This window comes from Bradyrhizobium sp. USDA 372 (assembly GCF_053629095.1).
This window is the reverse complement of record NZ_JBRJHR010000001.1, coordinates 3549822-3779577: the sequence shown is the minus strand read 5'-3', so window position 1 is coordinate 3779577 and position 229756 is coordinate 3549822. Positions and strand designations below refer to the sequence as shown.

General features: G+C 64.9%; 199 protein-coding genes and 3 pseudogenes (2 of these 202 only partly in view). 108 read left to right on the top strand and 94 right to left on the bottom strand.

Going from position 1 to position 229756, the window contains the following annotated elements; all coding sequences use genetic code 11:
* Together AB7M16_RS17875 and AB7M16_RS17870 are read left to right on the top strand one after the other, a co-directional pair.
* Nucleotides 1–1072, top strand: the 3' portion of a protein-coding gene (locus AB7M16_RS17875; RefSeq protein WP_172787916.1) for a polyhydroxyalkanoate depolymerase. 257 nt of this gene lie to the left of the window's left edge; the window shows 1072 of its 1329 coding nt (coding positions 258–1329); its start codon lies off the left edge, out of view; it ends in the stop codon at nt 1070–1072.
* A 217-nt stretch (nt 1073–1289) separates the two neighbouring features.
* Complete coding sequence (locus AB7M16_RS17870; RefSeq protein ID WP_172787915.1) at nt 1290–2129, top strand: M48 family metallopeptidase; 840 nt, start codon at nt 1290–1292, stop codon at nt 2127–2129.
* Nucleotides 2130–2423: 294 nt separating this feature from the next.
* Here AB7M16_RS17870 and AB7M16_RS17865 read toward each other — a convergent pair whose 3' ends face one another.
* Nucleotides 2424–4634, bottom strand: a complete 2211-nt coding sequence (locus tag AB7M16_RS17865) for a transglycosylase domain-containing protein (protein ID WP_453944679.1) — start codon at nt 4632–4634, stop codon at nt 2424–2426.
* Between the two features lie 170 nt (nt 4635–4804).
* Between AB7M16_RS17865 and AB7M16_RS17860 the strand changes: the two genes are divergently transcribed.
* Nucleotides 4805–5230: a DUF1330 domain-containing protein gene (locus AB7M16_RS17860; protein ID WP_025033272.1), complete on the top strand. Its 426-nt coding sequence runs from the start codon at nt 4805–4807 to the stop codon at nt 5228–5230.
* Nucleotides 5231–5368: 138 nt separating this feature from the next.
* Here the strand turns inward: AB7M16_RS17860 and AB7M16_RS17855 are convergent, their stop codons facing one another.
* Together AB7M16_RS17855 and AB7M16_RS17850 are read right to left on the bottom strand one after the other, a co-directional pair.
* Nucleotides 5369–6595, bottom strand: coding sequence for an ABC transporter substrate-binding protein (locus tag AB7M16_RS17855; protein WP_172787912.1), 1227 nt, complete (start codon nt 6593–6595; stop codon nt 5369–5371).
* Nucleotides 6596–6729: 134 nt separating this feature from the next.
* Complete coding sequence (locus tag AB7M16_RS17850; RefSeq protein WP_453944678.1) at nt 6730–7113, bottom strand: DUF1304 domain-containing protein; 384 nt, start codon at nt 7111–7113, stop codon at nt 6730–6732.
* Between the two features lie 72 nt (nt 7114–7185).
* On the opposite strand from AB7M16_RS17850, the gene AB7M16_RS17845 reads away from it, so the two are divergent.
* Entirely contained in the window at nt 7186–7716 is a 531-nt protein-coding gene (locus AB7M16_RS17845; protein WP_212255793.1) for a methylated-DNA--[protein]-cysteine S-methyltransferase, read from the top strand.
* Nucleotides 7717–7873: 157 nt separating this feature from the next.
* On the opposite strand, the gene AB7M16_RS17840 is transcribed toward AB7M16_RS17845, so the two are convergent.
* The gene (locus AB7M16_RS17840) at nt 7874–10660 is read right to left on the bottom strand and encodes a [protein-PII] uridylyltransferase (protein WP_453944677.1); all 2787 of its coding nucleotides are present in this window, start codon (nt 10658–10660) and stop codon (nt 7874–7876) included.
* Nucleotides 10661–10847: 187 nt separating this feature from the next.
* Here AB7M16_RS17840 and AB7M16_RS17835 point away from each other — a divergent pair, with 187 nt between their 5' ends.
* The 6 genes from AB7M16_RS17835 to AB7M16_RS17810 all read left to right on the top strand — a co-directional run bounded on the left by AB7M16_RS17835 (nt 10848) and on the right by AB7M16_RS17810 (nt 17011).
* Nucleotides 10848–11819 (top strand): aliphatic sulfonate ABC transporter substrate-binding protein, encoded by a 972-nt coding sequence (locus AB7M16_RS17835; protein WP_453944676.1) that lies wholly within the window; start codon nt 10848–10850, stop codon nt 11817–11819.
* 133 nt (nt 11820–11952) lie between these two features.
* Nucleotides 11953–12798: an ABC transporter permease gene (locus AB7M16_RS17830; RefSeq protein ID WP_453944675.1), complete on the top strand. Its 846-nt coding sequence runs from the start codon at nt 11953–11955 to the stop codon at nt 12796–12798.
* Nucleotides 12799–12802: 4 nt separating this feature from the next.
* On the top strand, nt 12803–13588 hold the full coding sequence (locus tag AB7M16_RS17825; RefSeq protein WP_172787906.1) for an ABC transporter ATP-binding protein: 786 nt from the start codon (nt 12803–12805) through the stop codon (nt 13586–13588).
* 55 nt (nt 13589–13643) lie between these two features.
* The gene (locus AB7M16_RS17820) at nt 13644–14153 is read left to right on the top strand and encodes an OsmC family protein (protein WP_453944674.1); all 510 of its coding nucleotides are present in this window, start codon (nt 13644–13646) and stop codon (nt 14151–14153) included.
* 127 nt (nt 14154–14280) lie between these two features.
* Nucleotides 14281–15081, top strand: coding sequence for a hypothetical protein (locus tag AB7M16_RS17815; protein ID WP_453944673.1), 801 nt, complete (start codon nt 14281–14283; stop codon nt 15079–15081).
* Nucleotides 15082–15334: 253 nt separating this feature from the next.
* On the top strand, nt 15335–17011 hold the full coding sequence (locus AB7M16_RS17810; RefSeq protein ID WP_172787903.1) for a methyl-accepting chemotaxis protein: 1677 nt from the start codon (nt 15335–15337) through the stop codon (nt 17009–17011).
* Between the two features lie 103 nt (nt 17012–17114).
* Here AB7M16_RS17810 and mutS read toward each other — a convergent pair whose 3' ends face one another.
* Complete coding sequence (mutS, locus tag AB7M16_RS17805; protein WP_453944672.1) at nt 17115–19853, bottom strand: DNA mismatch repair protein MutS; 2739 nt, start codon at nt 19851–19853, stop codon at nt 17115–17117.
* 339 nt (nt 19854–20192) lie between these two features.
* On the opposite strand from mutS, the gene pcaF reads away from it, so the two are divergent.
* The 6 genes from pcaF to AB7M16_RS17775 all read left to right on the top strand — a co-directional run bounded on the left by pcaF (nt 20193) and on the right by AB7M16_RS17775 (nt 26993).
* Complete coding sequence (pcaF, locus tag AB7M16_RS17800; protein WP_453944671.1) at nt 20193–21401, top strand: 3-oxoadipyl-CoA thiolase; 1209 nt, start codon at nt 20193–20195, stop codon at nt 21399–21401.
* 208 nt (nt 21402–21609) lie between these two features.
* A complete protein-coding gene (locus tag AB7M16_RS17795) occupies nt 21610–22503 on the top strand; it encodes a dioxygenase family protein (protein ID WP_212255817.1) in 894 nt (297 codons plus the stop codon).
* A 124-nt stretch (nt 22504–22627) separates the two neighbouring features.
* Nucleotides 22628–23329, top strand: coding sequence for a protocatechuate 3,4-dioxygenase subunit beta (pcaH, locus tag AB7M16_RS17790; protein ID WP_172788909.1), 702 nt, complete (start codon nt 22628–22630; stop codon nt 23327–23329).
* A 1-nt stretch (nt 23330) separates the two neighbouring features.
* A complete protein-coding gene (gene pcaG / locus AB7M16_RS17785; protein WP_212255821.1) occupies nt 23331–23933 on the top strand; it encodes a protocatechuate 3,4-dioxygenase subunit alpha in 603 nt (200 codons plus the stop codon).
* Between the two features lie 242 nt (nt 23934–24175).
* Nucleotides 24176–25864 (top strand): methyl-accepting chemotaxis protein, encoded by a 1689-nt coding sequence (locus AB7M16_RS17780; RefSeq protein WP_212255822.1) that lies wholly within the window; start codon nt 24176–24178, stop codon nt 25862–25864.
* 67 nt (nt 25865–25931) lie between these two features.
* Complete coding sequence (locus tag AB7M16_RS17775; RefSeq protein ID WP_453944670.1) at nt 25932–26993, top strand: phosphotransferase; 1062 nt, start codon at nt 25932–25934, stop codon at nt 26991–26993.
* A 171-nt stretch (nt 26994–27164) separates the two neighbouring features.
* Here AB7M16_RS17775 and AB7M16_RS17770 read toward each other — a convergent pair whose 3' ends face one another.
* The 3 genes from AB7M16_RS17770 to AB7M16_RS17760 are packed head-to-tail and all read right to left on the bottom strand — an operon-like array spanning nt 27165 to nt 30388.
* Nucleotides 27165–28721 carry an MDR family MFS transporter gene (locus AB7M16_RS17770; RefSeq protein WP_453944669.1) on the bottom strand — a complete coding sequence of 519 codons (1557 nt, stop codon included), beginning with the start codon at nt 28719–28721 and terminating at the stop codon, nt 27165–27167.
* 16 nt (nt 28722–28737) lie between these two features.
* The gene (locus tag AB7M16_RS17765; RefSeq protein ID WP_453944668.1) at nt 28738–29913 is read right to left on the bottom strand and encodes an HlyD family secretion protein; all 1176 of its coding nucleotides are present in this window, start codon (nt 29911–29913) and stop codon (nt 28738–28740) included.
* Nucleotides 29906–30388: a MarR family winged helix-turn-helix transcriptional regulator gene (locus AB7M16_RS17760; protein WP_172788903.1), complete on the bottom strand. Its 483-nt coding sequence runs from the start codon at nt 30386–30388 to the stop codon at nt 29906–29908. The genes AB7M16_RS17765 and AB7M16_RS17760 overlap by 8 nt, the downstream gene beginning before the upstream one ends.
* Nucleotides 30389–30543: 155 nt before the next feature.
* On the opposite strand from AB7M16_RS17760, the gene AB7M16_RS17755 reads away from it, so the two are divergent.
* The 5 genes from AB7M16_RS17755 to AB7M16_RS17735 all read left to right on the top strand — a co-directional run bounded on the left by AB7M16_RS17755 (nt 30544) and on the right by AB7M16_RS17735 (nt 35505).
* Complete coding sequence (locus AB7M16_RS17755) at nt 30544–31038, top strand: Fur family transcriptional regulator (RefSeq protein ID WP_172788902.1); 495 nt, start codon at nt 30544–30546, stop codon at nt 31036–31038.
* 36 nt (nt 31039–31074) lie between these two features.
* A complete protein-coding gene (locus AB7M16_RS17750; RefSeq protein WP_212255827.1) occupies nt 31075–32028 on the top strand; it encodes a DMT family transporter in 954 nt (317 codons plus the stop codon).
* A gap of 13 nt (nt 32029–32041) precedes the next feature.
* Nucleotides 32042–33325: a flavodoxin-dependent (E)-4-hydroxy-3-methylbut-2-enyl-diphosphate synthase gene (gene ispG / locus AB7M16_RS17745; RefSeq protein WP_453944667.1), complete on the top strand. Its 1284-nt coding sequence runs from the start codon at nt 32042–32044 to the stop codon at nt 33323–33325.
* A 260-nt stretch (nt 33326–33585) separates the two neighbouring features.
* Nucleotides 33586–34482 carry a TauD/TfdA dioxygenase family protein gene (locus tag AB7M16_RS17740; RefSeq protein ID WP_260381322.1) on the top strand — a complete coding sequence of 299 codons (897 nt, stop codon included), beginning with the start codon at nt 33586–33588 and terminating at the stop codon, nt 34480–34482.
* A gap of 207 nt (nt 34483–34689) precedes the next feature.
* Nucleotides 34690–35505 (top strand): N-acetylmuramoyl-L-alanine amidase, encoded by an 816-nt coding sequence (locus AB7M16_RS17735; protein ID WP_453944666.1) that lies wholly within the window; start codon nt 34690–34692, stop codon nt 35503–35505.
* A 106-nt stretch (nt 35506–35611) separates the two neighbouring features.
* On the opposite strand, the gene AB7M16_RS17730 is transcribed toward AB7M16_RS17735, so the two are convergent.
* The 3 genes from AB7M16_RS17730 to AB7M16_RS17720 form a co-directional block, all read right to left on the bottom strand.
* Nucleotides 35612–37219 carry a Na+/H+ antiporter gene (locus AB7M16_RS17730; RefSeq protein WP_453944665.1) on the bottom strand — a complete coding sequence of 536 codons (1608 nt, stop codon included), beginning with the start codon at nt 37217–37219 and terminating at the stop codon, nt 35612–35614.
* Between the two features lie 47 nt (nt 37220–37266).
* Complete coding sequence (gene bla, locus AB7M16_RS17725; RefSeq protein ID WP_453944664.1) at nt 37267–38124, bottom strand: class A beta-lactamase; 858 nt, start codon at nt 38122–38124, stop codon at nt 37267–37269.
* 185 nt (nt 38125–38309) lie between these two features.
* Nucleotides 38310–38684 (bottom strand): nuclear transport factor 2 family protein, encoded by a 375-nt coding sequence (locus AB7M16_RS17720; protein ID WP_036038516.1) that lies wholly within the window; start codon nt 38682–38684, stop codon nt 38310–38312.
* 94 nt (nt 38685–38778) lie between these two features.
* On the opposite strand from AB7M16_RS17720, the gene AB7M16_RS17715 reads away from it, so the two are divergent.
* Together AB7M16_RS17715 and AB7M16_RS17710 are read left to right on the top strand one after the other, a co-directional pair.
* Complete coding sequence (locus tag AB7M16_RS17715; RefSeq protein ID WP_172788917.1) at nt 38779–39207, top strand: GFA family protein; 429 nt, start codon at nt 38779–38781, stop codon at nt 39205–39207.
* 182 nt (nt 39208–39389) lie between these two features.
* On the top strand, nt 39390–41183 hold the full coding sequence (locus AB7M16_RS17710; RefSeq protein WP_172788895.1) for a caspase family protein: 1794 nt from the start codon (nt 39390–39392) through the stop codon (nt 41181–41183).
* A 39-nt stretch (nt 41184–41222) separates the two neighbouring features.
* On the opposite strand, the gene AB7M16_RS17705 is transcribed toward AB7M16_RS17710, so the two are convergent.
* Together AB7M16_RS17705 and AB7M16_RS17700 are read right to left on the bottom strand one after the other, a co-directional pair.
* Nucleotides 41223–41915 carry a DUF1345 domain-containing protein gene (locus AB7M16_RS17705; protein WP_172788894.1) on the bottom strand — a complete coding sequence of 231 codons (693 nt, stop codon included), beginning with the start codon at nt 41913–41915 and terminating at the stop codon, nt 41223–41225.
* Nucleotides 41916–41924: 9 nt separating this feature from the next.
* Nucleotides 41925–42848, bottom strand: coding sequence for a polyprenyl synthetase family protein (locus AB7M16_RS17700; RefSeq protein WP_036038510.1), 924 nt, complete (start codon nt 42846–42848; stop codon nt 41925–41927).
* A 161-nt stretch (nt 42849–43009) separates the two neighbouring features.
* On the opposite strand from AB7M16_RS17700, the gene mtgA reads away from it, so the two are divergent.
* The 3 genes from mtgA to AB7M16_RS17685 all read left to right on the top strand — a co-directional run bounded on the left by mtgA (nt 43010) and on the right by AB7M16_RS17685 (nt 44827).
* Nucleotides 43010–43684, top strand: coding sequence for a monofunctional biosynthetic peptidoglycan transglycosylase (mtgA, locus tag AB7M16_RS17695; protein WP_453944663.1), 675 nt, complete (start codon nt 43010–43012; stop codon nt 43682–43684).
* Nucleotides 43685–43853: 169 nt separating this feature from the next.
* Nucleotides 43854–44036: a 50S ribosomal protein L32 gene (gene rpmF, locus AB7M16_RS17690; protein WP_007598106.1), complete on the top strand. Its 183-nt coding sequence runs from the start codon at nt 43854–43856 to the stop codon at nt 44034–44036.
* Nucleotides 44037–44176: 140 nt separating this feature from the next.
* Nucleotides 44177–44827, top strand: coding sequence for a hypothetical protein (locus tag AB7M16_RS17685; RefSeq protein WP_453944662.1), 651 nt, complete (start codon nt 44177–44179; stop codon nt 44825–44827).
* 6 nt (nt 44828–44833) lie between these two features.
* Here AB7M16_RS17685 and AB7M16_RS17680 read toward each other — a convergent pair whose 3' ends face one another.
* Nucleotides 44834–45094, bottom strand: a complete 261-nt coding sequence (locus AB7M16_RS17680; protein WP_453947219.1) for a hypothetical protein — start codon at nt 45092–45094, stop codon at nt 44834–44836.
* A 221-nt stretch (nt 45095–45315) separates the two neighbouring features.
* Between AB7M16_RS17680 and AB7M16_RS17675 the strand changes: the two genes are divergently transcribed.
* The gene (locus AB7M16_RS17675; protein WP_453944661.1) at nt 45316–47010 is read left to right on the top strand and encodes an EAL domain-containing protein; all 1695 of its coding nucleotides are present in this window, start codon (nt 45316–45318) and stop codon (nt 47008–47010) included.
* A gap of 102 nt (nt 47011–47112) precedes the next feature.
* Here AB7M16_RS17675 and AB7M16_RS17670 read toward each other — a convergent pair whose 3' ends face one another.
* From AB7M16_RS17670 to AB7M16_RS17640, 7 genes are all read right to left on the bottom strand, one after another.
* On the bottom strand, nt 47113–48621 hold the full coding sequence (locus tag AB7M16_RS17670) for a tripartite tricarboxylate transporter permease (RefSeq protein ID WP_453944660.1): 1509 nt from the start codon (nt 48619–48621) through the stop codon (nt 47113–47115).
* Nucleotides 48622–48625: 4 nt separating this feature from the next.
* Entirely contained in the window at nt 48626–49111 is a 486-nt protein-coding gene (locus AB7M16_RS17665) for a tripartite tricarboxylate transporter TctB family protein (RefSeq protein ID WP_172788887.1), read from the bottom strand.
* 151 nt (nt 49112–49262) lie between these two features.
* The gene (locus AB7M16_RS17660; protein WP_453944659.1) at nt 49263–50240 is read right to left on the bottom strand and encodes a tripartite tricarboxylate transporter substrate binding protein; all 978 of its coding nucleotides are present in this window, start codon (nt 50238–50240) and stop codon (nt 49263–49265) included.
* Nucleotides 50241–50443: 203 nt separating this feature from the next.
* The gene (locus AB7M16_RS17655; protein WP_453944658.1) at nt 50444–53311 is read right to left on the bottom strand and encodes a PAS-domain containing protein; all 2868 of its coding nucleotides are present in this window, start codon (nt 53309–53311) and stop codon (nt 50444–50446) included.
* 227 nt (nt 53312–53538) lie between these two features.
* A complete protein-coding gene (locus tag AB7M16_RS17650) occupies nt 53539–54414 on the bottom strand; it encodes a GNAT family N-acetyltransferase (protein WP_172788884.1) in 876 nt (291 codons plus the stop codon).
* Nucleotides 54415–54455: 41 nt separating this feature from the next.
* Entirely contained in the window at nt 54456–55436 is a 981-nt protein-coding gene (locus AB7M16_RS17645) for an amino acid--[acyl-carrier-protein] ligase (RefSeq protein ID WP_172788883.1), read from the bottom strand.
* Between the two features lie 56 nt (nt 55437–55492).
* Nucleotides 55493–56704, bottom strand: a complete 1212-nt coding sequence (locus AB7M16_RS17640; RefSeq protein WP_453944657.1) for an acyl-CoA dehydrogenase family protein — start codon at nt 56702–56704, stop codon at nt 55493–55495.
* A 360-nt stretch (nt 56705–57064) separates the two neighbouring features.
* On the opposite strand from AB7M16_RS17640, the gene AB7M16_RS17635 reads away from it, so the two are divergent.
* The 3 genes from AB7M16_RS17635 (at nt 57065) to mtnA (ending at nt 59542) form a co-directional block, all read left to right on the top strand.
* Nucleotides 57065–57337, top strand: a complete 273-nt coding sequence (locus AB7M16_RS17635) for a phosphopantetheine-binding protein (RefSeq protein WP_453944656.1) — start codon at nt 57065–57067, stop codon at nt 57335–57337.
* Nucleotides 57338–57529: 192 nt separating this feature from the next.
* The gene (locus tag AB7M16_RS17630; RefSeq protein ID WP_453944655.1) at nt 57530–58405 is read left to right on the top strand and encodes an S-methyl-5'-thioadenosine phosphorylase; all 876 of its coding nucleotides are present in this window, start codon (nt 57530–57532) and stop codon (nt 58403–58405) included.
* A gap of 30 nt (nt 58406–58435) precedes the next feature.
* The gene (gene mtnA / locus AB7M16_RS17625; RefSeq protein ID WP_453944654.1) at nt 58436–59542 is read left to right on the top strand and encodes an S-methyl-5-thioribose-1-phosphate isomerase; all 1107 of its coding nucleotides are present in this window, start codon (nt 58436–58438) and stop codon (nt 59540–59542) included.
* A gap of 121 nt (nt 59543–59663) precedes the next feature.
* Here the strand turns inward: mtnA and AB7M16_RS17620 are convergent, their stop codons facing one another.
* Nucleotides 59664–60299, bottom strand: a complete 636-nt coding sequence (locus AB7M16_RS17620) for an HAD-IA family hydrolase (protein ID WP_172788878.1) — start codon at nt 60297–60299, stop codon at nt 59664–59666.
* 104 nt (nt 60300–60403) lie between these two features.
* Between AB7M16_RS17620 and AB7M16_RS17615 the strand changes: the two genes are divergently transcribed.
* Both AB7M16_RS17615 and AB7M16_RS17610 read left to right on the top strand, forming a co-directional pair.
* Nucleotides 60404–61162 carry a S1 family peptidase gene (locus AB7M16_RS17615; RefSeq protein ID WP_453944653.1) on the top strand — a complete coding sequence of 253 codons (759 nt, stop codon included), beginning with the start codon at nt 60404–60406 and terminating at the stop codon, nt 61160–61162.
* 125 nt (nt 61163–61287) lie between these two features.
* On the top strand, nt 61288–62790 hold the full coding sequence (locus tag AB7M16_RS17610) for a flavin-containing monooxygenase (RefSeq protein ID WP_453944652.1): 1503 nt from the start codon (nt 61288–61290) through the stop codon (nt 62788–62790).
* Nucleotides 62791–63030: 240 nt separating this feature from the next.
* Here AB7M16_RS17610 and AB7M16_RS17605 read toward each other — a convergent pair whose 3' ends face one another.
* Together AB7M16_RS17605 and AB7M16_RS17600 are read right to left on the bottom strand one after the other, a co-directional pair.
* Complete coding sequence (locus AB7M16_RS17605; protein WP_453944651.1) at nt 63031–63957, bottom strand: response regulator; 927 nt, start codon at nt 63955–63957, stop codon at nt 63031–63033.
* On the bottom strand, nt 63941–67312 hold the full coding sequence (locus tag AB7M16_RS17600; RefSeq protein WP_453944650.1) for a hybrid sensor histidine kinase/response regulator: 3372 nt from the start codon (nt 67310–67312) through the stop codon (nt 63941–63943). The genes AB7M16_RS17605 and AB7M16_RS17600 overlap by 17 nt, the downstream gene beginning before the upstream one ends.
* Before the next feature lie 168 nt (nt 67313–67480).
* Here AB7M16_RS17600 and urtA point away from each other — a divergent pair, with 168 nt between their 5' ends.
* From urtA to AB7M16_RS17555, 9 genes and pseudogenes are all read left to right on the top strand, one after another.
* On the top strand, nt 67481–68740 hold the full coding sequence (gene urtA, locus AB7M16_RS17595; protein ID WP_172788873.1) for an urea ABC transporter substrate-binding protein: 1260 nt from the start codon (nt 67481–67483) through the stop codon (nt 68738–68740).
* 124 nt (nt 68741–68864) lie between these two features.
* Nucleotides 68865–69791, top strand: a complete 927-nt coding sequence (gene urtB, locus AB7M16_RS17590; RefSeq protein ID WP_172788872.1) for an urea ABC transporter permease subunit UrtB — start codon at nt 68865–68867, stop codon at nt 69789–69791.
* A gap of 17 nt (nt 69792–69808) precedes the next feature.
* On the top strand, nt 69809–70951 hold the full coding sequence (gene urtC / locus AB7M16_RS17585) for an urea ABC transporter permease subunit UrtC (RefSeq protein ID WP_453944649.1): 1143 nt from the start codon (nt 69809–69811) through the stop codon (nt 70949–70951).
* 11 nt (nt 70952–70962) lie between these two features.
* The gene (urtD, locus tag AB7M16_RS17580; RefSeq protein WP_453944648.1) at nt 70963–71718 is read left to right on the top strand and encodes an urea ABC transporter ATP-binding protein UrtD; all 756 of its coding nucleotides are present in this window, start codon (nt 70963–70965) and stop codon (nt 71716–71718) included.
* A 193-nt stretch (nt 71719–71911) separates the two neighbouring features.
* The gene (urtE, locus tag AB7M16_RS17575; protein ID WP_172788869.1) at nt 71912–72601 is read left to right on the top strand and encodes an urea ABC transporter ATP-binding subunit UrtE; all 690 of its coding nucleotides are present in this window, start codon (nt 71912–71914) and stop codon (nt 72599–72601) included.
* Between the two features lie 27 nt (nt 72602–72628).
* A complete protein-coding gene (fmdA, locus tag AB7M16_RS17570; RefSeq protein ID WP_157285379.1) occupies nt 72629–73858 on the top strand; it encodes a formamidase in 1230 nt (409 codons plus the stop codon).
* Between the two features lie 109 nt (nt 73859–73967).
* Nucleotides 73968–74346, top strand: a pseudogene (locus tag AB7M16_RS17565) (FmdB family zinc ribbon protein).
* 38 nt (nt 74347–74384) lie between these two features.
* Nucleotides 74385–75425, top strand: a complete 1041-nt coding sequence (locus AB7M16_RS17560) for an aliphatic amidase (protein ID WP_453944647.1) — start codon at nt 74385–74387, stop codon at nt 75423–75425.
* 183 nt (nt 75426–75608) lie between these two features.
* Nucleotides 75609–78722, top strand: coding sequence for an autotransporter outer membrane beta-barrel domain-containing protein (locus AB7M16_RS17555; RefSeq protein ID WP_453944646.1), 3114 nt, complete (start codon nt 75609–75611; stop codon nt 78720–78722).
* 1 nt (nt 78723) lies between these two features.
* Here AB7M16_RS17555 and AB7M16_RS17550 read toward each other — a convergent pair whose 3' ends face one another.
* The 4 genes from AB7M16_RS17550 to AB7M16_RS17535 form a co-directional block, all read right to left on the bottom strand.
* Nucleotides 78724–79551 (bottom strand): MlaD family protein, encoded by an 828-nt coding sequence (locus AB7M16_RS17550; protein WP_453944645.1) that lies wholly within the window; start codon nt 79549–79551, stop codon nt 78724–78726.
* A gap of 147 nt (nt 79552–79698) precedes the next feature.
* Nucleotides 79699–81915: an acetate--CoA ligase family protein gene (locus AB7M16_RS17545; protein WP_453944644.1), complete on the bottom strand. Its 2217-nt coding sequence runs from the start codon at nt 81913–81915 to the stop codon at nt 79699–79701.
* Nucleotides 81916–82042: 127 nt separating this feature from the next.
* Complete coding sequence (locus AB7M16_RS17540) at nt 82043–82612, bottom strand: class GN sortase (RefSeq protein ID WP_172788915.1); 570 nt, start codon at nt 82610–82612, stop codon at nt 82043–82045.
* A 173-nt stretch (nt 82613–82785) separates the two neighbouring features.
* Nucleotides 82786–85050 carry a marine proteobacterial sortase target protein gene (locus tag AB7M16_RS17535; protein WP_453944643.1) on the bottom strand — a complete coding sequence of 755 codons (2265 nt, stop codon included), beginning with the start codon at nt 85048–85050 and terminating at the stop codon, nt 82786–82788.
* Nucleotides 85051–85237: 187 nt separating this feature from the next.
* Here AB7M16_RS17535 and AB7M16_RS17530 point away from each other — a divergent pair, with 187 nt between their 5' ends.
* Nucleotides 85238–86008 carry a helix-turn-helix transcriptional regulator gene (locus AB7M16_RS17530; RefSeq protein WP_453944642.1) on the top strand — a complete coding sequence of 257 codons (771 nt, stop codon included), beginning with the start codon at nt 85238–85240 and terminating at the stop codon, nt 86006–86008.
* Nucleotides 86009–86017: 9 nt separating this feature from the next.
* Here AB7M16_RS17530 and AB7M16_RS17525 read toward each other — a convergent pair whose 3' ends face one another.
* Complete coding sequence (locus AB7M16_RS17525; RefSeq protein ID WP_212255896.1) at nt 86018–87568, bottom strand: acyl-CoA synthetase; 1551 nt, start codon at nt 87566–87568, stop codon at nt 86018–86020.
* Nucleotides 87569–87834: 266 nt separating this feature from the next.
* On the opposite strand from AB7M16_RS17525, the gene AB7M16_RS17520 reads away from it, so the two are divergent.
* The 8 genes from AB7M16_RS17520 (at nt 87835) to AB7M16_RS17485 (ending at nt 97727) form a co-directional block, all read left to right on the top strand.
* Nucleotides 87835–88971 carry an acyl-CoA dehydrogenase family protein gene (locus tag AB7M16_RS17520; RefSeq protein WP_453947217.1) on the top strand — a complete coding sequence of 379 codons (1137 nt, stop codon included), beginning with the start codon at nt 87835–87837 and terminating at the stop codon, nt 88969–88971.
* A 121-nt stretch (nt 88972–89092) separates the two neighbouring features.
* Nucleotides 89093–90256, top strand: a complete 1164-nt coding sequence (locus tag AB7M16_RS17515) for an acyl-CoA dehydrogenase family protein (RefSeq protein ID WP_453944641.1) — start codon at nt 89093–89095, stop codon at nt 90254–90256.
* Nucleotides 90256–90912, top strand: coding sequence for a glutathione S-transferase family protein (locus tag AB7M16_RS17510; RefSeq protein ID WP_453944640.1), 657 nt, complete (start codon nt 90256–90258; stop codon nt 90910–90912). The genes AB7M16_RS17515 and AB7M16_RS17510 overlap by 1 nt, the downstream gene beginning before the upstream one ends.
* A gap of 194 nt (nt 90913–91106) precedes the next feature.
* Complete coding sequence (locus AB7M16_RS17505) at nt 91107–91907, top strand: helix-turn-helix domain-containing protein (RefSeq protein ID WP_212255903.1); 801 nt, start codon at nt 91107–91109, stop codon at nt 91905–91907.
* Between the two features lie 189 nt (nt 91908–92096).
* The gene (locus AB7M16_RS17500; RefSeq protein ID WP_453944639.1) at nt 92097–92963 is read left to right on the top strand and encodes a 3-keto-5-aminohexanoate cleavage protein; all 867 of its coding nucleotides are present in this window, start codon (nt 92097–92099) and stop codon (nt 92961–92963) included.
* Nucleotides 92964–93076: 113 nt separating this feature from the next.
* Nucleotides 93077–94693: an acyl-CoA carboxylase subunit beta gene (locus AB7M16_RS17495; RefSeq protein WP_453944638.1), complete on the top strand. Its 1617-nt coding sequence runs from the start codon at nt 93077–93079 to the stop codon at nt 94691–94693.
* On the top strand, nt 94690–96663 hold the full coding sequence (locus AB7M16_RS17490; RefSeq protein ID WP_453944637.1) for an acetyl-CoA carboxylase biotin carboxylase subunit: 1974 nt from the start codon (nt 94690–94692) through the stop codon (nt 96661–96663). The genes AB7M16_RS17495 and AB7M16_RS17490 overlap by 4 nt, the downstream gene beginning before the upstream one ends.
* Nucleotides 96664–96923: 260 nt before the next feature.
* The gene (locus AB7M16_RS17485) at nt 96924–97727 is read left to right on the top strand and encodes a hypothetical protein (protein ID WP_453944636.1); all 804 of its coding nucleotides are present in this window, start codon (nt 96924–96926) and stop codon (nt 97725–97727) included.
* Nucleotides 97728–97816: 89 nt separating this feature from the next.
* On the opposite strand, the gene AB7M16_RS17480 is transcribed toward AB7M16_RS17485, so the two are convergent.
* From AB7M16_RS17480 to AB7M16_RS17435, 10 genes are all read right to left on the bottom strand, one after another.
* On the bottom strand, nt 97817–98794 hold the full coding sequence (locus AB7M16_RS17480) for an ABC transporter substrate-binding protein (protein ID WP_453944635.1): 978 nt from the start codon (nt 98792–98794) through the stop codon (nt 97817–97819).
* 201 nt (nt 98795–98995) lie between these two features.
* Nucleotides 98996–99982 (bottom strand): ABC transporter ATP-binding protein, encoded by a 987-nt coding sequence (locus tag AB7M16_RS17475; protein WP_453944634.1) that lies wholly within the window; start codon nt 99980–99982, stop codon nt 98996–98998.
* Nucleotides 99979–100986 (bottom strand): ABC transporter ATP-binding protein, encoded by a 1008-nt coding sequence (locus AB7M16_RS17470; RefSeq protein ID WP_172789679.1) that lies wholly within the window; start codon nt 100984–100986, stop codon nt 99979–99981. Before AB7M16_RS17470 ends, AB7M16_RS17475 begins: the two co-directional genes overlap by 4 nt.
* Entirely contained in the window at nt 100986–101879 is an 894-nt protein-coding gene (locus AB7M16_RS17465; protein ID WP_172789680.1) for an ABC transporter permease, read from the bottom strand. The genes AB7M16_RS17470 and AB7M16_RS17465 overlap by 1 nt, the downstream gene beginning before the upstream one ends.
* A 197-nt stretch (nt 101880–102076) precedes the next feature.
* Nucleotides 102077–103024 (bottom strand): ABC transporter permease, encoded by a 948-nt coding sequence (locus AB7M16_RS17460; protein WP_212255917.1) that lies wholly within the window; start codon nt 103022–103024, stop codon nt 102077–102079.
* 32 nt (nt 103025–103056) lie between these two features.
* Nucleotides 103057–104655 carry an ABC transporter substrate-binding protein gene (locus tag AB7M16_RS17455; protein ID WP_172789682.1) on the bottom strand — a complete coding sequence of 533 codons (1599 nt, stop codon included), beginning with the start codon at nt 104653–104655 and terminating at the stop codon, nt 103057–103059.
* Nucleotides 104656–104835: 180 nt separating this feature from the next.
* Nucleotides 104836–106386 (bottom strand): AMP-binding protein, encoded by a 1551-nt coding sequence (locus tag AB7M16_RS17450; protein ID WP_453944633.1) that lies wholly within the window; start codon nt 106384–106386, stop codon nt 104836–104838.
* Nucleotides 106387–106404: 18 nt separating this feature from the next.
* On the bottom strand, nt 106405–107559 hold the full coding sequence (locus AB7M16_RS17445; RefSeq protein ID WP_453944632.1) for an iron-containing alcohol dehydrogenase: 1155 nt from the start codon (nt 107557–107559) through the stop codon (nt 106405–106407).
* 327 nt (nt 107560–107886) lie between these two features.
* Complete coding sequence (locus tag AB7M16_RS17440) at nt 107887–108132, bottom strand: PilZ domain-containing protein (RefSeq protein ID WP_027565029.1); 246 nt, start codon at nt 108130–108132, stop codon at nt 107887–107889.
* A gap of 329 nt (nt 108133–108461) precedes the next feature.
* The gene (locus AB7M16_RS17435) at nt 108462–109802 is read right to left on the bottom strand and encodes a DUF2235 domain-containing protein (protein WP_453944631.1); all 1341 of its coding nucleotides are present in this window, start codon (nt 109800–109802) and stop codon (nt 108462–108464) included.
* Between the two features lie 257 nt (nt 109803–110059).
* Here AB7M16_RS17435 and AB7M16_RS17430 point away from each other — a divergent pair, with 257 nt between their 5' ends.
* Nucleotides 110060–110710: a hypothetical protein gene (locus tag AB7M16_RS17430; protein ID WP_453944630.1), complete on the top strand. Its 651-nt coding sequence runs from the start codon at nt 110060–110062 to the stop codon at nt 110708–110710.
* A 198-nt stretch (nt 110711–110908) separates the two neighbouring features.
* Here AB7M16_RS17430 and ftsZ read toward each other — a convergent pair whose 3' ends face one another.
* From ftsZ to AB7M16_RS17415, 3 genes and pseudogenes are all read right to left on the bottom strand, one after another.
* Nucleotides 110909–112165, bottom strand: coding sequence for a cell division protein FtsZ (gene ftsZ, locus AB7M16_RS17425; protein WP_453944629.1), 1257 nt, complete (start codon nt 112163–112165; stop codon nt 110909–110911).
* Nucleotides 112166–112215: 50 nt separating this feature from the next.
* On the bottom strand, nt 112216–112728 hold the full coding sequence (locus AB7M16_RS17420) for a hypothetical protein (RefSeq protein WP_453944628.1): 513 nt from the start codon (nt 112726–112728) through the stop codon (nt 112216–112218).
* Nucleotides 112729–112881: 153 nt separating this feature from the next.
* Nucleotides 112882–113022: pseudogene (locus tag AB7M16_RS17415) on the bottom strand (phospholipase effector Tle1 domain-containing protein); the annotation flags it as partial.
* 179 nt (nt 113023–113201) lie between these two features.
* Here AB7M16_RS17415 and AB7M16_RS17410 point away from each other — a divergent pair.
* Together AB7M16_RS17410 and AB7M16_RS17405 are read left to right on the top strand one after the other, a co-directional pair.
* Entirely contained in the window at nt 113202–113648 is a 447-nt protein-coding gene (locus tag AB7M16_RS17410) for a very short patch repair endonuclease (RefSeq protein WP_453944627.1), read from the top strand.
* An 18-nt stretch (nt 113649–113666) separates the two neighbouring features.
* Complete coding sequence (locus AB7M16_RS17405) at nt 113667–114794, top strand: DNA cytosine methyltransferase (protein WP_453944626.1); 1128 nt, start codon at nt 113667–113669, stop codon at nt 114792–114794.
* Here AB7M16_RS17405 and AB7M16_RS17400 read toward each other — a convergent pair.
* The 3 genes from AB7M16_RS17400 to rpmB form a co-directional block, all read right to left on the bottom strand.
* On the bottom strand, nt 114791–115456 hold the full coding sequence (locus tag AB7M16_RS17400) for an MAE_28990/MAE_18760 family HEPN-like nuclease (RefSeq protein WP_453944625.1): 666 nt from the start codon (nt 115454–115456) through the stop codon (nt 114791–114793). The two genes, AB7M16_RS17405 and AB7M16_RS17400, sit on opposite strands and share 4 nt — an antisense overlap.
* Nucleotides 115453–116529 (bottom strand): DUF262 domain-containing protein, encoded by a 1077-nt coding sequence (locus tag AB7M16_RS17395; RefSeq protein WP_453944624.1) that lies wholly within the window; start codon nt 116527–116529, stop codon nt 115453–115455. Before AB7M16_RS17395 ends, AB7M16_RS17400 begins: the two co-directional genes overlap by 4 nt.
* A 225-nt stretch (nt 116530–116754) precedes the next feature.
* Nucleotides 116755–117063, bottom strand: coding sequence for a 50S ribosomal protein L28 (gene rpmB, locus AB7M16_RS17390; protein ID WP_036045358.1), 309 nt, complete (start codon nt 117061–117063; stop codon nt 116755–116757).
* Between the two features lie 517 nt (nt 117064–117580).
* On the opposite strand from rpmB, the gene AB7M16_RS17385 reads away from it, so the two are divergent.
* The 5 genes from AB7M16_RS17385 (at nt 117581) to AB7M16_RS17365 (ending at nt 124382) form a co-directional block, all read left to right on the top strand.
* Entirely contained in the window at nt 117581–118393 is an 813-nt protein-coding gene (locus tag AB7M16_RS17385; protein ID WP_439367558.1) for a DUF3108 domain-containing protein, read from the top strand.
* A gap of 682 nt (nt 118394–119075) precedes the next feature.
* Nucleotides 119076–122489 carry a helicase-related protein gene (locus tag AB7M16_RS17380; protein ID WP_172786206.1) on the top strand — a complete coding sequence of 1138 codons (3414 nt, stop codon included), beginning with the start codon at nt 119076–119078 and terminating at the stop codon, nt 122487–122489.
* A 22-nt stretch (nt 122490–122511) separates the two neighbouring features.
* The gene (locus AB7M16_RS17375) at nt 122512–122763 is read left to right on the top strand and encodes an RNA-binding S4 domain-containing protein (RefSeq protein WP_453947215.1); all 252 of its coding nucleotides are present in this window, start codon (nt 122512–122514) and stop codon (nt 122761–122763) included.
* A 132-nt stretch (nt 122764–122895) separates the two neighbouring features.
* Complete coding sequence (gene fdxA / locus AB7M16_RS17370; RefSeq protein ID WP_018643465.1) at nt 122896–123234, top strand: ferredoxin FdxA; 339 nt, start codon at nt 122896–122898, stop codon at nt 123232–123234.
* Nucleotides 123235–123578: 344 nt separating this feature from the next.
* On the top strand, nt 123579–124382 hold the full coding sequence (locus tag AB7M16_RS17365; RefSeq protein ID WP_453944623.1) for a CarD family transcriptional regulator: 804 nt from the start codon (nt 123579–123581) through the stop codon (nt 124380–124382).
* An 86-nt stretch (nt 124383–124468) separates the two neighbouring features.
* Here AB7M16_RS17365 and AB7M16_RS17360 read toward each other — a convergent pair whose 3' ends face one another.
* Nucleotides 124469–125857, bottom strand: a complete 1389-nt coding sequence (locus tag AB7M16_RS17360; RefSeq protein WP_439367557.1) for an adenylate/guanylate cyclase domain-containing protein — start codon at nt 125855–125857, stop codon at nt 124469–124471.
* 33 nt (nt 125858–125890) lie between these two features.
* Nucleotides 125891–126262, bottom strand: a complete 372-nt coding sequence (locus AB7M16_RS17355; protein WP_212255946.1) for a winged helix-turn-helix transcriptional regulator — start codon at nt 126260–126262, stop codon at nt 125891–125893.
* Between the two features lie 108 nt (nt 126263–126370).
* Here AB7M16_RS17355 and AB7M16_RS17350 point away from each other — a divergent pair, with 108 nt between their 5' ends.
* Nucleotides 126371–127075, top strand: a complete 705-nt coding sequence (locus AB7M16_RS17350; protein WP_453944622.1) for a glutathione S-transferase family protein — start codon at nt 126371–126373, stop codon at nt 127073–127075.
* A 182-nt stretch (nt 127076–127257) separates the two neighbouring features.
* Here AB7M16_RS17350 and AB7M16_RS17345 read toward each other — a convergent pair whose 3' ends face one another.
* The 7 genes from AB7M16_RS17345 to cyoA are packed head-to-tail and all read right to left on the bottom strand — an operon-like array spanning nt 127258 to nt 134180.
* Nucleotides 127258–127791, bottom strand: coding sequence for a response regulator transcription factor (locus AB7M16_RS17345; RefSeq protein ID WP_025033366.1), 534 nt, complete (start codon nt 127789–127791; stop codon nt 127258–127260).
* Entirely contained in the window at nt 127781–129184 is a 1404-nt protein-coding gene (locus tag AB7M16_RS17340; protein ID WP_453944621.1) for an ATP-binding protein, read from the bottom strand. The genes AB7M16_RS17345 and AB7M16_RS17340 overlap by 11 nt, the downstream gene beginning before the upstream one ends.
* Complete coding sequence (locus AB7M16_RS17335; protein ID WP_453944620.1) at nt 129156–130007, bottom strand: SURF1 family protein; 852 nt, start codon at nt 130005–130007, stop codon at nt 129156–129158. The genes AB7M16_RS17340 and AB7M16_RS17335 overlap by 29 nt, the downstream gene beginning before the upstream one ends.
* Nucleotides 130004–130384 (bottom strand): cytochrome o ubiquinol oxidase subunit IV, encoded by a 381-nt coding sequence (gene cyoD, locus AB7M16_RS17330; protein WP_172786199.1) that lies wholly within the window; start codon nt 130382–130384, stop codon nt 130004–130006. The genes AB7M16_RS17335 and cyoD overlap by 4 nt, the downstream gene beginning before the upstream one ends.
* On the bottom strand, nt 130381–131010 hold the full coding sequence (cyoC, locus tag AB7M16_RS17325) for a cytochrome o ubiquinol oxidase subunit III (RefSeq protein ID WP_453944619.1): 630 nt from the start codon (nt 131008–131010) through the stop codon (nt 130381–130383). The genes cyoD and cyoC overlap by 4 nt, the downstream gene beginning before the upstream one ends.
* Nucleotides 131011–133008: a cytochrome o ubiquinol oxidase subunit I gene (gene cyoB / locus AB7M16_RS17320; protein WP_453944618.1), complete on the bottom strand. Its 1998-nt coding sequence runs from the start codon at nt 133006–133008 to the stop codon at nt 131011–131013.
* Nucleotides 133009–133019: 11 nt separating this feature from the next.
* Entirely contained in the window at nt 133020–134180 is a 1161-nt protein-coding gene (gene cyoA, locus AB7M16_RS17315) for a ubiquinol oxidase subunit II (protein WP_453944617.1), read from the bottom strand.
* Between the two features lie 184 nt (nt 134181–134364).
* Between cyoA and AB7M16_RS17310 the strand changes: the two genes are divergently transcribed.
* The gene (locus AB7M16_RS17310; protein WP_172786195.1) at nt 134365–135693 is read left to right on the top strand and encodes an MFS transporter; all 1329 of its coding nucleotides are present in this window, start codon (nt 134365–134367) and stop codon (nt 135691–135693) included.
* Between the two features lie 294 nt (nt 135694–135987).
* On the opposite strand, the gene AB7M16_RS17305 is transcribed toward AB7M16_RS17310, so the two are convergent.
* A complete protein-coding gene (locus AB7M16_RS17305; protein WP_212255956.1) occupies nt 135988–136482 on the bottom strand; it encodes a VOC family protein in 495 nt (164 codons plus the stop codon).
* An 89-nt stretch (nt 136483–136571) separates the two neighbouring features.
* On the bottom strand, nt 136572–137117 hold the full coding sequence (locus AB7M16_RS17300; protein WP_439364888.1) for a carboxymuconolactone decarboxylase family protein: 546 nt from the start codon (nt 137115–137117) through the stop codon (nt 136572–136574).
* 127 nt (nt 137118–137244) lie between these two features.
* On the opposite strand from AB7M16_RS17300, the gene AB7M16_RS17295 reads away from it, so the two are divergent.
* Together AB7M16_RS17295 and AB7M16_RS17290 are read left to right on the top strand one after the other, a co-directional pair.
* A complete protein-coding gene (locus AB7M16_RS17295; protein WP_453944616.1) occupies nt 137245–138459 on the top strand; it encodes an acyl-CoA dehydrogenase family protein in 1215 nt (404 codons plus the stop codon).
* Nucleotides 138460–138608: 149 nt separating this feature from the next.
* Entirely contained in the window at nt 138609–139748 is a 1140-nt protein-coding gene (locus AB7M16_RS17290; RefSeq protein ID WP_453944615.1) for an acyl-CoA dehydrogenase family protein, read from the top strand.
* A 272-nt stretch (nt 139749–140020) separates the two neighbouring features.
* On the opposite strand, the gene AB7M16_RS17285 is transcribed toward AB7M16_RS17290, so the two are convergent.
* The 11 genes from AB7M16_RS17285 to AB7M16_RS17235 all read right to left on the bottom strand — a co-directional run bounded on the left by AB7M16_RS17285 (nt 140021) and on the right by AB7M16_RS17235 (nt 152885).
* Nucleotides 140021–141058, bottom strand: a complete 1038-nt coding sequence (locus AB7M16_RS17285) for an amino acid ABC transporter substrate-binding protein (protein ID WP_453944614.1) — start codon at nt 141056–141058, stop codon at nt 140021–140023.
* An 88-nt stretch (nt 141059–141146) separates the two neighbouring features.
* Nucleotides 141147–141740 (bottom strand): L,D-transpeptidase, encoded by a 594-nt coding sequence (locus AB7M16_RS17280; protein WP_172786189.1) that lies wholly within the window; start codon nt 141738–141740, stop codon nt 141147–141149.
* A gap of 362 nt (nt 141741–142102) precedes the next feature.
* Nucleotides 142103–143074 carry a hypothetical protein gene (locus tag AB7M16_RS17275; protein WP_453947213.1) on the bottom strand — a complete coding sequence of 324 codons (972 nt, stop codon included), beginning with the start codon at nt 143072–143074 and terminating at the stop codon, nt 142103–142105.
* Nucleotides 143075–143179: 105 nt separating this feature from the next.
* A complete protein-coding gene (locus AB7M16_RS17270; RefSeq protein WP_453944613.1) occupies nt 143180–143743 on the bottom strand; it encodes a redoxin domain-containing protein in 564 nt (187 codons plus the stop codon).
* 32 nt (nt 143744–143775) lie between these two features.
* Nucleotides 143776–144474, bottom strand: coding sequence for a cytochrome c biogenesis CcdA family protein (locus tag AB7M16_RS17265; protein ID WP_453944612.1), 699 nt, complete (start codon nt 144472–144474; stop codon nt 143776–143778).
* A 144-nt stretch (nt 144475–144618) separates the two neighbouring features.
* On the bottom strand, nt 144619–145806 hold the full coding sequence (locus AB7M16_RS17260; RefSeq protein ID WP_453944204.1) for an IS481 family transposase: 1188 nt from the start codon (nt 145804–145806) through the stop codon (nt 144619–144621).
* A 444-nt stretch (nt 145807–146250) separates the two neighbouring features.
* Nucleotides 146251–146862 (bottom strand): sigma-70 family RNA polymerase sigma factor, encoded by a 612-nt coding sequence (locus AB7M16_RS17255; RefSeq protein ID WP_172786185.1) that lies wholly within the window; start codon nt 146860–146862, stop codon nt 146251–146253.
* Nucleotides 146863–147332: 470 nt separating this feature from the next.
* Nucleotides 147333–148064 (bottom strand): response regulator, encoded by a 732-nt coding sequence (locus tag AB7M16_RS17250; protein ID WP_439364883.1) that lies wholly within the window; start codon nt 148062–148064, stop codon nt 147333–147335.
* A gap of 10 nt (nt 148065–148074) precedes the next feature.
* A complete protein-coding gene (locus AB7M16_RS17245; protein ID WP_271502507.1) occupies nt 148075–149820 on the bottom strand; it encodes an ATP-binding response regulator in 1746 nt (581 codons plus the stop codon).
* A complete protein-coding gene (locus AB7M16_RS17240) occupies nt 149790–151868 on the bottom strand; it encodes a sensor histidine kinase (protein ID WP_246570900.1) in 2079 nt (692 codons plus the stop codon). The genes AB7M16_RS17245 and AB7M16_RS17240 overlap by 31 nt, the downstream gene beginning before the upstream one ends.
* A 6-nt stretch (nt 151869–151874) precedes the next feature.
* Complete coding sequence (locus tag AB7M16_RS17235; RefSeq protein WP_212255976.1) at nt 151875–152885, bottom strand: TRAP transporter substrate-binding protein; 1011 nt, start codon at nt 152883–152885, stop codon at nt 151875–151877.
* A gap of 236 nt (nt 152886–153121) precedes the next feature.
* Between AB7M16_RS17235 and ugpB the strand changes: the two genes are divergently transcribed.
* Both ugpB and AB7M16_RS17225 read left to right on the top strand, forming a co-directional pair.
* Entirely contained in the window at nt 153122–154504 is a 1383-nt protein-coding gene (gene ugpB, locus AB7M16_RS17230) for a sn-glycerol-3-phosphate ABC transporter substrate-binding protein UgpB (RefSeq protein ID WP_453944611.1), read from the top strand.
* A 225-nt stretch (nt 154505–154729) separates the two neighbouring features.
* Complete coding sequence (locus tag AB7M16_RS17225; RefSeq protein WP_453944610.1) at nt 154730–155689, top strand: aminoglycoside phosphotransferase family protein; 960 nt, start codon at nt 154730–154732, stop codon at nt 155687–155689.
* Nucleotides 155690–155729: 40 nt separating this feature from the next.
* On the opposite strand, the gene AB7M16_RS17220 is transcribed toward AB7M16_RS17225, so the two are convergent.
* The 3 genes from AB7M16_RS17220 to AB7M16_RS17210 all read right to left on the bottom strand — a co-directional run bounded on the left by AB7M16_RS17220 (nt 155730) and on the right by AB7M16_RS17210 (nt 157267).
* Nucleotides 155730–156182: a hypothetical protein gene (locus tag AB7M16_RS17220; RefSeq protein ID WP_453944609.1), complete on the bottom strand. Its 453-nt coding sequence runs from the start codon at nt 156180–156182 to the stop codon at nt 155730–155732.
* Between the two features lie 45 nt (nt 156183–156227).
* The gene (locus AB7M16_RS17215) at nt 156228–156662 is read right to left on the bottom strand and encodes a hypothetical protein (RefSeq protein WP_453944608.1); all 435 of its coding nucleotides are present in this window, start codon (nt 156660–156662) and stop codon (nt 156228–156230) included.
* A gap of 65 nt (nt 156663–156727) precedes the next feature.
* Nucleotides 156728–157267: a hypothetical protein gene (locus tag AB7M16_RS17210; protein ID WP_172786179.1), complete on the bottom strand. Its 540-nt coding sequence runs from the start codon at nt 157265–157267 to the stop codon at nt 156728–156730.
* A 282-nt stretch (nt 157268–157549) separates the two neighbouring features.
* Here AB7M16_RS17210 and AB7M16_RS17205 point away from each other — a divergent pair, with 282 nt between their 5' ends.
* From AB7M16_RS17205 to AB7M16_RS17165, 9 genes are all read left to right on the top strand, one after another.
* Nucleotides 157550–158950 carry a caspase family protein gene (locus tag AB7M16_RS17205; RefSeq protein WP_453944607.1) on the top strand — a complete coding sequence of 467 codons (1401 nt, stop codon included), beginning with the start codon at nt 157550–157552 and terminating at the stop codon, nt 158948–158950.
* 218 nt (nt 158951–159168) lie between these two features.
* Nucleotides 159169–160788 (top strand): ABC transporter substrate-binding protein, encoded by a 1620-nt coding sequence (locus AB7M16_RS17200; protein ID WP_453944606.1) that lies wholly within the window; start codon nt 159169–159171, stop codon nt 160786–160788.
* Nucleotides 160789–161024: 236 nt separating this feature from the next.
* Nucleotides 161025–162038, top strand: coding sequence for an ABC transporter permease (locus AB7M16_RS17195; protein ID WP_260381254.1), 1014 nt, complete (start codon nt 161025–161027; stop codon nt 162036–162038).
* A gap of 167 nt (nt 162039–162205) precedes the next feature.
* The gene (locus AB7M16_RS17190; protein ID WP_453944605.1) at nt 162206–163105 is read left to right on the top strand and encodes an ABC transporter permease; all 900 of its coding nucleotides are present in this window, start codon (nt 162206–162208) and stop codon (nt 163103–163105) included.
* Nucleotides 163106–163199: 94 nt separating this feature from the next.
* The gene (locus AB7M16_RS17185; protein ID WP_453944604.1) at nt 163200–165029 is read left to right on the top strand and encodes a dipeptide ABC transporter ATP-binding protein; all 1830 of its coding nucleotides are present in this window, start codon (nt 163200–163202) and stop codon (nt 165027–165029) included.
* 26 nt (nt 165030–165055) lie between these two features.
* Nucleotides 165056–165235: a DUF4089 domain-containing protein gene (locus AB7M16_RS17180; RefSeq protein ID WP_172786172.1), complete on the top strand. Its 180-nt coding sequence runs from the start codon at nt 165056–165058 to the stop codon at nt 165233–165235.
* A 4-nt stretch (nt 165236–165239) separates the two neighbouring features.
* Complete coding sequence (locus AB7M16_RS17175) at nt 165240–166634, top strand: AtzE family amidohydrolase (protein ID WP_453944603.1); 1395 nt, start codon at nt 165240–165242, stop codon at nt 166632–166634.
* Nucleotide 166635: 1 nt separating this feature from the next.
* On the top strand, nt 166636–167031 hold the full coding sequence (gene hpxZ / locus AB7M16_RS17170) for an oxalurate catabolism protein HpxZ (RefSeq protein WP_453944602.1): 396 nt from the start codon (nt 166636–166638) through the stop codon (nt 167029–167031).
* Nucleotides 167028–167750: a GntR family transcriptional regulator gene (locus tag AB7M16_RS17165; RefSeq protein WP_172786170.1), complete on the top strand. Its 723-nt coding sequence runs from the start codon at nt 167028–167030 to the stop codon at nt 167748–167750. The genes hpxZ and AB7M16_RS17165 overlap by 4 nt, the downstream gene beginning before the upstream one ends.
* A 101-nt stretch (nt 167751–167851) precedes the next feature.
* Here the strand turns inward: AB7M16_RS17165 and atzF are convergent, their stop codons facing one another.
* Nucleotides 167852–169669: an allophanate hydrolase gene (atzF, locus tag AB7M16_RS17160; RefSeq protein ID WP_453944601.1), complete on the bottom strand. Its 1818-nt coding sequence runs from the start codon at nt 169667–169669 to the stop codon at nt 167852–167854.
* Between the two features lie 194 nt (nt 169670–169863).
* A complete protein-coding gene (locus AB7M16_RS17155) occupies nt 169864–170370 on the bottom strand; it encodes a MarR family winged helix-turn-helix transcriptional regulator (RefSeq protein WP_453944600.1) in 507 nt (168 codons plus the stop codon).
* 156 nt (nt 170371–170526) lie between these two features.
* Between AB7M16_RS17155 and AB7M16_RS17150 the strand changes: the two genes are divergently transcribed.
* The gene (locus tag AB7M16_RS17150) at nt 170527–172374 is read left to right on the top strand and encodes a feruloyl-CoA synthase (protein ID WP_453944599.1); all 1848 of its coding nucleotides are present in this window, start codon (nt 170527–170529) and stop codon (nt 172372–172374) included.
* A gap of 337 nt (nt 172375–172711) precedes the next feature.
* Here the strand turns inward: AB7M16_RS17150 and AB7M16_RS17145 are convergent, their stop codons facing one another.
* Nucleotides 172712–173218, bottom strand: coding sequence for a MarR family winged helix-turn-helix transcriptional regulator (locus AB7M16_RS17145; protein ID WP_172786166.1), 507 nt, complete (start codon nt 173216–173218; stop codon nt 172712–172714).
* Between the two features lie 83 nt (nt 173219–173301).
* Here AB7M16_RS17145 and AB7M16_RS17140 point away from each other — a divergent pair, with 83 nt between their 5' ends.
* The 4 genes from AB7M16_RS17140 to AB7M16_RS17125 all read left to right on the top strand — a co-directional run bounded on the left by AB7M16_RS17140 (nt 173302) and on the right by AB7M16_RS17125 (nt 177881).
* Nucleotides 173302–174510, top strand: coding sequence for a cytochrome P450 (locus tag AB7M16_RS17140; RefSeq protein ID WP_453944598.1), 1209 nt, complete (start codon nt 173302–173304; stop codon nt 174508–174510).
* 12 nt (nt 174511–174522) lie between these two features.
* Complete coding sequence (locus AB7M16_RS17135) at nt 174523–174846, top strand: 2Fe-2S iron-sulfur cluster-binding protein (protein ID WP_453944597.1); 324 nt, start codon at nt 174523–174525, stop codon at nt 174844–174846.
* 48 nt (nt 174847–174894) lie between these two features.
* Nucleotides 174895–176106, top strand: coding sequence for an ABC transporter substrate-binding protein (locus AB7M16_RS17130; RefSeq protein ID WP_453947211.1), 1212 nt, complete (start codon nt 174895–174897; stop codon nt 176104–176106).
* A gap of 92 nt (nt 176107–176198) precedes the next feature.
* Nucleotides 176199–177881: a tannase/feruloyl esterase family alpha/beta hydrolase gene (locus tag AB7M16_RS17125; protein ID WP_453944596.1), complete on the top strand. Its 1683-nt coding sequence runs from the start codon at nt 176199–176201 to the stop codon at nt 177879–177881.
* A 139-nt stretch (nt 177882–178020) separates the two neighbouring features.
* On the opposite strand, the gene AB7M16_RS17120 is transcribed toward AB7M16_RS17125, so the two are convergent.
* Entirely contained in the window at nt 178021–179283 is a 1263-nt protein-coding gene (locus AB7M16_RS17120; protein ID WP_453944595.1) for an NAD(P)/FAD-dependent oxidoreductase, read from the bottom strand.
* A gap of 301 nt (nt 179284–179584) precedes the next feature.
* On the opposite strand from AB7M16_RS17120, the gene AB7M16_RS17115 reads away from it, so the two are divergent.
* The gene (locus tag AB7M16_RS17115) at nt 179585–180757 is read left to right on the top strand and encodes an ABC transporter substrate-binding protein (protein ID WP_172786161.1); all 1173 of its coding nucleotides are present in this window, start codon (nt 179585–179587) and stop codon (nt 180755–180757) included.
* A 159-nt stretch (nt 180758–180916) separates the two neighbouring features.
* On the opposite strand, the gene AB7M16_RS17110 is transcribed toward AB7M16_RS17115, so the two are convergent.
* From AB7M16_RS17110 to AB7M16_RS17065, 10 genes and pseudogenes are all read right to left on the bottom strand, one after another.
* Entirely contained in the window at nt 180917–182788 is a 1872-nt protein-coding gene (locus AB7M16_RS17110; RefSeq protein WP_453944594.1) for a bifunctional sugar phosphate isomerase/epimerase/4-hydroxyphenylpyruvate dioxygenase family protein, read from the bottom strand.
* Complete coding sequence (locus tag AB7M16_RS17105; protein WP_453944593.1) at nt 182785–183843, bottom strand: Gfo/Idh/MocA family protein; 1059 nt, start codon at nt 183841–183843, stop codon at nt 182785–182787. Before AB7M16_RS17105 ends, AB7M16_RS17110 begins: the two co-directional genes overlap by 4 nt.
* A complete protein-coding gene (locus tag AB7M16_RS17100) occupies nt 183840–184577 on the bottom strand; it encodes an ABC transporter ATP-binding protein (RefSeq protein WP_453944592.1) in 738 nt (245 codons plus the stop codon). Before AB7M16_RS17100 ends, AB7M16_RS17105 begins: the two co-directional genes overlap by 4 nt.
* A gap of 113 nt (nt 184578–184690) precedes the next feature.
* On the bottom strand, nt 184691–185434 hold the full coding sequence (locus AB7M16_RS17095) for an ABC transporter ATP-binding protein (protein WP_453944591.1): 744 nt from the start codon (nt 185432–185434) through the stop codon (nt 184691–184693).
* Nucleotides 185431–186429, bottom strand: a complete 999-nt coding sequence (locus AB7M16_RS17090) for a branched-chain amino acid ABC transporter permease (RefSeq protein WP_453944590.1) — start codon at nt 186427–186429, stop codon at nt 185431–185433. Before AB7M16_RS17090 ends, AB7M16_RS17095 begins: the two co-directional genes overlap by 4 nt.
* Nucleotides 186426–187301 carry a branched-chain amino acid ABC transporter permease gene (locus AB7M16_RS17085; RefSeq protein ID WP_212256014.1) on the bottom strand — a complete coding sequence of 292 codons (876 nt, stop codon included), beginning with the start codon at nt 187299–187301 and terminating at the stop codon, nt 186426–186428. The genes AB7M16_RS17090 and AB7M16_RS17085 overlap by 4 nt, the downstream gene beginning before the upstream one ends.
* 165 nt (nt 187302–187466) lie before the next feature.
* Complete coding sequence (locus AB7M16_RS17080) at nt 187467–188597, bottom strand: ABC transporter substrate-binding protein (RefSeq protein WP_260381238.1); 1131 nt, start codon at nt 188595–188597, stop codon at nt 187467–187469.
* Nucleotides 188598–188653: 56 nt separating this feature from the next.
* Nucleotides 188654–189529 carry a shikimate dehydrogenase gene (locus tag AB7M16_RS17075; RefSeq protein WP_453944589.1) on the bottom strand — a complete coding sequence of 292 codons (876 nt, stop codon included), beginning with the start codon at nt 189527–189529 and terminating at the stop codon, nt 188654–188656.
* A gap of 132 nt (nt 189530–189661) precedes the next feature.
* Nucleotides 189662–190601: pseudogene (locus tag AB7M16_RS17070) on the bottom strand (LysR family transcriptional regulator).
* A 430-nt stretch (nt 190602–191031) separates the two neighbouring features.
* The gene (locus tag AB7M16_RS17065; protein ID WP_172786151.1) at nt 191032–191208 is read right to left on the bottom strand and encodes a hypothetical protein; all 177 of its coding nucleotides are present in this window, start codon (nt 191206–191208) and stop codon (nt 191032–191034) included.
* 166 nt (nt 191209–191374) lie between these two features.
* On the opposite strand from AB7M16_RS17065, the gene AB7M16_RS17060 reads away from it, so the two are divergent.
* The 9 genes from AB7M16_RS17060 (at nt 191375) to AB7M16_RS17020 (ending at nt 200326) form a co-directional block, all read left to right on the top strand.
* On the top strand, nt 191375–192103 hold the full coding sequence (locus tag AB7M16_RS17060) for a helix-turn-helix transcriptional regulator (protein WP_172786150.1): 729 nt from the start codon (nt 191375–191377) through the stop codon (nt 192101–192103).
* 85 nt (nt 192104–192188) lie between these two features.
* Complete coding sequence (locus tag AB7M16_RS17055; protein WP_172786149.1) at nt 192189–192848, top strand: acyl-homoserine-lactone synthase; 660 nt, start codon at nt 192189–192191, stop codon at nt 192846–192848.
* Between the two features lies 1 nt (nt 192849).
* Entirely contained in the window at nt 192850–193068 is a 219-nt protein-coding gene (locus AB7M16_RS17050; protein ID WP_172786148.1) for a hypothetical protein, read from the top strand.
* A 489-nt stretch (nt 193069–193557) separates the two neighbouring features.
* Nucleotides 193558–194475 carry a branched-chain amino acid ABC transporter permease gene (locus tag AB7M16_RS17045; RefSeq protein ID WP_453944588.1) on the top strand — a complete coding sequence of 306 codons (918 nt, stop codon included), beginning with the start codon at nt 193558–193560 and terminating at the stop codon, nt 194473–194475.
* Complete coding sequence (locus tag AB7M16_RS17040) at nt 194472–195416, top strand: branched-chain amino acid ABC transporter permease (protein ID WP_172786147.1); 945 nt, start codon at nt 194472–194474, stop codon at nt 195414–195416. Before AB7M16_RS17045 ends, AB7M16_RS17040 begins: the two co-directional genes overlap by 4 nt.
* Entirely contained in the window at nt 195409–196176 is a 768-nt protein-coding gene (locus tag AB7M16_RS17035; RefSeq protein ID WP_212256023.1) for an ABC transporter ATP-binding protein, read from the top strand. Before AB7M16_RS17040 ends, AB7M16_RS17035 begins: the two co-directional genes overlap by 8 nt.
* The gene (locus AB7M16_RS17030) at nt 196169–196882 is read left to right on the top strand and encodes an ATP-binding cassette domain-containing protein (RefSeq protein WP_439401719.1); all 714 of its coding nucleotides are present in this window, start codon (nt 196169–196171) and stop codon (nt 196880–196882) included. The genes AB7M16_RS17035 and AB7M16_RS17030 overlap by 8 nt, the downstream gene beginning before the upstream one ends.
* A 133-nt stretch (nt 196883–197015) precedes the next feature.
* Nucleotides 197016–197891: a helix-turn-helix transcriptional regulator gene (locus AB7M16_RS17025; RefSeq protein ID WP_453947209.1), complete on the top strand. Its 876-nt coding sequence runs from the start codon at nt 197016–197018 to the stop codon at nt 197889–197891.
* A gap of 185 nt (nt 197892–198076) precedes the next feature.
* The gene (locus AB7M16_RS17020; protein ID WP_453944587.1) at nt 198077–200326 is read left to right on the top strand and encodes a TonB-dependent siderophore receptor; all 2250 of its coding nucleotides are present in this window, start codon (nt 198077–198079) and stop codon (nt 200324–200326) included.
* Nucleotides 200327–200357: 31 nt separating this feature from the next.
* Here AB7M16_RS17020 and AB7M16_RS17015 read toward each other — a convergent pair whose 3' ends face one another.
* The 3 genes from AB7M16_RS17015 to AB7M16_RS17005 form a co-directional block, all read right to left on the bottom strand.
* On the bottom strand, nt 200358–200690 hold the full coding sequence (locus AB7M16_RS17015; protein ID WP_172786231.1) for a hypothetical protein: 333 nt from the start codon (nt 200688–200690) through the stop codon (nt 200358–200360).
* A gap of 593 nt (nt 200691–201283) precedes the next feature.
* On the bottom strand, nt 201284–202732 hold the full coding sequence (locus AB7M16_RS17010; RefSeq protein WP_453944586.1) for a glutamine synthetase family protein: 1449 nt from the start codon (nt 202730–202732) through the stop codon (nt 201284–201286).
* 145 nt (nt 202733–202877) lie between these two features.
* Entirely contained in the window at nt 202878–204236 is a 1359-nt protein-coding gene (locus AB7M16_RS17005; protein ID WP_453944585.1) for an aromatic ring-hydroxylating dioxygenase subunit alpha, read from the bottom strand.
* Between the two features lie 112 nt (nt 204237–204348).
* Here AB7M16_RS17005 and AB7M16_RS17000 point away from each other — a divergent pair, with 112 nt between their 5' ends.
* Complete coding sequence (locus tag AB7M16_RS17000; RefSeq protein ID WP_453944584.1) at nt 204349–205134, top strand: IclR family transcriptional regulator domain-containing protein; 786 nt, start codon at nt 204349–204351, stop codon at nt 205132–205134.
* Nucleotides 205135–205265: 131 nt separating this feature from the next.
* A complete protein-coding gene (locus AB7M16_RS16995; protein ID WP_172786141.1) occupies nt 205266–205598 on the top strand; it encodes a PRC-barrel domain-containing protein in 333 nt (110 codons plus the stop codon).
* A gap of 86 nt (nt 205599–205684) precedes the next feature.
* On the opposite strand, the gene AB7M16_RS16990 is transcribed toward AB7M16_RS16995, so the two are convergent.
* The 4 genes from AB7M16_RS16990 to AB7M16_RS16975 all read right to left on the bottom strand — a co-directional run bounded on the left by AB7M16_RS16990 (nt 205685) and on the right by AB7M16_RS16975 (nt 208578).
* Nucleotides 205685–206119 carry a VOC family protein gene (locus AB7M16_RS16990; RefSeq protein ID WP_212256032.1) on the bottom strand — a complete coding sequence of 145 codons (435 nt, stop codon included), beginning with the start codon at nt 206117–206119 and terminating at the stop codon, nt 205685–205687.
* A gap of 124 nt (nt 206120–206243) precedes the next feature.
* Complete coding sequence (locus AB7M16_RS16985) at nt 206244–207071, bottom strand: helix-turn-helix domain-containing protein (protein ID WP_453944583.1); 828 nt, start codon at nt 207069–207071, stop codon at nt 206244–206246.
* 199 nt (nt 207072–207270) lie between these two features.
* Nucleotides 207271–207666 carry a group II truncated hemoglobin gene (locus AB7M16_RS16980; protein WP_453944582.1) on the bottom strand — a complete coding sequence of 132 codons (396 nt, stop codon included), beginning with the start codon at nt 207664–207666 and terminating at the stop codon, nt 207271–207273.
* Nucleotides 207667–207669: 3 nt separating this feature from the next.
* Entirely contained in the window at nt 207670–208578 is a 909-nt protein-coding gene (locus tag AB7M16_RS16975) for a helix-turn-helix transcriptional regulator (RefSeq protein ID WP_453944581.1), read from the bottom strand.
* A 121-nt stretch (nt 208579–208699) separates the two neighbouring features.
* Here AB7M16_RS16975 and AB7M16_RS16970 point away from each other — a divergent pair, with 121 nt between their 5' ends.
* The 4 genes from AB7M16_RS16970 (at nt 208700) to boxB (ending at nt 214694) form a co-directional block, all read left to right on the top strand.
* On the top strand, nt 208700–210241 hold the full coding sequence (locus tag AB7M16_RS16970) for a benzoate-CoA ligase family protein (protein ID WP_453944580.1): 1542 nt from the start codon (nt 208700–208702) through the stop codon (nt 210239–210241).
* A gap of 226 nt (nt 210242–210467) precedes the next feature.
* Entirely contained in the window at nt 210468–211280 is an 813-nt protein-coding gene (locus tag AB7M16_RS16965) for an alpha/beta fold hydrolase (protein ID WP_453944579.1), read from the top strand.
* A gap of 123 nt (nt 211281–211403) precedes the next feature.
* Nucleotides 211404–213092: a 2,3-epoxybenzoyl-CoA dihydrolase gene (gene boxC, locus AB7M16_RS16960; protein ID WP_453944578.1), complete on the top strand. Its 1689-nt coding sequence runs from the start codon at nt 211404–211406 to the stop codon at nt 213090–213092.
* Between the two features lie 150 nt (nt 213093–213242).
* Nucleotides 213243–214694 (top strand): benzoyl-CoA 2,3-epoxidase subunit BoxB, encoded by a 1452-nt coding sequence (gene boxB / locus AB7M16_RS16955; RefSeq protein WP_453944577.1) that lies wholly within the window; start codon nt 213243–213245, stop codon nt 214692–214694.
* Between the two features lie 183 nt (nt 214695–214877).
* On the opposite strand, the gene AB7M16_RS16950 is transcribed toward boxB, so the two are convergent.
* Nucleotides 214878–215687 (bottom strand): SDR family oxidoreductase, encoded by an 810-nt coding sequence (locus AB7M16_RS16950; protein WP_453944576.1) that lies wholly within the window; start codon nt 215685–215687, stop codon nt 214878–214880.
* 91 nt (nt 215688–215778) lie between these two features.
* Nucleotides 215779–216837: a polysaccharide deacetylase family protein gene (locus tag AB7M16_RS16945; protein WP_453944575.1), complete on the bottom strand. Its 1059-nt coding sequence runs from the start codon at nt 216835–216837 to the stop codon at nt 215779–215781.
* Between the two features lie 164 nt (nt 216838–217001).
* On the opposite strand from AB7M16_RS16945, the gene AB7M16_RS16940 reads away from it, so the two are divergent.
* The 14 genes from AB7M16_RS16940 to phoB all read left to right on the top strand — a co-directional run bounded on the left by AB7M16_RS16940 (nt 217002) and on the right by phoB (nt 229271).
* Nucleotides 217002–218396: an OmpA family protein gene (locus tag AB7M16_RS16940; RefSeq protein WP_172786130.1), complete on the top strand. Its 1395-nt coding sequence runs from the start codon at nt 217002–217004 to the stop codon at nt 218394–218396.
* A 2-nt stretch (nt 218397–218398) separates the two neighbouring features.
* Nucleotides 218399–218695: a hypothetical protein gene (locus AB7M16_RS16935; protein WP_212256054.1), complete on the top strand. Its 297-nt coding sequence runs from the start codon at nt 218399–218401 to the stop codon at nt 218693–218695.
* A 96-nt stretch (nt 218696–218791) separates the two neighbouring features.
* Nucleotides 218792–219382 (top strand): TetR/AcrR family transcriptional regulator, encoded by a 591-nt coding sequence (locus AB7M16_RS16930; RefSeq protein WP_212256056.1) that lies wholly within the window; start codon nt 218792–218794, stop codon nt 219380–219382.
* Nucleotides 219379–220284, top strand: a complete 906-nt coding sequence (locus AB7M16_RS16925) for a haloalkane dehalogenase (protein WP_453944574.1) — start codon at nt 219379–219381, stop codon at nt 220282–220284. The genes AB7M16_RS16930 and AB7M16_RS16925 overlap by 4 nt, the downstream gene beginning before the upstream one ends.
* An 11-nt stretch (nt 220285–220295) precedes the next feature.
* Nucleotides 220296–220523, top strand: a complete 228-nt coding sequence (locus AB7M16_RS16920; RefSeq protein ID WP_172786126.1) for a SelT/SelW/SelH family protein — start codon at nt 220296–220298, stop codon at nt 220521–220523.
* Nucleotides 220524–220541: 18 nt separating this feature from the next.
* Complete coding sequence (locus AB7M16_RS16915; RefSeq protein ID WP_453944573.1) at nt 220542–220973, top strand: GNAT family N-acetyltransferase; 432 nt, start codon at nt 220542–220544, stop codon at nt 220971–220973.
* 422 nt (nt 220974–221395) lie between these two features.
* The gene (locus tag AB7M16_RS16910; protein ID WP_453944572.1) at nt 221396–222451 is read left to right on the top strand and encodes a lysylphosphatidylglycerol synthase domain-containing protein; all 1056 of its coding nucleotides are present in this window, start codon (nt 221396–221398) and stop codon (nt 222449–222451) included.
* Between the two features lie 46 nt (nt 222452–222497).
* Nucleotides 222498–223790, top strand: a complete 1293-nt coding sequence (locus AB7M16_RS16905; RefSeq protein ID WP_172786123.1) for an ATP-binding protein — start codon at nt 222498–222500, stop codon at nt 223788–223790.
* Between the two features lie 150 nt (nt 223791–223940).
* Entirely contained in the window at nt 223941–224954 is a 1014-nt protein-coding gene (gene pstS / locus AB7M16_RS16900; protein ID WP_172786122.1) for a phosphate ABC transporter substrate-binding protein PstS, read from the top strand.
* Between the two features lie 209 nt (nt 224955–225163).
* A complete protein-coding gene (gene pstC, locus AB7M16_RS16895) occupies nt 225164–226153 on the top strand; it encodes a phosphate ABC transporter permease subunit PstC (protein WP_453947207.1) in 990 nt (329 codons plus the stop codon).
* A 4-nt stretch (nt 226154–226157) separates the two neighbouring features.
* On the top strand, nt 226158–227003 hold the full coding sequence (pstA, locus tag AB7M16_RS16890; RefSeq protein ID WP_172786121.1) for a phosphate ABC transporter permease PstA: 846 nt from the start codon (nt 226158–226160) through the stop codon (nt 227001–227003).
* Complete coding sequence (gene pstB, locus AB7M16_RS16885) at nt 227000–227821, top strand: phosphate ABC transporter ATP-binding protein PstB (RefSeq protein ID WP_260381220.1); 822 nt, start codon at nt 227000–227002, stop codon at nt 227819–227821. The genes pstA and pstB overlap by 4 nt, the downstream gene beginning before the upstream one ends.
* A gap of 11 nt (nt 227822–227832) precedes the next feature.
* Nucleotides 227833–228549: a phosphate signaling complex protein PhoU gene (phoU, locus tag AB7M16_RS16880; RefSeq protein WP_025033425.1), complete on the top strand. Its 717-nt coding sequence runs from the start codon at nt 227833–227835 to the stop codon at nt 228547–228549.
* 14 nt (nt 228550–228563) lie between these two features.
* Nucleotides 228564–229271 (top strand): phosphate regulon transcriptional regulator PhoB, encoded by a 708-nt coding sequence (phoB, locus tag AB7M16_RS16875; RefSeq protein ID WP_008143479.1) that lies wholly within the window; start codon nt 228564–228566, stop codon nt 229269–229271.
* Between the two features lie 270 nt (nt 229272–229541).
* Here phoB and AB7M16_RS16870 read toward each other — a convergent pair whose 3' ends face one another.
* Nucleotides 229542–229756: the final stretch of a GcrA family cell cycle regulator gene (locus tag AB7M16_RS16870; RefSeq protein WP_025033426.1), read on the bottom strand. It continues 298 nt past the right edge of the window; the window shows 215 of its 513 coding nt (coding positions 299–513); its start codon lies off the right edge, out of view — the gene reads right to left on this strand; the stop codon is at nt 229542–229544.

Genomic DNA, 229756 nt, shown 5'->3' with positions numbered 1-229756 from the left:
CAACGACACCGAGGTCAACGGCATCCGCGTCCCCGTCGAGATCCGCTCGGTCTGGGAAAAGCCGTTCTGCAAGCTGCTCTACTTCGATCGCAAGTTCGCCCGTCCGCTGCGCAGCCCGCAGCCGCGCGTGCTGATCGTGGCGCCGATGTCCGGCCATTATGCGACGCTGCTGCGCGGCACGGTCGAGGCCTTCCTGCCGGCGCATGAGGTCTACATCACCGATTGGGCCGATGCCCGCATGGTGCCCTTGAGCGATGGCCGCTTCGATCTCGACGACTACATCGACTATGTCATCGAGATGCTGCATGTGCTCGGCGGCAACACGCATGTGATGGCGGTGTGCCAGCCCTCAGTGCCCGTCGTCGCGGCGGTCTCGATCATGGAAGCGCGGCGCGATCCGTTCGTGCCGACCTCGATGACGCTGATGGGCGGCCCGATCGACACCCGCCGCAATCCGACCGCGGTGAACAACCTCGCCCAGGAGCGCGGTATCGACTGGTTCCGCAACCACGTCATCACCAAGGTGCCGTTTCCGCATCCGGGCATGATGCGCGACGTCTATCCGGGATTCTTGCAGCTCAACGGCTTCATCAGCATGAATCTCGACCGGCACATGGATGCCCACAAGCAGCTGTTTGCCCATCTGGTGAAGGGCGACGGCGACCTCGTCGACAAGCATCGCGACTTCTACGACGAATATCTCGCGGTGATGGATCTGCCGGCCGAGTATTACCTGCAGACCGTCGACACCGTGTTCGTGAAGCACTCGCTGCCCAAGGGCGAGATGACCCATCGCGGAACCCGCGTCGATCCTTCCAAGGTCAAGCGCGTCGCGTTGATGACGGTCGAAGGCGAGAACGACGACATCTCCGGTCTCGGTCAGACCGAAGCGACGCACACATTGTGCAGCGCGATTCCCGATCATCGCCGCGTTCATTACGTCCAGAAGGGCGTCGGACATTACGGCGTGTTCAACGGATCGCGATTCAAGTCGGAGATCGTGCCGCGGATTCACGACTTCATGGTTTCGGCTGCGAATCCTGCTTCGTTGCAGGCGCTCGCGGCCGAATAATCCTGAATTTCGGCTTTCCCGTCGAAATTTCGGCCCCTGCCAAGGCCTTCGGCAGGGGCAAGTTCCCGCCAGATTCGCGGTATTTGGGTAGCTTTATAGGAGTGAGTCTACCCTCACCCCTTGGGGGTGTCGCATGCGTCCAGCGGGGGCGAAAAAAGCCGGTTCCAACCCCAGTCTGTAGGGTCTCCCGGACGCCGGACCGCTGTATATTGGGCAAATGATTTGTTTTTGCGCCGAGCGCTTTCCCTGGCGGCGGTTATGGCAGAATCCGGGCGCTCTCCTGCCCCCCGGACTGACAGACATGGCCACTCGCGCACTCCTCTATCGTCGGCCCCACGAACCAAAGACCCTTGTCATCACCCACGGATCGCAATTTTTTGCGATTCGGCTGCGTCGGCACCGCCGCGCGCGCCGCTACACGCTCAGAATTCATCCGAGCGACCGCGAAGCCATCCTCACCATGCCGCCGCGCGGCACGCTCGCCGAAGCAAAAGACTTCGCACAGCGTCACGGTGCGTGGATCGCCGCGCGTCTCGGCCGCTTGCCGAAGGCCGCGCCGTTCCAGCCGGGCACGGTGATACCGCTGCGCGGCACGGCGCATCGCATCGTTCATCGCGCCGGTCAGCGCGGCACGGTGTGGACCGAGATGCGCGACAGCGGTGAGCGCATTCTCTGCGTCGCCGGCGGCCTCGAGCATGTCGATCGCCGCGTCAGCGATTTCCTCAAGCGCGAGGCGCGCCGCGACCTGCAGCGCTCGGCGGAAGCCTACGCCGCCGAGCTCGGCGTCAGGGTCAAGCGGCTCTCGATCCGCGATCAGTCCAGCCGCTGGGGCTCCTGCACCTCGGCGGGCTCGCTGTCGTTCTCCTGGCGCCTGATCCTCGCCCCGCCCTTCGTGCTCGACTACCTCGCCGCGCACGAGGTCGCCCATCTCGTCGAGATGAACCATTCGGCGCGGTTCTGGCGCGTCTGCGGCAAGGTCTGCCCGTCGATGGAGCGCGCCAAGAAGTGGCTCGACACCTACGGCAACGATCTGCACCGGTACGGGGTCGAGGATTAGTTCACGCTGTCTCCACATCGTCATTGCGAGCGAAGCGAAGCAATCCAGCCTCTTTCCGCGGAGGGATTCTGGATTGCTTCGCTGCGCTCGCAATGACGGAGGATGACGCGACATCCCGCGTCTCGCTCGATTCTCGCCACGTTTGGCGACGTTTGCGTCGTTTGCCTGACGAACCCCTCCGCGTCAAACGCTTAGCGCGATCCACCGCGCATCACCCCGGCAACCGAGTTCTACTGTGCATGGGGTTGTTTTCGCAGTTTTTGTTGTGAGGCGCCGAAGGGCCTCAGCCTGCGGCTACCGATTCCCGCCAAACAGCCGATCCATCAGCCAGCCATCGAGCCCGGCGGCTGCCTCGGGCCGCACATTGGCGCGCGTCGGAGGCGGCGGGCGATAGCCGCCGGCGTTCGCTTGCGGCGGAGCCGCCGGGGTCGGCGGCGACACCTGCGAGGCCGCCTGCGCGAGGTTCGACAGGCCCCAGCCGCTAGGCGAGCTCGGCAAGGCTGCCACCGGCACGCCCTCGAGCGCGGTCTTCATGAAGCGCGACCAGACTTCCACCGGCAGGCCGCCGCCGGTCGCCTTCTTGGTCGGCGAGTTGTCGTCGTTGCCGAGCCAGACGCCGGTGACGAGGCTCGCGGTGTAGCCGATGAACCAGGCGTCGCGGTAATCCTGGCTGGTGCCGGTCTTGCCGGCCGCCGGCCAGCCCGGGATCTCCGCCTTCTTGGCGGTGCCCGATATCAGCGTCTCCCGCATCATCGCATTCATCATACCGACATAGCGGGGGTCGATGACCTGGTTACGTTCCTCCGGCTGGCGCATGTAGAGCAGCTTGCCGCTGAGCGTCCTGATCCGCGTCACAACATGCGGCGCCACCGCGAGGCCGCCATTGGCGAACGGCGCGTAGGCGCCGACCAGCTCGACGACTGAGACCTCCGACGTGCCGAGCGCGATCGAGGCGTTGGGCTCGAGCTTGGAGGAGATGCCGAGCCGGTGCGCGGTGCGCACCACGTTCTTCGGCCCGACCTCGAGGCCGAGGCGGATGGCGACCGTGTTGAGCGACATCGCCAGCGCCTGCGTCAGCGTCACCGCGCCGAAATATTCATGGGTGTAGTTCTCAGGTCTCCAGCCCTTGACCTCGATCGGCGCATCCTGGCGCATCGTATCGGGCGTCAGCCCCTGCTCGAGCGCGGTGAGGTACACGAACGGCTTGAACGAGGAGCCCGGCTGGCGCCTGGCGGTGACCGCGCGGTTGTACTGGCTGTCGGAATAGTTCCGACCGCCCACCATGGCGCGCACGGCGCCATCGGGCGTCATCGCCACCAGCGCGCCCTGGCTGACGTTGAACTTCACGCTCTTGGCCGCGAGCTCGTCGATGATGGCGGCTTCGGCGACGCTCTGCAGCTTCGGATCGATCGTGGTCTCGACCTTGATGCTCTCGTCGATCTGGCCGACCAGATCGTCCAGCACCTCGCCGATCCAGTCCGCGACGTAGTTCACCGTGCCGGCGCCCGCCGGCCTCACGTTGTAGGAGGGATGGCCGATCGAGGCCTTCGCCTGCGCGTCGGTGATGAACTTTGCATCCGCCATCGCTGCGAGCACGAGCTGCGCCCGCGCTTCGGCGCCTTCGGGGTTGCGGTTCGGGGCAAGGCGCGAGGGCGACTTGACGAGGCCGGCCAGCATCGCGGCCTCCGCGACCGTCACGTTCTTCGCCGACTTGCCGAAATATTTCTGCGCCGCCGCCTCGACGCCGTAGGCGCCGGAGCCGAAATAGACGCGGTTGAGATAGAGCTCCAGGATCTCGTCCTTGGAGTGCTTGCGCTCCAGCCAGATCGCGAGCTCCACCTCCTGCAGCTTGCGCTGCAGGGTGCGCTCCTGGGTCAGGAACAGGTTTTTCGCGAGCTGCTGCGTCAAGGTCGAGCCGCCCTGTGACACGCCGCGATGGAGGACGTTGGTGACCAGCGCGCGCAGGATGCCGACCGGGTCGATGCCGAAATGCGAATAGAAGCGGCGGTCCTCGATGGCGATGAACGCCTTCGGCAAATACGGCGGCAGATCCTTCAGCGCGACATTGGCGCCGGCCATCTCGCCGCGCTGCGCCAGCATGCTGCCGTCGATGCCGACGATCTGGATCGTCGGTGGGCGCTTGGGGATTTCCAGCGACTGGATCGGCGGCAAATGGGCGCCGACATAGATCACGACGCCGATCACGGCGATGACGCCCCACAGGCTCAGCACCGCGCCCCAATAGACCAGGCGGCCGAGGCCGGCACCGAAGCGCGACTTCGATCGCCGCTTGGCGCCGCCGCGGCCGGCTGGCGCTTTGCGCTCGCGCGGCGGCTCGTCGCCGGCATCCTCGCTCTTGCGCTTGGCGGATGGTTTGGCAGATTTCTTCGGCTTGTCGTCGCCGCCGGGAACGCGGTCCGCAGCGGTCAGGCGCAGATCGGCGAGCGCCGCGGGCAAGCCGAACAGCGGCTCCTTCCGCGCACCCTTTTTCTTTCCCCACGCCATACGCCAAACGCCCGGTCAGCCCGCCCCGCCGAAACGCTAGCGGCCGCTGTTTAAGGCCGGGTTACCCCGGCGTTAACGCGCGATTAGGAGATGCGGCATTCGCCGGCCGCAGTTCCGCTTCCGGGGCGGCAAGGCTAGGATCGCCGGCTCCAATAAGAAGAGGGAGCGCCATGGGCCATATCGATCCGACCAAGGAGATCTTCGCGCAATTCCGGGAGAACGATCGCCCGGGCCCGATCCACATGCTCAACCTGGTCCGCCTGCGCAAAGAGGCTGCCTATCCTGACGGACGCAAGGCCAGCGGCGCGGAAGCCTATGCGGCCTACGGCCGCGAAAGCGGCCCGGTGTTCGAACGTCTCGGCGGCCGCATCGTCTGGCAGGGCAAATTCGAGCTGATGCTGATCGGCCCGCAGGAGGAACGCTGGGACCATTGCTTCATCGCCGAATATCCGAGCGTCGCCGCCTTCGTCGAGATGATCCGCGACCCCGTCTATCGCGAGGCGGTGAAGCACCGCCAGGCCGCGGTCGAGGATTCGCGTCTGATCCGGCACGCCGTGCTGCCGGTCGGGAAGAATTTTGGGGAGATACCGACCTGAACGCCAAGTAGGAAGCTCTCTCGATCGTCATGGCCGGGCTTGACCCGGCCATCCACGGCTTCCTTGACGACCCGAGAACGTGGATGCCCGGGACAGCCCGGGCATGACGTCGTTGAGGCAGGCGCGTCCTCTCTTCGCCTAGCCGGACGGGCCCGTGTCCTCGATGATCGGTCCGAACAGCTCCCAGCGTTCGCCGTTGAACTTCATCATCTGCATCTGCTTGTTGACGCGATAGTCGTTCGCGCCGGTGTTGATCTTGATGCCGGGCAGCCCCAGGCTCGGTACGAAGCCCTTGATGCTGGCGGCCTGCTTCATGACGTTCTCGCGCGTCAGATCGTCACCGCATTGCTTCAAGACCTGCACCAGCAGCTCGGCGACCGAATAGGCGTAGGTGTTGACGGTGTTGAGCTTGTCGCCTTCCGGGAAATACTTGTCCATGAAGGCGAAGAAGGCCTTCACGCCCGGATCGTCCTTCCACTGGGGATCGCCCGGATCCTTGCCGTAGTTGGTCGAGATGATGCCCTTGGAGATGTCGAGGCCGGCCGGCTTCAGCGTCGCCGACACCGGGCTCGCGTTGATGTCGAGGATGTGCACGGGTGTCCAGCCGAGGTCGGCGAGCTTCTTGATCGCCTGCGCCGCGAATTTCGGCGTCGAGGCGTCATAGAACAGGTCGACGCCCATCGACTTCAGCTTGACCACCTGCGAGTCGACGGTCGGGTCGGTCACCTCATAGGAGACCTCGCCGACGATCATGCTGGCGGCCTTGTCGCCGAGGCCGCTCTTGAGGCCGGCGAGATAGTCGCGGCCCATGTCGTCGTTCTGGTAGAGCACGCCGATCTTGGCGTTGGGATGATTGGCGAGAATGTATTTTGCGTAGATCCGTCCCTCCGACACGTAGTTCGGATTGTAAGCCATGGTCCAGGGATAGTTCTGCGGATCGTTGAAGCGGGCGGCGCCGGTCGAGGCGAGCAGCTGCGGCACCTTCTTGCCGTTGAGGTATTTCTGCACGGCGGCGTTCGCGGCTGTGCCGATCAGCTGGAAGGTGAAGAGCACCTCGTCGCCTTCGACGAGCTTGCGCACCTGCTCCACGGTCTTCGGCGGCGAATAGGCGTCGTCATACTGGATCAGGTTGATCTTGCGGCCGTTGATGCCGCCCTGATCGTTGATCATCTTGAAATACGCGGCCTGGGTCTTGCCGATATTGGCATAGACGGAATAGGCGCCGGAGAACGGCACGGTCTGGCCTATCTTGATCTCGGTGTCGCTAGCGCCGGTGTCGTATTTCTTCTGGGCGAGCGCCTGGCTGGTCGAGACGGCGACGGCGAACGCCGCCGTGGCCGCTATGAAGGCTCTGCGATTGTTCATGTTGGTTAGTTCCTCCTGACGGAATTTTAGGCCGATGGTCTTTCTCCGTTGATTGCAACGGTCGCCATCGCTGCTGAAGATTGTGGAGGAAGCTTCGCCGCAGTGCAAGGATCGCGGCGCTGCGCCGTAGCGTCTCAGGCGAGAAACATTGCAACCAGCGCGATGGCCGCCGGCAACGCCTGCACCATCAGGATCCGCGTGCTGACGGTCGCCGCGCCATAGGCGCCGGCCACCATCACGCAGAGCAGGAAGAACGCCTTGATCTGGAACGCGAAGGCCGGGTTGCCGTGGACGAGGCCCCAGATCAGGCCGGCAGCGAGAAAGCCATTATAGAGGCCCTGATTGGCGGCCAGCACCTTGGTGATCTCGGCCTTCTCGGGCGAATTCCGAAACACCTTCAGGCCCAGCGGCTTGTCCCAGAGAAACATCTCTAGCGCCAGGAAGAAGACGTGCAGCGCGGCGACCAGCGCCACCAGGACATTGGCGATCAGGATCAAGGTGAGCTCCCCCAAAAGCATCAGCTTTCGGGTGGACGTTAGCACGGCCACCATGGCAAGTGCGATCGATGTGTTTCGACCGCCTGGTGCTGCATGCCCATCCGATCAACCAAGCTCCCTGAACGCTTCGGCCTCGATCGCCTGGCGACGCCGATCGGGACCGCGCTGCTGGTCACCGATGCCGAGGGCAAGCTGCGGGCGCTCGATTGGCATGATTACGAGCATCGGATGCGCGAGCTGTTGCGTCTGCATTACGGGACGGTCGATCTCAGCGATCGGCCGGCGCCGGCAGAGATGCGCACCGCGCTCTCGCGTTATTTCGAAGGCGAGCTCGGCCAGCTCTCCGGCATCGCCTGGCGCACCGCCGGCACGCCGTTTCAGCAGAAGGTCTGGACCGCGCTGGCGCAAATTCCCGCCGGCACCACGCTGAGCTACGGCGCACTCGCCGCAACCATCGGCATGCCCAACGCGATTCGCGCCGTCGGCCACGCCAACGGCTCCAACCCGATCAGCGTGGTGCTGCCTTGTCACCGCCTGATCGGTGCGGACGGCTCGCTGGTGAAGTACGGCGGCGGCCTCGCGCGCAAGCGCTGGCTGCTGCGGCACGAGGGTGTGGAGGTTTGAAGACGCAACGCGCCAACCCCTCCACTCGTCATTCCGGGGCGCGCGAAGCGCGAACCCGGAATCCATTCACCGGCACTGTCGGTTGCTTGATGGATTCCGGGTTCGCCGCTGCGCGGCGCCCCGGAATGACGAGTGGAGAGAATCCCCCGATCGCTCGTCACGCCGCGGGCTGCACCGCCTTGTCGCCGGCCATCACATGGGTCAGCGCGCTCTTGATCGCGGCCTGGCGCGTCGGCGCATTGATCTGCGCGCCCAGGAGGTCGGTGACGTAGAACACGTCGCGCGCGCGCTCGCCGAAGGTCGCGACATGGGCCGAGGCGATGTTGAGGTTGAGCTTGGAGATCGCTGTGGTCAGCTCGTAGAGCAGGCCGGGCCGGTCGAGCCCGGAGACCTCGATCACGGTGTAGCGATCTGACCATTGGTTGTTGATGGTCACTTCCGGCTCGATCACGAACGGCTTTGCCTTGCTGCGCACGGTGCGCCGCGCCACCACTTCGGGCAGGCGCAGCTTGCCCTCCAGCACGTCCTCGATCATCTCGCCGATGCGCGTGGCGCGCCGTCCCTCGTCTTCGTCGCGGTCGTATTCGCGCGAGATCGAGATGGTGTCGAGCGCACGGCCGTCGGTCGTGGTGTAGATCTGGGCGTCGACGATGTTGGCGCCGGCCGAGGCGCAGGCACCCGCAATGATCGACAGCAGCCAGGGATGGTCGGCGGCGAAGATCGTCAGCTCGGTGACGCCGCGCACCTCGTCGAAACCGACATTGATCGCGAGCTTGTGGCCGGCCTGCTCGCTGGAACGCACGAAGCGGGCGTGCCGGATCTTGCGCGGCAGCTCGACCTTGAGCCAGTAGGCCGGATAGTGCCGGCCGATATAGGCATCGAGCTCGTCCTTCGGCCATTCGGCGAAGGCCATGCGGAACTCGGTGTGCGCAACGGCGAGGCGCTTGCCGCGGTCGACTTCCGAGAAGCCGCCGGTCAGCACCGGCTCGGTCTCGTAGTACAGCGAGCGCAGGAGCTGCGCCTTCCAGCCGTTCCACACGCCCGGCCCGACGCCGCGGATGTCGGCGGTGGTCAGGATGGTCAGGAGCTTCATCTGCTCCACCGACTGCACCACGGCAGCGAAATTCTCGATGGTCTTGCGATCGGAGAGGTCGCGCGACTGCGCGACCGTGGACATAGTCAGGTGCTCCTCGATCAGCCAGGCCACGAGCTCGGTGTCGGCCGGGCTGAAGCCGAGCCGCGGGCAGAGCCGCCGCGCCACCTTGGCGCCGGCGATGGAGTGGTCCTCGGGCCGGCCCTTGGCGACGTCGTGCAGCAGCGTTGCGATGTAGATCACCGCGCGGTGCTCGGGCCGGATCTTGCGGAACAGGTCGCTCGCCAGCGCGAACTCCTCGATGCCGCCGCGCTCGATGTCCTGCAGGAAGCCGATGCAGCGGATCAGGTGCTCGTCGACGGTGTAGTGATGATACATGTTGAACTGCATCATCGAGACGATCTTGCCGAAGGCGCGAATGAAGTGGCCGAGCACGCCGGTCTCGTTCATCCGCCGCAGCACGATCTCGGCATTGTCGGAGGTCAGGATCTCCATGAACAGTCGGTTGGCTTCGGGATTTTCGCGCAAGCCTGCGTTGATCAGGCCGAGCGAGCGCGTCACGTCGCGCATCGCGTCCGGGTGGAAGGCGAGATTGTTCTTCTGCGCGAGGCGGAAGATGCGGATCAGATTGACCGGGTCGTGCTTGAACACGTCGGGCGCGGCGACGTTGATGCGGTTGTTGTCGACGATGAAGTCGTCGCTGTCGGGGACGCGCCGCTTCACCGCGGTCGGTCGCAGCCGCGCCATCACCCGGCTCAGCACCGGCGCGGGCTTGGCCTGCTGGTCCTCGAGCTTGGCGCAGAGGATGGCGGTGAGGTTGCCGACTTCCTTGGCGACCAGGAAGTAGTGCTTCATGAAGCGCTCGACGTCCTGCATGCCCGGATGCGAGGTGTAGCCGAGACGTATCGCGATCTCGCGCTGGAGATCGAAGGACAGGCGCTCCTCGGCGCGGCCAGAGTAGAAGTGCAGATTGCAGCGCACCGACCAGAGGAAGTCGGCGCAGCGGCGGAAGGTGCGATATTCCTGCGCGTCGAACACGCCGCGCCCGACCAGCTCGCGGGTATCGCGCACGCGGTAGACGTATTTGGCGATCCAGAACAGCGTGTGCAGGTCGCGCAAGGCCCCCTTGCCGTCCTTGACGTTCGGCTCGACCAGATAGCGCGACTGGCCGCCGCGGCGATGGCGCTCCTCGCGCTCGGCGAGCTTTGCGGTGACGAATTCGGACGCGGTGCCCTGCACCACCTCCTTGTCGAAGCGCTCGACCAGCTCGTCGTAGAGCGGCTTGTCGCCGGTGAGGAAGCGCGTCTCCAGGATCGCGGTGCGGATCGTCATGTCGCCGCGCGCCTGCCGGATCGATTCGTCGACCGAGCGCGTGGCGTGACCGACCTTCAGTCCCATGTCCCAGAGGCAATAGAGGATGGCTTCGGCGACCTGCTCGCCCCAGGCGGTCTGCTTGTAGGGCAGGATGAAGAGCAGATCGATGTCCGATTCCGGCGCCATCAGGCCGCGGCCGTAGCCTCCGGTCGCCACCACCGCCATGCGCTCGGCACCGCTCGGGATCGGCGAGCGGTAGAGATGGCGCGTCGCGGCCGAATACAGGATGCGGATGATCTCGTCCTGCACGTGGCACAGCCGCTCGGCGCAGCGGCGGCCGTGGCGGTCCTTCAGCAGGATCGCCTGGGTGGCGGCGCGCGCCGCGATCAGCTCGGCCTTGAGCAATTGCGCCATCGCCGTGCGGAACGCGTCCTCGCGCCCCTCGTGCTTCTCGGCGAGCGCATCGACCGCGGCGGTGATCCGCGCGGTATCGAAGCGATCGTCCACCTCGGCCTTCTCAGTCGCGACGCTGTCCATGTCTCACCGGATATAAGAGGTGACAGGCGCTGTCACCCGCCATTCTCTGGCAATAGCCGTTCCATGCTGGAAAGCTGCGGCTTCGGGCAAATCTGTTCTCGGCCGGCGCGCTTTCGGAGGGCGGATTTTCTCGTTGACCTCTAGATATAACTCATTGAAAAACAATGAAGTTTTCAGGAGGCTGAGCATGGCTGGGATTGCACGAATTATTGTTATGGCGGGAGCTTTGGCGCTCGCATTGACCCAAGCGGCGAAGGCTGCGGACCCGCTCAAGGAGATCCGCATCGACTGGGCGACCTACAATCCGGTGTCGCTGGTGCTGAAGCAGAAGGGGCTCCTGGAGAAGGAGTTCGCCAAGGACGGTATCACCGTCACCTGGGTGCAGTCGGCCGGCTCCAACAAGGCGCTCGAATTCCTCAACGCCGGCTCGATCGATTTCGGCTCGACCGCGGGCTCGGCGGCGCTGGTCGCCCGCATCAACGGCAACCCGATCAAGTCGATCTACGTCTATTCGCGCCCGGAATGGACCGCGCTGGTGACCGGCAAGGAGTCCAAGATCGCCGGCGTTGCCGACCTCAAGGGCAAGCGCGTTGCGGTCACGCGCGGCACCGACCCGCACATCTTCCTGGTGCGCGCACTGCTCGGTGCGGGCCTCACCGAGAAGGACATCACGCCGGTGCTGCTCCAGCACGCCGACGGCAAGACCGCGCTGATCCGCGGCGACGTCGATGCCTGGGCCGGCCTCGATCCGATGATGGCGCAGGCCGAGGTCGAGGAGGGCGCCAAGCTGTTCTATCGCAAGGCCGACGCCAACACCTGGGGCATCCTCAATGTGCGCGAGCAGTTCCTGAAGGATCATCCCGACATCGCGCGCCGCGTCCTCGCGGTTTACGAGGAGGCGCGCAAATATTCGCTGGCGAATTACGACGAGCTGAAGAAGACCTTCATCGCGGTGACGAAGCTGCCCGAGGCCGTGGTCGACAAGCAGCTCAAGGAGCGCACCGAGCTCACCCACAGCCGCATCGGCGCGCCGCAGCGCGAGTCGATCCTCGCCGCAGGCCTTGCGCTCCAGCAGGCCAGCGTCGTCGATGCCAAGGTCGACGTCAAGGCGACGCTGGATGCATTGATCGACGACCAGGTTCCGCTGCCAACGAATTAGTTCGCAGGGAAGAGGCAAGCGCGCGCAATAGAGACCGCCGTCGTCCCGGGGCGCGAAGCGAGCCCGGGACGACAGGCGAGGGCGCGGCGATAGTCCTGTTGCATTCCACAACCAGACGCGCTTCCTACCGGCCATGATCTCCGACGCGCCAGTCCTGCAGCAAACCCCTGATACAGCCGAGAGCGCGCCTGTGCCCTCACGGCTGTCGCGTTACGCGCGGCCGCTGCTGGGAGTGGTGCTGCCGCTGACGCTCGCGTTGGGCTGGGAGCTCGTGGTGTGGCTCGGCTGGTCCAACGGGCGCCTGGTGCCCCCGCCTTCGCGCGTGTTTGCTACCATTACCGAGCTCGCCCGTTCCGGCGAGCTGGTCCGCCACATCGGCGCGACGCTGTGGCGCGTCTCGCTCGGCTTCGCCTTCGGCGTGGTCGCGGGCACGCTGTTAGGTGCCATCTCCGGTTACTGGTCGATGGCGCGCCGGCTGCTCGATCCGACGGTGCAGGCGTTGCGCGCGATTCCCTCGCTCGCCTGGGTACCGCTGTTCATCCTCTGGCTCGGCATCTTCGAGACCTCGAAGATCGCGCTGATCGCGGTCGGCGTGTTCTTCCCGGTCTATCTCGGCGTCATGGGCGCCATCCTCTCGGTCGATCGCAAGATCGTCGAGGTCGGCCGCACCTTTCGCCTGTCGGGACCCGCAATGATCCGCCGCATCCTGCTGCCGGCGGTGCTGCCGGCCTATGTCGTGTCCTTGCGCGTCGGTCTTGGCCTCGGCTGGATGTTCGTGGTCGCAGCCGAATTGATCGGCGCCTCCGAAGGGCTCGGCTATCTCCTGCTCGACGGCCAGCAGCTCGGCAAGCCCGCGCAGATCCTGGCCGCCATCGTCATCTTCGCCATCCTCGGCAAGCTCACCGACTGGCTGATCGAGCTTGCCGCCGCACCGTTCCTGCGCTGGCAGGACGCCTTCGGGCGGGCAAAGGGAGCTTGAGGCGATGCTGGCGCTCGACCGGGTCAGCAAGACCTATCCCAACGGCGTCGAGGCGCTGGCGCGCTTCTCGGCCGAGATCAGGCAAGGCGAGATCATCGCCATTATCGGCGGCTCCGGCTGCGGCAAATCGACATTGCTGCGCGCCATCGCCGGCCTCGATCGCGCCAGCTCCGGCACGGTGACGCTCGACGACGAGGCGATCGGCTCGCCGCATGCCAAGATCGGCATCATCTTCCAGGAGCCGCGGCTGCTGCCCTGGCTCAGCGTCGCCGACAATATCGGCTTCGGCCTTGCCGGCCTGCCCGCGGCCGAGCGGCACGAGATGGTCGCGCGTGCGCTCGCCCGCGTCGGCCTCGCTGACAAGGCGCAGGCCTGGCCGCGCGAGCTGTCGGGCGGACAGGCGCAGCGCGTCGCGATCGCCCGCGCGCTGGTGCCGCAGCCGGAGGTGCTGCTGCTCGACGAGCCGTTTTCCGCGCTCGATGCCTTCACCCGCAGGGATTTGCAGGACCATCTGCTCGACCTCTGGGCCGATACGCGGCCGACCTTGATCCTCGTCACGCATGACGTCGACGAGGCCGTGGTGCTGGCCGATCGCGTGCTGGTGATGCGGCCGCGGCCGGGGCGGCTGTTCGATCAGATCGAGATCAATCTCGGTCGGCCGCGCGACCGCAATTCGCCGCTGTTCGAGAATTTCAAGCGCAGTGTGCTGACGTCACTCGACCGGTCGCTCGACCGCAACGTTCCCGACCGCGACGCAACCCAGGGTCCCGGTCAGGCCATGTGGTGGTGACAATCTCGCCGCGAGCCGGTACATCGGCAGGCATCATACCCCGGGAGAGAACAAGATGGACGCCGCAGAGCTGCGCCTGATGCAGGCCCCGATCAAGGAGCGCTACAAGACCGATCCCAAGGCCGCGCTCATCACGCTGACGGCCAAGGGTTCCACCGACAGCGAAGGCATCGCCTGCAAGGTCGAGACCGGCCGCGCCATCGCGATGGCTGGTCTGCATCCCGCCACCGGCGGCTCCGGCCTCGAGCTCTGCTCCGGCGACATGCTGCTCGAAGCCCTGGTCGCCTGTGCCGGCGTCACGCTGAAATCGGTCGCGACCGCAATCGAGGTGCCCTTGAAGACCGGCAACGTCTATGCCGAGGGCGATCTGGACTTCCGCGGCACGCTCGGCGTCGACAAGGAGACGCCGGTCGGCTTCGCCGAGATCCGCCTGCGCTTCGAGGTCGACACGTCAGCGCCGCAGGACAAGCTCGATCTCTTGCTCAAGCTCACCGAGCGCTATTGCGTGGTCTACCAGACCATCAAGAACGGCCCGAAGGTTTCGGTGTCGATGCAGCGGATGTGAGGGCGCAGGTCGTCATCCCACCAATTGGCGTCGTCCCGGGGCGCGCCGCTTCGCGCGCCCCGGAATGACGGACTGAATAACTTCGCTTTCTGTCCGGATCAGCGCGCCGCTTGCCCGGCACAAAAAAATGTCCCTCGACCTCCACTTCCTCCTCTTTCTCTTCCTGCGCATGGCGATCGCGGCGGCGTTCGTGGTGACGGCGTCGATCATCACCGAACGCTCGGGGCCGGTGATCGGCGCGCTGATCGCGACCCTGCCGGTGTCGGCGGGGCCGTCCTACGTCTTTCTTGCGATCGACCACGACGCCGCTTTCATCGCGCAGGGCGCGCTGGCGAGCCTGCCGGTCAATGCGGCGACGATCTTCATGTGCCTCACTTACGTTGCGCTGTCGCAGCGGCACACTCTCGTGGTGAGTTGCGGAAGCGCTTTCGCGGTGTGGATCGGGATGGCCTCGATCATCCGCCATTTCGACTGGACGCTCACGGCCGGGCTTGCCGCCAATCTGATCGCATTCGGCATCTGCATTCCACTGCTCGCGCGCTATCGCCATGTGAAGATGCCGCTGGTGATGCGCCGCTGGTACGACGTGCCGATGCGCGCTGCGCTGGTTGCGACCCTTGTCGCCATCGTGGTGTCGACTTCGAGCTGGGTCGGACCGCGCATCAGCGGCATCATCGCACTCTTCCCCGTGGTGTTCTCCAGCATGATGGTGATCCTGCATCCGCGCATCGGCGGACCGCCGACCGCCGCCGTGCTCGCCAACTCCGCCTGGGGCCTGCTCGGATTTGGCATGGCCATCGCCGTCCTGCACGTTGCAGTCGTGTGGTTCGGTTCCGCAGTCGGCTTGTGCGTCGCACTCGGGACCTGCGTGGCCTGGAATCTGACGCTGTGGTGGCGTGGACGCAGAAGGCTGCGCATCGAAACGTAAGCTTGGTACGGGACCTTTGCGGTGTTCAGCCGGTAGTTCTGCGGTGTTCGACTGCGCGTTTCCGATAACGTCGTTAATTTAATCTTTGTGTCTTGACCCTACGCTCGCTCGTCAGCTGTCGAGACGACCTCGTTCGATAACGGGCTAGAGTTCCATCAGTACGAAAGTCGCAAACCACGAGCCGAAAACTTCGAGCGCAAGCGCGGCGCTGTGCGCGCCATGCCTAATGATTTCTCATCGAGGAGATACTTGAATGTTCGGCCGTAAGTCCCACAGTGACGCACAGGCGCGGCTCGATGCCATTGGTCGCTCGCAGGCGATGATCGAATTCAAACTTGATGGCACGATCGTCACGGCCAACAAGAATTTTCTCGACGCCCTCGGCTACCGGCTCGAGGAGATCCAGGGCAAGCATCACTCGATGTTCGTGCCGGCCGACCAGCGCGACAGCGCCGAGTACAAGGCGTTCTGGGCCGCACTGAACCGCGGCGAGTATCAGGCGCGCGAGTTCAAGCGAATCGCGAAGGACGGCCACGAGGTCTGGATCGAAGCATCCTACAATCCGGTGCTCGACGGCGACGGCAAGGCGGTGATGGTCGCCAAGATCGCGACCGACATCACCGAGAAGAAGATCCGGAGCATGACGGACGCCTCGAAGATCGCCGCCAGCAGCCGTGCCCAGGCCGTCATCGAGTTCAAGCTCGACGGTACCATCGTCACCGCCAACGAGAATTTCTGCAAGGCACTCGGCTATTCGCTCGCCGAGATCCAGGGCAAGCATCACAGCTTGTTCGTGGCCGAGGCTGACCGCAACGGCGCTGCCTATCGCGAATTCTGGGCCAAGCTCAACCGCGGCGAATACCAGGCCGGCGAGTTCAAGCGTATCGGCAAGGGCGGCCGCGAGGTCTGGATCCTCGCTTCCTACAATCCGCTGCTCGACGAGAGCGGCAAGCCGTATGGCGTCGTCAAGTTCGCAACTGACGTCACTGCCGAGAAGCTGAAGACCGCCGATATCGCAGGTCAGATCGCGGCGATCGACAAGGCGCAGGCCGTGATCGAGTTCAACATGGACGGCACGGTCATCACGGCCAATGCCAACTTCCTGGGCGCACTCGGCTATTCGCTGGCCGAGATCAAGGGCAAGCATCACAGCATGTTCGTCGAGCCCAGTGAGCGCGACGGCGCCGCCTATCGGGAATTCTGGGCTGCGCTTGGTCGCGGTCAATACCAAGCCGGGGAATACAAGCGCATCGGCAAGGGCGGCAAGGAAGTCTACATCCAAGCCTCCTACAACCCGATCTTCGATCTCAACGGCAAGCCGGTCAAGGTCGTGAAATATGCCACCGACACCACCAAGCAGGTGCTGGTCCGCATGGGCAACGAGCGCGTTCGCGGCATGATGGAATCGGTCGCCGCCGGCTCGGAGGAGCTCAACGCTTCGGTGCGGGAGATCTCCGAGGCCATGACCAAGTCGCGCGAGACCGCGATGAGCGCCGTCGACCAGGTCGCCGCGGCCGATGCCCAGGCCCAGCGCCTCACCGAAGCCGCGCAAGCGATGAGCGGCATCGTCGAGATGATCAACAGCATCACCGGCCAGATCAATCTGCTCGCGCTGAATGCCACGATCGAATCCGCCCGCGCCGGTGAAGCCGGCCGCGGCTTTGCCGTGGTGGCGTCCGAAGTGAAGAGCCTTGCCAACCAGGCCAAGCAGGCCACTGACAAGATCGGCCAGGAAATCGGCAGCCTCAACGGCATCTCGGGTGACGTCGTTAGCGCACTCGGCTCGATCAAGCAGGCGATCAACAACGTCAGCGAATACGTCACCTCGACCGCCGCGGCCGTCGAGGAGCAGAGCACGGTGACCAACGAGATGTCGACCAGCATGCAGCGCGCGGCCGCGGAAGCCGCGGCGATCGCGGCGCGGGGGTAGGCGGGCGTCGTAGGGTGGGTTAGCCGAAGGCGTAACCCACCTCTTCTATCTCCTCGGAAAAGAAGATGGTGGGTTACGCTTCGCTAACCCACCCTACAGGCCATCACTGCTTCGGCAGCTTGGCCTTCAACGCATACAGCGCATCCAGCGCCTCGCGCGGCGACATCTCGTCCGGGTGCAGCGCCTTTACCGCCTCCATCAGCAGCTCCGCGTCGCTCGGCGGCGCGGCTTCAGTGGCGGCGCGTGAGGGCACCGCGAACAGCGGCAGATCGTCCACCAAGGCTCGCGCGGTCTGGCCGCGGTCCTGCGCCTCCAGCTTGGACAGCACCGATTTGGCGCGCGTGATCACCGCCGGCGGCAGGCCGGCGAGCTTCGCCACCTGGATGCCGTAGGAGCGGTCGGCCGAGCCCGGCAGCACCTCGTGCAGGAACACGACGTTGCCCTGCCATTCCTTCACCCGCACCGTGGCGTTGAACATGCGCGGCAGCTTGGCCGCGAGCGCAGTCAGCTCGTGATAGTGCGTCGCGAACAATGTGCGGCAGCGGTTGTTCTCGTGCAGATGCTCGATCGCGGCCCAGGCGATGGAGAGGCCGTCGAAGGTCGCGGTGCCGCGGCCGATCTCGTCGAGGATGACGAGCGAGCGCTCGCCGGCCTGGTTCAGGATCGCCGCGGTCTCGACCATCTCCACCATGAAGGTGGAGCGGCCGCGGGCGAGATCGTCGGCGGCGCCGACGCGCGAGAACAGGCGGTCGACGATGCCGATCCGCGCACGCGTGGCCGGCACGAAGCTGCCGATCTGCGCCATCAAGGCAATCAGCGCGTTCTGGCGCAGGAAGGTCGATTTACCCGCCATGTTGGGACCGGTGAGCAGCCAGAGCTGGCCGGATTTTTGGGCGGGGCTAGGTGAGAGATCGCAGGCATTGGCGATGAACGGCTCGCCGTTGCGCTTCAAGGCCTGCTCGACCACGGGATGGCGGCCGGCTTCGATTGCGAAGGCGAGGGAGCCGTCGACCTCGGGCCGCACATAGTTCTCGTCGATCGCGAGCTTTGCCAGCGAGGTTGCGACATCGAGCAGCGCAAAGCCTTGTGCCGCGGCGCGCAGATCGTCGCTGATCTCCAGCGCCTTGGCGCAGAGCCGCTCGAAGATTTCGAGCTCGAGGCCCAGCGCGCGATCGCCGGCATTGGCGATCTTGGCTTCGATCTCGCCGAGCTCGGCAGTGGTGAAGCGGACCTGTCCTGCCAGCGTCTGGCGGTGGATGAAGGTCGCGTTCAGCGGGGGCGACATCAGCTTGTCGCCGTGCTGGGCGGTGACCTCGACGAAATAGCCGAGCACGTTGTTGTGCCGGATCTTGAGGCCCTTCACGGAGGTCGCGTCGGCGTAGCGCGCCTGCATCGAGGCGACCACGAGACGCGAGGCGTCGCGCAGGTTTCGCGCTTCGTCCAGCGCGGGTTCGTAGCCCTGGCGCACGAAGCCGCCGTCGCGCTTGATCAGCGGCAGCTGCTCGTCGAGCGCGCTGGCGAACTCGGCAGCAAGCTCGCGCGACGGCCGCTGCAGCGCCGCCATCACTGCCGCGATTTCCTGCGGCGGTTGATCCAGCTCGGAGAGCCGCGTCAACACCTGGTCGGCGGCGATGATGCCGTCGCGGATGCCGGCGAGGTCGCGCGGCCCGCCGCGGCCGACCGAGAGCCGAGCCAGAGCGCGCGACATATCGAGCGCGCCGCGCAAAATGCTGCGGATGTCCTCGCGCGCGGCGGAATCGGCCACGAAGGCGCTGACCCCATCTAGCCGCCGCGCGATCGCCGGCGCATCGGTCAGCGGCGCGGCCAGGCGCTGCGCCAGCAGGCGGGAGCCCGCCGAGGTCACGGTGCAGTCGATCGCGTCGAGCAACGAGCCGCGGCGTTCGCCGGCGAGCGTCCGCGTCAGCTCGAGATTGGCGCGCGTGGCCGGGTCGATCGCCATGGTCGCGCCCGAGGCCTCGCGCGCCGGCGGCGACAGCGGCGGATGCTTGCCGACCTGGGTGCGGTCGACATAGGTAACGGCAGCGGCCGCGGCGGTGGCCTCCAGGCGCGTCAGCTGCGCGAGCCCGTCCATGGTCGCGACCGCAAAGTAGTCGCACAGCCGCTTCTCGGCAGTGGCGCCGTCGAAGACGTCGCGGGTCAGCGGCGTCACCGCCGGCAGCTCGCGCAAGGTCTGGCCGAGCTCGTTGTCGCTATAGAGCGCGTCGGTGACGATCGCCTCGTTCGGGTTGATGCGCGCCAGGGTCGCGGCGAGCTCGCCGCCCGAGACCTCGGTGACCGTGAATTCGGCCGTCGAGATGTCGATCCAGGCGAGGCCGAAGCGGTCGCCGCCGGCGGACGAGCGGGCGCGCGCGATCGCCAGCAGGTAATTGTTGGCACGCGCATCCAGCAGCGTGTCTTCGGTCAGTGTGCCCGGCGTGACCAGCCGCACCACGCCGCGGCGCACCACGCTCTTGTTGCCGCGCGCTTTCGCCGCCGCGGGATCCTCGGTCTGCTCGCACACCGCAACCCGATGCCCGGCGCTGATGAGACGATGCAGGTAATCCTCGGCGCGCTCGACCGGCACGCCGCACATCGGGATATCCGCGCCCTGGTGCTTGCCGCGCTTGGTCAAGACGATGCCGAGCGTCTTTGAAGCGATCTCGGCGTCCTCGAAGAACAATTCGTAGAAGTCGCCCATCCGGTAGAACAGCAGCAAGCCCTGATGCGCTGCTTTGATCTCCAGATACTGCTCCATCATCGGCGTGACGCGCGCGGCAGCCTCGGCCTGCGGCGTGGGCGTGTCGTCGGGCGGCGGAACGGGTATCGGTTGTTGCATGGTCATGGGCGGCGCAACCTACAAAATTTCGCCTGAGCGTCCTATCGGTTTGGCTGGGGAGGGCGGGTTTTCCACGCTGTCCGCATGGCGGGATGTGTGCGCCACACTCTCGGTCGTCATTCCGGGATGCGCCGATAGGCGCAGGCCCGGAATCCATAACCCCGGCTCGTGGTTATGGATTCCGGGCTCGCGACTTCGTCGCGCCCCGGAATGACGGCTGAGTTTCATGACATCGCTCGAATATGCCACCCGCGAAACCGTCAATTGACCTGCCGCAGGCGCGCTCCTAAAACTCCGCCGACATTGAAGAATTTGGCCGGATCGCGGCATTCAGGGAGAACAACGATGCGTGACGTCTTTATCTGTGATGCCGTGCGGACCCCGATCGGCCGTTTCGGCGGCTCGCTCGCCAAGGTGCGCGCCGACGATCTCGCCGCCGCCCCGATCAAGGCGCTGATGGCAAAACACCCCAAGCTCGACTGGGCACAGGTGGACGAGGTCTTCTTCGGTTGCGCCAACCAGGCCGGCGAGGACAATCGCAACGTCGCGCGCATGGCGCTGTTGCTCGCAGGCCTACCGGATTCGGTTCCCGGCCAGACCTTGAACCGGCTTTGCGCCTCGGGCCTCGATGCGGTCGGTGCCGCGGGCCGCGCCATCCGTTCCGGCGAGATCGAGCTTGCGATTGCCGGCGGCGTCGAGTCGATGACCCGCGCGCCCTTCGTAATGGGCAAGGCGCAGGAGGCCTTCTCGCGCTCGGCCGAGATCTTCGACACCACCATCGGCTGGCGCTTCATCAATCCACTGCTGAAGGCACAGTACGGCGTCGATGCGATGCCCGAGACCGGCGAGAACGTCGCCGAGGAGTTCCAGGTCTCGCGCGCCGACCAGGACGCCTTCGCCATTCGCTCGCAGCAGCGTGCGGGCGCAGCGATCGCGGCGGGTTATTTCGCAGAAGAAATCACGCCCATCACGATTCCTGGCGGCAAGGCCGGTCCTGTTACGGTCGACAAGGACGAGCATCCGCGTCCCGAGACCACGCTGGAAGGTCTGGCCAAGCTGAAGCCGATCGTGCGCAATCCGGGCACCGTCACGGCCGGCAATGCCTCCGGCGTCAATGACGGCGCCGCCGCCATGATCCTGGCCTCGGAAGCCGCGGTGAAGAAGCACGGCCTCACGCCGCGAGCGCGCATCCTCGGGCTCGCCTCGGCCGGCGTGCCGCCGCGGATCATGGGCATCGGCCCGGTGCCGGCGACCCGCAAGCTGATGGAACGCCTCGGCAAGAAGATCAGCGATTTCGACCTGATCGAGCTGAACGAAGCTTTCGCCTCGCAGGGCATCGCCTGCATGCGCCAGCTCGGCGTCGCCGATGACGCCGATTTCGTCAATCCGCATGGCGGCGCCATCGCGCTCGGCCATCCGCTCGGCATGAGCGGTGCCCGTCTCGCGCTCACCGCCGTGCACGGCATGGAGAAGCGCGGCGGCAAGCTGGCGCTCGCCACCATGTGCGTCGGCGTCGGCCAGGGCGTCGCGGTTGCGATCGAAAAGGTGAATTAGGACTCTATCTTCTCCCTCTCCCCGTTCTTACGGGGAGAGGGTTGGGGTGAGGGGCCTCTCTCCGCGGATGAGATGACCGTGGGACCTGTACCCCCTCACCCGGATCGCAAGGGCGATCCGACCTCTCCCCGCAGGCGGGGAGAGGTGAAGATTCCGGGGCCGCTCCTTTCACTCGCGCCCGGAACGACCGGATGGGTGGGAGGTGGCTATGATCATTGAGCGCGAGAAGGACGTCACGGCCGCGGCACTGGCGGTGATGGAGCGGACATCCGATCCGCGGCTGCGCGAGATCATGGTCTCCCTGGTCAAGCATTTGCACGCCTTCGTGCGCGACGTTCGCCTGACCGAGAAGGAGTTCCGCGATGCCACGGCGATCGTGGCCGAGCTCGGCAAGCTGACCACCGACACGCATAACGAAGTCGTGCTGATGGCGGGGTCGCTCGGCGTCTCCTCGCTGGTGTGCCTGCTCAACAACGGCGATCAGGGCAATACGGAGACCGATCAATCATTGCTCGGGCCGTTCTGGCGGTTGAATTCGCCCCGGGTCGAGAATGGCGGATCGATCGTGCGCTCGGAAACGCCGGGGGCCACGCTGTTCGTCAGCGGCCGCGTCGTCGACAGGGACGGCCGGCCCGTCGCGGGTGCCGAGATCGATGTCTGGCACGCCTCGCCGGTCGGCCTCTACGAGAACCAGGACCCCGAGCAGGCCGACATGAACCTGCGCGGCAAGTTCATGTCCGATTCCGACGGGCGCTTTTCCTTCCGCTCGGTGATGATGGTCGGCTATCCCATTCCGACCGATGGTGTCGTCGGCCGCCTGCTCGAGGCGCAGGGCCGCCACCCCTATCGTCCCGCGCATCTGCACGCCCTGATCTTCAAGCCAGGATTCAAGGTGCTGATCTCGCAGGTGTATGATCCGAGCGACCCTCATATCGACAGCGACGTGCAGTTCGGTGTGACACAGGCTCTGATCGGCAAATTCGTGCGCCACGATACGCCGCATCCGACCGCGAAGGACGCCTCCGTGCCCTGGTATTCGCTCGACCATACCTACCGGCTCGAGGCCGGACAGGCCGTGCTTCCGCGTGCGCCGATCAGGTAGGGAGCGGCCGGCTGCCATGCGCGGGAACGCCGCTAAACCGGCTTTCCCAAATTAGTTATATCCTATAATGATTGGCAGAAGCGTTGACCGGCCGGACCTAAAATGGCTGGGGAGGAGTTCGCCAATGACATTCATCTATCCCACCGGCAGCAACGCGGCGCATCCGCTGCCGCTGTCGCCCGACTACAAAAGCTCGATCAAGCGTGCGCCGAACAAGCCCTTGATCCCGATGCCCCATACGCTGTCGGAGCTGACCGGACCGGTCTACGGCCACGAGACCGTGCGCGAGGGCGACAACGATCTCACCCGTCAGCACGCGGGCGAGCCGCTCGGCGAGCGCATCATCGTGCATGGCCATGTGCGCGACGAGGACGGCCGCGGCGTGCCGAACTCGCTCGTCGAGATCTGGCAGGCCAATTCCTGCGGCCGCTATGTCCATGTCCGCGATCAGCATCCGGCGCCGCTGGATCCGAATTTCACCGGCGCGGGTCGCACCGTGAGCGATGCGTCCGGCTATTATCGCTTCGTCACCATCAAGCCCGGCGCCTATCCCTGGGGCAATCACCACAATGCCTGGCGTCCCGCGCATATCCATCTCTCGGTGTTCGGCCATTCCTTCGTCACGCGGCTGGTGACGCAGATGTACTTCCCGGCCGATCCGCTGTTTCCGTTCGATCCGATCTTCAACTCGGTGCCGGACGAGAAGGCGCGGGCGCGGATGGTTTCCTCGTTCGACCTCGAGAACACCCAGCCCGAATGGGCGTTGTGCTACCGCTTTGACATCGTGCTGCGCGGCAAGAACGCCACGCCCATGGAGAACCACTAACGTGCAGGATTCTGTGAAGCCCGACGGGATCACCCCATCCCAGACCGTCGGTCCGTTCTTTAAATACGGACTGACGCCGACCGGCGAGTACGCGTGGAACGACGCATTCACCAACTCGACGCTGACACCCGATGTCACCGGCGACCGCGTTCGCATCGAGGGCCGTGTCTTCGACGGTGATGGCGTTGCCGTGCCGGATTGCATGCTGGAGATCTGGCAGGCGGATGCGCAGGGCCGCTTCGCCGATCCCCAGGACAAGCGCGCGCTGCCGAATGCGAGTTTCCGCGGCTTTGCCCGCTGCGGCACCGACAAGGACGGCAACTATTCCTTCGAGACCATCAAGCCGGGTGTCGTGCCCGATCCCGCTGGCAAGCCGCAGGCGCCGCACATCCTGCTTGCGGTGTTTGGCCGCGGCATGCTCAGGCATCTCTACACCCGCATCTATTTCAGCGACGAGGCCGGCAACGCCGCCGATCCCGTGCTGGCGCTGGTGCCGGCGGACCGCCGGGCCACGCTCACTGCGATCCGCGAGGCCGGCAAGCCGGTCTACCGGCTCGACCTGCAGCTGCAGGGCGACAACGAGACGGTGTTCTTCGACGTGTGACGGCAAGGCGTGCCGGGGAAGATTGCTCTCCCGGCACGCACATCTCATTCAGCGCACCGATCGAACTCAAACGTTGTTCTGCGCGTTTGTGCGTCAGCCTCGCTGACTCAATACCGATGAGTTGACTGTCAATTCCCGTATTTATGCGGGGCTCGCGAAATACAATTCCCGCGCGAATCAATCCCGTATTTACCGTAGTCGTCTAGGGTGGCAGCAGTTTCGACGCTGACCTGGATTGTTTCATGAAATTTCGTCTGTCCTTGTCCTCTGCGATCGTCGCGTTTGGCGTCGTTCTCGCCGTTGGTTTTGCCGCCATTGTTTCGACCAGCCTGTACGCCCTGAAAGAGCTCAAGGTCGGCGGTCCGCTCTATTCCGACATCAAGCTCGGCAACGACCTCATCGCCGACATCCTGCCGCCGCCCGAATATGTCATCGAAGCCTATCTCGAGGCGACGCTGGCCATGCGCGAGCCGGATCAGCTAGCCGCCCATGGCGAGCGCCTGGTCCAGCTCCGCAAGGAATACGACGAGCGCAAGGCGTTCTGGGTCTCCTCCAGCCTCTCGGCCGACCTCAAGACCGCGCTGGTGTCGAAATCCGATGCGGAGGTGCAGAAATTCTGGAAGGCGTCGGATCAGCTCCTGCCGGCGCTCAAGGCCAAGGACATTGCGGCCTCCGAGCGCGCCTATGGGCAGCTCAAGGACGCCTATACCGCGCACCGCGCGGTCATCGACAGCATTGTCGACAGTGCGAACAAGCAGAATGCAGCCATGGAGAAGCTGGCCGCGGACCGCGACAGCGCGATGCTCTATATCCTACTCGGCGTCTCCGTTGCCGTCCTCGCCTTCGTTACCGCCGGCCTGCTGGGTGTTGCCCTCGGCGTGGTGCGCCCGATCGTGCGCATGACGGACACGATGCAGAAGCTCGCGACCGGCGATCTCGACGCCGACATTCCGTTCGCGCAGCGCCAGGACGAGGTCGGCTCGATGGCGGGCGCACTTGTGGTGTTCAAGCAGGCGGCGGTCGAGAATTCCCGTCTGCGCGAGGAGCAATTGCGGCAGGAGCAGGCGGCGGCGCTCGCCAAGCGCTCCGCCCTGCACCAGATGGCGGAGACGGTCGAGCGCGAGACCGGACGCTCGGTCGATACCGCGACTGCGGCGACGCAGGGCGTGGAGCAGGCCGCCTCTGGCCTGTCGGAGATCGCAAAGTCGCTGTCGGCGCAGTCGCAGGCGGTCGCGGCGGCCTCGACGCAGGCGCTCGGCAGCTCGCAAGCCGTCTCGGCTGCGGCCGAAGAATTGAGCGCCTCGATCCGCGAGATCGCGGGCCAGGTGGCGCGGACCAGCAGCGTCACCAAATCGGCGGTCGCCGGCCGCGAGCAGGCGCGTTCGACCATTCAGGCGCTGGCCGGATCGGTGAAGAAGATCGCGGAGGTGTCCGACCTCATCGGCGGCATTGCGGGCCAGACCAACCTGCTCGCGCTCAACGCGACGATCGAGGCGGCGCGCGCCGGCGAGGCCGGCCGCGGCTTCGCGGTGGTTGCGGCCGAGGTGAAGTCCCTGTCCGACCAGACCGCCAAGTCGACCGAGGAGATCGGGCGGCTGATTGCCGAGATCCAGGCCTCGACCCAGGCCGCGGTCGACGCCGTCGAGGCCATGGGAGGCCACATCATCGAGATCGACGGCGTGGCGACCTCGGTCGCCGCCGCGATGGAAGAGCAGGATGCCGCGACCCGGGAGATCACGCGGTCGATTTCCGAATCGGCCTCCGCGGCGAAGGAGGTCTCGGCCAAGATCGGCGACGTCAGCCGCGATGCCGCCTCCGTCAACGCGCGCGCCGCGGATGTGAGGCAGGCGATCGCCGGGATGGCGGCCAATCTCGAGCAGCTGCGCTCGGTCGTCGTGCGGACCGTGCGCGACTCGACCGCGGCAGCCTGAGTCGGCGCGAGCCGCTGGTGCCCGGGCGGGTCATCGTGCAGTATGGCGCGGCACCGGGGGGCGCTGCATGACATCTCCACAACTGGCTGCGGTCACTGAGCCCAGCTACCTGACGGCTGCGCTGCGCAAGGCGGGTGCGCTGGACGCCGGCGCCGTGCGCGAGGTCAAGGTGCTGGATGAACGCGACACCCTGGTGTCGCATATCACCCGGCTTGGTCTGCGCTACGTCGGGGAGTCCGCCGGTTCGCCGCAGAGCCTGATTCTCAAAACGCCTCATGCCAATTTTGCCAAGACGCTCGCGCATGGCGGTCGGCACGAGGTGGCCTTCTACTCGAAGCTCGCACCGAACATGCCGTCGGGGCTGGTGCCGCGTTGCTTCGACGGGCGTTTCGACGAGGAGGGCCAAAGCTGGCATCTCCTGCTCGAGGATCTGACGGATAGTCACGAAGTCGCGACCCAGTGGCCGCTGCCGCCGGCGCGACCTCAAGCAATGGCGATCGTCACGACACTCGCGGGGTGGCACGCGGCCTGGTGGGATCATCCCGATCTCGGTGAGACCGTCGGTGACTGGATGAGTGCCGAGGACTCCGCAAAGCTGATGGAGACGTTCGCCGGTCATTATGATCGTTTCGCCGATCTCCTTGGCGATCGTCTGAGCGAAGAGCGGCGCATTCTCTATCGCCGGTTCATCGAGCAGTCAGATCGCCTGTTCGAGCGCTATCATTCTCGCCGCCACGTCACCATTGCTCACGGCGATGCTCATATCTGGAATTTCTTGCTGCCACGCACCGGTGTGAACGACAGCGTGCGCATTTTCGACTTCGATCAGTGGCGCATCAATGTGCCGACTGGCGACCTCGCTTACATGATGGCGACGCAATGGTATCCCGAGCGTCGCCAGGCTCTCGAACGTTCACTCCTCAACCAATACCACGAAACCCTGATCGCGCGCGGCGTCGCCGGCTATACGCGCGGCGCGCTCGACCAGGATTATCGACGGTCGGTGCTCTGGCACATCACCAAGCCGATCTGGCAGTGGAGCATCAACATCCCGCCGCTGATCTGGTGGAACAATCTGGAGCGGGTGTTCGCGGCCGTAGATGATCTGGGCTGCGAGGAGTTGTTGTAGCGGCTTCTTGTCCCGGGCGCGGTGCAGCGTGTAACGCTGCGACGCAGAACCGGGACCCAGCATGCCGCGGCATGGGCTCCGGCTCAGCAGCACCCCGCTGAAGAAGCGCTGCCATAGCGCGTCAAAGACGCGCGTAAACGCGCTGACGGCGTCCGGGGCACGAGACTCCCGCTACTCCATCACCGCATGTTCCGGCCCCGCCGCCTGCTTGCGCAGCGTGGCCTTGGTCGAGCCGATCAGCAGAGCGAGCGGGATGGTGCAGAGGACGAAGAGCATCACCAGCTGGTAGTCGTGTGCGAAGGCGATGATCTGCGCCTGCACGCTGACCATCCGGTCGGCCATGGCGCGGCCGGCGTCGGTGGAGAGATTGATCAGGCCGCTGACGCCTGGCATCTGCAGTGCGTGGTTGAACGGGTTGACGTGCTCGGAGAGGATCGCATAGGTCCGCCGCGTGCCCTGCGTCAGCTCGGCAATGACGACGGAAATGCCGACCGAGCTCGCGACGTTGCGCATCAGGGTCAACATCGCGGTGCCGTCGGTGCGCAGCTCGTTCGACAACGTCAGGAACGCCACGGTCGAGAGCGGCACGAAGACGAGACCGAAGCCAAAACCCTGGATGACGCTGACGGTGACGATCTCCGGCACCTGGGTCAGATCGGTCCAGCCTGTCATCTGGAACAGCGAGCCCGCCGTCAGCGTCAGGCCGGAGATGATCAGCGTGCGCGCCTCGAAGTAGCGCATCATGCGGCCGACCAGCATCATGGCGAAGAACGTGCCGATGCCGCGGCTCGCCAGCAAGAGGCCGGCGGTGATGATGGGATAGCCGATCACGTTCTGCATGTAGGGCGAGGCCAGCGCCATGGTCGAGAACAGCACGAGCCCCATCACGATCATGAACAGGCAGCCGGTGACGAAGTTGCGGTCCCGGAACAGGGCGAAGCGGATGAACGGGGTCGAGGTCGTGAAGGAGTGCGCGAGGAAGAAGTAGAACGCGACGGCCGAGACGATGAACTCCGCGACGATCTCGTTCGATTCCAGCCAGCCCAATTGCTCGCCGCGGTCGAGAGCGAGCTGCAGCGCGCCGATCGCCACCGCAAGCGCGGCGAAACCGAACCAGTCGAATTTGAGGCTGAGATTCTTCTCGGTCTCGTCCATGAAGACGATCAGCCCGAGCACGGTGATGGCGCCGAACGGCAGATTGACGAAGAAGACCCAGTGCCAGGAATAGGTCTCGGTCAGCCAGGCCCCGAGCGAGGGGCCCATGATCGGGCCCATCATCACGCCCATGCCCCAGATCGACATCGCCTTGGCGCGCTCCTGGAGCGTGTAATAGTCGAGCATGACCGATTGCGACAGCGGCACCAGGGCGGCGCCGAACACGCCTTGCAGCAGGCGGAACAGCACCATCTGGTTGATGTCCTGCGCGAGGCCGCACAGCGCCGATGCCATCGTGAACCCGGCCGAGCAGATGATGAAGATGCGCTTGCGGCCGAAGCGGTTGGCGATCCACCCCACCGGCGCCGTCATGATCGCGGCGGCGACGATGTAGGAGGTCAGTACCCAGTTGATCTGATCCTGCGAGGCCGACAGCGTGCCCTGCATGTAGGGCAAAGCGACGTTGGCGATGGTGGTGTCCAGCGCCTGCATGATGGTCGCGGTCATGGCGCAGATCGTCACCATGTTCCGGCGCAGGCCGGGGACCATCAGGCTGGCATTGGGGCCGGACATCGCGCCAGTCCTTGTCTTATTCTTTGTCTTGTTCTTTGTCTTGGCCCGCTGTCGCCGACAGGCCGAGCAGGCCGGCGAGCGAGCGCTGATGGCCGGTGTCGATGGTGGCGTAGACGCTCATGCCGGCTTTCAGCTTCCGCACATATTTGTCGGTCTCGTCGAAATAGATGCGAATCGGCACGCGCTGCACCACCTTGACGAAATTGCCGGTGGCATTTTGCGGCGGCAGGATTGCGAATTGCGCGCCGGTGCCGGGCGAGAGCGAGCCGATCTTGCCCTTGAAGACATGGTTCGGGAACGCGTCGACCTCGAGCGTGACCGCCTGGCCTTCGGTGACATAGGTGAGGTCGCTCTCCTTCGGATTGGCGTCGACCCAGGGATGGGCGACGTCGATGATGGAGAACACCGGCGTGCCCGCGGCGACGTAACGGCCGAGCTGGATCTGCTCGACCTGCGTCGCCACGCCGCCCATCGGCGCGCGCAGCACGGTATGGTCGAGATTGCGCTGAGCGTCGTCGAGCTTGGCCTTGGCCTGCACATAGGGAGGAAACTGCTCGAGCGGCAGATCGGGGTTGCCGAGCAATTGCGTCCTGGCGTTGGACAGCTGCTGCTTGACGAACTGCGTCTGTGCGCCGGCCGTCACCAGCGCGTTGGCGGCGTTGTCGAGATCGAGCTGCGAGCCGAAATTGTTCTTCACCAGCGCCTGCTTGCGCTCGACGTCGCGCTGCTTCAGCTCGACGCCCTGCTGGGCGAGGCCCAGCATGTCGCCGTAGATCTTGATGTTGGCAACGAGGTTGTCGTAGGTCGAGCCTGCCTGGGCGAGTTGTGCCTTGGCTTCATCCACCGCGAGGCGGAACGGAACCGGGTCGATCTCGAACAGCTCGTCGCCCTGCTTGACGACCTGACCTTCTTTCACGACGACTTTCAGGATCTTGCCGGAGATGTCGGGCGTCACCAGCACCTTCTGCGCGCCGACATAGGCATCGTCGGTGCCGACATAGCGGCCCCCGTGCAGATAGAAGGTGACGCCGCCGATGGCGACGATGACCGGCAACACGACCAGGAGCAGGAAACGGCGATAGCGGCGCAGGCCCGCCAGCACGCGGCGGCGCGGATCGGTGCCGGCCTTCTTGCTCGGCTTGCCGCTGTCGCTCTTCTGCTCGGGCTGGAACTTGATGACCTGATCAGCCATAGCGCTGCTCCTTGCGTGCTTGCTCCGCGCCGGATGTCTGGATCGCGGTTCGCACGTTTTCCTTGATGGTTTCGAGCTGGGTGAGGAGGCGGTGCGCATCCGCCGGATTGATGCCGTCGAGCGCGTTTGCCGTCAGCTCCGACTTCAGGCCGCTCATGCGGCCGAGCAACTGCCGCCCGGCCTTCTTGAGGTACAGGCGCTTGACCCGGCGGTCCGAAGCGTCGCTGCGGCGCTCGATCCAGTCGTTGTCGCAGAGCTTGTCGATCAGCCGCGTCAGCGTGATCGGCTGCATCTCCATGAGCTCGGCGAGCTCCGACTGCTTCATGCCCTCGCTGCGCTCCACCTTGGCCAGCACCGCCCATTGCGCCCGGGTGATGCCGAAGCGCGACGCCTCCTTGTCGGCATATACGCGCAAGAGGCGGTAGAGCTCACCGAGCGTGAACAGGAAATTCTGGTCGACCGACCCGCGGGACATGAGCTTCGTCTCCAATAAGCTTGAATATAATAAGCAAGCTTATGATTATTTCAGGGCAGGGTGGCGCGATGCTGTCCCGCGGGAGGAGCATGGCTGACAGCCGGGCGGCTCGTCGTGCTTTGGGTTCCCCCGCCAAAATGCTAGAAGACGGGTACATGAGCCTCGCAAAGCCGGCATTCCCCGCGCCTGACCATGATCACGGCCGCTGCACTGCGGACGCGCTCGCGCATGCCGAGGTGGTCTGCGAGCAGCGCGCGCAGAAATTCACGCCGATCCGCCGTCAGGTACTGGGTGCTTTGCTCGCCAGTCACCGCCCGCTCGGGGCCTACGAGATCATCGACGAGCTCGCCAAGTCCATGGCGCGGCCGGCGCCGATCACGGTCTATCGCGCGCTCGATTTCCTGATGGCCAACGGCCTCGTGCACCGCATCGAGAGCCGCAACGCCTATCTTGCCTGCGCCGCCCACGATCACGATTCGACCTCGGCGGTGGCGTTCCTGATCTGCGAGCGCTGCGGCCTGGTCGGTGAGATCTCCTCGGCGTCCTTCGCCAAGGACCTCAACGCCGCCGCGCGCAGCTCAGGCTTCGCACCAAAGCTGTCTGTGGTGGAGATCACGGGCGTCTGCACGCATTGTCAGAAAATGTCTTGAAGCAACAACGGCGCAAAGCCGGATTTTTGGGAAGAAATGTCCGCACCTCAAGCCATACCGTCCGCCGGCCGTCCTCTCAGTGCCGGCGCCATCGCCCTGATGCTCATGCTGTGCCTGACCTGGGGATTCAACCAGATCGCGGTGAAGCTGGTGCTGCCGGACATTCCGCCCATGCTCCAGGCCACCATCCGCTCGATGGGCGCGCTGCCGGTGCTGTTCCTCATCGGCACCTTTCGTGGCGTCAATTTCTTCGAACGTGACGGCACCTGGAAGCCGGGTCTGATCGCCGGGCTGATGTTCGGTATCGAATTCGTGCTGATCTTCCAGGGGCTGCGTCTCACCTACGCTTCGCGCGCGGTGGTGTTCCTCTACACGGCGCCGTTCTTCGTTGCGCTCGGCTCCTACCAGGTGCTCGGCGAGCGTCTCGGCGGCTCGCAATGGCTGGGCCTTGCCATCAGCTTTGCCGGCGTGGCGTTTGCCATCGGCGTGCCCCAGCCCAATGTCGATTCGCATGTTCTGCTCGGCGACCTCATGATCGTCGGCGGCGCCGCACTGTGGGCCGCGACGACGCTGGTTGCCAAGGGCACGCGGCTGCGCTTCGCCGCGCCCGAGAAGGCGCTGGGCTATCAGGTCGCGACCTCGATCCCGATCCTGGGGCTGGCGGCCTGGCTGTTCGGCGAATCCATCACGCACACTCCGTCGCCGCTCTCGCTCGGCCTGATGGCGTTCCAGGCGATCTGGGTGGTGGGAACCACGTTCACGCTTTGGTTCGCGCTGGTGAAGGCCTATTCGGCCAGCAAATTGTCCGCTTTTACCTTCATCACCCCTTTGTTTGGCGTGGTGGGTAGCTATTTCATCATGCACGACACCCTCAGCCTGACATTCGGGGCCGCAGCGGTCCTTGTAATTGCTGGGCTTTTTCTGGTTAACCGTCCCAGCTCATCAGCTGCGGCGCCGCGCGATGCATTGCTGAACGTCACCAAAACCTGATATTTGGACCGCCATGAACAAGCTCGAAAACCCTCTCGATTCAGACATTGCGGGCCCGGCGCCCCGGCATCGGACCACCCAGGTCAAGGTCGGCAACGTCGCCGTCGGCGGCGGTGCGCCGATCGTCGTGCAGTCGATGACCAACACCGACACCGCCGATATCGACGGCACCATCGCCCAGGTCGCAGCGCTGGCGCGCGCCGGCTCCGAAATGGTCCGCATTACCGTGGACCGCGAGGAGGCCGCGGCCGCCGTTCCGCACATCCGCGACGGCCTCGCCAAGCGCGGCATCACGACGCCCCTGATCGGTGACTTCCATTATATCGGCCACAAGCTGCTCGCGGCCTATCCGGCCTGTGCCGAGGCGCTGGCCAAATACCGCATCAATCCCGGCAATGTCGGCTTCAAGGACAAGCGCGACACCCAGTTCGCCGACATCATCGAGATCGCGAACAAAAACAACAAGCCGGTGCGCATCGGTGCCAATTGGGGCTCGCTCGACCAGGAGCTTTTGACCAAGCTGATGGACGAGAATGCGGCCTCGCCCAACCCGCGCGACGTGCGCGCGGTGACGCGCGAGGCCATGGTGCAGTCGGCGCTGCTCTCGGCCGCGCGCGCCGAAGAGCTCGGCATGCCGAAGGACCGCATCATCCTCTCCGCGAAGGTCTCGGCGGTGCAGGATCTGATCGCGGTCTACCAGGATCTTGCGGCGCGTTCGGACTACGCCATCCATCTCGGTCTCACCGAAGCCGGCATGGGCTCGAAGGGCATCGTGGCGTCCTCGGCCGCGCTCGGCATCCTGCTGCAGCAGGGCATCGGCGACACCATCCGCATCTCGCTGACGCCCGAGCCCGGCGGCGACCGCACCCGCGAGGTGCAGGTTGGCCAGGAACTCTTGCAGACCATGGGCTTCCGCACCTTCGTGCCGCTGGTTGCAGCCTGCCCCGGCTGCGGCCGCACCACCTCGACCACGTTCCAGGAGCTGGCCCGTTCGATCCAGGATTTCATCCGCGACGAGATGCCGACCTGGAAGACGAAATACCCTGGTGTCGAGGAGCTCAACGTCGCGGTGATGGGCTGCATCGTCAACGGCCCCGGCGAATCCAAGCACGCCAATATCGGCATCTCGCTGCCGGGCACCGGCGAAGCGCCGGCCGCGCCCGTCTTCGTCGACGGCAAGAAGTTCCGCACGCTGCGCGGCCCGACCATCTCCGCCGACTTCAAGGCGCTGGTGATCGACTACATCGACCAGCGCTACGGCCAGGGCGCCAAGGTGCCGGCGCCCGCGCCGGAGTAGTTTTACTCCGCTGGCGCCGCATACTCGCTGTCGTCCCCGCCTAGTGCGCAATTGCGCACGGGGGCGGGGACCCATAACCACAGGGAGTGGTTATGGCGCGAGATAGTTGGTACGAATTTTCGCCAAACCAAATCCTGTGGTTATGGGTCCCGGGCTCGCGCTCCGCGCGCCCCGGGACGACGGCTGCATTTGCGGTGCAGATTGCGTATCTGTCACCGCGCGTTACGATGTCTTCAATCAAGATGATCGGGAGACACGCCATGAGCTCACTCGCCGGCAAGCAGGGGCCGCGCTATCGCCACATGGCCGAAGACGGCGCGCCCTACGAGACCATCGCCGTCGAAAAGCTCACACCCATCATCGGCGCGGAAATCTCGGGCGTCGATATCGGCAAGCTCGTCTCGGACGATGCCCGTTCCAATCAACAGATGGACGAGATCCACCGCGCGCTCGCCGAAAACCTCGTCATCTTCTTCCGCGACCAGCACATCACGCCGCAGCAGCATCTCGCGTTCGGCCGCAAGTTCGGCGAGCTGCATTTCCATCCCGCAGCTCCGCACGAGGACGAAGACCCCGCCTTGATGAAGATCTATGCGGACAAGAACTCGCCGCGGGCGAACGGCGAGGGCTGGCACTCCGACGTCTCCTGCGATCTCGAGCCGCCGATGGGCTCGATCCTCTACATCAAGCAATGCCCGCCGCGCGGCGGCGACACGCTGTTCGCCAACATGTACGCGGCCTATGAGGCGCTGTCGGAGCGCATGAAGACCTATCTCGACGGCTTGACGGCGCTGCACGATGGCGAGCCGATCTATCGCGGGCTCTATGCCAATTATGGCGTCGCCGACCGTCCCTCCTATCCGCACGCCGAGCATCCCGTCGTGCGCACGCATCCGGTCACCGGCAGGAAAGCGCTTTACGTCAACCGCGGCTTCACCCGCCACATCAACGGCATCCCGCGCGACGAGAGCGACGCGATGCTGGCCTATCTCTACCAGCACGCCGAAAACCCGCTGTTCCAGTGCCGCTTCCGCTGGACCGAGAACGCCATCGCCTTCTGGGACAACCGCTGCACCCAGCACCGCGCGATGTGGGACTACTGGCCGCACACACGCTCCGGCACGCGCGTGACGGTGAAGGGAGAGCGGCCGGTGTAGGAACGGTGCCGTAGGGTGGGCAAAGCGAAGCGTGCCCACCATCTCGGCCGCACGCAACACGATGGTGGGCACGGCGCGCGAAGAGCGCGCCTTTGCCCACCCTACGAAGCCGTTCTTGCGTTGACGTCTTTCCACTCCCGCGCCAATCTTCCCGAAAACAATCGTGGGCTCGTTGATCGCCCGCGGATCACGGCAGCGGAGCAGCGCTTGGGGCAATTGCGGAGCATCATCGCCGGGCTGGTCGCGTCGATCCTGCTGTCGTCGCTCGCCCTTGTCGATGCCGGCGACGCCGCGACCGCGCGAAAGATTGCAAGACCCAGGCCGAAGCCGTCGTCCGCACCAGCCAAATGTGAGACGCCCAAATTCCGGATCGTCGTGGACGTCGGCCACACGCCGGACTCCTACGGTGCGTTGAGCGCCCGCAATGATCCGGAGTTCGGCTTCAACTTCCGCCTTGCACGGCTCATCGCGGCCAAGCTCAGATCCGATGGCTTTGCCGCAACCCGCCTGCTCGTCACGGATGGCAAGGCACGGCCGAGCCTGTTCAAGCGCGTCGGTGCTGCGAACGAAGGCCGCGCCGATCTGTTCCTGTCGGTCCATCATGATTCGGTGCCGGACAGGCTGCTCGAGACCTGGGAGTTCGACGGCGCAAGGAGCTATTTCAGCGATCGGTTTTCGGGCCACTCGCTGTTCGTGTCGCAGCAGAATCCGCACTTTGCCACCAGCCTGATGCTGGCCCGCATGATCGGCAAGCAGCTGAAGGAGCAGGGCCTGCACTATGCCAGCCAATACAGCCTGCCGGTGATGGGCCGGTACCGGCGCCAGCTGCTCGACAAGGATGTCGGGGTCTACCGCTATGACGGGCTCGTCGTGCTGTCGCGCACGCGGAGCGCCGCCGTGCTGCTCGAGGCCGGCTCGATCATCAATCGCGACGAGGAAATGGAGATGAATTCGCCGGAGCGGCAGGAGGCCGTCGCGGGCGCCGTTGCCGCTGCGATGAGGGAGTTTTGCGAGAGACGGTAGTTTGCTCAGGTGCTTCAGCCCGTCATTGCGAGCGCAGCGAAGCAATCCAGAATCTCTCAGCGGCGGCAGTCTGGATTGCTTCGCTGCGCTCGCAATGACGAGGAACCTAAAGCGGCCCGCCCCGATATTCCCTGTTCGCCAGGCTCGCCTCCTCCAGGTCCAGATCGCGCTCGATCCGCCGCCGCGTCTCGTCGGTGATCTGGCCGTCGCGCAGCAGGTTGTGGATGAATTTGCGCTCGGCGGCGATCAGGTCGCGGGTCAGAGCGGTGCCGGCGGCGGAGATGTCGTGGTGGTTGGGATCGAGCGAATCCGGGAGCTGGTTGACGCGGATGTCGTGACGGGCGCGCAGCAGCCGCATCACCTCGTCGGAAATGTCCTTTTCCGCGGTGAGCGCGTCGAGTGATTTCAGCGCGGACTCCAGCGCCTGACGGCGCGCGGCGATCTCGGCTTCGTGCTCGGCGGCATGCTCGTGACGACCGGCCTCGGCGACGCCGAGCCAACGCACGATCGGCGGCAGCGTCAGGCCGACGCCGATCAGCGTCACGAAGATGACACCGAAGGCGACGAACAGGATCAGGTCGCGATACGGAAACGCTTCGCCATCCGGCAGCGCGAACGGCAGCGCCAGCGCGGCGGCCAGCGACACTGCGCCACGTACGCCGGTGAAAGCGAGCACGAACGGCCATTGCCATGGCGGCGACGGATCGCGCTCGCGGAGCGACCTGGACAGCATCCGCGGCAGATAGGTCGCGGGATAGAGCCAGGCAAAGCGCGCGATCACGACGATCACAAGGACCACGGCGGTTGCGATGAGAATGTCGTCGAGCGGAAAAGTCTTCGATTTCTCGTAGAGGGCGCGCATCTGGAAGCCGGTGAGCAGGAACAGCATGCCCTCGATCAGGTAGATCACGAGATCCCAGAAGAAGATGCCTTGCAGGCGCGTCGCCGAGGAGATCAGCAACGGGCCGTTCCAGCTGACATAGAGCCCGCAGGCGACGGTTGCGATCACGCCGGAGCCGCCGACGTGCTCGGGCAGCCAGTACGAGACATAGGGCGTAATCAGCGACAGCGTCAGCTCGACCTGCGGATCCCCGGACCATTTGCGGAAGCGAAGGGACAGCCAGCCGATGCCGATGCCGAAGGCGATCTCGCCGGCGACGATGAGGAGGAACTCGCCGGCCGCGAGCGGCAGCGAGAAATGTCCGACCATGATGGCCGCAAGCGCGAAGCGGTAGAGGATCAGCGCGGTGGCGTCGTTGGCGAGACCTTCGCCTTCGAGCACGACCAGGATACGGCGCGGCATGTTCAGCCGGCGCGCGATCGCGAGCGGCGCCACCACGTCGGGCGGCGCGACGATGGCCCCGAGCAGGAAGCCGACGGTCCAGGGCAGGCCGATCATGTAGTGCGTGGCGGCCGCCACCATCGCCGTGGTGAAGATCACCGCGCCGACCGCGAGCAGCACGATCGGACGCAGGTTCTTCTTGAATTCGCGCCAGCTCATCGCGACGCTTGCCGAGTAGATCAGTGGTGGCAGCACCACCAGCAGCACCAGCTCCGGCGGCAGCTCCACCGACGGCATGCCCGGCACGAAAGCGAGACCCACGCCTGCCAGCATCAGGAGGATGGCAGGGGCGACGTTGAAGCGTCGTGCGGCCAGTGCCACGCCTGCCAGCACGGCCAGCAGGATGAGAAAGATTTGAAACTTCGCTTCCATGATGGGTCTGTCTTGACCCGGAAGCGACGGCTACGTCAATGCGCGGCTCACGCCAGCCGCTCGGCCACCCTCCGTCCAATCTGCGCGAACACTGCGGCGATCTGCGCCGCGCTCGGCGCACCGCCCTGAGTATAGGCCGCGATCAGGATCGGCGTGTCCGGCTTCGGCCAGGCGACAGCGATATCGCCCGAGGCGTCCTTGCCGTTGTTGCCGGTCTTGTCGCCGATCTTCCAGCCTGCGGGGAGTCCGCCACGCAGCCGGTTTGCGCCGGTCTTGCAGTTCACCATCCAGTCGGTGAGCAGGGCACGCGAGGCCGGCGACAGTGCCTCGCCCGTGACCAGCCGCCGCAAATTTCCCGCCATCGCCGCCGGCGTCGTGGTGTCCCGGGGATCGCCGGGTTGCGAGCGGTTGAGCTCGGGCTCGTTGTGATCGAGCCGCGAGGTGGCATCGCCGAGCGACCGCCAGAATGCGGTCAGCGCGGCGGGGCCGCCGATCCGCGCCAGCAGCAGATTGGCGCAGGTGTTGTCGCTGAGCTCGACGATGGCCTTGCACATCTCACCGACCGACATCTTGCCGGCCGCGAGATTTTCCCGCGCCACCGGTGCGTATTCCAGCAGATCCGCCTGGCCATAGGGGATCATGGCTGCGAGCTGCTCCTCGCCGCGATCGACCCGCGCCAGAACGTTGGCTGTGAGCGACGCCTTGAACGTCGAGCACATTACGAACCGTTCGTCGGCGCGCCAGGCGAGCTTTGCGCCGGTCGCGAGATTTTCGGCATAGACGCCGATCCGCCCGCCGCTCTCGCGTTCATAGGCTTCGAATTCCGGCACTGCCTCCGCGGCCAGCACGGGAGAGGCGGCCATCCAGCAGAGCGAGGCGAGCAGGGAACGGCGATCGAGCAGCATGAGGATATTCCAGGCGAGTGGGGATGGGAGATGCAGCGGGCGCTGCATCCCGTCGTCATTGCGAGCGCAGCGAAGCAATCCAGACTGTCTCCGCGGAGGGACTCTGGATTGCTTCGTTGCGCTCGCAATGACGGAGAATTGGATAGCGAGTGCGTCCGATTTCGGGCAGCGGAAGGCTTTGCCCCTCACTCCCGCAGGTCATACCTGTACGACTTCGACACGATCTGCCAGCCGTCGGCGAGCTTCATCGCCACCAGATAATCGGTGAAGTAGCGCGGCGGCAGCTGGCAGCGCACCTTGATGAAGGCGGTCTTGTCGTCCGAACGGTCGATGGTGACGATGAAGTCCTCGCGCGGCTTGCCTTCGGCCTTCGCCGAGGCGCGCTTGCGCACGCGGTCGAGCCAGTCCGGCACGGTCAGAACCTGGAGCTCGCCTTTCTCCACCCAGCGCAGATCGGCGGAGGGATGGAAGATGGCGCCGAGCTTGTCGGCGTTGCCCTCGTAAAGTCCGTCAAAATAGGATTGCACGACGGCTTCGACGCTCGACCGGTCCTGGCTCATGGATCGTTCCTTTGCATGATGGCTTCGGGCCAACTTAGTCATACATGTCAAAATGCGCTATGGGTGTGTCAGCGATTTGCGCGAAGGCGTCACGATGACAGAATCAGAAAATTCGAACGCTCGCATCCTTGTCGGCGAATGCTATTGCCGCGCTGTGCGCTTCGAGGTGGCCGATGCATTTTCCTATGCGATGAACTGCCACTGCTCGAACTGCCGACGCACCACGGGTGCCGCCTTCAAGCCGTTCGCCGGCATCCGGCAGGACAGGCTTCGCATTGTCAGGGGTGGCGACCTGCGGCTGATTGTCGGCGACGACACCACCCACGACGCGCATTGTGGCCGCTGCGGCTCGCTGCTCTATTCCCGGGTCCGAGAGGGACAGTGGGTCCATGTCGCCATGGGAACCCTGGTCGATGCCCCCTCGATCCGGCCGAGCGCCCATATTTTCGTCGGCTCGAAGGCGCCCTGGCATGAAATTACGGACGATCTGCCGCAATATCGGGAACACATCGGGGTTGTCTGACGAAACCCGGTCCGCACCGCCGTTCGTCGGCGAACCGCGACAGCGCTGGCGCGACAAACAAAAGAGGGCGTCCGGCCTGTCGTCGGGGTCCCGTTCGTGACCTCCATCACAAGCGCCGGCGGTGGATGTTGCTAAAGCGGTCCCAAAGGGCCTGATGGCCCGGAACTATCGGAAGTCGTGTCATGCGCAGCTTGCTCAGACTTTGTCCGCTTCTCGTCGCCCTCGGCCTGATGTTCGGCGCCGGGCCTGCTTTTGCCGGAAAGCGCGTGGCGCTGGTGCTCGCCAATTCGGCCTATCAACACGCGGCCTCGCTCTCCAATCCCGTCAATGACGGGTCGGTGATGGCCAAGACGCTGAAGGAGGCCGGCTTCGACGTCGTCGACTCCCGGCACGATCTGTCGGCGCTGGACACGCGGCGCGTGCTGCGCGACTTCGCCGACGCGACCCGCGATGCCGATATCGCCGTGGTCTACTACGCCGGCCACGGCATCGAGGTCGACGGCTCGAACTATCTGATCCCGGTGGATGCCAAGCTCGAGCGCGACACCGACGTCTATGACGAGGCGCTCTCGCTCGACCGTGTCCTGGTCGCGGTCGAGCCTGCCAAGCAGTTGCGTCTGGTGATCCTCGATGCCTGCCGCGACAATCCGTTCAGCAAGAGGATGAAGCGCACGGTTGCCTCGCGCGGCATCGGCCGCGGCCTCGCCCAGGTCGAGCCGACCAGCCCCAACACGCTGATCGCCTATTCGGCCAAGGCCGGCTTCACCGCGCAGGACGGCGACGGTGCGAACAGCCCGTTCACCATCGCGCTGTCGAAGCATCTGACGACGCCGGGCCTCGACGTCCGCCGCGCCTTCGGCTTCGTGCGCGACGACGTGCTGAAGTCGACCGGCAACAAGCAGGAGCCGTTCGTCTACGGCTCGCTCGGCGGCGAGGATGTGCCGCTGGTGCCGGTCAAGCTGGCGCCGGCGGCGCCCGTGGTCAATCCCCAGGCCGACATCCGCCGAGACTACGAGCTTGCGCTCCAGGTCGGCAACCGGCCGGCGTGGGAAGCCTTCCTCGCCCAGCATCCCGACGGCTTCTATGCGAGCCTCGCCAAGCTCCAGCTCGAGAAGATCGGCGCGGAGCGGGCGCATGCGGCGGCGATCGAGAAGGCGAAGCAGGCCGAGGCCGAGCGCGACCGGCTTGCTGCGCTCGGCGCGCAGAAGGATGCGCAAGCCAAGGCCGCGGCCGATGCCAAGGCCGCCGAGCAGGCGCAGCTTGCTGCACAGAAGGCCAAGGAACAGGCGCAGCAGCAGGCGGCCGCCGCCGAGCAGCAGCGCGTCAATCTCGCGGCGACGGCGCCGAGCGCTGCGCCGGCCGCGAGCGCCGCCGGCACCAACGTTGCCGCGCTGACCCCGGCGATCGCGCCGGCCGACCTCAACCGCTCGGTGCAGACCGAGCTCGGCCGCGTCGGCTGCTTCTCCGGGCAGGCCGACGGCAATTGGAATACGTCCTCGCAGCGCTCGCTGTCGCAGTTCAACCGCTATGCCGGCACCAAGCTCGACGTGAAGGTGGCGAGCACCGACGCGCTCGATGCGGTCAAGGCCAAGCCGTCGCGGGTCTGCCCGCTGGTCTGCGAGCACGGTTTCAAGGCCGAAGGCGACAAGTGCACCAGGATCGTTTGCGGCGACGGCTATGTGCTGAATGACGACAATGAATGCGAGAAGAAGCGTGCCGCCAAGCCGGCGTCAAAGCCCGCGACCTCGCGGCGCGACGAAGGCGAGGACCGTCCTGCACGGCAGCGGCCGCAGGCCGGTGCTGCAGCGGGCGGCTACGGCGCTGCTGCGGCGGCTCGCACGGGTCGTGGCTCGGGCGGCAGCGGTCAGATTTTTTGCAACGATCTGCTCTGCCGGCCGGTTAGGCCCGGCTGCCACCTCGCCTTTCGTGGTGGCGGCGGCCCTCACAATGATGCGAATTACGAGGTCTGCAACTGAAGGCGGTGTTTCCGCGACATCGTCTCGGCGAAGCCGGGATCATGTCGCGATCGCGCTCGCTGCGATGTTGACCGTCAGTGCAAGCAAGGCCGTGTTGTAGATGAACGAGACGATGCCGTGTGCGGTGGCCGTGCGGCGGATGGTCTTGTCGGTGATGCCGACGTCGGAGACCTGCGCGGTCATGCCGATCACGAACGAGAAGTAGACGAAATCCCAATAATCGGCGTGGTCTTCCTTCTCGCCGCTCGGGAATTGCAGGCCGCCTGCGGTACCGTGTCGATAATAGTCATGCGCGTAATGCAGCGCGAAGGTCGTGTGCACGGCAGCCCATGACAGCGTGATCGTGGTGACTGCGATGCTCAGCTCCAGCGCGCCGCGATGCGGCGTGCCGAGTTCGGCTACGATCGCCGCGATGCTGGCGAACGCGCCGGTCGCCGTCACCAGCAGGATCACGAAGCGGCCGTCGTCCTGCATCGCGGCGGCGCGGCGAATGTGCTGATGGTCGTTGCATAGCATCATCGTGTAGACCAGCACGAGATAGACGGCGATCAGCGCGTCCCAGCCGAGCACGAGCCGCGTCACCAGCCGATAAGTCCCCGGCAGCAGCAGGCAGACCAGGATGCCGATCGCGAGCGCAATGAAGGTCCGTGGCCGCGCATAAATCAGCCGCATCGGCCGCGACATCTGGCGGAAGCGGACGAGGACGGGATCTTCTTTGCCCTCGACCGCCATCGGTATGCGTCAGTTCTTCCGCTCGGCCACGAAGCGCGCGGCGGCCTGCAGCACGGCGGCGCGGTCGCCGAAGATCGAGACGGCGCTATCGGCGCGCGCGAGCAGGTCACGCACGCGCTGCTTGGCGCCTTCGATCCCGAGCTGGGTCACGAAGGTGGTCTTGCCGAGCGCGGCATCGGCGCCGGCCGGCTTGCCGAGCGCGGCCGCATCGCCCTCGACGTCGAGCAGATCGTCGGCGATCTGGAAGGCTTCGCCGAGCGCGCGCCCGTAATCGTCGAGCGCCTGATATTCCGCCTTCGAGGCCTGGCCGAGAATTGCGCCGGCGATGCAGCCGTAGCGCAGCAGTGCGCCGGTCTTCATCTGCTGGATACGGGCGACGTCGATCGGCTCGTTGCCGCCAAACCGGCCTTCGCCGGCGAGATCGAGGATCTGGCCGCCGACCATGCCGCCGATGCCGGCGCAGCGCGCCAGCGCACGCGTCAAGAGCAGCCTCACATTGGCGTCGCGATGGACCTCGTCGCGTGTGATGATGTCGAACGCGAGGGTCAGAAGGCCGTCGCCGGCGAGGATCGCAGTGGCGTCGTCGGTCTGCTTGTGCAGGGTGGGGCGGCCGCGGCGCAGGTCCGAATTGTCCATCGCCGGCAGGTCGTCATGGATCAGCGAATAGCAGTGGATGCATTCCAGCGCGGCGCCCACGAGCAGGGCCGCCTCGCGCGGCACGCCGAACACGGCGGCGCTCTCCACCACCAGGAACGGCCGCAGGCGCTTGCCGCCGTTCAGGCTCGAATAGCGCATTGCGTCCATCAGTCGCTTGGGCCGGGCGATTTCGTCGTGCAGGATGTCATCCGACAGCAGGCGCCCGAGCAGGGCTTCGGTGTCATCAGCGGTCTTGTCCAGACGTTTGGCGAAATCGGACGGGGACGTGCCGGTCATCAAGAGGGGCTCCAGAACTAAAATTCGGCGGGACAATCCTTTATGCGCCCGCCCCAGTCAATCGTTTGGAAGGCCTAAAAAGTGCTGGAAAAGGCCCGAATTATCACAGACTTAATGCTCCAGCCCGTGGCCGCTCTTCAGTTTGCACCGGAAAGGTCGATTTGCGCATCGTCAAAATCCTGCTGGTGGTGCTCGCGGTCGTAGTCCTCGCGCCTTATGCGATCGCGCCGTTCTACCGCACCGGCCACCCTGTTTCGACGCTGATGGCCTGGCGCAGCTTGCGGGGCGCGCCGATGCAGCGGGAGTGGATCGATCTCGCCGATATGTCGCCCTCTCTGCCGCGCGCGGTGGTGGCGGCCGAGGATGCCCATTTCTGCAAGCATCACGGCATCGATTGGGGCGCGCTGCGCGAGGCGATCGACGACGCCAGGGAGGACGGCACCGCCTTCCGGGGCGCCTCCACCATCACCCAGCAGGTCGCCAAAAACCTGTTCCTGTGGCAAGGGCGCGATTTCGTCCGCAAGGCGCTCGAATTCCCGCTGGCGCTTTGGATTGACCTCGTCCTGCCCAAGCAGCGGATTCTCGAAATCTACCTCAACATCGCGGAGCTCGGCCCGCAGGGGCAGTTCGGGGTTGAGGCGGCCAGCGCCTATGCCTTCGGCAAGTCGGCCGAAAGCCTCTCGCCCCGCGAGGCGGCACTTCTGGCTTCGATCCTGCCGAATCCGGTCAAACGCAGCGCCCGGACCCCAGGCCCGGGCGTCCGGCGGCTGGCAGCCACCTATATGGCGCGGGGGCAGGCGGGCTCGCTTGCGACCTGCTGGCGCGAAAATCGCTGATTTTTGGCCCGTTCCGGGCGCATTTTCCGGCCCAAGAGCCTAGCTTTACGGCCAGCCTTCCTCTATAAGCGCGGCCTTGATCGGCATTCAGCTCGCCTCGTATTGCGGGTGCTGAGCCGTCCCTTCGCGGACGATGCCCTGATGACACCAATCCCTAGAGGATAATGAAATGGCCGTTCCGAGAAGAAAAACCTCGCCGTCGCGCCGTGGCATGCGCCGCTCGGCGGACGCCATCAAGAAGCCGACCTATGTGGAAGACAAGGACTCCGGCGAGCTCCGTCGTCCGCACCATCTCGACCTCAAGACCGGCATGTACAAGGGCCGCCAGGTCCTGAAGAAGAAAGAGTCCTGAAGCCAGGATCTTTCTCGGGCGGGAGTTCGGACCCGCCCGATTTCGGCCAACCCATGAGATAGACGGTGACGGCGGCGGAGCGAATGCTTCGCCGCTGCATTGTTCTGTCCGGATATCTTGATCGAGAAGGCATCTCGCCGATGGTCGGTTTCCCGCTGCTCCTGATTCCGCTCGCGGTCTACAACATCATCGCCTTCCTGATGCCCAGCGTGTCCTTCTCGGACGTGCTGTTCAAGGTGCCGATGATCACGGGCGAGGCCTGGCCGGTCACGCTCGCCGATCTCCTGCTCGCGCTCGGTGTCGTGCTGCTGCTGCTCGAGGTGGTCAAGGGCGCGCGGCCGGGCTCGAAATTCCTGATGGACCATTTGCTGTCGCTGCTCATCTTCGGCGCGGCCGCCGCCGAATTCGTGATGTGGCCCAAATTCGGCAACTCCACCTATTTCCTGCTGGTGCTGCTGGCGATGGCCGATTTCCTCGGCGGCATTGCCCAGCGCACGCGCCGTCGCGTCACCTATGTCGCCGAGACGACGGTGCCGGCGCCGCGCAAGGCCAAGCGCAGGGCCGAAGCGGCGGAAGATGTGGAGTCCGAGCGCACGTTCGAGCCGGTGATCGCGCCGCAGCCGGCACCGGCGGCGCCGCCCGCACCTACCGCGCAATCCGTCGCCGAATCCGTGCTGATGGATCACCCTGCGCCCAAGCCGGCGCAGAGCCCGCCTTCGCCGGAGATTCCCTCGCCGCATCTTCAGCCGGGTAACGGCACGCCGAGCTCGCCCGACACGCCGCCGCGCTGATCGGTCTCAAGCCACCTGCCGTGTGCGCGCACTGACGCTTTGCAGCGGTTGCTTGCTGCCATAGGCCATCAGCACATCCTCGGAGGAGGCGCGGCGGAGCCGGCTCGTTTGCGGCAGCTGCTCGGCATTTGCGATCAATTGTGTGATGAAGCTGGGATCGGGGCGCGGCAGCGACGCCTTGCGGACCCACCGCAACGTCGGCATCAGCGGCACCAGGGTCGTGCCTGTGCCGTTGTCCGCCGCGTCCAATCGATCAGTACTCAACATCGCAATCACCGTTGATCCGGCGAAATTGTCGCGTTTCGGGACGCTGGCGCCGGTGCGAGTCATGTACTCGCAAGGCCTATGCCGCCCGCGCCGGTTTGGTTCCGACGCCTTCGGAAACGTGGTTTCCAAATTGTTTATCAACTTTGCCTAGGGTCGGGGGCGAATCTGGCTCTATTCTGTGCCGACAGAGGACTTCTCCACTGTCCCGAATCGAGGCGACTTTGACCCCTGCATTGCCGCAAGCCTCCGACATCCTCGCCGCGCTCGGCCAGGCCGTGTTCGCCTGGGACATCGCCAGCGATGCCATCGTCTGGGGTGAGCAGGTCAGCGCCGTCTTCCCCGGCATTCCCGCCGAGCGGCTCGCGACCGGCGCCGAGTTCGCCAAGCTGATCGAGCCCGCGCAAACGCTGCGCACGGCCGCGCTGGCGCTGACGTCCCCGGTGCACGGCGCCGACGGCACGCCTTACCGGGTCGAGTACGGCGTGCGCATGAGCGCCTCCGATCCCGTGATCTGGATCGAGGAGACCGGCCGCTGGTTCGCGGGCCCCGATGGCCGTCCCACCCGTGCGATCGGCTCCGTCCGCATCAACAATGAGCGCCACGCCCGCGACGAGGAATTGAGCAGGCTGGCCCGGCTCGATCCGCTGACGGGCGAGCTCAACCGCTCGCATCTGATCGCGGCGCTGGCCGAGGCGATCGAGGAGACGACGCGCTTCCGCTCGACCGCCGCCTTCATGCTGGTCGGCATCGATCATCTCGCCCGCGTCAACGATGCCTTCGGCTTCGACGTTGCCGATGCCGTGATCCTCGACATCGCCAAGCGCATTCGCGCGCGCCTGCGCGGTGGCGACGTGCTCGGGCGCTTCTCCGGCAACAAGTTCGGACTGATCCTGAAGAACTGCACCGTCGACGATATGAACGTGGCTGCCGAGCGCTTCCTCGCCGGTATCCGCGACGAGGTGGTGCCGACCAGGTCCGGTCCGGTCTCGGTCACCGCCTCGATCGGCGCGGTCAGCCTGCCGCGCTATGCGCGCAACACCGACGAGGCCGTCAATCGCGCCCATGAGACGCTGGATGCCGCCAAGCGCCGCCGCGTCGGCTCCTTCGCAGCCTGGCGTCCGGATGCCGCGCGCGACGCGCAGCGCCGCGTCAACATTCGCGTCACCGACGAGATCGTCACCGCGCTCAACGAGCGCCGCATCAGGCTCGCCTATGAGCCCGTCGTCTCGGCTGTCTCGCGCGAGCGCGCGTTCCACGAATGCTTGGTGCGGATGGACCAGGGCGACGGCCAGGTGCTGCTCGCGCCCGACATCGTGCCGGTCGCCGAACGGCTCGGCCTGATCCGCCTGGTCGATCACCGCGTGCTCGAGCTCGTCGTCGCCGAGCTCGCGGCGGCGCCAGACATCTGTCTCAGCCTCAACATCTCGCCGGATACGACGATGGATCCGGATTGGTGGGCGGGAATCGAATCGCTGATGCTGGCTCATTCCGGCGTCGCCGAGCGGCTGATCATCGAGATCACCGAGACGGTCGCGATCCAGGACATCGACGAGGTTCGCGCCTTCGTCAGCCGCCTCAAGCATTTCGGCAGCCGCATCGCCATCGATGATTTCGGCGCCGGCTACACCTCGTTCCGCAATCTGCGCAAGCTGGGCGTGGATATCGTCAAGATCGACGGCGCCTTCGTGCAGAACATCACCCGTTCCGCCGACGACCGCGCCTTCGTGCAGACCCTGATCGACCTCGCCCGCCGTCTCGACATCAAGACCGTCGCTGAATGGGTGCAGGATGAAGAGGCCGCAAACATGCTGCGCGACTGGGGCTGCGACTACATCCAGGGCCGCCTGATCGGGCTGGCGGCAGTGGAGCGCCCGTGGGGCCTGCCGTCGGACAGCGCGCTGCCTGCGGCGAGCTGAGATGCTGTAGGGTGGGTTAGCCGAAGGCGTAACCCACCACTTTACTATCCGCGTCGAGAAAAGTGGTGGATTACGCCTACGGCTAATCCACCCTACAGATCCTCACGCCCCCTCGTCCAGCGCCACCAGCTCGCGCTTCTTGCGCAGCGACGGCAGCAGCGGCGCGATCAGCAGCACCAGGGCAAGCGCGAGACACGCGCCCGAGATCGGCCGCTGCACGAAGGTCCAGAGATCGCCCTGCGACAGGATCAGCGACTTGCGCAAATTGTTCTCCATCATCGGCCCGAGCACGAAGGCCAGCACCAGCGGCGCCGGCTCGTAGCCGAGCTTGCGCATGAAGTAGCCGATGATCCCGAACGCGATCATCACATAGACGTCGAACACGTTGTTGCTGGAGCAGTACACGCCGAGGATCGTGAACAGGATGATCAGGGGGAACAGGATGTTGTAGGGCAGCTTGAGCAGCTGCACCCACATGCCGATCATCGGCAGGTTCAGGATCAGCAGCATGACGTTGCCGATATACATGCTGGCGACGATACCCCAGAACAGGCCGGGGTTTTGCGTGATCAGCAGCGGCCCCGGCTGCAGGCCGTGAATGACGAAGGCCCCGAGCAGCAGCGCCATCACCACGTTCGGCGGAATGCCGAGCGTCATCAGCGGAATGAAGGCGCCGCCCGCCGCGGCGTTGTTCGCCGATTCCGGCCCTGCGACGCCCTCGATCGCGCCGTGGCCGAACCTTTCAGGGGTCTTCGACAGCCGCTTCTCCAGCGCGTAGGACGCGAATGACGCCACCACCGCGCCGCCACCCGGCAGGATACCGAGGAAAAAGCCGAGGATGGTGCCGCGGCCGACCGGACCTGCGCTCACCTTCCAGTCCTCTTTGCTGGGCAGGAGATGGGTGATCCTGGTGTTGATGACGTCGCGCTTGATCGCCTGCTCGGTGTTGAGCAGCACCTCGGCGACGCCGAACAGGCCCATCACCACGGGCACGAGGCCGATGCCGTCGATCAGCTCCATGCGGCCGAAGGTCAGCCGCGGCTGCGCGGTGATGCTGTCGAGCCCGATCAGCCCGAGCACGACGCCGATGCACGCCATCAGCAGCGCATTCGGCATCGATCCCTGGGTGAGGAAGGTGAGCACGACGAGGCCGAGCACCATCAGGCTGAAATACTCGGCCGGGCCGAACGCAATGGCGAGGCTGGCAAGCTTCGGCGCCACCAGCATCAAGGCAATCAGCGCAAACGTGCCGGCGACGAAGGAGCCGAACGCGGCGATGCCGAGCGCGGGGCCGGCGCGGCCCTGCTTCGCCATCTCGTGGCCGTCGATGCAGGTGACGACGGAAGCCGCCTCGCCGGGGATGTTGACCAGGATCGAGGTGGTCGAGCCGCCATACATCGAGCCGTAATAGATGCCGGCCATCATGATGATGCCGGATTCCGGCGTGCCCGACAGCGTCACCGGCAACAGCAGCGACATCGCCGAGATCGGGCCGATGCCGGGCAGCACGCCGACCAGCGTGCCGATGAAGACGCCGATGAAGCAGTAGAGCAGGTTGATCGGCAGCAGCGCGACGCCGAATCCATGTGCCACGTTGAGAAGCGTATCCATCGGGTCAACCGATTCCGAACAGGCCGGACGGCAACTGGATCAACAGCAGCCGCTTGAGCACCCACCACATGCCTGATGGCACCAGCACGGCGATCGGGATCGCCAGCGTCCAGCGCACCGGATCGATCAGCCGCAACAGCAGCAGCATCAGCGGGATCGACGACAGCAGGAATCCCAGCGGCTCCAGTGCGAAGGCGAATGCGGTGAGGCAGGCGATGAGGACTAGCGGCTTGCTCCAGCGCGCGTTCTCCCAGCGCGAGGCCAGCGTCGGCCCGCCCTCGGTGATCGCCGAGACGATGATGGCGCCTGCGAACACGCACATCAGGATGCCCGTGTAGAACAGCACATAGCCGGAGCCGGGATCGTTGATGGTGCCGAGCTTGAGCTTCAAGCCCGACCAGATCACGAAGCCGCCGAGCGCGAGCCCGATCAGCCCGCCCCAGAGTTCGGAGTTGCTGAGGCGGAGCTTGACGTTGGTTGGGTTGGTCATTGCTTCCTCTCGTGCCCCGAACGCAGCGCAACACGAAGTGGTGCGCTGCAGAGCCGGGGCCCACGAGTGTGAACGAAAAGATGGGTCCCGGCTCTGCAGTGCATCGCTGAAGAAGCGCTGCACTGCGTCCGGGACACGAGAGCTCCTAGTCCTACTTCTTCGCGAGCCCGAGCGTCTCGATTACCTTGCGTTCGGACTCCGTGACCTCGACGACGAATTTCTTGTAGTCCTCGGTGTTCTTGTAGTTCGGCACCATGTCGTATTTGGCGAGCGTGGCGATCACCGCGGGATCCTCGACCGCCTTCTTGAAGGCATCGTGCAGCTTGGCGACGATCTTGGGATCCATCCCTTTCGGCCCCGCAATGCCGAACGGGGAATCATAGACCATGGGATAGCCGAGCTCCTTCAGCGTCGGCACGTCGGGATAGTTCGGCGAGCGTGCGCCGGTCCACACCATCAAGAGCCGCAGCTTGCCGGCGTCGACCAGCGGCCGCCATCCCGTGGAGTCCGCTTGCAGCATGGTGTGCTGCCCCAGCACGGCGGCGTTGGTCTCCGCGCCGCCCTTGAAGGGGACCTGCGTCAGCTTGATGCCGGACATTCCGGCGATCTGCTCCATGCCGATATGCAGCGAGGTGCCGGCGCCGGGCGTGGCATAGGTCACCTTGCCTGGATTGGCCTTTGCGAACTCCACCACGTCCTTCCAGCTCTTGAACTGCGACTCCGCACTGGTCGTGACACCGAAGGTGTAGCCGGTGAGATGAATGATGTAGGTGAAATCCTTCGCCGGATCCCACGACACCTCCTGCATCAAGGGCAGGCGGAACACGGTGATCGGGATCTGCGAGATGGTATAGCCGTCCGGCTTCGCCGCCGCCGCCATCGTCGCCGGCCCGACCGTGCCGCCGCCGCCGGCCTTGTTGTCGATCACGATCGGCTGCCCCAGCACCTTCGAGGCGCTGTCGGCGATCGCGCGCATCGAGATATCGGTCGATCCGCCGGCCGGCCAAGGCACGATCAGCGTGATCGGCTTCGTCGGATAGTCCTGCGCATTGACCGCAGTGGAGAGCAACGCGCCCATGACGGCGTGCGCCGCGGCAAATGCAATCGTCTTCAGCCCGTAACCCGACATCGAAACGCCTCCCTCGCGGCGGCCTCTCTGGGACCGCCTTCTCTCGTTCTTGTGAGGGCGATTGTTTCTGAATTTGACGGAGAAGAAAAGCGCATTGCGCGCATCGCTGCGCGGCCGTCGGTCCTAACGCCGACAGAGCCGACAGATGCGACAATTGGTCGTTTGGCCGCGTGCCGAGCGACGGAATTTGAGCGGCGAAGCGGTCAGGCCACGCGCCGGACCATGTTCAGCGTCTCAATGGTGCGGCTGACCTCCGAGGCGAGACACGGCTTGCCGAAATAATAGCCCTGGACCGCGGTGCAGCCACATTCGCGCACGAAGTCGAGCTGTTCCTCGGTTTCCACGCCCTCCGCCGTGGTCTCGACGCCGAGCACGGAGCCGAGGCTCGCGATCGTTCTGACGATGGCAACGCTCTCCGGGCTTTCGCCGAGCGTGCCGACGAAGGAGCGATCGATCTTGATGCGGTCGAACGGAAACTTGCGCAGATAGCTCAGCGAGGAATAGCCAACACCGAAATCGTCGAGGCTGACGCGCACCCCGAGTGCGCGGAGCTGGTGCAGGATGTCGATGGTCGCCTTGCTGTCGTCGAGCAGCGCCGTCTCGGTGACCTCGAGCTCAAGCCGTTGCGGCGGCAGGCCGGCTTCCGCAAGCGCGCTCGTGACCATCGCCACCAGCCCGCGGGAGCGGAACTGCACCGGAGACAGGTTCACCGCGACGGTGACGCCGGGCCAGGACGCAGCCGTCGCGGAGGCCGTGCGCAGCACCCATTCGCCGATCGGAACGATCAGCCCGTTCTCCTCCGCAATCGGGATGAATTCGGCCGGAGAGACGAAGCCGCGCGAGGGATGCTTCCAGCGCAGCAATGCCTCGAAGCCGGTGAGCTCGGAGGAATCGAGCCGCATTTGCGGTTGGAACACCAGGTGGAATTCACGCCCTTCCAGCGCGCCGACCAGGTCCTGCTCCAGCGCGTGCCGGCTGCGCGCCTGTTCCTCCATCTCGGGCTCGAACAGCTGATAGGCGCCGCGTCCCTTGGCCTTGGCCTGGTACAGCGCAAGGTCGGCGCATTTCATCAGCTCATCGGCATCGAGCCCGTGGTCGGGTGCGATCGCGATGCCGACGGAGACGCCGACGTGGATCGACTGGCTTTCCAGCGGCGGCGGATGACCGATGATCTCGACGAGGCGGCGGGCGAGCGCCTCAGCCGATTGCGGCTGCGGCCCGCGCTGGAGCACGGCGAACTCGTCGCCGCCAAGCCGCGCGACGGTGTCGTGCTCGCCGACATTCTCCTTCAGACGCGCCGCGACCCAGCGCAGCAGGCGGTCGCCGGCGGCGTGGCCGAGGCGGTCGTTGACGGTCTTGAAATTGTCAAGGTCGAAGCACAGCACCGCCATGGCGCCGCCGGCGATTGCGACCTGGTTCAGTCCCTCGCCCATCTTCTCGCGGAACAGCGTGCGGTTGGGCAGGTCGGTGAGCGAATCGTGCCGCGCCATGTGCGCCACCCGGGCCTGGGCCTTGTGGCGCTCGGTGACGTCCTCATAGGTCACGACCCAGCCGCCGTGCTCCATCCGCTTGTGATTGAGCTTGATGATGCGGCCGTCGCTCAAATGGCGGTGCAGCGTGTGCTCGCCTTCGCGCAGCCTCTCGATGTAGTCGGCATAGAGCTTGGCGCCGGTCATGTTCGGGTGGATGCCGAGCTCGCAGCTGTGCTCCATGATGTCCCGCATCGAGACGCCTGGCTTCACGATCTCCGGCGACAATCCGTACATCTCGATATAGCGGCGGTTGCAAACGATGACGCGCAGGCTGGCGTCGAGCATGCACAGGCCCTGGCTCATGTTGTTCAGGGCGGCGTCGAACCGGCGGTACTGCTCGCTCAGCTCCTCGACCGCGCGCTCGCGCTCGGTAATGTCCTCATAGGTGGCGACGAAGCCGCCTTCGGCCAGCGCGCAATAGCGCACCGAGACCACGGTGTCGTTCGACATGCGCCGGCGCATCGGCGAGGAATCGCGATTCGCGATCCGGGCGCGGGCGGCTTCGAGGATCTGCTGCGGGCTGTATTCCGAGGTGAACGCGCCGTTCGCCATCGATCGCTCGATCAGCTCGGCCAGATGGGTGCCGGGCCGGGTCTCCTCCGGTGACAACAGGTAGATCTTGCGGTACGTGGTGTTACAGACCCGAAGCCGCATCTCGCTGTCGTAGAAGGCGAGCCCGTGCGCCATGTTCTCCAGCGCCGCATCGAGAATGAAATTCTGCTGCCGCAGCGTTTCCTCGTATTGCAGCCGCTCCGTGACGTCCTCGTGCACCGTCACCCAGCCGCCGTCGGGCAGGAAACGGGAGACCGTCTGCACCATCCGTCCGTCGTAGCGCATCACCAGCAGCGTCTTCGGCTTTCTGCTGCGCACATCGTCCAGCCGGCTCTGGTAGAATTCGTCGCCCGACATGCCCGGCAGGTTGCCGCGCGACATCCAGTGCTCGATCACCGTGGAATGCGCGATGCCCGGCTGCACGATCTCGGGATCGAGGTTGTAGAGCTTCAGGAACCGTTCGTTGCAGACGACGACGCGGCTGTCGACGTCGTACATGATCAGCCCGTGCGACATGTTGGCGAGCGCGTGCTGGCTGCGCTCGGTCTGCACGCGCAGTTCCGCTTCGAGTCGGGCGAGGCGGGTGACGTCATCGCAGATCGTCATCCAGCCGCCGCCGGGGAGAGGCTTCAGCTGGAGCGACATCACGAGGCCGCTCGCCAGCAATTGCTCGGTGCGGAACGGCTTGCCCGCGGCGATCTGCGCCATTCGCGTCGAATACAACGCGTCGAGCTGGTCCTGCGGAAAGTTGCCGCGGCTTGCGCTGTGCGCGAGCACCTCCCGGTAGCTGGTGCCGACCCGCACGATTTCGGCCGACATGTCGAACAGCGTGAGGTAGCGCTGGTTCGCCAGCACGATCCGGTTGTCGGCGTCGTAAACGCAGACGCCTTGCTCCATGTGGTCGAGCGCAAGCTGGCTCAGCGCGACCAGGGCGCCCGGGCCCTGCTCACGGCCTGTACCAAGCTCGGTGTCGCGGGTCGACATCATGGGGTCGGCGGGGCCTCGGCCAGCAATAGACTTAATGCAACCTAATTCAGCCGCCGAGGGTAACGAAGAGGCCGGAAAATTCCCTTAAGCGCCGTAGTTTACGGAGGGTGACCTGCGATGGTGAGCGCACGCGTAAACGGCCCGCCGCCAAGGCGATAGGCCCTAGCTCCGGATGAGCGCGGCGATGCTCCCGCTCCGCTCGTGCAGACGACAGAGCCGGCGTTGCTCTACGGCCCGTATAGCACGAGCTCCGTATCGGTGAGGTCGCCGAGCTGTGGCTGATGCGGGCCCCTGAAGTATTTCCGGCCGCGCCGCTCGGTGTAGAGGCCGACGAGGCCGGGTACCGGCCCATTGGCGTCGATCGCCACCGCGATCTTGCCGAGCCGCAGCAGCAGCCGTCCGATGCGGCCGGCGCATTCGGCATATTCCGCGGCGCTCCGGCAATAGATCAGCTTCATGGCGGGAGGTGCGATGAAACCGCGGCGGATGCGCACCGGTTGCAGGACGAAGGGGAACGTTCCCTTCGGCGTGCGGCACACCAGGCTGAGGCAATTGTAGCGCGCATGTCGCGTCAGAAGCTCGGTCTCCGCCTCGGAGAGCCCCTTGATCTCCTTGGCGTGCTGCGGAATGACCTCGATCTTGTTCCAGCGCGGGACGCGCGCCAACGCAGGGACGGAGAAGAATATGCCGCGGCAATAGGCGCGAAAGCCCTGCGTCTCGATGATCGGCCAGGTCCACGGCGCCGGACTGATGTTGAAATAAGTGACGTGCTTGTGCCGCTGGGCGATCTTGGTCAGCAGCGGAGCATAGTTGCGGTAGGCCGGGTCGACATACCAGCTCGACAAATTGCACCGGATGGCGGTCTCTTCGCCCTCCTTGCGTGCGCTGTAGATCAAGAGCAGCACGCCGACCGGCGTGCCGTCGTCGTCGAGCATGTAGCCGAAGCGCGGATAGCCCTCCGGTACGGTCCGGAAGGCCTGCCGGCGCAGACCCTGAATCCAGTAGTCGCGTGAACGGCCGACGAAGCCGCGCGTCAGCAAGTCCGCGATCTTATCGACGTCGGACTCGGTGATCTCGCGGCATCGGACCTTGGTATGGATCACGCTCGTCTTGCCCGTGGAAATGGCCGGCCTCGTGAGTTGGGTCAGCGCCAGCCTTCGCCATGGGCCTCGGCCGCGACAGGCGGCTGTAGGCCCAGGACGTCCCGCACCTTGGCGGGCCAGGCGGAAAGATCGGTGCCGTGGGTGTGGAACATGGCGACGGCCAGACGGTCCATGCCGAAGGCAACGCAGCCGGTATGGGCCGGCTCGCCGTCGGCGTCCTGGATTGCCCAGGTCGTGCCGAAATGCTCGCGGTGATAGTTGAAGCTCATGCATGCCGTCGGCTGCTCTTCCGAGCGCAGCGGGATGAGCAGCTCGAACTTGAGCTGCTGCTGCTTCTGGCTCACCGCCTTCATCTGGCCGACCCGGCCGAAGAACGGATCGCTGGCATAGTCGACGCGGAAGGTGAGGCCGAGATCGGTCGCGATCTTCTGCGCGCGCACCATCCAGCGCTCGCGGAAATCGGCGACGTCATCGGGGCTGCCGATGCAGACATATTCGCGCATGCGGAACGATTGCAGCCGGTCGAGATGCTTCGACGGTTCGCGGCGGAAGCAATCCGCGGCAACATCGAAGCGCAGGCCGCCCTTCGGCAATTGGCCACGGCTCGCCGCGATCGGGTAGACCGGATAGCAGGCGGCCGGAGACAGCACGAGATCGGCCGGCGACAGCGAAGACGTCCAGTCGCCGCCCGCATCGAAGCGGCTCACCGCGGCGTTGATCTCGCGTTCGGTGCCGTGCAGGCCGCAGACGCAGCCGAGCAGGTTCGGAAAGCTCTTGAGATAGCCGGACTTCTCCAGCTGCGCCCGGCTCATCACCGGCGGGAAGCGCATCACCTCGGTGCCGGCCTCGCGATGGCCCGTGATCAGCGCGGCGAGCTTCTCGACGATGCCCTCATAGAGTGCGGTGCGGGCATAGACGCCATCGGCGCCCATGCGGTGGAACAGCTTGTCGGCGAGATGATCGAGCGGATCGGTCATCTGCGGCGCGGTGGCGGGCGAGTTGGGGAGGACGGCAATATTCATGGTTCGATGTCCTGCTATCTCAAAATTGTTCTTGTTGAAGCGATTGCGGAGGCACGTCAGTCGCGAAGGCTCGTCGGCACCCCGCTCATCAATGTCGACGTCGCGGCGTTGGCCAGGATCCGGTCGTTGTTGATCATGATCGGCGATGACAGCACGTCGCGGAGGTGGCGGCCCATGGTGAATTCCCCGTCGTTGCGGTAGCCGGCAAGACCCGCGGTACGCATCGCATGCATCACGGTCTCGACCGCGAGCTCGGAGGCCTGCACCTTCAGAAGCGTGATCGAGGACTGGAAGTCGAGCGAGGCCAGCGCACGCTCGTCATGCTCGACGCGGGCGAAAGCGTCGATATTGGCGGCGATCAGCGCGCGCAGCTTGGCCAGCGACATCTTGGCGGCGGTGAAGTGCGCCGCGGCCGGAGGCATCTGCCCGCCGGACGAGCGCGCCGCCTTGCGGATGAAGGCCTGCGCGCGCGTTACCGCCGCAGCGGCGATGCCGGCCCAGGCCGACGACCAGCACAGATGCGCGAACGGCGTCATGGTCTGGGCGTGGATCTTGTCGTAGGATTCCGGGAAGACGCGGTCGGCGGGGCAGTCGACCTTCAGCTCGAACCCGGTCGAGCAGGTGCCGCGCATGCCGAGCGTTTCCCAACCCAGCGTCCGCTTCAGCGAATAATCGTCCTTGGCGAGCGCCAGCAGCACCTGGTCGGAGGCGGCGGCGTCGGTTGCCCGGCGGGCGATGGTGACGAGGCCATCGGCTTCGGCGCCGTAGGAGATCACGGTGGCGTCGCGCATCAGCGAGACGGTGTCGCCGGCATGGTCGACCGCGGCGGCGCTGGCGCGGATGTTGCCCCCGTTCTGGCCTTCGGTGGTGGAGGAGGCGAGCAGCCACTGGTCGCGGGCGACCCGGCGCATCATGGTCTCCATCCAGGGAATGCCATGGCCATGCCTGATGACGCAGGCGACCTTGGTCTGGTGCATCGCGTAGATCATCGCCGTGGACGCGCAGGCGCGTCCGAGCGTGTAGCAGATGTCGGTGACGTCGTGAATCGAGGCACTGAGGCCGCCGAACTCGACCGGAACCATCACGCCGAGCAGCTTCTGCTCACGCGCGACGTCGAAGGCCTTGTGCGGGAAGCGGGCGTCGCGATCGACCCCATCTGCGTCGGCCGCGGCCGCGGCGGCGGTCCGGACGGCGCGCTCGATCAGGGAGGGACCCTGCTCGAGATAGCTCGTTTCGTCGACAGTGAGGACTGCTTCACGCACGTTCATGCTCGTCCGCCTCCGGTTTGCCGTTCGAGATCGCCGGCACCATTCCCGATGCCGCTTGAAGCGATCCTCCAGCCATCTTTGCTTGTGAGACGAGGCTACGGATTTAATTCAAATTCGTCGATGAAATAGAGGGTAAACAAAACCCAATTCCGAACGAACAGTTAAGGTCCGGTTGTTCGCATCACCGGATTTTCCGGCATCACGTTAGGACTCTGGAAGAAGCCTGGATTTCGGACAATCTGAGTCATCGTTTACTAAGAAACGCGAAGTATTGGTGCCGCCCATTGCAGGACCGGCAGGCCGCGACCATCGTAGCCGGCAGTCCGGTCCGACCCCGATCAACAGATGGGAATTTTGCCGATGCAGGCCTTCGATACCGATTTGCGCAATCGCATCATCAAGCTGGTGAAGGGCATTCTCGAACAGAATTCGCTTGCCGCAGACGTTGCGCCCGCGGCCAAGCTCGTCGATATCGGCCTGACCTCGATGGACATGGTCAATCTCATGCTCGGGGTCGAGGCCGAATTCGACTTCACCATCCCGCAGTCCGAGATCACGCCGGAGAATTTCCAGTCCGTCGAGACGCTGGAGCGGATGGTGGCGACCCAGCTGCAGCTGGCGGCCGCGGCTTAACCCGGATCTATCCTCCGTCATTGCGAGCGAAGCGAAGCAATCCAGACTGCCTCTGAGGTGGCGGTCTGGATTGCTTCGTCGCTTCAGCGCGAGCTCGACATGACGCAAATCGAGACCATCTCCCGTTCCAAAATTGCCTGAAAACTGGCATAGCTTAACCATGTCACATTTGACGGACACGGTGGAGCAGGCATGACGCAGGCGGTATTGGGCATCATCGGCGGCTCGGGCATCTATGACCTGCCCGGCCTCGAGGGTGCGCGCGAAGAGGTGATCAAGAGCCCCTGGGGCGAGCCGTCTGCGCCCTTGCGGCGCGGCTCCATCGCCGGCCTGCCGATCGTGTTCCTGCCGCGGCACGACAAGGGGCACCGGCTGTCCCCGTCCGACATCAACTATCGCGCCAACATCGACGTGCTGAAGCGCGCCGGCGTCACCGACCTGATCTCGCTCTCGGCCTGCGGCTCCTTCAGGGAGGAACTGCCGCCCGGCACCTTCGTTCTCGTCGACCAGTTCGTCGACCGCACCCACAAGCGCGAGAGCTCGTTCTTCGGCCGCGGTTGTGTCGCACACGTGTCGATGGCGCACCCGGTTTCGCCGCGGCTGCGCATCCATCTGGCGGCAGCCGCCGAAGCGGAGGGCATCGCGATCGCGCGCGGCGGCACCTATGTCTGCATGGAAGGGCCGCAATTCTCTACTTACGCGGAAAGCATGACCTACAAGACATCAGGCTATTCCGTGATCGGCATGACCAACATGCCCGAGGCCAAGCTCGCGCGTGAGGCGGAGCTCTGCTACGCCACCGTCGCGATGGTGACGGATTTCGACTGCTGGCATCCCGACCACGATGCGGTCACCGTGCAGGACATCATCCGCGTGCTGAATTCGAACGCCGACAAGGCGAAGGCTCTGGTGGCGCGGCTGGCCAAGGATTTTCCGCGCGAGCACGAGCCGTGCCCGATCGGTTCGGACCGTGCGCTCGACACCGCGCTGATCACGGCGCCGGAGGCGCGCGATCCCGAGCTCCTGAAGAAGCTCGATGCGGTGGCCGGGCGCATCCTGCGGGCGTGAGACGCAAGAAGAACGAAAAGGCAGAATGCCATGAAGGTCGACGGCAAGCATTTCCGCAGCATCTGGCGCGAGCGCGACGGCTGGTCGGTCGGCGCGATCGATCAGCGCCGGTTGCCGCATGAATTCGTCATTGCGCGGCTGACCTCGTGTGAAGATGCGGCCGTTGCCATCAGCGACATGCTGGTGCGCGGCGCGCCGCTGATCGGCGCCACCGCCGCTTACGGCATGGCGCTCGCGATGCGCGAGGACGCCTCCGACGCCGGGCTGAAGCGCGCCTATGACACGCTGGTCGTGGCGCGCCCGACCGCGATCAACCTGAAATGGGCGCTGGACGAGATGCGCTACGTGCTCGCGCCGATCGACCCGGTGGAACGGGCGGAAGCGGCCTATGCGCGCGCCGACGAGATCGTCGAGCAGGACGTCGAGATCAACCGCGGCATTGCCGGCAACGGCCTTGAGCTGATCGAGGCGATCGCGGCGAAGAAGCCGGGCGAAGTGGTCAACGTGCTGACTCATTGCAACGCCGGCTGGCTTGCCACCGTCGACTGGGGCACGGCGACGGCGCCGATCTATCTCGCGCATGAGCGCGGCATCAAGGTCCATGTCTGGGTCGACGAGACCCGGCCACGGAATCAGGGCGCTTCGCTCACGGCCTGGGAGCTCGGCCATCACGGCGTGCCGCATACGGTAATCCCGGACAATACCGGCGGGCACCTGATGCAGCACGGCATGGTCGATCTCGCCATCGTCGGCACCGACCGCGTCGCCGCCAATGGCGACGTATGCAACAAGATCGGCACCTACCTGAAGGCGCTCGCCGCGCATGACAATGGCGTGCCGTTCTACGTCGCGCTGCCGTCTCCCACGATCGATTTCGCCGTCCATGACGGCATCCGCGACATCCCGATCGAGCAGCGCAGCGGCGTGGAGGTCACCGACATGACTGGACGTACCGCCGACGGCCGGCTTGAGACGGTGCGGATCGTGCCGGAGGGATCGCCGGTCGCGAACTACGCCTTCGACGTGACCCCGGCGCGGCTCGTCACCGGTCTCATCACGGAGCGCGGTGTGCTCAAGCCGGATCGTGCCGCGCTGGCAACTGCGTTCCCGGAGCGCATCGCCACCGCGGCGAAGTAGTCGGTTCACCAGGCGAGATGGCTCCACGCCGTCATTGCGAGCGTAGCGAAGCAATCCAGAGTCTTTCCGCGGAGGCAGTCTGGATTGCTTCGCTGCGCTCGCATTGACGGAGTATGATGCGCTACCCCAACTTCAGCCCCGTCGCCTTCTCCAGCTCCGCAATCGCCTGCGCGCCGCTCGTCACCTTGATCGTGGTCATGCCCATCTCGCGCGCCGGCTTCAGATTGACGCCGAGATCGTCGAGATAGACGCAATTGTTCGGATCGACCTTCAGCGTCTCGACCATCATCTGGTAGATGCGCGGATCCGGCTTGCGCAGACCGATCTTGGCGGACTCGATGACATGGTCGAACAGCACCATGACTTCGGCAATGTAAAGCGAACGCCCGGTCATGCTGCCGATCGCGTTGGCCGGCAGATTATTGGTGATGCAACCGGTCTTGAACTGCGCCTTGATGCGCTTCAGGGCCTCGACCATCTCCGGGCGCAGATCGCCCTGCAGCAGCGGCAGCACGTCGCGGCCGCGCACCTCCGCGCCGAGCGCGAGCGATTCGGCGGCGAACAATTGGTCGAAGGTCTCAATGTCCACTTCGGCGCGCTCGAACCTGGCCCAGGCGTTTTCCAGATGATTGGCGGCGTTGGTGCGCCGGATGATATCGGCGGGCAGGCCGCGCTCGGTCTCGAACCGCGTGAACGCCTCGAAGGGCGAACTCGTCAGCACGCCGCCAAAATCAAAGATCACCGCCTCGATCGCCACTATCCTGCCCTCGTCAATTGCTTTCCAAGAGGGCTAGCATGCGCTATCGGCAAGAGCCAGTCCGAAGCAATCGCCCGCCTTCACCGATGCCGATGCGTGTTTCCATGAAGAAGCCTGCCGCCTTCATCGCAGCTGCGCTGCTGCTCGCGACGCCCGCTTACGCCATTGTCGGCGGCGGCACGCCGCAGGCCGATGGCGTCGCTCGCGCCGTCGTCACCATCGTCGGCTCGCGCGGCAATTTCTGCACCGGCAGCCTGATTGCGCCACGGGTAATCCTGACAGTCGCGCACTGTGTTCAGCCCGGCGCGGATTACAAGGTCGTCGATCGCGGCGGCGACGGCCAGCCGCAATTGCTGAACGTGCGCACCGTCGCGATCCATCCGAACTTCAACATGCAGGCGATGCAGGCGCATCGCGCCACCGCCGACGTGGCGCTGCTGCAATTGGAAATTCCATTGAAGGGAAAATCCACGGTGACGGTCGGCATGCCCGCGATTCCAATTCAGGTCGGCAGCCGTTTCGTCATCGCCGGCATTGGCGTCACGGTTCGCGGTGACGGCAAGAGCGGCGGTACCACGCGCGTGGCCGGCCTCGTTGCAACCGGACAGCCCGGCACGCTCCAGATTCGCCTGGTCGATCCCGTAACCAACGGTGTTCGCGACGGAATTGGCGCCTGCACCGGCGATTCCGGCGGCCCCGTGTTCGAGGACAGGCCGAACGGTCCCGCGCTCGTCGGCCTCATCAGCTGGTCGACAGGACCGAACGGCGCCGACGGTTGCGGCGGCTTGACCGGCGTGACGCCGCTGACGCTCTATCGCGACTGGATCTTGCAGACCGCGCGGAGCTGGGGTGCGGCACTGTGATTTGACCGCGACTTGATCTATGTCATTTTGAAGCGGAGGCGCGGCGGGTGATCATGCCCGTCGCGGAGGAAACGCGCCGTCTGGTCAAGGACGGCCACAAAGACAAGCAAGGCATAGAAGCAACAATGAATGTCGCTGTTCGCAGTCACGCCACGGCCAAACAGGCTTCTGAACATTTCGACGTGCTGATCGTCGGCGCCGGCATCTCCGGCATCGGTAGCGCCTATCACATCCAGAAGCAGCTTCCGGGCACGAGCTACGTCATCCTGGAGACGCAGGAAACGTTCGGCGGCACCTGGAGCACACATCGCTATCCCGGCATTCGCTCCGACAGTGATCTCCATACCTTCGGCTACAGCTTCAAGCCTTGGGTCGGCCCGCCGATTGCGACCGCCGAGGAGATCCTCACCTATATGAAGGAGGTGATCGACGACAACGATATTGCGCGGCACATCCGCTACAAGCACAAGATCAATTCCGCGAGCTGGTCGAGCGAGCAGAATCTCTGGACCATCGAGGCGGTGACGACCGACACCGGCGAACCCAGGACGTTCACGGCCAACTTCCTCTGGATGTGCCAGGGCTATTATCGCCATTCCGAAGGCTACACGCCGGAATGGAAGGGCATGGATCGCTTCAAGGGCCGCATCGTCCATCCGCAGACATGGCCCGACGATATCGATCTCGCGAACAAGAAGGTGGTGGTGATCGGCTCGGGCGCCACCGCGGCAACGCTGGTGCCGAACATCACCGACAAATGCGCCCATGTCACCATGCTGCAGCGCTCGCCGACCTATTTCCGCCTCGGCCGCAACGCCATCGAGATCGCGGAGGAGCTGCGACGGCTGCAGGTCGACGAAGCCTGGATCCACGAGATCGTGCGGCGCAAGATCCTGTTCGAGCAGGACGCCTTCACCAAGCTTTGCGTGTCCAAGCCCGAGCAAGTGAAGAAGGAGTTGATCGGCCAGATCAGCGCCGTGCTCGGTCCCGACTACGACGTCGAGACCCACTTCACGCCAAAATACCGGCCGTGGCGGCAGCGCATCGCCTTTGTGCCGGATGCCGATTTGTTCAAGGGAATCGCCAGCGGCAAGGCCTCCGTCGTCACCGACGAGATCGAATGCTTCGTCGAGAACGGCACCCTGCTCAAGTCCGGCAAGCTGCTCGAGGCCGATGTCATCGTCACCGCGACCGGCTTCAATCTCGCGGCGCTCGGCGACATCGCCTTCGAGGTCGACGGTAAGCCGCTCGCCTTCGGCGACACCGTCACCTATCGCGGCATGATGTTCACGGGCGTGCCGAACATGGTCTGGGTGTTCGGCTATTTCCGCGCCAGCTGGACGCTGCGCGTCGATCTCGTCGCCGATTTCGTCTGCCGGCTGCTCGGCCACATGAAGGCGAAGGGTGCCAAGAAGGTCGAGGTGAGCTTGCGCCCCGAGGACCACAACATGCCGATCCTGCCCTGGATCGACCCGGAAAACTTCAACCCCGGCTACATGATGCGCAACATGAACCTGTTGCCCAAGCGCGGCGACAAGCCGGAATGGCAGCACAGCCAGGATTACTGGACCGAGAAGGACGAGATCCCGAAGACGGACCTGGACGACAAGGCGTTTGTTTACGGTTGAGATCGTTCGTAGGTGAGGGGCGGCGATGCTCACCCCACACCCCACTGTCGTCCCGGGGCGCGAAGCGAGCCCGGGACCCATACTCCGAGGCGGTGGTTATAGAGCGAGCTGGCTACTCCGAGTCTTCGCCAAACTACTCCCTGTGGCTATGGGTCCCGGATCGGCGCTCCGCTTCGCTGCGCTTGTCCGGGACGACGCTGTTTACTGGGCTGGCGGCGTTCCAACGCATTCACACGCCGCTCACGAATTCCGCCTCGTCGCATTCGCCGCGATCGCCGCTGCGGCGGTCCGGTTCTCGACGCCGAGCTTGGCGTAGATCTGCTCCAGGTGCTTGTCGACGGTGCGCGGGCTGAGGCCCAGAATTTGCGCGATGTCGCGGTTGGTCTTGCCCTTGCTGAGCCAGGCCAGCACCTCGCCCTCGCGCGTGGTGAGGCCGAGCTCGCTGGTGAATTCGGGCGGCAGCGCGGTGCCGGCTTCCTTGGACAGCCGCAGCAAAAATTCGTTCGGCGCGGTCTCGCCCATGTAGTAGAAGCGGAGCTGCGGATTGTCAGGCAGCGACGCGGCCTGGGATTTCGAGCCGCTCTTGATCTTCGCCTGCTCGAGCCATTGCAGCAGTGCCGGCGGCAGCACGAAGTCGTCGGCCTGTGCGCCGTGATGGTCGGACAGCAGCTTCTGCGCCTGCGGCGTCGCCCACAGCAAATTGCCCTGGCGATCGACCGCGAACAGGAAACGGCCGGAGACGTCGAGCGCGGCGCGCGCGCTCTGGGTCAGCCGGGCATTGCCGAGATGGACGCGGATCCGCGCCAGCATCTCCTCGATTACGATCGGCTTGGTCACGTAATCGACGCCGCCGGCTTCCAGTCCACGCACGATGTGCTCGGTCTCGGCGAGGCCCGTCATGAAGATCACCGGGACATTGGCGAGGCCCGCATCGCGCTTGAGCCGGCGACAGGTCTCGAACCCGTCGATCCCCGGCATCACGGCATCGAGCAGGATGATGTCGGGCGTGATCTGGTCGACGATGCGCATTGCCGCGGCGCCGTCGAGCGCCACCATCACCGTCATGCCGGCGCCGTCGAGCGCGTCGGTGAGCAGCCGCAGCGTCTCCGGGGAATCGTCGACAACCAGCGCGACGTCGCGCTTCTTCGGTTCAATGCTCATAAGCATGCAACGTCTTCAATGTGGCCATGTACTGGTCGAGATCGAAGCGGTCGACCAGCAACCGCATCTGCGCGACGAAGTCGGCATGCTCGGGGTGCTCACTGCCGATCTCGTCCAGCTTCAGCTGGATGCCCTTGACGTAGCCGATCTGGCCGAGCCCGATCAGCGCCTCGATATGCCGCAGCGGCGGCTTCGATCCGGTCTCCGGATGCCAGAACGGCACCGCGACGTCTTCCGAGCCGTATTGCCATTCGATCTTGAGGAGCTGGCGAATCGTCGCCAGCAGCCGCGGGATGTCGATCGGCTTCATCAGGTAGCCGTCGTGGAAGGGCTGCGCCAATGGCGCGCCATGGGCCTCGAGCGCGCTTGCCGACACCATCAGGATGCGCGCCTGATGATGGCCGCTGGCGCGCAAGGCCTCGGCGACCGCCCACCCATCCATGGCGGGCATCGAGATGTCGAGCAGGAACAGATCGGGCCGGCAATGCTGCGCCAGTGCGAGGCAGCCGGCGCCGTCGGGCGCGCTCAGCAGGATGAAGCCGAGCGGCGTCAGCACCTCGCGCAGGAGGTCGCGATGCACGGGATCATCGTCGGTGACGAGGATGGTCTTGCGCGCGCCGTGATAGCCGGAGACCGGCGCCTCCACCGGCGCGATGCGCTGGGGATTGGTGACCTCCGAGAGCAGGATCTTGACCTTGAACGTCGAGCCTGTGCCGACCGTGCTCGTGACCTTGATGTCCCCGCCCATCACGCCGGCGAGCAGGCGGCTGATGGTGAGCCCGAGCCCGGTGCCGGTCTGCGGCTGCGAGGCGCCGAGCGCGCCCCGCTCGAAGGGCGCGAAGATGCGTTCGAGATCGCCGCCCTGAATGCCCGGGCCGGTGTCGATCACCTCGAACTCGGCGACGGGGCTGCGATAGTGCACCACGAACTGCACGCTGCCGGACTGGGTGAACTTGATGGCGTTCGAGAGCAGGTTGATCAGCACCTGACGCAGCCGCTTCTCGTCGGCATAGACGACGCGCGGCAGCGTTGCCGGCCGCCTGAACACGAAGTCGATGCCCCTGGCCGCGGCCTGGAGGCGGAACATGCCGACGAGCTGGTCGAGGAATTCGCTCAGGCGCACCTCGTCGCGCGACAAATACAGCCGCCCTGCCTCGATCTTGGAGATGTCCAGGATGCCGTCGATCAGGCCGGAGAGATGGTCGGCGCTGCGGCGGACGACGCGGACCTGGTCGCGCGGCTTGGCGCCAAGGCTCGTATCCTGCTCGAGCAGCTGCGCGTAGCCGCTGATCGCATTGAGCGGCGAGCGCAGCTCGTGGCTCAACCCCACCACATAGCGGCTCTTGGCGAGGTTGGCGGATTCGGCAACTTCCTTGGCACGCTGGAGCTCGGCGTCGGTGCGCTTGTGCGCATCGATCTCCTGGATCAGCAGCGTGGTCTGACGCCGCGTCTCGGCCTCGGCGGCGCGACGGCTCTGCTGCGCCAGCACGAACAGCCACGCCACCACGCCGATGATGATGCTGAGCGAGAAGAACACCTTCCACAGCACGTCGGACACGAGCTCGTTGTCGCCGTGCACGCTCGCCGACGTCTGAAGATAGATCAGTCCCAGCACCAGGGCGATCAGGCCGGCGGAGATCACGAACACGCCGATATAGTGGCCGACTTGCGAGTTGATCCGGGCATAGATCGGTTGCGGCATCAGCCTGCCCAGCGTCTCCGACACCTGCGCCTGGAATCTTGCGTGCGGCTTGCAGAGATCGTGGCAGCGCGCGTCCAGCGAACAGCACAGCGAGCAGATCGGGCCTGCATAAGCGGGGCAGGAGGCCATGTCCTCCGGCTCGAACGAGTGCTCGCAGATGCAGCACTGGATCGCCTCGATGTTCTGCCAGCTCCGCTTCGGCTTGCGCGCGATGTAGTACTTGCCGTCCGTGGCCCAGGCGATCAACGGTGCCGTGAGGAAGGCCGCCGCGAGCGCGATGAAGGCCGACAGCGCCTTCGCGGTCGGCCCGAACAGGCCGTAGAAGGCGCTGATGGAGACGATGGTTGCGATCGTCATCGCTCCCACGCCTACCGGGTTGACGTCGTAGAGATGCGCGCGCTTGAACTCGATCTGCTGCGGCCGCAATCCGAGCGGCTTGTTGATGACGAGGTCGGCGACCAGCGCGCCGACCCAGGCGATCGCGACGTTGGAATAGAGCGCCAGCGTCTGCTCCAGCGCCTTGTAGACGCCGATCTCCATCAGCAGCAGGGCCACGATAACGTTGAAGACCAGCCAGACCACGCGCCCGGGATGGCTGTGGGTCAAACGCGAGAAGAAGTTCGACCAGGCGATCGAGCCGGCATAGGCGTTAGTGACGTTGATCTTGACCTGCGACAGGATCACGAAGGTGCCGGTCAAGGCCAAAGCGAGGTCAGGCTGCGACAGCACGTAGCGGAACGCTTCGAGATACATGTGCGCCGGCTCGGCGGCCTCCTCGGGCGGCACGCCATGGCTGAGTGCAAAGAAGGCGAGGAACGAGCCCGCCAGCAGCTTCAGCGCGCCCAGCACGATCCAGCCCGGCCCGGCGCTCATCAGCGCCATCCACCAGGAGGCCCTGGAGGCGCGGCGATCGCGCGGCAGGAACCGCAGGAAGTCGACCTGCTCGCCGATCTGCGCCACCAGCGAGAACACGACCGAGGCCGCAACGCCAAACAGCAGGAGATCGAAATGTCCGTTGAGGTCGCCGTGCTCGCCGGAGAATTTGTGCCACTCCGCGAAAGAGTGCGGGTTATGCCAGGCGATCGCGGCGAACGGGATGATGTGAAGGATCACCCACAGGGGCTGCGTCCACAATTGGAAGCGGCTGATCAGCGTGATGCCATAGGCCACCAGCGGGATGATGACGACGGCGCTGATGAGATAGCCGACCGGCCGCGGAATCCCGAAGCACATCTCGAGCGCGGAGGCGAGGATCACGGCCTCGATCGCGAAGAAGATGAAAGTGAAGGACGCGTAGATCAGCGAGGTGACGGTCGAGCCGATGTAGCCGAAGCCGGCACCCCGCGTCAGCAGGTCGATGTCGATGCCGCATTTGGCGGCATAGTATGCAATCGGCACCCCGCAGCCGAAGATGATGACGGAGACCACGACGATGGCCGCGGTCGCGTTGGTGACGCCATAGTTCAGCGTGATGGTCCCGCCGATCGCCTCCATCGCCAGGAACGAGATCGCGCCCAGTGCCGTGTTGGCGACGCGGGCGGCGGACCAGCGCCGCGCGCTCTTGGCGGTGAAGCGCAGGGCGTAATCTTCCAGCGTCTGGTTGGCGACCCATTGATTGTACTGGCGCCTGACGCGGTCTATTCGCTGCCGCCCTGCCACTTAACCCCACTCCCGATACGGACCCGGACCCCTCGCAAATTCCGTACCAGAAGCCTACGTCGGCATTTTGCGGTGCAGTATACGCGATCTTGCGTATGCGTGCGCTGCATAAATTCGAGCCATCCTCACGGCACCAATCGCCTGTTCTCGAACAAAAGTGGGGTGCTCATGTCAGACGAAGCAAACAAGGGCCTGTTGTCGCCGCTGCGGCGCAAATTGTTGATGGGGATGGCGGCCGTGCCGGCCATCACGATGCTGCCGCGGGCGTCCTTTGCGCAGGCGCCGGCGACCTCGGCGGTCAATACCACGGGCCTGGCCGTCACCGACACCGAGGTCACGGTCGGCATCCTGCATTCGGCGACCGGCACCATGGCGATCTCCGAAACCGGCTCGATCCAGGCCGAAAAGCTCGCGATCGAGCAGATCAACGCCGCCGGCGGCGTGCTCGGCCGCAAGATCAAGTTCATCCAGGAGGACGGCGCATCGGACTGGCCGACCTTCGCCGAGAAGGCGAAGAAGCTCCTCGTCAACGACAAGGTCGCGGCGATCATGGGCTGCTGGACCTCGGCCTCGCGCAAGGCGGTGCTTCCGGTCGTCGAGCAGTATAACGGCATGCTGTACTACCCGACCTTCTACGAAGGCCTCGAGCAGTCCAAGAACGTGATCTACACCGGCCAGGAAGCGACCCAGCAGATCCTCGCCGGCCTGAACTGGATCGCCAAGGAGAAGGGCGCCAAGTCGTTCTTCTTCATCGGCTCGGACTACATCTGGCCGCGCACCTCCAACAAGATCGCCCGCAAGCACGTCGAAAACGTGCTCAAGGGCAAGGTCGTCGGCGAGGAGTACTACGCGCTCGGCTCGACGCAGTTCAACTCGGTCATCAACAAGATCAAGCTGACCAAGCCGGACGTCATCTTCACCGACGTCGTCGGCGGTTCCAACGTCGCTTTCTACAAGCAGCTCAAGGCGGCCGGCGTCGATCTCGCCAAGCAGCCGCTGCTCACGATCTCGGTGACGGAGGACGAGATCGACGGTATCGGCGGCGAGAACATCGCGGGCGCGTACGCCTGCATGAAGTACTTCCAGTCGCTCGACAATGCGAACAACAAGGCATTCGTCTCCGCGTTCAAGAAGATGTGGGGCGAGAAGACCGTGATCGGAGACGTCACCCAGGCTGCCTATCTCGGCCCCTGGCTGTGGAAGCTGACGGTCGAGAAGGCCGGCTCCTTCGACGTCGACAAGATCGCGGCGGCTTCGCCGGGCGTCGAGTTCAAGGGCGCGCCGGAAGGCTATGTGCGCATCCACGAGAACCATCACCTCTGGTCGAAGACCCGGGTGGGGCGCGCCAAGCTCGATGGCCAGTTCGAGCTGATCTTCGAGACCGCCGACCTCGTCGAGCCGGATCCGTTCCCGAAGGGCTACCAGTAAGTCGCCCGTCGCACTTTCCCTCGAGGCAAAACCGCTCCCTGGCGTGGACCGCAAGTCCATGCCTCAAGCCCCCGCGTCGCGAACCTGCTCGCGACGCGGGACCCTTTCCCGACGGAGGACATGGATGTTCGGCGACTATTCGATTGGCGACCTCGGCTCGATCTTCGTCATGCAGGGGTTTGCCGGACTGATCCTGTTCTCCGTCTATGTCCTGATGGCGCTCGGCCTTGCGATCATCTTCGGCCAGATGGGCGTCATCAACATGGCCCATGGCGAGTTCATGATCCTCGGGGCCTACGTCACCTGGATGACCTCCAATCTCTTTCAGGCCTATTTGCCGAGCCTGTTCAGCGGCTACTTCTTCCTTGCCATGATATTGGCCTTCCTCGCATCCGGCGCGCTGGGCATGCTGGTGGAATGGGTGCTGATCCGGCACCTCTATAAGCGCCCGCTCGATACGCTGCTCGCGACCTGGGGCCTCAGCCTGATGCTGCAGCAGGCCTATCGCTCGGTGTTCGGCGCGCGCGAGGTCGGCGTCGAGCTGCCGCAATGGATGCTGGGCTCGCTGCGCGTCACCGATAGCATCGAGGTGCCGATCAACGGCGTCTTCGTGATGTGCCTCACCGTGCTGATCACCATCTGCGTCGCCTACGTTCTCTACATGTCGCGCTGGGGCCGCCAGGTGCGCGCGGTCGTGCAAAACCGCATCATGGCCGGCGCGGTCGGCATCAACACCGAGAAGGTCGATCGCTACACCTTCGGCCTCGGCTGCGGCATCGCCGGTGTCGCCGGCAGCGCCTTCACCATGATCGGCTCGACCGGGCCGACCTCGGGCCAGCTCTACATCGTGGATACGTTCCTCGTCGTCGTGTTCGGCGGCGCCGCCAGCCTGCTCGGCACCATCGCCTCCGCGTTCTCGATCTCGCAGACGCAATCGACGCTCGAATTCTTCATGTCGGGCTCGATGGCCAAGGTGCTCACGCTGCTCGCCGTCGTCGGCATCCTGATGCTGCGGCCGCAGGGTCTGTTCGCCCTCAAGGTCCGCAAATAACGAGAAGCAGGCAAGTCATGATCATCAACTCACGCTTCTTCAACCGATCCGAACTGATGGGCTTCATTGCGCTCGCCGCCGTGCTGTTCGTGATCCTGCCGCTGACGCTGGATGTATTCCGCCTCAACCTGGTCGCGAAATATCTGACCTACGCCTTTGTCGCGCTCGGCCTCGTGCTGTGCTGGGGCTATGGCGGCATCCTGAGCCTGGGGCAGGGCGTGTTCTTCGGCCTCGGCGGCTATTGCATGGCGATGTTTCTCAAGCTCGAGGCCTCCAGCGTCGAGAACACCAAGATCCAGTCGACGCCCGGCATTCCCGATTTCATGGACTGGAATCAGATCACGGCGCTGCCGTTGTTCTGGCAGCCGTTTCACAGCCTCACCTTCACCATCCTCGCCATCATCCTGGTGCCCGGCCTGTTCGCCCTGATCATCGGCACCGCGATGTTCAAGCGCCGCGTCGGCGGCACCTATTTCGCGATCATCACCCAGGCCGTCGCCGCCATCCTCACCATCCTGATCGTCGGTCAACAGGGCTATACCGGCGGCATCAACGGCATGACCGACCTGCGCACGCTCAAGGGCTGGGACATCCGGCCCGACCACGCCAAGGTCATCCTGTACTTCGTCGAGGTGGTGCTGCTGTTCGCCTGCATCGGCATCGCGCAGTTCATCCGTCTGACCAAGCTCGGCCGCATCCTGGTGGCGATGCGCGAGCAGGAGGACCGCGTCCGCTTCTCCGGCTACAGCGTCGCCAACTTCAAGATCTTCGCCTTCTGCATGGCCGCGATCTTCGCCGCGATCGGCGGCGCCATGTTCGCGCTCAATGTCGGATTCATGTCGCCGTCCTTCGTCGGCATCGTGCCGTCGATCGAGATGGTGATCTACACCGCGGTCGGCGGACGGATGTCGATCTTCGGGGCAATCTGGGGCGCCATCCTGGTGAATTTCGCCAAGACCAGCCTGTCGGAATCTTTCCCGCAACTCTGGCTGTTCGGCCTTGGCGCGCTGTTCATCGCGGTCGTGCTCGCTTTCCCGAACGGCCTGTCCGGGCTCTGGGCCGACTACGTGCAGCCGCGCATCGACCGGCTGTTCGTCTCGCGCAAGGCGAAGGCGGGCTGGAACGACAATTCGGTCGCCGACGGCGCGCCGGCAGAGTGAGGGGGTAGATCATGCTCATTGGACACCAGCCCAAGGACTTCCTGCTCGCGGTCTCCGGCCTCACCGTCTCGTTCGACGGCTTCAAGGCGGTCAACGACCTCTCCTTCTACGTCGAGGAGAACGAGATCCGCGTCATCATCGGTCCCAACGGCGCCGGCAAGACCACGGTGCTCGACCTGATCTGCGGCAAGACCAAGGCGACCTCGGGCTCGATCCAGTTTCGTGGCAAGGAGCTCACGAAGATGAAGGAGAACGAGATCGTGCAGACCGGCGTCGGACGCAAGTTTCAGACGCCGTCGGTGTTCGAGGATCTCACCGTGTTCGAGAATCTCGAGATCTCGTTCCCGCGCGGCCGCACCGTGTTCGGCTCGCTGACTTTTCAGCGCGATCAGCTGGTCAAAGACCGGGTCGAGGAGGTCGCGGAGATGATCTTCCTCAAGGACAAGCTCAACACCTATGCCGACGAGCTCAGCCATGGCCAGAAACAGTGGCTCGAGATCGGCATGCTGCTGATCCAGGATCCCGACCTGTTGATGCTCGACGAGCCCGTCGCCGGCATGAGCGTCTCGGAGCGCGTCAAGACCGCCGAGCTGCTCAACCGCATCATCAAGAACCGTTCGGTGCTGGTGATCGAGCACGACATGAAGTTCGTCGAGGACATCGCGCACAAGGTCACCGTGCTGCACCAGGGCCAGATCCTATCGGAAGGGACGATGGAGAAGGTCAAGAACGATCCCAACGTCGTCGAAGTCTATCTGGGGCACTGAGATGGTGCGTACGGGGCGGACGAGCGCTGCGCACTCCGTTCACCTCTCCCGTAGGGAGAGGTCGAATGGCGCAGCCATTCGGGTGAGGGGTTCCGGTCCCTCGATAGGCTTCTTGCGCCCCCTCACCCGGCGCTACGCGCCGACCTCTCCCCGGTGGGGAGAGGTGAAGCAACAGCGAGCCTAGGAGCGCATCATGCTGGCTATTTCCGATCTCCACGTCGCCTACGGCCAGAGCGAGGTGCTGCACGGGCTCAACGTCAAGGTCGCGGCGAACGAGATCGTCGCGATCATGGGCCGCAACGGCATGGGCAAGACCACGCTGATGAAGTCGCTGATGGGCATCCTGCCGGCTCGAAGCGGCTCGGTGAGCATGGACGGCGCCGAGCTCGGCAACCTCAAGAGCTACGAACGCGTCGCCAAGGGCCTCGCCTACGTGCCGCAGGGCCGCATGATCTTCTCCACCATGACGGTGAAGGAGAACATCGAGACCGGGCTGGTCGTGTCCGGCGGCTCGGAGGTGCCTGACGACATCTACGAATTGTTCCCGGTGCTGCTGGAGATGAAGGGCCGCCGCGGCGGCAATCTCTCGGGCGGGCAACAGCAACAATTGGCGATCGCGCGCGCGCTCGCCACCAAGCCGAAGGTGCTGCTGCTGGACGAGCCGACCGAAGGCATTCAGCCCTCCATCATCAAGGAGATGGCGCGCACCTTGAAGCGCATCCGCGACGAGAAGGGGCTCTCGATCGTCGTCTCCGAGCAGGTCCTGAGCTTCGCGCTCGACATCGCCGACCGCGTGCTGGTGATCGAGAACGGCGAGATCGTGCGCGACGATCCGCGCGATGCCGTCGATGCCGCGCAGGTCTCGAAATATCTGTCCGTCTAACCAACCGTGTAAAAGGGGAGCATCTCGATGCCAGAGACACTGATCAAGGTCGATCTCACCAAATCGGCCTATGAAAATGACATGGTGCATAACCGCTGGCACCCCGACATTCCGATCGTGGCCTGGGTCAATCCCGGCGACGATTTCATCATCGAGACCTATGATTGGACCGGCGGCTTCATCAAGAACAACGATTCCGCCGACGACGTGCGCGACATCGACCTGTCGATCGTGCACTTCCTCTCCGGCCCGATCGGCGTCAAGGGCGCAGAGCCCGGCGACCTCCTCGTCGTCGACCTGCTCGACGTCGGCCCGCTCAAGGAGAGCCTGTGGGGCTTCAACGGCTTCTTCTCCAAGCAGAACGGCGGCGGCTTTCTCACCGACCACTTCCCGCTGGCGCAGAAGTCGATCTGGGACATCAAGGGTCTCTACACCTCGTCGCGTCACGTGCCCGGCGTCAACTTTGCAGGTCTCATCCATCCCGGCCTGATCGGCTGTCTTCCCGATCCCAAGATGCTGGAGACCTGGAACAAGCGCGAGGCCGAGCTGATCTCGACCAACCCGACACGCGTGCCCGGCCTTGCCAATCCGCCGTTCGCGCCGACCGCCCATGGCGGCCGCGCCAAGGGCGATGTGAAAGCCAAGATCGGTGCAGAGGGTGCGCGCACCGTGCCGCCGCGCGAGCATGGCGGCAACTGCGACATCAAGGATCTCTCGCGCGGCTCGAAGATCTACTTCCCGGTCTACGTCCCCGGCGCCGGTCTCTCGATGGGCGACCTGCATTTCAGCCAGGGCGACGGCGAGATCACCTTCTGCGGCGCCATCGAAATGGCCGGCTGGCTGCACCTCAAGGTCGAGGTGATCAAGGACGGCATGTCGAAATACGGCATCAAGAACCCGATCTTCAAGCCGTCGCCGATCACGCCGAACTACAAGGACTATCTGATCTTCGAAGGTATCTCGGTCGACGAGGCCGGCAAGCAGCATTATCTCGACGTCCACATCGCCTATCGTCAGGCCTGCCTCAACGCCATCGAGTATCTCAAGAAGTTCGGCTATTCCGGCGCCCAGGCCTATTCGATCCTCGGCACCGCACCGTGCCAGGGCCACATCTCCGGCGTTGTCGACGTGCCCAACGCCTGCGCCACGCTGTGGCTGCCGACCGAGATCTTCGACTTCGACGTGATGCCGTCGGCGGCCGGACCCATCAAGCACATCACCGGCGATATCCAGATGCCGATCTCGCCGGACAAATGACGCCGCGCCCCTCTCCCCGTTCTTACGGGGAGAGGGTCGGGGTGAGGGGCTGTCGCCACGCGCACGGTGGCAGCGAGTTGTGTGAACAGGCAAGAGCGTAGGTGATGCGATGCCGGTCTACGAATATCTCTGTGACGATTGCGGTCCCTTCAAGGACCTGCGCCCGATGGCCGAATGCGACGATCCGCAAAGCTGTCCGCACTGCGAGACCATGGCGCCCCGCGTCATCCTGACCGCGCCGAACTTCTTCTGCATGCCGGCGGAGAAGCGCAAGGCGCACGCCGTCAACGAGCGCAGCACCCACGCGCCGCAAACGCTGGCGCAATACAAGGCCTCGCACGGCCCGGGCTGCGGCTGCTGCTCCTCGGGCAAGTCCGTGAAGGACAAGAGCCCCGACGGACAGGAAAAAGCCCGCGCGGCTGATGACCAAGACCAAAAGCGGCGCCAAGGGCTTTCCGACCGCGCGGCCCTGGATGATCAGCCACTAACCCACGACCCACACGAACGGAAGACAGGAGCGCTCAACATGCTTCACGGTGACATTTCCAGCAGCAACGACACGGTCGGCGTCGCGGTGGTCAATTACAAGATGCCCCGCCTGCACACCAAGGCTGAGGTGCTCGACAATGCTCGCAAGATCGCCGACATGATCGTCGGCATGAAGCTCGGCCTGCCCGGCATGGATCTCGTGATCTTCCCGGAATATTCCACGCAAGGCATCATGTACGATTCCAAGGAGATGTACGAGACGGCCTCCGTCGTGCCGGGCGAGGAAACCGCGATCTTTGCCGAGGCCTGCCGCAAGGCAAAAGTGTGGGGCGTGTTCTCGCTCACCGGCGAACGCCACGAAGAGCATCCGCACAAGGCGCCCTACAACACCCTGATCCTGATGAACGACAAGGGCGAGATCGTGCAGAAGTACCGCAAGATCATGCCGTGGGTGCCGATCGAAGGCTGGTACCCCGGCAACTGCACCTATGTCTCCGAGGGTCCGAAGGGGCTGAAGGTCAGCCTAATCATCTGCGATGACGGCAATTATCCGGAGATCTGGCGCGACTGCGCCATGAAGGGCGCAGAGCTGATCGTGCGCTGCCAGGGCTACATGTATCCGGCCAAGGAGCAGCAGGTCATGATCTCCAAGGCGATGGCCTGGGCCAACAACGTCTATGTCGCGGTCGCCAATGCCGCCGGCTTCGACGGCGTCTACTCTTACTTCGGTCACTCCGCGATCATCGGCTTCGACGGCCGCACCCTCGGCGAATGCGGCGAGGAGGATTACGGCATCCAGTACGCCCAGCTGTCGAAGCATCTGATCCGCGATGCGCGCCGCAACGGCCAATCGCAGAACCATCTCTACAAGCTGGTCCATCGCGGCTACACCGGCATGATCAATTCCGGCGACAGCCCGCGCGGCGTCGCGGCGTGCCCGTATGATTTCTACAAGAACTGGATCAAAGACCCCGAAGGCACCCGCGACATGGTCGAGGCGATGACCCGCGCGACGCCGGGCACCGATGAGTGTCCGATCGAGGGCATTCCGAATGGATCGGCGGCCAGCAATTATTGAGCTTCTTGCGATCCCCCTCGATATACAGAACGGGAATTCTGCCCTGAAACCGTGGCTCGGCTGCAACATGACTGCCGGATTCTGCCTTGGTTAGGGGCAAACGGGCGAATTCCGGCCTTGCCGTAGTTCTACGGGACCCTCTCATCGCCTAAGTTCCCCCGCGGAACCGGCTGGGAGCGTGGCGTGAGCGGTGAGGGGCAATCGAGGCGGCGGGATCGGCAGTGCGTTGCCGCTTTATCCGTCAGCATGGTCGCGCTCGCTTTGGGGCTCACCTTGCTGGGGTCGCCGGCCCACGCGGCCTGCACACCGGATCCAGCCACGAGCGGCCAGACTGTCACCTGTACGGGTACCGACACCGACGGCTTTCAGGCCGGGGCCGGGGTCGACGGCCTCAATGTCAACGTGCTCTCGGGCGCGACCGTGAACGACAACGGCACGCTCTCGATCGGCGTCAACAATTCCAGCACCGTCACCAACAACGGGACAGTGTCGGCAGGTTCGGGCCGCACCGGCATCGCCGTTGGAAATTCCAGCACCGTGATCAACAACAGCACCATCACGGTGCTCGACAACGGCCTCGGCATCCAGGCGATCAATCAAAACGTCATCACCAATGCCGGCACCATCACGACGGGGGACAACGGTGCCGCGATCTCGGTCGGCGACAACAACACCATCTCTAACAGCGGTGCACTGTCGGTTGGCGCGTCGGGCGTGGGTGTCTTCTCCGGCCAGAACAACACGATCACCAACGTCGTGACGGGCACGATCACCGGCGGCGACGGTGCCAGCGGCATTTTTGCGTTTGGTGCCACGACCATCACCAATGCCGGCGCAATCACGGTCGGAAGCTCCGCCGGATTCTCCGGCGGCATTCTGGCGATCAGCAACAACAACACGGTCACCAACACCGCCACCGGCACCATCACGGTCGGGCAGTTTGCGGCCGGCATGTTCCTGCAAGGCAACGTCCAGACCGTCAGCAATTTTGGCTCAATCACGGCCGGCGATGTCGGCGTCGGCATCGCCGTGCAGGGCGATGATGCCAAGGTCACCAACGGCGGTGCGATCACGGTGGGGGATACCGCATCGGCCGGCATTTCTGTGCAGGGTGACCGGGCCATCATAAGCCAGAGCGGCACGATCAGTGTCGGCCTGGGCGGCGTGGGCGTCGCCTATTCTGGTTCGTCGGCCACGATCACAAACAGCGGACGAATTACGGGCGGCGATTTCGCCGAAGGCATTTTTGTTGACGGTGACTCCAATGTCATCACCAACCGCGGCACCATCACCGTCGGCGCTGCCGGCGTCGGCATCGACGTCAGCTCTTTCAGCACGACCAACCAGATCGTCAATACCGGCACGATCAATGTCGGGGCCGGCGGCATCGGCATCAGCGTCAGTGGCGGCGGCAGCGTTTTCAACTCGGGGACCATCAACGCCGGGACGGGTTTGGCCGCGATCGAGTTCTGCATCTGTGGCCCGAACACGCTGACGCTCGGCCCCGGCAGCGTCATCAACGGCCAGGTGCTGGCGACCGGAACCGATACGTTCCAGCTCGGCGGCACCGGCAAGGACACGTTTAATCTCGACCTGATCGGCACCGGCCTGCAGTACGACGGCTTTGCAACCTTCAACAAGATCGACAGCTCGACCTGGACCGTAACAGGCACCGGCAATCAGGACTGGAACGTGCTCGGCGGCACGCTGATGCTTGCCGGCACCATCAACGGCACCGTGAGCATCGCCACCGGCGGCACGTTCGGCGGCGTGGGCTCGGTCGGCGCGATCGCCGTGAGTGGCGGTACGTTTGCGCCGGGCAGCCCGACCGGGACGCTCAACGTGGCCGGCAATCTCTCGTTCACGTCGGCATCGAGCTACATGGTGCAGGTCTCGGGTGCCAACAACGGGCTCGCCGTCGTGGCCGGCACGGCGACGCTTGGCGGGGCGACGGTCGTCGTCGTTCCCACCGGCTCGGTCGCGAAGCACTACAGGATCCTCAGCGCCGCGACGCTGCCCGATACGTTCAATCCTGTCGTCGCCGGCCTGTCGTCCAACCTGCACCCGACGCTCAGCTACGATCCCAACAACGTCTACCTCGACCTCGCGTTGGGCTACGGCAGCGGGCTCAACATCAATCAGCAGAACGTCGCCAACGTGTTGACCAACTATTTCAGCAGTACTGGCAGCCTGCCCGTGGCGCTCGCAAATCTTTCACCGGCGGGCCTGACCCAGGCCTCCGGCGAGTCGGCGACGGCATCGCAGCAGACGACCTTTGAGGCGATGAACCTGTTCATCAATCTGCTGACCGACGTGTTCGGCTCGGCGCGCAGTGGCACGCCCGGCGCGACACCCTATGCCGATGACGCAAGCGCGAGTGCCTATGCCGCAACCCGTACGACCGCGCGCGACGCGTTCGCCGCGATCGACCGCAAGGCGCCGGCTGCGACGTTCGAGCAGCGTTGGGATGTGTGGGCGGCCGGCTATGGCGGCTCGCAGACCACCAACGGCAACGTCGGCCTCGGCTCGAACAACACCACCAGCAACGTCTATGGCACCGCCGTGGGCCTCGACTACCGCTTCTCGCCGTCGACGATTGCGGGCTTCGCCCTCGCAGGCGGCGGGACTGGATTCAACGTCAGCGGGCTCGGTTGGGGGCGCTCCGATCTGTTCCAGGCCGGCGCCTTCGTGCGTCATACGGTCGGACCGGCCTACGTCACGGCGGCGTTCGCCTATGGCTGGCAGGACGTTACGACCAACCGCGTCGTGACGGCCGCCGGCTATGACCAGTTGCGGGCGCAGTTCAACGCCAACGCCGTCTCGGGCCGCATCGAGGGCGGCTATCGCTACGCCATGCAATGGGCCGGCGTCACGCCCTACGCCGCGCTCCAGGCCACCTTGTTCAGCCTTCCCGCCTATGCCGAGTCGGCGGTGGTGGGCAGCGACGTCTTCGCGCTCAACTATGCCGCCAAGGACGTCACCAGCACCCGCTCCGAGCTCGGCCTGCGCGCCGACCGGTCCTTTGCCGCGGCCGGCGGCCTGATGACCCTGCGCGGCCGCCTCGCCTGGGCGCACGATTACAATCCGGACCATACGGTCGGTGCGGTGTTCCAGACGCTGCCGGGATCGGCCTTCGTCGTGAACGGCGCCGCGCAGGCGCGCGACTCGGCGCTGACCACGGCATCGGTGCAGATGAACTGGATGAACGGCTGGTCCGCGTCGGCGACATTCGAGGGCGAGTTCTCGAACCTCACGCGGTCCTACGCCGGCAAGGGTCTCGTGCGCTACGCGTGGTAAGCTACTGCTTCTTCTGCTCGGGCTTGCGCGGTGGGCGCGGGGACGCAGGCGCCGGCGCGCCGCTCATCTTGTTGGCGGCCTCGCTGACGTCGAGCAGCGAGCGGCGAATGTCGTCGAGATAGGCTGCCGACTTTTTCTTCATGGTGCCGGCAAGCTCGTGCAGCCCCTGGATCTTCTCGAACAGCTCGTCCGCCTTGCCGTCGACGAAGCCCGGCACCGCGCCTTCGATCTTCCCGACCGCCTTGTCGAAGCCCGCAAAGGCGCTGTCCACCTTGGCCATGACGGAGTCGATCTCGCCGCCCTTGCTCCTGAGGTCGGCGGTGGTGGCCTCGAACGTGTGCAGGCCCTCCTTGATCCCTGGGGCGTTGTTCACGATGGTGCGGTCGACGCTGTGCAGGGTTTCGACGATGGTTTCGGCGTCGCTGAGATCGGCCGTCAGCACCGGGATGCCGTCCGCGTCCAGCGGCACCGGCGGTGCAGAGGGGACGCCGCCGATCAATGAGATCGCGGCAACGCCGGTGAGACCCTGGAACTCGATGCCCGCCACGGTGTCCTTGCGGATCGGCGCGGCATTGTCGAGCATGACGAGCGCCACGATCCTGCGGGGACTCTCCAGCTTGATCGACAGGATCTGGCCGGCGGGCACGCCGTCGAAATTGACCGGCCCACCGCGGCGCAGGCCGCTGGCGGAGCCGCCCTCGAACACCACGCGCAACTGGCTGCGGCTCTGGATGGTGCGCCATTTCTGCACGCCGAGCAGGCCGCCGAACGCCACGGCGATCGCCGCCAGCGTCGCCGTTCCGATCACAAGATTGCTCGCGCGTGCCATGTGGCTGAGTTTAGGGCCAAAGCGGGATGGTTGGAAGAAGGCCGCGATGGTACGTAGGGCGGGTTAGCGAAGCGTAACCCGCCGCTTTCGCCTCAGCAGTCGTGTAAATTGGGCGGATTACGCTGGCGCTAATCCGCCCTACGCACCTCAGTGTCCCGCCGCCCGCCTCGCCGCAGCATTGTTCAGCACGATCAGCGCGTCGACGGCGACACCGGTCCTGGTGTTGATCAGGAACGGGTTGATGTCGATCGAGGCGATGCGATCGCCCGCATCCGCAATCAAATTGGACAGCCCGACCAGCGCCTTCACCGCCGAGGCCTCGTGCAAGACCGGCCTGCCGCGATAGCCGCGCAGCTTGATGCCGGCCTTGGTGCGGCCGATCAGGAGCCGTGCTTCGCTTGCGTCCAGCGGCGCGCCGGCGAGCGCGACGTCCTTCATCAGCTCGATGTCGATGCCGCCGGTGCCGAACAGCACGACCGGGCCCATCTCGGCATCGAGCGAGGCGCCGACCACCAGCTCGAGCTCGGCCTTGACCTGCTGTGCGATCAGGATGCCGTCGAGCTTCGGCTTGCCCTTGAGTTTCGCGACCCGCGCTGTGATGTCGGCGAACGCCTTCTTCACCTCGGCCACGCTATTGAGGTTCAGCACCACGCCGCCGATATCGGACTTGTGCAGGATCTCGGCGCTGACGACCTTCGCCACGACCGGAAAACCGATCTGCTTGGCAATCTTCACCGCGTCCGCCGCGGTCTGTGCGATCGCCTCCTGCGAGATCGGGATGCCGTAGGCCTTGAGCAACCTCTTCGAGGCGACCTCGTCGAGCGCGGCGGCGGTTGCCGATGTCAGCGTCTTCTCCAGCACGGCGCGCGCGGCGGGCTTCGAGCTCGAGACGATGTCGGGCACCTCCTTGCGCAGCTTGGCGTAAGCGAGCAGCGACTTGATCGCGGTCACCGCGCGGTCCATGCCCTGCATGACCGCGAGATGTGGCAGCGACTTCCGCAAGTCCTTGGTGTGCTCGGTGAAGCCGATCGACATCGCGCTGATATAGATCACCGGCTTGCCCGCCCTGCTCGCCATCTCGTTGACGATGCGCAAGTTGCGCTCGCGCAGCTCGTGCGGCGCCTTCGGCAGCTCGGCATCGACGATGACGACGTCGATATCGGGGTCGTCGATCATCAGCTTGATCGACTTCATGTAGACGGAGGGATCGACCACCGCGGCGAAGCCGGCGTCGAGCGGATTGCCGACGATCGAGCCGGGGCCGAGCATCTTCGCGAGCTCCGCACTGACGTGCGGGCTCAGCGGCGCGAAGTTCAGGCCTGCGGCGTAGAAGGCGTCGATCAGCATGCCGCGCTTGCCGCCGGACAGCGTCACGGCGGCAAGCCGGTCGCCTTTGGGCAAGCCAGCGTGGACGAAGCACTCGGTGGTCTCGATCAGCTCGTCGAGGCCGCCGACCCGGATCACCCCTTCGCGCGTCGCGATCGCGTCGAACGTCTCGATCGAGCCGGCGAGCGCGCCGGTATGCGCCATCGCCGCGGCGCGGCCGCCTTCGGAGGCGCCGAGCTTGAGGGCGATCACGGGCTTGCTCGCCGCGCGTGCTGCCTTGCAGGCGTCGCGGAAGGCCTTGGTGTTGCGCACGCCTTCGAGGTAGACGACGATCACCTTGATGCTCGGATCCTCGGCGAAATAGCGCATCAGATCCGGCGTCTCGAGTCCGGCCTCGTTGCCTGTGGTCACCATGTAGCCGACGCCGACGCCGCGGTCTTCCAGCGCCTGGCGGATCGCCATGACGATGGCGCCGGATTGGCCGGCGATCGCGACTGCGCCTTGCTCCATGGTGACGATGCGATCGTCGATATTGGTGAAGAGCTTTTCGCCGGCGCTTAAATTGCCGAGGCAGTTCGGGCCGGTCACGGCGAGCCCCGTCTCGCGCACGGCCGCCTGCAATTCGGCAGCGAGCTTCTGGCTTTCGTCATCCTGCAGCTCGCTGAAGCCCGAGGTGACGATGGTGGCCGAACGCGCGCCGGCCGCGGCGGCGTCGCGGATCACCTGCACAGCAAAGCGCGCAGGCACCAGCACCAGGACATGATCGGGCTTCTCCGGAAGACTCGCAAAGTCCTTGTAGCAGGGAACGCCCCAGATGGCGTCGCGCTTGGCATTGACCGGATAGAGGCCGCCCTCGTAGCCGTACTTGATCAGATTGTTCCAGATGCGCTCGGCATAATTGCCGGGCTTGTCGGTCGCGCCCACCAGCACGATGTTGTGCGGGTGCAGCATGGCATGGATGCCCTTGATGATGTCGCTGGCATCGGGCGGCGGAGACCATGGGCGGGACGCGGACGCAGCAGACACATGGGCTTCCATGGCGTGACCTCACCTGTTGTTCTTATTGGTGTCGCGTCACTCTGTTATATGGCGAGTCCTTTGGCAACCGTGTGGCTGGTATGCCGTGTGGTGGAATGAAGTGCGCATCGGTGCGTGTCAGTCCGATCTATCCGTCGGCGCTAATCAATGTTGCATGCAGGGTGTAGCGCTCGGGGCCGGATGTGACGGCATCGAAGGGCCAGCAAGTCGCGAGAACAAGCTCGAAACCCTGTGCCATGGGATCGATGCCCGACGCATCGAAGCGAACCACGGCCGAGGAATCTGCGCGATAGCGAAAATGTCGACCGTCGCTGCGTGTGACATCGATGACGTCACCCATGGCAACATCTTTCAGGAAGCGAAAATGAGTGTCGCGATGGGCGGCATAGACGGCAATCCCGCGCTCGCCCGCTTCAGCCGTGTGCTGGACATGGCCCGGCCCGAAAGCAAGCGCCTGGCCGCTCGTGCCTTCCAGCACGATCGCGCTGGCACCGATCCGCTTGACTTCGATCCGCGCGACCGGCCAGGTGTCGGCCCATGACCAGGGCTTCACCGCCTGCCTTGTCGCAACGCTTCGGTCGAATGCCCGCTCCAGCAGCACCTGCGCCAGCCAGGCCTTGGCATGGATGTAGGCGCCGTCGCCGAACAGGATGAGGCCGATCAACGCCAGGATCAGCGGAGAGATGAGGCGGGGCATTTTATCCACGATCGTCATTGCGAGCGCAGCGAAGCAATCCAGAGTCTCTCCGCGGCGGCAGCCTGGATTGCTTCGCTGCGCTCGCAATGACCGTGAGAAAAAGGCGCGCGCGGCCGTTTGGAGGGGACGGGCAGCCGCGCGCGCTAACAGAGGAGTTCGGGGGGGCTCCTCTCTCAAACGGTGTCAGTGAGCAAGGGCTGACGCCGGTTGAACACGAACAGGACCAGGGCGAGCACGATCAGGATGAAACCCGCGATCATCTTCAGCTCGGCCGAGGTTGCGGTCTTGGGCAGACGGATCGCGTCGGGCGCGGCAGGCGTCGGCCGTCGCGCCGCCGGCTGATTGCGCGCATCGGCGTGACGTTCGCGCAGCTGTGTCGGCGTCAGATGCGGCCGCTCGCCGAACACTTTCTCGAACTCCCAGCCCGCGGGCAGGTTGATCGGCAGCTCGCTGAGCTTCAGCGGCGCGCCGTCGGGACGGCTTGGCGTCTTGTCGACCGCGACGAGGCTGGTCAGCCGCGTGACGATCTGATGGTCGAGCGCCAGCGCCAGGATCGCCTTGTCGGAGTCTTCAGGTGTCATCTCTCGCAGGGTGCGTGCCACCTCCGCATCGGCGATTTTGCGCCTGGCCCAGAGTTTCGACAGGCCCTTGCCTTCGGCGGCGTTTTGCAGCGGCAGCGTCACCGACCACGGACGGTCGCCGACGCGGCCCTTGATCTCGAGTGAGCCTGCGAGCTTGTCGAGCCTGGCCGCGAGCACCAGAGGCTCGTCGCGATAGACGTCGGGAATGATCGCCGGGGTGACGTCGGACTTCGCCTCGGAAAACTTTGCGGTGAGGCTGGTCACGGCCGGATTTTCCAGCCTGGCGAACAGGCCGCGCATGCGCTCCTCCACCTGCTCGACGGACCCGATGTGGGTGAAGGCGCCGCGGCCGAGCTCGGCGGCGCGGGTCATCAGATAGGTGTTGGGCGCAGATCCGATGCCGACCATGAAGACACGCGAGCGGCCGCGCATCGCCGTGATCGCATCGAACAATTGCTGCTCGTTGCCGATCGCGCCGTCGGTCAGGAACACGACCTGGCGGACCATGCCGGTGTCGCCGAGCTTGTCGGTCAGTGCCGCGCGCATCGCCGGCACCATCTCGGTGCCGCCGCGCGCCTGCAAGGCGCCGACGAAGGAGGTCGCCTCGCCGACATGCGCGGCATCGGCCGGGACGGAGGCCGGAAACAGCACGTCCATGGTGTCGTCGAAGCGGATCACGTTGAAGCGGTCATTCGGCTGCAGGCGGCCGAGGGCGTAGAGCAGGCTCGCCTTGGCCTGCACGATGGAGGTGCCGCCCATCGAGCCGGAATTGTCGATCACGAACACGACCTCGCGCGGCAGCGGCTTCTGCGCCGCCTGCTCGGCGCTCGGCGGGGTGACGAAGGCGAGCAAATAATCGGCATCGCCGACATGCTCGCGAAACAGGCCGACCGACGGCGCTTTCTCCGCAGCCGGCCTCCAGGTCAGCTCGAAGTCACGGTCGGCGGGCACGGCACCGTCGGCGAGCGTCACCACGCGCGTCGCATGGTCCGGGCTTGCCGTCTTGACGTTGTGATGGTGGCTCTTGACCTCGCCGAGCGCGAAGCCGGCCTGCAGGCGTACCGTGATGCTGGTCGGATTCACCGGCGCATTCTTGGCGGGATCCAGCACAGGGGGCGAGATGCGCTCACGATCCGGCACCGGGTCCGACGTCGCCGCGCCCCAGCCCGAGCCATCCTTGCGGAAGTCGACGCTCTGGACGATCGGCGCGGGATTGTAGCGCGGTCCGACCACGAGCGGCAGGCGCAACGAATATTCGTTGCCGACTTGATGCACCGGCTCCTGGTACTCGATCTGCACCAGCACGGTTTCGCCGGGGCCGATATTGGCGACCGAGTTGGTGAAGATGTTCGGCCGTTCCTGTTCGGTGAGCGCGGCCTTCTGGCCGGCGCGGCGCGCCTCCTCGTAAATCACGCGCGCCTGCTGCCGTTCCTTGATGTCGCCGACGATGACGCGGTCGCCGACCACCATCTTCAGCGTGTCGACCGCGCCGCCGGGCGCGAGCGGATAGACATAGGTGGCCTCGACCCAATCCTTGCTCGGGTTGCGGAATGCTTGCGTGACGCGGGCGCGCAAGGTCGGACCCGACACCGTGATGTCGACATCGGTCCCGAGGCGGATCGCCTCTAGGGTGGCGCCGTCCTGCTTCAGCAGCAGGCTGCCCGAGCGTGCTTCGCCAGGCTGGAGCAGGCCTGCCTGTTCAGTCGTTGCCGACCAGCTCGCGCCAAAACTCACCAGCAGGGCCAGGAAGGCGACCAGCATCACTGCGATGCCTTGCGCGAGAAGGAACAGTCCGACCTTGATGAGGCGGCTCAACAGGGGGTGTTCGTCGCTGTCGGCCGTGTCGTAGGCGTCCATTTGGGTTGCTCCCGCAGCATGTTTGCTAGCCTTCAGCATCCGCCGGCGGGGCGGCATGTCGCGAGCAGAATGATCGGCAATGTTCCGCCGCGGCCGGCCCAGGCTCGTTTCGAGCAGGGCGGCCATGTACGGTTTTGTGCTGGTTTGTCCGCCCTGCTAGAGTGACCGGCCTGGAGCGGGGCTGACGATGCAGACGCAGGACAAACTCACCGACAAGCAGCTTTCGGACGAGCAGAGCCGCGAGATCGCCGAGACCATTCGCGAGGAGCTCGCCCGGCGCCGGATCTCCCGGCAGGCGCTGGCCGAGCAGGCCAAGCTGAGCCTGTCGACGCTGGAGAAGGTGCTCGGCGGCCGGCGGCCGTTCACGCTGGCGACCACAGTCCGGCTGGAGCAGGCGCTCGGCGTTTCATTGCGCAAGAATGTTGTTGTGGCGACGCCCCCGGCTGCAAACGACGTCGCGCCCGACAGCCTCGGCTCCTATGCCCATCGCGCGGTGACATGGCTCGAGGACGTCTACATCACCCTGCGGCCGTCGTTCGGCGACAAGGATGCGATCTTCGCCTATCGCACCGAGATCGCCTGGGAGCCGAAGGTCTCGTCGCTGGTGTTTCGCGAGGGCGATCGGACTGATGCCGCCTACGAACATACCGGAGAGGTCGCCGTCCCGCATCAGTCCGGCTTCATCTACCTCGTCATCATCAAGCATGGCCAGCACCGCGTGATCACGGTGTCGCGGCCGACGGTATCAGGCGAGATGTACGGCATCATCTCGACGCTGCGCGCCGGCCCCGGCTCGCAGCTCACGCCGATCGCCGCGCCGATCGTCTATGTGCCGCTCAGGAACATCGCGAAGCCGTCGCTGGGCCGAGTCGCGTCCGGTGATGCCAACTATGAGCTGTACCGAAAGCACCTGCGCCGCACGGTGGAAGAGCCGTTCGCGCTCTTCCTGCCGGCATAACCGCTTCGATCAGGCGTTGGCGACCTTCTTGTCGATTTCGGACGCCGCCGAGAACGCCTTGCGCAGGGTCGGCTTGTGGATCTTGCCGGTGGCGTTGCGCGGCAACGCATCGACGAAGCGGATCTGGCGCGGGCATTTGAAGCGCGCCAGATTGGCCGCGCAATGGGCGAACAGCTCGGTTTCCGTCAGCTCGTGTCCCGGCTTGATCGCGACGATGGCAAGGCCAACCTCGCCCCATTGCGCATCAGGAATGCCGATCACGGCAGCTTCCGCGATGGCGTTGAGCTGGTGCAGCACGTTCTCGACCTCGGCCGGATAGACGTTCTCGCCGCCCGAGATGTACATGTCCTTCCAGCGATCGACGATGTAGTAGAAGCCTTCCTCGTCGACGCGGGTGGCGTCGCCCGTGTGCAGCCAGCCGTCGGTGAAGGAGGTCTTGTTCGCCTCCGGCCTGTTCCAGTAGCCCGGCGTGATGTTGGGGCCCTTGACCCAGAGTTCGCCGAGTTCGCCGACATCGGCATCGCTGCCGTCGGGGCGCACGATACGCACCTCGGTGTGCAGCACCGGCTTGCCGGCGGAGCCGGCCTTGCGCGCTGCATCCTCGCGGTCGAGCACCAGCACAGCCGGCGAAGTCTCGGTCATGCCGTAGCCCTGCTGCAGCGCGACGCCGCGCGCCTCCCACACTTTCAACAGCGGCACCGGCATCGGCGCGCCGCCGACACCGCCGACGACCAGCCGGCTGAGATCGGTGGTCGCGAAGGCGGGGTGCTGCGCCATGAACTGATAGATCGCAGGCACGCCGAAGAACACGTTGATGCCCTGCGCGGGATCGTTGATCAGGCCGAGCGCCGTGCCGGGATCGAAGGCGCGCATGATCATCACGGTGCCGCCGGCATGCAGCACGGGATTGGTGTAGCAGTTGAGTCCACCGGTGTGAAACAGCGGCAGCACGGTGAGCAGCACCGAGGTCGGCCCGATGCAGGCCGGGCCGCCGAGATTGACGCAATTCCAGAAGGTCATGCCATGCGTGATGGTCGCGCCCTTCGGATGCCCTGTCGTGCCCGACGTGTACATGATGGTCGAGACATCATCGAGCGTCACGTCCTCGGCGCGCGCCAGCGGCTTTGCGGCGGCGATGCCGGCTTCATAGCTGCCGCCCGGACCAAGCAGCAGGCTGGTCGCAACGTTGCAGAGCTTCGCCACGCTGAGCGCCGTCTCGGCCAGATCAGTATCGTGGATCATCACCTTCGGCGCGCAGTCGGCGGTGATGAACTGAAGCTCGGGTACCGTGAGGCGGGTGTTGAGCGGCACGAAGGTCGCCCCCAGCCGCCCGCAGGCGAACTGCACCTCCAGCGTATCGGTCGTGTTCAGCGCCAGCACCGCGACGCGGTCGCCGCGCGAGACGTTGAGCGTGTGGCGCAGCAACGAGGCGAGGCGTGAGACGCGGGCATCGAGCTGCGAATAGGTGAAGCGGCGCTCGCTCGCGAGGTCGACGACCGCGACCTTGTCAGGCGCGCGGCGGGCATGATGGGCGATCCAGTCGTAATAGCGAACGGCCAAAGATGTCTCCCTCGACGGCCTCGTGCCGCCCGCTTTCTTGCTGCTTGCGCACCATGCCCGGCCTGGCCCTGGGGCCAGCCGGAGTCTGTGCAGCAACGTTTTTTTGCGCCAGAGTTGGCCTGCAAGCGGTGAAAATCGTCTTGCGTTGAGTTGCTGGCTTGCTGCCTTGCTTGAAGCGTCCGCTCCAATCAGCCACTCCGCGCAAGTGACCGGCCAAGGTTCCAGCCATGGTGGCCGGGACGAATCCGTTCGAGGCAAGTCCCGCGATGAAGAGCCCGTTCTATACCGCCGAGCACGACGCCTTCCGCGACGTGATGCGGCGCTTCGTCGAGAAGGAGATCGCGCCCTTCGCCCATGAATGGGACGAAGCCGGCGAATTCCCGCGCGAGCTCTATCGCAAGGCGGCCGAAATCGGCCTGCTGGGACTTGGATTCCCGGAAGAATATGGCGGCATCGCCGCCGACCAGTTCATGAAGATCGTGGCGAGCCAGGAGCTTGCGCGCGCTGGCGCGGGCGGTGTCAGCGCGAGCCTGATGAGCCACACCATCGGCTCGCCGCCGATCGCGCGGGCCGCACGGGCCGAGATAAAGGCGCGCGTACTGCCGCAGGTGCTGTCCGGCGAGAAGATCTCCGCACTGGCGATCACCGAGCCGGGCGGCGGCTCCGACGTCGCGAACCTGCGCACCCGCGCGCGGCGCGACGGCGATCACTACGTCGTGAGCGGCGAGAAGACCTTCATCACGTCAGGGATGCGAGCCGGTTATCTGACCGTTGCGGTGCGCACCGGCGGCGAGGGCGCCGGCGGCGTCAGCCTGCTCCTGATCGAGGGCGACACGCCCGGCCTGTCCAGGACGAAGCTGAAGAAGATGGGCTGGTGGGCCTCCGATACCGCGACGCTGCATTTCGACGAATGCCGCGTGCCCGCCGAGAACCTGATCGGCGAGGAGGGCCAGGGCTTCAAGATCATCATGCAGAACTTCAACAGCGAGCGCATGGGCATGGCGGCGAGCTGCACCGCCTTCGCGCGGGTCTGCCTCGACGAGGCGATCGCCTATGCCAAGGAACGCAAAACCTTCGGCAAGCCGCTCGCGCAGCACCAGGTCATCCGCCACAAGATCGTCGACATGGCGCAGAAGGTGGCAGCCTCGCAAGCGATGCTGGAGATGCTGGCCTGGCGGCTCGAGCAGGGCGAGAGTCCGGTCGCCGAAATCTGCATGATGAAGAACCAGGCGACGCAGACCATGGCGTTCTGCGCATCCGAGGCCGTGCAGATCTTCGGCGGCGCCGGCTTCATGCGCGGCATCAAGGCCGAACGCATCTACCGGGAGGTCAAGGTCAACGCCATCGGCGGCGGCACCGAGGAGATCATGAAGGATCTGGCGTCCAGGCAGATGGGGTTGTGACTTTCTGTCATTCCGGGGCGCGCGTAGCGCGAGCCCGGAATCCATCAGGCCGCATGCACCGTGGAGAAATGGATTCCGGGCTCATCGCTGCGCGATGCCCCGGAATGACAAAGGGGAAAGAATGCTATTCACCGCCGACCACGACGACATCCGCCGCTCCCTACAAAAATTCATCGCCAACGAGATCAATCCTCACGTCGATGAGTGGGAAAAGGCCGACATCTTCCCGGCGCACGAGCTGTTCAAGAAGATGGGCAGCCTCGGCTTCCTTGGCCTGAACAAGCCGGTCGAGTTCGGCGGCTCCGGCCTCGACTATTCCTACGCGCTGATGATGGCCGAGGAGCTCGGCGCCATCACCTGCGGCGGCGTGCCGATGGCGATCGGGGTGCAGACCGACATGGCAACGCCGGCATTGGCGCGCTTCGGCTCCGACGAGGTGCGGCGCGAATTCCTCAGCCCCTCGATCTCCGGTGACTACGTCGCCTGCATCGGCGTCTCGGAGCCGGGCGCAGGCTCGGACGTCGCCTCGATCAAGACCCAGGCACGCTCCGACGGCGACGATTACGTCATCAATGGCGGCAAGATGTGGATCACCAACGGCACCCAGGCCGACTGGATCTGCCTGCTCGCCAACACCGGCGACGGTCCCGTTCACCGCAACAAATCGCTGATCTGCGTCCCCATGAAGAGCAAGGGCGTCACCGTTGCGCGAAAACTCGACAAGATGGGGATGCGCTCCTCCGACACCGCGCAGATCTTCTTCGACAATGTCCGTGTGCCCAAGCGCAACCGGATCGGCGAGGAGGGCAAGGGCTTTACCTACCAGATGATCCAGTTCCAGGAGGAGCGCTTGTGGGGCGCGGCCGCCTGTCTGAAGGCGCACGAATACATCATCGACCAGACCATCGCGTACACGCGCAATCGGAAAGCGTTCGGCAAGTCGATCCTCGACAACCAGGTGGTGCATTTCAAGCTCGCGGAGATGCAGACCGAGGTCGAGCTCTTGCGCGCGCTGATCTATCGTGCTGGCGAGCAGCTGGTCGCCGGCGAGGATGTGACGCGGCTCGCGACCATGGCCAAGCTGAAGGCCGGCCGGCTAGGGCGCGAGCTCACCGACGCCTGCTTGCAATATTGGGGCGGAATGGGCTTTACCAACGAGACGCCGGTCAGCCGCGCCTATCGCGACAGCCGCCTGACCTCGATCGGCGGCGGCGCCGACGAGGTCATGCTGATGGTCCTGTGCAAGATGATGGGTACGCTGCCTGGCAGCAAAGGAAATTCCTGATGATTACGCTGTATCATTGCGACGCCGCGCGCTCGTTCCGTCCGCTCTGGATGCTGGAGGAGATGGGGCTGCCGTATGAATTGAAGATGCTGCCGTTCCCGCCGCGCGTCTTCGCCAAGGATTATCTCGGCATCAATCCGCTCGGCACGATTCCTTTCCTGATCGACGGCGAGACCAGGATGACGGAATCCTCCGGCATCTGCCATTACCTCGGCACCAAATACGGCCCGACGCCGTTGATGGTCGGCCTGGAAGATCCCGCCTATGGCACGTTCCTGAACTGGATGTATTTCAGCGACGCCACGTTAACCTTCCCGCAGACGCTGGTGCTGAGATACACCCAGCTCGAGCCGGAGGAGCGCCGCAACCCGCAGGTCGCCACCGATTACGCGAAATGGTTCTTGGGGAGACTGCGCGCCGTTGAGGCAGCGACGGCGAGTGCCGAAACATTGTGCGCGGGCCGCTTCACCGCTGCGGACATTGTCATCGGTTACGCGCTTCGGCTCGCGAGCAATATCGGGCTTGCCAAGGATTTCGGGCCAAACGTCGCAGCCTATTGGGCCCGCTTGCAGCAGCGCGACGGCTACAAGCGCGCCGTTGCTGCGGAGCAAAAGGCCGGGGAAGAGCAGAATATCGCGCCTCGCGCGAGGGCGTAAGGGCCTGTGGCCGTCATTCCGGGGCGATGCGCAGCATCGACCCGGAATCTCGAGGTTCCGGGTTCGCGCTTTGCGCGCCCCGGAACGACAGCGCATGTTTTCATGACAGCGCTATCCTACCGTGACAGCGCCCAAATTTCCGCTAAGGTGACCTCCGTCCGCAGCGGCCAGAGAGCCGCGCGAGGAGGAACCCAATGGAATATAACGGTCGCGAATCCGACCATCTGATGCTGATCACGCCGGAGCGCGTGTTTTATGCGGGCCTGCTCGGCCGTCCGCGCAAGCGGACCCCCGGTTGCTGCCACGTCTATGTCGCGGTGAAGGGCAATCTGCACCTCACCATCGACGACGTCCTCGCCACCGGCGAGCTGTTCGTCACCCTGCCGAACCAGCGGCATTCCATCGCCAGCGACTATCGTACCGTGATCAGCGTGACGCTGGAGCCGGAGAGCATGCCGGATGGCGTGATCGAAGCCTTGGCCGTGCGCCTGACCGGGCCCGATCGGGCCGCCTATGCCCGCAAGATCCTCGCCGCCTATGCGCTGCTGCGCCAGCGCCGTTATGGCGACATCACCACCGCCGAGTTCGACGAGATGTGCTTCGGCGAGGCGCTGCCGCGCCGTGTGCTCGACCCGCGCATCTCGCGCGCCGTGGCCCGCATCGAGCGCTTCTCCGGCGAGCCGGTGACGGCGGACACCTGCGCCGCGGAAGCTGGCCTCTCCGCCTCGCGCTTCCTGCATCTGTTCAAGGAGGAGACCGGCATCTCGTTCCGCTCCTTCCGCGCCTGGAAGCGCGCGCGGCATCTGCTGCACTTCGCCAACCAGGATCTCAACCTCGCCCATCTCGCGCAGGACATCGGCTATCCCGATTCCACGCATTTCAGCCACTCGATCCGCCGCTTCTACGGATTGAAGCCGCGCGCGATCTTCGTCGGCTCACGGGATCTTGCGATCTATCGCAGCACCGAGACGGTGCGGATGGCGGAGGCATCGTAGCTTCGTAGGGTGGGTTAGCCGAAGGCGTAACCCACCAATTCTGTCTCTGCGAAGATCAAAGAGGTGGGTTACGCCTTCGGCTAACCCACCCTACGGATCTCCTTTCCCAGCTTCTCCGCGCAAGAAGCCGCATGTCGCGCGGCACATGATCGCCAGCGTTGAATTCTCAACGTGCGAGACATTGAACGCATGAGCGACAAGGCCGTCATCACCTGCGCGCTGAACGGCGTGCTCACCGACCCCAAGCAGCACAACGTGCCCGTGACGCCCGAGCAGATGGCGCGCGAGGCCAAGGCTGCGTTCGAGGCCGGCGCGTCCATCATGCACATCCATCTGCGCCAGCAGGCGCCGGGCAAGGGACATCTGCCGTCCTGGGAGGTCGCGGTCAGCAAGGAGATCCAGCAGGCGATCCGCGAAGCCTGCCCGGGCGTGATCATCAACCACACCTCGGGCGTGTCGGGGCCGAACTACGCCGGCGCGCTCGACTGCATTCGCGAGACCAGGCCGGAGATCGCCGCCTGCAACGCCGGCTCGCTGAATTATTTGAAGGTGAAGGCCGACAACAGCTGGGCCTGGCCGCCGATGATGTTCGACAATTCGGTCGAGAAGGTGAAGGACTATCTCGACGTCATGAACGCGGTCGGCACCATCCCCGAGTTCGAATGCTTCGACGTCGGCATCGTGCGTTGCGTCGGCATGTACACCCAAGTCGGCATGTACAAGGGCCCGCTTGAATATAACTTTGTGATGGGCGTCGCCTCCGGCATGCCGGCCGACCCTGAATTGCTGCCGATCCTGATCAAGCTGAAGCGTCCCGAGGCGCATTGGCAGGTCACCGCCATCGGCCGCGAGGAGATCTGGCCGCTGCACCAGCGCTGCGCCGAGCTCGGCGGTCACTTGCGCACCGGGCTCGAGGACACGTTCTACCTCGCCGACGGCAAGAAGGTGACGTCGAACGGTCAGCTCATCGAAGCCGTCGCCGCCTGCGCAAGGCGCGCCGGCCGCGAGATCGCGTCACCGGCCGAGGCGCGGAAGATCTTTGGGACGAACAGGTAGGTATCGCCTCACCCGTCATTGCGAGCGAAGCGAAGCAATCCAGAATCTCTCCGCGGATGCAGCCTGGATTGCTTCGTCGCTTCGCTCCTCGCAATGACGAGCAGGATCAAGTCATGTCCATTCTCGAAAACACCATTTCCCCCGGCAGCGCCAGCTACCACGCCAATCGCGACGGCATGCTCGGGCTGATCGACCGCATGCGCGCGCTGGAAGAGCGCACGCGCGCGGCCTCGGCCGCGGCGAAGGACCGCTTCCACAAGCGCGGCCAATTGCTGCCGCGCGAGCGCGTCGCGCTGGTGCTCGATCCCGGCGCGCCCTTCATCGAGCTGTCGACGCTCGCCGGCTACATGTTCGACGTGCCGGATGCGACTAAGAGCGTGCCGGGCGGCGGCGTCATCGCCGGCATAGGCTTCGTCTCGGGCATCCGCTGCATGGTCAGCGCCAGCGATTCCGGCATCGATGCCGGCGCGCTGCAGCCTTACGGCCTCGACAAGACGCTGCGGGTGCAGGAGCTCGCGCTGGAGAACAAGCTGCCTTATGTGCAACTGGTCGAAAGCGCCGGCGCCAATCTGCTGCGCTACCGCGTCGAGGATTTCGTTCGCGGCGGCAACATCTTTCGCAACCTGGCGCGGCTCTCCGCCGCGGGTCTGCCGGTCGTCACCGTGACGCACGGCTCCTCCACCGCGGGCGGCGCCTACCAAACCGGCCTCTCCGACTACATCGTGATGGTCCGCGGCCGCACCCGCGCCTTCCTGGCGGGACCCCCGCTGCTGAAGGCGGCGACCGGCGAGATCGCGACCGAGGAAGAGCTCGGCGGCGCCGAGATGCACACGCAAATCTCCGGCCTCGGCGATTATCTCGCCGAGGATGATCGCGACGCGCTTCGCATCGCGCGCGAGATCATGGCGGCGATGGAATGGGAGCGGCCGGGCAGGGCGGCTCCAGAGTTCAAGCCGCCGCGCTACGATCAGGACGAGCTGCTCGGCATCATGCCGATGGACCACAAGCGCCCGGTCGACATGAAGCAGGTCATCGCGCGCATCATCGACGATTCCGATTTCACCGAGATGGCGCCGAATTACGGCCCGGCCACGGTCTGCGGCCACGCCCGCATCGAGGGCCAGGCCATCGGCATCGTCACCAACAACGGTCCGCTCGATCCCGCCGGCGCCAACAAGGCGACGCACTTCATCCAGGCCTGCTGCCAGACCCGCACGCCGCTGCTCTATCTCAACAACACCACCGGCTACATGGTCGGCAAGGCCTATGAAGAGGCCGGCATGATCAAGCACGGCTCCAAGATGATCCAGGCGGTCACGTCGGCGACGGTGCCGCAGATCACCATCTATTGCGGCGCCTCGTTCGGTGCCGGCAATTACGGCATGTGCGGCCGCGGCTTCCATCCGCGCTTCTGCTTCTCCTGGCCCAACGCCAAGACCGCGGTGATGGGCGGCGAGCAGGCGGCCGAGACCATGGCGATCGTGACCGAGGCCGCCGCGGCGCGCCGCGGCAAGCCGATCGAGAAAGACAAACTGGACGCGATGAAGGCGCAGATCATCGGCGTGTTCGACGGGCAGATGGATGTGTTCTCCACCAGCGCCCGCGTGCTCGATGACGGCGTGATCGATCCGCGCGACACCCGCGCCGTGCTGTCGGAGGTGCTCGCGATCTGCCGCGAGGGCGATGCGCGCACGCCCCAGCGCATGCAATTCTCGGTGGCGCGCCCATGAGGAACGGATCAGTGCAGCAGCGGCCGTTCTTCAAGATCCTGGTCGCCAACCGCGGCGAGATCGCGCTGCGCGTGATGCGCAGTGCACGGCAGCTCGGCCTTGGCGTCGTCGCGGTCTATTCCGATGCCGATCGCGATGCGCTCCATGTGCGCGAGGCCGATCAGGCCGTGCGCATCGGCGAAGCCCTGCCGGCGCAATCCTATCTCAACATTCCCGCGATCGTCGCCGCGGCCAAGGCCAGCGGTGCGGATGCCGTTCACCCCGGCTATGGCTTCCTCGCCGAGAACGAGGCGTTTGCGCGCGCCTGCAAGGAAGCCGGCCTCGTCTTCATCGGCCCGTCGCCGCAGGCGATCGAGGCGATGGGCAACAAGGCCGGCGCCAAGGAGATCATGAAGAAGGCCGGCGTGCCGATCGTGCCCGGCTACCAGGGCACTGAGCAGGGCGACGAGGTCATGCTCGCGGAAGCCAGAACGATCGGCTTTCCCGTGATGATCAAGGCGGTCGCCGGCGGCGGCGGGCGCGGCATGCGACTCGTCACCGATGCGGCGTCGTTCCCCGATGCGCTGCGCAGCGCGCGGTCGGAAGCGAAGGCCGCGTTCGGCGATGCCACGGTGATCCTTGAACGCGCCATCCAGAACCCTCGCCACATCGAGATCCAGGTGTTCGGCGACAGCCACGGCAACGCCATTCATCTCGGCGAGCGCGATTGCTCGGTGCAGCGGCGCCATCAGAAGCTGATCGAGGAGGCGCCCTCGCCCGCGGTCACGCCGGAGCTGCGCGCGAAGATGGGCGAGGTTGCGGTCGCTGCGGTCAAGGCGTTGCGCTATGAGGGCGCCGGCACGCTGGAATTCCTGCTCGATCAAGGCGGCGCGTTCTACTTCATGGAGATGAACACGCGCCTCCAGGTCGAGCATCCCGTGACCGAGGCCATCACCGGGCTCGATCTCGTCGAGCTGCAGTTGCGCGTTGCGCGCGGCGAACCCTTGCCGGTGAAGCAGCAGGACATCAAGTTCTCCGGCCATGCCATCGAGGTCCGGCTGTGCTCGGAAGATGCCGGGCATGATTTCATGCCGCAGTCCGGCCACATGGCGCGCTGGCACGTGCCAGAGGGCATCCGCGTCGAGCACGCGTTGCAATCGGGCTCGGAGATCCCGCCGTTCTACGATTCCATGATCGCCAAGGTGATCAGCCACGGCGCCACGCGCGAGGAGGCGAGGGGGCGGCTGATCGTCGGCCTCGAGCAGCTCACCGCGTTCGGCGTAACCACGAACCAGGCGTTCCTGTTGTCCTGCCTGCGTCATCCCGGCTTTGCCAAGGGCGAAGCGACGACGGCGTTCATCGGCACGCATCGCGATGAATTGCTGGCGCCGCGCGCGGACGCGGCATTCGAGACGGCGCTGGCGGGCCTGCTGCTCTACGTCACCAACCCGCGTGCACCGTCCTGGCAGGACGGGCGGAGCCTCGCCGCCACTTTTCCGCTGCCGGCGAAAATCGAGATTGCCGGCCAGACGCTGGAGCTCGACATCACGCGCGAACGCGACGGCAGCTACACGGTCATTACCGACGGCCGCCAGGAGAAGTTCGAAATTGATCAGCTCGATCCCGACGTCATCCGCTTCCGCCACGCTGGCGTGATGGACAGCGCCAAATTCCTGCGCGACGGCGATCTGCTGTACGTCCAGCACCGCGGCATCCCGCTCGCGGTCACCGATCTCACCCTCGCCGCGCCAAAAGCGGCCGCAAGCAATGGCGGCGACGGCAAGGTCCGCGCCGCCATGAACGGCCGCGTGGTCGCCGTGCTGGTCAAGCCCGGCGACCGCGTCACCGCCGGCCAGCCGGTGCTGACGCTGGAAGCGATGAAGATGGAGCACGTCCACAAGGCCGGAATCGACGGCGTGGTCAGCGCGATCGACGTCGCCGAAGGCGAGCAGGTGACGACGGGACGGATCGTCGCGGAGATCGGGGCTTAGTCGGTGCCGCGAGTTCCGCAATCGTAGCAATCGTAGGGTGGGCAAAGGCGCAAAGCGCGGTGCCCACCATTCGTTTCGATCGGCAAAGAGGTGGTGGGCACGCTTCGCTTTGCCCACCCTACGGCACCTCTCGAAAGCCAAATTACAAATGATTTCAAGAGAGTTATTGCGTCACAAGAGTTTGCGCACAATCTCTATTGAACATTGTTCATTTCGCGGCTACAAATAATGAACTTTGTTCAATCAACTTGGAGCCTCGCATGTTGCACGCCGATGACCCCGCCCAAGCGGCCACTGCCAGGCTGCCTTCAGTGTCCCGCCGTTTTGTATTGGGCGCGTTGCAAGCCCGCGAAAAATACCTGCTTGCTGCATTCATCATCCTGATCCTGGTTGCGCTCTTCGCGCCCGCATTGCCCGCCTCCGCCTGGCACATCCCGCATTTCGTCGACGACCGCACCTGGCTCGGCGTGCCCAACGCCGGCGATGTGCTGAGCAATCTCGCCTTCCTCGCGATGGGTGTGTGGGGCTCGGAACGACTGCGTGCCCGCAATGATGCGCCGGTGGGTGCCAGCTGGTTCTTCGTGGGCCTGATCCTCACGTGCCTGGGCTCAGGCTTCTATCATCTCGATCCCGACATGCCGCAGCGGCTCGTCGCCGATCGTCTGGGCATGGCGGTCGCGTTCGCAGGATTTCTCGGCATCGCCGCCAGCGAGCGGATCAGCACGCGCGCAGGCGAAGCGGTGCTGGTGCTGACGATGATCGCCGGCCTGTTAGCTGCCTGGGTCGCACGCGAGAATCTCACGTCATGGGTGATCGTGCAGTTCGGCGGCATGGCGCTCGCCGTGGGGCTCGCGTTGACGCGTCCCCGGCCCGGCGCGCTTGGCGTGCCGCTCGGCGGCGTGATCGTCTTCTATGTGCTCGCCAAGCTTCTCGAGCTGGGTGATGTGACCGTGTTCGAAGCGACCGGGCACATGGTCTCGGGCCACACGCTCAAGCATCTCGCTGCCGCGCTCGCGGCCTGGCCGGTGATCCGGGCGCTGGGACCTAGGCCGTGTACGCACTAAGCGGCTGGCCGCCGGCCCCATACTTTCGGAGAAGCGGCAATCTCGCTGAGGGGCCAGAAGCGGACTAGTTCGACGGCACGACAATACGTTTATTCAATCACCTGATCCGCACGGGCGAGCAACGTTGGTGGAATCACGATGTTCAAGGCAGTAGCGGTCTTGACATTGACCACCAACTCGAACTTTGCCGGCTGTTGAATCGGAAGCTCGGCAGGTTTGACGCCTTTGATGATCTTGTCGACGTATGCTGCGCCTCTCCTGAACAGGTCGACGAGGTCGGGGCCGTAGCTCATGAGCGCTCCCATTTCGGCCGCATCGCGATAACCAAAAATTGCCGCTAGTTGTGCCTCCCGCGCAGCATCAACGATATTACGCCGATACGTCCAAAGTAGCCCTTCTGGAAAAACAATGAGTCCCTCAACGTTTCCGCGAAGTGAACGGAATACAGTGTCGATCTCCTCAGCTCGGCGCACATCGTAAGCGTTGAGAGTAAGCTTTTGCAGTTGTGCTGCCTGCTTTACCGCATCAAGATAGAAACGGCTGCCGGGGTTGCCAGAATTCCAAAGCGCGCCAATTCGAGTGAGTTTAGGGGCTGCTTCGTGCAGAAGCTCGAGCATTTTAGCGTTTGTTTCCGGCGTGACCTCCAAAGAAAAGCCAGTCAAGTTGCCACCCGGATGAGAGATGCTGGCAGCGAGTCCACCTCCTACGGGATTAACGACGGCAAGCGCGACGATTGGTATCTGTGCCGTAGCCTTCTTGATAGCAACAGCTGGCGGATGGCCAGCCGTGACAATCACGTCGGGCTCACTCTGGGCCAACTCGCGCGCTACGTCGTCATATTCGCTCTCATGCCCCGCCATCCAGCGGTATTGGATAGAAATGTTGCGCCCCTCACTATAACCTAACTCCTTCAATCCTTGCCTGAGGGACTCGGCAAGAGGGTTCGGGCCAGCCGCAACCGAAAAGAAAACAACTCGCCATCCCTTTCCTGATCTCTGCGCCCTAACCGATCGCGGCGCAAGCACCGAGACAATTCCGCTTGCAACGAGGCCTCGTCTATCGATCATGCGACGCTCCCCCTGAAGGTGCGTTACGCCTTTGCAACGGCAGGATACTCGCTTACGCCGCCCGTGACCCGCGAAACAAGGTCGCAGCGAGGAGGAGGTCAGCCGTGATATCCGCTTCGGGTCAAAAGCGCTAACGCTCTGCCCAGCAGAAGACTTCCACTCTTGCCTTCGGAGCCGACATTGCTTTTATGAGGACACGCCCTACTGGCTCCGTCCCGTCCCGTCATTGAGCAGGCACGCCACCTGATGCCCAGCGCCGGCATCCAGCAGCGCCGGCCGTTCCGTCTTGCACCGCTCCATCGCAAACCGGCAGCGGGTGTGAAATGCGCAGCCCGAGGGCGGGTTGACCGGGCTCGGCACGTCGCCATCCACCAGCGGCGCGAGCTTCTTCGCCAGCGGATTGGCGACCGGCACCGAGGCGAGCAGGGCCTGCGTGTAGGGATGCCTGGGATTGCGGAACAGCTCGTCCTTGTCGGCGATCTCGACGATGCGGCCGAGATACATCACGGCGACGCGGTGGCTGATATGGGCGACCACGGCGAGGTCGTGCGCGATGAAGAGATAGGAGAAGCCGTGCTGCCGCTGCAGGTCGATCAAAAGGTTGATGACCTGCGCCTGGATCGAGACGTCGAGCGCGGAGACCGGCTCGTCACAGACGATCAGGCGCGGCCCCAGCGCCAGTGCGCGGGCGATGCAGATGCGCTGGCGCTGGCCGCCGGAGAATTGATGCGGGAAATTGCGCATCTGGTCGGGCCGCAACCCCACCTGCTCGAACAGTCTTGCGACCCGCGTCTCCAGCGCCTTGCCGGTCGCGAGCCCGTGCACGGCGAGCGGCTCGCCGACGATGTCGCCCGCGGTCATGCGCGGATTGAGCGAGGCGAAAGGATCCTGGAATACGATCTGCATCGAGCGGCGGTGCGGGCGCAGCGCCGTCTTGGAAAGATGCGTGATGTCCTCACCGTCGAGACGGATCTGACCCGAGGTCGGCTCGACCAGCCGCAGCACGCTGCGCGCCACCGTGGACTTGCCGCAGCCGGATTCACCGACGAGGCCGAGCGTCTCGCCGGTGCCAAGCGCGAACGAGACGCCATCGACCGCATGCACGGTGCCGACCTGCCTTCGCAGCACGCCGGCGCGCACGGGGTAGTGCTTTTTGAGGTCGGTGACTTCGAGCAGCGCCTCGGTCATGCCACCTCCGCGACTTCTTCGGCGCGCCAGCAGGCGGCGAGATGGCCGCCGCCCCAATCCGCCAGCGGCGGATATTCGGCTTCGCAACGTTTGATGGCGAGCTTGCAGCGCGGCGCGAAGGCGCAGCCTTGCGGCAGGCGCACCAGCGACGGCACCGTTCCCGGGATTTCGTTCAGCCGCGCCGGCGCGGCGACACCGGAGGCCGGCACGGCCGGGATCGAGGCCATCAGTCCCCGCGTATAGGGATGCTTCGGCGCGGCGAACAGCGCTTCGACGCCGGCTTCCTCGACCTTCCGCCCCGCATACATCACGATCACGCGTTGCGCGGTCTGCGCGACGACGCCGAGATCGTGCGTGATCAGCACGAGCCCGGTGCCGAGCTCCTTCTGGAGGTCGAGGATCAGCGCCAGGATCTGCGCCTGGATGGTGACGTCGAGCGCGGTGGTCGGCTCGTCCGCGATCAAGAGCGCCGGCCGGCACGCGAGCGCCATCGCGATCATCGCGCGCTGGCGCATGCCGCCGGAGAGCTGATGCGGATATTCGCGCGCCCGCCGCGCCGGTTCGGGGATGCGCACCAGCCGCAGCATCTCGACGGCGATGCCTTGCGCCTCTTTGGACGATATATTCCGGTGCAGCCGCACCGCCTCGACGATCTGGTCGCCGATCCGCATCACCGGATTGAGCGAGGTCATCGGCTCCTGGAAGATCATGGAGATGCGGTTGCCCCTGACCGCGCGCATCTCGGATTCATCCAGCGCCAGCAGGTCGGTGCCTTCGAGCGAGACCGAGCCGCCGACGATGCGGCCGGGCGGATCGGGCACGAGGCGCATCAGCGACAGCGCGGTGACGCTCTTGCCGCAGCCTGATTCGCCGACGATCGCCAGCGTCTCGCCGCGCTTGACGCTGAAGGAGAGGTCGTCGACCGCCTTGAACAGGCCGGAATTGGTGAAGAACACCGTCTTCAGGTTCTTCACATCGAGCACGAGATCGGTCTTGTCTGCCATCAGCCGCGCTGCCTCGGATCCAGGATGTCGCGCAGGGCGTCACCGAACAGATTGGCGCCGAACACGGCGAGGCTGATCGCGATGCCCGGGAAGATCACGAGCCACGGCGCGGTGCGGACATATTCGGCGGCGGATTCGGACAGCATACGCCCCCAGGACGGATAGGGCTCGGGAATGCCGAGGCCGAGGAAGGACAGCGAAGCCTCGGTCAGGATGGTCGAGCCGAGCTGCGCCGTCGCCAGCACGATCAGCGGCGCCAGCGTGTTCGGCAGCACGTGGCGCAGCGCGATCCGCATCTCGCTCATGCCGATCGACTTGGCGGCCTCGACGAATGGCTGCTCGCGCAGCGCCAGCGTGTTGGCGCGGATGACGCGCGCCACCGTCGGAATCAGCGGAATGGCGATGGCGATGATCACGTTCGGCAGCGACGGGCCGAGCGCGGCCGTCATCACCAGCGCCAGCACCAGCAGCGGCAGCGCCTGCAGCACGTCGGAGACGCGCTGGAACACGAGATCGACCCAGCCCGAGAGATAGCCGGAGGTGAGGCCGACGATCACGCCGATGGTGCCGCCGAGCACGGTCGAGCCGATGCCGACTGCGAGTGAGATCCGCGCGCCGTGGATGATGCGGCTGAACACGTCGCGGCCGAACGAATCGGTGCCCATCCAGTGCGCCAGGCTCGGGCGCGCCAGCGCGCGGGCGGAATCCACCGTCAGCGGATCGTAGCGCGCGATGACATCGGCGAAGATCGCCGTCAGCACGAACGCCGTCATGATGACGAGCCCGGCCGCGCCCAGCACGTGCCGCTGCGCCATGAACAGCACGCGCCGCCAGCCCCCGGTCGCATGCGCCCCGGCCCGCCTCAGTTCAACGTCGAAGTCGATCGCGGCCATGTGAGCTCTATCTTCCCCCTCTCCCCGCCTGCGGGGAGAGGGTTGGGGTGAGGGGGGCTCTCCACGGGGGAGGTGAGAGTTGGACTCGCAGAGACTCCCCCTCACCCGAATTTGCGCTTCGCACAAATTCGACCTCTCCCCGCAAGCGGGGAGAGGTGAAGGAACGCGCGAGCACGGCGTGGACGACAATCATGGCGCTAATCCGTGTACCTGATCCGCGGATCGAACACCGCGTAGAGCATGTCGACGGTGAAGTTGGCGAACACCACCACGACCGCGATGAACATCACGAGGTTTTGCACGATCGGATAGTCGCGCCAGCGGATCGCCTCCACCAGGAAGCGCGCGACGCCGGGGATGTTGAACACGGTCTCGGTGACGATCAGGCCGCCGATCAGGAACGCCGCCTCGATGCCGATCACGGTGATCACCGGCAGGATCGCGTTCTTCAGCGCGTGGTGATAGTTCACGGCCGCATCGGAGGCGCCCTTGGCGCGGGCGGTGCGGATGTAATCCTGCCGCAGCACCTCCAGCATCGAGGAGCGCGTGATGCGCATGGTCAGCGCCGCGCTGCGGAAGCCGACGGCGGCGGCCGGCACGGCGTAGGTCGCGAACGCCTCGAGCCAGGTCTTCGGATTCGGATTGAAGATCGGCATCTGGCCGAACATCGCCACCGACGCGGTGAGAATCAGAAGGCCGAGCCAGAACGAGGGCAGCGACAGGCCGCTGAGGCTGACGACGCGCAGCGCGTAGTCGAGCTTCGTCCCCTGCTTCACCGCGCTGATGACGCCCAAGGGAATGCCGATCGACGCCGAGAACAACAGTGCGAGGCCGGCAAGCCGCGCCGTGATCGGAATCCGCGGCAGGATCTCCTGCAGCGCCGGCTTCTCCGAGACATAGGAATAGCCGAAATCGCCGCGCAGAAAGCCGCCGATCCAGTGCAGATATTGCGTCACCAGCGGCTGGTCGATGCCGAGCTGCTTCTCCAGCTCCGCCTTGTCGGCGGGATCGACGTAGCCGGCGGCGGCGAACAGGATGTCGACGATGTTGCCGGGCACGATGCGCAGCAGGAAGAAGATGACGACCGAGATCCCGAACAGGGTCACGAGCATCAGGAACAGGCGCCGCACCAGATAGGCAAACATGCATCGCCCTCCGCGCTAGTCGTCAGCCTGGCTTACTTGTCGAGCCACACATCCTCGTAGCGGAAGCCGTTGTAGGAGCTGTTCGACATGATCGTGACGCCCTTGACATAAGGCTGCCAGCAGGTGCCGGCGCGGGCATGGAAGATGATCGGGCGGGCGACGTCCTCCTGCAGCTTCTTGTCGATGTCCCACACCAGCGGCCTGCGCTTGGCGAGGTCGGTCTCCTGCGACTGCACGTCGAACAGCTTCTCGATCTCCTTGTTGCAATAATTGGTGTAGTTCCGTTCCGAGCCGCAGGAATAGTTCTCGTAGAACGACTGGTCGGGATCGTCGACGGAATTGCCGGTCAGGTTGAGGCCGAGCATGTAATCCTTGCGCGCGACCTTCGGGAACCAGTTCGCGGTTTCGACGACGTCGAGCTCGCCGTCGATATAGATGGTCTTGAGCTGGTCGATCAGGATCACGGCGGGGTCGCGATACTCCGCGATGTTGCGTGTCGAGACTTTCACGTTGAGGTGCTTGTCCGGACCGTAACCCGCCTTCTGCATCAGCTTCCTGGCTTGCTCGCGGTTGGCGTTGATGTCCCGGCCATAGCCCGGAATGGTCTCCAGCTTCTCCTTCGGCATGCCCCAGATGCCCTGCGGCGGCGGCAGCATGGTGCCGCCGATGTCGCCCTGGCCTTCGAACAGGATGTCGACGAACGCCTTGCGGTCGAGCGCGAGCGACATCGCGCGGCGGATGTCGATGTTGTCGAACGGTGCCGAGGTCGAATTGACGATGATGTTGGTCGAGACGTTGGTCGGCTCGACGACGCAGGTCGCGTTCGGCGCCTGCGACTTGATGTCCTTCAGCAGCGGGATCGTGATGTGCGTCGGAAAGGTCATGTCGAACTTGCCGGCGACGAAGGCCAGGATCGCGGTCGAGCGGTTGGTGATGATGGTGTACTCGACGCCGTCGAGATAGGGCAGGCCCTTCTTCCAATAGTCCGGATTGCGCGTCAGCTTGATCGATTCATTGGCCTTGAACTCGACGAACTTGAACGGCCCGGTGCCGATCGGATGGGTGCGCATGTCTCCCGGCGAGACGTGACAGGGATAGACCGGCGTGTAGCCGGAGGCGAGCATCGCCAGCAGCGAGGGCTGCGGCCGCTTCAGGTCGAAGGTGACCTCGAATTCGCCGTTCGTCGTGACCTCGTTGACCTCGCTGTACCAGGCCTTGCGCGGATTCTGCCGCAGCTTCTGCTGCGACTTGCCCATCAGCAAATCGAAGCTGCACTTGACGTCGGCCGACGTGAACGGCTTGCCGTCGTGCCATTTCACGCCCTGGCGCAGCTTGAACGTCAGCTTCTTGTTGTCGCTGCTCCAGGACCAGCTTTCGGCGAGCTCCGGCCGCAAAGTATCGGGGCTGTTCTGCGCGATGTGCTGATCGTAGATGAGGAGATTGTTGAACACCCCCATGAACGGCACGTTGATCGAATAGGTCGCGCCTTCGAGGATGGAGGCGTTGGCCGGACTGTCGCGGTGATACATCCGCAAGATGCCGCCCTGTTTGGGCTCGCCGGCGAGCGTGACGGTCGAGGCCGTCAGCACAGATAGCGCCGCCATTGCGGCGAGCGCCCACACGCTCCGCATGCTCATCCTCCCTGGACCTCGGCCTTTGCGGCCTGTTTGTCCGGACGATAGCACGCAAGCGGGCGGAGGCAACCGCTAACGCCACATGCTGCCTCGACAATTCGGATGACGGAAGGCCGCAGGGTGTTCATCGTCTCACGATGTGAGTGCAGGTGCGAAGAGCTCGTGCGCAGAGCGCCGTCACACGATCCGCGAGGCCTTGTTCCCCCAGTACCGGTCCCGCAGCAGCCGCTTGTACAGCTTGCCGGTCGGCAGCCGCGGCAATTCCTTCTCGAAATCGACCGAGCGCGGCACCTTCTGCCGCGACAGCGATTTGGCGCAGAACGCGATCAGCTCTTCGGCGAGGGCCGGCCCCGGCACCACGCCCGGCATCGGCTGCACCACCGCCTTCACCTCTTCGCCGAGATCGGCATTGGGCACGCCGAACACCGCGGCGTCCGCGACCTTGGGATGGGTGATCAGGAGGTTCTCGCATTCCTGCGGATAGATGTTCACCCCGCCGGAGATGATCATGAAGGTGGCGCGGTCGGTCAGGTAGAGGAAGCGATCGGCATCGACATAGCCGACGTCACCGACCGTGCTCATGCTGCCGTCGGCAGAGCGCGCCTCCTTGGTCTTCTCGGGGTCGTTGAAATATTCGAACGGGGTTGCCGTCTTGAACCAGACCTGGCCGGGCGTGCCGGTCGGGCATTCCCGCATGTTCTCGTCGAGAATGTGCAGATCCCCGAGCAGCACCTTGCCGACGGTGCCGCGATGCGCCAGCCATTCCTCGCTGTTGCAGGCGGTGAAGCCGAGACCTTCGGTGGCGCCGTAATATTCGTGGATGATCGGTCCCCACCATCCGATCATGTCGTCCTTGACCTGCGGCGGGCAGGGCGCGGCGGCGTGGATCGCGATCTCCAGCGAGGACAAATCGTAGCGCTTGCGCACCTCCTCCGGCAACTTCAACATGCGCGAGAACATCGTCGGCACCAGCTGCGTGTGGGTGATGCCCCATTGCTGGACGAGCTGGAGATAGCGCTCGGGATCAAAGCTCTCCATGATGATCACGGTGCCGCCCATGCGGATCGTGAGGTTCACGGCAGCCTGCGGCGCGGAATGATAGAGCGGCGCCGGCGACAGGTAGACCATGCCTTCGCGGTAGTGCCAGAGCCTCAACAGGAAATCGAACAGCGGCAGATTGTGCTTCGGCGGCTCCTCCGGCAGCGGGCGCAAGATGCCCTTGGGCCGTCCCGTCGTGCCGGAGGAATAGAGCATGGCGGTGCCGAGCCATTCATCTTCGATCGGCGTTGCCGGCAGACCGGCGGTCACCTCCGATAGGCCAACGATGCGCTCGCTCTCGCCCGGGCCGTCGGCGACGATGCAGAGCTTGATGTCGGGGCAGGCCTGGATCGCCTCGCGCGCGATGGCGAGCTTGGCCATCGACGTGATCAGGATCTTCGACTGGCTGTTGACGAGCAGATAAGCGAGCTCGCCCGGCGTCAGGAACGAGTTGATGCAGGTGTAGTAGAGCCCGGAGCGCTCGCCCGCGCCGCAGGCTTCGAGATAGCGCGCGTTGTTCTCCATGAAGATCGAATAATGGTCGAGCCGCCTCAAGCCGTGCTTGCGGAACAGATGCGCCAGCCGATTGCTGCGCGCGTCCAGCTCGCGATAGGTGACGGCCTCGCCCGTCGCCGCCATGATGAAGGCGGGCTGCAGCGGGCGCAGGCGGGCGTGTGTACCTGTGTACATCGATCCTCCGGCTTTCGATCAGGCGGCAAGGAGCAGGATCTCGCGCAAATCGGCGGGACCTGAAATTTTGCGCGGGTTGCGCGGGATCCAGTTCGTCCGCATCGCAGCTTCTGCGATCGCGTCGAAATGCTCCGGCGCGATGCGTACGTCGCCAAGGCTGCGCGGCATGCCGAGCGAACGGATGAAGGCATCGAGCACGTCGGCGGCGTCACGGCCGGGATAGCCCATGGCGGCCGCGACGATCGTCTGCCGCTCGGCATTGTCGCGCGCATTCCAGCGCATCACCGCCGGCAGCATGACGCAGGAGGTGTAGCCGTGCGGCACGTCGAAGGCCCCGCCCAGCACGTAGCCGATGCCGTGGCTCGCGCCCATCGGGACGCCGGCGGCGAGCGCGCCCATCGACAGCCAGGTGCCGATCTGCGCGTCCATCCGCGCATCGAGATCGCTGGGATCGGCCTTCACCCGCGGCAGCGCGTCGGCGAGCATGGCGAGGCCCTTCACCGCCTGCGCATCGGCGTAAGGATGCGTCTCGCGCGAGCAGATCGCCTCGACGCAATGATCGACGGCGCGGATGCCGGTCGACAGGAACAGCCATTCCGGCGTGTGCACGGTGATGGCAGGATCGAGGATGGTCGCGCGCGGCACCGTGAGCGGATGCCGCAGCATCTGCTTCACCTGCGCGGCGCGGTCGGTGACACCCGCGATCGATGAGAACTCGCCGCCGGCGATCGTGGTCGGCACGCTGACCTGCCGCACGATTGGCGCCTTCATCTCGGGCGCGACGCCCTTGCGCACGCGGATGCGGTCGATGCCGCCGATGTCGTCGATGCCGTTGGCGAGGCAGAGCTGCACCGCCTTGGCGCCGTCGGTGATGGAACCGCCGCCGACGGTGACGATCAGGTCCGCGCCCGCCTCGCGCGCCGCATTGGTGGCCGCGATCACCGCCTCGCGCGGCGTATGCGCCGGCATGGCGTCGAACAGGCCGGCGCAGCGCCCGCCGAGCGCGTGCTTGATCTTCTCGATCTCGTCGGTCTGCCGGTTCAGCGTCCCCGACACCATCAGGAAGGCGCGGCTTGTTCCCAGCCGGTCCATCTGCGCGACGACGGCTTCAGCCGCAGGATGGCCGAACACGACCTCCTCGATCGCGGCGAAAACGACACGTCCCTGGTGCACGCCTGTCCTCCCCGGACAAATCGTTCTTGTTGTTGGGAGGCAATTTAGCGGACCCCGCCACCCCCGTCATGCGCGAAGACGCTGGCCGGTTTGCAGCGCGGGGGGGCCGTGGCGGCGCCGGCGCGCACGCCTCGTCCTTCGAGACGGCGCTACGCGCCTCCTCAGGATGAGGCTCATCAGCGCCGGTGCCCTTCGAAACGGCCGCCGCACACTCCGCCCTCATCCTGAGGAGCCCGCGAAAGCGGGCGTCTCGAAGGATGGCCGCAAGGGAAAGTCTCTCAAATGCGATTCCTGCCACAAAGGCAGGGACAGCCCGCCGCTATTCCCTCAAAACACCACGCCCACGCGCGTGCCGCGCTTCCAGGCGATGCGGCAGCGCTTCTTGGTGTTGACGTGGAGCAGCTCGAAGCGATCGGGAATTTTCACCTGGCCGCCGAGATCGACGCAGGCCCCGCCGGGCGAATAGTCGATCAGCGTGCAGGGGATCACCGGCGCGCGCGGGTCGGTGATGATCTTGGCCTGGCGCGACACCAGGCCTGCGGGCTTCACACGGACAAACTTGCGCGGATGCATTGGCACGTCTCCTCCAACTCCGCAGGTCTCGCGGCGGGTGATCTGTCCCAATCATGGAAAAGAGATGATGCGATCCCCCTAAGCCGCGCCCGAGAATTTTAACGAAAAGTGTCGGCGAATGGCAAAAGCAGCGGTAGCGGAGTGCCCACCCTCCCCTGGAGGGGGAGGGTCGATCGCGCGCAGCGCGAGCGGGGTGGGGTGATCTCTCAACACGGGCAGTGCATCCGCTGAGAGACCGTCACCCCACCCCGTCACGCAATCTCGCTTCGCTCGATCGCGTGCCGACCCTCCCCCTCCAGGGGAGGGTAAGAGCGGCGCGCCCCCGCCACTCACCCCGTCACCCCCTCCACCTCCGCTCCCGCCGCCAGATCCACCCCCGGCGGCACCGGCATCGGCACCGTCACGTAGTCCTTCGGCAAATTCACCGGCCGGTAGTCCGGCTCCACCGCCATGCGCTTCAGCACGCTCTCATGCACATGCGCGCCTTCGGGGATCAGGCGCGGCTCGCCATCGGGGATGTAAAAGCCGAACCAGACTTTCCGCGCCGGCCATTCCCGGTACTTCGCGCTCTTCGGCAAGAACTCCAGCACGCGCCAGAGCGCCGTCATGGAATCGTGCAGCATGCCGGTTGTCCCGGTATAGGCGGGCTCGACGTATTTGAACGGCGAGTTCTTGCGCTGGATGCCCCAGGCGAGCTGGTTCACCGTGCGCGGGTTGAACTTCAGCCCGGCCTTCTCGGCCTCGTCGATCATCCAGAGCAGCGGATATTTGGATTCGCCGCTCTCGGCTTCCGGATAGCCGCCGCCGACGTCGCAATGCACGCCGGCGAACCACACCTGCAGAATGTCCTGCGGCACCTTCTTCTCGTCCGGCACGTAGCGATTGCTCCAGAACTCCTGCGGCGCCGCGTACGGCTTCAGGCGGAACATGCGCCGCCGCTCGTCGATCGCGATCGCCTGCCGGAAGATTTTTACGCTGGGATCGCGCAGCGTGAAGGCGAGCTCCTCCAGGCTCGGCAGGTAGAAGCGGTCGGCGCGCGGCACGATCACGCTCGCCACCGTGTCCCAGACGCCGACGAAATGGATGGTCGGCCAGCGCGTCGAGGTGATGCGCGCGAACTGCGCGGCGAGGTCGAATTCGTCCTTCGGCAGCGGCCCGCTCTCGTCGAACACGATGCCCTTGAGGTCCTCGACGTCGTTGCCGCGCCCGCTGCCGGAATATTGCTTGTAGGCGATGAGGCCCGAGCCGGCGAGGTTCGCCTGCTCCGGCGAGATCAGCCCGACCTTGTGGATCAGCCCCGCCAGCACGCGCACCGTGTAGGCCCCGCGCGAAAAGCCGAACAGGTAGATCCTGTCGCCGGGCGCGTAATGCTGAATCAGGAAGCAATAAGACGAGAGCACGTTGTCATCGAGCCCGTAGCCGGTGGCGAGCCCCAGCACCAGCTTGATGTTGGCCTTCCAGCGCCCCCAGGTCGACGGCTCCGTCATGGTGCCGACCCCGGGATCGTAAAACACCATCTGCCGCGGCTGCGTCTTGTCCGTCTTGCGCAAGCAGCGATAGAGCTTCAGGACGTTGGAGATGTTCTCCGAGATCTCGTTGCCGGTGCCGTCACAGCAGATGACGAGGTTCTTGCCGGCGGGCTTGTGGTCGGAAATGGCTGCGGTCTCCATGGGATGCGCCTCCGGGGAATGCTACCGGGGCGAGTATAGCGGAAAATGAGCGGCAGCGAGGAGAGGAAGGGCTGTCCGGGAAATATGTCGCGGACAGCAAGGCTTTGGCATCGATCAGCCGACCGGCGGGCGGCGCCGCCGGCATGCAGCCCCATGGCCGCATCGCCTGTTGACATTAACCCCTTGTTAACCATGCGGTCGCCTAATGCTGACGATGGGGGATCACCATGTCGGCCCATGGGACGCGATGGAAATTGATGCCTGTTTCGGCCGACCCGGCCATCCGGTCGGCGGCCAGGCTGGCGGTTCGCGCCAAGGCCGTCCTACAGGGCAGAACGCCTGTCCTATGGAGCAAAGCCATGTTCGCAAGGGACGACTTAGTGGACAATCTCAGCCGCGATCTCGACCGCGCGCGCGGAAGACGCGATGCGCTCGCATCCGAAGCCACGACGCTGACGGCCCAGATCGCCGAAATCGAAACCCGCCTTTCGGAGGAGAAGAAAAGGCGGGAGCGTGAGCGCGTCCTGAGCGAGATCGAACTGATCAAGACGCGAATCAAGCAAGCCGCCGGCGCGTTTGCACCTGTCGTCGACGGCCTCTCCAGGGCGGTCGAGCAGGCTGCGGCAGTTGTGCCCGAGGCGCGCGAGCTCAATAGTTTCCTGGTGTCGGTGGCGACCGAGATCGACAGCGTGCTCGATCCCCTGTTGCGTGAACTGGATCAGCGCGCGGATGCGGTGCGATCCGGCCACGCAGCGCTGGACTTGCCGAGTTCGGCCGTTGAAGCGCCGCCCGTCGAGCTGCCGAAGGACACCAACGAACGCCTGCTGCGCTTTCCGGCCTGGCTGTCTCGCGACAAGGAAACGGACAAGAAGGACACAGCGGAGAAGCCGCACAGCACGGCGGCTTGAAGCCTCGGCGGCTGCGCACGCTCTACGCCGTCATTCCGGGGCGCGCCTCTTGGCGCGAGCTACGGTGCGCAATTGCGCACCTGAGAATCCATCCCTCAACCGCCACTGCGGCCAAATGGATCCTCAGATGCGCAATTGCGCATCATAGCTCGCGACTTCGTCGCGCCCCGGGATGACGATCTATTGTTGGGCCACCGCTCAGTTCGCCGCGCGGCGCAGGAAGGCCGGGATATCGAGAGCGGCCTCGTCGGGCAGATTGCGTGCAGGGGCGCGGCCGTAAGGATCGAGCGGCTGAAGCGCCGCTTGCCGCTCATAGTCCAGGCCCGGCCTTGCCGGCGGCCCCACCGGGTGGTGCGGCTGCGGGCGCAGCGGCGGGCCTCCCGCTTGCGCAAGGGGGGCGCTGCGCTCGATGCGATCGGCGATGCGGCGGCCGTCGCTGCGCAGCCTGCCGGCGAGCTGGGTGAGGGCGGTTTCCACCGGCTGCGCCTGCGCCGGATCGAGATTGTCTATACCGGTCGCCACCACCGAGACGCGGACGATGCCCTCTAAGCTCTCGTCGAACGACGCACCGACGATGATGTTGGCATCCGGGTCGGCCTCGTCGCGAATCCGGGTCGCGGCTTCGTCGACCTCGTACAGCATGAGATCCTTGCCGCCGGTGATGGAGATGATGAGGCCACTGGCGCGCTTGATCGAGGGATTCTCGATCAGCGGATTGGAGATCGCGGCGACGGCAGCGGCGAGCACGCGCTTCTCGCCGGAGGCCTCGCCCCGTCCCATCATGGCCTTGCCCTTCTCCTTCATGACGGAGAGCACGTCGGCAAAATCGAGATTGATCAGGCCTTCCTTGACGATGAGGTCGCTGATGCAGGCCACGCCCGAATAAAGCACCTGGTCGGCAAGGGCGAAGGCGTCGGCGAACGTGGTCTTCTCGCTGGCCACCCGGAACAGGTTCTGGTTCGGGATGATCAGGAGGGTGTCGACCGTCTTCAGCAGCTCCTCGATGCCGGCTTCGGCAAAGCGCATGCGGCGCTGGCCCTCGAAGTAGAACGGCTTGGTGACCACGCCGATGGTGAGAATGCCGAGCTCGCGCGCGATCCTGGCGACGACGGGTGCAGCCCCGGTGCCGGTGCCGCCGCCCATGCCTGAAGTCACGAACACCATGTGCGCGCCGGTCAATTGCTCGCGGATCGTGTCGATCGCCTCTTCGGCTGCGGCGCGTCCCAGTTCCGGCTGCGAGCCGGCGCCGAGGCCTGCGGTCACCCTTGTGCCGAGCTGGATGAGGCGCGTCGCCTTTGACATCGCCAGCGCCTGTGCGTCGGTGTTGGCGACCACGAACTCGACGCCTTGCAGCCCCGCCGTGATCATGTTGTTGACGGCATTGCCGCCGGCGCCGCCGACGCCGAACACGACGATGCGGGCCTTCATTTCATGGATATCGGTGTTGCCAGTCATTCTTCCCTCGCGATTGCTCCGGCAAGCCGGGGATTAAACAAAGTCGAGTGCTAGCTGCGGGCCGCGCGGTCTGCTTGCACGATGAAGGCGGCCAGATGTCCCAACCGACGCGCCGCGTGTCCCGCGATCGAGCCCCCAGGGCGGCGATCGCTCCGCAGCGCCGCCACCTCGTCTTCCAGTCGTGCCGCCCATGCATTGGCGGCCGTCGTCTCGGCGGCCGCCTGCGTCAGCTCGACGGCGAGACGATCGGCACGCTCGCGCTCGCGCTCGAACACGACCCTATAGGCGGTTGCGACCGATTCGAGCCGCGCGATCTCCGCCTTGAAGACCTCGGTCTTGACGGCCTCGATCCTGGCCAGGGAGGCGGCGATGGGATCTGCCCGGCGGGCGCGTCGCGGCCGGGGCGTGTAGCGGAGCGCGGAAAGATCGACGCTCACCACCGCCTTGCCGTCGTCCGACCGCGAGCGCGGCAGGCGGCGACGCCGCGCCAGCGCCCGCGCGGCCTCGCGCGAGACATTGAGGCGGGCACCGAGATCGGTATACGTCAACAACTCAACGCACATCGGCGCTTCTCCTGGAGCGAACCGGGAAGGCATTTCGAGCTAATGATGGCTGGACGATTACCGCAGGCTAGGATGCGTTGGTTAATGGACGGTTAACGGGGGATGGGGGTGTTTACCGATGGCGCCGCGGTGCCGGCCGCCGGAGACGTGGGGCACCAGCTGCCGCGGCTGCGTCTTGTCGGTCTTGCGCGGGCAGCGATGGAGCTTCAGGACGCGGGAGACGTTCTCCGAGATCTCGTTGCCGGTGCCGTCACAGCAGATGACGAGGTTTTTCGGTGAGGGGGTTGCGGTCAGTGTCGCGCGCGTGGTCCACGGGATATGCCGCCGGGGGATACTACCGGGGCGAGTGTAGCGGAGTTAGGGACGGCTGGTCGCGCTGAATTGTTTGTCCCCTTAGCTACAAGTGAGCTTTGAAGCCATTGGCGAATCTAGGAGATTCGGCTATCGATGCCCGGTGAAGGGAGCATTATTTCTTGCCCGACATTGTTTCGAAGGCAAAGCGATCGTCAATGATGTCCGCTGTTCGGCAGCGGCATACCAAGCCTGAACTCAATCTCAGGCAAGCCTTACATCGCATTGGGCTCCGATATCGCTTGCATCGGAGGGATCTGCCCGGAACCCCGGACATAGTGTTCGTTCGGTCCCGTGTGGCAGTTTTTGTCAACGGGTGTTTCTGGCATCGACACCCTGGCTGCTCGAAGGCGACTACGCCAAAGCTCCGAGCTCGATTTTGGCGAGAGAAATTTGAAGGTAATGTCGCTCGTGATCGTCGAGCCCAAGCTCAGCTGAAGAAGATGGGTTGGAAAGTCGTTGTTGTGTGGGAATGCCAAGTGAAGAATGATGAGTCGGCTTCGAAGGTGGCCAAGGACCTATTATATGGTCGTCGCGCGCGAGAACGGCCGGCTGCACGAGCGCGATAAGGGATAAATCGGATAGAAATGCGCGTCGTAAGTCTCTTTAGTGGAATAGGCGGTTTTGAATTGGGGCTGGCGAGGGCCGGATTCCACACGGTCATGATGTGCGAGAGCGATCCCTTGGCTCGATCCGTGCTCCGTCATCATTTTCCCGGCATCCCAATTCGCACCGATATCCGTACACTCAAGAGACTGCCTGCATGCGAAATTCTAACGGCAGGTTGGCCTTGTCAGGATTTGAGCCAAGCTGGTAGGACCGCGGGTATTGCCGGTGACCGCTCTGGATTGATCTCCGAAGTTTTTAGATTGGTGCAGGCAACCAAAACGAAACCTGAATTTATCCTGCTTGAAAACGTTGCCTTTGCACTTCACTTGCAGAAGGGAGCAGCCCTTAGGTTCGTCACGTCTCAGCTGGAGATGCTGGGCTACAAGTGGGCTTACAGAATTCTCGATAGCCAGCATTTTGGGATTCCTCAGCGGCGGCGCCGATTGTTCATTCTGGCATCACGACAACTCGCGCCAGAGACGATCCTTTTCCGAGGAGCCCTCAACACCTCGCTAGAGGCCCACTCACATCCGCAGCAGTATGGTTTCTATTGGACGGAGGGAAATCGAGGATTGGGGTGGTCGCCCGAAGCCGTACCACCATTGAAGGGAGGTTCTTCCCTTTCCATTCCATCGCCTCCTGCCATTTGGAACAAGGATGTACGGTCATTCGTGACGCCGGGCCTCTCCGATGCCGAGCGAATGCAGGGATTTCCGGAAGACTGGACATATGTCGGCGCTCTAAAGAACGTCAAGAAGAGAGCCCGGTGGAAGCTAGTAGGTAATGCTGTCAGCGTACCTGTGGTCGAATGGATTGCAAAATCGCTGTCGGAGGAAGTTTCAATCCCTCTCGAAATCGTCCCTGTGAAACGCGGCTCAAAACTCGGCACAGCGGCCTTTGGTCGAGCAAATCATCAGGCGATTATTCTTAATCCTGATCATGAAGGACCTGAAGTTCCCCAAATTGCGACTCTTCGCGATTTCGAACTCAAGGACGCTAGCAAGCTATCCTTGCGGGCCGCGACTGGATTCCTTTCAAGAATTGAAAAGAGCTCGTTGAGAACGGATCCTGCATTCATTTCGGACCTTCGAGCTTTTGTCGGTTAGATTTTATAAACCTTCCGTTGTTCGTAGCGCTCCATCATTCTTATGAATGAGCACATGAAATCTCTTACTCGCTCAAGTTTGTCGGAGATGTCGGAAACCGAATAGTTTCCGCCCACAGTCTCGAACGTCTCCTCGCCATGAGCGAGCTCGTTCCTGGCGGTCTTTATCGTCAGTAGGTCAGAGCCGCCCAACGTGCTCTTTGGTGGCCGCCATCGGCGGTCTCCAATATCGCGAGCGAACCTGATGAGTTTCTCATGATCAATATTCCCCGAGAATGGTACTGCTTCATCCTTATTTAGCCACGTGACCTTCCCTGGGATGAATTTGACGAACTCGTCCATTAGATTGCTATGGTTCACTCCATCTTGAAGCTTCTTCTTGAAGTGAGTGTAGACAATGTCCTGCTTCCAATACGCGAGGAGTTCGTGGAAGAGGATTGTGTCCGATTGCATCGTTTTTCGTACACTAACGATTGTTTCACGCGTCGCGAATTCGACAGAGTTGTAGATCATGATGAACGCTGCCGCTCTCGAGGCGGCCAACGTTGCGGTGGCCCTATAGAAGCCTCTCCCCGGCGTGCGATGACGATCCTCCAGCTCTCTCAGAGATCTGAGATAGTAAGATACGCCGGCAATTCTTGATCTAAATGCAGCTTCGATCATCCGCGGTTCAGCAATTCGTCTCTGACATAAGTTATTCTGTCGCGGAGGCGTGGGCCGCTGTTGCTCGCGTCGGTTCGAACGAGAGAATTGAGCGGTTCGCCAAACAGCCAAGCGCTATCTCCGTTGAACGAGAGATTTGGCTTTTTACGCAAGGCAAGGCAGGTTCCGACGGAAACGGCCTCAAATCGGACTCGAGGGAGCGCGCCGCCTTTGCCCGCGCGATAAAACGCGCTAGGATAATTGGCGTGTATGAACTGCATTGTCTTGTCGAATTCAGCTCGCTTCGCCTGAACCTTTGTCTCTGAAATGATCTTGTTCAACTTGATGACATGTGAGTCGAGAAAACGACGCACGTCATGCTTGAATTGACTGTAGTGGTCCGAATAGACGAAGAATCGAGTAACGAGCTCCTGGCGCTCACTCTCCGGATCGGCTGATTTTGCTATTCGCGGCGTTAGTTCTTTGAAAATCGGTGTTGCTGCGCATTCAAGAATCAAATCAAGGAAGGGTCCACGGAATGCTCCCTTCCTGATCTCAGCATCGTGCAGCGTTTTCCCTGTTGTGTTGAGGCGCCTGAAGAGCTCGATCCGGGTGCTTTCGTCGGTCCCCTCGTCGAGCACAAACGATCGGATTGGGGTGTTGAACAGTCGTTTTTGAATGGTCGACGGAAGCTGCGAGTACTTAAGTCCACTTAAGACATCGAGCCTGTCTAACGGGCCTAGCGCAAACTCATCGTTTGCGAATCGTACGAGTGTCCGGACCCGCTGTGAGCCGTCAACGATCTCTAAACGTCCTTTGACATCGTAGAGGAAGATCGGCGGTATCGGAATTCTGAGGATGACACTCTCGATAAAGTACGATTGCGACTGGTTCGACCAACGCAGCGTTCTTTGGTATTCCGGAATATAGATGTCACCTTCTTGCTCCGGTTCTTCTCTGAATTTTCGAACTAGGAGCTCCACTGGGTAGTCGGTAACGACATATCGAGCCTCGCGACGAGCCTCTTCGACGACCTCAACCATTTCGTCGTCGGATGGTTGTAGCGGCAGCTCCGGAGAATCTTCGTCGCTCATTCAAACTTCCTCGTAAGTGCAACATCCAAGCGCAACCAAGGGTGGTTGGTCAATCAGTCTAAAGGAGCGCTCCAAAGGAGAGACGGCAGGTTGCCGCAATAGCGGCTCGTCGTGCACACAAACAAAAACGGCCGGATCTTCCGATCCGGCCGCTACTCAAACTCTTACTCGGCTAAGCCTACGCCACGCGACGCAACTTAGCCCCCGCCCTAACCCAAAAAAATCTCAGCTCGCCTGCTTCGCCGGCTGGGTGTCGCCGACCTTCTTCTGGATGGCGCGCTTGAGCTCGACGGCGCGCGGGGAGAGCGCGTCGGCGTTGGCCTTGAGCAGGTAGGCGTCGAGGCCGCCATTGTGGTCGACGCTCTTGATCGCGTTGGTGGAGACGCGCAGGCGCACGTTGCGGCCGAGGGCCTCCGAGATGAACGTCACGTTGACGAGGTTCGGCAGGAAGCGGCGCTTGGTCTTGATGTTGGAGTGGCTGACCTTGTGGCCGACGAGGGGGCCCTTGGCCGTCAGTTCGCAGCGGCGAGACATGGCAGAAATCCTTATCGTTCGAACCCCCAACGAATGCGGCCGCCATTTCGGCGCCACGGGGGCAAATTCTTTCGTCCTTGCAGGGAGCGGGCGGACGTATAGGGGGGAAGGGGCCCTGCGTCAAGGTTTTGGGTGGCGATCTCGTGCCCCACAACAGGTGTCATCGCCCGGCTTGACCGGGCGATAAAAAAAAATCCAGTACCCCGCGGCGGCGCGGCTGACCAGAGGCGCTGCGGCGTACTGGATGCCCCGCCTTCGCGGGGCATGACAGCGGCCCCCGTTACCGCCCGATCACCAAAACGGCAATGATTGTCGCGCCTTACCATCACATAAAGGGCGCATTCGCCGTCGAAGAGTCCGGTGGAGTTCCCGGGGCTGCAGGCCCCGACACATTGTTTGCCGCCGTTTTTGGCTTAAGTAACTGCGCATCGCGCCCCGATTGGATTGTTTCGTGCCGATAACGCTTCATTTTGCGCAGAATCTGCGCTTCGCCCGACCGCGTCTGGCCGGCCGGCTGATGGCGCTTTGCGGCCTGGTGCTGGTCGTGGCGGCGGGCGCGGCGCCGGCGGCGGCGCAGGGCAAGCTCGAGGCGCAATATGAGGCGACGCTGGCGGGCATTCCCGTCGGCAAGGGCGCTTGGAACATCGATATCCAGGACGACGTGTTTTCGGCGGCGGCCGCCGGCGGCACCTCGGGGCTCTTGAAGTCGTTCACGGGCGGGTCCGGCACCGGGGCGAGCCAGGGGCGCGTCGTCAACGGCGCGCTGGTTGCGACCGGCTACCAGGCCTCCACCACCACCCAGAAGAAGACCGAAGAGATCCGCATCACCCTCGACAAGGGCAATGTGAAGGATTTTGCCATTCTGCCGGAGCCGCCGGTCGACCCTGATCGTATCGTCGTCACCGAGGCGCATCGCCGCGGCGTCTGGGACCCGATGACCGCCTCGCTGCTGCGCGTGCCCGGCACCGGCGATCCCGTTGCGCCCGAGGCCTGCCACAACGCCGCGCCCGTGTTCGATGGCCGCATGCGCTACGAGCTCAAGCTCGATTTCAAGCGCATGGAGACCGTGAAGGCGGAGAAGGGCTATCGTGGCCCGGTCGTGGTCTGCGCGATCTATTTCGTGCCCATCGCCGGCTACATCCCCGACCGCCCCGTGATCAAATACCTCGCCGCCCAGCGCAACATGGAGATCGCGTTCGCCCCCATCGCCGGCACGCGCATCCTGGTCCCGTTCTGGCTGAAAGTGCCGACGCCCCTGGGGCCGGCCATGCTGGAAGCGACGAGCTTCATCACCGCCCCCCAGCCGCCGAGGGTGGCGAAGACGCAGTAAGTTTCTCCGTCATTCCGGGGCGCGCCGCTTGGCGCGAGCCCGGAATCCATCGGGCCGCAGAGACGGTTGCGCGATGGATTCCGGGTTCGCGACTGCGTCGCGCCCCGGAATGACGAGTGTTCGGCGGAGGCTAAGCAATATCAATCACTTACCTACTGTGCATGGGGTTGTTTTCGCACTTTGTGTTTTGACGGCCCTAATCGGGGAATCCATTTGACTCCTCCCCGATTCTGATTCGACTCCGCGCCATCCCCAGCTTTAACCACCCCGGTCGCTTGTGCGCCTCCGCAAAACTCCATCTAGTGCGCAACCAACACGAGTCCCGCGACATGTTGCGTGAACGGAACGGGACTCAATAGGGAGTCAGCGATTCGGCCGCGATTCGTTCTAGAGTCGTTCCGAAGCTTAAAGCGAACGGGAAAAGCGTCGCAAAGTGAAACAGTTGCACGGGATTCGGGGAGGGCGCTCCCACACCCTCGGTGTGCCCCTCACCCTGAGGAGGCCGCGCAAGCGGCCGTCTCGAAGGGCGAGGGGCTTGGCTTGCCCAGCAGCACCAGCCGGGCCTTCATCCTTCGAGACGCGCTGACGCGCTCCTTAAGGATGAGGAACGAAGAGCAAGCCCCCTCCCCGCCCCATACCGCACTGACATTCGCCCAAATCGCCATTACCTAATCCCCCAGACATGGCTTTTTCCTCCTCCCCCTTCGCCTCCGAGCGCGCACCCGGTGCGGGCGTCACTGCGGTGCTCGGGCCGACCAACACCGGCAAGACCCATCTCGCCATCGAGCGGATGCTGGCGCATCCCTCGGGGCTGATCGGCCTGCCGCTGCGCCTCTTGGCGCGCGAGGTCTACAACAAGATCGCCGACAGAGCCGGCGAGGCCAGCGTCGCGCTCGTCACCGGCGAGGAGAAGATCAAGCCGAAGAACCCGCGTTATTGGGTCTCGACCGTCGAGGCGATGCCGCGGGATCTCGACGTCTCCTTCCTCGCCGTCGACGAGGTCCAGATCGCCGCCGATCTCGAACGCGGCCACGTCTTCACCGATCGCATCCTCAACCGCCGCGGCCGCGACGAGACGCTGCTGTTAGGCGCCGCCACCATGCGCCCGATCATCGAGCGCCTGTTGCCGGGCGTTTCCATGATCACGCGGCCCAGATTGTCGCAGCTCGAGTTCGCCGGCGACCGCAAGATCACGCGCCAGCCGCGCCGCACCGCCATCGTCGCCTTCTCCGCGGATGAAGTTTACGCCATCGCCGAGCTGATCCGCCGCCAGCACGGCGGCGCTGCCGTCGTGCTGGGCTCGCTGTCGCCGCGCACACGAAACGCGCAAGTAGCGATGTTCCAGAACGGCGACGTCGATTATCTCGTCGCCACCGACGCGGTCGGCATGGGCCTCAATCTCGACGTCGACCACGTCGCCTTTGCCTCCGACCGCAAGTTCGACGGCTACCAGTTCCGCCGCCTCACGCCGTCCGAGTTCGCGCAGATTGCGGGCCGCGCCGGCCGCGCCACCCGCAACGGCACCTTCGGCACCACCGGCCGCTGTGCGCCGTTCGAGCCCGAGCTCGTCAACGCGCTGCAGAACCACACCTTCGATGCCGTGAAGGTGCTGCAATGGCGCAATTCCAAGCTGGATTTCTCCTCGCTCGGCGCACTCCAGGTCTCGCTGAACCTCGCCCCCGGCCACGAGACGCTGACGCGCGCGCCGATCGCGGAGGACATGCGCGTGCTCGATCACGCCGCCCGCGACGGCGAGGTGCGCGATATCGCGCATGGCAAGGCCGCCGTGGAGCGTCTCTGGGAAGCCTGCCAGGTCCCGGACTACAGAAAGCTGTCGCCGGCCGCCCATGCCGAGCTGGTGACGACGCTGTACGGCTTCCTGATGCGGAAGGGCTGCATTCCCGATGCCTGGTTCGAGTCCCAGGTTACCCAGGCCGATCGCATCGACGGCGATATCGACACGCTGTCGGCCCGAATCGCCCAGATCCGCACCTGGACCTTCGTTGCCAACCGCCCGGACTGGCTGAAAGACCCCGAACGCTGGCAGGGGATCACGCGGGAGGTCGAAAATAAATTATCGGATGCGCTCCATGAACGCTTGACTGAGCGTTTCGTTGATCGCCGGACCAGTGTATTGATGCGCCGCCTGCGGGAGAACACGAGCTTGAATACTGAAATCGGCAAGACCGGCGAAGTCATCGTCGAAGGCCATGTCATCGGCCGTCTCGATGGCTTCACCTTTGCACCGGATGCGGCGGAAGCCGGCTCCGATGCGAAAGCCTTGCAGGCTGCAGCGCAAGCGGTGCTCGCCGGCGAGATCAACGCGCGCGCCGAAAAGCTGGGCAATGCGCCGGACGAGCAGTTCGTGCTGACGTCCGAAGGCATCATCCGCTGGACCGGCGATGCGGTGGCGCGCCTCGCCGCCGCAGACGACGCGCTGCATCCGCGCATCCGCATCATCTCGGACGAGCGCCTGACCGGCGCCCCCCGCGACAAGGTGCAGGCGCGGCTCGAGCTCTGGCTCAAGACCCACATCGAAAAGCTGCTCGGGCCGATGTTCGAGCTGTCGAAGGCCGAGGACGTCACCGGCATTGCCCGCGGCATCGCCTATCAGCTGGTCGAGGCGCTCGGCGTGCTTGAGCGGCCGAAGATTGCCAGCGAGCTGAAGGATCTCGACCAGCCCTCGCGCGCGACCTTGCGCAAATACGGCGTCCGCTTCGGCGCCTATCACCTCTATTTCCCCGGCCTGCTCAAGCCCGCCGCGCGTGCGCTCGCCGCGCTGCTCTGGGCGCTGAAGCAGGACAATGTCGATCTGTCCGCGCTCTCGGGCGCGCAGCATCTGGCCTCCTCGGGGCGCACCTCGTTCCCGGTCGACAAGGCGCTGCCGCGCGATGCCTATCGCGTGCTCGGCTACAAGCAGGCCGGCGAGCGCGCCGTGCGCGTCGACATCCTGGAGCGCCTCGCCGACCTGATCCGCCCGGCGCTGGCCTGGCGCGAGAATTCGCCGGGCGAAAAGCCCGCCGGCGCGTTCGACGGCCGCAGCTTCGTGGTGACGCAGGCGATGACCTCGCTCACGGGATCTGCCGGCGAGGATTTTGCCTCCGTGCTGCGCGCGCTCGGCTATCGCATGGAGAAGCGCCCGCCGCTGCCGGTGAAGCCTGTCGTGACCGAGCAGGTCGTCACCGAGACCGTCGCGGCCGAGACGCCGCCCGTTGAAGGCAGTGCTGAGACCTCGACCGAGACTGCGGCTGAAGCCGTTGCCGGCCTGCCGATTGAAGCGCCGGCCGCTGAGGCCGCCGCCGAAGCCGTCACGGTCGAAGACGCGCCGGGCATGGAGCCGCACGACGAGCCCGCCCCTGAGGAGGCCCAAGAGGAGCCGGCGCTGGAAGCTTCAGAAGCGCCCGTCACGCCCGAAGACGCCCCCGGCATCGCGCCGCCTGCAGAAGAGGCTGCGACGTCCACCGAGGCTGCCGGGCTCGAAGCCGCTGCCGCCGAGACCGCAGCCACCGAAGCTGCCGCTTCGCCCGATGCTGCCGCGCCGGTCGAAGCCGCGGCGACACCCGCCGAGCCCGAGCTCGTCGAGGTCTGGCGTCCCGGCGGCCGTCACGAGGATCGCAAGCCGCGCCACGAGCGCCATCGTCACCAGCGCCACCACAACCAGCGTCCGCAGGCCGGCGCTGAGGCCGCCGGTGCGCCTGCTGAAGGCGAGGCTGCGCAGTCGGCCGACGGCGAGAAGCGCGGCGAACGCCAGCGTCATGGCGGCCATCGCCGCGATTTCCGCAAGCCACGTGAAGGCGGCGAGGGCGGTGAGCGCCGCGACGACCGCAATCGCAGCTTCCAGGGCAAGGGAGACCGCGACAAGGATCGCGATCGCAACCGCGACAACAAGAAGTTCGGCGGAGATCGCGACAAGGGCCGCGACAATCGTGGCCGCGACCGCGACAAGGGCCGTGACCGCCGAGATCGCGAGTCCGGTCCGTCGCTGCGTCCCTACGCCTCGAGCGCGAACCCGCGCGAGCGCGATCGTCCGATCGATCCGAACTCGCCCTTCGCCAAGCTCGCCGCGCTGAAAGAGCAGCTGGGGCGCAAGGAGTAACCCCACGACAGAGCGGCAGCGCATCGACAAATGGCTGTGGCACGCGCGGGTGGTGAAGGCGCGCACCTCCGCGGCCGAGCTCGTCGTCACCGGCCATGTCCGCGTCAACGGCGTGCGCGAGACGTCGCCGGGCCACGCGATCAAGGCCGGTGATGTCCTCACCATCGCGCTCGATCGCAGCGTGCGCGTGCTGAAGGTCACCGCCTTCAACGAGCGCCGTGGCGATGCCGCCTCGGCTCGCATGCTCTACGAGGAGCTCGGGATGCGCAATTAATTGCGCCTGGTATTCATTTCTTGATCGATCAAACACACAAAGCCGTCATGATCGGGCCTTCCCGACCTTGCGGCGCCGGGCCATCCGCGCTAGGCAAGCCGCGACTTTTAAAAGAGCTTTTCGGAGCGTTGGATGACTTACGTCGTCACTGAAAACTGCATCAAGTGCAAGTACACCGACTGCGTCGAGGTCTGCCCGGTCGACTGCTTCTACGAAGGCGACAACATGCTCGTCATCCATCCCGACGAGTGCATCGATTGCGGCGTGTGCGAGCCGGAATGCCCCGCCGACGCCATCAAGCCGGACACGGAACCGGGGCTGGAAAAGTGGCTCCAGGTCAACGCCGATTACGCCAAGAGCTGGCCGAACATCACCCAGAAGAAAGAATCACCCGCCGACGCCAAGGAATTCGACGGCATGGAGGGCAAGTTCGAGAAATATTTTTCTCCGAACCCGGGCTCCGGAGACTAATTCGCGCCCAAACTTAACCCTAATAGCGGCGCTGCCGCCGAAAACCAGCCCTCAAGACCCCTAAATCATTGATTTTTGCGGGAAATGTGCTATATTGGGCACATTAAGCCGAACCCCGTCAGCCCCGTTGGCCCCTCTGGGTTCCCGTGAAACCAAATGTCGAACAGGGGCGTGGCAGTTTCCGCGCGCAGGCTGTGTCACAGAAAACGCGTAAAAAGAGTACTTCAGCGAGGGCTTCCCATAAGGAGGCCAAAAAAGTCGCCGCGGCCAGCCGTAGCGCATCCAAGGGTCGGACCGCGACGAAGGCGCCGGCTGCAAAGTCCTCGAAGAACAAAAGAAGCGCAATGCCTAACAAGACTGCCAAACCGGCCGCGAAAGCGACCGCTGCCAAGCCTGCTGCCGCCAAGCCTGTGACTGCCAAGGCCCCCGCTGCCAAGCCCGCCGCGCCGAAGGCTCCCGTTGCTGCTGCGCCCGCCAAGGCTCCCGTCGCCGCCAAGCCGGCCGCCAAGCCCGCGGCTGCGCCGAAGGTCGAGGAAAAGAAGGTCGTGACCCAGCGTCAGGGCTTCAAGGCCAATGAATTCGTGGTCTATCCCGCTCACGGCGTCGGCCAGATCCTGGCCATCGAGGAGCAGGAGATCGCCGGTGCGAAGCTCGAGCTGTTCGTCATCAACTTCATCAAGGACAAGATGACGCTGCGCGTGCCGACCGCCAAGGTCGCCAATGTCGGCATGCGCAAGCTGTCCGATCCGGCGCTGGTCAAGAAGGCGCTGGAGACGCTCAAGGGCCGTGCCCGCGTCAAGCGCACCATGTGGTCGCGCCGCGCCCAGGAATACGAAGCGAAGATCAACTCGGGCGACATCGTCGCGATCGCGGAAGTGGTGCGCGACCTCTATCGCTCGGAATCGCAGCCCGAGCAGTCCTACTCGGAACGCCAGCTCTATGAAGCGGCGCTCGACCGCCTCTCCCGCGAGATCGCGGTGGTGCAGCACTCGACCGAGACCGAAGCGGTCAAGGAGATCGAGGCCCAGCTCGCCAAGAGCCCGCGGCGCACCAACGCCAAGGCGGAAGCCGCCGACGGCGAAGCCGACACGGATGCCGAGGACGATACCGATGGCGACGACAGCACCGTCGCCGACGAGGCCGCGTAAGCAGCTTCGTTCTGCGCAAGCCATCAAAAGCCCGGCCGAATGGCCGGGCTTTTTGTTTGGCTTCCTTCCGCAGCGGGGAGTTCGCTCTACGCGCCGCGCGGCTGGGTCCAGATCGAGATCGGCTGCTGAATACCGCGCACCGCCTGCGGCTCTCGCGCCTCCAATGACTGAAACGTTGCGGCCGCGCCGGCAAGCTCGGCCTTCGCCTGGCTGACGAGATCGTCGCTTGCCACCAGCGCGCAGTCGAAGGCGCGGGTCAGGGCCTCGAGGCGGCTGGCCACGTTGACGGTCGCGCCGATCACGGCGAATTCCAGACAGGTCTGCCCGAGGTCGCCGAGCACCACCGGCCCATAGTGTAAGCCGAAGCTCACGCGCAGCTTTGGCTCGCCTGACGCTGCGCGCCGATCGTTCCATCGGTCCGCCGCGGCGATCATCGCCTGGGCACATCGCAGCGCGTTGCTGGCGTCGCGCTCGCCCGCGAAGGGCGTGCCGAACGTCGCCATCAATCCGTCCCCGAGATATTTGTCGAGCGTGCCGCTGTGGCGGAATACCTCCTGCTCCATCAATCCGTGGAATTCGCGCAACGTTCGCACCACCTCCTGCGGCGAGCGCGCGTCAGCAAAGGCGGTGAAGCCGACGATGTCGACGAACAGCACCGCGACGTGTTGCGTGCGCACCTGCTTCAGCGGCTCGTCCTGCTGCGACAATTCCGCCACGACATTGGGCGAGAAGTAGCGTGCGAGGTTGCCGCGCTCGCGCTCCACCGCGGCATGCCGGATCAAGAGGTCGTTGCTGCGGCGGACCGCGAGCGCTAAAGTCATGGCCACGATCATGAATACGACCATCTCCTGGATGCGAATGTGGAATCCGATCTCGCTGGGCGAGATCATCGCCAACAAGCGCTGATCGCTGCCTGCCGCGGCCGCGATGCGGGCCGTCAGCGCAGGATCGCGATCGGGTTGCCACCACACCCAGGCCATGCCGATGATCCAGAGCGTAGCCGTCCAGCCGCCGACCGCAATGACGGTCCGCCAGGTATAGGCCAGCGTGGCGCCTGCGAGCAGCACGAAGAAATAGATGAAGTTGCCGAAATGGTACTGCATCGCGACCGGCCAATGCGGAGCTCCGAACGGATTGGGAATCACGATGACGCACGTCAGCAGCGCCAAGTCGCAAAACAGGAGCGCCAATTCCGGCCGCGACACGCCCACCCGCCCGACCCTGACCTGGGCCCAACCGATCAGTGCGAACAAGCCGAGCAGCGCCACGTAATAGAGCTGCTCCCAGGCCGGGTTGATCATCAGCAGCAGGCAGGCAATGACGACGAGGGCGACATAGCGCGCCCGAACCGCGAGTTGCAGGCCTTCCCGCTTGGCGGACGTCAGCGCGGCCTGCGCGAACTGAACTGTTTCGGCATCGCGCTTGCTCGGCGCCGGCGAAAGCGCAGCCGGCAGGTTGAATCGCTCGACGAGCATTGTCACGGCAGTCTCCTCACTTGGGCCTTCGCTTCAAGGCCGCTGCGTCCTTGCCGAGACGCCGATTTCATCACGACGGGCCTCTCCGTCAGCTGCGGCCGCAACCGACGTCCACCAGTTCCCCAAGGCATCGATCAATGGCACGAGTGCGTGACCGGCAGACGTCAGATCGTACTCGACGCGCAGCGGATATCCGCCGAATTCAGTGCGGCTTACGATGCCGGCGTCCTCCAGCTTGCGAAGCTCGAGTGCGAGCATTCGGTGTGAAATGGTCGGATTGTCGCGGCGCAAGTCGCTGAAGCGCTTGGTGCCCTGCTTCAAATAATAGATCAGCAGCGTCGGCCAGCGGCCGCTCAGAACCTGCATCACTTCCTCGATGGGACATCTCGACACGAGATCCTTCATCGGCGCCTCCAGGTTACAAAAAAGTTCGTAATTTACTCGACGCGGCGAGCGACTAGGGTCGCATCACCGCTGCGCAGCGTGATCATCAGAAATCACGGAGAATGGATCATGGACCCAATTCTACTCTACGGCTTCCCGAAGGGAAGCTCCATGGGGCTCGTCGCGGCGCTCGAATGGCTGGGCAAGCCATATCGGCTGTGCCGGGTCGACATGATGGGCGAGATGCGAAGCCCGTCATACGCCCGTATCAATCCGCGACATGAGACGCCGGTGTTCGTCACCGAGCAGGGCGAGGTGCTGACGGAAACCATGGCTATTGCGGCCTGGCTCGAAGCCAGGGATCTCGAACGTCGCATCAGCTTCGATCCGCTGTCGCGGGAAGCCGATCGCATGCGTCAGCTCATGGCATTCGTGAATACCGGTTTCACCGCCGCCTTCGCGCCGCTGTGGGCCGCAATGGAAGCCGAAGCCATGCAGCCCGCGACGAAGTCCGCCCTGCGCGCCTTTGGCACAGCAAGGGTCATCGAGCGTCATGACAAGCTCGAAGGGATGATCGAAACGCGGCAATTCCTGCTCGGAGAGCGGCCGACCCTCGCCGACGCCGTGCTCGTCGGCGTCGCGCGCTGGCTCGACTTCCACGCGGTTGCGGAGAGGAGCCGCTGGCCGAAGCTGGCGGCGCTGCGAGCCGGCCTCGAAGCCGATCCCGCGGTCGTCTACGCCACCGCTCTGGAGGTCGGCGGCTCTGATCCGGGAACGGAGTTGTGCACAGGCCACGTCGCGCTGACCGAATTGATTGCGCGGTTCGGCAAATAGCGGCCGGTGTGCACGCCTCGTCCTTCGAGACGGCGCTTACGCGCCTCCTCAGGATGAGGCTAGTCAGCTTCAGTGCTCGTTGAAACTGCAGCCACGCACTCCGTCCTCATCCTGAGGAGCCCGCCTAAAGCGGGCGTCTCGAAGGATGGCCGCAGGGAATGCTCTCAAATCCGATAGCCCGCCTACTTCACCGGGCGCTTCTCGAGCTTCCTCGCCAGCGTCCGCCGGTGCATGCCCAGCCGGCGGGCCGCCTCCGAGATGTTGAACTCGGTCTCGATCAAGGTCTGGTGGATGCGTTCCCATTCCAGCGTCTTGATCGAGGTCGGCCGCGTATCGAGCGCGACCTCGGCGTTGCCTTCGGCCTTGTGGAAGGCGGCCTCGATGTCGTCGGTGTTCGACGGCTTTGCCAGATAGTGGCAGGCCCCCAGCTTGATCGCCTCGACGGCGGTGGAGATGCTGGCAAAGCCGGTCAGCACCACGATCAGCATGTCGGGATCGTGCGTGTGCAACAGCTCGACGCAGGCAAGTCCCGAGGCGCCGCCGAGCTTGAGGTCGACGACGGCATGACCGAAGGAGCGTTCCTCCAGCACCTGGCGCACCTCCTCGATCGAGGCGGCGAGCACGACCTCGTAGCCGCGGCGCTCGAACGAGCGCTTCAGCGTGCGCGCAAAGCCCGCATCGTCCTCGACGACGATGAGCGAACGGTCAGGCGTCAAAATTCCCTCCGATCGCCAATGTTGCAAGCGGCAGCGTCAGGCGCACGGTGGCGCCGCGCTTCCTGTGGTTCTCGGCGGTCACGGTGCCCCCCAATTTGCGCACGACGTTCACCACCAGGAACAGGCCGAGCCCGCCGCCGGCGCGGCCCTTGCTCGACTGGTAGGGCTTGCCCAGCTGCGCCAGCATCTCCGGCGCAAAGCCGGGGCCGCGGTCGGAGATCGACAGCACGAGATTGTCGCCCTCGCGCTCGGCGACGAGCTCGACCCATTCGCGCGAGACCTCATAGGCGTTGTCGAGCACGTTGAAGATGACCTGCTTCAGCGCGACGTCCGAGACGATCGCGACGTCCTCGCCGAAGGTGTTGACGAAGTAGAGCGTGCGGGCCGAGCGCGCATTGCGCCATTCATCGACCAGCGCCGTGACGAAGGCCGTCACCGTCGTCGGCGAGGAGCCTTCACCGCGCGCTTCGCCCGCCGACACCAGGATCCCGGTGACGATCGACTTGCAGCGCTGCAGCGACGTCTCCATTTCAGCGAGGTCCTCGGCAAGCTCCTGATCGGCGGCAAGATCGGGCATGCGGCGCCAATCGCTGAGGATCACCGAGAGCGAGGCGAGCGGCGTGCCGAGCTCATGCGCCGCGCCGGAGGCGAGCAGGCCCATGCGCACGATATGGTCCTGCTCGGCGGCATGCTGGCGCAGCGCCGCCAGATGGGCGTCGCGCTCGCGCAAATTTCGGTTGATGCGGGTGACGAACACGACGAGCAGGACGGCGTTGAGCACGAAGCCCAGGAGCATGCCGAGCACCGTGAGCGTATAGGTCTCGCTCAATGGATTGGGTGGCAGATCGAGCGGCCGGTAGGCCAGGGTCAGCCAGACGAAGCTCGCGCAGGTCAGGGCCACCAGCGACCAGGTCGAGCGGGCATCGAGCAGCACCGCGCCGAGTGTCACCTGGAGCAGGAACAGCGAGGTGAAGGGATTGGTGGCGCCGCCGGAGAGATAAAGCTGCGCGGTCAGCGCGGCGACGTCCAGCATCAAGGCGACCAACAGCTCGTTGTTGGTGATCGCGGCGCGATGGCGCACCCAGACCAGGCTGGAGACGTTGAGCAGCACCAGCGCGCCGATCACCGCGCCCATCCGCTCCAGCGGCAGGGGGATGCCCAAGCCGAAATGCACGACACCGATGGTCACGATCTGACCGACCACCGCGGTCCAGCGCAGCTGGATCAGCAGCGCCATGTTCTTGCGGTTGGTCTCGTCGTCGGTCGGCGTGGTGCCGATCAGTTCGCTGCGCGCGTCGGCCTGCGATTGCAGCGTGACGGCTTGCCCGTCACGCCCAAGCGTCTGGGAAAGCGTCTTCCCGTCGTCAGGTCGGCTCGACGATCGTTCCAGCATCTGATCCCGTCCTGCGGGCGACGGCATCCGAGCCGCCGGCCTTGTCGTGGACGAAGCGCTTGCGGCGGAACAGCCCGCCGCCGAATGTGACGAAAAGTCTGCCGGCCAGCATGAAAGCCAGAGCAAACCACGTCAGCGCGTAGATCAGGTGGTTATTGGGAAAGCGGATCACGGTCAATCCGCCGATTGGGCCGCCGGCAATTTGTGATCCGGCGTCGGCATCCACGAAGAAGGGCGCGACCTCGCGAAGGCCGCGTGCCGCCGCGATGGCGGCGACGTCCCGCGAGTACCAGCGGTTGTGCTGGGGCACGTTATTCCGGAGAAAGCCGCCCTTCGGCTCGGTGATGCGCAGGAGGCCGGTGATCTCCACCCGACCTTCGGGATCGCCGTCCCGGCGCGTCGATGCGTCGCGCCGCTCGGACGGCACGAAGCCGCGGTTGATCAGCACCAGCGTGCCGTCGTCGCGCTGAAGCGGGGTCAGCACCCAATAGCCGGGGCCTTCCTCGGTGACGGCCTGAACCAGTGTCTCGCCGTCATGCAGAAAGCGCCCGCTGAGGCTGACGTGCCTGTATTCGTCGCTCGCGGCGCTGACGGCGGGCCACGCCGCTGGCAAGGGGATCGGCTGCGCCGGCGCGTGGACGCGCTGCTCGACCCGGTCGATCAGCGCCAGCTTCCAGGCGCGGCGCTCGACCTGCCAGACGCCCAGCGCGATCAGAAGCACAAAAGCAACGAGCGAGAGGACCGTGAGCCACAAGGACGGGGACCGCGCAGCCTCGCTGCGCGCATCTACGGTCTTGCCCGTCACGGTCCCGATATCGTTCACTTCATGCCGCTCATCTGGTGGATGGGCATCATGTTGCTGTTGAGGTGGCTCATCACCCACAGCGAACCCGACAGTGCGATCACCACCATCACGATGGTGAAGATCAGCGCCATCATGGTCCAGCCGTTCTCGGACGTCGTGTTCATGTGCAGGAAGTAGACCATGTGCACGACGATCTGCACGACCGCGAAGGCCATGATCACCAGCGCGGTGATCTGCTTGCTCGGCAGCACGCCGCTCATCACCAGCCAGAACGGGATCGCGGTGAGCACGACCGAGAGCACGAAGCCGAGCATGTAGCCCGAGAACGTGCTGTGGGCGTGGCCGCCCTCGTGGTGATGGTCGTGCGCGCCGGCTGCGTGGGTATCGGTGTTCATCGCAGAACTCCCAGGAGATAGACGAAGGTGAAGACGCCGATCCAGACCACGTCGAGGAAGTGCCAGAACATCGACAGGCACATCAGGCGGCGGCGGTTGGCCTCGATCAGGCCGAGCTTTCCGACCTGCACCATCAGCGTCACCAGCCAGATCAGGCCGCAGGTGACGTGCAGGCCGTGGGTGCCGACCAGGGTGAAGAAGGCGGAGAGGAAGGCGCTGCGCTGCGGCGTGGCGCCCTCGTGGATCATGTGGGCGAACTCGAAGAGCTCGATGCCGATGAACGCGGCCCCGAACAGACCGGTGATCGCGAGCCAAACTTGCGTCTGCGCGACCTTGTACTGTTGCATGGTCAGCATCGCAAAGCCGTAGGTGATCGACGACAGCAACAGCATCGAGGTGTTCACCGCGACCAGGTTCAGGTCGAACAGGTCCTTCGGCGCGGGCCCGGCGGCGTAATTGCCGCCGAGCACGCCGAAGGTGGCGAACAGGATCGCGAAGATGAGACAGTCGCTCATCAGGTAGATCCAGAAGCCGAGCGACGTGCTCCAGCCTTCCGGATGCGGATGCTCGTCGGCGAGGTAGAAGACCGGCTCGCCGGTCTGCGAGGGATTGACGGCAACGGTCATTTACTTGGCTCCGGCGAGCAGTTTGGTGCGCGCGTCCTCGGTCCGGATGACGTCCTCAGCCGGAATGTCGAAGTCGCGGTGATAGTTGAAGGTGTGGCCGATCCCGACGGCGAGCATCGCGATGAAGCTCACAGCCGCCAGCCACCAGATGTACCAGATCAGGCCGAATCCCATCGCGGTGGCGAGGCCGGCGAGAATGACGCCGGTGCTGGTGCTGCTGGGCATGTGGATCGGCCTGAACCCGGTGAGCGGACGCTGGTAGCCGCGCCGCTTCATGTCCCACCACGCGTCATTGTCGTGAACGACGGGGGTGAAGGCGAAGTTGTAGTCCGGCGGCGGCGAGGAGGTCGCCCATTCCAGCGTGCGGGCATCCCAGGGATCGCCGGTGACGTCCTTGAGCTGCTCGCGCTTGAGCAGGCTGACCGCGAACTGCATCAGCATCGAGAGAATGCCGATGAAGACGAACACGGCACCGATCGCGGCGATGACGAACCAGATCTGCAAAGACGGATCGTCGAACACGCGCAGGCGGCGGGTCACGCCCATCAGGCCGAGCACGTAGAGCGGCATGAAGGCCAGGTAGAAGCCGGTGACCCAGAACCAGAACGACATCTTGCCCCAGAACGGATCGAGCTTGAAGCCGAACGCCTTCGGGAACCAGTAATTGATGCCGGCGAACGCGCCGAACACCACGCCGCCGATGATCACGTTGTGGAAGTGCGCGATCAGGAACAGGCTGTTGTGCAGCACGAAGTCGGCCGGCGGCACCGCGAGCAGCACGCCGGTCATGCCGCCGATCACGAAGGTCAGCATGAAGGCGATGGTCCACATCATCGGCAGCTCGTAGCGGATGCGGCCGCGATACATCGTGAACAGCCAGTTGAACATCTTCGCGCCCGTCGGGATCGAGATGATCATCGTGGTGATGCCGAAGAATGAGTTGACGCTGGCGCCCGAGCCCATCGTGAAGAAGTGGTGCAGCCACACCAGGTACGACAGGATGGTGATGACGACGGTGGCGTAGACCATCGAGGTGTAGCCGAACAGCCGCTTGCCCGAGAAGGTCGAGGTGACCTCGGAGAAGATGCCGAACGCCGGGAGAACCAGGATGTAGACCTCGGGGTGGCCCCAGATCCAGATCAGGTTCACGTACATCATCGGGCTGCCGCCGAAATCGTTGGTGAAGAAGTTGGTGCCGACATAGCGGTCGAGCGACAGCAGCGCGAGCACCACGGTCAGGACCGGGAAGGAGGCGACGATCAGCACGTTGGTGCAGAGCGAGGTCCAGGTGAACACCGGCATCTTCATCATGGTCATGCCGGGGCAGCGCAGCTTGACGATGGTGCAGATCAGGTTGATGCCGGATAGCGTCGTGCCGACGCCGGCGACCTGCAGCGCCCAGATGTAATAGTCGACGCCGACGTCGGGACTGTAGCCGATGTTCGACAGCGGCGGATAAGCCAGCCAGCCGGTGCGGGCGAATTCGCCGATGAACAGCGAGGCCATCACCAGCACCGCGCCGCCGACCGTCATCCAGAAGCTGAAATTGTTCAGGAACGGGAACGAGACGTCGCGCGCGCCGATCTGCAGCGGCACGACGTAGTTCATCAGGCCCGTGACCAGCGGCATCGCCACGAAGAAGATCATGATCACGCCGTGGGCGGTGAAGACCTGGTCGTAGTGATGGGCGTTGAGATAGCCTTCGGAGCCGCCAAAGGCCAGCATCTGCTGGCCGCGCATCATCAGCGCGTCGGCAAAGCCGCGCAGCAGCATCACGATGCCGAGGATCATGTACATGATGCCGATGCGCTTGTGGTCCACCGTGGTGAACCATTCGCGCCAGAGATAGCCCCAGAGGCGGAAATAAGTGAGGCCGCCGAGCAGTGCCGCGCCGCCGAGCGCCACCACCACGAAGGTGCCGACGACGATCGGCTCGTGCAGCGGCAGCGATTCGAGGCCGAGCCGGCCGAAGATGAGCTTGAGAAGATCAGGAGACATGCGCGTTCTCTTTAGGAATCAGACTTCGGACGCTGTCCGAGGAAGAAGGACGAGGACTTCAGCGGCGTGAAGGTCGGCCGCTTCAGGCCGGCGCCGAGCAACGGCGCGGTGTCCACGGGCGCCGTGATCGACGCGGTGGTCTTGCCCTGCGGCGCATCCGGCGTGCAGGTGCTGGCGACGAAGCTCGGCTCGGGCCCGAGCGGGGCGCCGCGGCGGGCATACTTGTCGTAGGTGAGCGGCAGCGTGTTGTTCAGGCCCTGATGGCCGTTGCCGCCCTTGGCGTCGATGGCCATCATCTCGCTCTGGCACATCTTGCCGGTCTCGACGCACATGTTGAGGATCAGGCGGTAGAGATCGGCATCGACGGTGCCCCAGCGCCGCACCGGCTCGTTCTGGCTGGGCTTCTCCAGCTGGAGATATTCGGCGCGGCCGAGCGAGCCGCCGGCGGACTTGGCGCTCGCGATCCAGGCGTCAAAGCCCTTGTCGTCGAGTCCCCTAAAGTTGAAGTGCATGCCGGAGAAGCCGGCGCCGCTATAGTTCGCCGAAAAGCCCTTGTAGGTGCCGGCGTGGTTGACGACGGCGTGGAGCTTGGTCTCCATGCCCGGCATCGCGTAGATCTGGCCGGCGAGCGCGGGAATGTAGAACGAGTTCATCACCGAGGACGCGGTGATGCGGAAGGTGATCGGGCGGTCGACCGGAGCTGCGAGCTCATTGACCGTGGCGATGCCGTAGTCCGGATAGATGAAGAGCCACTTCCAGTCGAGCGCGACCACGTCGACCTCGAGCGGGGCCTTGGACTGGTCCACGGCGCGCTCGGCATGAATGCGGCCGAGCGTGCGATAGGGGTCGAGCAGATGCGTGCCCATCCAGGTCAGCGCGCCGAGGCAAACGATGATCAAGAGCGGCGCCGACCAGATCACCAGCTCGAGCTTGGTCGAGTGATCCCAGTCCGGCTCGTAGCGGGCCTCGGTGTTGGACTGGCGGTAGCGCCAGGCGAACAGCACCGTCAACGCCATCACGGGCACGACGATCAGGAGCATCAGGACGGTGGAGATGATGACGAGGTCGCGCTGCTGCGCGGCGATATCGCCGGCGGGCGCCAGCACGACGTAGTCGCAGCCGCTGAGCGCGGCAGCCAGAGGTAGTAGCGCCAGGATCTTGAGACGAGACACGGGCCGAGCCTTATGAGAATGAGTTTCCTTTGCGGAGCCAACGGGTAGCTGCGGCGCAACAATCCGGACATTGGACAATTTGTCCAATGTTGCAATGCGGGAGGTTGGGTCAGACAGGGGCAGATTGCCTGGCGTCCCGCGCCGGGCGGTCGGCTTTGGTTTTCAGGACGTTAAGGGCGCACGAATGGCGACGGCACAGACCCCCGCAATGGCAGACCTCCACACGGGCGAGCACGGCCACGACCAGGCCAGTCCCGGCGAGATCGCCATCGGCGTCATCATCGGCCGCACCTCGGAATTCTTCGACTTCTTCGTCTTCGCGATCGCCTCGGTGATCGTGTTTCCGCGCCTGGTGTTCCCGTTCGCGAGCGAGCTGACCGGCACGCTCTATTCATTCATGGTCTTCGCGCTGGCCTTCATGGCCCGTCCGATCGGCACCGTCATTTTCATGACCATCGACCGGGAATACGGCAAGACGGCCAAGCTGGTGTCGGCGCTGTTCCTGCTCGGGACCGCTACCGTCGCGCTCGCATTCCTGCCCGGCTATCACGAGATCGGCGTCGCTGCGATCTGGCTGCTGGCGCTGGCGCGCATCGCGCAGGGTCTGGCCTGGGGCGGCGCCTGGGACGGCATGGCTTCGCTGCTGGCGCTGAATGCGCCGGCCTCCCAGCGCGGCTGGTACGCGATGGTGCCGCAGCTCGGGGCGCCGCTCGGGCTGATCGTGGCGAGCGCGCTGTTCGCCTATTTTGCCGGCCTGCTCTCGGCCGATGATTTCTTCGACTGGGGCTGGCGCTATCCGTTCTTCGTTGCCTTTGCCATCAACGTCGTGGCGCTGTTCGCGCGCCTGCGCATGGTGACGACGGAAGAATACGCCTCGCTGTTCGAGAGCCGCGAATTGCAGCCCGCGCGCATCTCGGAGACGGTTGCGCGCGAAGGCCAGAACATCATGCTGGGGGCCTTCGCGCCGCTGGCGAGCTTTGCGCTGTTCCACATGGTCACGGTGTTTCCGCTGTCCTGGGTGTTCCTGTTCACCCGCGAAAGCCCGGTGCGCTTCTTGATCATCGAGATCGTCGCCGCGGTGTTCGGCGTCGCCGCGATCGTGGCCTCCGGGATCATCGCCGACCGCGTCGGCCGCAAGTCGCTCTTGATGGGATCGGCGATCGCGATCGCGGTCTACAGCGGCTTCGCGCCGCAGCTGCTCGACGCCGGTGCGTTCGGCGAGACCATCTACATGGTGATCGGCTTCATCCTGCTCGGACTCTCCTTTGGCCAGTCGTCGGGTGCGATCGCCTCGAACTTCAGGCAGATGTACCGCTACACGGCGTCAGCGCTGACCTCCGACATGGCCTGGCTGTTCGGCGCCGGCTTCGCCCCGCTGGTCGCGCTGCTGCTCGCCACCAATCTCGGCGTCATCGCCTCGGGTGCGTACCTGTTGTCGGGCGCGTTCTGGACCCTGCTCGCGCTCTGGCTCAGCGGCCAGCGCGAGGCGGGCGACATGGACGCCGGGCGCTGATCGCTCGGCGCATGCAGGGTGGGCAAAGGCGCACGTCGCGCCGTGCCCATCAGCGCGACGAAATGAGGCTTGATCGCGCAATGACGGAGGTGCGCTCCCTCTCCCGCTTGCGGGAGAGGGTTGGGGAGAGGGTGCTTCCGCAATGGGACAACCCCCAAGAGGAGAAAGCCCTCACCCGGCGCGCGGGACGATGCTTCGCATCGCCCGGACGCGCCGACCTCTCCCGCAAGCGGGAGAGGTTGCACCGAGTCCGTGGCATTCGATTCAACCTAAAGCCATTCCGCTCTAGGCATTTCACCCCTGCCGCTGCCTCAGCAGCGCTTCGACATCCAGCCGCTTGGTGACCATCGCGAGCTTCCCGTCAGGCCCGAACGGCCATTGCTCCCGCGGCTTGTCCCAATACAGCTCCACGCCGTTCTGGTCGGGGTCGCGCAGGTAAAGCGCCTCGCTGACGCCGTGGTCGCTGGCGCCATCGAGCGCAATGCCGGCCGTGAGCACCCGATGCAGCGCATCCGCCAGCGCAGGCCGCGTCGGAAACAGGATCGCGGTGTGATAGAGCCCGGTCGTGCCTGGCGGTGGCGGCGAGCCGCCCTTGCTCTCCCAGGTGTTGAGCCCGATGTGGTGATGATAGCCGCCGGCCGAGATGAAGGCTGCGCCCGAGCCCATCCGTTGCATCAGCTCGAAGCCGAGCACGCCGCAATAGAAGCCGAGCGCACGATCGAGGTCAGCGACCTTGAGGTGGACATGGCCGATCCTGGTGCCGGCAGGAATGGCGGGGCTTTGCGACATGTGAATGCTCCATCGAAAACATGCACGTAAGCCCGGCCCCGAGCCGGTGCTACGGCCAAACGCGAAACCCATCGTTTCCGAATGGGAAACTATGCCAGCTCCGATACCTCGCCCTCGGGCAGGCCGAACTCGAACGTGTTCAGCGTCATCGACACCAGCGTGTAATAGCCGCACAGCCCGATCACCTCGACCACGCCGCGTTCGCCGAGCAGCTTCACCGCCTCGTCGTAGAGGCCCTTCTCGACGCCGTGGCCCTCATGCAGCGACTTTGCGAGATCGTAGATCATCTTCCCCTCGGGATCGTCGAAGTCGGGCGTGCGGCGGTCGCGGATCGCCGCGATGATCTCAGGCTTCATGCCGCCGGCAAGCGCCAGGCGCTTGTGCGCATACCATTCGTAATGCGCGGTCCAGTGCCGCGCCGTCACCAGGATCGCGATCTCCGAGAGCTTCGCCGGGAAGATCGTGTCGAAGCGCAGCACCTCGCCGAGCCGCGTGGCATGACGCGCCATCTCGGGGCTGTTCAGCCAGGCCATCATCGGCGCCGGCGGCTTGCCGCGCTTGCCGGCGATCGACTCGTCATAGGTCTGCCGCTGGCTCTCGTTCATTTCGCCAGGCGAAAGAAGCTTCAGGCGCATTGTCGTTTCCTCTTTGTTTTCAAGGCTCGCCCTCGCGGCGACTATAACCGATAATTGGTTGAATTCCGCGGGGGCTTGGCCCAGACTCGGCGACAACAATTCGAATTTTGAGTGATGGAAACGACCAATGAACGACCTCAAGACCAGCGATTCTGAATCCGCCGATCTCGACACATTCCGCACCGAGACACGCGCCTGGCTGGAAGCCAATTGTCCGCCGGAGATGCGCAAGCCTGCAACGTCGGACGCCGACGTGTTCTGGGGCGGACGCAACGCCAAATTCTCCTCCGAGCCGCAGCGCATCTGGTTCGAGCGCATGCGCGACAAGGGCTGGACCGTACCGGATTGGCCGAGGGAATATGGCGGCGGGGGCTTAAGCGCTGCCGAGCACAAGGTGCTGCGCGCCGAGATGGCGCGGATCGGCGCGCGGCCGCCGCTGTCGAGCTTCGGCATCTGGATGCTCGGGCCGGCGCTGCTCAAATACGGCAACGACGCACAGAAGAAGGAGCACCTGCCGAAGATCGCGGCGGGCGAGATCCGCTGGTGCCAGGGCTATTCCGAGCCGAGCGCCGGCTCCGACCTCGCTTCGCTCCAGACCCGGGCCGAGAGCGATGGCGACGACTTCGTCATCACGGGCTCGAAGATCTGGACGTCCTACGCCAACTACGCCGACTGGATCTTCTGCCTCGTCCGCACCGATCCCACCGCGAAGAAGCACGACGGCATCAGCTTCATCCTGTTCGACATGACCTCGAAGGGTGTCTCGACCAAGCCGATTCTCTTGATCTCCGGCTATTCGCCGTTCTGCGAAACCTTCTTCGACGGCGTCCGCGTGCCGAAATCGCATGTGGTCGGCACCATCAACCGCGGCTGGGACGTCGCGAAATATCTGCTCCAGCACGAGCGCGCGATGATCTCAGGCATGGGCGAGCGCGGCGTCGGCCGTCCCCTCGGCCAGATCGCGGCCGACTCCGTCGGCACCGATGCGCTGGGGCAGCTCGATGATGCCATGCTGCGCGGCAAGATCGCCAGCTTCGACGTCGATGAGGCCGCGCTGGCTGCCTGCGCCGAGCGCGCGGTCGATCTCGCCAAGGCCGGGCAGGCGCATCCGGCGTTTTCCTCGGCGATGAAATATTACGGCACCGAGCTCAACAAGCGCCGCCACGAGATCCTGATGTCGGCCGGCGGCGTCGATGCGCTGGAATGGGAGAGCGAGCGCTCCAGGCAGGGCGCGCGCCCGCGCGCCTGGCTGCGCACCAAAGCCAATTCGATCGAGGGCGGCACGAGCGAGGTCATGCTCGGCATCGTCGCCAAGCGCATCCTGGATCTGCCGGGGGCGTGAGCCACGCTCTCACCACCCGTCATTCCGGGGCGCGCGAAGCGCGAGCCCGGAATCCATAGCCACCAGTCGGGAGTATGGATTCCGGGCCTGGCCCTTCGGGCCATCCCGGAATGACGAGACAACATAGATTTCGAATCGGAAACACGCACATGGCCCTCGTCCTCACCGAAGAACAATCCATGCTCCGCGACTCCGCGCGCGGGCTGATCAGCGACAAGGCGCCGGTGTCGCACCTGCGTCACTTGCGCGACAGCAAGGACCCCACCGGCTTCTCCAAGGAGCTTTGGCATTCCTTCGCCGAGATGGGCTTTGCCGGCTTGCTCGTGCCGGAAGAGTTCGGCGGCAGCGGGCTCGGCTACGTCGAAGCCGGAATCATCATGGAGGAGATCGGCCGGACTTTGATGCCATCGCCGTTCCTTGCGACGTCCGTCGTGGCGGCCTCGGCGCTGTCCCGCGGCGGCAATGCCGCGCAGAAATCGGAATATTTGTCGAGGATCGCGAGCGGCTCGCTGCTCGCGACGCTCGCGATCGACGAGGGCGCCAAGCATCGCCCGCTGCAGACCAGCTTGCAGGCCGTGCGCGCCGGCAACGGCTTCAAGCTATCAGGCGCCAAGGCGCTGGTGGTCGACGGTCATGTCGCCGATCTCCTCATCGTCGCCGCCCGCACCGCGGGCACCGCCGGCGAGCGCGAGGGCCTGACGCTGTTCCTGGTCAATCCCAAAGCCAAAGGCGTTGCGATCGAGCGCACCATCATGGTCGATGCGCACAATGCGGCGCGGATCGAATTTGCCAATGTCGAGGTCGATGCCGACAGCGTGCTCGGCGAGGTCGACCAGGCGGCCGGCCTGCTCGATGGCGTGCTCGATATCGGCCGCGGCGCGGTCGCTGCCGAAATGGTCGGCCTCAGCGATGAAGTGTTCAACCGCACCGTCGAGTATCTGAAGAGCCGCAAACAATTCGGCAAGCTGATCGGCGAATTCCAGGCGCTGCAGCATCGCGCCGCCGAGCTCTATATCGACATCGAGATCACCCGCGCCGCCACCATGAAGGCGCTGCAGGCGCTGGATGCCGACGTCGTCAAGGCCACGCCCGCCGTCGCCGTCGCCAAGGCGCGCGCCGGCACCACCGCCACGCGCGCGGTGCAGGAAGGCGTGCAGATGCACGGCGGCATGGGCATGACCGACCAGTTCGACATCGGCTTCTTCATGAAGCGCGCGCGGGTCTGCGAGGAGCTGTTCGGCGACGCGAACTACCACACCGAGCAGCTGGCACGGTCGCGGGGGTATTGAGGCGGGGTTGGGGCGCGAGGCGCGCCACACCCTCGGTGTCGTCGCCCGGCTTGACCGGGCGACTTAGTACGCCGCGGCCTCTCCGCATACGTTTGAAGTCTCTGGCATACTGGATCGCCCGGTCGAGCCGGGCGATGACAGTTGAGAGTGTAGAGAGCGCTTGCCCCAATCTCGTCATTGCGAGCGCAGCGAAGCAATCCAGAATCTTGCCGTGGAGACAGTCTGGATTGCTTCGTCGCTGCGCTCCTCGCAATGACGGTGGTTAGACCCCGTTACCGCATCGGCGGCGCGTATTGCACGCCACCTGCGTTCCACAGCTGGTTCATGCCGCGCGGGATCTTCAGCTTCGACTTCTCGCCGATGTTGCGATCATACATTTCGCCGTAATTGCCGACGTGGCGGATGATGCGCGCGGCCCAGTCCTTGGTGAGGCCGAGCTGCTCGCCGTAATTGCCCTCGGTGCCGACGAGGCGCATCACTTCCGGCTTCTTCGACTTCAGGGCCTCGTCGATGTTCTCCGAGGACACACCGAGCTCCTCGGCGTTGATCATCGCATACAGCGTCCACTTCACGATCATCATCCAGTCGTCGTCGCGCTGACGCACCACGGGGGCGAGCGGCTCCTTGGAGATCATGTCCGGCAGGATCATGTGGTCGCCGGGCTTCGTCAGGTTCAGCCGCAGAGCATAGAGCTGCGAGACATCGGCGGAGAACGTGTCGCACTTGCCGGTGTCGTAGGCCTTGACCACGTCGGCGAGGTTGTCGAACTTCACCTCTTCATACTTCATGTTGTTGACGCGGAAGTAGTCGGCGACGTTGAGCGCCGTCGTGGTGTTGGCCTGCACGCAGACCTTGCTGCCGGCGAGATCCAGCGACGTCTCCTTGTTGCGCGAGCGCGGCAGCATGAAGCCGGCGCCGTCGTAATAAGCGACGGCAGGGAAATAGAGGTCGTAGTCGAGCTCGCGCGCCATGCTCCAGGTGGTGTTGCGCGAGAGGATGTCGACCTTCCGGCTCTGCAATTCCCTGAAGCGCTCGCTGGCGTCGAGCGGAATCATCTTCGCCTTGCCGGGATCGTTGAAGATCGCGGCAGCCACCGCGCGGCAGAAATCGACGTCGAAGCCGTTCCAGTTCTTGTTGTCTTCCGAATACGAGAAGCCCGGCAGGCCCTTGTTGACGCCGCACAGCACTTCGCCGCGGCGCACGGTGCGCTTCAGGGTGCGGGTGTCGTAGAATTCATAGATGATGGCGAGGACGCCGACCAGCACGGCGACCGCAAGCCCGATCAGCAGGCCGCCACGAAAAGTGCGCATGATGTCTCTCTCTCGAAAGTATCGGAAAAGGAAGCGGAGGAGGGGATGGAGCATGATCCCGAGGGATCATGCTCGAATCTAAGAGCCTTCAGAGCTCGGGCTTCTGCCGGATGACGACCTTGGTGCCGACAGGCACGCGATCGTAGAGATCGGCGACGTCGTTGTTGACGAGACGGAAGCAGCCTGAGGACACCTTGGTGCCGATCGTATCAGGGCGGTTGGTGCCGTGGATACGATAGACCGTGGTGCCCAGATACATGGCGCGGGCGCCCAGCGGATTGCCGGGGCCGCCGGCCATGAAGCGCGGCAGATAGGGCTGGCGCTGGATCATCTCCGGCGGCGGCGTCCAGTCCGGCCATTCCTTCTTGTTGGTGATGGTCACCAGTCCTTGCCACTGAAAACCGTCGCGGCCGACGCCGATCCCGTAGCGGATGGCGCGCCCGCCCGGCTGCACCAGGTAGAGGTGGCGCTCGGCGGTCGCGACGATGATGGTGCCGGGCGCTTCCGTGGTTCGGAAGTACACCACCTGCTTCTGCCATTCCGGCTCGAGCTGGTAGGCATCGTCCGCGATCAGGCCCGGCTCGTCGCCGCGGTCCGGCTGCTGGGCGAAGGCGTGCGGCGTGGACAGGACCAGTCCCATCGCAGCCACGAAAATCCCGGTCAGGCGACGAAAATCCGTCATTTAAGCTCTCCCCGCTGCCACAGCGCAAATCATTCGGAACCATCAAACCTGAGGGGCAAGTTCATGGCAAGTTGATGGCGCGCCGTCCTGGCATGTCACGAGAATGCTTTGGTTTTTTGACGGGCCCAGCGCAATGCCACGAACAGGGGATGGCGCGAAAAGCATAGGTGTTGCCGCTCGGGAGGTGAGCTCCCTCCCCCGCTTGCGGGGGAGGGCCAGGGAGAGGGTGCTTCCACAACGGGACACTCCCCCAGGGGAGAGAACCCTCACCCGCGCCTTCGGCGCGACCTCTCCCGCAAGCGAGAGAGGCACAGACCGAACCCGCGGTGAGATCAGCGCCGACAGTGGGCACGAGGCGCAAGCTAAATCCGGTTGCTCTCCGCCGCGATCCCGAGCCGCCGCACGATCTCCGTCGCCACGGCGCGGGCCTCGGGCCGCGAGCCGATGCGGGGGCTGCGAAACCGTCGGCCCGAATGCAGCCGGATCACCACGATGCAATGCTCGTCCTCGGAGCGGCCGCGGCGCTCGACCGTGATCGACTTGACGTCGGGCCCGGCGATATGGTCGGCCCGCAAGCTGCCGTCGCCCCACAGGCGCTCGACGCGTATATCGTTCGCTCCGATCACCCAGAATGCGCCGGTGGCGAGGTTCGCATAGCGATAGACCGCGAATGCCGCGATCGCGCCCAGCGGCAGCAGCAGGATATCGACATGGCTGGGGGACAGGCCGCGCCACAGCTTATAGGCATAGGGGACCGCGGACAGAGCCACCGCGATCAGTGCGACGATCCGGATGTCCCGCGCCGAAAACGCCTCGAGCGGCTCGCCGAGATGCATCTCGGGATTGCTGGCATCGAGCGGGTTGCTCGGCGTCTCGACATTGGGAACGTCGAAATGCGCCGCGATCCACGCCACGGTGTCACGAACATGGGTAACATCGGGAATCGGCGGCGAGGTCAGGCGCTCGCCCGAGGCAAGCGTGAAGACGAGTTGGAAACGGGCCTTCACCCTCTTGCTGCCGGGGACCTGTAGCGCCGTGATCTCGTCCTTGCCGACGAGGCGCGTCTGGAGCTTTCCGAACGGCCGCTGCCGGCCGATCAGGATCTCGTCCGGCGTGATGATCCATACCACCGCCGGCGCCATCATGATGCCGACGACGAATCCGGCGCCCACCAGCAGCGCCACCGCCGATATCAGGATTTCCAGGATGTCCTGCGTGAACAGTCCCGGCGTAAAGCAGAGCGCGACGGCGGCCGCGGAGCCGGCCACGACCAGCCGCTGTGCGATCGAGGACCCTTCACGAAGGCGGATGTCGGTGCTGGCGGTCGCGTCCATTGCGGGCGGCTGATTGCGTCGGTTGCGAACCTCCACGGACGGCTCCGTGGAGTCAAGCAACAAGGGCGACAATTGCAGCCCGCCGCGCGATGGCCGCCCGCGGCGTCAGCTGCTCGCGTTCAGCAGCCTGGCCACCGTGCGATCGATCTCGTCATAGCGGCCTTCGCCGGCGTGCTGGAACACGATCTTGCCGCTCTGGTCGACGATGTATTGCGCCGGCCAATATTGGTTGCGATAGGCGTTCCAGGTCTTGGACTCATTGTCCTGCGCCACCGGATAGGTGATGCCGTGGCGCTTCAGCGCGGCCTGCACGTTCGCGGCCGAGCGCTCGAACGGGAATTCCGGCGTGTGCACGCCGACCACGACGAGACCTCGATCCCGGTACTTGGCGTAGAGCTCGGTGACGTGCGGCAGCGTGTTGACGCAGTTGACGCAGCCATAGGTCCAGAAGTCGACCAGCACGACCTTGCCGCGGAGATCGGCGATGCTCAGCGGCTTCGAGTTGAACCAGTTGGTGATGCCGGTGAAGTCGGGCGCGGCCTGCTGGCTCGCGGCGGCGGTGACGATAGGCGCGGCGCGTGCGGCCTCGTCGCAGATGCCGGGGATGACGGCGCCGGTGACGGTGATGCCGATCAGTGCAGCAGACATTGCGAGCAGCTTGAGAGTCATGGAAAGCGTCCTCCGGTAAAGATGAGGTGGGATCACAGGCCGATCTGGCCGGTGGGGTAGAAGCCGGTGAGCCACGCCACGATCAGCGTGTCGTATTGGAAATAGGCGGCGACCGCGAAGCCGATCACGACCAGGCCAAACCCCTGCTGCAGCCGCGGCGAGATCCGGGCCAGGCTGCGCACGCGCGTGGTCGCCGCCTGTCCGCCATAGGCGATCGCCAGCATCGGAATTGCCGCGCCAATCGCATAGGCGATCAGCAGCGTGCCGGCCCAGCCGAGATTCTTCGAGGTCGCCACCAGCGTCAGGATCGAGCCGAGCACGGGCCCTGCGCAGGGCGTCCAGACCAGGCCCAGCGTGGTGCCGAGGATGAGCCCGCCGAGCGCGCCCTCGCGCTGCGTGCTGCTCGAATTGCCGAGAGCGAGCCAGCCATTGAGCCGGATCGACAGCCACTCGAACGGCGCCGGCCACAGCATCAACAGGCCGAAGCCGAGCAGCAGGATTGAGGCCGCCTCGCGCAGCACGTTCGGATCGAAATCGAACAGGTGCGTGAGCGCGCCGAGCGCCAGCGCGACGGCCGAGAACGAGACGACGAAGCCGAGCGCGATCATCGCGGGGCGCAGTTGCGAGGAGTGCCCGATCGAAGCGCCAAGCAGGATCGGCAGCATCGGCAACGTGCAGGGCGCGGCGATGGTGAGGATTCCGGCGAGGAGAGCAAAGAGGAGTTCGAGCATGGCGCACTCGTGGTGGTGGTCACGAGGGATGTTCGGGATGGATGCGACGGTCGTTACGCAGCGTCACGCCTTCGTGACGGAGCCTATCGCTTTGCAGAGCACGGTGCCGGCTCCGCCATCGGTGCGCTCCCTCCCCCGCTTTGTTCAGACCGAGGAGATGGTGGACGGGTGTTCGGAGACATCGTGGACACTTTCGAGGCTCCCGTCGAGAGGCCGGATGTCGACGGTTGCAATCGTCTGAGTTCTGAAGACGACGTCGAAGACGCCATCCTGTGTGGTTGGCCGGAACGCGACGGTTTTGCCGCGGAACGCCTTGGGGACTTTGATGTTGCGGCCGAGGAAGTTGACGTGTCCGCCTTGTTGGACCCGACGCACGGCATCGCCTGGTGCATATTCGAAGGGCGCGACGGTCTCGACATAGTCGCGCGGGCTCGGCTGGTAACGGCTGGCCGGCACGGCAAGCTCGAGCGCGTCGTGCGGCCGCTGCGTGTTGTAGATGGTGCGCCATCGCTCGAAAGCACGCTGGGCGGCGGCGATATCGGCGAACGGCGGGGCGGACAAGACTTCGGCCTTGAGGCTGCGATGGAAGCGTTCGTCCTTGCCCATGGTTTGCGGATGATAAGGCCGCGAATGGCTGATCTTGACGCCATGCTCGATCAACCAGACCCCGAGAGGGGTGAACGGGCTGCCTGGTCCATCGCCCCATGGCGAGCCGTTGTCGGTGATCAGCCTCTCGGGCAGGCCGTAGCGGCGGAAAGCCGCAATGAGATGCCCCTGAACTGTCTCGGTGCGTTCGTTGGTGCACGCCGCGAGTGCAACTGAGAAACGCGAGTGATCGTCGAGCACGGTCAGTGGATGAAGCCGGCCAGTGTGCATGGCCACGTGGCCCTTGAAGTCCATTTGCCACAACTCGTTCGGCCGCGATCGTTCGAAACGGGTCAAGGCAGGCGAGCCGCCGCCGAATTTGCCCAGTTCCACCCCATGTCGCCTCAGGATCGCCGTGACCGTCGACGGGGCCGGAACGGCTTCCTGTCCTAGATCCTTCAGCCGCCTGGCAATCTTCCGCCCGCCCCAGACCGGATGCTCGGCTCTCACCGAAAGCACGGCCCTCTCGATCGCCGCGGCGGTGCGTGCCGGCGACGTCTGAGGTCGCCGCGGCTGCTCCACAAGTCCAGCCGCCCCGTCGAGCCGCCAACGCTCCAGCCACTTGTAGCCCGTCGTCGGACTGATCCCGAAGCGACGGCACAGCTGCCGAACATTGCTGCCCTCTTCTGAGGCCAACATCACAAACTCCAATCTTGCGTCCATCCGGGACACCTCGCGGAACGGCATCCGACAGCCTCCTTGCTTCGCTGTCGAAAGTGTCCACGATGTCTCCGAACACCCGTCCACCATCTCCTCGGTCTGAACACGCTTGCGGGGGAGGGCAGGGGAGAGGGTGTCTCCACAACGGGACACTCCCGCAGAGGAAAGAACCCTCACCCGCCGCGCCGGGCGATGCTGCGCATCGCCCGGGCGCGTCGGCCTCTCCCGCAAGCGGGAGAGGCGGGGCCTGCAGCTGCCGCCGCGGGCCCCAAATACAAAACGACCCGGACGGGGCATCGTCCGGGTCGTTGGAGGTCTTGGGAGGTTTAACGAAACCGTATGGGAGCTTTATAGAGGGGAAGTTTTTCCGCCTGATGTTGTCGTTTGTTTCAATTGTTTCATCGGCGGTAACGCTTCCGTGTCCGGGAATAGGGCCAACATTGATGTCCTATCCCCTTGAAATCATTGCGCTTACGCGGCGAAACGGTCGACGCCGGCGCCCTTAAGCAAATCGGCGAGTTGCTTGCGGGCATAGAACATCCGCGTCTTCACCGTGCTCTGGGGGATGCCGATGATCTGGCCGACCTCCTCCACCGACTTCTCGTGGTAGTAGACGAGGTTGATGATCTCGCGGTGCGCCGGCGACAGCTTCTGCACGCAGGCGCGCAGGATGGCGCTGGTGTCGCTGCGGTCGAGTGAGGTCTCCGGCGTGTCGCAATCATCAGGAATCTGGCGCACGTCTTCCTGATCGATGTCCTCGAAGCGGCGCTGGCGCATTGCGGTCAGCGCCTTGAAGCGGGCGATCGAGAGCAGCCAGGTGGACACCTGCGAGCGGCCCTGGAACTGGCCGGCGGTCCGCCACACGTCCAGAAACACCTGGCTGACCAGATCTTCCGCCGTGGTGGCGTCGCGCACGATGCGCAGGATGAAGCGGTACACCCGCACATTGTGCCGGCAATAAAGGATGTGCATGGCCGTCCGGTTGCCGCCGGCAATGCTTTCGAGGAGCATGTCGTCCGAGGTCGCCTGAGCGGCAATGATGCTCTGGCTGGCTTGGGCGTTGATGGCAATGACGTTCGGCATGGACTTGGCTCCCCGTAGCGCCGCAACCGAGCGGCGTTTCCTTGGGTCAAAGTGTTAATCAGCCAACGTTTCGGGACGTCTGCACGAAAAGCGGAAAATGGTTTCGTGCGCCGTCAAATTGTTTCGTAGCAACCGCCGCGACGAAACATTCGAGGCAAAAAACCGTGTGATTTCAATGTACGGAAAATACGGGGGTAGGTTATCGGACGCGGACAGTGACGCCGCGGAACGAATCCCGGGGGATTGCGTTTGGTGGCCCGATGCCCAGCACCGTGGTCGCAGGGGCTTGATCGGGTCAAAAGGGGTATCTTGCGGGCGCTGGCTCTGCGGCCTGAATGCCCGACGGGGAGTGGCGCCGATGCCACTTGCTCCGTCATTGCGAGCGCAGCGAAGCAATCCAGACTGTCTCCGCGGAGGGATTCTGGATTGCTTCGCTGCGCTCGCAATGACGATGTGGAGGCCGCTCGCCCTTACGCCTTCTCGCCCTGCGGCGAGAACAGATAGCCGCCGCCGCGGATGGTGCGGATCACGGCGGGCTTGGCCGGGTCGGGCTCGATCTTGCGGCGGATGCGCATGATGCGCAGATCGACCGCGCGGTCGAAGGCTTCGGCATCGCGGGCGTTGGCAAGCTCGAGCAGGCGCTCGCGCGACAGCACGCGCTTCGGGTTGGCCGCGAACACCTTCAAGAGCCCGAACTCGGACGCCGTCAGCGGATGCTCGTTGCCCTCGTCGTCGCGCAAGGCCTGCGCTTCGAGGTCGAGCCATTTGGTGCCGAAGCGCACCAGCTGCTCCTTGTCCGACTTCGCCGCCGGCGCGTCCGCCACCTTGGCCGGCCCGCTCCGCCGCAGCACCGAGCGGATGCGCGCCATCAATTCGCGCAGCTCGCAGGGCTTTGCGACGTAATCGTCGGCGCCGAGCTCGAGGCCGACGACGCGGTCGATCGGGCTCGCCGTCGCGGTCAGCATGATCACGGGCACGTTGATGCGGCTCTTGAGGTCGCGGATGATCGAGAGCCCGTCTTCCTCGGGCATGTTGAGGTCGAGCACGACGAGATCGGGCATGCTGCCCTGGATCGCGGCGCGCAAGGATTTGCCGCCGTCGCACAGCGTCACGGTGAAGCCGTGCATCTTGAGGTAATCGCCGACCATCTCCCGGGCCGGGGCCTCGTCGTCGACGATCATGATGTGCTGGCTTTGAGTCATGGTCTTTGCATCATGGTATTTCGGTCGCGGGGAGGGTGATGGTGAAGGTCGAGCCCTTGCCGGGGCCTTCGCTCTCGGCGGTCACCTCGCCGCCGTGCATGTCGATGATACGCTTGACGATGGACAGACCAAGTCCCGTCGAGCTCTCGCCGGCGGTCGGTTTGGCCGACAGCCGCTGGAACCGGCCGAACAGGCGGCCGAGATCCTCCGGCGACAGGCCGGCGCCCTCGTCGCTGACACGGACCATGGTGTCGCTGCCCTCGTGGATGACGGCCACCTCGATCTTGCCGCCGATCGGCGAGTATTTGATGGCGTTGCTGATGAGATTGTCGATCGCCTCGCGGATGCGGTCGGTGTCGCACATGGTGACGATGTTGGCCGGCGCCGTGACGCTGATCGCCTGCTGCTTGTTGACGGCGAGCGGCTGGTTGGCCTCGGCGACCTCCTTGACCAGGGCGGCGACGTCGACCGGCTCGCGGCGGATGGTGATGTCGAAGGCATCCGCCATCGCATCCGAGATCAAATGATCGACCATCGTGGTCAGGCGCTTGGTGGCGTCGCGGATGTGGTCGACCTGGGCGACCACGCCGCTTTCCGAGGCTCCGGTCGAGATCAACTCCTTCAGCATCTCGGTGCGGCCGAGAATGACGCCGAGCGGGTTCTTCAGGTCGTGCGCGACGGTGCCCAGAATCTCGTTCTTGAAGCCGTTGGCGCGTTGCAGCCGCAGCCATTGCGCCGAGAGCCGGCGGTTGGCCTGCATCAGCGCGCGGGTGCGCTGGGCGACGCGGTCCTCGAGCTGGGTGTTGGCGTCCTGCAGCTGCTGATAGAGGATGACGTTGTCGAAGGCGATCGAGAGCCGGCTCGAGAAGATCTCGACCAGCGAGCGGTCGGTCTCCGACAGCTCGCGCTCGGCCTGCAGCAGCACCACGACCTCGCGCCCCGATCCGGTGCGCAAATAGATCACGCTGCGATGGTCGGCGAACTCGTTCTTGCGGCGCTGGAACGCGGCCTCCACCATCTCGCGCAGCTCGGGGTCGAGCGCCTTCGACGACGTGGTGCCGATGAAGCGGCTGTAGCAGCCGCTGCCGGCGAGCACGGAGAGCTCGGGATCGTTGCCGCCATTGTCGCGCAGCACGAGGATGCCGGCGCAATCGACGTTGAGCAGCGAAGCGAGCTGGGTCAGGACGCCCTCGGCGAGCCGCTGCATCGACTTGAAGTCGTACAGCGTGGATGCGGCGTCGATGATGATCTCCAGCCCGCGTCGCGTCTGCACCATGCGCTCGAGCTGCTGATAGGAGCGCAGCGCCGCGGTCAGCGAGGTGAACAGCTTGTCGGCGGTGAGCTCGGTCTTGGCCTTGTAGTCGTTGATGTCGTACTGCACGATCACGCGCCGCTCCGGCGCCTGGCCGGGCTGGCCGGTGCGCAGGATGATGCGCACGGTTTCGTTCCGGATCTCGTTGCGGATGAACTCGACCAGCTCGAGGCCGGCGACGTCGGTCTCCATGATGACGTCGAGCAGCACGGCGGCGACGTCGCGGTGCTCGGCCATCAGCTTGCGGCCTTCCGCCGCGGAATAGGCCGACAGGATCTCCAGGCTCTGGCCGTTCAGGCTGTAGTCCGACAGCGCAAAACGCGTGCCGTCATGCACGGCCGGATCGTCATCGATGACGGCGATCTTCCATTTCCGGGCGTTGCTATCCTCCGACGCGGTACCGGTATCGTCGATCAGGTGGAGGACATCGTCCTGTTCGGCCATTGAGAAGATCCGTCACTTTCTGTGCTTTGCGCGCCGCCCTTGGCGACGCGGGGCATGATAATGCGAAAAGTAGTGCCTTGTCCCAGCTTGGATTCCAGCATCATGCGGCCGCCGAGCTGCTGGGTGACGAGGTTATAGACGATATGAAGGCCAAGTCCCGTGCCGCCTTCATTGCGCCGGGTGGTAAAGAAAGGGTCAAAGGCCTGGCGCTGCACGTCGGGGGTCATGCCGGCCCCGTCGTCGGAGAAGCTGATCTCGATGTCCTCGGTCCCGCGCGGCCGCGCCGAGATCGCGATCCGGCCGGCGCGGCCGTCGGCGAAGGCGTGGTTGGCGGCGTTGAGGAAGAGGTTGGTCAGGATCTGGCCGTAGGAGCCGGGATAGCCGTCGAGCAGCAGCCCCTCGGGCACGTCGACCTCCAGCGTGATCGGCGAGCGCTTCAGCACGGGCTTGAGGCTGGCGATGATCTGGTCGGTGGCTTCGCTCAGGGAGAACTGCCGCCGCTCGGCATGGGAACGGTCGACCGCGACCTGCTTGAACGACTGGATCAGCTCGCCGGCGCGCTGGAGATTGGCGACGAGCTGCTGCGAGGCGTCGCGCGAGGATTGCACGAACTCCTCCAGCTGCGAGCGGCGCAGGCCGCCGTCGCCCTTGAGCTGGGCTTCGAAGATTTCGGTGCGCCGGGCAAAGCTCGAGGCCACCGTCAGGCTGATGCCGATCGGGTTGTTGACCTCGTGCGCGACGCCGGCAACGAGACCGCCGAGCGCGGCCAGCCGCTCGGCGTCGATCAGGTTCTGCTGCGCGGCGTTGAGCTCGAGCAGGGCGCTCTCGGCCTTCTCCTTCGAGGCGCGCAGCTCGTCCTCGGTCCGGCGCTTGGCGATCGCGTTCTCGCGGAACACCTCCACCGCGCGCGCCATGGCGCCGACCTCGTCGCGCGCCTTGGTGCCCTGCACCTCGCGGTCGAGATCGCCGAGCGTGATCGCGCGCATCGCCGTCATGATCTGCTGCAGCGGCAGGCGGATCGACAGCGCGATCAAGACGCCCGCGGTGAGGATGATGCCGAGGAAGATCACCGCGATCGACAGCACGCGCCGTGAGATGTCCGCCAGCGTGCGGTCGAACGTCTCCTGCGCCTTCTGCTCGCGCTGGCGCATCTTGGTCGAGAGGTCGTCGATGGCGCCGATCGCCTCGGCCTGGCTGGCGTCGATGGTGTTGCGCAGGAGCTCGGTGCGGCTCGCAAGCTGCTCGGAGAGTTTTGCGAAGCCCTCGCGCAGCGCGGCGGTGCGGGCGCCGAGCCGCTGCAGCGCCATCCTCTGCAGGTCGTTGTCGGCGAGATCGATCATGACCGGGATGGTCCGCTCGATCGTCTCGGTGTTGCGGCGTGCGTCGTCGGCGGCGCCCGAGGACTGCGACAGATAATAGGAATTGGCCGCGACCAGCATCGCGGTGAAAGCCTCGCGGGATTTGCCGAGCGAGGGCCAGATCAGCGCGTCGCGATGGCCGGTGGCGCCCTCGATGATGGAGTAGAGCCCGGCCATGTCCCTGGCCGGGCCCTGCACCTGCTCTTCATAAGTCTTGGCGATCGTGGCCTGCACGCTGCGCAGCTCGCCGAAGCCGTTGAGGAAGCGGTCGGTGGTGCGCTCCAGCTCCTCGACCGAGCCCGACAGCATCGGGTCCTTGGCGGCGCGACCCGTCAGCGTGCCCAGCACCGCCTCGCGCAGCAACAGGATCTCGGCGAACAGGTCCGGGCTCGGCTGGTTGATGTAGCGGTGGATCAGGTTCTGCAGCCGTCCGGTCTCGCTTTCAAGCAGCGCCAGGATCCGGTCGGACTCGCGCACCTGGCGCACGTCGTCCCAGGCCGAACCGAGCACCTGCGCGCCGTTCCAGATCATCGCCACCAGCACCACGACCACGGCGGAGTTCAGCGCGGCGATCGACAGGATGCGCCAGCGGATCGGCACCGCCCGCAGCAGGCCGACGATGCGCGCGCGCAGCTGCCCGATCGGGCCGGGCGACTTGTCTGCGTGTTCGCTATGTCCAAGCGCAGCCAACAGGCCTCACTCCACCTTGCGAATGCGTTCGATCAGCGCGGCCGCCGCGGGGTCGCGTTCGGCCTTGGCATAGATTGCGGCCATCGCCTCCTCGAACGGCTTGCGGTCGATGTCCTTGACGATGGTCACGCCGGCTTCCTGCGCCTTGCGCTGCGACTGGTCCTCGAGGTCGCGCCACTTCTCGCGCATGAACCGGCTGGAGCGCTGCGCGGCCTCCTTGAAGATTGTCTGCTCCTCTGCCGACAGGCTCTTCCAGGCCTTCAGCGAGATCACCAGCACTTCCGGGCTCATCGTGTGCTCGGTGAGCGAGTAATAGCCGGCATGCTTGTAATGGTCCGTGGTCACGAAGGATGGCCAATTGTTCTCGGCGCCGTCGATCAGATGGTTGGCAAGCCCGGTGAGCACCTGCCCGTAGGGCAGCTCGACCGGCTCGGCGCCGAGCGCGCGCATCATCTGGCTCATCAACTCCGACTGCTGCACCCGGATCCGCAATCCCTTGAGGTCCGCGATGGTCTTCACCGGGCGGACCCCGTTGTAGATCGACCGCGCGCCCGAATCGTAGAAGGCGAGCCCGACGAAGCCGTAGGGCTCGAAGCTGCCGAGGATCTCGCTGCCGACAGGTCCGTCCAGCACCTTCTGCATGTGCTCGATGGACCGGAACAGGAACGGCATCGCCAGCACGTTCATGGCCGGGACGAAATTGCCGATCAGCGCCACGTTGGTCCGGTTGAGGTCGATCGCACCGGCCCGGGTCTGCTCGATGGTCTCCTTTTCCTCCCCGAGCTGGCGGGAGTGGAACACCTTGATCTCGTGCCGGCCGCCGGTGCGCTCGGCGATCAGGGCGCCCATGTAGCGCAGCGCCTGGACGGTCGGGTAATTCTCGGTCTGGGTATCGGCGGCGCGAAATTCGCGCGCAACAGCGCCCGTCGCGCACATGCTCGACGAGACTGCGGCAAGCAGAAGCGCAACGAAGACCACCCCGGTCCGCGAGAGTTCGGCACGGCTCAACACTGGCACACTCAACCCCTCAGTGGTGGAGTCTATGGCGGAAGGAAAAGGTTCAATGCAATCTAAAGCGTTTTCAAGCGAAGTGGATACCGGTTCGCGTAAAGAAAACGCGTCAAATTAAGGTCTAGAGACCCGTTCCGATCGGAACGGGGCTCTAGCAGATGGTTAAGGGAAGGCCATCCCGCCTGGTTCCGCAAGACCGATTGTGCGGCGCGGCCGGCGTTCATTCCCGGTTGAAACCGGCTATGTCGCGCCTTAAGCAGGGCAGCCGGCCTTCGCCGTGCGTTCCGGGAAGAGCCATCGTGAGGTCAGCCTTGCGCCTTTTGCAGCTCGTCGCCGCCTTTGCGGCCCTCTCATTGGCCGCCCCTGCGCGGGCCGCCACCGAGATCGCGTGGTGGCACGCCATGTCCGGCGAGCTCGGCCGGCAGCTGGAAAAGCTCGCCGCCGACTTCAATGCCTCGCAATCCGGCTACCGCATCGTGCCCGTCTACAAGGGCAATTATACCGAGACGGTGACGGCCGCGATCTTCGCCTTCCGCTCGCGCAGCCAGCCCGCCATCGTCCAGGTCAACGAGGTCGCCACCGCCACCATGACCGCGGCCAAGGGCGCGATCTATCCGGTGTTCAGCCTGATGCGGGACCAGGGCGAGCCGTTCTCGCTCAATGATTACCTCCCCGCGGTCTCCGGCTACTACACCGATGCGGCCGGCAATCTATTGTCCTTCCCGTTCAATTCCTCGACGCCGATCCTCTATTACAACAAGACCATGTTCCGCGACGCGGGCCTCGATCCCGAGGTACCGCCGAAGACCTGGCCGGAACTAGGCGCGGCGGCGAAGCGCCTGCGCGACCGCGGTGCTCCCTGCGGCTTCACCACGTCCTGGCCGTCCTGGATCCATGTCGAGAATTTCTCCGCCTTCCATAACCTCGCCGTGGCGAGCCGGGCGAATGGCTTCGCCGGGCTGGATGCGGAATTGACCATCAACAATCCGACGCTGGTGCATCACGTCGCCGCGCTCAGCGAGTGGCAGAAGAGCAAGCTGTTCGACTACAGCGGCCGCGGCCAGTCGGCCGAGCCGCGCTTCCAGAAGGGCGAGTGCGGCATCTTCATCGGCTCCTCGGCGACGCGCGCCGACATCAAGGCCAATTCGAAGTTCGAGATCGGCTATGGCATGATGCCCTATTGGCCCGACGTGAAGGGCGCGCCGCAGAACTCGATCATCGGCGGCGCCACGCTGTGGGTGCTGCGCGACCGTCCGCGCGAGGAATACAAGGGCGTGGCGCGGTTCTTCGCCTATCTGTCCCAGCCCGGCGTGCAGGCCGCCTGGCACCAGAACACCGGCTATCTGCCGGTGACCCGCGCCGCCTTCGAGCTGACGCGCGCGCAAGGCTTCTACGAGCGCAATCCCGGCTCGGCGATCTCGTTCGAGCAGATCACGCTCAATCCGCCGACCGAGAACTCCAAGGGCATCCGGCTCGGCTCCTTCGTCCTGATCCGCGGCGTGATCGAGGACGAGCTCGAGCAGGCCTTCGCCGGCCAAAAGAGCGCGCAATCAGCGCTCGATTCCGCCGTCGAGCGCGGCAACAAGCTGCTCCGCCAGTTCGAGCGGGCGAGCCCCGAGCGGTAGGGGTGTGTCGCGATTGGATATCGCTATAGCCGCAAGCGAGATGCGCTCCCTCCCCCGCTTGCGAGGGAGGGCTGGGGAGAGGGTGTCTCCACAACGGGACAATCCCCTAGAGGAGAGAGCTCCCACCCGACGCTTCGCGTCGACCTCCCCCGCAAGCGGGAGAGGTTGCACCGCCTGCTTGGTTCGCACTGAATCCATCAAACTTGTATCGATGACCGAGTGCAGATGACCACCGCCTCATTGCAACAGCTGCCTCACCTCGTCGACGCCGCAAGCTTCCGCACCTTTCGCTCCGCGTTCCTGCAATGGCTGCCAATCGGCCTCGACATCGCGCGCGGCCATGGGCTCGATGCCGGCTCACCGCATGTATTTGCGACCGGCACCAATCTCGTGGTCGGCCTCGGCGACAAGCTGATCCTGAAAATCTTCCCGCCGCTGCTCGCAGCCCAATTCGTCTCGGAGCGCGCCTCGCTGACGCAGCTCGCCGGCCGCCTCGAGCTGCCGATCCCCGAGATTGTCGCGGACGGGATGCGCGACGGCTGGCCCTATCTCGTCATGACGCGTCTTGCCGGCACGCTCGGCTCGGAGGTCTGGCCCTCACTGCCGGAGCCGCAGAAGGAGCGGCTGCTGCGCCAGATCGGCGAAACCATCGCTTCCGTGCAGCGCGTTCCGCTCGGAGAGCTCGCGTCCATCGGGCCGCGCTGGGACGCATTCATGCGCGCCCAGATGCAGGGCTGCCGCGCGCGGCACACGCGTCTCGGCCTCGCACCAAAATTCCTTGCCGGTCTCGACGACCTCCTGCGCGATGCCGCGAAGCTGATCCCGGTGGACGCGCCGCCGGTGATCCTGATCGGCGAATACATCCCCGAGAACTTTCTGCTCGCCTGCGATGACGGCCAATGGTCGCTCGCAGGTCTGTTCGATTTCGGCGACGTGCTCGCGGGATGGCGCGACTACGATCTGCTCGGCCCCAGCGCCTTCATGGCGGCGGGCCGGCCGGGACGGGTGAAGAGCCTGCTCGAAGGCTTTGGCTATACGACGCTGGATTTCACCCTCAAGCGCCGCCTGATGGCCCTGATGCTGCTGCACCGCGCCAGCGACCTCAACAGCCACATCTGCATCGAGGACTGGCAGGAGAGGGCGGATGATTTGGTCGAGCTGCAGGAATTGATTTGGGCGGAGTGAGTCCGCGGGGCGCCGCACGGCTCCCCTGGCGCGTCCGCCGCTAGCCCTTGGACTGGATTAGCTGGGCCGCCTTGGTCAAGACCCCGACAATGGCGCCGAGTCCGGAGCCGTGACCAGCGGTGGCCTGCTTGACCAGACTGGCGAAGACGGAGCGACACTGAGAGATTGCTGAGAGCGCCTGAGCCTTGTTGCTCGCGGCGCGCAGCTGCGAGGCCGCGGTCTGGAGCGCGCTGCGTGCCTCCGGAGGATCCCACTTGTTGAGCGTCCCGCTCATGCGATCCAGGACACCTGCCACGCAGTCGTAGAGCACCTTGCCGGCGGTGGCGCTGCACGATTGCAGGCCGGCACTGCCGACGGCGGCGGCCGCGGAGGCTCCACCTCCGGCGTAGGCAGGGCCTGCCGCCGGCACGGCAGCTCCAACCAACAGCAATACCAAGATGGTGCGAAGGCGTGCCTTCGTCGAACTGATCAGGTCATGGCCGCTGGCCATCATTGTGGTCCTTCTCTGTGTTCTATCCCTTGTCCTATCCTGTCAGTCCTATCCCTTGGCCTGGATCATTCGCGCCGCTCGCGCCAACACGCCCGCTATCGACGCAAGGCCATCGTCGCCCCATCCGGGCACCATCATCTTACCGCCGGGCGTCGCTTTCACCTGCCGCAGCGCGCCTGCGATGGCGGCCTGGCATTGCGTGATGGCGGAGAGCGCCTGCGCCTTGCTGCTCGCAGCGCGCAACTGGCTGGCGGCCGTCAAGAGCGCACGTTGAGTCTCCCCGACTCTGATCGAATTGACGTCGTTGGCCATGCGCTCGAGCACGTCAGCGACGCAATTGTAGAGAGCCTTGCCTTGGCTGGCGTTGCAGGCCGAGAGGCCGGAATTGGCGGTGGTCGCCGCAGCATTCAGCACGGTGGAAGCGGATGCGTCCCGGTTAGGGATCAGCACGGCCAGAATCGCCAGCATGACCAGCGCCAGCATGCGCGTACCGGTCTGTCGGAGGCCCCTGCGGGCTCCGGAGATCAGTGTCGTCATGAAAGTCCCCCTTATCGCGGTGCCGTTGGGGTCACCGCGTTGCCGACCGTGAATTCGCACGGCACCGTCGTCAGTCTCGGTTCACCCTTAAGCGCGAACAAATGCTCCCACTGTGATCTGCGGCACACGACACCGCCCGGCGCGTCCTCGACGATCACGACGGCATAGAGCCGGTCGCGCTTCTGGAACGCCTTGATGCTGGTGTCTTCGGGAAAGGTTTGCAGCAGCGTCAGCACGCCATGGCCGCTATCGGCATCGGCCGCGATGCCGGCGATTCCCGAGATGGTGCGCCATTTGCCGCCCTCGGTGGTCGCGCCGATGAACGTGCCTTCGGTCACGGTGTTCTGCAGGATTTTCTGCTTGAGGAATTCGGGGCCGAGTTCGTTGCTCTGGCGCAGCCGGTTCTTCAGACTCGGCGAGTAGAAGATCTTGTCGGTGCCGCCCTGAAACACGATGGTTGTGCCTTCGGGGCCGCCCGCGATCAGGTTCTGGAATTCGCGTCCGCTCAGCACGCCGGCCGATCCCGGCAGCACTTGAAGGGTGAACAGCACCCCGGCCGCGATGAATCGCAGGGTGGATCGGGAGGGATTTGGGCGCGGCATGGACGGCAAAAAATGCTTCCTGAAAAGTTCAATTCTAGATAGACACGGCCTCCTCGTCGAGAGCAGCCCTCCCGATTGTCGGTGCAAATCTCCCCACGTCTCCGCTGCGCGCCGGTCACCCCGTCGGGGAGGGGTAGCGGGGAGTGAAGGAGCGGTGGCCATCCCACGCGCCCGGCATGACAGCGTGACATCAATTGCGTAACGTTGATGGGACATGCAGGTGTGCTGGTAATGCGAATAACTGCTCTAGCGATGATCCTGGCTGCGACGATCATTGTCCCGGTCGCAAGTGCCGTCTGCGCCGCGCCACAGACGCGAAAACCGGTCGCCGATTCGGCGCCGCGGATCGCGCTGGTGATCGGCAACGCGCGTTATGCAAAACTCGGCACGCTTGCCAATCCCGTAAACGATGCGCAGTTGATGGCGGAGCGATTGCGGCAGACCGGCTTCGATGTCAACTTGGTCGCCGACCGCGACCTGAAGAGCCTTTCGCAGGACGTCGAGGAGTTTGCGCAGAAGGTGAAGGCCCGCGGTCCTTCGACCGTTGCCGTGCTCTATTACGCCGGTCATGGCGTCGAGAGTGACGGCGTCAACTACCTCGTGCCCGTCAATGCCGACATCAAGCGACGGGCCGACATCGTGCCGCAATCGCTTCCTGTCAAACGCCTTGCCGATCGCCTCGCCGCTTCCGGCAATGCGCTCAACATCCTCATCGTCGATGCCTGCCGCGACAATCCTTTTCCGCCTGGCGTTTCCGGCAGCGCGACGCTCGGCCTGGTGCCGATGGGCGCGGTATTTGGAGTCTTCATCGCCTCGGCGACCGGCTCTGGAAAGGTCGCCTTCGACGGCGAGGACGGTCACAGCCCTTATACGAAGGCGTTGGCGGACGCGATAACCGTGCCCGGCGAGCGTCTGGAAGACGTGTTCAAGAGCGTGCGCCGCCAGGTGCGGCTTTCGACCGGCGAGCAGCAGATCCCCTGGGAATCCACCTCGCTCGAGCTCGACTTCTTCTTCGTGCCGCCGCCGCCTCCGCCGAGCCAGGCCGCGCAGTTGCTCACCGCGGCGAAGGAGACCGGCAATGTCGCGCTCTATGATCTCCTGATCGATCGCTTTCCGGCAAGCCCCGAGGCCAACGATGCGCGCGCCGCAGCCGCCGAGCTGAGGAAGGGTACTGCCGCCAAGGCCCCCGCGGCCGCATCCTCTGCCTCGCTGGTGCTCGATCGCGCGCGGCAGACGCGGACGCCCGAGGCCTATGATCTCGTCGCCGCGCTGTTTCCGGATACACCAGAGGCAGATGAGGCGCGGGCCGCGGCCTCGCGCCTGCGCGAGATCACCGTGCTCGACAGCGCGGGGCCGACCTATGAAGGCCGCGAGCTGGTGCAGCTGATCCAGGCCCAACTGGTGCGGCTTGATTGCTTCGGCGGTGAGCAGGGCGGGATATTCGACGCCGCGACGATCCAGGGCCTGCGCCGAGCCTCGCAACTCTCCGACGAGCACTTCCTCTGGTATCGGCCAACCATGGCCGCGCTGCGCGCACTCAAGAAGGTGGATGGCAAGGACGGCTGCGCCGGACGGAAGACGGTCGCGGCGCCACGCTGCCTGCGGGTCAATAATGAGGATTTTTGCCAGTAGCTCATCGAATGAGCTCTCATCGAGTATGATCTATTTATTAGGCAAATACGCCTCTTTGTATGCAATGTCGGCGGTCTCCACGGCGGTCGTTTGGTCCCTGGAATCAATTTTTCATTAGTAATCTCAACCGCTAATGCATAAGGCAAGCTTCCGTTAAGCCTTGGCACGAACCTTGCGAATCCAGCTCCAACGAAAAACTTTTATGTTGGAGCGATTTCATGAAGCGCCGCGATTTCCTCAAATCCGTTTCCGGGTTGGCCGCGGGTGCGGCGCTTCCGGCCATGCCGTCTTTGATCTCCTCGGCCAAGGCCGATGCCCGGTCGGAGACGCTGCTGATCGTCTCGGAAGGCGGGCCCAACAATCTCGACATCCATGGCGTCGGCACCAACGTGCCCGGCTATGAAGTCTCCTGGAATTGCTACGATCGCCTGATCAGCCACGAGATGAAGAGCGGCCCCGGCGGCGTGCCCTATTACGACCGCGACAAGTTCAAGGGTGAGCTCGCCGACGACTTCAAGATCGACGACATGTCGGTCACCTTCAAGCTGAAGAAGAACGCCAAATTCCACGACGGCGCGCCGGTCACGGCGAAAGACGTGAAATGGTCGCTCGATCGCGCCGTCAGCGTCGGCGGCTTCCCGACCTTCCAGATGAGCGCGGGCTCGCTGACCAAGGCCGAGCAGTTCGTCGTGGTCGACGATGCCACCGTGCGCGTCGATTTCGCCAAGAAGGATCGGCTGACGATCCCGGACCTCGCGGTGATCGTGCCCTGCATCGTCAATTCCGAGCTCGTGAAGAAGAACGCGAGCGAAAAGGATCCGTGGGGTCTCGAGTTTACAAAACAGCAGACCGCGGGCTCCGGCGCCTACAAGGTGACGAAGTGGACCGCCGGCACCGAAGTCATCATGGAGCGCAACGAGGATTGGGTCGGCGGTCCGCTCCCCAAGATCAAGCGCGTGATCTGGCGCATGGTGCCGCAGGCGGGCAACCGCCGTGCGCTGCTCGAGCGCGGCGACGCCGACATCTCCTATGAGCTGCCGTTCAAGGATTTCCAGGAGATGAAGGCGAACGGCAAGCTCAACGTGGTGTCGCTGCCGTTCTCCAACGGCATCCAATATATCGGCATGAACGTCACCAAGCCGCCTTTCGACAATGTGAAGGTGCGGCAGGCCATCGCCTATGCGCTGCCGTATCAGAAGATCATGGACGCGGTGCTGTTCGGCCTCGGCAATCCCATGTTCGGCGCAAAGGACAAGGCCACCGAAGTCGCCTGGCCGCAGCCGCACAAATACAACACCGACATGGAAAAGGCGAAGGCGCTGCTGGCAGAGGCCGGTTACGCCAACGGCTTCGAGACCACGATCTCGTTCGACCTCAACTTCGCCGGCGTCAACGAGCCGCTCTGCGTGCTGGTGCAGGAGAGCCTCGCCCAGCTCGGCATCAAGACCACCATCAACAAGGTGCCCGGCGCCAACTGGCGCACCGAGCTCAACAAGAAGGAGATGCCGCTGTTCACCAACGTGTTCTCGGGCTGGCTCGATTACCCCGAGTACTTCTTCTATTGGTGCTATCACGGCAACAATTCCGTCTTCAACACCATGAGCTACAAGTCGGCGGAGATGGACAAGTTCATCGACGGCGCGCGCACGGCGGCTGCCACCGGCGACACCGCGGCCTACGACAAGGACGTGAAAGGCTTCGTCGATCTCGCCTTCGCCGACGTGCCGCGCATCCCGCTGTACCAGCCCTTCGTCAACGTCGCGATGCAGAAGAACATCTCGGGCTATCAATACTGGTTCCACCGGCGGCTCGACTATCGCGCGATGGCGAAGGGGTAAAAGGTCATGCTGATCGTCGGCGACGCATCGGCATCGGCTCTGGGCTCCCTCTCCCGCTTGCGGGAGAGGGTTGGGGAGAGGGTGTCTCCGCTTTGGGGTTGGCAGGGATTGCGGAGGGTGTCCCCGCGCGGCGAGAGCCCTCACCCGCCGCGCGCGGGACGATGCTGTCGCATCGCCCGGGGCGCGTCGGCCTCTCCCGCAAGCGGGAGAGGCGAAGCAAGCCCGCGGAGCATCCCATGCTGACCATGATCGGCAAGCGCCTGATGTTCGCGATCCCCTCGCTGATCGGCGTCGTGATCGTCACCTTCCTGCTGACGCGCGCGCTGCCGGGCGATCCCGCGGCCTACTTCGCCGGCCCCGCCGCGACCAAGGAAGCCGTCGAGCAGATCCGCAAAAAACTCGGCTTCGACAAGCCGCTGATCGAGCAGTTCTTCCGCTATGCCAACGATCTCGCGCACGGCGATTTCGGCAACTCGCTGACGACGGGCCAGCCGGTCGCCACCGAGATCCGCAACCGCCTGCCGGCCTCGGCCGAGCTGACGCTGCTCGGCCTCTTCGTGTCCATTGCGATCGCCATTCCGCTCGGCGTCCTGGCGGCGACGCGGCCGGGATCATGGATCGACCATCTTTGTCGCGTCACGACCACGGCCGGCGTGTCGCTGCCGGTGTTCTTCACCGGCCTCGTGCTGGTCTATGTCTTCTATTTTCGGCTCGGCTGGTCACCGGCGCCCCTCGGCCGTCTCGACGTGTTCTACAGCGCGCCGCCGACGGTCACCGGCTTCTATCTGGTCGACACGCTGATCGCGCGCGATGTCGAGGCGTTCCGCTCGGCGCTGAGCCAGCTCATCCTGCCCGCAACGACGCTCGCGATCTTCTCGCTGGCGCCGATCGCGCGCATGACGCGCGCCTCCATGCTGGCGGTGCTCGCATCCGAATTCGTCCGCACCGCGCGCGCCAGCGGCCTGTCGCCCGCAACCGTCATCGTCACCTACGCCTTCCGCAACGCGATGCTGCCAGTCATCACCACGCTCAGCATGGTGTTCTCGTTCCTGCTGGGGGCCAACGTGCTGGTGGAGAAGGTGTTCGCCTGGCCCGGCATCGGCTCCTACGCGGTGGAAGCGCTGATCTCCTCGGACTTCGCGCCGGTGCAGGGTTTCGTCCTGACCATGGCGGTGATGTACGTGCTGCTCAATCTGATCATCGACATTCTCTACGGCGTGATTGATCCGCGCGTCAGGTTGGAGGGGTAGCGCATGATCCGGAAAATCGGTGCCCCAGCTCGTCATTGCGAGGAGCGAAGCGACGAAGCAATCCAGGCTATCGCCGCGATGCGCAGCCTGGATTGCTTCGCTTCGCTCGCAATGACGACAGAGAGACGGCTTCCGAACACGATCACGCGAAAAGAGGGCGTCGAACAATGAGCTCCGTTGCGCCTGCTGTTGAACCTGTCGGCCCCGCCCGCACGTCAGGCCTCGTCGCGGTCCTCGAACAGACCCGTTACGTCCTCGGCGAGAACAAGGTCACGGGCTTCGCCTTTGCGCTGCTCCTGATCATCGTGTTCGCCGCGCTGTTCGGTCCCTATGTCGTGCCCTACGACCCGCTCGCCTCCGACACCGCCGCTGCACTGAAGGCGCCGTCGGCGGCGCACTGGTTCGGCACCGACCAGCTGGGGCGCGATATCTTCAGCCGCGTCATCGTCGCCACGCGCCTCGACTTCTTCATCGCGATCGCCTCGGTCGCACTGGTGTTCCTGATGGGTGGCCTTGCCGGCATCGCGGCCGGCTATTTCGGCGGCTGGACCGACCGCATCGTCGGCCGCATCGCCGACACCATCATGGCGTTCCCGCTGTTCGTGCTCGCGATGGGCATCGTCGCCGCGCTCGGCAACACCGTGCAGAACATCATCCTGGCGACAGCGATCGTGAACTTCCCGCTCTATGCCCGCGTCGCGCGCGCCGAGGCCAATGTCCGTCGCAACGCCGGCTTCGTGCAGGCTGCGCGTCTCTCCGGCAACGGCGAGTTCCGTATCCTGCTGGTGCACATCCTGCCGAACATCATGCCGATCATGATCGTGCAGATGTCGCTGACCATGGGCTATGCCATCCTCAACGCCGCCGGCCTCTCCTTCATCGGCCTCGGCGTCCGCCCGCCGACCGCCGAATGGGGCATCATGGTCGCCGAAGGCGCCGGCTTCATGGTGTCGGGCGAATGGTGGATCGCGCTCTTCCCCGGCCTTGCGCTGATGATCGCCGTGTTCTGCTTCAACCTCCTCGGCGACGGCCTGCGCGACATCGTCGATCCGCAACGGAGGACGTGATGCCCAACCTCCGAGAAAAATTCTCCAATGATTCCAATGGCGCTTCTACTGTGCATGGGGTTGTTTTCGAATGTTTGAGTGACGGGAGCCGTCCATGACCGCCCAGCCGCTGCTCGACGTCCAGGACCTCACCGTCGAATTCACCACCCGCCGCGGCATCGTCAAGGCGGTGCAGCACGTCAACATCTCCGTCGCCAAGGGCGAGACGCTCGCCATCGTCGGCGAGTCCGGCTCCGGCAAGTCGGTGACCTCCTACGCGGTGATGCGCATCCTCGATCGCGCCGGCAAGATCGCCGAGGGCTCGGTGATGTTCTCCGGCATCGACGTCAAGGCCGCGACCGAAGACCAGATGCGCGATTTGCGCGGCCGCGAAGTCTCGATGATCTTTCAGAACCCGCGTGCCGCGCTGAACCCGATCCGCAAGGTCGGCGACCAGATCGAGGACGTCCTGCGCACCCATGTGCAGCAGGCCCAGGTTGCCGATCACGGCGAGAAGGCGATCGAGGCGCTGGAGCAGGTCAAGATCGCCCGCCCGCGCGAGCGCTATCACGCCTATCCGTTCGAGCTGTCGGGCGGCATGTGCCAGCGCGTCGTGATCGCGCTCGCGCTCGCCTGCAACCCGCAGCTCCTGATCGCGGACGAGCCGACGACTGGATTGGATGTCACCACGCAGAAGGCGGTGATGGACCTGATCGTCGAGCTGACGAAACGCCGCGCGATGTCGACCATCCTGATCACGCACGATCTCGGCTTGGCCGCCGCCTATTGCGACCGCGTCGTCGTGATGGAGAAGGGCCGCGTCGTCGAGACCGCCACGGCCGCCGATATTTTTGCCAACCCGCAGCACCCCTATACGAAGAAGCTGATGCGCGCGACGCCGCGGCTCGGTGTGAGCTTGCGGGATCTGCTGCCGGAAGAGGAGGGCGCTTCCTTCGCCTCTCCCCGCATGCGGGGAGAGGCCGCCACGCTCGGGGGCGCAATTGCGCCCCAGAGCGTGGCGGGTGAGGGGGACTCTCCACGAGTCGAGCTCGCGGAAACAGCCCCTCACCCCAGCCCTCTCCCCGTGAACGGTGCAAGCGGGGAGAAGACGCCCCTCCTCCGCATCGAAAAACTCGTCAAGGAATATCCCCGCCAGGGCGCCACGGCCACGCTCGGCAAACTGTTCGGCCGCAAGCCGCCGGTGGAGCCGGACGTGTTCCGCGCCGTCGACGGCATCAGCTTCGCGATCGGCCATGGCGAGAGCGTCGGTCTCGTCGGCGAATCCGGCTGCGGCAAATCGACCACGTCGATGATGGTGATGCGTCTGCTCGACCAGACCTCCGGCCTGATCCAGTTCGACGGCGAGGACATCTCCGGCATCGCGCCTGCCGCCTTTGCCCGGTTGCCGCAGCGCAGCCGCATCCAGATGGTGTTCCAGGACCCCACCGACAGCCTGAACCCGCGTTTCACCGCCGCGCGCGCCATCGCCGACCCGATCATGCAATTGGGCGACATCAGGGGACGCGACGCGCTGCGCGCCCGCTGCGAGGAGCTCGCCACCATGGTCGGCCTGCCGCACAATCTGCTCGACCGCTTCCCGCACCAATTGTCCGGCGGCCAGAAGGCCCGCGTCGGCATCGCCCGGGCGATCGCCCTGCATCCCAAGCTCGTCATCCTGGACGAGCCGACTGCGGCGCTCGACGTCTCCGTGCAGGCCGTCGTCCTCAACCTGCTGCAGGACCTCAAGGCGCGGCTAGGTATGAGCTATCTGTTCGTCTCGCATGATTTGAATGTGGTGCGCTTGTTGTGCGATCGTGTCATTGTGATGCGGACGGGACGGATCGTCGAGGAGGGCTCTTCCGAGCAGGTGCTCAGCGATCCCAAGGACGACTACACCAAGGAGCTGCTGACGGCGATCCCGCATCCGCCGTTGCCGATACACTAAGACTGCACTGATTGCTTGAGAGCGTGATGGCCGAACCCCTGGACGACTATATCGACGCCGTATCGAAGGCGCTGGCGCTGCCGATCGAGGAGGGCTGGCGGCCCGCCGTGCGCGCCAACCTCGAGGTCTCGCTGCGGCTTGGCCGTCTGGTCGACGACTTCGCGCTGCCGGACGAGACCGAGCCGGCACCGATCTTCACGGCCTGACACCATGTCCGCCAAGCCAGAGATGACGGCCTCCGACATCGCAAGTGCGGTCGCGGGCGGCAAGATGTCCGCACTCGCCGCCACCGAAGCTGCGCTCGCGCGCATCGAGCAGCATGATGGCATCCTCAATTCCTTCACCGACGTCACCGCCGAACGCGCCCGCGCGAAAGCGCGCGCGATCGATGCCGACATCGCTGCGGGCAAGAAAGTCGGCCCGCTCGCCGGCGTACCCTTCGCCGTCAAGAACCTGTTCGATGTCGCGGGCCTGCCAACGCGTGCCGGCTCGAAGATCAACCGGGACCTCGCGCCGGCCAGGCGCGACGCGACGCTGATCGAGCGGATGGAAGCGGCCGGCGCCGTTCTCGTCGGCGCGCTCAACATGGGCGAATACGCCTACGATTTTACGGGCGAGAACATCCATGATGGCCCCTCGCGCAATCCGCACGACACCACGCGGATGAGCGGCGGCTCCTCCGGCGGCTCGGGCAGCGCCGTCGGCGGCGCGCTGGTGCCGATCGCGCTCGGCTCCGACACCAACGGCTCGATCCGCGTGCCGTCGTCCTTCTGCGGCATCTTCGGCCTGAAGCCGACCTATGGCCGGCTGTCACGCGCGCGCTCGTTCCCGTTCGTGGCGAGCCTCGACCATCTCGGCCCGTTCGCGCGCTCCGTCGCCGATCTCGCGCTCGCCTATGACGCGATGCAGGGGCCGGACGCAGACGACGGCGCCTGCACCACACGTGGGTTGGAGCCCGTCACGCCGCTGCTTGATGGGTCCATTTCCGGTCTGCGCGTTGCAATCGCCGGCGGGCACTTCCAGAAGAACGTGTTTCCGGAAGCGGTCGAAGCCGTCAGCCGCGTCGCCAAGGCGCTGGGCGCAACGCAAGTGGTCGATATCCCTGAAGCCTCGCGCGCCCGCGCCGCCGCCTATGTCATCACCACCACTGAAGGCGCTTCGCTGCATCTCGATCGCCTGCGCAAGCGCCCGAACGACTTTGACCCGGCGGTGCGCGACCGGCTGATCGCGGGCGCCATGGTCCCGGCCGCGCTGGTCGATCGCGCGCAAAAATTCCGCCGCTGGTATCGCGCGCAGCTTGCCGGGATCTTTGGATCGGTCGACGTTCTGCTGGCGCCGGCGACGCCCTGCACCGCGCCAAAGCTCGGTCAGGTGAACTTCAATCTCGACGGTGTCGAGCTGCCGGTGCGCGCCAATATCGGCATCCACACCCAGCCGATCTCCTTCATCGGCCTGCCGGTGGTCGCGGTTCCCGTGCCGCTGGAGCCGCTGCCGATCGGCGTGCAGATCATTTGCGCGCCCTGGCGCGAGGACATCGCGCTGCGCGTCGCGCGCGCATTGGAAAAGATGGGCGTCGTCGCCGCGCCCGCGCCGAGAGGGTTTTAAGATGCAGATCGATCTCCCCGACGTGATCGCGGAAGTCAAAGCCGCGTTCGAGCGCTATGAGCAGGCCCTCGTCAGCAACGACGTCGCCGTGCTCGGCGAGCTGTTCCGCAACGACCCGCGCACCTTGCGCTACGGCATCGGCGAGAACCTCTACGGCTACGAGGCAATCTCCGGTTTCCGCGCCGGCCGTTCGCCGGTCGGCCTCAACCGCCGCACCGCCAAGACCGTGATCACCAGCTATGGCCGGGACACGGCCGTGGCGTCCACCTTGTTCTATCGCGATACGGCTCCCGGCAAGGTCGGCCGGCAGATGCAGACGTGGATACGTTTCCCGGAGGGCTGGCGCGTCGTCGCCGCTCATGTCAGCATCATCGACGAGCCGAAAGTGACCGTATGACGCTTGATGATCTTCCGCAGGGCACATTGCCGGCCGAGCCGGTGGTGCCGCGCGTCGACCGTGCATCGCCGTCGCTGCTGAAGGTCACGCGCGCCGAGGAGCTGCGGCTGCAGCTTGCCGACGAGATCGTGCGGGGAACTCTGGCGCCGGGCTCGCCGCTGGACGAGACCGACATCGCGCGGCGCTTCAACGTCTCGCGCACGCCGGTGCGCGAGGCGTTGCGCCAGCTGGTGGCAAGCGGCCTCGTCGAGGCGCGGCCGCATCGCGGCGCCGTGGTGGCGCAGCCATCCATCGAGCGGCTGAAGGGCATGTTCGAGGCGATGGCGGAGCTCGAGGCCTTGTGCGCGGGCCTTGCCGCCGAACGCATGTCGGCGGCCGAGCGTCACGGGCTGGAGGCCATCCACGAGGAGCTGCGGGTGCTGAGCTACGCCGGCAATCCCGAGCGCTTCCACGAGGTCAACGAGCGCTTCCACAATGCGATCTATGCCGGCTCGCAGAACGGCTACATCGCCGAGATCACGCTTGCGACCCGCGTCCGCGTGCAGCCGTTCCGCCGCGCCCAGTTCCGCAACCTCGGCCGCCTCGCCAAGTCGCAAGCCGAGCACGACCGCGTCGTCGTCGCCATCATGCGCGGCGACAAGCAGGGCGCTGCCGCCGCCATGCGCGCGCATATCGAGCTGGTGCGCGGGGAGTACGAGATCTACGCGGTGTCGGTGTAGGGTACACGCTCGGTGCCGTAGGGTGGGCAAAGGCGCGAAGCGCCGTGCCCACCTTATGGTGATGGTGGGCACGGCGCGCGAAGAGCGCGCCTTTGCCCACCCTACGAGACCTGCTTTGCCGCAGCTTCCTTCATATACGCGCGCCAGCCGCCGTAGGCGGTGATATCCCGCGCATCGCCCAGCACTTCCGGCTCGACCAAAAATCCCTTCACGCTCCGTCCATCCGCAAGCCGCACGGTGCCGATCGCCATCGGTGCAGGAATCGCGTTGACGAACTTGCCGAAGGCGGACGACGACAACGACCAGATCTCCAGCTCGATCGCAGCGCCCTTGCCGGTCTCGACGCGCAGCATGCCCGGCTTCGGCGGCGTGGTCTGAAGCGCATAGAGCTTGTAGTCGGCGGCCGTCCTGGTGGCCTCGATCAAGCATGCGTTCAGCGCCGTCAGCTCGCCGTTCAGCGCCATGCCGGAGAGATGCGCGCCGACCACCGCGATCGGAATCTCGTCGTCGCTGCTGGTCGGGAGTGGCGCGAGCGGGGCCTGCGCCACCCCCTTCGCGCCGACCGTCAGTTTCGTATCGGCATGGAACACGCGGCCGATGCTCGCGAGCAGCGCGTCGCGCCCTGCGGGCGCCAGCAGCGTGATGCCGAACGGAATGCCGTCGCTGCGCATCGAAGCCGGCACGGCGAGGCCGCAGAGATCGAGCAGGTTGACGAAGTTGGTGTAGGTGCCGAGCCGGCTGTTGAGCTCGATCGGATTGGCCAGCACCTGAGCGGTCGTATAGGCCGTCGGCGCCGTCGGCAGCACCAGCGCGTCGATGTTGGCGAACGTTCGCTCGGCGATCTTGCGCAGGCCCTGCAGGCGGTAGAGCGCCGAGAACGTTTCCGCCGCGGTCAGCCGCGCGCCGGCCGCGGTGATCTCCCGCGTGACGGGGTGGATCGTGTCTGGCGCGGACGCCAGCAGGTTTTTGATCACGAGGTAACGCTCGGCGACCCAGGGACCCTCATAGAGCAGCCGCGCCGTCTCGTAGAACGGCTCGAGGTCGAACTCGACCAGCGTAGCCCCGAGCGCGGTCCATCGCTTCAGCGCATCGCTGTAGGCGGCTTCCGCTTTCCTGTCGCCGAAGAAGATCAGCTGGCCGTTGCGCGGCACGCCCAGGCGCAGCTTCGCCGGCATCGGCGTGATCGCGTCGAGCGGCCGGTCGCGCGAGAATGGATCGGCCTGGTCGGGGCCGGCCATCACCGACAGCGCCAGCGCGGCATCGTCCACCGTGAGTGCGAACACCGAGATGCAGTCGAGCGTGCGGCAGGCCGGCACGAGGCCTGCGGTCGAGATCATCCCGAGGCTCGGCTTCAGCCCGACGATGTTGTTGAGCATCGCCGGCACGCGGCCCGAGCCGGCGGTGTCCGTACCGAGCGACAGCGGCACCAGCCCGGCGCCGACCGCGGTGGCCGAGCCCGAGCTCGAGCCGCCGGGAATGAGATCCTCGCGGATCGAATTCTTAGGAATGCCGTAAGGCGAACGGACGCCGACGAGGCCGGTCGCGAACTGGTCGAGATTGGTCTTGCCGATGATGATCGCCCCGGCAGCGCGCAGGCGCTCGACGGCGGTCGAGTCGTGTGTGGGCGTGGTGGAGAAAGCCGGACAGGCCGCGGTGGTCGGAAAGCCCAGCGCGTCGATATTGTCCTTCACCGCGACCAGCACGCCGTAAAGCGGCAGGCTGGCCGCATCCGTCCGGGCCGCGAGCTTGTCGGCCTCCGCGGTCGCGTCCTTCTCGTCGCGCAGGCTGATGAACACGGCGGGATCGTTGTGATCGCGGATGCGCTGATAGGTCCGCGCGACCGTCTCTGCCGGCGTCAGCGTGCCCGCGCGGTGCGCGGCCACAATCGCGGCGATCGTTTCAGGCTGCTCGGCCCCCATGGCGGCAAAACTCCGGCAAATCGTCTTCGCCCGGAGTGAAGCAAGCGATGTGCCATTGTGTACAGAATCCGGGCAGGATGATTGTGCCGGATCTTATCGAGCGATCAGTGGCTTGCGGGATATTTCGGTCGGCGTGCGGCCGCTCGCTCCGGCGACCTCTTGCGTGCATCTGCCCAAATTATGGGCAGTCGAGATCAGGTGAAGCCGGAGAGGATCCGGAGCAGCTGCGCCCGGTTCTTCTTGCCGATCTTCGCCTCGACGTTTCGCTCGTGCTCGGCCGCGAGCCGCTTGAACTTCTCGAGCGCCGTCTCGCCCTGCGCGGTGAGGTGCAGTGCATGCGAGCGCCGGTCCTCCTTCGACTTGATCCGCTTCACCAGCTTGCGCTGTTCGAGGGCATCGAGCAGGTGCACCAGCCGGGCGCGCTCGATGCCGAGGCGCTTTGCCACCGCCATTTGCGACAGGCCCGGATTGGCGCCGATCACGGTCAGCACCGAATATTGCGTCGGCCTGATATCGACTTCGCCGAGCGTCTTGATGAAGTCCTGAAAGATCCAGATCTGGAAGCGCCGCACCGCATAGCCGGCGTGGCCGATCAATGCGTCGAGACCAACGTCGTCGGCGACATCGCGTGGTGCTGCGCCGTTGCCGGCGCGCTTGCGTGGGGAGTGGCGGCTGTCGGACCGGGCTGCTGTGGGTGGCACGTCGATGTCTCCTGTCGCGCGCAACCCTAGCGCCCCTCGGTCACAAGCGAAAGATTGTTGTTGACGACAACAATTGGCGTGCCCAACATTATAGGCCAAAGCGGCCCGGAACGAGGCTGCGGCCGATCCTGAAAACCGGGATGGAGGAGGAAGCACATGACAGTCGCCTCACATGGTGACGTTGCAGGCCTGTTCGCAACGCCGAGGACCGTCGCAGAGCATCGGCCCGACGGCAGCATCGTTCTGCGCTCGCCCGAGCCTCTCGGCGAGTTTGCGCGCTGCACCGGCGATTGGCTGGAGCAATGGGCGCAGCAAAGGCCGGATACGATCTTCCTGGCCGAACGCGGCAAGGTCGAAATGCCATGGACCACCGTTACCTATGCGCAGGCGCTGCGGAAGGTGCGCGCCGCCGCGTCCTGGATCCTGGCACAAGGGCTCAGCGTGGACCGCCCGCTCGCGATCCTCTCCGACAACAGCATCGATCATGCGCTGCTCGCGCTCGCCGCCCAGCATGTCGGCGTGCCCTCGGCGGCGATCTCGCCGGCCTATTCGCTGATGTCGAAAGATTTCGACAAGCTCAAGAGCATGATTGCGCTGCTCGATCCCGGCGCGATCTACGTCTCTGCGCTCCAGCCGTTTGCACCAGCGCTGGCCGCCATCAAGCCGCTGCACAACGCGCAGATCATCAGCGGCAACGCCGATGATGCCGACGCGCTGGCGTTCCGCGCCATTGCGGCAACGCCCGAGACGCCCGACGTCGCAAGAGCCTTCGCTGCACTCACGCCGGACACGATCGCAAAATTCCTGTTCACCTCGGGCTCGACCGGCACGCCGAAAGCCGTCATCAACACCCAGCGCATGCTGACGTCGAGCCAGCAGGCCAAGGCGCAGACCTGGACCTTCCTCGAACAGAGCCGCGATCTCGTCATTCTCGATTGGCTGCCCTGGAGCCACACCTTCGGCGCCAACCACAATTTCAACCTCGTGCTGCGCAACGGCGGCTCGCTCTACATCGACGGCGGCAAGCCCGCGCCCGGCCTGTTCGCGACCTCGCTCGCCAATCTGAAAAGCGTGATGCCGACGGTCTATTTCAACGTGCCGCGCGGCTTCGACATGCTGATCGCGGCGCTGCGCAGCGACGAGGAGTTGCGCCGCCGTTTCTTCGGCGAGGTGAAATTCGCCTTCTACGCCGGCGCCGCGCTGCCGCAGAATCTATGGGATGCTTTGGCAGAACTTTCGACCGAGACCGTAGGCCGCACGTTGCCGATGGTCTCGGCCTGGGGTTCGACGGAAACCTCGCCGCTCGCCACCGACTGTCATTTCCTCGCAGAGCGCTCCGGCAACATCGGCGTGCCCATTCCCGGCACCGAGCTGAAGCTCGTCACCTCCGGCGACAAGCTGGAGGTGCGGGTGCGCGGCCCCAACGTCACGCCCGGCTATTGGAAGGCGCCGGAGCTGACCAGGCAGGCCTTCGACGAGGAGGGGTTTTATCTCATCGGGGATGCCGTAAAGCTTGCCGACAGCGCGCGGCCCGAGCGCGGCCTGTTCTTCGACGGCCGCGTTGCCGAAGACTTCAAGCTCAATTCCGGCACATGGGTCAGCGTCGGCGGTTTGCGCGTTGCCGGCATCGCCGCGTTGGCACCGCTGGCGCAGGACATCGTCGTCGCCGGTCACGGCGGCGACGAGGTGCGCTTCCTGGTGTTCCCGAATATTGCGGCTTGCCGCGCCGTCGCCGGCCTGCCCGAGACCGCGGGCGTGAGCGAGGTGCTCGCGCATGACAACGTCAGGGGCGGAATTGCAAAGGGACTGGCGAGGCTGAAACAGCAGAGCGCCAACTCTTCCGGTCACGCCACCCGCGCGCTGCTGCTCGCCGAGCCGCCGTCGGTCGACGGCGGCGAGATCACCGACAAGGGCTACATCAACCAGCGCGCCGTGCTGACGCGCCGCGCAGAGGCGCTGGCGCGGTTGAACGACGACGCGTCGGGGGCGTGGATCGGGTTGTAAAGGCCGAGTTAGATGCCACATTCCGCTGTCATTCCGGGGCGCGCCTCTTGGCGCGAGCCCGGAATCCATTTCACCGCAGGGGTGTTGCACGATGGATTCCGGGTTCGCGCTACGCGCGCCCCGGCATGACGGGTGGGATACGCCAGCCACCCTGCCGCATTATCCTGCCGATTCTTTTGTTGCTTAAGCAACTAATTTGTGCGAACCCTTTCGGACGAAGTTGACGGCGGGCGAACCGCTGCGTTCTTTTCTGGAGGAAACAATGCGCGGCAGAGATGGTGCCGTCGGCAAATGCCGACCCATGTCTGAAGACAGGGTGTGTCCGCCACGCGGCGCGTCAGCTGTGGCTGCTGTCCGTCACAGTGCCGAGATTTTCATGCAGCCGGCGGAGGAGGTCGATCAGCACCTCGCGCTCGTCCTTGCTGAGGCAGGACAACAGCCGCCGCTCGCGTTCGAACGCCGCGACGATCACCTTGTCGTGGGTGGCGCGGCCCCTTGCGGTCAGCGCGATCGAGTGGGTGCGGCCGTCGTTCGGGTCGGTGCGGATCGACACCAGCCCTCGCTTTTCCAAACCGGCCAGCGTCCGGCTCACCGGCCCCTTGTCGAAGCCGATGACGTGGCAGATGCGCGAGGCCGGAATGCCCGGCTCGATCGCCAGCAGCGACATGATCCGCCATTCCGTGACGTTGACGCCGAACTCCCGCTGATAGAACGCGGTCGCGCTGTTCGAGAGCTTGTTGGCGATGAAGGTGATGAACGCCGGGACGTAACGGTCGAGATCGAGCGTCGGTCCCGCATCATTGGGCGCGGGCTTCTGGCGGGCTCTGGTCGAGGACGGCGGCATATCGGGTTTCTGACTCGCGGCGGGCCCAAAGACCTAAGGGCATGCGCAGCTCTTTCACAAGATCAAAATGAGGGAGATCTTCCATGACCGCATCCGCCGCCGCGGGATCGGGAGTCCCGCATCTCGACGTCGACCCCTTCGACATGACTTTTCTTGCCGACCCCTATCCGGCGCACGAGCTGCTGCGGGAAGCCGGCCCCGTGGTCTATCTCGACAAGTGGAACGTCTACGGCGTGGCGCGCTATGCTGAGGTCCACGCCGTGCTGAACGATCCCGCAACCTTCTGCTCCAGCCGTGGTGTCGGCCTTTCCGACTTCAAGAAGGAGGCGCCTTGGCGGCCGCCGAGCCTGATCCTGGAGGCCGATCCGCCCGCGCACACCCGCACCCGCGCCGTGCTGTCGAAGGTGCTGTCGCCGACGGTGATGAAGCAGGTGCGCGACCGTTTCGCCGCGGCGGCGGAGGAGCGGGTGGATGCGCTGATTGAAAAGCGCAGCTTTGATGCGATCACCGACCTCGCCGAGGCCTACCCGCTGTCGATCTTTCCCGATGCACTCGGGCTCAAGGCGGAAGGCCGCGAGCATCTGATTCCCTATGCCAGCGTCGTGTTCAACGCCTTCGGTCCGCCCAACCAGCTGCGCCAGGAGGCGATCGAACGTTCGATGCCGCACCAGGCCTATGTCGCCGAGCAGTGCCAGCGCGAGAATCTGACACCCGGCGGCTTCGGGGCCTGCATTCATGCGCAGGTCGACGAGGGTGCTATCACGCCCACCGAAGCGCCGCTGCTGGTGCGCTCGCTGCTGTCGGCCGGACTCGACACCACCGTCAACGGCATCGGGGCCGCCGTCTATTGCCTCGCGCGCTTCCCCGATCAGTGGCAGCGCCTACGCGAGGATCTCTCGCTGGCCCGTGGGGCCTTCGAGGAGGCGGTGCGTTTCGAGAGCCCGGTGCAGACCTTCTTCCGCACCACGACGCGGGAGGTCGAGCTGTCCGGCGCGAAGATCGGCGAGGGCGAGAAGGTGCTGATGTTCCTCGCCGCCGCCAATCGCGATCCCAGGCGCTGGGACGACCCCGACCGCTACGACATCACCCGCCGCACCTCCGGCCATGTCGGCTTCGGCTCCGGCATCCACATGTGCGTCGGCCAGCTCGTCGCCCGCCTCGAGGGCGAGGTGATGCTGACGGCGCTGGCGCGCCGCATCGCGAAGATCGAGATCACCGGCGAGCCGAAGCGCCGCTTCAACAACACGCTGCGCGGGCTCGACAGCCTGCCGGTCACCATCACCCCGGCCTGACGAGGAGTCTTGATGCCCGCCATCATCTTTATCCATGCCGACGGCAAACCCGACCGCGTCGAGACCTCTGGCGGCGAGAGCGCCATGCAGGCTGCGACCCGTCACGGCGTCGAGGGCATTTTGGCCGAATGCGGCGGCAATGCGATGTGTGCAACCTGCCACGTCTATGTCGACGAGAGCTGGCTCGCGCGCCTCCCGACGATCGCCGACGATGAGGACGCGCTGCTCGACGGCACCGCCGCCGAGCGGCGGCCGAATAGCCGCTTGTCCTGCCAGATCACCGTTACGTCCGAGCTCGACGGGCTCGTGCTGAGACTGCCGGAGCGGCAGATCTGATTCTCGATTCGCCGGCAACGGCCGGCAACCAACACAGGGGAGGGAATGATGAAGCATCTGAACTGGACGCTCGCGCTGGCCGCGAGCCTGGTGACCGGCGCGGCGAGCGCGGAAATATCGGACAACGTCGTGCGCATCGGCGTGCTCAACGACATCTCGGGCATCTTCCAGGACACCAACGGCATGGGCTCGGTCGAGGCCGCGCGCATGGCCGCGGAAGATTTCAACGGCGGGTCTAAGGGCATCAAGGTCGAGATCGTCTATGCCGATCACCAGAACAAGGCCGATGTCGGCAACGCCATCGCGCGCAAATGGCTCGATGTCGAGGGCGTCGATGCCATCGTCGATGTGCCGAACTCGGCCGTCGGCCTCTCCATCAACGCACTCCTGCGCGACAGCCGCATGACCTTCCTTGCGTCCTCGACGGCGAGTTCGGATCTCACCGGCAAGGCGTGCTCGCCCAACACCATCCAATGGGTCAACGACGCCTGGGCAACTGGCAACACCACGGCGGCCGCGATGATGTCGCGCGGCGGCAAGGACTGGTATTTCCTCACGGTCGATTACGCGCTCGGCAAGGGCATCGAGGCGGAGGCGCAGAAATACATCGAGGGACACGGCGGCAAGGTGCTGGGCTCGTCCAAGCATCCGCTCGGCACCTCCGATTTCGCCTCCTTCCTGCTGCAGGCGCAAAGCTCGAAGGCGCAGGTGATCGGGCTCGCCAATGCAGGGGGTGATACCATCAACGCGGTGAAGCAGGCCGCCGAGTTCGGCATCCAGCAGAGCGGGCAGAAGCTCGTCGCCTTCCTGCTCTTCATCAACGATGTTCACGGCATGGGCATCAAGGTGGCGCAGGGCCTCCAGCTCATGGAAGCCTTCTACTGGGACATGAACGACGACACCCGCGCATTTGCAAAACGTTTTGCCGCGCGTCCCGGCATGAACGGCAAGATGCCGAGCGGCAACCAGGCCGGCGTCTATGCTTCCACGCTCGCTTATCTCAACGCCGTCGCCGCCACCGGAAGCGACAATGCCAAGCAGGTCGTGCCCGAGATGAAGAAGTTCAAGGGCAAGGACAAGCTGTTCGGTGACACCACGATCCGCCAGGACGGTCGCGTCGTGCATCCGATGTACCTGTTCGAGGTGAAGAAGCCGGAGGAGTCGAAATATCCGTACGACTATTACAAGCTAGTCTCGACCATTCCCGCCGATCAGGCGTTCCGCCCGCTGGCGGAAGGCGGATGCGAGCTGGTGAAGTAAAAGGTGTTGTACCTCCGACGCTTCGGCGGCACTTGCCAAATTAAGAGATGGAGGTAATAATTATAACATATAACTAAATAGGGAGGTTCGCCATGAGGACTGGCTTGATATCAACCGTCGCGCTGGCCGCGCTTCTGGCATCGACCGCGCTGGCTCGGGCCGAGGGCGAGGCCTGCTCGCCGGTCGCCACCGCTTCGCTCGGCATCTCCGGTGTCGAGATCACCGGGTCCAAAACGCAGGACGCGGCCAACGGTCTCCCGAAGCATTGCATCGTGACGGGCCTTGCCAACCAGCGCACCGGCGTCGATGGGAAATCCTACGCGATCGGGTTCGAATTGCGATTGCCGGCCGAGTGGAACGGCCGCTTCCTGCATCAGGTGAATGGCGGCAATGACGGCGTGATCGTGCCCGCTCTTGGCAGCCTGCCCGAGGGGTTAGCCTTCGGTGGCAAAGTGCCACTGGCGCGCGGCTTTGCCGTGCTGTCGTCGGACAGTGGTCATTCCGGCTCGGACCCGGCGAACAAGTCGCTGGGCCTGACTGCCGGCGCGGCGTTCGGCCTCGATCCGCAGGCGCGGCGCGACTATGGCTATGCCGCCGACATGACGCTGTCGCCGGTCGCAAAGCAAATCATTGCCCTTCACTACGGGCGCAAGCCGGATCGCTCCTATATGGCGGGATGCTCGAACGGTGGGCGTCATGCCATGGTGGCGGCGTCGCGCATGCCGGAAAATTACGACGGGTTCCTCGTCGGCAATCCTGGCTTCGACCTGCCGCGCGCTGCGATCCAGCACGCCTGGGACGTGCAGGCCTTCCTGAAGGCTGATCCCGATCTGCGCAAGTCCATCACCAAGGAGGACGCTCAGCTCGTTTCCTCGCGCATTACGGAGGCCTGCGATGCGCTCGACGGCGTCAAGGATGGGCTGACGGCCAATCTCGCGGCCTGTCAGAAGGCTTTCGATCTCAAGAGCTTGGTCTGCGCGCCGGGGCAGAACAGCACCTGCTTGTCCGAAGCCAAGGTCGACGCCCTGAAGATGAGCCTCGCCGGACCGAAGAATTCGAAAGGTGAGGCGCTCTATTCCGACTGGCCTCTCGATGGTGGCATCGGCACGGGCAATTGGCGCACCTGGAAGGTCGAGAGCCCTGTCGCGCCCTGGAATAACTATCCGATCATCGCCACCATGGGCGCAGCGTCGCTGAACTACATCTTCTCGACACCGCCAGTCGTGGTCGAAGGCAGCAATGAGAAGCTGGTCGAGGCACTGAAGGCCTATGACTTCGACAAGGACGCGCCGAAGGTTTTCGCCAAGGACGCGACCTTCACAGAATCGGCCATGGACTTCATGACGCCGCCCGACATCGATGATCCCAAGCTCGCATCGCTCCAGAGGTCCGGCGGCAAGATGCTGATCTATCACGGCCAGGCCGATCCAGTGTTCTCGGTGAACGACACCATCCGCTGGTACGATCGGCTGAACAAGAACCTGCAGGGGCACGCCGACACGGTCGCGCGCCTGTTCGCGATTCCCGGCGAAACGCATTGCGGTGGCGGCGTCACCCTGGACAAGTTCGATGCGCTGGCCGCGCTAACCGATTGGGTGGAGAACGGCAAGGCGCCCGACCGCATCATCGCGTCGGCCAGTCCCGCCAACAAGGAAGTCCCCGTGTCCTGGAGCCCGGGCCGCACGCGACCGCTCTGCCCTTATCCGAGCTACGCCGCGTATTCCGGCCAGGGCGACAGCGAGGACGCCGCGAATTTCGTTTGCAAGGCGCCGTAGCTCGTCACGCGTCGGCAGGCGCTCGCCCCGGACCAAGTGCGGCGCGTAGCGCTGCGCTGCAGAGCCGGGGCCCATGGTTGTGGGTCCCGGCTCTGCGTCGCGTCATTTCATGCCGCGCCGCGTCCGGGACACGAGGAGCCTACACCACCTTGCTCGACCCCTGCGTGATCAACCGCGCCGCGCGCTGGTCTCGCGCGTAGATCCAGAGCCAGCTCAGCGCAACGCTGAGGCGGTGGCGCAGGCCGATCAGGAAGTAGATGTGGGCGATGCCCCAGATCCACCATGCGATGGCGCCGCGCAGCTTGACCCGGCCGAAATCGATCACGGCGAGCCGCTTGCCGATCTGGGCGAGGCTGCCGGCGTGCTTGTAACGGAACGGACCGGTCGCAGCGCCGCGCAGGCGCGCTCTGATGGTCTCCGCGACATGACGACCCTGCTGCTTGGCGGCCGGCGCGATGCCGGGCACCGGCTTGCCGTCCCAGGCATTGATGCTGACGGTATCGCCGATCGCGAAGATCTCGGGATGGCCTGGAATGGTGAGGTCGGCCTCGACCAGCACGCGCCCGGCGCGATCGCTGGGCGCGCCGAGCCATTCGGCGGCGGGCGAGGCGCGCACGCCAGCGGCCCAGATCCGTGTCTTCGCCTCGAGCAGCTTGCCACCGAACACGACGCCCTCGCGGTTGATCTCGGTGACGGCTTGGCCGAGCACGACCTCGACGCCGATCCTTTCCAGCGAGGCCTGCGCATAGGCCGAGAGCTCGTCGGGAAAGCCGGCGAGCACGCGCGGACCCGCCTCGATCAGCACGACGCGTGCCTTGTGCGTGTCGATGTTGCGGAAGTCGCCGGGCAGGGTGTGATGCGCCATCTCGGCGATGGTGCCAGCGAGCTCGACGCCGGTCGGGCCGGCGCCGACGATGACGAACGTCAGCCGTGCCGCGCGCCGCGCGGGATCCGTCTCGCGCTCGGCGCGCTCGAACGCCACGAGGATGTGCCGGCGCAAGGTGGTCGCGTCCTCCAGCGTCTTCAGGCCCGGCGCCCATGCCTCCCATTCGTCGTGGCCGAAATAAGCATGCCGCGCGCCGGTGGCCAGCACCAGCGTGTCGTAAGGCACCTCGCTGCCGTCATCGATCAGCACGCAGCGTCGCTCGGCATCGACGCCGCTCACGGTCGCAAACAGCGTCGTCACCTCGCGTCGGTCGCGCATGAGATGGCGGATCGGCCAGGCGATCTCGCTGGTCGCGAGCGAGGCGGTCGCGACCTGGTAGAGCAGCGGCTGGAACAGATGGTGATTGCGGCGGTCGATCAGCGTGATCTCCACCGGCGCGCCCGCAAGCCGGTAAGTCGCCTCCAGCCCGCCGAAGCCGGCTCCGACGATGACGACGCGGTGGGGATTTGCGGCCATGATTTAACCCTCGAATCTCGCTGCTGCGCCTCTTCATTTAAGTGCGGATTGGGCCCCGCGGTCCAATAGCCGTCATCAATCGTCGCATAGGCCTGATGTATCGATCCGGCGCGAAAAAGCGCCGCAGCCTCCGTCCAAGTGAGTAGAATTATATTTCTTGCCATCTCCGATCGGGGCGAAATATGGTGCAAAGGCAGGCGCTGAGCCATTGGCGGCGCGACAGATTTTGCGTTTCAATAGAGACAGGCCTGGAGCGGCGATCACCCCGCTTCCGGGACCGATAATAAGGAGGGGAGTTGTTATGAGGACGGCATTCTGGCTGGCGGGCGCAGCGGCGCTGGTGCTGGCAGGCCCGGCATCCGCCGGCGACACCATCAAGATCGGTTTCGTCTCGACCTTCAGCGGCCCGACCGCCGTGATCGGCAACGACATGCGCAATTCCTTCGAGCTCGCGCTCGATCATCTCGGCCGCAAGATGGACGGCAAGCCGGTCGAGGTGATCTACGAGGACGACGGCCAGAAGCCCGACGTCGGCAAGCAGAAGACCGAGAAGCTGGTGCAATCCGACAAGGTCGATTTCATCGTCGGCTACATCTGGTCGAACGTGCTCTTGGCCTCGCTCAAGACCGTAGTGGACTCGCAGACCTTCCTGATCTCGGCCAATGCCGGTCCGTCGCAGCTCGCGGGCGAGCTATGCTCGCCTTACGTGTTCTCGACCTCCTGGCAGAACGACCAGACGCCGCAGGCGGTCGGCACCTATATGAACCAGAAGGGCGTCAAATCGGTGTTCCTGATCGGCCCGAACTACGCCGCCGGCAAGGACATGCTGGCGGGCGTCAAGAGCACCTTCAAGGGGCAGGTCGTGGGCGAGGAATACACGGTGTGGCCGAGCCAGCTCGACTTCTCGGCCGAGCTCTCCAAGGCGCGTGCCTCGGGCGCCGAGTCGATCTTCGTGTTCTATCCAGGTGCTGCGGGCGTGCAATTCCTGAACCAATATGCGCAGGCCGGGCTGAAGAGCACGATGCCGCTCTATACCGCCTTCACCATCGACGAGCTCTCGCTGCCGCTCCAGAAGGAGAACGCGCTCGGGGTGCCCGGCGCGCAGCAATGGGTCAACGACCTCCCCAACGAGCAGAACAAGCGCTTCGTCGCCGACTACCGCAAGAAGTATCCCGGCTTGCGGCCGACCTTCTACGGCGCGCAGTCCTACGACGCCGCGAACCTGATCAACAGCGCCGTCGTCGCCGTGAAGGGCGACACCAGCAAGAAGGACGCCATGAAGGCCGAAATGGAGAAGGCCAACTTCAAATCGGTGCGCGGCGCGTTCAAGTTCGGCAACAACCACATTCCGATCCAGAACTTCTACCTGCAGGACGTGGTCAAGGATTCCGAAGGCCAGCTCGCCCTGAAGACCGTCGCCACCATTGTCGAGAACGACCAGGATCGTTTCCACGACAAGTGCAAGATGAAGTGAGGCTTTGCCTCTCCCTCTCCTCGCAAGCGGGGAGAGGGCCTCCTAACTATCTCCTCCGTCATTGCGAGCGCAGCGAAGCAATCCAGAATTTTTCCGCGGAGAGATTCTGGATTGCTTCGTCGCAAGAGCTCCTCGCAATGACGGCGTGGAGAGAGTGTCCTACACCCTCGGCATGCTGGCCGGGCGCACCTCGCGCGCCTGCGCTGCGAGCCTGATGCCGGCGTTGGCCGCACCAAAGCCCTGATAATCCCTGCGTTCGACGATCTCGAAAAAGAAGCGCTCGTCGAAGATGTGGGTGTAGACCTGGAAGAACTCGCCGTCGCCCTCGCGGTCGTAGAGGATGTGGTTGGCGCGCAGCTGCGCCATCAGTTCGGGCGAAAGATCGTATTTGGCTTCGATGTCGTCGTAGTAATTGTCGGGGATGTCCAGGAAGCCCGCGCCGCGCTGGCGCATCGCGGCCACGGTCGCAAAAATATCCTGGCACGCGAAGGCGACATGCTGCACGCCCGAGCCGAAGAACTCCGAGATGAAGCGCGCCGGCAGGGTGCGGTTGGCGGAGGAGCCGTTGAGCACGAAGCGCAAGCTCTGGTCGGCGTTGATGACGGCCTGGCTCTGCACGAGGCCTCGCGGGTCGGCGATCTCCATCTGCGGCAGGCGCTTCAGGTCGAGAATGCCGGTGTAGAACAGCAGCCAGGACAGCATTTCGTCATAGGGCATCGACTGCGCGATGTGGTCGACGGCGAGCAGGGCATCGGCGCTTGCATCGCTTGAAACAGGCTCGAAATCGGTGTCCCAGTTCTTGCCGGCCTGGTCGAGAAAATAGAGCAGACTGCCGCCGACGCCGTGGATCGCGGGAATCTCCAGCTCGCCCGGCCCGACCGGCTGGTAGAAGGTGCGCGCCTTCAGCGTCTCGGCGCGCTGCATGGCGCGGCCGGCATCGTCGACGTCGAGCGCGATGGCGCAGACGCCGGGACCGTGGGTGACATAGTGGGAATGCGCAAAGCCGTCGGTCTCGCAATTGATGACGAGCTCGACCTTGCCCTGCGACCAGCGCTCCACCGCTTTGCTGCGGTGCTGGCCGCTCTTGCGGAAGCCGAGCTGTGAGAACAGGCGGGCAAGCTCGCCGGCCTTGCTCTCGTTGACGGCAAACTCGATGAAGCCGGTGCCGCGGCTCTTCGCCTTCGGGGCCAGCGGCTTGCCGGCATAATTCGGCCAATCCGGTGCGAGCTGGTCCTCCAGCAGGATCAGCGAGCGCAGGCCGTCGACCGCAGTCTGCGCGGCCGAGCCGGCGCGGAACTGGTCGTTGAAGATTTCCAGCGACAGCGGCCCGGCATAGCCGGTCGCCGCGATCGCCGCCATGAACTCGCCGACCGGCAGGTCGCCCTGGCCGGGAAAGGAGCGGAAGTGCCGGCTCCACGACAGGATGTCCAGCTCGAGCCTCGGCGCGTCGGCGAGCTGCACCAGAAAGATCTTGTCGCCGGGGATCGAGGCCATGGCGCGGGTCGGAAAGCTAGGGGCCAGCGCGTGAAAGCTGTCGAGGATGACGCCGATCGCGGGATGATCGGCGCGCCGCACGATCTCCCAGGCGTCGCGATAATCGTTGACGTGGCGGCCCCAGGCCAGCGCCTCGTAGCCGACGCGCAAGCCGCGTCTGGCGGCGCGCTCGCCGAGCTCGCGAAAATCGTCCGCAGCGCGGTCGATGCCGCCGAGCGAGGCGGGCGAGACGTTGGAGCAGATCAGCAAGAGATCGGTGCCGAGCTCCTGCATCAGATCGAACTTGCGCTCCGCGCGGGCGAAGTTGCGCGCGCGCTGCGGCTGCGGCATGCCCTCGAAATCGCGGAACGGCTGGAACGCACAGATCTCGAGATCGAGGTCCGCGCACATCTTCGCGATGTCGCGCGGGCCGGCGCCGAATGACAGCAGATCGTTCTCGAAGATCTCGACCGCATCGAAGCCGGCGGCGGCGATGGCGCGGAGCTTTTCGTCGAGCGCGCCGGAGAGGGAGACGGTGGCGATCGAGCGCTTGTTCATGCGGCCTGCTCCAGGATCTGCCCCGGCGAGATCGTTTGCCCGGTGCGCGCGGCCTCGCTGACGGCTTCGACGACGGCGAGCGTTCCCATCGCGTCCTCGACCGAGATCAGCGGCTGTTCGCGGCCGGCGATCACGGCGCAGAAATGCCGGAGCTGCTCGACCAGCGGATCGAACCCGGGCGGCGCGATGGTCGCGCGCGACAGCGGCGCGTACCAGCCGGGTTGCTGTGCGTAGGACCACAGCTCCATGTTCGGCACGGAGAGCGAACCCGCGGTGCCTGAGAAGATGTAGCAGGGCTGGTCCTGCTTGGGATAGTCCCGGTTCTCGCCCGAGGCGAGCTCCCAGCTCCACGGCGCCGGCGTCGCATCCGACACGGTCACCGTTCCCAGCGCGCCGCTCGCAAAGCGCAGCAGCAGCGCGGCAGTGTCCTCGACCGCGAAGCCGCGCACCTTGTTCGAGGTCAGCGCCTGCACCTCGACGATCTCGCCGCAGATGAAGCGGAGATTGTCGATGTCGTGAATGAGATTGAGCAGCAGCGGCCCGCCGCCTGCTTCGCGCCGCCAGGCGACCTCGAAATAATCGTCGGGCTTCTTCAACAGCCACAGCCCGACCACGGCCGTAAGCTGGCCGAGCTTTCCGTTCGTCACGGCCTCGCGCGCCGACTTGATGATGGGATTATGCCGGCGGTGGTGGCCGACCAGCATCGGCACGCCGGTGCGTCTCACCGCTGCGCACAGGCGCCGTGCGGTGGCGACCGTCTCGGTCACCGGCTTCTCGATCAAAGCCGGCACGCCGGCTTCGGCGCAGTCGAGCGCCATCGGCAAGTGCAGCGTGTTGGGCGAGGCGATGATGAGGCCGTCGGGCTTCGCTTGTCCCAGCAGCGCACGATGATCGGGATAGCAGGGCACGTTGTGCGCCAAGGCCAAATCCGTCGCGGCGGGCGAGGGGTCGGCGATGCCAGCGAGCTCGCAGTCCTTTGATGCCGCGATCACCTCGATATGGCGACGGCCGATCAGGCCGGCGCCGGCCACGGCGATCCGCATTTTCGCGCTCATGCTGCACTCTCCTCCATGGCGCCACCGAGGAAGAGCTGCCCGATGCGCGGATCATTCAAAATGCGCTTGGCGTCGTCGACCATGCGGGTCTGGCCAAGCTCGAGCACGATGCCGATGTCGGAGATCTCCAGCGCCGAGCGTGCGTTCTGCTCGATCATCAGGATGGTGACGCCGCGGTCGCGCAAGCTCTTGAGGATGTCGAAGGTCTGCTGCACCATCAGCGGTGACAGGCCGATCGAAGGCTCGTCGACCAGCACCAGCTTCGGCTCGAGCAGCAGGGAGCGGGCGATCTCGAGCTGCTTCTGCTCGCCGCCGGAGAGCGTCGAGGCCTGCTGCGCGGACTTGCGCCGCAATGCCGGAAACAGGTCGAGCGCCGCCTCGATCCGTTTGGGCAGGTCGAGGCCCTTGTCGGCCGCGACGCCGCCGAGCTCGATGTTGTGGCGCACCGACAGCTCGGGAAAGATGTTGCGGCCCTGGGGCACATAGCAGATGCCGGCATTGAGCAGCGCGCGCTGGCTCAAACTGGTGACGTCGCGGCCGGAAAAGCTGATCTTGCCCTCACGCAGCTTGAGCAGGCCGAAGATCGCCTTGAACACGGTCGACTTGCCGGCGCCGTTCGGGCCAATGATCGTCGTGATCGTGGCTGAAGGAACGGCAAACGTCGTGCCGTTCAAGATCGTCATCTTGCCGTAGCCGCCGACGAGATTGTGGACCGAGAGGATCGGGTCGCTCATCGCTCGCTCCCTACAGCATGATCCGGAAAAGTGCGCAGCGGTTTTCCGACAAGATCATGCTCAAACAATAAAACCAAAGCGCGATGACAATTCATTGTAATCTCCATCGCGCTTTAGTGTCCGAGATAGGCTTCGATCACGGCGGAGTTCTTGCGGACCTCGTCGGGCCGGCCCATCGCCAGCACCTTGCCTTCCGCCATCACCATCACGCGCGAGCACAGCGACATCACGAACTCCATGTTGTGCTCGATCACGACGAAGGTGGCGTTCTTCTCGCGGTTGATCGCGACCAGACGCTCCCTGAGGTCCGCCAGCATCGACGGGTTGACGCCACCGGCGGGCTCGTCGAGCAGCACCAGGCGCGGGCCGCCCATGAAGGCCATGGCGGCATCGAGCAGCTTTTGCTGACCGTAGGAGAGACCACCGGCTGGCTCGTCGGCGAGATGGTCGAGCTTGAAGAAGCCGATCATCTGGTTGGCGGCCTCGGTCAGCCCGGCATCGGAGCGGCCGATCAGGCGCGAGGCCATGTTGCCCTGGTGCTCCTGTCCGGCGAGGATCAGGTTCTCGCGCACCGACAGCTTTGGGAACACCTGCAGCAGCTGGAAGGTGCGGCTGACGCCGAGCTTGTTGAGCTCGGAGGGGCGCAGGCCCGTGACGACCTGCCCGTCGAGCTTGACCTCGCCGCCTGTCGGCGTGAGCTGGCCGAGGATGCAGTTGAACAGCGTGGACTTGCCGCAGCCGTTCGGCCCGATCAGGCCGAGGATCTCGCCCTCGCGCACGTCGAACGAGACCCCGTTGACGGCGTGGATGCCGCCAAAGCTCTTCTTGATGTCGGTGACTTCGAGGACCGAGCTCATCGCGCCGTCTCCAGGCGCGACTTTGCGACGGCGCGCAGCGCGGAGGCCGCCTTGGTGCGGCGTTCGGCGAGATAGCGGTCGAGGATTCCGAGAATGCCCGTCGGCGACCAGATCAGCAGCAGCATCACGGCGACCGCGTAGAGCATCAGGTAATAGCCTTCCGTGAAGCGCAGCCATTCCGGCAGCAGCACCGCGATCATCGCGCCGAGGAACGGACCGAAATAGAAGCCGGCGCCGCCGACGATCACCATCAGCAGGAGGTCGAGCGAGAGCGACAGGTTGAACGGCACCGGATCGATATATTGCGTCAACGGCGCGTAGAGCGCGCCGGCGACGCCGCCGAGCGCCGAGCCGATCGCGAAGGCCATCAGCGTGTAGCGCCGCGTATCGACGCCGAGCGATTGCGCGCGCAAGGGATTTTCCCGCAGCGCCATGAAGGCGCGGCCCCAGGGCGAACGGATCAGCCACCACACCGCGAGCGAGACGATCGCGAGCGAGCCGAGGCAGACATAGTAGAACGGCAGCGGCTTGTTGGTCGCGATGCCGAAGATGTGCGGGCGCGGGATGTTGGAGATGCCGTAGATGCCCCCGGTGAGCCAGCTCTCGTTGCGGAACACCAGGAAGGCCAGGGTGGAGAAGGCCAGGGTGACGAAGGCGAGGTAATGGTGCTGCACGCGCAGCGCGGGATAGCCGAGCACCCAGCCGATCGCAAAGCTCAAGCCGATCGCGACCAGGATCGCCGCCGGCAGCGGCCAGCCATGCGTGGTCATGATCGCGGCCGCATAGGCGCCGATGCCGACGAAGGCGCCCTGCGCCAGCGAGACCTGGCCGGCATAGCCGAGCGTGAGATTGAGCCCCATCGCCGCGATGCTCATCACCGCCCACTGGCTGAGGATGAACAGGCCGTAGCGGTTGAAGTTCATGGGGACGATGATCAGCGCGGCGATGATGGCAAGGCCGAGCGTGATCTTCAGGGGTTTGGCGAAGCCGCTCATACGGTGCGCTCCTCGGCACGGCCGAGCAAGCCCTGCGGCCGGAACAGGATGACGGCGATCAGGAAGATCATCGGCACGGCGGCGCGGTACTGCGTCGAGACATAGGCCGCCGCGAGATTGTCGAGCACGCCGATCAAGAGGCCGCCGACGATCGCGCCGCGCACCTGGTTGAAGCCGCCGACGATCGCGGCGATGAAGGCGGCCTGGCCCAGCACCTCACCGGACGAGAATTTTGCGAGGTAGATCGGCGTGATCAGCAGCGAGGCCAGCGCCACCAGGAAGGCGTTGATCAGGAAGGTCAGCAGGATCATGCGCTCGACCGGCACGCCGATGATGCGCGCCACCGTCGGGTTCTGCGCCGCCGCCTGCATCTGGTGGCCGAGCGAGGTACGGTTCAGCAGCGTGGTCAGGCCGAGAACGGCGAGAATGGCGACCGCGAGCACGCCGATGCTCTGCAGCGACACGGCATGGCCGAGGATGGAGACGTCGCCGGTCGGCACGATCGAGGGGAACGGCGAAGCCTCGGCGCTGAAGAACTGCTTGACGGCCTCCTTGATGCCGATCGCGAGCGCCATGGTCGCGATCGCGAGCGGCAGCACGCCATGGCGCATCATCGGATCCACCAGCAGCAGCTTGAAGGCGAGGCCGAGCAGGATCATCGACAAGAGGATGCCGAGGATGATCGCGAGCCAGAACGGCGCGCCGACATGCATCGCCGCCAGCATCAGGAACGCCGGCAGCATCACGAACTCGCCTTGCGCGAAATTGATGGTCTGCGAGGTCTGCCACAGCAGCGTGAAGCCGACCGCAACCAGCGCGTAGATCGCGCCGGTGGCGAGTCCCGCGACCAGAAGATCGAATAGATTGGACATTTTCCCCTCTCTCTTCTCCCTCTCCCCGCTTGCGGGGAGAGGGTTGGGGTGAGGGGGAGTCTCCGCGAGGTCGCTGACAGTCGGACTCGTGGAGGCTCCCCCTCACCCGGAATTTGCTCGCGCAAATTCCGGCCTCTCCCCGCACGCGGGGAGAGGCGAACACCCTCACTTCAGCTTGGGCAGCACCTGCTTCACCACCTGCTTGCCCTCGACCACCTCGACCAGGAAGCTCTGGCGGTCGATGTCGCCGGTGTCGCTGAAGGTGACGTCCATCAGGATGCCCGGCTCGTCCGCGGCCTTGATGGTGAGGCCGTGCAGCGTGTCGGCGAACTTCTTCGGGTCGACCTTGCCCATCTTTTCGGTGGTGGCCTTCACCATGTAGACGGCGAGATAGCCCTTCAGGCCGTTATGATCAGGGACGTAATTGTACTTCTTGGAGAACTTCTCGCGGAACGCCTTGATCAGGTCGACCGGTGCGTCGGTGGTGAGGCCGACATGGCCGCGCGCGCCGTTGGCGGCATCGCCGGCGAGCTCGATCACCTTCTGGCCGATCAACGTGGTCTCGCCCATCAGCGGCGCGGTGACGCCCTGGCGCTTCAGCTCCTTCAGGATGCGCGCGCTCTCTTCTTCATTCAGGTAGACGAACACGGCATCGGGATTGGCGGCCTTGATCTTGCCGACGTCGGCGGCGAAGTCGGCCTGACCCGCCTCGGTGGAGAGATCGGCGACGACCTTGGAGCCGAGCCGGTCGAGCTCCTTGATCATCACGTCGCGCCCGCCGCGGCCGAAGTCGTTGTTGACCCAGACCACCGCGACCGTCTTGGCCTTCATCTCGTCGTGGATGTACTTTGCGACCTTCGGCATCGAGGATTGCTGGCCGAACGAAGTGCGGAACAGGAACTTGTTGCCGCCTTGCGTCAGCTCGGCGGCTTCGCCGCCCATGATCTGCGCGATGCCGGCTTCGGCCGCGAGCGGCGCGGTCACCTTCACCGAGCCGGAATAGCCGGGCCCGAGCAGCACATAGGGCTCGGCGTCGAGCGCCTTCTGCACCTGGGCGCGCGCCACCCCCGGGTTGGACTGCGAGTCGGCGTGGCTGACCTCGAGCTTGCGGCCGAGCACGCCGCCCTTGGCGTTGATCTCCTCGATCGCGAGATCGATGCCGTTCTTCCAGTTCGTGCCCACGGTGGCGCCGCCGCCCGAGAGCTCCGCGACATTGGCGAGCTTGATCGCCTGGCCAAAGGCACCCGTTGCAGTGATGACGGTGAGCAATGCGCCCACCACTAGCGTTGATTTCATCGTCCTCTCCTCCCGTTTCAAATCTTGCAAGCGGCCTTGTATCCGGCCGCTTCGCCTCAAGCTGCCTGATAGGCCGCGCTGCGCGCAGCCATCACGGCGTCAAAAGCCTCTCCCATGATCTCGGTCGATGGGGCAAGGCCTGTGAACAGTTCGAAGGCGTCGGCGGCCTGGTAAATCGCGAGCTCGCGGCCGGTCATGATCCGGGCGCCTTTCTCTCGCGCTGCGGCCAGCAGCGGCGTGATCAACGGCGAATAGACGGCGTCGGCGATCCAAAGGTCCGCTCTGAGCAGCCCCACCGGCACCGGCGTGTCATGGTTCGGCAGCATGCCGACCGGGGTGCCGTTGACGAGACCGGTCGCCCCCTCGAGGGCGTCCTCGACGCTGGTGGCGACGCGGGCGCCGCGCGAGGCGAGCAGGGCGACCAGTTTCTCGGCGCGCGCCGGCTCGCTGTCGAAAATGCGGATGTCGGCTACTTTCAGGCTCGCCAGCGCAAACGCGATGGCCTTGCCGACGCCGCCGGCGCCGATCACGGCGACGGCGTTGCCGGACGACGCCAGCAACGGCATCACCGCCCGCGCAAAACCCGTGGTGTCGGTGTTGTGGCCGGTCAGCCGGCCATCCCGGACGACGACGGTGTTGACCGCGCCCATGCTGGCCGCGCCTGGCGCCAGTGCGTCGAGCAGCGGCACGACGGCTTCCTTATAGGGGTAGGTGACATTGACGCCGGCAAAGCCGAGCCGCCGGACGCCCTCCAGCATCATGCGCAGCCCGGCCGCATCGGCGCCGGCGACCTCGATGAGCTGGTAATGGCCGCGCAGGCCGAGCGCCTCGGCGGCGCGCTCGTGCATGGCGGGGGACGCGGAATGCGCGATCGGCGCGCCGATCAGGCCGGTGAGGAGCTTCTTGCTGGCGGCGTATCCGCGTTTCGACATGGTTCGCGATCGTTTCGTTGGGAGCATCCGGCCCCGGCCATTAGCGGGGAAATCTGTGCAATTCCAGCTGCGACGATAGTCTTTCCCCCGCCTAACACAATTACCCTTTTGTCCTGCAAACCTAACATCATGTTACTTCCTTCGTCCGCGGGCCGGGGCGGCCTTGCCACTGCCGCGGGACGGCTCGACCGCGCGCATCTCGGTGCGCAGCGCCTCGATGAAGTATTCGGCGTGCAGAGACAGCGGCGTGCCGCGCTTGACCGCAACATAGGTGTCGAACCGCGTCGGCTCGGCGATCTTCAAGAGCTCGATGCCGGGATAGCCGCCATGGGCCACCGTGAACTGGTCGATGATGGCGATGCCGAGCCCCGCCTTCACCAGCGCGCAGACCGTGGTGCCGAAGCGCGCGCGGATGGTGATGTTGTAGTCGAGCCGATGGCGCGCGAAGATCTCGGCCATGATGCGGCCATAGGGATCGTTGGGATCGATGCCGATCAGTGGATAGCGCGTGATCTCGGCGGCCGAGACCTGCTTGCGGCCGGAGAGCTCGTGGCCCGGCGGCACGATGCAATAGAGCTCGCCCGAGGCGAGCGGCATGAAGTCGAGCCCGGAATGCTCGAGCCGATAGCTCATCGCCACGCACTCGCCGCGGCCTAGCATCAGGTAGTCGATGGCTTCCTCGAGCTTGAGGATGTTGATGTCGATGCCGAGATCGGGATAGCGGCGGGCGGACGCGCTCGATCGCGCGCGGCACCATCACCTGCGAGATGCTCGGCACCGAGCCGATGCGTAATTCCGACAGGCCGCCGCGGCCGATCTTGGAGATGATCTCGGAGAGGTCGTCGACCTTCTTGTAGACGCCGTTGATCTGCTCGAAAATGTTCTCGGCTTCCGGCGTCGGGAAGTAGCGCCCGTTCTGGCGCTGGAAGAAGCGGATGCCGAGCGAGCGCTCGGTGTATTTGACGAGGCGGCTGATCCCCGGCGCCGAGACGTTGAGCAGCTTCGCCGCACCGCCAATGGTGCCCGTCACCATCACGGCACGGATCACTTCGACCTGGCGCAGCGTCATCATGGCCTTGAAATGTCCCTGGCATCGACAAGAGATCGTGGCGCCGATCATCTCACGAGAGATGCGATGTCATCCAGCGGCAAGTGTGTGTCGATGTGGACGGAGGCGCGGTGCTTTACCCTCCCCTGGAGGGGGAGGGTCGATCGCGCGAAGCGCGAGCGGGGTGGGGTGATCTCTCCACTCGGGCACTGTTCGTCGCGGAGGGACCGTCACCCCACCCCGTCTCACATTTCGCTGCACTCAATATGAGACGACCCACGGGCGAGCTACGCTCGTCCCGGACCCCTCCAGGGGAGGGTAAGAGCGCAGCAGGCTCGTTGCGGATGATGACGAAGCAACTTCCCGGTCAGAGTGTTCGACTAAAATCCGCGCGTTCAGATGGAGAGGCGTTCTCGTGGCGCGATCTGTTGCTTCGGCTGTTGCAAACGGCACTCTAGCTCGCTGGCCCTTCCGGCAACACGCTCCCGGCCAGCTCCGCGCGCTCGCTCTGCAGCACCTCGCGCGCAAACTCGATGATCTTCTGCTTGTTTGCGGTTTCGCGGACGGCAAAAAACACGCGGTTCAATTCCAGGCCGAGCACGCTGTTGAGGGCGATGTCCTCGTCTTCCATCGTTGGTTTCCCGCTTCGACGCCTTCAGGTGTATCGTGGCGTCAATTCTGCCACAAGTAGTTTAAATCTTCAGAGCGGATGAGCACCGGGAAACTACTGCCATAGCGAATTGAGGCAGTCTGCGAATACGTGCTATACGGGAGCGGCGAGGGTCAGGAAACTTACGATGTCCGCCGTTGATTATGGCCGGGAGGCGCTCGATTTCATCGAAGGGCTCGCAGCCCATACCAAGGTTTCGGACGCCATGGACGCGCTTGCAACCGCGTTCGGTCGCTACGGTTTCGAACATATCATCGTGACGGGCTTGCCGAATCCCGAGCAGCGCTTTTCCCAGATGGTGCTTGCCAAGAAGTGGCCGGCGGAGTGGTTCAGCCTCTATACCGAAAAGAGCTACGACCGGGTCGATCCCGTGGTCCGCAAATGCCGGCAGACGGTGAACCCTTTCGAATGGTCCGAAGCGCCGTACGATCCGGAGCTGGAGCCCGGTGCGGTCGAGGTGATGCGGCGCGCAGCCGATTTTCGCATGTCGCGCGGCTTCGTCGTGCCGATCCACGGCTTGACTGGCTATGAGGCCGGCGTCTCGCTCGGCGGCGTCCACCTCGATCTCAATGCGCGCAGCAAGCCGGCGCTGCACCTGATCGGGATGTACGGCTTCGATCACATCCGCCGTTTGCTGGAGCCGGTGCCGCATCCGTCCACGCGTCTTACCCCCCGCGAGCGCGAGGTGATCGCCTGGGCCTCGCAAGGCAAGTCTGCCTGGGAAATCGGCGAGATCCTGCACATCACGCAACGCACCGCCGAAGAGCATCTTGCAACTGCTGCGCGCAAGCTCGGCGCCGTCAACCGGACGCATGCGGTCGCCATCGCGATCCGCCACAGAATCATCACTCCCTGAAATCTTCGCCTACTGGGAAATTTCCCAATAGTCGATTTTTCCTTTTTCGCTGAGGCTGCCCCCATTTCAAGCCATGGGGGACTTCATGATTCATGTGATTTCTTGCGTCAATCGGCACCTATACGAGGACGTTCTCGAACAGCATTTCCGAATTCGTCACGAGATTTTCGTCGAGGAGCGGAAATGGGAGGCGCTTCGCAAGCCCGATGGCCGCGAGATCGACACCTACGACAACGAGGACGCGGTCTACCTGCTGGCTCTCGAAAACCGCCGTGTGCTCGGCGGCTCCCGCCTGTATCCGACCACCCGGCCGACGATGATGAGCGAGGTTTTCCCGCATCTCGCCGCGGTGCGCGGTTGCCCTGCGGACCCGCTGGTCTGGGAGTGGTCGCGCTTCTTCGTCACGCGCGAGCGCCGCGATGGCGAGTTCAATTTACAATTGATGGCGGCCGCGCAGGAATTTTGTCTCGATCAGGGCATCGAACGGCTCTGCCTCGTCATGGAGACGTGGTGGTTGCCGCGGTTCCACGACATCGGATTTGTCGTGACGCCGCTGGGATTGCCGGCGCTGGTGGAGAATTCCTGGACCATGGCGGCGACCATCGAGATGCGCCAGGAGTCGCTCGATGTCGTGCGCGACCGTATCGGGATGACGAGCATCGTCCAGCAGGACGGTCCGCGGATCGACTGCATCGCCCGTGCCAACCTCCGCGGTCATGCTGCCGCGCAACGAAAGAGCGCCTGAAATGTCGAACGTGATGCGGGACAGCCAGATCATGGCGCAAATCCGGGACGAGGATCTCGGCTACATGTCCGACATGGCGCTCGAGCTGGCGCAGATGGCGGAAGACACCGGATTGACGACGCTCGCCTATCTGTTTCGGATGGCGGCCCTGGAGGCATCGACGGCCAACAGCGTCCTCACCGAGCCGGAGGAGCTCCCCCGGCAGATGACGTCGCACTAGAGCATGATCCGGAAAAGTGTGTAGCGGTTTTCCGAAAAGATCATGCTCAAACAATAACCTGAAGCGCGATCGCATCGCGCTTCAGGCGCAACCCTGCTCAATTTTACGACGATCGCACCCTCTCATCGCCAGCCGGTGAGAGGGATGTCATTTGGCTGCGGCAGGTTGCCTCATGGCGGGCGGCAGCGTTGTTGCGCTGCAAGGCGCATGTCGGTGCCCCTTTGCTGCACGAAGAAGCGCCGGTTGCCTAAAATCCTCTATTGCTCCGAATTGTTTTAAGCCTAAAATGTTTTCTAGATCGTGCTGCCGGGTGCAATCCGCATGTGCCGAGATGCAACAAAGTGCATGTCTGGTGTCGAATCGCTCTTGCCTAGGAACGATACTGCCATTACCCATTTTTCGGCCTTGAAGAGGCAGGGGGAGCTCTTTCACTGATGGCGACTGTGTTCGAACATCGGCGCAACGCTGCGCGCGCCTGAAAGAGTCTTGATGCTGCTCGTCGTCGAACAATTCTTGAATGGGCTGCAGTTCGGCCTGCTGCTGTTCCTGCTCGCCGCCGGCCTGACGCTGGTGTTCGGGATCATGGATCTCGTCAACCTTGCGCACGGCTCGCTCTACATGATGGGCGCCTATTTCGCCGCGACCTTCGCGGCGTGGACCGGCAGCTTCCTGCTCGGCGCGCTGATGGCGCTGGGGGCCACGCTCATGCTCGGCATCGTGCTGGAGGTGACGGCGCTGCGGCACCTCTACGGCCGCGACCATCTCGACCACGTGCTCGCGACCTTCGGCCTGATCCTGTTCTTCAATGAGGCCGTGCGGCTGATCTGGGGCCCGGCGGGCCTGGCGTTGCCGCTGCCGGCCTGGCTCACCGTGCCGGTGCCGATCCTGCCCGGCATTCATTATCCCGCTTATCGCCTCGCCATCATCGCGGTGGCGCTGCTGGTCGCGCTCCTCCTGTATCTCGGCGTGATGCGCACCCGTATCGGCATGCTGATCCGCGCCGGCGCCTCCAACCGCGAGATGATCGGTGCGCTCGGCATCAACATCAAGCTGCTCTACACGCTGGTGTTCGGCCTGGGCGCCGCGCTCGCGGGCCTCGCCGGCCTGATGCAGGCGCCGATCCTGACCGTGCAGATCGGCATGGGCGAGAACATCCTGATCCTCGCCTTCGTCATCATCGTGATCGGCGGCATCGGCTCGATCCGCGGCGCCTTCCTCGCCGCGATCTTCGTCGGCATGATCGACACGCTCGGCCGCGCCTTCCTGCCGAACCTGCTCCGCCAGGTGCTGAGCGGCGCCGCCGCGTCCACCGCCGCACCCGCGCTGTCCTCCATGCTGATCTATCTCCTGATGGCGATCGTGCTGGTGGTGCGGCCGGAGGGGCTGTTTCCGGCCAACCGTCGATGAAGGGTTTGAGCGTGAGCAAGGCCGTCACGGCCCTGATGCTGGCGGGCCTCGTGCTGCTGCCGCTCTATTCGCAGCTGTCCGGCAACATCTTCATCCTGACGCTGTTCACCCGCATCATCATCCTGGCGCTGGCGGCCGCGAGCCTCAACCTGATCATGGGGTTTGGCGGCATGATGAGCTTCGGCCATGCCGCCTATCTCGGCATCGGCGGCTACGCCGTCGGCATGCTCGCGCAGGAAGGCTTAGGTTCCGGCTTCATCCAGTTTCCGGTCGCGCTCGCCGCGTCTGCGATCTATGCGCTCGTGATCGGCGCGCTCTCGCTTCGCACCCGCGGCGTCTACTTCATCATGATTACGCTGGCCTTCGCGCAGATGGCCTATTACGTCGCCTCGGGGCTGGCGCGTTACGGCGGCGACGACGGCCTCACGATCTACAATCGCAGCGACTTCTCCGGTCTCATCAATCTCGGCAATCGCGTGCAGTTCTACTATCTCTGCCTCGCCTGCCTGTTCGGCGTCGTCTTCCTGATCTGGCGCATCGTCAATTCGCGCTTCGGTCTCGTGGTGCAGGGCCTGCGCTCCAACGAGCAGCGCATGCAGGCGATCGGCTTCCCGGCCAAGCGCTACAAGCTGGTCTGCTTCGTCATATCGGGTACCATGTGTGGCTTGGCCGGCGCGCTGCTCGCCAACAACACCGATTTCGTCAGCCCGGCCGTGATGTACTGGACCCGCTCCGGCGACCTCATGGTGATGGTGATCCTCGGCGGTATGGGCACGTTGTTCGGCCCGATCATGGGTGCGGTGGTGTTCCTGCTGCTGGAGGAGTTCCTGTCGCAGATCACCGAATATTGGGCGCTGATCATGGGGCCGCTGCTGCTGCTCATCGTGCTGTTCGGCCGCGGCGGCATCATGGGCGTGCTCGGGAGGGCTGGCCGTGGCTGAACCCTTGCTCCGCGTCGAAAAGCTGGTGCGCCGCTTCGGCGGCATCATCGCGACCGACAACGTCTCGCTCGACGTCGCATCCGGCGAGCTGCACGCCATCATCGGCCCGAACGGTGCCGGCAAGACCACGCTGATCAGCCAGCTCACCGGACATCTCGCGCCGCATTCCGGCAGCGTCTCGCTGGCGGGGCGGGACATTACCGACTTGCCGGCCTATCGCCGCTGCGCGCTCGGTCTTGCGCGTTCGTTCCAGATCACCTCGCTGCTGCTCGACTTCACCGCCGCCGACAACGTCGCGCTGGCGGCGCAGGCGCATGCCGGCACCTCGTTTCGCTTCTTCGCCAACGCGCGCAAGGAGCGACCCTTGCGCGATGCCGCACACGCCGCGCTCGACCGCGTCGGTCTCGGCCATCGGGCCGATGTCGTGGTGAACAGGCTCAGCCATGGCGAGCGTCGCGAGCTCGAGCTTGCCGTTGCGCTCGCCAGCAAGCCGAAGCTGCTGCTGCTGGACGAGCCGATGGCCGGCCTCGGTGTCACCGAATCCCAGCGCATGGTGAAGCTGCTGCAGGAGCTGCGGAAGGAGGTCTCGATCGTGCTGGTCGAGCACGACATGCCGGCGGTGTTCGCGCTGGCCGACCGCATCTCGGTGCTGGTCTATGGCCGCGTCATCGCCTCCGGCGATCCGGCCGCGATCCGGGCCAACGAAGACGTCAAGCGCGCCTATCTCGGCGATCAGCACGTGGTGACGCATCATGGCTGACACGCTGCTCGACGTCGACGGCATCGAGACCTGTTACGGCCTGTCCCAGGTGCTGTTCGGCCTGTCGCTGTCGATCAAGCCGGGCGAGATGGTCTCGCTGATGGGCCGCAACGGCATGGGCAAGACCACCACCATCCGCTCCATCATGGGCCTGACGCCGGCACGCGCAGGCGCAATCCGTTTCGCGGGCGCTGAGGTGCGGCAGCTTCCGTCCTACAGAATCGCCAAGCTGGGCGTCGGCCTCGTTCCCGAGGGACGCCAGATCTTCCCGAACCTCACCGTACGCGAAAACCTGGTCGCGGCTGCGGCCGATCGCTTCAACAGCGATAATCCCTGGACGCTCGCGGCCATCTACGTGCTGTTCCCGCGCCTGGCCGAGCGTGCGTCCAACATGGGCAACCAGCTCTCCGGCGGCGAGCAGCAGATGCTCGCAATCGGCCGCGCGCTGATGACGAATCCCAAACTCCTGATCCTGGACGAAGCGACCGAGGGCCTCGCGCCGCTGATCCGCGAAGAAATCTGGAACTGCCTGTCGTTGCTCAAGAGCCGGGGCCAGTCGATCCTGGTCGTCGACAAGAACGTCGATCATCTCGCCCGCATCTGCGATCGCCACTACATCATCGAGCGCGGCAAGACGGTGTGGAGCGGCACCTCCGACGAGCTGATGGCCGCGCCGGACTTGCAGCACAAATATCTGGGAATCTGACGCGTTCGGTGCCCTCCCGGCGCAACGCAAGCTTCCTTCGAGCAAATCCAATTTCGAAATCCTCCAAACTGCGCGCTGAGCTCTTGAGCGCGCCGCCGTCAGCCGTCAAAGAAGGCGCGGCGTTGTGGATTCGATGCGGGACTTTTACGAGCAAATTGTCGGGTTGCCTCAGGACGACATCGGTTCCGCACAGCGAGGGGCCGCCCAATGGCTGGATTATCCGGGCTGTGTGTTCGTCAAAGGGGAGTTTCGAGCAGACGCCGAGGGGCCTGCAATCGCGGCGCCGGGCCTGTTCATCTCGGTGGCGTTCGATGAAGCCGACACTGGTCGCGGCACTCTGACGCGCTCGATCGGCGAGAGGCGGATGGGCGTGATGGCTGTGCGGGAGTCCCTCGCCGTGAAACGCTCAGTGCGGTGTGGGAAGCGGCCCGCCATCGGTCTCGCGTTGCCCGAAGCTTCCATCGATCAACTCGGACTCGGCGCCGCGTTTCGGGCGCTGTTCAAGGACCAAAGATCTGGTGCGGTCATCGTCTCGCGGACCGCATCAGCGCGGGTGCGGGCGGTCGCGGCGGAAATGTTCTCGCCGCCGGTCGCCGGAAACGCGGCGCGATTGTTGTTGTCGGCGCATGCCGCCGAGATCGTCGTCCATGTCTTGTTCGGTGAGTGCGGCCGGATCGCGGTTGATCCGGCGACAGATCTCCAGCGCATTCGGCTGCAATCGGCCAAGGAGCGGATGGACGCCGACCTTGCCTATCCCTGGAGCATCGACGAGCTGGCGCGCAACGCAGGCCTGAGCCGACGATCTTTCAATCAGAAATTCCAGATCGCCTATGGCGAGAGCGCCATCGATTATCTGAGGGCCCGCCGGCTCGATACCGCACGAGCCCTTCTGATTCACCAGCGCTTGTCGGTCACCGAGGCGGCCTATCGGGTCGGCTATACCCATCCGGCGAACTTCGCGACGGCCTTTCGCAGGCGCTTCGGTCATTCGCCGAGCCGCTGCCAGTAACAGCAGCACGCGATGCGCGGCCTCAGGTCTCAGTCTTGAAAGCTTCCACGTGGAATCAAAGGCGATTTGTGCGGTCGCAAAGGCGGCGTGCGCCTCGATCTGGTTACTCCCGGGTTGTCCAAAGACGGAGCTTGGGGAAGACGATGAGGCGTGGCGACGGGCAAACGTTCGGTTGGGAACGGGTGATGAAGGCTGGTCTGGGTGTGGCCGGTCTGGGCGCGGTTTTGCAGTCGACGCCGACCCTTGCACAGGTCTCCGGGACCAATTCGGGATCAACGGCCGCGACATTGCCGCCCGTCACCGTGGAGGCGCCGAGCCAGGTGCGTCCGCGCGCCCCGTCTACCCAGCGCAATTCACCATCGCAGCGCGGCCGTGTCGCGGCGCAACGCGATGCCGCCTCCAGGCAAGCCGGAAGCCGGGATGCGCGCGAGGCAGGTGGCAGTCGCGCCACGACGTCGAGCGAGAACAGCTACGTCGCGAACAGCAGCTCCGCAGGCACCAAGACGAACACGCCCCTGCTGGAGACGCCGCAGTCGATCTCGGTCGTGACGCGCAAGGAGCTCAACGACCGCGCCGTGCAGACGCTGACGGAAGCAGTCGGCTATGAGCCGGGCGTGCGCATCGATGCCTCAGGCTACGATCCGCGCTTCGACGCCATCTCGATCCGGGGCTTCGATATCACCTATAACGGCATCTATCTTGACGGCCTGCGTCTCGTCGGCGCCGGCCTTGGCGTGTTCAAGACGGAGCCTTATGGGGTCGACAGCATCACCGTGGTCCGTGGCCCGAGCTCGGCGCTCTATGGCCTCGGCTCGCCGGGCGGACTGATCGATCTGCAAAGCAAGCTGCCGACCAGCCAGCCGTTCCACGAGGTGCAGACGCTGTTCGGCGACCGCGATCGCGTCCAGGGCAATTTCGATGTCTCGGGGCCGATCGATCCCAACGGCCAATTCTCTTATCGGCTGACCGGCGTGGTGCGCGACGCCGACGTCTTCGTGCCGGGAGGCAAGGACAATCGCACCTATGTCGCTCCCGCCGTCACCTGGAGACCGGATCAATCGACAACCCTCACGCTTCTCGGTGCCTATCAGAGATCCAAGACGCCGGGCTCGATGTTCACCTATTCGGCGGGGACCGGCACCACCACGGATATCTTCACGGGCAGCCCGTCCTACAATTCGCTCGATCAGGAGCAGGGGCGGGTCGGCTATCTGTTCGAGCACGCGTTCAACAACGCCGTGACCGTTCGCCAGAAATTCCGCTACGTCGATCTCGACGCGGTTACGCGCTACGTCGGCTTTCTCGGTGTTCCCGTCGGCAATGTCGTGTCGCGTTATACCGGCTACGTCCACGACACGCTGCAATCGGCCATCATGGACAACCAGGTCGAGGCAAGGCTCTCCACCGGCCCCGTGCAGCACACGCTCCTGGTCGGCACCGACTATACGTCGTCGAGGTTCACCGACAAGCAGGGGTTCGGCTTCGGCGTGTCCGATCTCAATCTGGCTGCGCCGGTCTATGCGCCGGAATCCATTCCGGATCCCGCGATCTCGTCCTCCACGGCGCAGCGGCAAACCCAGTCCGGCGTCTACATTCAGGATCAGGCCAAGCTGGACCACTGGATCCTGACGCTTAGCGGCCGCAGCGACTGGGTCCGCACCACGAGCGAGGACCTGTTCGCGCTGACGAGACAGGCGCAGTCCGATCAGGCCTATAGCGGGCGGGCAGGACTGACCTATGTGTTCGATTCCGGTGTGGCGCCCTACGTCGCCTATTCGACGTCGTTCTTTCCCAATCTCGGCGTCGATCCGTCGGGCGCCTTCTTCAAGCCGACCACCGGCAAGCAGACCGAGATCGGCGTGAAGTATCAGCCGCTGGGGACGCGGAGCTTCATCACCGCCGCGCTGTTCGACCTGACCCAGGATGGCGGCCTGGTGACGACGGGCACGGGCGTGACGATCCAGCGCGGCGAGATTCAAAGCCGCGGCTTCGAATTGCAGGGGCTTGCAAGCCTCGGCAACGGTTTCGATATCACCTCGTCCTACACCTATCTCGACATGGTCACCAAGCAGGCCGGCGACAGTACGCTGGTCGGCAAGTTTCCGTCGGGCAATCCTCCGCACACCGTGACGCTGTGGGGGAATTATGCCCTGCCGCTGGCTGGCCCCTTCGCAGGCCTGAGCGTCGGTGCCGGCGCGCGCTATATGTCCTGGAGCTATGGCGATGATCTGAACACGTTCAGGAACAGCTCGGTGACGCTGGTCGACGCGGCGCTGAAATACGATTTCGGCCAGGCGGCGAAGGAGCTGAAAGGGCTTCAGTTCCAGGTCAACGCCAAGAACCTGTTCAATGTGCACTACACGACCTGTCAGGTCGGTTATTGCTACCGGGGTGCGCCGCTCACCGTCATCGCCACGCTCGGCTATCGCTGGTGAGCATAGCTACCGGGCGGATGCGGCCGGACGATTACCAATAGATCCCGTGGCGGTGCAGTTCGCGGATCACGCGGGCTTCCACGGACGGCTGCCGGCGTTTCGGCTTTGGCGTTTCGGTCGTCTTTGCCGCCGGCGTGGTGGTTGATTGCGCCGGAGCTGCGGCTGTCGGTGTCGTCGCGGCGGGCGCGGCCGGCGTCTGGACGTTTGCCGGTGAGGCTTGCGTCGCCTGCGGCGGCGTGGCGGCCGGCTGCTCGGTGGCCGGCTGGTTCGGATTGGCCGCCGCCAGGCTGAGGCTCCGCGAGCCTCCGGCGTGGGCTTGGCTTGCGAGCAGCGACATCGCAGCGATCAGGATCAGCTTGCGCATGGAAATCCCCGTCATCTGGTCAATCGATCTTACCTAATTCCCGTGGGGCTCAACGCGCGAGGCGGTGCACGCCGATCTCGACCAGGGTGGTCCGGCAGGACAGGCGATAGATCAGGCTGAAAAGCTGACTCCACATGACCGAACTCCGTTGTTGATCATTGGAAGGCGTTATACGCCGCCTGCCTTTCCGGCGTTTTTCGCCGGATGAGGAAAATGGCTTCGTCCGGGGCCGGCGCGATGTCGTCGGAACATTCCGGAAGAAGTCGCCTCACGCCGGCGTGAAGCAGCGTGCCGATCAAGGCCGGACCGGATTCCGATAGAGGCCGGTAGTTGTCCCGAGATGAAGCGTGCGCGGCGCGGCAGTATCGTGCGGGCGGCTTTCAGACCCGGTTATTGTATGAGTTCCGATCGCGAAGACGATCCGCCAATCCTCATCTGCTCAAAATGCAGGCGCCCGATGAAGTTCCTGGCGACACTACCTGGAATAGTCACGCTGCCTGCGGAGCACGTTTATTTTTGCGTCCAGTGCCGTCGGGTCGACACGATTCGGCTGAAGTGAGGCGCCGGCGCCGGCGCCGGCGAGCCCGACCTGCTCAAAACACCTCGAAATATTCGCGATGCTCCCAGTCGGTCACTTCCGACAGGAAGCGATCGATCTCGGCGTTCTTGATGTGGGTGTAGTAGTCGACGAACTCCGCCCCGAGCTTCTCGCGGAAGAACGGGTCGTCCTTGAGCGCCGAGACCGCATCGCGCAAGCTTCTCGGCAATGGCGGCGCCTTGGTCTCGTAGGGCGTGTCGGCCGAGGGGCCGGGATCGAGCTTGCGGTCGACGCCGTCGAGGCCGGAGAGAATCTGCGAGGCCATGTAGAGATAGGGATTGGCCGCGGGCTCACCGATGCGGTTCTCCAGGCGCGTTGAGGCATCACCGGCGCCGCCGAGCACGCGGATCATCACGCCGCGATTGTCGCGGCCCCAGATCGCACGGTCGGGCGCCAGCGAATAGGAGCGATAGCGCTTGTAGCCGTTGATGGTGGGCGTGGTGAACAATGTCGAGGCGCGGGCGTGATCGAGCAGGCCGGCGAGGTAGGATTTGCCGAACGCGCTGAGCGGCTCGCCGCCATCCGTCGCCGCTTCCTGGGCCATGAACAGATTGTCGCCGCTCGCGCGCGAGACGATCGACTGATGCAGGTGCCAGCCGCTCGCGAACACGTTCGGCAGCTTCGGCCGGCACATGAAGGTGGCGTGATAGCCATGGCGGCGCGCGATCTGCTTCACCGCGCTGCGGAACAGCACCATGTTGTCGGCGGGCTCCAGGCCCTTCTTCGGCTGGAACGTGAATTCGCACTGGCTGGGGCCGAACTCGACCTCGACCGAGCGCAACGGCAGCCCCAGCGCGACGATGTCGCGGCGCAGGATCTCAAGCACCGGCTCCATCTGATCGAAGCGTTGCTCGGTGAGATATTGATAGCCGTGGCTGAGCAGGCTGACCGAGGGCGGCGTGCCGGGCTGGCCTGCGTCTTCCGCGCGCATATGCGGATCGTCGAGCCTGAAGATGTGGAATTCCACTTCGAGCCCCGCGACGAAATCGTGGCCGCGCGTGCCGAGCTCGCCGAGGACGCGCTTGTAGAGCCCGCGCGTCGCGAAAGGCACGGGACGGCCGTCGTTGAAATAAAGGTCGCACAGCACCCAGCCCGTGGTGGGCGCCCACGGCAGCACGCGAAACGTGGTGGGATCAGGCACCATCAGCACGTCGGCCGCGCCCTCCATCTCCTTCATGCCGAAGCCGCCGCCTGCCGTGAACACGGGGAATACCGTGCGATGCGAGGTATCCTTGGCCAGCATGGTGGTGGTGATGGAGCAGCCGCTCTCCAGCGAGGCGATCGCCTCGGATGCGACGATGGTCTTGCCGCGCAGGATGCCGTGCTGGTCGGGGAAGGCGAGGCGGATGACCTCGAGGTTCTTCTCCTCGGCAATGTGGCGCATGCGCTGGGCTGCGTCCCTCTGCTCATCCGACCACAGCGCATGTCGCGCGACGAAAGTCACTTTGCTACTCCTCCAGTCGTAAGGCGCGAAGCATGCGCCACATTCTCCGTCATTGCGAGGAGCTCTTGCGACGACGCAATCCAGAAATGCATCCGCGGTGACAGACTGGATTGCTTCGCTTCGCTCGCAATGACGAGGATAGACGTCACTCCGCCGCCGTCAGCCGGTGCACGTTGTCCGCGATCTCCTTCGGCACCGGCGCGGTCCATGGCGCGCCGCGGCGGCGCTTGACGTCGACTTCCATCCAATAGGTCTCCCAGCCCCGCGTCGGTCCGATGCCGTCCATCGTCGCTGGCCCCTGAATGCTGCGCGCGTTGGCCGCGTCCAGAAACAGCATCGGCCTCTCGCCGCCGGAGACCTTCTCGATCTCCTGCCGCAGCAGGCGGCGATACTGCACGATCGCCTTGTCGCTCTGTCCGAGATGCTCCTTGGTACGATCCTGGATCGCGCCCATCGATTCCACCGCCCATTGGTCGTGGACGTTGATGTCGTTGCCCATGCCGGTATAGGTCGCGGTCTGCTGCTCGTGCGGATCGAAACCGTAATCGTTAGCTCGGTTCTTGCGCGATTTGTAGTCGGGCAGCTCGTAGAGCTCGAGCCGCTGGTCGCGCATCTTCTGCTTGTCGACCGGGTTCGAATAGCTGGTGAAGATCGCGTACCAATAGCAGTTCTCGTCATCGACAGGCACGTGCCACTGCGTGATCGTCATCTCCGTGCTCATGGGGATGACGAAGCCGTGCGGGAACAGCTGGTTGGTGACGCGCACATGGGTGCGCTCCTCGTCGATCTCGCGCAGCGCGATCAGGCGCAGGCCGTATTCGGTGTGCTCGACATTGATGATCGGGCGATCGTATTCGCGCAGGATCTTCGTCATCGGCAGATCGCTGCCGGCGGAGGCGCCGCGAAACTGCTTGCCATAGGCGGTGGAGGTGTCCTCGTCCTCGAAGAAGCGGTGCAGATAGGAGGCGTGGGCGGGATCGATGCCGACCTCCAGCGCCTGCAGCCAGTTGCAGGCCATGTGGCCCTTGAATGCGAAGGTATGGCTGCTTGGTGCAATGAAGCAGTCGAGCTCCGGGAACGCGGGCGGCTCACCCTCGCCGAGATAGGCCCAGAGGATGCCGCTCTTCTCCATGACGGGGTAGGAGCGCTGGCGGATGTTCTGGCAAAGCTTGGAATCCTTCGGCTCGGCCGGCGTCTCGATGCACTGGCCGGTGGCGTCGAACAGCCAGCCATGGAAGGCGCAGCGGAGGCCACCATGCTCGAGCCGTCCGAAGGCGAGGTCGGCGCCGCGATGGGCGCAGTGGCGGTCGATCAGCCCATAGCGCCCGGTCTCGTCGCGGAACAGCACCAGATTCTCGCCGAGCAGCTTCACCGGACGGATCGGCCGCGCGCCCTCCAGCTCGTCCACCAGCGCCGCCGGCTGCCAATAGCTCCGCATCAGCTTCCCGCACGGATCCTTCGGCCCGGTGCGGGTGATCAGGTCGTTCTGCTCCTGGCTCATCATGGCGGTCGCGTCCTTTTCTGGAGAAGCGTTCCGTTCGCCTATTGAACGAATGGGCGAATTATGACATGAGCTGGAGCGTCAGCAAGTACTATTTTGCAGGATTTCCCCTGACATGCCCAAGCTGAAGCGGACTGAGACTGACGAGCGCGCGACGGATTTCGTCGAGGCCCTCGACCGCGGGCTGCGCCTGCTGCAGTGCTTCGGCACCAATGCCGGCCCGATGACGCTGAGCGATCTCGCCCGCGCTGCCGATCTGCCGCGCGCCACCGCCCGGCGCATGCTGTTCACGCTCCAGCGCGGCGGCTTCGTCAGCGGCGACGGCAAGCTGTTCTCGCTGACGCCGCATGTGCTGACGCTGGCCGCGTCCTATTTGCGATCCAACCAGCTCGTCGCGGTGCTGCAACCGGTGCTCGATCGCGTTGCGACGGCGGCGAATGAAATCTCCTCGCTGGCCGTGCTCGACCGCGACGAGGTCGTGTTCATCGCCCGCAGCAGTCCGGCGCGCATGTTCTCCGGCGGCCTCGAGATCGGCTACCGCCTGCCGTCCTTCTGCACCTCGGTCGGCCGCGCCATGCTCGGCCAGCTCGACGACGCCGATCTCGCTGCCCGGCTGAAGACGATGAAACGGGAGGCGCTGACGCCGCAGACGGTGACCGATCCGAAGGCGCTGCTCGCGCGCATCGCTGCCGACCGGTCCCAGGGCTATTCGCTGGTCGACCGCGAGGCCGAGCCGCATTTCCGCTCGATCTCGGTCCCCGTCCGCCGCTACGACGGCGTGATCGTCGCCGCCATCAACATGGGCGCGCATGTCGACCGCGTGCCGGCGCAGGAGCTGATCGACCGCTTCCTGCCGCTGTTGCGGGAGAGTGCGGAGGCGGTGCGTTCGCAGTTGCTGTAAGCGTGTAGGGTGGGTTAGCCGAAGGCGTAACCCACCACTTCCGTCCACGCGGAAACTAAAGAGGTGGTTACGCTTCGCTAACCCACCCTACTCAGCTATAATGCGCTCCACACAAGACCAGGGAGCACGCCATGCAACACACCATGGTTCCCAGTGATCGCGTGGAGCACGTCGCCGTCTACGGACGCGACGGCACGAAGCTCGGCACGATCGAGCGACTGATGCTCGACAAGATGAGCGGAACGGTCGCCTATGCCGTGATCAAGACCGGCGGGCTGCTCGGTACACGTCACCATTATCCGCTGCAGTGGAGCGCGCTGAAATACGATCCGGCACGGCAGGCGTTCCAGATCGAGCAGACGCTGGACGAACTCAGCAGCGGCCCGTGCGAGTTCGATGGCGACGCGTTCGACTGGGGCGACCGCTCGCGGCCCTACCCGCATCCGAATTACTGGTCGATCTAGCGGGTAAACGGTCGGCCAGCGCGCATTCTCGGCGCGGATGCGGCTGGCTCAAGCGGCGCCCGAGCGTTGTCCGACGCGAGCGCCCGCTAGCCGGGAAGCGGCTGCTCGCCGACTTTGGGCCAATAGGTGCCAAAGCTCCAGAGCCCGCCCTCCGGATCGCGCGCGGCGAAATCGCGGCTGCCATAATCGGTCGTGTAGGGCTCCATCTCGATCTGCGCCCCGGCGGCCTTGACCTTTTGATAGAGCGCGTCGGGCTCATCAACAGCGAGATAGACGGCATCCGTCCGCCGGCCGCCGATGTCGCCAACCTGTCTGCCGTAGGCGTCGTCGCGATGCGCGCCCAGCATGAGGATCGACGATCCGAACGCCAGCTCGGCGTGAACGACCGTGCCCTCCTTGCGGTACACCACGCGTTCGGTGAAGCCGAGAACGTTCTTCAGCCAGGCGATCATCGCCTCCGTATCCTTGCAGCGCATGGTGTGGAAGAGGCGCGGCGCTTCATAAACGTTCGGCGGGTTCATGACACTCTCCAAGCTCGTTCCAAGTCCGGTGCAAGTCCTTGTCTGTTGCGAAACCGACCCTAGTTCGGATCAAGCCAGCCGGCTTGAACAAATGGGACCTGCCCGTGTCTCGCCCCGCGTGGCGCTAGCCTCCGCCGTCGCGCATCAGTCGTGGATCGATGACATCGAGCCGCGCGGCCCATCCGGTCGGTGTCTCTCCGCTGAAGATGCGGAAATCGCGCGCAAGATGTGCCTGGTCGGCATAGCCGGCCGCCGCGGCAATGGCCGCCCAGCCGCCTGCGCCGTCCGTCCGGGCCAGGATGCAAGCTCGATGAAAGCGCAGCATCTGGGCCAGCGTCTTTGGCGGAACGCCGATCTCGTGGTGGAAGCGGCGCGTGAGATGCTTGCGGCTCCAGCCGATGTCGGAGGCAATGTCGGCGATTCTGACCGCGCCCGCGCCTCGCCAGAGCGTCTGCAACGCGAAAGCGATCTCAGGCGAAGGCTCATGCACGGCGTGGCGAAGCACGAAGTCTTCCACGATCTCGAATCGTCGCTGCCAGCCGGCCGCCTCGGCCACCCTCGCGCGGAGGTCGCTACCGTGCCGCCCCCAAATGTCGTCGAGTCCGACGATCCGTGCGGTCAGATCGGGCACGGCTCCTCCGAAGAAACGATACGCCCCGAGCGGCGTGAAATCGACCTGAACGCATTCGGCGTGTCCGTCGGATTCGATAACGACCGGTCCGGGAAACAGACCCGCCGCGAAACTCGGCCGCGCATCGGCGGTGTCCGGTTGGTGTCCGAGTGCAATACGGAAGGGCGTTCCCAAATTCACCAGCAGAGGCAGTGTAAGCGGCGCGGCGTGCCGGAAGGCGGCCAGGCCGATGCCGCGCTCGCGGTAGAACGAAATGCTGGAGACCAGGCGCGCAAGGCGCGGCGAGGGCGGTCGACGAACGACATCGGGAGGCGCGTCCATCGCACGCTACCTTTGGTCCGCCTCGCGCTCCACCGTCTTGTAGAGCACGCCTGCCATCTCGCGTGTGCTCGCGTCCGCGCGCACGGTGTCACGGAGGATCTCGGTCATGTCTGGAGCTTAGCAGGCGATCGCGGCGGAACTCAAATGACCCGGTGCAGGGTACGTGATACGCCGCCGGACTGCGCCAAAGGCGGCCCTGTCACGGCCGGTTGCGCATCCAATCCGCAAGGCTCGACAGTGCCTTGTCGAGATCCTGCCGTGCGACGGCATCGGTGATCGTCTGCTCCATCGCGCCGCGCATGCACAGCATCCACGCGTCGCGCTCGGCGTCTCCAATGGAAAAGCCGAAATGGCGCTGGCGCAGCCGCGGATGGCCTTTCTCGGGCGTATAGAGCCGCGGGCCGCCGGTCCATTCGGTGAGATAGCGCTTCAGCACGTCCCTGATCAGGCCGAGGTCGTCCGCATGCATGGCGCGGATGATCTTCGCCTCCGGCAGCGTGTCCATGCGGTCGTAGAAGCGGTCGACAAGGGCGTCGATCGTGGCGCGGCCACCGATCCGCTCGAACATGGAGATTGCGGTGGTCGTGTCGGTCATTCTCTACAGCGCCACGCTGCGTAGGCCGAAGCTGCGGGCCTCGTTCTGCAGCACCGGCCGCACCGCATCGATCAGGCGCGCCGCGGCGGCATCGACCGACAGTCCCGCCGTATCCACCACCGCCGTTGCGCGCGAATACAGCGGCTCGCGGCTGAGCAGGATGTTGCGCAGCTCCGTCATCGCCGAGCGATCATCCGCCATCGGGCGCAGATCGCCCTGGCGACGCACGCGCGCCATGTGCTCCTCCGGCTCGGCCTTCAGCCAGATCGTGTAGAACGAGCTCAGGACCTTGTCGAAGGTCAGGGGCTCGGAGACGATGCCGCCGCCGGTTGCCAGCACCATCAGCTCGTTGCGCGCCAGCAGCTGTTGCAGCGCCGCCTGCTCCATGCGGCGAAAGCCTTCCTGGCCGTAGAGCGCGATGATCTCCGCGACCGAAAGGCCGTTCTGCTGCTCGACCTCCTTGTTGAGCTCGACAAAGCTCCAGCCGATCTTCTTCGCCAGCATCCGCCCAAGTGTCGACTTGCCGGCGCCGCGCAGGCCGATCAGCGCGATGCCGCAGAATGGCGCGCGCCGCGGCGCGGAGGCGCTGCCCCCAGTGAGCAGATCCTTTGCTTGCGCGATCTGGCTGGGAGTCGCCTTGCGCAAGAGGTCGCGAAACATCTGCCAGTCCGGCGTCGGATCCGCGCTAGGCAGCAGGTCTTCGAGATGCGCGCCCATCGCGTCGGAGACGCGGCGCAGCAGCACGATCGAGACATTGCCCTTGCCGCTTTCGAGCTGCGCGATGTAGCGCTCCGAGATTCCCGACACCTTGGCGAGCACTTTGCGCGACATGCCGCGCAGCGCGCGCATGGTGCGCACACGCTGGCCGAGCTGTTCGAGGAAGCGGGCTTCGGCGTCGGGACTTTCGGTCATGAGCCTTCTTTACAGGTGTCCTGCGGCGCGTTTTAATGAAACATAGTGCCTGCTGGCATTGACAGCAAGCCGCCGTGGTGTCTTTCTATGAATTATAATTCTAAATTCGGGAGAGATGTCCGTGAGCGAGGGATCCTACAACGCGGTGACCTGGCTGCTCGACCGTAACGTCGAGGAGGGCAGGGGCAGCAAGCTCGCCTTCGATGACACCGTCTCGCGGCTCACCTATGGCGAGCTCCAGCAACAGACCCGGCGCGCCGCCAACATGCTGCGCCGGCTCGGCGTCCGCCGCGAGGAGCGCGTGGCGATGATCATGCTCGATACGGTCGATTTCCCGATCGTGTTCCTGGGCGCGATCCGCGCCGGCATCGTGCCGGTGCCGCTCAACACGCTGCTGACCGCGGACCAGTACGCCTACATCCTCGCCGACTGCCGCGCGCGCGTGCTGTTCGTGTCCGAAGCGCTCTATCCCGTCATCAAGGACGTCGTCGGCCGCATGCCTGATCTCGAGCATGTCGTGGTCTCCGGCGCCAAGCAGAACGGCCACAAGCAGCTTGCCGAAGAGCTGGCCGGCGAGAGCGACCAGTTCACCACCGCCGCGACGCATCCGGACGAGCCGGCGTTCTGGCTGTATTCGTCGGGGTCAACGGGCATGCCCAAGGGCGTGCGCCACATCCATTCCAATTTGCAGGCGACCGCCGACACCTATGCCAAACAGGTGCTCGGCATTCGCGAGAGCGACGTGTGTCTCTCCGCGGCGAAATTGTTCTTCGCCTATGGCCTCGGCAATGCGCTGACCTTTCCGATGTCGGTCGGCGCCAGCGTGATCCTCAACAGCGAGCGGCCGACCCCGGCGCGCATGTTCGACCTGATGAACCGCTACGATCCCTCGATCTTCTACGGCGTGCCGACGCTGTTCGCGGCGATGCTCAATGACGAGACGATGAAGAGCGAGCGCGGCGGCAAGGCGTTGCGCATCTGCACCTCCGCGGGCGAGGCGTTGCCGGAATCCGTTGGCAACAGCTGGAAGGCGCGCTTTAACGTCGACATTCTCGACGGCGTCGGCTCGACCGAGCTGTTGCACATTTTTCTGTCGAACGCGCCCGGCGACATCAAATACGGCTCGTCCGGCAAGCCGGTGCCGGGCTATGCGGTGCGGCTCGTCAACGAAGCCGGGCAGGACGTCGCCGACGGCGAAGTCGGCGAACTCCTGGTCGATGCACCCTCGGCCGGCGAAGGCTACTGGAACCAGCGTCACAAGAGCCGCCGAACCTTCGAGGGACCGTGGACCCGCACCGGCGACAAATATGTCCGTGACGCGGATGGCCGCTACACCTTCTGCGGCCGCGCCGACGACATGTTCAAGGTCTCAGGCATCTGGGTCTCACCGTTCGAAGTGGAGAGTGCGCTGATCACGCATCCGGCGGTGCTAGAAGCTGCTGTCGTGCCCGAGGCCGATCCGGAAGGACTCCTGAAGCCCAAGGCCTTCGTCGTGCTGCGTCCCGGCGCCAAGACGACGGATTTGCAGGAGATGCTCAAGGAGCACGTCAAGCAGAAGATCGGCCCCTGGAAATATCCGCGCTGGATCGACGTGGTGGACTCGCTGCCGAAAACGGCGACCGGCAAGATCCAGCGGTTCAAGCTGCGGGAAGGGGCGCATTGAGCGTGTGGCGCTTGCTTACCCTCCCCTGGAGGGGGGAGGGTCGGCACGCGATCGAGCGTAGCGAGACGCGTGACGGGGTGGGGTGATCTCTCCACACGGGCACTGCATCTGCGGAGAGGCTGTCACCCCACCCCGCTTCACATCTCGCTGCGCTCGCTGTGAATCGACCCTCCCCCTCCAGGGGAGGGTGGGCATCTCGGTATTGGCTAGGAATGGGAATTCGACCATGACCCAACTCACCCCCACCGGCTTCCTCGGCATCGGCGGCGCCAGCCTCGAATACAAATGGCTCGCGCCGCTGGTCCCCGACGCCCCCACCATCGTGATGCTGCATGAAGGCCTCGGCTCCGTCGGCCTCTGGGGTGATTTCCCGGAGAAGCTGCAGCAGGCCACGGGCGCGGGCATCTTTGCCTATTCGCGCGCAGGCTACGGCCAGTCCAGCCCGGTCGCGCTGCCGCGGCCACTCGACTACATGCACCGCGAGGCGCTGGACGTGCTGCCGAAGCTGCTCGATGCGATTCAGTTCAAGCGCGGCCTCCTGCTCGGCCATTCCGATGGTGCCTCGATCGCCACCATCTATGCCGGGGCGCATCAGGATCATCGCCTCAACGGCCTCGTGCTGATCGCGCCGCACTTCATCGTCGAGGACATCTCGGTCAAATCGATCGCCACGATCAAGACGACGTTCGAGACCACGGACCTCAGGTCAAAGCTCGCGCGCTGGCATAAGGACGTCGACAACGCCTTCCAGGGCTGGAACGGCGCCTGGCTCGATCCGAAATTCCGCGATTGGGATATCTCCGAATACCTCGCCTACATCCGCGTGCCCGTCATGATCGTGCAGGGCGCAGATGATCAATATGGGACGCTGCGCCAGGCCGAGATCGCGCAGGAGGAATGTTACTGCCCGGTCGACCTGAATGTCTTTGCCGGCGCGGCGCATTCCCCCCATCGCGAGGCCCCGGGACCCACCCTCGATGCCATCACGCAGTTCGCAAAGGCCGCCTTGCGGGACGATCCAGGGCTTCAGGCCGCATGAGGTGCATGCGGCCGAGATGAAGCAAAGTGCATGTGAGTCCGAGATTCGGGCTAGACTGACTGGGCAAGATGCACTATTGTGCATCTAACGCTCGAAATGCATAACCAAGCTTAAGGGTGGCTCATGGCCGGGGAAGATCGGCGCCTCGCAGGCGGCGCGACATTCATCGATTTCCAGACCGAACCGTCCCGCTACAAGCATTGGAAGCTTGCGGTCGAGGGCGACGTCGCGACGCTGACCATGGACGTCGACGAGAATGGCGGCCTGTTCGAGGGCTACCAGCTCAAGCTCAATTCCTACGATCTCGGCGTCGACATCGAGTTGGCCGACGCGATCCAGCGCCTGCGCTTCGAGCATCCCGAGGTGAAGGTCGTCCTGCTGCGCTCGGCCAAGAACCGCGTGTTCTGCGCCGGGGCCAACATCCGCATGCTCGCGGGCTCGACCCATGCGCACAAGGTCAATTTCTGCAAGTTCACCAACGAGACCCGTAACGGCATGGAAGACTCTTCGGAGAATTCCGGCCAGCGTTTCATCACCGTCGTGAACGGCTCCGCCGCCGGCGGCGGCTATGAGCTGGCGCTCGCGACCGATCACATCATCCTCGCCGACGACGGCTCATCTGCCGTGGCGCTGCCCGAGGTGCCGCTGCTCGCGGTGCTGCCGGGCACCGGCGGTCTGACCCGCGTCGTCGACAAGCGCAAGGTGCGCCGCGATCACGCCGATGTCTTCTGCACCATCGAGGAAGGCGTCAAGGGCAAGCGCGCCGTGCAATGGCGCCTCGTCGACGAGATCGTGCCGAACTCCAAGCTCGAGGCCAAGATCGCCGAGCGCGCCAAGGAGTTTGCGGCCGCTTCGAAACGCAAGGGCAGCGGCAAGGGCATCGCGCTGACGCCGCTCAGGCGCCTGATCGACGAGAACAGCATCCGTTACGGCCTCGTCACCGTCGACATCGATCGCACCGCCCGTATCGCCACCATCTCGATCAAGGCCCCGGAGACCGCGCCGCCCGCCGACATCGACGGCATGATGGCGCAAGGCGCCTCGTTCTGGCCGCTGCAAGTGGCGCGCGAGCTCGACGACGCCATCCTGCATCTGCGCATCAACGAGCTCGAGATCGCGATGCTGGTGTTCAAGAGCCATGGCGACCGCGCCCATGTGCTCGCCAGCGATGCCTTCCTCGAAGCCAACAAGGCGCATTGGCTGGTCAACGAGATCAGGCATTACTGGAAGCGCGTGCTCAAGCGCGTCGACGTCACCTCGCGCACGCTGGTGACGCTGGTCGAGCCCGGCTCCTGCTTTGCCGGCACGCTCGCCGAGCTCGTCTTCGCCGCCGACCGCTCCTACATGTTGATCGGCACGCGCCAGGGCGACAACCGCCCGCCGCCCTCGATCGAGCTGTCCGCGATGAATTTCGGCCCGTATCCGATGAGCCACGGGCTGACACGGCTGGAATCGCGCTTCCAGGCCGATCCCTCCGATGTGGAGCGCGCGGAAGCAACGCTCGGCACCAGCCTCGACGCCGAGCAGGCCGAAGAGCTCGGCCTCGTCACCTTCGCGCTCGACGACATCGACTGGGACGACGAGGTTCGTGTGTTTCTCGAGGAGCGCGCCAGCTTCTCGCCCGACAGCCTCACCGGCATGGAAGCGAGCCTGCGCTTCGTCGGCCCCGAGACGATGGAATCAAAGATCTTCGCCCGCCTCACCGCCTGGCAGAACTGGATCTTCCAGCGCCCGAACGCCGTCGGCGAGGAAGGCGCGCTGCGCCGCTACGGCAGCGGCCAGAAGCCGAAATTCGATATGACGCGGGTTTAATGACGATCGTGTCCCGGGCGCGCTGCGGCATGCAATGCCGCTGCGCAGAACCGGGACCAGAGCGACCAGACGATGGTTCCCGGCTCTGCAGCGCACCGCTTCGCGGCTAGCGCAGCGTCCGGGACACGGGACAGACCAAGGAGCACGGCCATGAACATGAACATCATGAACGTCGACTACTCGACCAAGATTCCCAACAACGTCAATCTCGCCGAAGACCGCCAGGTGCTGAAAGCGCTGGAAGGCTGGCATCCCGGCTACATGGACTGGTGGAGCGACATGGGGCCTGAGGGTTTCCAGGAATCGCTGGTCTATTTGCGCACGGCGTACTCGGTCGATCCGCGTGGCTGGGCCAAGTTTGATTACGTCCGCATGCCCGAATATCGCTGGGGCATTCTCCTTGCGCCGCAGGAAGAGAACCGCGTCGTGCCGTTCGGCGAGCATTATGGCGAGCCGGCCTGGCAGGAAGTCCCGGGCGAGCATCGCGCCATGCTGCGCCGCCTAATCGTGATCCAGGGCGACACCGAGCCGGCCTCGGTCGAGCAGCAGCGCCATCTCGGCAAGACCGCGCCCTCGCTCTACGACATGCGCAATTTGTTCCAGGTCAATGTCGAGGAAGGCCGCCATCTCTGGGCGATGGTCTACCTGCTGCAGAAATATTTCGGCCGCGACGGCCGCGAGGAAGCCGACGATCTCTTGCGCCGCCGCTCCGGCGACGCCGACGCGCCGCGCATGCTGGGCGCCTTCAACGAGGCGACGCCGGACTGGCTGTCCTTCTTCATGTTCACCTATTTCACCGACCGCGACGGCAAGATGCAGCTACACTCACTGGCGCAGTCCGGCTTCGATCCGCTGTCGCGCACCTGCCGCTTCATGCTGACGGAGGAAGCGCACCACATGTTCGTCGGCGAGACCGGCATCACCCGCGTCGTGCAGCGCACTTGCGATGCGATGAAGGCGGCCGGCATCACCGATCCCACGGACATCGCGAAGGTCCGCGCGCTCGGCGTCATCGATCTCCCGACCATCCAGAAGAAGCTGAACCTGCACTATACGCTCTCGCTCGACCTGTTCGGCTCGGAGGTCTCGACCAACGCGGCCAACGCCTTCAACGCCGGCATCAAGGGCCGCTATCACGAGACCCAGATCGACGACGATCATCAGCTCAAGAACTCCACCTATCCGGTGCTCAAGCTGATCAATGGCGAGGTCAAGCTGGTCGACGAGCCGGCGCTGACCGCGCTCAACATGCGGCTGCGCGACGATTACAGCCAGGATTGCGTCAAGGGTATGCTGCGCTGGAACAAGGTGATCTCGACCGCGGGCTACGACTTCAAGCTGACGCTGCCCAATGTCGCCTTCCATCGCCACATCGGCGAGTTCAAGGACGTGCATGCGACGCCCGACGGCATTCTGATCGATGATGCCACCTGGGCGAAGCGCAAGGACGAATGGCTGCCCTCGACTGCCGACGGCGACTTCATCACGTCATTGATGCAGCCCGTCACCGAGATCGGCCAGTTCGCCTCCTGGATCTCGCCGCCGAAAGTCGGCATCGACAACAAGCCCGGCGATTTCGAGTACGTGAAGATCGAGTCGTAACGGCTGCTAGCGAGATGCGATGGCCGCCACGCACTCACTGTCATCGCCCGGCCTTGACCGGGCGATCCAGTATTCCAGAGACTGTCGTCATAGAGCCGCGAGGCCGAGGCTTACTGGATGCCCCGGTCAAGCCGGGGCATGACAGCGGAGTATGAGGCGAGAGCGGAGTACCGATCGCCTCCTTCAGCTATCCCACCCGCTACCCTTGATCCCCGCATTCGCATAGACGATGCCGCCATCGACCGCGATGGTGTTGCCGACGACGTAATCGCCGGCGCGCGAGGCGAGGTAGATCGCGGCGCCTGCCATGTCCTCATCGGTGCCGATGCGGCCCGCGGGCACGCGCGTTGCGACTTCGTCGCCGTGGTCGCGCGCGGCGCGGTTCATGTCGGATTTGAACGGCCCCGGCGCGATGGCGGTGACCACGACGTGGTCGGGGATCAGCTTCACCGCCATGCGCCGGGTCAGATGGATCAGCCCGGCCTTGCTCGCAGCGTAGGAATAGGTCTCCATCGGATTGACGAAGATGCCGTCGATCGAGGCGATGTTGATCACTTTCGCCGGCCGCTCTGCGCTCGCCGCCGCACGCAAGGGACCGGCCAGCGCCTTGGTCAGGAAGAACGGCGCCTTGACGTTGAGGTTCATCACCTTGTCCCAGCCGCTCTCCGGGAATTCGTCGAACTCGGCGCCCCAGGCCGCGCCGGCATTGTTGACGAGGATGTCGAGCCTCGGCTCCAGCTTGATGATCTCGCCGGCGAGCCTGTTGCAGCCTTCGATGCTCGAAATGTCGATCGGCAGCGCGATGCATTCGCCGTCATATTGCGCGCTGAGCTCCTTGGCGGTCTCCTCGCACGGTCCGGCCTTGCGCGCGGTGATGTAGACCTTCGCCGCGCCGGCGCTGAGAAATCCCGCCGCGATCATCCTGCCGATGCCGCGCGAGCCGCCGGTCACCAGCGCGATGCGCCCTTGGAGCGAGAACAGATCGTTGAACATGTGTTCCTCCCTTGGTTGCCGCTGGTTGTGGGCGGAGCGGGGAGGGGAGTCAAGGAAGGGCGCGCTTGCCCTCACGTGTGCAGAATGAGGCCTACGCCGCCGCGATGCGGCGGAAGCCGTTCCACATCGCGGTCGCGGCGCCCGAGGTCAGCACCGGCAAGATCCGCGCGTCCTGATAATTGCCGTTGAGCGAGACGCGGGGCAGCGCGGTCATGTAGTCGGCGTTCTCCGCGAACAGCATGCCGGGCCGTGTCGTCACCGCGGTCTTGAAGCCGGCGGATGCGGCAAGGGCGAATTCGCGCGCGCCCGCGGCGTCGCGGTCGCCATAGGGATAGGCGAGGTGCAGCACGGGGCGCTCCAGCACCTGCTCGATCCGCGCGCGGCTCGTGCCCATCTCCTGCGCGGCGATGTCTTCCGCCTGCTTGGCGAGATTGCAATGGCTGACGCTGTGCGCGCCGATCGTGACCAGCGGATCGGCGGCAAAGGACTTGAGCTCGGCCCAGGACAGGCAGAGGCTGCGGCACAGCGCTTCCATGTCGATGCCGTAGGCCGTGCACAGCGCCCCGATCTCGCGCGCAAGATCGTGTTCGCCCGGCAGCGCGCGCAGCCAGTCGTGCAGGCGGTCGAACGCCGCCTGCTTCGCCGCAATCGTGGTCGCATCGAGCCGCAGCGCGGAATTGCCGATCTGGACGTCGATCTGGTCGGTCTTGGCGATCACGGCCTCCAGCGCCGTCCACCACAATCGCCCGGTGCCGTCGGCAAAATCGCTCGCGACATAGACCGCCAGCGGCGCGTCAAATTCGCGCAGCACCGGCAGGGCGTAATGCAGATTGTCGCGGTAGCCGTCGTCGAGGGTGAAGGCGGCGAAGCGGCGGTCGAACCGGCCTTCAACCAGCCGCTCATGCAGCTCGTCCATGCTGACGATGTCGATGTCGCGCGAGCGCAAATGGCACAGCGTGGCGCGCAGGAATTCTGGGGTGACCTCGAGATGCCGGTTCGGCTGGAACGCGGCCTCGCGCGCCGGCCGCACGTGGTGCAGCATGAAAATGGCGCCGACGCCCGACAAAAGCGGGCGCAACAGGTGGTGCGCCCCGCTGAAATAGAGAGCTCCCAGCCCGGCGCGGATGACGTTGTTACGCAGTTGTTTCATGACCGGGTGGGGGACTTTGGCATTCCGCGCTCAACTTACGGAAGAACCCTTGAAGAAAAAGTTATTCCAATTGTCCCACCCGGGCCTTCGGAACAGTGCCATTTCCGGTTTGACAGCCTGCCAAGGGTTTGTTTTGTCTCCGTTTCCAGAGTTCGGGTCGTCGAATGCAGAAGCTTTTCTCGTGGGCCGGTAAATGGTGGCCGGGGCTCATCCCCCTTGCCGTCATGTGGGGATTTGCGGCCTGGAATAACACCTTACCGGTCGAGGCCGATCTGTCGGCCCGCAGCTCGGCTGCGCTGAAGGACACCGTTCTGGACAAGACCCGGATCGCGGTTGACGGCCGCGACGTCAGCCTGGCCGCGGACGCCTTCTCCGAGGAGGGGCGCCGCGACGCGGTGATGGCTGTCGAAACCGTGCCCGGCGTGCGGCTGGTCGACGACCGGACCCGTCTCGTTCCTGAGGCCAAGCCCTTCGTCTGGAACGCCGAGCGCGACGTGGTGCGGGTGACGCTGTCGGGCTCCGCGCCGCTGCCGTCGATGAAGGGTCGGCTGACCGAGGCGGCCCGAAAGGAAGTCGGCGGCGTCGAGGTCGCCGACCAGATGGGGCTGGCGCGCGGGGCGCCACCGCGGTTCGAGGCCGCCGCGATGCTGCTGCTCGATCAGATCGGCAAGCTGAAGGACGGCAAGATCACGATCACGGACACCAAGGTCAACCTGTCGGGCATGGCGCGCGAGCTCGGCGGCCGCGAGGCAATCGCGGCTGCGCTGAAGAACCTGCCCGAGGGCTTTTCGATCGCCGCCAACGAGATCAAGGCGCCGCCCTACATCTTCCAGGCCTACAAGGATCCGGTAGCCGCGACGGTGACGCTCACCGGCTACGTTCCTGACAACAACGTCCACGCCGCAATTGCCACCAGCGCCTCGCGAAAGTTCTTCACCGAAAAGGTCGTCGACAATCTCAAGGCCAGCATCGGCGCACCCGGCTCCTTCAACACGGCGGTCGTCGCCGCGCTCGGCGCGCTGTCGCGGCTGTCGACCGGAACGCTCGTCGTCTCTGACCGCGAGGTGAAGCTCTCGGGCGATGCGCTCTACGAGGGCGCCGCCAACGAGATCCGCGCAGGCCTCGGCAAGGACTTCCCGAAGAACTGGCAATACAAGCCGGAGATCACGGTGAAGCCCGCCGCAGGCCCGGTCGACGGTACCGTGTGCCAGCAATTGTTCTCGGAGCTTCTGACCAAGGGCAAGATCCGCTTCGCCAATAAGCGCGCGGACATCGATCCCGATTCAGCCGGCATCCTCGATCGTCTCATCGAGACGGCGTTGCGCTGCCCCACCACCAATATCGAGGTCGCCGGACACACCGACGCCGATGGCGAGGATTCCTTCAACCAGGCTCTCTCGGAAAAGCGCGCTCAAGCAGTGATCGACTATCTGGTCAGAGCGGGCCTGCCCGCCAGCCGTTTCACCGCGGTCGGCCATGGCAGCACGCAGCCCGTCGCCGGCAACGACACCGATGAAGGCAAGGCGCAGAACCGCCGCATCGAATTTCTGGTGAGGTGACGATGCCCTATCTCGTCTCGTTCCATCTGGGCTGGCTGATCGGCTCGCTGCTGCTGGGCTTCTGCATGGGCTGGATCTCGGTGGTCCAGCGCGGCAACGGCACTTCGAAGGTGACCGCGCGCTGGCTCGCCGTGCTTGCCGCCGCCCTGGTCGCGGCCTCCCTCGCCCATGTGGTCCCCGGCCGCTTCGGCTACTGGCTCGACCTCGGCCTGATCATGTTCGCCTGTTACCTCGTCGGCTGCACCATCGGCGCCTGGTTGCGCGACCGCGTGGTCGCGCGCAGCATGCGGGCAGGCTGAAGCCCCGCCGCCGAGCCCCCTTTCTCCCCAGCGAGGTCATGAAGAGGCGGGAAAGGCTGCGCTTGACAATAATACGTACGTACGTATTATTTGCTCATGCCCAAGCCCTCGCTCAAAGACGCCATCCTCGACGCCGGCCTCAAGGTCATGTTCCGGACCGGCTATCACGGCACCAGCGTGCGCGATGTCACCGCCGCGGCGGGCGCCCCGCAGGGGTCCTTCACCAATCATTTTCGCTCCAAGGAAGCGTTCGCTTCGGAGGTGCTCGACCGCTATTTCGAGATCACGAAGGGATTGGTGGCGGAGGCCCTTGAAGACGCCTCGCTGACGCCGCGGGCGCGGCTCAAACGCTATCTCGACATCATCACCGGCCGCCTCGAAGCCGACGGCTACGGACGCGGCTGCCTCATTGGCGATCTCAGTCTGGAAGCGGCCGGCAGCAGCGAGCTGCTGCGCACCCGCCTCGCCGAAATATTTGCCGAGTGGCGCATGCCGTTCGCGGCCTGCATCAGCGAGGCGCAGGAAAGCGGCGAGATCGATTCCGAATTCGAGCCCGAGGAGCTTGCCGACTTCCTGCTCGCGTCCTGGCAGGGCGCGATCCTGCGCATGAAGGTCGACCGCACGCCCCGCGCGCTCGAGCGATTCAAGACCATCGCCTTCAAGACCGTCTTCAAGGAGCCGACATGAGCCAGCAAGCCGAGATTCAGATCCGCAGCGCCTCCGTGCTGGGAAGCACGATGGCTTATCGCGAGACGGGCGCGAAGGATGCGCCGGTCGCGCTCTTTCTTCACGGCAATCCGACGTCGTCCCATATCTGGCGAAACATCCTGCCGCTGGTGGCGCCGGTGGCGCATTGCATCGCGCCCGATCTCATCGGCTTCGGCCGGTCCGGCAAACCCGATATCGCCTATCGCTTCTTCGACCACGTCCGCTATCTCGACGCGTTGATCGAAGAGCTCGGAATCAATTCAGCTTATCTCGTTGCGCAGGATTGGGGCACGGCCCTTTCATTTCATCTTGCGGCGCGCCGGCCGGCCTTCGTGCGCGGGCTCGCCTTCATGGAGTTCATCCGGCCGATGCCGACTTGGCAGGATTTCCACCAGGCGGAAGCTGCGCGCGAAACTTTCCGAAAATTCAGGACGCAAGGCGAGGGGGAGGCCATGGTCCTCGAGGCGAACGCCTTCGTCGAACGCGTGCTGCCCGGCGGCATCATGCGAAGTTTGAGCGAAGACGAGATGGCGCCTTATCGCGAGCCTTTTCCGACGCCGGACAGCCGTCGTCCCGTTCTTGCATTCCCGCGTGAATTGCCGATCGCCGGCGAGCCCGCCGATGTCTATCACGCGCTGCAATCGGCTCATGCGTCGCTGAAAGCGTCCGCCTATCCAAAGCTGCTGTTCGCGGGCGAGCCGGGAGCCGTCGTCACTCCCGCATTTGCCGAGACGTTCGCGGCCTCGCTGCAGCACTGCGCGCTCGTCCGCCTCGGGCCCGGTCGGCACTACCTCCAGGAGGATCACCCCCATGCGATCGGCCGTTCCGTGGCCGGCTGGATCGCCGGCATCGAAGCGGTGCGTCCGCAACTTGCGGCCTGAAGGAGGATGAGATGTCCGACGTGACCATCATCTATTGCCGGCCGTGTGGATATGAGAAGCGCGCCAAGGAGGCGGCCGCGGCGCTGCGCCGGCAGCTGGGGCTGGAATCGGATCTCGTCCCCGGCAAGGGCGGCGTTTTCCAGGTGAAGCTCGGCGACCGGATTGTCGCCAGCCGCAGCAAAGGTCATTTTCCTGACGGCGACGAAATCGTGGCGGCCGTCAATGCCGCCCGGGACTGAGCCGGGGAGGCTTTTGCGATGTCGATTGTCTGGTCCGACGATCTCGCCGGTGTCGACTGGGATGAGCTGTCCGCGCTCTACCGCATCGCACCGCTCGGCACCAAGACACCGGCCGATCTCGCGCTCGTGTTTGGCAACAGCATGTTTCGAACCTTCGCTTATGAGCAGGGGCGCCTCGTCGGCGCAGGCCGCGTACTCGCCGATGGCCGCGACTGCGCCTATCTCTGTGATGTCGCAGTGCACCCGGATCATCAGGGGCGGGGTCTCGGCCGCGACATGATCGAACGTCTGCTTGCGCGTTGCCGCGGCCATCGCAAGATCATCCTCTACGCCGTGCCGGGCAAGGAAGGCTTTTACGAACGCCTGGGCTTCAGGCGGATGACCACGGCCATGGCGATCTTCGAGGATCAGGCCGGCGCCTTTGGCCGCGGCTATTTGGCCGCGCCTTGAGTGCGGTCTGGAGCCCGCGACCTTCCGGCGCATCGGAAAATCCGGGAACGATGCCGGGATTGCCCCCTCTTTCAACAGGCGGGCGGGCCCCATAGATTGACGTCGGCTTAAGGCGTGACGGAACATTGTGCGGCCGAAATCATCAAAACTTCATGGCCCCTGCGCAGGATCGCCATGGAGATTCGCGCCAGGCCTTGCCGCCGAAAGCGCCAACCCCTGCACCGGGAGCCGCTACCCTGCCTAAAATATTGAAGGCACGCGTTTTTGTTCGAATTGCCGAATTCCACTTCGGCCGAAAACGCGCTAGTGGAGGGGCGGGGGGCATGCGCGATGCCGGCGCCGGCAGCGCGGGTTCGTTGAATGCCTGCGCGTCCGCCTGTCCGCCGGCCACCCTGGCCGTTGAAGCGTTGTTCGAGGTCTAGATGCTGGAAGCCATACGCAGGGTGACGACGTTTCTGCGCCAGAAGCAAATCCTGCATAAGCTTGGAGTTGTGATCAGCATCGCGGTCATCAGCATCGCTTGCTATGTGCTCTACCACATGCTGCGGGGCATCGATTTCAACGAGGTCCTCGAAGCGATCAAGAGTACCGAGCCGAGCCAGATTGCGATGGCGGCGCTGTTTGTCGCTGCGGGCTATTTCACGCTGACCTTCTACGACCTCTTCGCCACGCGCGCGATCGGCCATGCCCATGTGCCCTATCGCATCAACGCGCTCGCGGCCTTCACCAGCTATTCGATCGGCCACAATGTCGGCGCATCCGTCTTCACTGGCGGTGCGGTGCGCTACCGCATCTATTCGGCCTACGGGCTGAACGCGATCGACGTCGCAAAGATCTGCTTTCTCGCCGGCCTGACGTTCTGGCTGGGCAATGCCGCCGTGCTCGGCCTCGGCATCTCCTACCATCCGGAGGCGGCGGCCTCGATCGACCAGCTGCCGGCCTGGCTGAACCGGACGCTGGCGCTGATGATCATCGTGGCGCTGATCGGCTATGTGGTCTGGGTCTGGACCCAGCCGCGGGTGGTCGGCCGCGGCCCCTGGACCGTGGTGCTGCCGGGCGGGCCGCTGACGCTGCTTCAGATCGCGATCGGCATCGTCGATCTCGGCTTCTGCGCGCTGGCGATGTACGTGCTGGTCCCGGACGAGCCCAATCTCGGCTTCGTCGTGGTCGCGGTGATCTTCGTCTCGGCGACCCTGCTCGGCTTCGCCAGCCATTCGCCCGGCGGCTTGGGGGTGTTCGACGCCGCCATGCTGGTCGGCCTCTGGCAGATGGACCGGGAGGAGCTCCTGGGCGGCATGCTGCTGTTCCGCGTCCTCTATTATCTGTCTCCGTTCGTCCTATCTGTAATCTTGCTGACGTTTCGAGAAGTTATCATCGGCGCCCGATCGAAGCGGTTGCAACAGGCGGCGCTCAAGCTGGACCCCGGTCCTGCGCCTGAAGCCGCCTATGTGAGAGAGCGCAGCGACAGCGGCGCCTGACCGGTGTCAGGTCCTTAAGGACAGCCCCCAGGAGAAGCCCGCCCCGATGGCGATCGACGCCCCCTCTTCTCCCTCCGCCCAGCCCTGGTCCGACCGGCTGCGGCACTCGACCATCATTCTGATCGCCGCGGCGCTGGCGCTGTCCGTCGTGGTCTCGCTCGGCGAATTGTCGGCGCTGCACGCCGCAATCGTGTTCCTCTGCATCGCGGCGGCCGCCTTGATCCCGTGGCGGCTGCACGATCCCGCCGCCTCCCGCGACGACGTCAGGCGCATCAACCCGGTTGAGAGCGCGGCGGTGGCCGCGGTGGTTGCCGGCATGCCGGATCCGGCGGTGCTGCTCGACCGCGCCGGCCGCGTCGTCCACCTCAATGCCGCGGCCGCCCAGCTCGCGCCGGCGCTGCGCCGGAACGAGCTCGCCCAGTTCGCGCTGCGCTCGCCGGAGATCATCACCGCGCTGCGCGAGGCCATCGCGACCACCGAGCCGCGGCGCGCGACCTATCTCGATCATGTTCCGGTCGATCGCTGGATGGAGCTGATCATCACGCCGGTACCGGTGCCGACCAGCTTCGGCGGCACCGACAAATGCATGCTGATGACCTTCCACGACCAGACGCCGCTGCGCCGGGTCGAGGAGATGCGCGCCGATTTCGTCGCCAATGCCAGCCATGAGCTGCGCACGCCGCTCGCCGCACTGTCCGGTTTCATCGACACGCTGCAGGGCCAGGCCAAGGACGATCCAAAGGCACGCGAGCGCTTCCTCGGCATCATGCACAATCAGGCGACGCGCATGGCGCGCCTGATCGACGATCTTCTGTCGCTGTCGCGGGTCGAGCTGTCGGCCCATGTCCGGCCGGACACCCTGGTCGATCTCGTCCCGATCATCCGCCAGGTCGCCGACGGGCTCGAGCCGCTGGCGCGCGAGCGTCAGGTCGAGGTGGACATCCACCTGCCGGAGCCGCCGGTGATGATCGCGGGCGACCGGGAGGAACTGCTCCGCCTGTTCGAGAACCTGATCGAGAACGCGCTCAAATATGGCGCCTCGGGCGGACGCGTCATCGTGTCGCTGACATCGAGCGCGGCCACTGATGGAACTCAGGAAATCCGGGTCATGGTTCGCGATTTCGGCCCTGGCATCGCGCCCGAGCACCTGCCCCGGCTGACCGAGCGCTTCTACCGGGTGGATGTCGGCGACAGCCGCTCGCAGGGCGGCACCGGGCTCGGATTATCGCTGGTGAAACATATTCTTAACCGTCATCGCGGTCGGCTTCTGATCGAAAGCGTGCCCCGGCAGGGCGCCACTTTTACCGCCTGTTTTCCCCAGGCCAAGACGCCGGCTTAGACCCAAAAATCAAGCGATTTCAGTCGGTTGACTGTGTCATCCAGCTGTCACGAAACCTTCGTAAAAGCACAGCCGACCGCTCCTAAAGGGGCGGCGCGGGGAGCGCGATCGGGCGCGGATGGCGCTTCGCTCCCCTGTATGGAGACCAGCATGAATTTCCTCAAAACTCTCGTCGCTGCTGGCTTGGTCGCCGCATCGGCGACGGCAGCCTTTGCTGCCGACATCACGGGTGCCGGCGCGACGTTCCCGTTCCCGATCTATTCGAAGTGGGCTGACGCCTACAAAAAGGAGACCGGCAACGGTCTGAACTATCAGTCGATCGGCTCCGGCGGCGGCATCAAGCAGATCCAGGCCAAGACCGTGACCTTCGGCGCCAGCGACGCGCCGCTCAAGGCCGAGCAGCTCGAGAAGGACGGCCTCGTCCAGTGGCCGATGGTGATGGGCGCGATCGTCCCTGTCGTCAACCTCGAGGGCGTGAAGCCCGGCGAACTGGTGTTCGACGGCGAGACCCTGGCCAACATCTATCTCGGCAAGATCACCAAGTGGGATGATGCCGCGATCAAGAAGCTCAATCCGAACGCGAAGCTGCCCTCGGAGGCGATCACCGTGGTCCGCCGTTCGGACGGTTCGGGCACCACCTTCAACTTCACCAACTACCTCTCCAAGGCCAGCGCGGACTGGAAGAGCAAGGTCGGCGAGGGCACCGCGGTCGAGTGGCCGGTCGGCGTCGGCGCCAAGGGCAACGAAGGCGTGTCGGGCAATATCAGCCAGACCAAGAACTCGATCGGTTACGTCGAGTACGCCTATGCCAAGCAGAACAAGCTGACCTACACCGGTCTCGTCAACAAGGCCGGCAAGCCGGTTCAGCCGACCGTCGAGGCCTTCCAGGCGGCCGCCTCCAACGCCGACTGGGCCAAGGCGCCCGGCTATTACGTCATCCTGACCGACCAGCCCGGCGAGAAGTCCTGGCCGATCACGGCGGCGACCTTCATCCTCATGCACAAGTCCGCCACCGACAAGGCGGCCTCGCAGGAAGCCATCAAGTTCTTCCGCTGGGCCTTCAAGAACGGCGGCAAGGCGGCTGAAGAGCTCGATTATATCCCGATGCCGGACAGCGTCGTCCAGCTGATCGAGAAGACCTGGGCTGCCGAGATCAAGAGCTAAGTAGAGCTCTCGTGTCCCGGACGCGGTGCGGCCCTGGCGATGCAAAGCATCGTCCAGTGTGCCGCTCCGCAGAGCCGGGACCCACAAGCACCAGGCCCCGGATCAGCAGCGCACCGCTTCGCGCTGCACCGCATCCGGGGCACGGGACCGCCACCAACAACAAGCGTATATACGTATATAAATGGGTACAGGGGATCGGCGTGGCTGAGATGGCTGTCGAGAGCAATGTGATTGATGCTGCCGGTCCATATGATCGCGCCAAGGCCTTGAGCGCGTTCAAGCTCGGCGACGTCACCTTCTACTGGATCACGCGGTTGTCCGCGATCTCGGTGCTGCTGATCCTCGGCGGCATCATCATCTCGCTGATCGTCGGTGCGTTCCCGGCGATCAAGGAATACGGCATCTCCTTCCTGTGGACGCAGCGCTGGGCGCCCTCCGCCGATCCGCCGGTGCTTGGCGCGCTCGGGCCGATCTACGGCACGCTCGTCACCTCCTTCATCGCGATGCTGATCGCCATTCCCGTCGGTCTCGGCATTGCGATCTTCCTCACCGAGCTCTGCCCGCAATGGCTGCGCCGCCCGATCGGCATGGCGGTGGAGCTGCTCGCCGGCATCCCCTCGATCATCTACGGCATGTGGGGCTTCTTCGTGCTCGGCCCGTTCCTGGCCAACACCTTCCAGCCCTTCATGATCAGGGTGTTCGACGGTGTTCCCGTGCTGGGCGCGATCTTCGCGGGTCCCCCGTCCTATCTCAGCCTGTTCAACGCCGCCCTGATCCTCGCCATCATGGTGCTGCCTTTCATCACCTCGATCTCGGTCGATGTGTTCAAGACGGTGCCGCCGGTGCTGAAGGAAGCCGCCTATGGCGTCGGCTGCACCACCTGGGAAGTCGTCCGCAGCGTCGTGATCCCCTACACCCGCGTCGGCATCATCGGCGGCGTCATGCTGGCGCTGGGCCGTGCGCTCGGCGAGACCATGGCGGTGACCTTCATCATCGGCAATTCGTTCAAGATCTCCTCGTCGATCTTCGCGCCGGGCACCACGATCTCGGCCGCGATCGCATCCGAGTTCGCCGAGAGCGACGGCCTGCACCAGTCCGGCCTGATCCTGCTCGGCCTCCTGCTGTTCGTGCTGACGTTCTTCGTGCTCGCGGCCGCCCGGTTGATGCTGCTGCGCCTGGAAACCAAGGCGGGGAAGTGAAGTCATGAACCCGATCTATTCGCGCCGCCGCCGCTGGGACATCGTCATTCGCGGTCTCTGCATCGCAGCCGCTGCGTTCGGCGTCACCTGGCTCGCGCTGATCCTGATGACGTTGCTCTACAACGGCCTGGCCGGGCTCAACCTCCAGGTCTTCACCGAGAACACGCCGCCGCCCGGATCGAACGAAGGCGGTCTGCTCAACGCCATCGTCGGCTCGCTGATCATGACCGTGATCGGCGTCGGCATCGGCGCGCCGCTCGGCCTGTTCGCCGGCACCTATCTTGCCGAATACGGCCGCAACGACAAGCTGACCTCGGTGATCCGTTTCATCAACGACATTCTCCTGTCGGCGCCCTCGATCATCATCGGCCTGTTCATCTACGGCGCGGTGGTGGTGCCGATGCGGGGCTTCTCGGCGATCGCGGGCAGCCTCGCGCTCGCCGTCATCGTGATCCCGGTCGTGGTGCGCACCACCGAGGACATGCTGCTGCTGGTGCCGAATCCGCTGCGCGAGGCGGCCTCTGCGCTCGGTCTGCCGCGCTCGCTGGTGATCAAGCGCATCGCCTATCGTGCCGCGCGTTCGGGCCTCATCACCGGCGTGCTGCTGGCGACCGCCCGTGTCGCGGGCGAGACCGCACCGCTGTTGTTCACGGCGCTGTCGAACCAGTTCTTCAGCCTCGGCCTGAACAAGACGATGGCGAACCTACCTGTCACCATCAACAACTTCGTGCAGAGCCCCTACGAATATTGGAAGCAACTCGCCTGGAGCGGCGCGCTGCTCATCACCCTGACCGTGCTTGCCCTGAACATTGGCGCGCGCATCCTTGGCGCCGAGAGGACTGCAAAATGAGTGAAATGTCTGTTTCCGTCAGCGCGCCGACCGTTCATCCCGGCTCGCAGCCGCTGCCCGAGGCGCCCGCCAAGGTCACCGCGCGCAACCTGAATTTCTACTACGGTGAGCACCACGCGCTGAAGAACATCAATCTGACGCTCGGCACCAACCGCGTCACGGCGTTCATCGGCCCGTCGGGCTGCGGCAAGTCGACCCTGCTGCGCATCTTCAACCGGATGTACGACCTCTATCCGGGCCAGCGCGCCACCGGCCAGCTGCTGCTCGACCAGACCAACATCCTCGACGCCAAGCTGGACCTCAACCTGTTGCGGGCCCGGGTCGGCATGGTGTTCCAGAAGCCGACGCCGTTCCCGATGACGATCTACGAGAACATCGCCTTCGGCATTCGTCTGTACGAGAAGATCTCGAAGTCCGAGATGGACGGCCGCGTCGAGAAGGCGCTGCGCGGCGGCGCGCTGTGGAATGAGGTCAAGGACAAGCTCAATGCCTCCGGCCTGTCGCTCTCCGGCGGCCAGCAGCAGCGCCTCTGCATCGCCCGCACCGTCGCGGTGCGGCCCGAGGTGATCCTGTTCGACGAGCCTTGCTCGGCGCTCGACCCGATCTCGACCGCCAAGGTCGAGGAGCTGATCCAGGAATTGTCCGAGAATTACACGATCGCGATCGTCACCCACAACATGCAGCAGGCGGCGCGCGTCTCCGACAAGACCGCCTTCATGTATCTCGGCGAGTTGATCGAGTTCGACGATACCAGCAAGATCTTCACGTCGCCGAGCGATCGGCGCACGCAGGATTACATCACCGGCCGGTTCGGCTGAGGAGACGGAATATGGGTTCTGAACATACCGTAAAGGCCTTCGACAGCGACCTTCAGGAGCTCACTCGCCTGGTCGCCGAGATGGGCGGCATCGCCGAGCGCATGATCGTCGATTCCGTCGACGCGCTGATCCGCCGCGACGTGGCACTCGGCCAGCGCGTCGTCACCACCGACGCCGATCTCGACGCGCTGCAGAAGCGCATCGAGGAGCGCGCCGTGCTCACCATCGCCCGCCGCCAGCCGATGGCCGTCGACCTGCGCGAGATCGTCGGCGCCATGCGCGTTGCGACCGATCTCGAGCGCATCGGCGATCTTGCCAAGAACATGGGCAAGCGCGTCGCGGCGCTGGAGACGGATTTCCATCCGCTCAAGCTGTTCCGCGGCCTGGAGCACATGACAGACCTCGTGCAGCAGCAGGTCAAGAGCGTGCTCGACGCCTATGCCGCGCACGATTTGCCGGCGGCGATGGCGGTGTGGAAGGGCGACGAGGAAGTCGACGCCATCTGCACCTCGCTGTTCCGCGAGCTCCTCACCTACATGATGGAGGATCCGCGCAACATCTCGTTCTGCATCCACCTGATGTTCTGTGCCAAGAACATCGAGCGGATCGGCGACCACGCCACCAACATCGCCGAGACCGTGTTCTACATGATCGAGGGCCAGGCGATCACCGACAAGCGGCCGAAGGGCGACATGACGACCTTCGCCACGACGGTGCCGAATACCTAAGGAGCGACGACAACATGGGCGCACGCATTATGGTGGTAGAGGACGAGGAAGCTCTCACCGAGCTTCTCCGCTACAACCTCGAAGGCGACGGCTATGACGTCGAGACGGTGATGCGCGGCGACGACGCCGACACCCGCCTCAAGGAGCACATTCCCGATCTGATCGTGCTCGACTGGATGCTGCCGGGCCTGTCGGGCATCGAGCTGTGCCGGCGGCTTCGGACCCGTCCCGAGACCAAGCAGCTGCCGATCATCATGCTCACCGCGCGCGGCGAGGAGAGCGAGCGGGTACGGGGCCTCGCAACCGGCGCCGACGATTACATCGTCAAGCCGTTCTCGGTGCCGGAGCTGCTCGCGCGCGTGAAGGGTCTGCTCAGGCGCGCCAGCCCCGAGCGGCTCGCCACCGTGCTCGCCTATGGCGACATCGAGCTCGACCGCGACAAGCGCCGCGTGGCGCGCTCGGGCCGGCCGATCGATCTCGGCCCGACCGAATATCGCCTGCTGGAGTTCTTCCTGGAGCATCCCGGCCGCGTGTTCTCGCGCGAGCAGCTGCTCGATAGCGTCTGGGGCCGCGACATCTATATCGATGAGCGTACCGTCGACGTCCATATCGGCCGCCTGCGCAAGCTGCTCAATCTCGGCCGCGAGCAGGACCCGATCCGCACCGTCCGCGGCGCCGGCTACGCGCTGGATGATCGCTTCGCGAAGGCCGAGCAGACGTAGGCGTTTCGAGCTGTTGTTTGGCGAGCTGTGGCCACAATCTCAGCCGTCATCCCGGCGCGCGCGCAGCGCGAGCCCGGGATCTCAGCGCGAGCGCTTGCGCTCGTCGCGATCAACCCAAGGACTTTGTTTGGCGAAGACCCGGCGTGACCATCTCGCGCAGCAATTGCGCCCTGTGGTTATGGATCCCCGCCTTCGCGGGGATGACACTGAGTAGGTGGCGCCGTCATCGTGTGACGGCTGTAATCTCGGCGATCAACTAATCCCGCAAGCTCAGCGCGTGCTCGGCTTCGCCGGTGCGCGACGGCGGTCCGCTGCGGGCTGATAGGCCACGCGCGAATGCTGGGCGCAATAGGGCAGGCCCGAGAGCGCCTTGCCGCCGCAGAAGAAGAAATCCGGGCTCGAGGGATCGCCGACCGGCCAGTGGCAGGTCGCCTCGTTCAATTCCAGCAGCGACAGCCGCTGGCTCATCGGCACCACGTTGTCGT

Bases quoted from the DNA above. Each gene is read 5' to 3' on its own strand.
- AB7M16_RS17870 (WP_172787915.1), top strand. From the start codon at position 1,290: ATGATTTGTTTTTGCGCCGAGCGCTTTCCCTGGCGGCGGTTATGGCAG.
- AB7M16_RS17865 (WP_453944679.1), bottom strand. From the start codon at position 4,634: ATGGCGTGGGGAAAGAAAAAGGGTGCGCGGAAGGAGCCGCTGTTCGGC.
- AB7M16_RS17860 (WP_025033272.1), top strand. From the start codon at position 4,805: ATGGGCCATATCGATCCGACCAAGGAGATCTTCGCGCAATTCCGGGAG.
- AB7M16_RS17855 (WP_172787912.1), bottom strand. From the start codon at position 6,595: ATGAACAATCGCAGAGCCTTCATAGCGGCCACGGCGGCGTTCGCCGTC.
- AB7M16_RS17850 (WP_453944678.1), bottom strand. From the start codon at position 7,113: ATGCTTTTGGGGGAGCTCACCTTGATCCTGATCGCCAATGTCCTGGTG.
- AB7M16_RS17845 (WP_212255793.1), top strand. From the start codon at position 7,186: ATGCCCATCCGATCAACCAAGCTCCCTGAACGCTTCGGCCTCGATCGC.
- AB7M16_RS17840 (WP_453944677.1), bottom strand. From the start codon at position 10,660: ATGGACAGCGTCGCGACTGAGAAGGCCGAGGTGGACGATCGCTTCGAT.
- AB7M16_RS17835 (WP_453944676.1), top strand. From the start codon at position 10,848: ATGGCTGGGATTGCACGAATTATTGTTATGGCGGGAGCTTTGGCGCTC.
- AB7M16_RS17830 (WP_453944675.1), top strand. From the start codon at position 11,953: ATGATCTCCGACGCGCCAGTCCTGCAGCAAACCCCTGATACAGCCGAG.
- AB7M16_RS17825 (WP_172787906.1), top strand. From the start codon at position 12,803: ATGCTGGCGCTCGACCGGGTCAGCAAGACCTATCCCAACGGCGTCGAG.
- AB7M16_RS17820 (WP_453944674.1), top strand. From the start codon at position 13,644: ATGGACGCCGCAGAGCTGCGCCTGATGCAGGCCCCGATCAAGGAGCGC.
- AB7M16_RS17815 (WP_453944673.1), top strand. From the start codon at position 14,281: ATGTCCCTCGACCTCCACTTCCTCCTCTTTCTCTTCCTGCGCATGGCG.
- AB7M16_RS17810 (WP_172787903.1), top strand. From the start codon at position 15,335: ATGTTCGGCCGTAAGTCCCACAGTGACGCACAGGCGCGGCTCGATGCC.
- mutS (WP_453944672.1), bottom strand. From the start codon at position 19,853: ATGACCATGCAACAACCGATACCCGTTCCGCCGCCCGACGACACGCCC.
- pcaF (WP_453944671.1), top strand. From the start codon at position 20,193: ATGCGTGACGTCTTTATCTGTGATGCCGTGCGGACCCCGATCGGCCGT.
- AB7M16_RS17795 (WP_212255817.1), top strand. From the start codon at position 21,610: ATGATCATTGAGCGCGAGAAGGACGTCACGGCCGCGGCACTGGCGGTG.
- pcaH (WP_172788909.1), top strand. From the start codon at position 22,628: ATGACATTCATCTATCCCACCGGCAGCAACGCGGCGCATCCGCTGCCG.
- AB7M16_RS17780 (WP_212255822.1), top strand. From the start codon at position 24,176: ATGAAATTTCGTCTGTCCTTGTCCTCTGCGATCGTCGCGTTTGGCGTC.
- AB7M16_RS17775 (WP_453944670.1), top strand. From the start codon at position 25,932: ATGACATCTCCACAACTGGCTGCGGTCACTGAGCCCAGCTACCTGACG.
- AB7M16_RS17770 (WP_453944669.1), bottom strand. From the start codon at position 28,721: ATGTCCGGCCCCAATGCCAGCCTGATGGTCCCCGGCCTGCGCCGGAAC.
- AB7M16_RS17765 (WP_453944668.1), bottom strand. From the start codon at position 29,913: ATGGCTGATCAGGTCATCAAGTTCCAGCCCGAGCAGAAGAGCGACAGC.
- AB7M16_RS17760 (WP_172788903.1), bottom strand. From the start codon at position 30,388: ATGTCCCGCGGGTCGGTCGACCAGAATTTCCTGTTCACGCTCGGTGAG.
- AB7M16_RS17755 (WP_172788902.1), top strand. From the start codon at position 30,544: ATGAGCCTCGCAAAGCCGGCATTCCCCGCGCCTGACCATGATCACGGC.
- AB7M16_RS17750 (WP_212255827.1), top strand. From the start codon at position 31,075: ATGTCCGCACCTCAAGCCATACCGTCCGCCGGCCGTCCTCTCAGTGCC.
- ispG (WP_453944667.1), top strand. From the start codon at position 32,042: ATGAACAAGCTCGAAAACCCTCTCGATTCAGACATTGCGGGCCCGGCG.
- AB7M16_RS17740 (WP_260381322.1), top strand. From the start codon at position 33,586: ATGAGCTCACTCGCCGGCAAGCAGGGGCCGCGCTATCGCCACATGGCC.
- AB7M16_RS17730 (WP_453944665.1), bottom strand. From the start codon at position 37,219: ATGGAAGCGAAGTTTCAAATCTTTCTCATCCTGCTGGCCGTGCTGGCA.
- bla (WP_453944664.1), bottom strand. From the start codon at position 38,124: ATGCTGCTCGATCGCCGTTCCCTGCTCGCCTCGCTCTGCTGGATGGCC.
- AB7M16_RS17720 (WP_036038516.1), bottom strand. From the start codon at position 38,684: ATGAGCCAGGACCGGTCGAGCGTCGAAGCCGTCGTGCAATCCTATTTT.
- AB7M16_RS17715 (WP_172788917.1), top strand. From the start codon at position 38,779: ATGACAGAATCAGAAAATTCGAACGCTCGCATCCTTGTCGGCGAATGC.
- AB7M16_RS17710 (WP_172788895.1), top strand. From the start codon at position 39,390: ATGCGCAGCTTGCTCAGACTTTGTCCGCTTCTCGTCGCCCTCGGCCTG.
- AB7M16_RS17705 (WP_172788894.1), bottom strand. From the start codon at position 41,915: ATGGCGGTCGAGGGCAAAGAAGATCCCGTCCTCGTCCGCTTCCGCCAG.
- AB7M16_RS17700 (WP_036038510.1), bottom strand. From the start codon at position 42,848: ATGACCGGCACGTCCCCGTCCGATTTCGCCAAACGTCTGGACAAGACC.
- rpmF (WP_007598106.1), top strand. From the start codon at position 43,854: ATGGCCGTTCCGAGAAGAAAAACCTCGCCGTCGCGCCGTGGCATGCGC.
- AB7M16_RS17685 (WP_453944662.1), top strand. From the start codon at position 44,177: ATGGTCGGTTTCCCGCTGCTCCTGATTCCGCTCGCGGTCTACAACATC.
- AB7M16_RS17680 (WP_453947219.1), bottom strand. From the start codon at position 45,094: ATGTTGAGTACTGATCGATTGGACGCGGCGGACAACGGCACAGGCACG.
- AB7M16_RS17670 (WP_453944660.1), bottom strand. From the start codon at position 48,621: ATGGATACGCTTCTCAACGTGGCACATGGATTCGGCGTCGCGCTGCTG.
- AB7M16_RS17665 (WP_172788887.1), bottom strand. From the start codon at position 49,111: ATGACCAACCCAACCAACGTCAAGCTCCGCCTCAGCAACTCCGAACTC.
- AB7M16_RS17660 (WP_453944659.1), bottom strand. From the start codon at position 50,240: ATGTCGGGTTACGGGCTGAAGACGATTGCATTTGCCGCGGCGCACGCC.
- AB7M16_RS17655 (WP_453944658.1), bottom strand. From the start codon at position 53,311: ATGATGTCGACCCGCGACACCGAGCTTGGTACAGGCCGTGAGCAGGGC.
- AB7M16_RS17645 (WP_172788883.1), bottom strand. From the start codon at position 55,436: ATGAATATTGCCGTCCTCCCCAACTCGCCCGCCACCGCGCCGCAGATG.
- AB7M16_RS17640 (WP_453944657.1), bottom strand. From the start codon at position 56,704: ATGAACGTGCGTGAAGCAGTCCTCACTGTCGACGAAACGAGCTATCTC.
- AB7M16_RS17635 (WP_453944656.1), top strand. From the start codon at position 57,065: ATGCAGGCCTTCGATACCGATTTGCGCAATCGCATCATCAAGCTGGTG.
- AB7M16_RS17630 (WP_453944655.1), top strand. From the start codon at position 57,530: ATGACGCAGGCGGTATTGGGCATCATCGGCGGCTCGGGCATCTATGAC.
- mtnA (WP_453944654.1), top strand. From the start codon at position 58,436: ATGAAGGTCGACGGCAAGCATTTCCGCAGCATCTGGCGCGAGCGCGAC.
- AB7M16_RS17615 (WP_453944653.1), top strand. From the start codon at position 60,404: ATGAAGAAGCCTGCCGCCTTCATCGCAGCTGCGCTGCTGCTCGCGACG.
- AB7M16_RS17610 (WP_453944652.1), top strand. From the start codon at position 61,288: ATGAATGTCGCTGTTCGCAGTCACGCCACGGCCAAACAGGCTTCTGAA.
- AB7M16_RS17605 (WP_453944651.1), bottom strand. From the start codon at position 63,957: ATGCTTATGAGCATTGAACCGAAGAAGCGCGACGTCGCGCTGGTTGTC.
- urtA (WP_172788873.1), top strand. From the start codon at position 67,481: ATGTCAGACGAAGCAAACAAGGGCCTGTTGTCGCCGCTGCGGCGCAAA.
- urtB (WP_172788872.1), top strand. From the start codon at position 68,865: ATGTTCGGCGACTATTCGATTGGCGACCTCGGCTCGATCTTCGTCATG.
- urtC (WP_453944649.1), top strand. From the start codon at position 69,809: ATGATCATCAACTCACGCTTCTTCAACCGATCCGAACTGATGGGCTTC.
- urtD (WP_453944648.1), top strand. From the start codon at position 70,963: ATGCTCATTGGACACCAGCCCAAGGACTTCCTGCTCGCGGTCTCCGGC.
- urtE (WP_172788869.1), top strand. From the start codon at position 71,912: ATGCTGGCTATTTCCGATCTCCACGTCGCCTACGGCCAGAGCGAGGTG.
- fmdA (WP_157285379.1), top strand. From the start codon at position 72,629: ATGCCAGAGACACTGATCAAGGTCGATCTCACCAAATCGGCCTATGAA.
- AB7M16_RS17560 (WP_453944647.1), top strand. From the start codon at position 74,385: ATGCTTCACGGTGACATTTCCAGCAGCAACGACACGGTCGGCGTCGCG.
- AB7M16_RS17550 (WP_453944645.1), bottom strand. From the start codon at position 79,551: ATGGCACGCGCGAGCAATCTTGTGATCGGAACGGCGACGCTGGCGGCG.
- AB7M16_RS17545 (WP_453944644.1), bottom strand. From the start codon at position 81,915: ATGGAAGCCCATGTGTCTGCTGCGTCCGCGTCCCGCCCATGGTCTCCG.
- AB7M16_RS17540 (WP_172788915.1), bottom strand. From the start codon at position 82,612: ATGCCCCGCCTCATCTCTCCGCTGATCCTGGCGTTGATCGGCCTCATC.
- AB7M16_RS17535 (WP_453944643.1), bottom strand. From the start codon at position 85,050: ATGGACGCCTACGACACGGCCGACAGCGACGAACACCCCCTGTTGAGC.
- AB7M16_RS17530 (WP_453944642.1), top strand. From the start codon at position 85,238: ATGCAGACGCAGGACAAACTCACCGACAAGCAGCTTTCGGACGAGCAG.
- AB7M16_RS17520 (WP_453947217.1), top strand. From the start codon at position 87,835: ATGAAGAGCCCGTTCTATACCGCCGAGCACGACGCCTTCCGCGACGTG.
- AB7M16_RS17515 (WP_453944641.1), top strand. From the start codon at position 89,093: ATGCTATTCACCGCCGACCACGACGACATCCGCCGCTCCCTACAAAAA.
- AB7M16_RS17510 (WP_453944640.1), top strand. From the start codon at position 90,256: ATGATTACGCTGTATCATTGCGACGCCGCGCGCTCGTTCCGTCCGCTC.
- AB7M16_RS17505 (WP_212255903.1), top strand. From the start codon at position 91,107: ATGGAATATAACGGTCGCGAATCCGACCATCTGATGCTGATCACGCCG.
- AB7M16_RS17500 (WP_453944639.1), top strand. From the start codon at position 92,097: ATGAGCGACAAGGCCGTCATCACCTGCGCGCTGAACGGCGTGCTCACC.
- AB7M16_RS17495 (WP_453944638.1), top strand. From the start codon at position 93,077: ATGTCCATTCTCGAAAACACCATTTCCCCCGGCAGCGCCAGCTACCAC.
- AB7M16_RS17490 (WP_453944637.1), top strand. From the start codon at position 94,690: ATGAGGAACGGATCAGTGCAGCAGCGGCCGTTCTTCAAGATCCTGGTC.
- AB7M16_RS17485 (WP_453944636.1), top strand. From the start codon at position 96,924: ATGTTGCACGCCGATGACCCCGCCCAAGCGGCCACTGCCAGGCTGCCT.
- AB7M16_RS17480 (WP_453944635.1), bottom strand. From the start codon at position 98,794: ATGATCGATAGACGAGGCCTCGTTGCAAGCGGAATTGTCTCGGTGCTT.
- AB7M16_RS17475 (WP_453944634.1), bottom strand. From the start codon at position 99,982: ATGACCGAGGCGCTGCTCGAAGTCACCGACCTCAAAAAGCACTACCCC.
- AB7M16_RS17470 (WP_172789679.1), bottom strand. From the start codon at position 100,986: ATGGCAGACAAGACCGATCTCGTGCTCGATGTGAAGAACCTGAAGACG.
- AB7M16_RS17465 (WP_172789680.1), bottom strand. From the start codon at position 101,879: ATGGCCGCGATCGACTTCGACGTTGAACTGAGGCGGGCCGGGGCGCAT.
- AB7M16_RS17460 (WP_212255917.1), bottom strand. From the start codon at position 103,024: ATGTTTGCCTATCTGGTGCGGCGCCTGTTCCTGATGCTCGTGACCCTG.
- AB7M16_RS17455 (WP_172789682.1), bottom strand. From the start codon at position 104,655: ATGCGGAGCGTGTGGGCGCTCGCCGCAATGGCGGCGCTATCTGTGCTG.
- AB7M16_RS17450 (WP_453944633.1), bottom strand. From the start codon at position 106,386: ATGTACACAGGTACACACGCCCGCCTGCGCCCGCTGCAGCCCGCCTTC.
- AB7M16_RS17440 (WP_027565029.1), bottom strand. From the start codon at position 108,132: ATGCATCCGCGCAAGTTTGTCCGTGTGAAGCCCGCAGGCCTGGTGTCG.
- AB7M16_RS17435 (WP_453944631.1), bottom strand. From the start codon at position 109,802: ATGGAGACCGCAGCCATTTCCGACCACAAGCCCGCCGGCAAGAACCTC.
- AB7M16_RS17430 (WP_453944630.1), top strand. From the start codon at position 110,060: ATGCCTGTTTCGGCCGACCCGGCCATCCGGTCGGCGGCCAGGCTGGCG.
- ftsZ (WP_453944629.1), bottom strand. From the start codon at position 112,165: ATGACTGGCAACACCGATATCCATGAAATGAAGGCCCGCATCGTCGTG.
- AB7M16_RS17420 (WP_453944628.1), bottom strand. From the start codon at position 112,728: ATGTGCGTTGAGTTGTTGACGTATACCGATCTCGGTGCCCGCCTCAAT.
- AB7M16_RS17405 (WP_453944626.1), top strand. From the start codon at position 113,667: ATGCGCGTCGTAAGTCTCTTTAGTGGAATAGGCGGTTTTGAATTGGGG.
- AB7M16_RS17400 (WP_453944625.1), bottom strand. From the start codon at position 115,456: ATGATCGAAGCTGCATTTAGATCAAGAATTGCCGGCGTATCTTACTAT.
- AB7M16_RS17395 (WP_453944624.1), bottom strand. From the start codon at position 116,529: ATGAGCGACGAAGATTCTCCGGAGCTGCCGCTACAACCATCCGACGAC.
- rpmB (WP_036045358.1), bottom strand. From the start codon at position 117,063: ATGTCTCGCCGCTGCGAACTGACGGCCAAGGGCCCCCTCGTCGGCCAC.
- AB7M16_RS17385 (WP_439367558.1), top strand. From the start codon at position 117,581: ATGGCGCTTTGCGGCCTGGTGCTGGTCGTGGCGGCGGGCGCGGCGCCG.
- AB7M16_RS17380 (WP_172786206.1), top strand. From the start codon at position 119,076: ATGGCTTTTTCCTCCTCCCCCTTCGCCTCCGAGCGCGCACCCGGTGCG.
- fdxA (WP_018643465.1), top strand. From the start codon at position 122,896: ATGACTTACGTCGTCACTGAAAACTGCATCAAGTGCAAGTACACCGAC.
- AB7M16_RS17365 (WP_453944623.1), top strand. From the start codon at position 123,579: ATGCCTAACAAGACTGCCAAACCGGCCGCGAAAGCGACCGCTGCCAAG.
- AB7M16_RS17360 (WP_439367557.1), bottom strand. From the start codon at position 125,857: ATGCTCGTCGAGCGATTCAACCTGCCGGCTGCGCTTTCGCCGGCGCCG.
- AB7M16_RS17355 (WP_212255946.1), bottom strand. From the start codon at position 126,262: ATGAAGGATCTCGTGTCGAGATGTCCCATCGAGGAAGTGATGCAGGTT.
- AB7M16_RS17350 (WP_453944622.1), top strand. From the start codon at position 126,371: ATGGACCCAATTCTACTCTACGGCTTCCCGAAGGGAAGCTCCATGGGG.
- AB7M16_RS17340 (WP_453944621.1), bottom strand. From the start codon at position 129,184: ATGCTGGAACGATCGTCGAGCCGACCTGACGACGGGAAGACGCTTTCC.
- cyoD (WP_172786199.1), bottom strand. From the start codon at position 130,384: ATGAACACCGATACCCACGCAGCCGGCGCGCACGACCATCACCACGAG.
- cyoC (WP_453944619.1), bottom strand. From the start codon at position 131,010: ATGACCGTTGCCGTCAATCCCTCGCAGACCGGCGAGCCGGTCTTCTAC.
- cyoB (WP_453944618.1), bottom strand. From the start codon at position 133,008: ATGTCTCCTGATCTTCTCAAGCTCATCTTCGGCCGGCTCGGCCTCGAA.
- AB7M16_RS17310 (WP_172786195.1), top strand. From the start codon at position 134,365: ATGGCGACGGCACAGACCCCCGCAATGGCAGACCTCCACACGGGCGAG.
- AB7M16_RS17305 (WP_212255956.1), bottom strand. From the start codon at position 136,482: ATGTCGCAAAGCCCCGCCATTCCTGCCGGCACCAGGATCGGCCATGTC.
- AB7M16_RS17300 (WP_439364888.1), bottom strand. From the start codon at position 137,117: ATGCGCCTGAAGCTTCTTTCGCCTGGCGAAATGAACGAGAGCCAGCGG.
- AB7M16_RS17295 (WP_453944616.1), top strand. From the start codon at position 137,245: ATGAACGACCTCAAGACCAGCGATTCTGAATCCGCCGATCTCGACACA.
- AB7M16_RS17290 (WP_453944615.1), top strand. From the start codon at position 138,609: ATGGCCCTCGTCCTCACCGAAGAACAATCCATGCTCCGCGACTCCGCG.
- AB7M16_RS17285 (WP_453944614.1), bottom strand. From the start codon at position 141,058: ATGCGCACTTTTCGTGGCGGCCTGCTGATCGGGCTTGCGGTCGCCGTG.
- AB7M16_RS17280 (WP_172786189.1), bottom strand. From the start codon at position 141,740: ATGACGGATTTTCGTCGCCTGACCGGGATTTTCGTGGCTGCGATGGGA.
- AB7M16_RS17275 (WP_453947213.1), bottom strand. From the start codon at position 143,074: ATGGACGCGACCGCCAGCACCGACATCCGCCTTCGTGAAGGGTCCTCG.
- AB7M16_RS17270 (WP_453944613.1), bottom strand. From the start codon at position 143,743: ATGACTCTCAAGCTGCTCGCAATGTCTGCTGCACTGATCGGCATCACC.
- AB7M16_RS17265 (WP_453944612.1), bottom strand. From the start codon at position 144,474: ATGCTCGAACTCCTCTTTGCTCTCCTCGCCGGAATCCTCACCATCGCC.
- AB7M16_RS17260 (WP_453944204.1), bottom strand. From the start codon at position 145,806: ATGCCGTTCCGCGAGGTGTCCCGGATGGACGCAAGATTGGAGTTTGTG.
- AB7M16_RS17255 (WP_172786185.1), bottom strand. From the start codon at position 146,862: ATGCCGAACGTCATTGCCATCAACGCCCAAGCCAGCCAGAGCATCATT.
- AB7M16_RS17250 (WP_439364883.1), bottom strand. From the start codon at position 148,064: ATGACTCAAAGCCAGCACATCATGATCGTCGACGACGAGGCCCCGGCC.
- AB7M16_RS17245 (WP_271502507.1), bottom strand. From the start codon at position 149,820: ATGGCCGAACAGGACGATGTCCTCCACCTGATCGACGATACCGGTACC.
- ugpB (WP_453944611.1), top strand. From the start codon at position 153,122: ATGTCGCGCCTTAAGCAGGGCAGCCGGCCTTCGCCGTGCGTTCCGGGA.
- AB7M16_RS17225 (WP_453944610.1), top strand. From the start codon at position 154,730: ATGACCACCGCCTCATTGCAACAGCTGCCTCACCTCGTCGACGCCGCA.
- AB7M16_RS17220 (WP_453944609.1), bottom strand. From the start codon at position 156,182: ATGATGGCCAGCGGCCATGACCTGATCAGTTCGACGAAGGCACGCCTT.
- AB7M16_RS17215 (WP_453944608.1), bottom strand. From the start codon at position 156,662: ATGCTGGCGCTGGTCATGCTGGCGATTCTGGCCGTGCTGATCCCTAAC.
- AB7M16_RS17205 (WP_453944607.1), top strand. From the start codon at position 157,550: ATGCGAATAACTGCTCTAGCGATGATCCTGGCTGCGACGATCATTGTC.
- AB7M16_RS17200 (WP_453944606.1), top strand. From the start codon at position 159,169: ATGAAGCGCCGCGATTTCCTCAAATCCGTTTCCGGGTTGGCCGCGGGT.
- AB7M16_RS17195 (WP_260381254.1), top strand. From the start codon at position 161,025: ATGCTGACCATGATCGGCAAGCGCCTGATGTTCGCGATCCCCTCGCTG.
- AB7M16_RS17190 (WP_453944605.1), top strand. From the start codon at position 162,206: ATGAGCTCCGTTGCGCCTGCTGTTGAACCTGTCGGCCCCGCCCGCACG.
- AB7M16_RS17185 (WP_453944604.1), top strand. From the start codon at position 163,200: ATGACCGCCCAGCCGCTGCTCGACGTCCAGGACCTCACCGTCGAATTC.
- AB7M16_RS17180 (WP_172786172.1), top strand. From the start codon at position 165,056: ATGGCCGAACCCCTGGACGACTATATCGACGCCGTATCGAAGGCGCTG.
- AB7M16_RS17175 (WP_453944603.1), top strand. From the start codon at position 165,240: ATGTCCGCCAAGCCAGAGATGACGGCCTCCGACATCGCAAGTGCGGTC.
- hpxZ (WP_453944602.1), top strand. From the start codon at position 166,636: ATGCAGATCGATCTCCCCGACGTGATCGCGGAAGTCAAAGCCGCGTTC.
- AB7M16_RS17165 (WP_172786170.1), top strand. From the start codon at position 167,028: ATGACGCTTGATGATCTTCCGCAGGGCACATTGCCGGCCGAGCCGGTG.
- atzF (WP_453944601.1), bottom strand. From the start codon at position 169,669: ATGGGGGCCGAGCAGCCTGAAACGATCGCCGCGATTGTGGCCGCGCAC.
- AB7M16_RS17150 (WP_453944599.1), top strand. From the start codon at position 170,527: ATGACAGTCGCCTCACATGGTGACGTTGCAGGCCTGTTCGCAACGCCG.
- AB7M16_RS17145 (WP_172786166.1), bottom strand. From the start codon at position 173,218: ATGCCGCCGTCCTCGACCAGAGCCCGCCAGAAGCCCGCGCCCAATGAT.
- AB7M16_RS17140 (WP_453944598.1), top strand. From the start codon at position 173,302: ATGACCGCATCCGCCGCCGCGGGATCGGGAGTCCCGCATCTCGACGTC.
- AB7M16_RS17135 (WP_453944597.1), top strand. From the start codon at position 174,523: ATGCCCGCCATCATCTTTATCCATGCCGACGGCAAACCCGACCGCGTC.
- AB7M16_RS17130 (WP_453947211.1), top strand. From the start codon at position 174,895: ATGAAGCATCTGAACTGGACGCTCGCGCTGGCCGCGAGCCTGGTGACC.
- AB7M16_RS17125 (WP_453944596.1), top strand. From the start codon at position 176,199: ATGAGGACTGGCTTGATATCAACCGTCGCGCTGGCCGCGCTTCTGGCA.
- AB7M16_RS17120 (WP_453944595.1), bottom strand. From the start codon at position 179,283: ATGGCCGCAAATCCCCACCGCGTCGTCATCGTCGGAGCCGGCTTCGGC.
- AB7M16_RS17115 (WP_172786161.1), top strand. From the start codon at position 179,585: ATGAGGACGGCATTCTGGCTGGCGGGCGCAGCGGCGCTGGTGCTGGCA.
- AB7M16_RS17110 (WP_453944594.1), bottom strand. From the start codon at position 182,788: ATGAACAAGCGCTCGATCGCCACCGTCTCCCTCTCCGGCGCGCTCGAC.
- AB7M16_RS17105 (WP_453944593.1), bottom strand. From the start codon at position 183,843: ATGAGCGCGAAAATGCGGATCGCCGTGGCCGGCGCCGGCCTGATCGGC.
- AB7M16_RS17100 (WP_453944592.1), bottom strand. From the start codon at position 184,577: ATGAGCGACCCGATCCTCTCGGTCCACAATCTCGTCGGCGGCTACGGC.
- AB7M16_RS17095 (WP_453944591.1), bottom strand. From the start codon at position 185,434: ATGAGCTCGGTCCTCGAAGTCACCGACATCAAGAAGAGCTTTGGCGGC.
- AB7M16_RS17090 (WP_453944590.1), bottom strand. From the start codon at position 186,429: ATGAGCGGCTTCGCCAAACCCCTGAAGATCACGCTCGGCCTTGCCATC.
- AB7M16_RS17085 (WP_212256014.1), bottom strand. From the start codon at position 187,301: ATGTCCAATCTATTCGATCTTCTGGTCGCGGGACTCGCCACCGGCGCG.
- AB7M16_RS17080 (WP_260381238.1), bottom strand. From the start codon at position 188,597: ATGAAATCAACGCTAGTGGTGGGCGCATTGCTCACCGTCATCACTGCA.
- AB7M16_RS17075 (WP_453944589.1), bottom strand. From the start codon at position 189,529: ATGTCGAAACGCGGATACGCCGCCAGCAAGAAGCTCCTCACCGGCCTG.
- AB7M16_RS17065 (WP_172786151.1), bottom strand. From the start codon at position 191,208: ATGGAAGACGAGGACATCGCCCTCAACAGCGTGCTCGGCCTGGAATTG.
- AB7M16_RS17060 (WP_172786150.1), top strand. From the start codon at position 191,375: ATGTCCGCCGTTGATTATGGCCGGGAGGCGCTCGATTTCATCGAAGGG.
- AB7M16_RS17055 (WP_172786149.1), top strand. From the start codon at position 192,189: ATGATTCATGTGATTTCTTGCGTCAATCGGCACCTATACGAGGACGTT.
- AB7M16_RS17050 (WP_172786148.1), top strand. From the start codon at position 192,850: ATGTCGAACGTGATGCGGGACAGCCAGATCATGGCGCAAATCCGGGAC.
- AB7M16_RS17045 (WP_453944588.1), top strand. From the start codon at position 193,558: ATGCTGCTCGTCGTCGAACAATTCTTGAATGGGCTGCAGTTCGGCCTG.
- AB7M16_RS17040 (WP_172786147.1), top strand. From the start codon at position 194,472: ATGAAGGGTTTGAGCGTGAGCAAGGCCGTCACGGCCCTGATGCTGGCG.
- AB7M16_RS17030 (WP_439401719.1), top strand. From the start codon at position 196,169: ATGGCTGACACGCTGCTCGACGTCGACGGCATCGAGACCTGTTACGGC.
- AB7M16_RS17025 (WP_453947209.1), top strand. From the start codon at position 197,016: ATGCGGGACTTTTACGAGCAAATTGTCGGGTTGCCTCAGGACGACATC.
- AB7M16_RS17020 (WP_453944587.1), top strand. From the start codon at position 198,077: ATGAAGGCTGGTCTGGGTGTGGCCGGTCTGGGCGCGGTTTTGCAGTCG.
- AB7M16_RS17015 (WP_172786231.1), bottom strand. From the start codon at position 200,690: ATGCGCAAGCTGATCCTGATCGCTGCGATGTCGCTGCTCGCAAGCCAA.
- AB7M16_RS17005 (WP_453944585.1), bottom strand. From the start codon at position 204,236: ATGATGAGCCAGGAGCAGAACGACCTGATCACCCGCACCGGGCCGAAG.
- AB7M16_RS17000 (WP_453944584.1), top strand. From the start codon at position 204,349: ATGCCCAAGCTGAAGCGGACTGAGACTGACGAGCGCGCGACGGATTTC.
- AB7M16_RS16995 (WP_172786141.1), top strand. From the start codon at position 205,266: ATGCAACACACCATGGTTCCCAGTGATCGCGTGGAGCACGTCGCCGTC.
- AB7M16_RS16990 (WP_212256032.1), bottom strand. From the start codon at position 206,119: ATGAACCCGCCGAACGTTTATGAAGCGCCGCGCCTCTTCCACACCATG.
- AB7M16_RS16985 (WP_453944583.1), bottom strand. From the start codon at position 207,071: ATGGACGCGCCTCCCGATGTCGTTCGTCGACCGCCCTCGCCGCGCCTT.
- AB7M16_RS16980 (WP_453944582.1), bottom strand. From the start codon at position 207,666: ATGACCGACACGACCACCGCAATCTCCATGTTCGAGCGGATCGGTGGC.
- AB7M16_RS16975 (WP_453944581.1), bottom strand. From the start codon at position 208,578: ATGACCGAAAGTCCCGACGCCGAAGCCCGCTTCCTCGAACAGCTCGGC.
- AB7M16_RS16965 (WP_453944579.1), top strand. From the start codon at position 210,468: ATGACCCAACTCACCCCCACCGGCTTCCTCGGCATCGGCGGCGCCAGC.
- boxC (WP_453944578.1), top strand. From the start codon at position 211,404: ATGGCCGGGGAAGATCGGCGCCTCGCAGGCGGCGCGACATTCATCGAT.
- boxB (WP_453944577.1), top strand. From the start codon at position 213,243: ATGAACATGAACATCATGAACGTCGACTACTCGACCAAGATTCCCAAC.
- AB7M16_RS16950 (WP_453944576.1), bottom strand. From the start codon at position 215,687: ATGTTCAACGATCTGTTCTCGCTCCAAGGGCGCATCGCGCTGGTGACC.
- AB7M16_RS16945 (WP_453944575.1), bottom strand. From the start codon at position 216,837: ATGAAACAACTGCGTAACAACGTCATCCGCGCCGGGCTGGGAGCTCTC.
- AB7M16_RS16940 (WP_172786130.1), top strand. From the start codon at position 217,002: ATGCAGAAGCTTTTCTCGTGGGCCGGTAAATGGTGGCCGGGGCTCATC.
- AB7M16_RS16935 (WP_212256054.1), top strand. From the start codon at position 218,399: ATGCCCTATCTCGTCTCGTTCCATCTGGGCTGGCTGATCGGCTCGCTG.
- AB7M16_RS16930 (WP_212256056.1), top strand. From the start codon at position 218,792: ATGCCCAAGCCCTCGCTCAAAGACGCCATCCTCGACGCCGGCCTCAAG.
- AB7M16_RS16925 (WP_453944574.1), top strand. From the start codon at position 219,379: ATGAGCCAGCAAGCCGAGATTCAGATCCGCAGCGCCTCCGTGCTGGGA.
- AB7M16_RS16920 (WP_172786126.1), top strand. From the start codon at position 220,296: ATGTCCGACGTGACCATCATCTATTGCCGGCCGTGTGGATATGAGAAG.
- AB7M16_RS16915 (WP_453944573.1), top strand. From the start codon at position 220,542: ATGTCGATTGTCTGGTCCGACGATCTCGCCGGTGTCGACTGGGATGAG.
- AB7M16_RS16910 (WP_453944572.1), top strand. From the start codon at position 221,396: ATGCTGGAAGCCATACGCAGGGTGACGACGTTTCTGCGCCAGAAGCAA.
- AB7M16_RS16905 (WP_172786123.1), top strand. From the start codon at position 222,498: ATGGCGATCGACGCCCCCTCTTCTCCCTCCGCCCAGCCCTGGTCCGAC.
- pstS (WP_172786122.1), top strand. From the start codon at position 223,941: ATGAATTTCCTCAAAACTCTCGTCGCTGCTGGCTTGGTCGCCGCATCG.
- pstC (WP_453947207.1), top strand. From the start codon at position 225,164: ATGGCTGTCGAGAGCAATGTGATTGATGCTGCCGGTCCATATGATCGC.
- pstA (WP_172786121.1), top strand. From the start codon at position 226,158: ATGAACCCGATCTATTCGCGCCGCCGCCGCTGGGACATCGTCATTCGC.
- pstB (WP_260381220.1), top strand. From the start codon at position 227,000: ATGAGTGAAATGTCTGTTTCCGTCAGCGCGCCGACCGTTCATCCCGGC.
- phoU (WP_025033425.1), top strand. From the start codon at position 227,833: ATGGGTTCTGAACATACCGTAAAGGCCTTCGACAGCGACCTTCAGGAG.
- phoB (WP_008143479.1), top strand. From the start codon at position 228,564: ATGGGCGCACGCATTATGGTGGTAGAGGACGAGGAAGCTCTCACCGAG.